Source organism: Priestia sp. BR_2 (assembly GCF_041954005.1).
Taxonomy (GTDB): Bacteria; Bacillota; Bacilli; order Paenibacillales; family Paenibacillaceae; genus Paenibacillus_AQ; species Paenibacillus_AQ lautus_A.
The window spans coordinates 1-186972 of sequence record NZ_JAVFHM010000328.1; the positions used below are offsets into that span (position 1 = coordinate 1).

185 protein-coding genes and 1 riboswitch are annotated in these 186972 nt (G+C 50.8%); of the genes, 50 read left to right on the top strand and 135 right to left on the bottom strand.

Annotation, left to right across the window (positions count from 1 at the left end):
- Positions 1-93: 93 nt before the first annotated feature.
- The 8 genes from RB298_RS28100 to trhA all read right to left on the bottom strand — a co-directional run bounded on the left by RB298_RS28100 (position 94) and on the right by trhA (position 5832).
- On the bottom strand, positions 94-996 hold the full coding sequence (locus tag RB298_RS28100; RefSeq protein ID WP_486049656.1) for a collagen-like repeat preface domain-containing protein: 903 nt from the start codon (positions 994-996) through the stop codon (positions 94-96).
- A gap of 260 nt (positions 997-1256) precedes the next feature.
- Positions 1257-2075 carry a tRNA (guanosine(37)-N1)-methyltransferase TrmD gene (trmD, locus tag RB298_RS28105; RefSeq protein ID WP_486049658.1) on the bottom strand — a complete coding sequence of 273 codons (819 nt, stop codon included), beginning with the start codon at positions 2073-2075 and terminating at the stop codon, positions 1257-1259.
- A gap of 3 nt (positions 2076-2078) precedes the next feature.
- Positions 2079-2600 carry a ribosome maturation factor RimM gene (gene rimM, locus RB298_RS28110; protein ID WP_096776716.1) on the bottom strand — a complete coding sequence of 174 codons (522 nt, stop codon included), beginning with the start codon at positions 2598-2600 and terminating at the stop codon, positions 2079-2081.
- Positions 2601-2712: 112 nt separating this feature from the next.
- The gene (locus RB298_RS28115; protein ID WP_006211360.1) at positions 2713-2943 is read right to left on the bottom strand and encodes a KH domain-containing protein; all 231 of its coding nucleotides are present in this window, start codon (positions 2941-2943) and stop codon (positions 2713-2715) included.
- A gap of 21 nt (positions 2944-2964) precedes the next feature.
- On the bottom strand, positions 2965-3237 hold the full coding sequence (gene rpsP / locus RB298_RS28120) for a 30S ribosomal protein S16 (protein ID WP_006211361.1): 273 nt from the start codon (positions 3235-3237) through the stop codon (positions 2965-2967).
- A 48-nt stretch (positions 3238-3285) separates the two neighbouring features.
- Complete coding sequence (ffh, locus tag RB298_RS28125) at positions 3286-4668, bottom strand: signal recognition particle protein (RefSeq protein WP_009594989.1); 1383 nt, start codon at positions 4666-4668, stop codon at positions 3286-3288.
- A gap of 21 nt (positions 4669-4689) precedes the next feature.
- Positions 4690-5046 carry a putative DNA-binding protein gene (locus RB298_RS28130; RefSeq protein WP_096776717.1) on the bottom strand — a complete coding sequence of 119 codons (357 nt, stop codon included), beginning with the start codon at positions 5044-5046 and terminating at the stop codon, positions 4690-4692.
- Between the two features lie 138 nt (positions 5047-5184).
- Positions 5185-5832, bottom strand: coding sequence for a PAQR family membrane homeostasis protein TrhA (trhA, locus tag RB298_RS28135; RefSeq protein ID WP_015736361.1), 648 nt, complete (start codon positions 5830-5832; stop codon positions 5185-5187).
- A 411-nt stretch (positions 5833-6243) separates the two neighbouring features.
- Between trhA and RB298_RS28140 the strand changes: the two genes are divergently transcribed.
- The 5 genes from RB298_RS28140 (at position 6244) to RB298_RS28160 (ending at position 10083) form a co-directional block, all read left to right on the top strand.
- Complete coding sequence (locus RB298_RS28140; RefSeq protein WP_486049661.1) at positions 6244-7272, top strand: glycosyltransferase; 1029 nt, start codon at positions 6244-6246, stop codon at positions 7270-7272.
- Positions 7269-8441 (top strand): glycosyltransferase family 2 protein, encoded by a 1173-nt coding sequence (locus RB298_RS28145; RefSeq protein ID WP_486049663.1) that lies wholly within the window; start codon positions 7269-7271, stop codon positions 8439-8441. Before RB298_RS28140 ends, RB298_RS28145 begins: the two co-directional genes overlap by 4 nt.
- A gap of 24 nt (positions 8442-8465) precedes the next feature.
- On the top strand, positions 8466-9476 hold the full coding sequence (locus tag RB298_RS28150) for a polysaccharide pyruvyl transferase family protein (RefSeq protein ID WP_486049665.1): 1011 nt from the start codon (positions 8466-8468) through the stop codon (positions 9474-9476).
- Between the two features lie 13 nt (positions 9477-9489).
- Positions 9490-9816: a hypothetical protein gene (locus tag RB298_RS28155; protein ID WP_249732758.1), complete on the top strand. Its 327-nt coding sequence runs from the start codon at positions 9490-9492 to the stop codon at positions 9814-9816.
- A gap of 63 nt (positions 9817-9879) precedes the next feature.
- Complete coding sequence (locus RB298_RS28160; protein WP_015736366.1) at positions 9880-10083, top strand: hypothetical protein; 204 nt, start codon at positions 9880-9882, stop codon at positions 10081-10083.
- Positions 10084-10186: 103 nt separating this feature from the next.
- Here the strand turns inward: RB298_RS28160 and ftsY are convergent, their stop codons facing one another.
- The 12 genes from ftsY to RB298_RS28220 form a co-directional block, all read right to left on the bottom strand.
- Positions 10187-11188 carry a signal recognition particle-docking protein FtsY gene (ftsY, locus tag RB298_RS28165; protein WP_213579211.1) on the bottom strand — a complete coding sequence of 334 codons (1002 nt, stop codon included), beginning with the start codon at positions 11186-11188 and terminating at the stop codon, positions 10187-10189.
- A 27-nt stretch (positions 11189-11215) separates the two neighbouring features.
- Positions 11216-14785 carry a chromosome segregation protein SMC gene (gene smc / locus RB298_RS28170; protein WP_096776722.1) on the bottom strand — a complete coding sequence of 1190 codons (3570 nt, stop codon included), beginning with the start codon at positions 14783-14785 and terminating at the stop codon, positions 11216-11218.
- Positions 14786-14992: 207 nt separating this feature from the next.
- Positions 14993-15691, bottom strand: a complete 699-nt coding sequence (rnc, locus tag RB298_RS28175; RefSeq protein ID WP_036663972.1) for a ribonuclease III — start codon at positions 15689-15691, stop codon at positions 14993-14995.
- A gap of 12 nt (positions 15692-15703) precedes the next feature.
- A complete protein-coding gene (gene fabF / locus RB298_RS28180; RefSeq protein WP_015736369.1) occupies positions 15704-16942 on the bottom strand; it encodes a beta-ketoacyl-ACP synthase II in 1239 nt (412 codons plus the stop codon).
- A gap of 158 nt (positions 16943-17100) precedes the next feature.
- A complete protein-coding gene (acpP, locus tag RB298_RS28185; RefSeq protein ID WP_006211375.1) occupies positions 17101-17334 on the bottom strand; it encodes an acyl carrier protein in 234 nt (77 codons plus the stop codon).
- 110 nt (positions 17335-17444) lie between these two features.
- Positions 17445-18194, bottom strand: coding sequence for a 3-oxoacyl-[acyl-carrier-protein] reductase (fabG, locus tag RB298_RS28190; protein WP_009594984.1), 750 nt, complete (start codon positions 18192-18194; stop codon positions 17445-17447).
- A 46-nt stretch (positions 18195-18240) separates the two neighbouring features.
- Entirely contained in the window at positions 18241-19173 is a 933-nt protein-coding gene (gene fabD / locus RB298_RS28195) for an ACP S-malonyltransferase (RefSeq protein ID WP_486049668.1), read from the bottom strand.
- A gap of 51 nt (positions 19174-19224) precedes the next feature.
- Positions 19225-20214: a beta-ketoacyl-ACP synthase III gene (locus tag RB298_RS28200; protein WP_009594985.1), complete on the bottom strand. Its 990-nt coding sequence runs from the start codon at positions 20212-20214 to the stop codon at positions 19225-19227.
- Between the two features lie 8 nt (positions 20215-20222).
- The gene (gene plsX / locus RB298_RS28205; protein WP_015736372.1) at positions 20223-21209 is read right to left on the bottom strand and encodes a phosphate acyltransferase PlsX; all 987 of its coding nucleotides are present in this window, start codon (positions 21207-21209) and stop codon (positions 20223-20225) included.
- Positions 21210-21233: 24 nt separating this feature from the next.
- Positions 21234-21845: a transcription factor FapR gene (gene fapR / locus RB298_RS28210; RefSeq protein WP_015736373.1), complete on the bottom strand. Its 612-nt coding sequence runs from the start codon at positions 21843-21845 to the stop codon at positions 21234-21236.
- 142 nt (positions 21846-21987) lie between these two features.
- Positions 21988-22161 carry a 50S ribosomal protein L32 gene (gene rpmF, locus RB298_RS28215; RefSeq protein WP_006211382.1) on the bottom strand — a complete coding sequence of 58 codons (174 nt, stop codon included), beginning with the start codon at positions 22159-22161 and terminating at the stop codon, positions 21988-21990.
- A 53-nt stretch (positions 22162-22214) separates the two neighbouring features.
- Positions 22215-22727 carry a YceD family protein gene (locus RB298_RS28220; protein ID WP_486049671.1) on the bottom strand — a complete coding sequence of 171 codons (513 nt, stop codon included), beginning with the start codon at positions 22725-22727 and terminating at the stop codon, positions 22215-22217.
- Positions 22728-22925: 198 nt separating this feature from the next.
- On the opposite strand from RB298_RS28220, the gene RB298_RS28225 reads away from it, so the two are divergent.
- The gene (locus tag RB298_RS28225) at positions 22926-24167 is read left to right on the top strand and encodes a nucleotidyltransferase (RefSeq protein WP_375120324.1); all 1242 of its coding nucleotides are present in this window, start codon (positions 22926-22928) and stop codon (positions 24165-24167) included.
- Here RB298_RS28225 and RB298_RS28230 read toward each other — a convergent pair.
- Positions 24157-25197, bottom strand: a complete 1041-nt coding sequence (locus RB298_RS28230) for a SepM family pheromone-processing serine protease (RefSeq protein WP_036673913.1) — start codon at positions 25195-25197, stop codon at positions 24157-24159. The genes RB298_RS28225 and RB298_RS28230 overlap by 11 nt on opposite strands.
- A 112-nt stretch (positions 25198-25309) precedes the next feature.
- On the opposite strand from RB298_RS28230, the gene RB298_RS28235 reads away from it, so the two are divergent.
- The gene (locus RB298_RS28235) at positions 25310-26539 is read left to right on the top strand and encodes a nucleoside recognition domain-containing protein (RefSeq protein ID WP_486049674.1); all 1230 of its coding nucleotides are present in this window, start codon (positions 25310-25312) and stop codon (positions 26537-26539) included.
- Here the strand turns inward: RB298_RS28235 and coaD are convergent.
- Together coaD and rsmD are read right to left on the bottom strand one after the other, a co-directional pair.
- Positions 26517-27032 carry a pantetheine-phosphate adenylyltransferase gene (gene coaD, locus RB298_RS28240; protein WP_009595333.1) on the bottom strand — a complete coding sequence of 172 codons (516 nt, stop codon included), beginning with the start codon at positions 27030-27032 and terminating at the stop codon, positions 26517-26519. The genes RB298_RS28235 and coaD overlap by 23 nt on opposite strands.
- Entirely contained in the window at positions 27022-27627 is a 606-nt protein-coding gene (gene rsmD / locus RB298_RS28245) for a 16S rRNA (guanine(966)-N(2))-methyltransferase RsmD (RefSeq protein ID WP_096776727.1), read from the bottom strand. The genes coaD and rsmD overlap by 11 nt, the downstream gene beginning before the upstream one ends.
- Before the next feature lie 472 nt (positions 27628-28099).
- Between rsmD and RB298_RS28250 the strand changes: the two genes are divergently transcribed.
- Positions 28100-28312: a DUF5316 family protein gene (locus RB298_RS28250; protein WP_452516092.1), complete on the top strand. Its 213-nt coding sequence runs from the start codon at positions 28100-28102 to the stop codon at positions 28310-28312.
- A 204-nt stretch (positions 28313-28516) separates the two neighbouring features.
- A complete protein-coding gene (locus RB298_RS28255; RefSeq protein ID WP_486049677.1) occupies positions 28517-30490 on the top strand; it encodes a stalk domain-containing protein in 1974 nt (657 codons plus the stop codon).
- Positions 30491-30645: 155 nt separating this feature from the next.
- Here the strand turns inward: RB298_RS28255 and RB298_RS28260 are convergent, their stop codons facing one another.
- A complete protein-coding gene (locus tag RB298_RS28260) occupies positions 30646-30756 on the bottom strand; it encodes a hypothetical protein (protein ID WP_015736381.1) in 111 nt (36 codons plus the stop codon).
- Positions 30757-30951: 195 nt separating this feature from the next.
- Positions 30952-31218, bottom strand: a complete 267-nt coding sequence (locus tag RB298_RS28265; RefSeq protein WP_015736382.1) for a helix-turn-helix domain-containing protein — start codon at positions 31216-31218, stop codon at positions 30952-30954.
- Positions 31219-31395: 177 nt separating this feature from the next.
- Between RB298_RS28265 and RB298_RS28270 the strand changes: the two genes are divergently transcribed.
- Positions 31396-32067 carry a tetratricopeptide repeat protein gene (locus RB298_RS28270; protein WP_036663981.1) on the top strand — a complete coding sequence of 224 codons (672 nt, stop codon included), beginning with the start codon at positions 31396-31398 and terminating at the stop codon, positions 32065-32067.
- Positions 32068-32154: 87 nt separating this feature from the next.
- On the opposite strand, the gene RB298_RS28275 is transcribed toward RB298_RS28270, so the two are convergent.
- From RB298_RS28275 to rpiA, 4 genes are all read right to left on the bottom strand, one after another.
- Positions 32155-32790, bottom strand: a complete 636-nt coding sequence (locus RB298_RS28275) for a GDSL-type esterase/lipase family protein (protein WP_009595336.1) — start codon at positions 32788-32790, stop codon at positions 32155-32157.
- A 124-nt stretch (positions 32791-32914) separates the two neighbouring features.
- Complete coding sequence (locus RB298_RS28280; protein ID WP_090908142.1) at positions 32915-33346, bottom strand: GNAT family N-acetyltransferase; 432 nt, start codon at positions 33344-33346, stop codon at positions 32915-32917.
- 29 nt (positions 33347-33375) lie between these two features.
- Positions 33376-33825, bottom strand: coding sequence for a MarR family winged helix-turn-helix transcriptional regulator (locus RB298_RS28285; RefSeq protein WP_486049680.1), 450 nt, complete (start codon positions 33823-33825; stop codon positions 33376-33378).
- Positions 33826-33874: 49 nt separating this feature from the next.
- Positions 33875-34591 carry a ribose-5-phosphate isomerase RpiA gene (gene rpiA, locus RB298_RS28290; protein WP_145037551.1) on the bottom strand — a complete coding sequence of 239 codons (717 nt, stop codon included), beginning with the start codon at positions 34589-34591 and terminating at the stop codon, positions 33875-33877.
- A gap of 87 nt (positions 34592-34678) precedes the next feature.
- Between rpiA and RB298_RS28295 the strand changes: the two genes are divergently transcribed.
- Positions 34679-34876 carry a hypothetical protein gene (locus RB298_RS28295; RefSeq protein WP_015736388.1) on the top strand — a complete coding sequence of 66 codons (198 nt, stop codon included), beginning with the start codon at positions 34679-34681 and terminating at the stop codon, positions 34874-34876.
- Positions 34877-35213: 337 nt separating this feature from the next.
- Here the strand turns inward: RB298_RS28295 and RB298_RS28300 are convergent, their stop codons facing one another.
- From RB298_RS28300 to RB298_RS28310, 3 genes are all read right to left on the bottom strand, one after another.
- The gene (locus tag RB298_RS28300; protein ID WP_015736389.1) at positions 35214-35789 is read right to left on the bottom strand and encodes a macro domain-containing protein; all 576 of its coding nucleotides are present in this window, start codon (positions 35787-35789) and stop codon (positions 35214-35216) included.
- Between the two features lie 70 nt (positions 35790-35859).
- Positions 35860-36291 carry a hypothetical protein gene (locus RB298_RS28305; RefSeq protein WP_096776735.1) on the bottom strand — a complete coding sequence of 144 codons (432 nt, stop codon included), beginning with the start codon at positions 36289-36291 and terminating at the stop codon, positions 35860-35862.
- A 56-nt stretch (positions 36292-36347) separates the two neighbouring features.
- Entirely contained in the window at positions 36348-36971 is a 624-nt protein-coding gene (locus RB298_RS28310) for a TraX family protein (RefSeq protein WP_009592213.1), read from the bottom strand.
- Between the two features lie 229 nt (positions 36972-37200).
- Between RB298_RS28310 and RB298_RS28315 the strand changes: the two genes are divergently transcribed.
- On the top strand, positions 37201-37374 hold the full coding sequence (locus RB298_RS28315) for a glycine zipper domain-containing protein (RefSeq protein ID WP_015736392.1): 174 nt from the start codon (positions 37201-37203) through the stop codon (positions 37372-37374).
- 71 nt (positions 37375-37445) lie between these two features.
- Here the strand turns inward: RB298_RS28315 and RB298_RS28320 are convergent, their stop codons facing one another.
- The 4 genes from RB298_RS28320 to RB298_RS28335 all read right to left on the bottom strand — a co-directional run bounded on the left by RB298_RS28320 (position 37446) and on the right by RB298_RS28335 (position 43884).
- Positions 37446-40667: a cellobiose phosphorylase gene (locus RB298_RS28320; RefSeq protein WP_486049683.1), complete on the bottom strand. Its 3222-nt coding sequence runs from the start codon at positions 40665-40667 to the stop codon at positions 37446-37448.
- A 109-nt stretch (positions 40668-40776) separates the two neighbouring features.
- The gene (locus tag RB298_RS28325) at positions 40777-41787 is read right to left on the bottom strand and encodes a LacI family DNA-binding transcriptional regulator (RefSeq protein ID WP_015736394.1); all 1011 of its coding nucleotides are present in this window, start codon (positions 41785-41787) and stop codon (positions 40777-40779) included.
- A 146-nt stretch (positions 41788-41933) separates the two neighbouring features.
- Positions 41934-43142, bottom strand: a complete 1209-nt coding sequence (locus RB298_RS28330; protein ID WP_096776737.1) for an SLC45 family MFS transporter — start codon at positions 43140-43142, stop codon at positions 41934-41936.
- Positions 43143-43146: 4 nt separating this feature from the next.
- Positions 43147-43884 (bottom strand): glycerophosphodiester phosphodiesterase, encoded by a 738-nt coding sequence (locus tag RB298_RS28335; RefSeq protein WP_096776738.1) that lies wholly within the window; start codon positions 43882-43884, stop codon positions 43147-43149.
- Between the two features lie 222 nt (positions 43885-44106).
- Here RB298_RS28335 and RB298_RS28340 point away from each other — a divergent pair, with 222 nt between their 5' ends.
- On the top strand, positions 44107-44571 hold the full coding sequence (locus RB298_RS28340; RefSeq protein WP_036663997.1) for a MarR family winged helix-turn-helix transcriptional regulator: 465 nt from the start codon (positions 44107-44109) through the stop codon (positions 44569-44571).
- Positions 44564-45802: an MFS transporter gene (locus RB298_RS28345; RefSeq protein ID WP_486049686.1), complete on the top strand. Its 1239-nt coding sequence runs from the start codon at positions 44564-44566 to the stop codon at positions 45800-45802. Before RB298_RS28340 ends, RB298_RS28345 begins: the two co-directional genes overlap by 8 nt.
- Positions 45803-45910: 108 nt before the next feature.
- Here RB298_RS28345 and bcbE read toward each other — a convergent pair whose 3' ends face one another.
- The 5 genes from bcbE to RB298_RS28370 all read right to left on the bottom strand — a co-directional run bounded on the left by bcbE (position 45911) and on the right by RB298_RS28370 (position 53793).
- Positions 45911-47215, bottom strand: coding sequence for a bacillibactin exporter BcbE (bcbE, locus tag RB298_RS28350; protein WP_486049788.1), 1305 nt, complete (start codon positions 47213-47215; stop codon positions 45911-45913).
- Between the two features lie 85 nt (positions 47216-47300).
- The gene (locus tag RB298_RS28355; RefSeq protein WP_096776742.1) at positions 47301-49004 is read right to left on the bottom strand and encodes a methyl-accepting chemotaxis protein; all 1704 of its coding nucleotides are present in this window, start codon (positions 49002-49004) and stop codon (positions 47301-47303) included.
- Between the two features lie 312 nt (positions 49005-49316).
- Positions 49317-51647, bottom strand: a complete 2331-nt coding sequence (gene helD / locus RB298_RS28360; protein WP_213579223.1) for an RNA polymerase recycling motor HelD — start codon at positions 51645-51647, stop codon at positions 49317-49319.
- A 293-nt stretch (positions 51648-51940) separates the two neighbouring features.
- A complete protein-coding gene (locus RB298_RS28365) occupies positions 51941-52999 on the bottom strand; it encodes an FUSC family protein (protein ID WP_015736402.1) in 1059 nt (352 codons plus the stop codon).
- A 107-nt stretch (positions 53000-53106) separates the two neighbouring features.
- Complete coding sequence (locus tag RB298_RS28370; protein ID WP_192571239.1) at positions 53107-53793, bottom strand: phosphatase PAP2 family protein; 687 nt, start codon at positions 53791-53793, stop codon at positions 53107-53109.
- Positions 53794-53978: 185 nt separating this feature from the next.
- Here RB298_RS28370 and RB298_RS28375 point away from each other — a divergent pair, with 185 nt between their 5' ends.
- The gene (locus RB298_RS28375) at positions 53979-54623 is read left to right on the top strand and encodes an SDR family oxidoreductase (RefSeq protein WP_486049790.1); all 645 of its coding nucleotides are present in this window, start codon (positions 53979-53981) and stop codon (positions 54621-54623) included.
- Between the two features lie 171 nt (positions 54624-54794).
- Here RB298_RS28375 and mnmH read toward each other — a convergent pair whose 3' ends face one another.
- Both mnmH and selD read right to left on the bottom strand, forming a co-directional pair.
- Positions 54795-55847, bottom strand: a complete 1053-nt coding sequence (gene mnmH / locus RB298_RS28380; RefSeq protein ID WP_096776746.1) for a tRNA 2-selenouridine(34) synthase MnmH — start codon at positions 55845-55847, stop codon at positions 54795-54797.
- Between the two features lie 45 nt (positions 55848-55892).
- The gene (gene selD / locus RB298_RS28385; RefSeq protein ID WP_277746420.1) at positions 55893-56945 is read right to left on the bottom strand and encodes a selenide, water dikinase SelD; all 1053 of its coding nucleotides are present in this window, start codon (positions 56943-56945) and stop codon (positions 55893-55895) included.
- A gap of 296 nt (positions 56946-57241) precedes the next feature.
- Here selD and RB298_RS28390 point away from each other — a divergent pair, with 296 nt between their 5' ends.
- From RB298_RS28390 to RB298_RS28405, 4 genes are all read left to right on the top strand, one after another.
- Positions 57242-58312 carry a permease gene (locus RB298_RS28390; RefSeq protein WP_375120336.1) on the top strand — a complete coding sequence of 357 codons (1071 nt, stop codon included), beginning with the start codon at positions 57242-57244 and terminating at the stop codon, positions 58310-58312.
- A 131-nt stretch (positions 58313-58443) separates the two neighbouring features.
- Entirely contained in the window at positions 58444-59616 is a 1173-nt protein-coding gene (locus tag RB298_RS28395) for a peptidyl-prolyl cis-trans isomerase (RefSeq protein WP_015736408.1), read from the top strand.
- Between the two features lie 152 nt (positions 59617-59768).
- Positions 59769-60113, top strand: a complete 345-nt coding sequence (locus RB298_RS28400) for a LytTR family transcriptional regulator DNA-binding domain-containing protein (RefSeq protein WP_009590070.1) — start codon at positions 59769-59771, stop codon at positions 60111-60113.
- A 200-nt stretch (positions 60114-60313) separates the two neighbouring features.
- Positions 60314-61135: a YwaF family protein gene (locus tag RB298_RS28405; RefSeq protein ID WP_096776749.1), complete on the top strand. Its 822-nt coding sequence runs from the start codon at positions 60314-60316 to the stop codon at positions 61133-61135.
- Between the two features lie 98 nt (positions 61136-61233).
- Here the strand turns inward: RB298_RS28405 and RB298_RS28410 are convergent, their stop codons facing one another.
- The 4 genes from RB298_RS28410 to RB298_RS28425 all read right to left on the bottom strand — a co-directional run bounded on the left by RB298_RS28410 (position 61234) and on the right by RB298_RS28425 (position 67021).
- The gene (locus tag RB298_RS28410) at positions 61234-62226 is read right to left on the bottom strand and encodes an aldose 1-epimerase (protein WP_375120337.1); all 993 of its coding nucleotides are present in this window, start codon (positions 62224-62226) and stop codon (positions 61234-61236) included.
- A 113-nt stretch (positions 62227-62339) separates the two neighbouring features.
- Positions 62340-64070 carry a glycerol-3-phosphate dehydrogenase/oxidase gene (locus RB298_RS28415; RefSeq protein WP_375120338.1) on the bottom strand — a complete coding sequence of 577 codons (1731 nt, stop codon included), beginning with the start codon at positions 64068-64070 and terminating at the stop codon, positions 62340-62342.
- A gap of 187 nt (positions 64071-64257) precedes the next feature.
- On the bottom strand, positions 64258-65748 hold the full coding sequence (glpK, locus tag RB298_RS28420; RefSeq protein WP_096776752.1) for a glycerol kinase GlpK: 1491 nt from the start codon (positions 65746-65748) through the stop codon (positions 64258-64260).
- A 70-nt stretch (positions 65749-65818) separates the two neighbouring features.
- On the bottom strand, positions 65819-67021 hold the full coding sequence (locus tag RB298_RS28425; protein ID WP_486049792.1) for an ROK family transcriptional regulator: 1203 nt from the start codon (positions 67019-67021) through the stop codon (positions 65819-65821).
- Positions 67022-67452: 431 nt separating this feature from the next.
- On the opposite strand from RB298_RS28425, the gene RB298_RS28430 reads away from it, so the two are divergent.
- From RB298_RS28430 to RB298_RS28455, 6 genes are all read left to right on the top strand, one after another.
- A complete protein-coding gene (locus tag RB298_RS28430; protein ID WP_015736414.1) occupies positions 67453-68715 on the top strand; it encodes an ABC transporter substrate-binding protein in 1263 nt (420 codons plus the stop codon).
- A 47-nt stretch (positions 68716-68762) separates the two neighbouring features.
- The gene (locus RB298_RS28435) at positions 68763-69704 is read left to right on the top strand and encodes a carbohydrate ABC transporter permease (protein ID WP_096776754.1); all 942 of its coding nucleotides are present in this window, start codon (positions 68763-68765) and stop codon (positions 69702-69704) included.
- Between the two features lie 16 nt (positions 69705-69720).
- A complete protein-coding gene (locus tag RB298_RS28440; RefSeq protein WP_009589889.1) occupies positions 69721-70557 on the top strand; it encodes a carbohydrate ABC transporter permease in 837 nt (278 codons plus the stop codon).
- Positions 70558-70599: 42 nt separating this feature from the next.
- Positions 70600-71622 carry a Gfo/Idh/MocA family protein gene (locus RB298_RS28445; RefSeq protein ID WP_277746425.1) on the top strand — a complete coding sequence of 341 codons (1023 nt, stop codon included), beginning with the start codon at positions 70600-70602 and terminating at the stop codon, positions 71620-71622.
- 118 nt (positions 71623-71740) lie between these two features.
- Positions 71741-72724 carry a Gfo/Idh/MocA family protein gene (locus RB298_RS28450; RefSeq protein ID WP_486049693.1) on the top strand — a complete coding sequence of 328 codons (984 nt, stop codon included), beginning with the start codon at positions 71741-71743 and terminating at the stop codon, positions 72722-72724.
- A 195-nt stretch (positions 72725-72919) separates the two neighbouring features.
- Positions 72920-73882 carry a Gfo/Idh/MocA family protein gene (locus RB298_RS28455; RefSeq protein WP_486049695.1) on the top strand — a complete coding sequence of 321 codons (963 nt, stop codon included), beginning with the start codon at positions 72920-72922 and terminating at the stop codon, positions 73880-73882.
- A 169-nt stretch (positions 73883-74051) separates the two neighbouring features.
- On the opposite strand, the gene RB298_RS28460 is transcribed toward RB298_RS28455, so the two are convergent.
- The 5 genes from RB298_RS28460 to RB298_RS28480 form a co-directional block, all read right to left on the bottom strand.
- Positions 74052-75476 carry an NAD-dependent succinate-semialdehyde dehydrogenase gene (locus RB298_RS28460; protein WP_486049697.1) on the bottom strand — a complete coding sequence of 475 codons (1425 nt, stop codon included), beginning with the start codon at positions 75474-75476 and terminating at the stop codon, positions 74052-74054.
- A gap of 186 nt (positions 75477-75662) precedes the next feature.
- The gene (locus tag RB298_RS28465; RefSeq protein WP_452516126.1) at positions 75663-76634 is read right to left on the bottom strand and encodes a siderophore ABC transporter substrate-binding protein; all 972 of its coding nucleotides are present in this window, start codon (positions 76632-76634) and stop codon (positions 75663-75665) included.
- Positions 76635-76839: 205 nt separating this feature from the next.
- A complete protein-coding gene (locus RB298_RS28470) occupies positions 76840-77598 on the bottom strand; it encodes an iron ABC transporter ATP-binding protein (RefSeq protein WP_009589818.1) in 759 nt (252 codons plus the stop codon).
- Entirely contained in the window at positions 77595-78542 is a 948-nt protein-coding gene (locus RB298_RS28475) for an iron chelate uptake ABC transporter family permease subunit (RefSeq protein WP_009589942.1), read from the bottom strand. Before RB298_RS28475 ends, RB298_RS28470 begins: the two co-directional genes overlap by 4 nt.
- Entirely contained in the window at positions 78532-79485 is a 954-nt protein-coding gene (locus RB298_RS28480) for an ABC transporter permease (protein WP_015736422.1), read from the bottom strand. The genes RB298_RS28475 and RB298_RS28480 overlap by 11 nt, the downstream gene beginning before the upstream one ends.
- A gap of 522 nt (positions 79486-80007) precedes the next feature.
- On the opposite strand from RB298_RS28480, the gene RB298_RS28485 reads away from it, so the two are divergent.
- Together RB298_RS28485 and RB298_RS28490 are read left to right on the top strand one after the other, a co-directional pair.
- Positions 80008-80610, top strand: coding sequence for a nitroreductase family protein (locus RB298_RS28485; protein WP_009589776.1), 603 nt, complete (start codon positions 80008-80010; stop codon positions 80608-80610).
- A 182-nt stretch (positions 80611-80792) separates the two neighbouring features.
- Positions 80793-80895, top strand: a riboswitch (TPP riboswitch).
- 85 nt (positions 80896-80980) lie between these two features.
- Positions 80981-81583, top strand: coding sequence for a YkoF family thiamine/hydroxymethylpyrimidine-binding protein (locus tag RB298_RS28490; RefSeq protein WP_096776760.1), 603 nt, complete (start codon positions 80981-80983; stop codon positions 81581-81583).
- A gap of 73 nt (positions 81584-81656) precedes the next feature.
- On the opposite strand, the gene RB298_RS28495 is transcribed toward RB298_RS28490, so the two are convergent.
- Positions 81657-81752: a sporulation protein YjcZ gene (locus RB298_RS28495; protein ID WP_486049701.1), complete on the bottom strand. Its 96-nt coding sequence runs from the start codon at positions 81750-81752 to the stop codon at positions 81657-81659.
- 117 nt (positions 81753-81869) lie between these two features.
- Entirely contained in the window at positions 81870-82568 is a 699-nt protein-coding gene (locus RB298_RS28500; RefSeq protein WP_192571225.1) for a nucleotidyltransferase domain-containing protein, read from the bottom strand.
- A gap of 143 nt (positions 82569-82711) precedes the next feature.
- Between RB298_RS28500 and RB298_RS28505 the strand changes: the two genes are divergently transcribed.
- Positions 82712-83434 (top strand): class I SAM-dependent methyltransferase, encoded by a 723-nt coding sequence (locus RB298_RS28505; RefSeq protein WP_096776762.1) that lies wholly within the window; start codon positions 82712-82714, stop codon positions 83432-83434.
- Between the two features lie 183 nt (positions 83435-83617).
- Positions 83618-84868, top strand: coding sequence for a methyl-accepting chemotaxis protein (locus tag RB298_RS28510; RefSeq protein ID WP_015736427.1), 1251 nt, complete (start codon positions 83618-83620; stop codon positions 84866-84868).
- 83 nt (positions 84869-84951) lie between these two features.
- On the opposite strand, the gene RB298_RS28515 is transcribed toward RB298_RS28510, so the two are convergent.
- The 18 genes from RB298_RS28515 to RB298_RS28600 form a co-directional block, all read right to left on the bottom strand.
- Positions 84952-85524 (bottom strand): histidine phosphatase family protein, encoded by a 573-nt coding sequence (locus RB298_RS28515; RefSeq protein WP_452520487.1) that lies wholly within the window; start codon positions 85522-85524, stop codon positions 84952-84954.
- Positions 85521-85979, bottom strand: coding sequence for an NUDIX hydrolase (locus RB298_RS28520; RefSeq protein ID WP_096776764.1), 459 nt, complete (start codon positions 85977-85979; stop codon positions 85521-85523). Before RB298_RS28520 ends, RB298_RS28515 begins: the two co-directional genes overlap by 4 nt.
- Entirely contained in the window at positions 85973-86689 is a 717-nt protein-coding gene (locus tag RB298_RS28525; protein ID WP_192571224.1) for a class I SAM-dependent methyltransferase, read from the bottom strand. The genes RB298_RS28520 and RB298_RS28525 overlap by 7 nt, the downstream gene beginning before the upstream one ends.
- Positions 86690-86794: 105 nt before the next feature.
- Positions 86795-87343 carry a nucleotidyltransferase family protein gene (locus tag RB298_RS28530; RefSeq protein WP_096776843.1) on the bottom strand — a complete coding sequence of 183 codons (549 nt, stop codon included), beginning with the start codon at positions 87341-87343 and terminating at the stop codon, positions 86795-86797.
- A gap of 239 nt (positions 87344-87582) precedes the next feature.
- Complete coding sequence (locus RB298_RS28535; protein WP_081746334.1) at positions 87583-87768, bottom strand: hypothetical protein; 186 nt, start codon at positions 87766-87768, stop codon at positions 87583-87585.
- Between the two features lie 150 nt (positions 87769-87918).
- Complete coding sequence (rbsK, locus tag RB298_RS28540) at positions 87919-88830, bottom strand: ribokinase (protein WP_096776766.1); 912 nt, start codon at positions 88828-88830, stop codon at positions 87919-87921.
- A 20-nt stretch (positions 88831-88850) separates the two neighbouring features.
- A complete protein-coding gene (locus RB298_RS28545) occupies positions 88851-90971 on the bottom strand; it encodes an ADP-ribosylglycohydrolase family protein (protein ID WP_486049705.1) in 2121 nt (706 codons plus the stop codon).
- 63 nt (positions 90972-91034) lie between these two features.
- On the bottom strand, positions 91035-92189 hold the full coding sequence (locus RB298_RS28550; protein WP_486049706.1) for an ADP-ribosylglycohydrolase family protein: 1155 nt from the start codon (positions 92187-92189) through the stop codon (positions 91035-91037).
- A 13-nt stretch (positions 92190-92202) separates the two neighbouring features.
- On the bottom strand, positions 92203-93696 hold the full coding sequence (locus RB298_RS28555; protein WP_486049708.1) for an extracellular solute-binding protein: 1494 nt from the start codon (positions 93694-93696) through the stop codon (positions 92203-92205).
- A 65-nt stretch (positions 93697-93761) separates the two neighbouring features.
- Positions 93762-94634 (bottom strand): carbohydrate ABC transporter permease, encoded by an 873-nt coding sequence (locus tag RB298_RS28560; protein WP_009589953.1) that lies wholly within the window; start codon positions 94632-94634, stop codon positions 93762-93764.
- A gap of 14 nt (positions 94635-94648) precedes the next feature.
- The gene (locus tag RB298_RS28565; protein WP_486049710.1) at positions 94649-95542 is read right to left on the bottom strand and encodes an ABC transporter permease; all 894 of its coding nucleotides are present in this window, start codon (positions 95540-95542) and stop codon (positions 94649-94651) included.
- A gap of 3 nt (positions 95543-95545) precedes the next feature.
- Positions 95546-95872: a DUF4387 domain-containing protein gene (locus tag RB298_RS28570; protein WP_009589826.1), complete on the bottom strand. Its 327-nt coding sequence runs from the start codon at positions 95870-95872 to the stop codon at positions 95546-95548.
- Positions 95873-95885: 13 nt separating this feature from the next.
- Positions 95886-97235: an acyclic terpene utilization AtuA family protein gene (locus RB298_RS28575; protein WP_486049712.1), complete on the bottom strand. Its 1350-nt coding sequence runs from the start codon at positions 97233-97235 to the stop codon at positions 95886-95888.
- 89 nt (positions 97236-97324) lie between these two features.
- Positions 97325-98023, bottom strand: a complete 699-nt coding sequence (locus RB298_RS28580; protein ID WP_015736438.1) for a FadR/GntR family transcriptional regulator — start codon at positions 98021-98023, stop codon at positions 97325-97327.
- 291 nt (positions 98024-98314) lie between these two features.
- A complete protein-coding gene (locus RB298_RS28585; protein WP_486049714.1) occupies positions 98315-98611 on the bottom strand; it encodes a hypothetical protein in 297 nt (98 codons plus the stop codon).
- A gap of 47 nt (positions 98612-98658) precedes the next feature.
- Complete coding sequence (locus RB298_RS28590) at positions 98659-99450, bottom strand: lipid II flippase Amj family protein (protein WP_015736440.1); 792 nt, start codon at positions 99448-99450, stop codon at positions 98659-98661.
- 96 nt (positions 99451-99546) lie between these two features.
- A complete protein-coding gene (locus RB298_RS28595; protein ID WP_452520482.1) occupies positions 99547-100458 on the bottom strand; it encodes a sugar phosphate isomerase/epimerase family protein in 912 nt (303 codons plus the stop codon).
- A complete protein-coding gene (locus RB298_RS28600; protein WP_332295477.1) occupies positions 100455-100982 on the bottom strand; it encodes a DinB family protein in 528 nt (175 codons plus the stop codon). The genes RB298_RS28595 and RB298_RS28600 overlap by 4 nt, the downstream gene beginning before the upstream one ends.
- Positions 100983-101435: 453 nt before the next feature.
- Here RB298_RS28600 and RB298_RS28605 point away from each other — a divergent pair, with 453 nt between their 5' ends.
- Genes RB298_RS28605 through RB298_RS28615 form a run of 3 tightly spaced genes read left to right on the top strand, consistent with a single transcriptional unit; the run spans position 101436 to position 105294 of the window.
- Positions 101436-102971, top strand: a complete 1536-nt coding sequence (locus RB298_RS28605) for a spore germination protein (protein WP_486049717.1) — start codon at positions 101436-101438, stop codon at positions 102969-102971.
- Positions 102972-103003: 32 nt separating this feature from the next.
- Positions 103004-104095: a spore germination protein gene (locus tag RB298_RS28610; protein WP_486049719.1), complete on the top strand. Its 1092-nt coding sequence runs from the start codon at positions 103004-103006 to the stop codon at positions 104093-104095.
- Positions 104092-105294 (top strand): Ger(x)C family spore germination protein, encoded by a 1203-nt coding sequence (locus RB298_RS28615; RefSeq protein WP_486049721.1) that lies wholly within the window; start codon positions 104092-104094, stop codon positions 105292-105294. Before RB298_RS28610 ends, RB298_RS28615 begins: the two co-directional genes overlap by 4 nt.
- On the opposite strand, the gene RB298_RS28620 is transcribed toward RB298_RS28615, so the two are convergent.
- The 3 genes from RB298_RS28620 to RB298_RS28630 form a co-directional block, all read right to left on the bottom strand.
- On the bottom strand, positions 105273-105701 hold the full coding sequence (locus RB298_RS28620; protein ID WP_375120358.1) for a GNAT family N-acetyltransferase: 429 nt from the start codon (positions 105699-105701) through the stop codon (positions 105273-105275). The genes RB298_RS28615 and RB298_RS28620 overlap by 22 nt on opposite strands.
- Before the next feature lie 14 nt (positions 105702-105715).
- Positions 105716-106090, bottom strand: coding sequence for a sensory rhodopsin transducer (locus tag RB298_RS28625; protein WP_375120359.1), 375 nt, complete (start codon positions 106088-106090; stop codon positions 105716-105718).
- 94 nt (positions 106091-106184) lie between these two features.
- Positions 106185-107291, bottom strand: a complete 1107-nt coding sequence (locus RB298_RS28630) for a rhamnogalacturonan acetylesterase (RefSeq protein ID WP_375120360.1) — start codon at positions 107289-107291, stop codon at positions 106185-106187.
- Between the two features lie 227 nt (positions 107292-107518).
- On the opposite strand from RB298_RS28630, the gene RB298_RS28635 reads away from it, so the two are divergent.
- The 6 genes from RB298_RS28635 to RB298_RS28660 all read left to right on the top strand — a co-directional run bounded on the left by RB298_RS28635 (position 107519) and on the right by RB298_RS28660 (position 115224).
- Complete coding sequence (locus RB298_RS28635; protein ID WP_332295472.1) at positions 107519-109252, top strand: cache domain-containing sensor histidine kinase; 1734 nt, start codon at positions 107519-107521, stop codon at positions 109250-109252.
- A gap of 13 nt (positions 109253-109265) precedes the next feature.
- Positions 109266-110813, top strand: a complete 1548-nt coding sequence (locus RB298_RS28640; RefSeq protein WP_486049724.1) for a response regulator transcription factor — start codon at positions 109266-109268, stop codon at positions 110811-110813.
- 143 nt (positions 110814-110956) lie between these two features.
- Positions 110957-112297 carry an ABC transporter substrate-binding protein gene (locus RB298_RS28645; RefSeq protein WP_096776783.1) on the top strand — a complete coding sequence of 447 codons (1341 nt, stop codon included), beginning with the start codon at positions 110957-110959 and terminating at the stop codon, positions 112295-112297.
- A 118-nt stretch (positions 112298-112415) separates the two neighbouring features.
- Entirely contained in the window at positions 112416-113315 is a 900-nt protein-coding gene (locus RB298_RS28650) for a carbohydrate ABC transporter permease (protein ID WP_096776784.1), read from the top strand.
- Between the two features lie 5 nt (positions 113316-113320).
- Positions 113321-114154 carry a carbohydrate ABC transporter permease gene (locus tag RB298_RS28655; RefSeq protein WP_096776785.1) on the top strand — a complete coding sequence of 278 codons (834 nt, stop codon included), beginning with the start codon at positions 113321-113323 and terminating at the stop codon, positions 114152-114154.
- Between the two features lie 38 nt (positions 114155-114192).
- Positions 114193-115224, top strand: coding sequence for a glycoside hydrolase family 88/105 protein (locus RB298_RS28660; RefSeq protein WP_096776786.1), 1032 nt, complete (start codon positions 114193-114195; stop codon positions 115222-115224).
- Between the two features lie 208 nt (positions 115225-115432).
- Here RB298_RS28660 and RB298_RS28665 read toward each other — a convergent pair whose 3' ends face one another.
- Together RB298_RS28665 and RB298_RS28670 are read right to left on the bottom strand one after the other, a co-directional pair.
- On the bottom strand, positions 115433-117514 hold the full coding sequence (locus RB298_RS28665) for a peptidoglycan D,D-transpeptidase FtsI family protein (RefSeq protein WP_096776787.1): 2082 nt from the start codon (positions 117512-117514) through the stop codon (positions 115433-115435).
- Between the two features lie 27 nt (positions 117515-117541).
- Positions 117542-118159: an NUDIX hydrolase gene (locus RB298_RS28670; RefSeq protein ID WP_096776788.1), complete on the bottom strand. Its 618-nt coding sequence runs from the start codon at positions 118157-118159 to the stop codon at positions 117542-117544.
- A gap of 144 nt (positions 118160-118303) precedes the next feature.
- Between RB298_RS28670 and RB298_RS28675 the strand changes: the two genes are divergently transcribed.
- Complete coding sequence (locus RB298_RS28675) at positions 118304-118786, top strand: hypothetical protein (protein WP_096776789.1); 483 nt, start codon at positions 118304-118306, stop codon at positions 118784-118786.
- Between the two features lie 81 nt (positions 118787-118867).
- On the opposite strand, the gene RB298_RS28680 is transcribed toward RB298_RS28675, so the two are convergent.
- The 9 genes from RB298_RS28680 to RB298_RS28720 all read right to left on the bottom strand — a co-directional run bounded on the left by RB298_RS28680 (position 118868) and on the right by RB298_RS28720 (position 128300).
- Complete coding sequence (locus RB298_RS28680) at positions 118868-119218, bottom strand: potassium channel family protein (RefSeq protein WP_015736455.1); 351 nt, start codon at positions 119216-119218, stop codon at positions 118868-118870.
- A gap of 91 nt (positions 119219-119309) precedes the next feature.
- Positions 119310-119882: a hypothetical protein gene (locus RB298_RS28685; protein WP_096776790.1), complete on the bottom strand. Its 573-nt coding sequence runs from the start codon at positions 119880-119882 to the stop codon at positions 119310-119312.
- A 50-nt stretch (positions 119883-119932) separates the two neighbouring features.
- Positions 119933-123268 carry a DEAD/DEAH box helicase gene (locus tag RB298_RS28690; protein ID WP_096776791.1) on the bottom strand — a complete coding sequence of 1112 codons (3336 nt, stop codon included), beginning with the start codon at positions 123266-123268 and terminating at the stop codon, positions 119933-119935.
- Between the two features lie 201 nt (positions 123269-123469).
- The gene (locus RB298_RS28695) at positions 123470-123979 is read right to left on the bottom strand and encodes a GNAT family N-acetyltransferase (RefSeq protein WP_096776792.1); all 510 of its coding nucleotides are present in this window, start codon (positions 123977-123979) and stop codon (positions 123470-123472) included.
- A 103-nt stretch (positions 123980-124082) separates the two neighbouring features.
- Positions 124083-124973 (bottom strand): TIGR01777 family oxidoreductase, encoded by an 891-nt coding sequence (locus tag RB298_RS28700; protein ID WP_096776793.1) that lies wholly within the window; start codon positions 124971-124973, stop codon positions 124083-124085.
- Between the two features lie 142 nt (positions 124974-125115).
- Entirely contained in the window at positions 125116-125685 is a 570-nt protein-coding gene (locus tag RB298_RS28705; RefSeq protein WP_009589841.1) for a methyltransferase domain-containing protein, read from the bottom strand.
- Between the two features lie 200 nt (positions 125686-125885).
- The gene (locus RB298_RS28710; protein ID WP_486049730.1) at positions 125886-126815 is read right to left on the bottom strand and encodes a phosphotransferase family protein; all 930 of its coding nucleotides are present in this window, start codon (positions 126813-126815) and stop codon (positions 125886-125888) included.
- Entirely contained in the window at positions 126812-127354 is a 543-nt protein-coding gene (locus tag RB298_RS28715) for an STM3941 family protein (RefSeq protein ID WP_486049732.1), read from the bottom strand. The genes RB298_RS28710 and RB298_RS28715 overlap by 4 nt, the downstream gene beginning before the upstream one ends.
- 52 nt (positions 127355-127406) lie before the next feature.
- Positions 127407-128300 carry a PhzF family phenazine biosynthesis isomerase gene (locus RB298_RS28720; protein ID WP_486049734.1) on the bottom strand — a complete coding sequence of 298 codons (894 nt, stop codon included), beginning with the start codon at positions 128298-128300 and terminating at the stop codon, positions 127407-127409.
- Positions 128301-128644: 344 nt separating this feature from the next.
- Here RB298_RS28720 and RB298_RS28725 point away from each other — a divergent pair, with 344 nt between their 5' ends.
- From RB298_RS28725 to RB298_RS28740, 4 genes are read left to right on the top strand one after another with little or no spacing between them, the layout of a single operon-like run.
- The gene (locus tag RB298_RS28725; RefSeq protein WP_486049736.1) at positions 128645-129754 is read left to right on the top strand and encodes a glycosyltransferase; all 1110 of its coding nucleotides are present in this window, start codon (positions 128645-128647) and stop codon (positions 129752-129754) included.
- Complete coding sequence (locus RB298_RS28730; protein ID WP_192571197.1) at positions 129751-131358, top strand: glycosyltransferase; 1608 nt, start codon at positions 129751-129753, stop codon at positions 131356-131358. Before RB298_RS28725 ends, RB298_RS28730 begins: the two co-directional genes overlap by 4 nt.
- Before the next feature lie 22 nt (positions 131359-131380).
- The gene (locus RB298_RS28735) at positions 131381-132247 is read left to right on the top strand and encodes a glycosyltransferase family 2 protein (protein WP_486049738.1); all 867 of its coding nucleotides are present in this window, start codon (positions 131381-131383) and stop codon (positions 132245-132247) included.
- A 1-nt stretch (position 132248) separates the two neighbouring features.
- Positions 132249-133709: a methyltransferase domain-containing protein gene (locus RB298_RS28740; RefSeq protein WP_486049740.1), complete on the top strand. Its 1461-nt coding sequence runs from the start codon at positions 132249-132251 to the stop codon at positions 133707-133709.
- Positions 133710-133799: 90 nt separating this feature from the next.
- Here RB298_RS28740 and RB298_RS28745 read toward each other — a convergent pair whose 3' ends face one another.
- The 6 genes from RB298_RS28745 to RB298_RS28770 form a co-directional block, all read right to left on the bottom strand.
- Positions 133800-135935, bottom strand: a complete 2136-nt coding sequence (locus RB298_RS28745; RefSeq protein WP_486049742.1) for an Ig-like domain-containing protein — start codon at positions 135933-135935, stop codon at positions 133800-133802.
- A 153-nt stretch (positions 135936-136088) separates the two neighbouring features.
- Entirely contained in the window at positions 136089-136673 is a 585-nt protein-coding gene (gene pgsA, locus RB298_RS28750; RefSeq protein ID WP_486049744.1) for a CDP-diacylglycerol--glycerol-3-phosphate 3-phosphatidyltransferase, read from the bottom strand.
- A gap of 47 nt (positions 136674-136720) precedes the next feature.
- Complete coding sequence (gene fosB, locus RB298_RS28755) at positions 136721-137146, bottom strand: metallothiol transferase FosB (protein ID WP_486049745.1); 426 nt, start codon at positions 137144-137146, stop codon at positions 136721-136723.
- 18 nt (positions 137147-137164) lie between these two features.
- Entirely contained in the window at positions 137165-137839 is a 675-nt protein-coding gene (locus RB298_RS28760; protein WP_486049746.1) for an HAD family hydrolase, read from the bottom strand.
- A gap of 18 nt (positions 137840-137857) precedes the next feature.
- On the bottom strand, positions 137858-138370 hold the full coding sequence (locus RB298_RS28765) for an 8-oxo-dGTP diphosphatase (protein ID WP_192571191.1): 513 nt from the start codon (positions 138368-138370) through the stop codon (positions 137858-137860).
- 190 nt (positions 138371-138560) lie between these two features.
- Complete coding sequence (locus tag RB298_RS28770; RefSeq protein WP_486049747.1) at positions 138561-139295, bottom strand: RNA polymerase sigma factor; 735 nt, start codon at positions 139293-139295, stop codon at positions 138561-138563.
- Positions 139296-139457: 162 nt separating this feature from the next.
- Between RB298_RS28770 and clpP the strand changes: the two genes are divergently transcribed.
- The gene (gene clpP / locus RB298_RS28775) at positions 139458-140054 is read left to right on the top strand and encodes an ATP-dependent Clp endopeptidase proteolytic subunit ClpP (protein WP_486049794.1); all 597 of its coding nucleotides are present in this window, start codon (positions 139458-139460) and stop codon (positions 140052-140054) included.
- 71 nt (positions 140055-140125) lie between these two features.
- The gene (locus RB298_RS28780; RefSeq protein ID WP_486049749.1) at positions 140126-140338 is read left to right on the top strand and encodes a hypothetical protein; all 213 of its coding nucleotides are present in this window, start codon (positions 140126-140128) and stop codon (positions 140336-140338) included.
- Between the two features lie 32 nt (positions 140339-140370).
- Here the strand turns inward: RB298_RS28780 and RB298_RS28785 are convergent, their stop codons facing one another.
- From RB298_RS28785 to RB298_RS28840, 12 genes are all read right to left on the bottom strand, one after another.
- Positions 140371-141285, bottom strand: a complete 915-nt coding sequence (locus RB298_RS28785; RefSeq protein ID WP_228468877.1) for a phosphotransferase family protein — start codon at positions 141283-141285, stop codon at positions 140371-140373.
- 18 nt (positions 141286-141303) lie between these two features.
- Positions 141304-141531, bottom strand: coding sequence for a DinB family protein (locus tag RB298_RS28790; RefSeq protein WP_255250672.1), 228 nt, complete (start codon positions 141529-141531; stop codon positions 141304-141306).
- Positions 141532-141566: 35 nt separating this feature from the next.
- Entirely contained in the window at positions 141567-141854 is a 288-nt protein-coding gene (locus RB298_RS28795; protein WP_096776807.1) for an antibiotic biosynthesis monooxygenase family protein, read from the bottom strand.
- 43 nt (positions 141855-141897) lie between these two features.
- The gene (locus tag RB298_RS28800) at positions 141898-142251 is read right to left on the bottom strand and encodes a DUF952 domain-containing protein (protein ID WP_192571190.1); all 354 of its coding nucleotides are present in this window, start codon (positions 142249-142251) and stop codon (positions 141898-141900) included.
- A gap of 138 nt (positions 142252-142389) precedes the next feature.
- Complete coding sequence (locus tag RB298_RS28805) at positions 142390-143085, bottom strand: cyanophycinase (RefSeq protein ID WP_096776809.1); 696 nt, start codon at positions 143083-143085, stop codon at positions 142390-142392.
- Positions 143086-143096: 11 nt separating this feature from the next.
- Positions 143097-143318 (bottom strand): hypothetical protein, encoded by a 222-nt coding sequence (locus RB298_RS28810; RefSeq protein WP_015736480.1) that lies wholly within the window; start codon positions 143316-143318, stop codon positions 143097-143099.
- Between the two features lie 30 nt (positions 143319-143348).
- On the bottom strand, positions 143349-144359 hold the full coding sequence (locus RB298_RS28815; protein ID WP_486049750.1) for a phosphotransferase enzyme family protein: 1011 nt from the start codon (positions 144357-144359) through the stop codon (positions 143349-143351).
- A 301-nt stretch (positions 144360-144660) separates the two neighbouring features.
- Positions 144661-145206 carry an NUDIX hydrolase gene (locus RB298_RS28820; protein ID WP_096776811.1) on the bottom strand — a complete coding sequence of 182 codons (546 nt, stop codon included), beginning with the start codon at positions 145204-145206 and terminating at the stop codon, positions 144661-144663.
- A 38-nt stretch (positions 145207-145244) separates the two neighbouring features.
- Entirely contained in the window at positions 145245-146126 is an 882-nt protein-coding gene (locus RB298_RS28825) for a GNAT family N-acetyltransferase (protein WP_096776812.1), read from the bottom strand.
- Positions 146127-146265: 139 nt separating this feature from the next.
- Positions 146266-147960, bottom strand: a complete 1695-nt coding sequence (locus RB298_RS28830; protein ID WP_096776847.1) for a M3 family oligoendopeptidase — start codon at positions 147958-147960, stop codon at positions 146266-146268.
- 141 nt (positions 147961-148101) lie between these two features.
- Complete coding sequence (locus tag RB298_RS28835) at positions 148102-148416, bottom strand: DMT family transporter (RefSeq protein WP_009589782.1); 315 nt, start codon at positions 148414-148416, stop codon at positions 148102-148104.
- Positions 148416-148763 (bottom strand): DMT family transporter, encoded by a 348-nt coding sequence (locus RB298_RS28840; protein ID WP_096776813.1) that lies wholly within the window; start codon positions 148761-148763, stop codon positions 148416-148418. The genes RB298_RS28835 and RB298_RS28840 overlap by 1 nt, the downstream gene beginning before the upstream one ends.
- Before the next feature lie 144 nt (positions 148764-148907).
- Between RB298_RS28840 and RB298_RS28845 the strand changes: the two genes are divergently transcribed.
- Positions 148908-149774 (top strand): LysR family transcriptional regulator, encoded by an 867-nt coding sequence (locus RB298_RS28845; RefSeq protein WP_486049753.1) that lies wholly within the window; start codon positions 148908-148910, stop codon positions 149772-149774.
- 124 nt (positions 149775-149898) lie between these two features.
- On the opposite strand, the gene pyrE is transcribed toward RB298_RS28845, so the two are convergent.
- The 13 genes from pyrE to RB298_RS28910 all read right to left on the bottom strand — a co-directional run bounded on the left by pyrE (position 149899) and on the right by RB298_RS28910 (position 158892).
- Positions 149899-150432, bottom strand: a complete 534-nt coding sequence (gene pyrE / locus RB298_RS28850) for an orotate phosphoribosyltransferase (RefSeq protein WP_441007219.1) — start codon at positions 150430-150432, stop codon at positions 149899-149901.
- Complete coding sequence (locus RB298_RS28855; RefSeq protein ID WP_096776816.1) at positions 150429-151307, bottom strand: HAD family hydrolase; 879 nt, start codon at positions 151305-151307, stop codon at positions 150429-150431. Before RB298_RS28855 ends, pyrE begins: the two co-directional genes overlap by 4 nt.
- Before the next feature lie 343 nt (positions 151308-151650).
- The gene (locus tag RB298_RS28860) at positions 151651-151932 is read right to left on the bottom strand and encodes a hypothetical protein (protein ID WP_096776817.1); all 282 of its coding nucleotides are present in this window, start codon (positions 151930-151932) and stop codon (positions 151651-151653) included.
- Positions 151933-152041: 109 nt separating this feature from the next.
- Complete coding sequence (locus tag RB298_RS28865; RefSeq protein ID WP_369682854.1) at positions 152042-152707, bottom strand: HAD family hydrolase; 666 nt, start codon at positions 152705-152707, stop codon at positions 152042-152044.
- Positions 152708-152709: 2 nt separating this feature from the next.
- Positions 152710-153267, bottom strand: a complete 558-nt coding sequence (locus RB298_RS28870) for a hypothetical protein (protein WP_255250671.1) — start codon at positions 153265-153267, stop codon at positions 152710-152712.
- Between the two features lie 23 nt (positions 153268-153290).
- Entirely contained in the window at positions 153291-153695 is a 405-nt protein-coding gene (locus RB298_RS28875; protein WP_009589894.1) for an RDD family protein, read from the bottom strand.
- 54 nt (positions 153696-153749) lie between these two features.
- Complete coding sequence (locus tag RB298_RS28880; RefSeq protein WP_015736495.1) at positions 153750-154037, bottom strand: hypothetical protein; 288 nt, start codon at positions 154035-154037, stop codon at positions 153750-153752.
- A 279-nt stretch (positions 154038-154316) separates the two neighbouring features.
- Complete coding sequence (locus tag RB298_RS28885) at positions 154317-154793, bottom strand: NUDIX domain-containing protein (protein WP_486049797.1); 477 nt, start codon at positions 154791-154793, stop codon at positions 154317-154319.
- Between the two features lie 142 nt (positions 154794-154935).
- Entirely contained in the window at positions 154936-155853 is a 918-nt protein-coding gene (locus RB298_RS28890) for a Gfo/Idh/MocA family protein (protein ID WP_486049757.1), read from the bottom strand.
- 273 nt (positions 155854-156126) lie between these two features.
- Positions 156127-156465: a YrdB family protein gene (locus RB298_RS28895; RefSeq protein WP_486049759.1), complete on the bottom strand. Its 339-nt coding sequence runs from the start codon at positions 156463-156465 to the stop codon at positions 156127-156129.
- A gap of 48 nt (positions 156466-156513) precedes the next feature.
- Positions 156514-156957, bottom strand: coding sequence for a DinB family protein (locus RB298_RS28900; protein WP_015736499.1), 444 nt, complete (start codon positions 156955-156957; stop codon positions 156514-156516).
- Positions 156942-158057, bottom strand: a complete 1116-nt coding sequence (locus tag RB298_RS28905; RefSeq protein ID WP_486049761.1) for a winged helix DNA-binding domain-containing protein — start codon at positions 158055-158057, stop codon at positions 156942-156944. Before RB298_RS28905 ends, RB298_RS28900 begins: the two co-directional genes overlap by 16 nt.
- Before the next feature lie 46 nt (positions 158058-158103).
- Positions 158104-158892 carry an ABC transporter ATP-binding protein gene (locus RB298_RS28910; protein ID WP_192572590.1) on the bottom strand — a complete coding sequence of 263 codons (789 nt, stop codon included), beginning with the start codon at positions 158890-158892 and terminating at the stop codon, positions 158104-158106.
- Positions 158893-159228: 336 nt separating this feature from the next.
- Here RB298_RS28910 and RB298_RS28915 point away from each other — a divergent pair, with 336 nt between their 5' ends.
- Entirely contained in the window at positions 159229-159981 is a 753-nt protein-coding gene (locus RB298_RS28915; RefSeq protein WP_486049764.1) for an MBL fold metallo-hydrolase, read from the top strand.
- Between the two features lie 33 nt (positions 159982-160014).
- On the opposite strand, the gene RB298_RS28920 is transcribed toward RB298_RS28915, so the two are convergent.
- Positions 160015-160968, bottom strand: coding sequence for an aldose epimerase family protein (locus RB298_RS28920; protein WP_096776851.1), 954 nt, complete (start codon positions 160966-160968; stop codon positions 160015-160017).
- Positions 160969-161064: 96 nt separating this feature from the next.
- Positions 161065-164403, bottom strand: a complete 3339-nt coding sequence (locus tag RB298_RS28925) for a tetratricopeptide repeat protein (RefSeq protein WP_486049765.1) — start codon at positions 164401-164403, stop codon at positions 161065-161067.
- Positions 164404-164571: 168 nt separating this feature from the next.
- Here RB298_RS28925 and RB298_RS28930 point away from each other — a divergent pair, with 168 nt between their 5' ends.
- Positions 164572-165465, top strand: coding sequence for an AraC family transcriptional regulator (locus tag RB298_RS28930; RefSeq protein WP_486049767.1), 894 nt, complete (start codon positions 164572-164574; stop codon positions 165463-165465).
- 103 nt (positions 165466-165568) lie between these two features.
- Here the strand turns inward: RB298_RS28930 and RB298_RS28935 are convergent, their stop codons facing one another.
- From RB298_RS28935 to RB298_RS29000, 14 genes are all read right to left on the bottom strand, one after another.
- Positions 165569-166342 (bottom strand): class I SAM-dependent methyltransferase, encoded by a 774-nt coding sequence (locus tag RB298_RS28935; protein ID WP_486049769.1) that lies wholly within the window; start codon positions 166340-166342, stop codon positions 165569-165571.
- A gap of 34 nt (positions 166343-166376) precedes the next feature.
- The gene (gene hisF, locus RB298_RS28940; protein ID WP_096776828.1) at positions 166377-167150 is read right to left on the bottom strand and encodes an imidazole glycerol phosphate synthase subunit HisF; all 774 of its coding nucleotides are present in this window, start codon (positions 167148-167150) and stop codon (positions 166377-166379) included.
- Complete coding sequence (locus tag RB298_RS28945) at positions 167140-168438, bottom strand: DegT/DnrJ/EryC1/StrS family aminotransferase (RefSeq protein WP_096776829.1); 1299 nt, start codon at positions 168436-168438, stop codon at positions 167140-167142. The genes hisF and RB298_RS28945 overlap by 11 nt, the downstream gene beginning before the upstream one ends.
- Before the next feature lie 15 nt (positions 168439-168453).
- Positions 168454-169176: a HisA/HisF-related TIM barrel protein gene (locus tag RB298_RS28950; protein WP_096776830.1), complete on the bottom strand. Its 723-nt coding sequence runs from the start codon at positions 169174-169176 to the stop codon at positions 168454-168456.
- A 6-nt stretch (positions 169177-169182) separates the two neighbouring features.
- A complete protein-coding gene (locus RB298_RS28955; protein WP_486049772.1) occupies positions 169183-170460 on the bottom strand; it encodes a hypothetical protein in 1278 nt (425 codons plus the stop codon).
- Positions 170461-170506: 46 nt separating this feature from the next.
- Complete coding sequence (locus RB298_RS28960; RefSeq protein WP_096776832.1) at positions 170507-171703, bottom strand: phosphoenolpyruvate carboxykinase (ATP); 1197 nt, start codon at positions 171701-171703, stop codon at positions 170507-170509.
- A 47-nt stretch (positions 171704-171750) separates the two neighbouring features.
- The gene (locus RB298_RS28965) at positions 171751-172545 is read right to left on the bottom strand and encodes an ABC transporter permease (protein WP_096776833.1); all 795 of its coding nucleotides are present in this window, start codon (positions 172543-172545) and stop codon (positions 171751-171753) included.
- A 22-nt stretch (positions 172546-172567) separates the two neighbouring features.
- Complete coding sequence (locus RB298_RS28970; protein ID WP_486049775.1) at positions 172568-173359, bottom strand: ABC transporter permease; 792 nt, start codon at positions 173357-173359, stop codon at positions 172568-172570.
- 2 nt (positions 173360-173361) lie between these two features.
- Positions 173362-174387 (bottom strand): ABC transporter ATP-binding protein, encoded by a 1026-nt coding sequence (locus tag RB298_RS28975; RefSeq protein WP_096776835.1) that lies wholly within the window; start codon positions 174385-174387, stop codon positions 173362-173364.
- Positions 174353-175966 (bottom strand): nucleotidyltransferase family protein, encoded by a 1614-nt coding sequence (locus tag RB298_RS28980; RefSeq protein WP_486049777.1) that lies wholly within the window; start codon positions 175964-175966, stop codon positions 174353-174355. Before RB298_RS28980 ends, RB298_RS28975 begins: the two co-directional genes overlap by 35 nt.
- A gap of 314 nt (positions 175967-176280) precedes the next feature.
- The gene (locus RB298_RS28985) at positions 176281-178392 is read right to left on the bottom strand and encodes an alpha-galactosidase (protein WP_486049779.1); all 2112 of its coding nucleotides are present in this window, start codon (positions 178390-178392) and stop codon (positions 176281-176283) included.
- Between the two features lie 106 nt (positions 178393-178498).
- On the bottom strand, positions 178499-180112 hold the full coding sequence (locus RB298_RS28990; RefSeq protein WP_486049780.1) for an ABC transporter substrate-binding protein: 1614 nt from the start codon (positions 180110-180112) through the stop codon (positions 178499-178501).
- 122 nt (positions 180113-180234) lie between these two features.
- Positions 180235-182070: a cache domain-containing sensor histidine kinase gene (locus tag RB298_RS28995; protein ID WP_486049782.1), complete on the bottom strand. Its 1836-nt coding sequence runs from the start codon at positions 182068-182070 to the stop codon at positions 180235-180237.
- On the bottom strand, positions 182048-183589 hold the full coding sequence (locus tag RB298_RS29000) for a response regulator (protein WP_375120387.1): 1542 nt from the start codon (positions 183587-183589) through the stop codon (positions 182048-182050). The genes RB298_RS28995 and RB298_RS29000 overlap by 23 nt, the downstream gene beginning before the upstream one ends.
- 174 nt (positions 183590-183763) lie before the next feature.
- Between RB298_RS29000 and RB298_RS29005 the strand changes: the two genes are divergently transcribed.
- Together RB298_RS29005 and RB298_RS29010 are read left to right on the top strand one after the other, a co-directional pair.
- The gene (locus RB298_RS29005) at positions 183764-184741 is read left to right on the top strand and encodes an ABC transporter permease (protein ID WP_076325175.1); all 978 of its coding nucleotides are present in this window, start codon (positions 183764-183766) and stop codon (positions 184739-184741) included.
- Positions 184742-184760: 19 nt separating this feature from the next.
- On the top strand, positions 184761-185654 hold the full coding sequence (locus RB298_RS29010) for a carbohydrate ABC transporter permease (RefSeq protein WP_213579266.1): 894 nt from the start codon (positions 184761-184763) through the stop codon (positions 185652-185654).
- Positions 185655-185804: 150 nt separating this feature from the next.
- Here RB298_RS29010 and RB298_RS29015 read toward each other — a convergent pair whose 3' ends face one another.
- A complete protein-coding gene (locus RB298_RS29015; RefSeq protein ID WP_486049785.1) occupies positions 185805-186314 on the bottom strand; it encodes a hypothetical protein in 510 nt (169 codons plus the stop codon).
- A gap of 193 nt (positions 186315-186507) precedes the next feature.
- A partial coding sequence (locus RB298_RS29020; RefSeq protein WP_486049787.1) for a hypothetical protein occupies positions 186508-186972 on the bottom strand: 465 nt, incomplete at its 5' end.

Genomic DNA, 186972 nt, shown 5'->3' on the forward strand with positions numbered 1-186972 from the left:
TCTTTCCCTCGTCCCTCTTGTTTCCCCTGTCTCCCCATTGCCCCTCTCTCCCCGCGTTCCCCGCGTGTCCCCTCTGGACCCCGCCCCTCCGCTTCACCCTCCCGCTCCCGCCGCTCCTCTTGCTCCTCCCGCACCCGTCGCTCCTCTTGCGCCTGCTGCGCCCGTTGACCCCGCTGCCCCAGGAACACCCGGTACTCCTTGGGCACCTGTAGCTCCAGATTCGCCCGTCGGTCCCGTTAGATCTTGTACATTTTCAACGAAATCCTGCATCATCATACTTTGAACGCTCTCGGCACTTATTCTTGAAACAGATAACAAAGAAAACAACAACCCATTCCGATCAGTTGTCGGTATATCCAAAGTTGTTACCGTTTCTCCAAGCATATTGGTATAATTCATCAATCGATCATTCACTTGCATCGGAGACGCGCCTTCCACCAGTGATGCTATTACGTTCTGGGACGCTGTCTGCAGAGCTTCCCGCTGCGCTGCAGAAGCGCCCAAACGGGATACTTGTTGATTGATATCTTCAAAAACAACTCCTAATCTATTCGCGGATTCCATCCCTGGATTCGTCACTGCGTCCGCAATATATAACGGGAGATTATCGACCAAGTTGTGTAATGGAATCAAATCCATTCTTTCTTGTGCATAACCCCATCTGTTGAGCGAACTGCTAATTTCGAGAACGGATGATCTAATCAATCTTCCTATTCCAATGCGCTCGGCATAAGAAAGGATAAGTACTGCAAAAAAGTTTATTCGATCTATAATTTCTCTGCTATTGTTCATATTAGAAATAACTAATACTTGTTCAGCAGCCATTCGGATAAATCGCTTTTCGCTTTTAGATAGTGACATATTGGAAGACAACAACATTTTTTGGATCCGTCGAACTTGTCTTTTTAGACGAATGAAGTTTTCATGTACCGGTTGCTCAATGAATATGCGGACAAGTGCTCTCAATTGGCGAAACGACCAAACCAGGCGACTCAACCAAAGCTCTCTTAACCTCGTTCGCCTGGGCGCTATTTTTCGTGAAGGCGTGCACTTCAATTTGCCGCGATTTCCTCTCCGTGGGGAATCCAATATGCTTCACTCCTCGTTCTGCTTCTCTACGACTCAGCAAACACCCATATCTGCAGATTATTCACTGGGCGAACAATAGGTTCGAAATCTTACAGTTGAGCCGCAACAAAAAAAGAGAAGGCCCATTTACGAGAAGCCCTCTCTTTTCGTCATCCAAGTTATTCGTTTCATTTTGCCTTGCCGCTTTGGGCACGTAATTTCTCAAGATACGCCGTATCCTGTTTCGAAAGCTCCAGTCCCTCCAATAATTCAGGGCGTCTTTCCCATGTTCGTTTAAGCGCTTGTTCACGGCGCCATACATCGATATTCGCATGATGACCGCTTAGCAAAATATCCGGCACTTTCCAGCCGCGGAACTCCGCCGGACGTGTATAGTGCGGGTATTCCAGCAGGCCCGTACTGAATGAATCCGTCACCGCCGAGGTTTCATTCCCAAGTACACCCGGCAGCAATCGGACGACGGAATCGATGACCACCATGGCCGGCAGCTCTCCGCCGGTAAGCACGTAATCTCCGATGGATAACTCATCCGTCACGAGAAACTCGCGGATTCGTTCATCGTAACCTTCGTAATGCCCGCATATAAACACCAGATGCTCTTCTTGAGACAGCTCTTCCGCCTTCTTCTGCGTAAAAGTCTCTCCTTGCGGGCACATCAGAATGACTCGCGGAGGCTTGGCTGGGCCGGTGATATCCGCCGAAATCTCTCCGGCAGGATGAGCTCCCTCCCCATGATTCGAAATCTCATTCGGATCCGAAGCGAGGATGTCCTCTACCGCAGCAAAAATCGGGTCCGGTTTTAACACCATTCCGCCACCCCCGCCATATGGCGTATCGTCGACCTGCCCATGCTTGTTCCCGGCATACTGGCGGAAGTTGATGGCATTCAGGTTCACGATTTCTTTCTTGGCCGCTTTACCCAGAATACTCGAATGGAACACGCCATCAAACATTTCGGGAAACAGCGTCAACACATCAATCCGCATGGACTATAACAACCCTTCCATAAGATGCACGCGGACAAGCTTCGATTCCTTGTCGACATCCAGTACGACATCCGGTATGGCCGGGAGTAGAATTTCTTTTCCCTTAGGCGTTTTGACAACCCATACGTCATTGGCGCCTGGCGTCAAAATCTCGGAAATCGTGCCAAGCTCCTCAGCCGGTTCCTCATCCGTCATCACCTTGCAACCAATGATCTCGTGGAAATAGTACTCGTTCTCCGGAAGCTCCTCCTGAAGATCCTCGGTGATTTTCAGCAGCGAGCCCTTATATTTTTCAGCCTCGTTAATCCCATGAAGCTCCTTGAATTTCAGGACATACATGTTTTTATGAAAGCGGGATGTTTCGACCGTTACTTCAATCATATTCCCTTTGTCGGGAACGATATACAGCTTGCTCTTCGCGGCAAAACGCTGGTCGGCAAAATCCGTATGCGGCATGACCTTAACTTCGCCGCGAATGCCGTGCGTGTTCACGATTTTGCCTACGGTATACAACTTTTCAGACATGGTCTTCCTCCTGCATCACTTAATGAGCGTTCTAAGCTGGTATGACCGGCTGATTTCTTCAGCATGTACGAAAAAGGGCTAGGACATGCATCCTAACCCCCTTTCGTATATTTTAAGAAATGATATCAACGGTCACCCGTTTATCCATTTTAACTGCCGCCGATGTAACGACTGTACGCAATGATTTGGCGATACGCCCTTGTTTGCCTATGACCTTCCCGACATCGTCAGGATGCACGTACAGTTCATATACAATCAAGTGCTCCTTCTCAACGGTTTTCACAGTCACATCTTCTGGATGATCCACTAAAGCCTTAGCAATAACGCGAACTAATTCTTCCATAGATAACCCTCGCGATCAGTCTTATTTCTGATGCTTCAGCTCATGAAACTTCTTCATTACGCCCGCTTTGCTAAGCAAGTTGCGAACCGTGTCAGATGCTTGCGCACCATTTTGAAGCCAGTTCAGTGCTTTCTCTTCATCGATCTTAACTTCAGCCGGTTGAGCAACCGGATTGTAATAACCGATTTCCTCGATAAAACGGCCGTCACGTGGGGAACGGGAATCAGAAACCACCACGCGGTAGAAAGGAGCCTTGTGAGCACCCATGCGTTTCAGACGAATACGTACTGCCATTTGAAAATTCACCTCCTTCAAAAAATGTCCATTCGATATAACCGGGGCTTAACGGAACGGAAACTTCATGCCTTTTCCGCCGGTCAGGCCCTTCAGCTGCTTCAAGGCCTTGTTCTTGCCGCCTTTAGGACCCATCATATCCGAGAACTGTTTCATCACGCGGCGCATTTCGTCAAACTGCTTGATGAGCCGGTTCACTTCAGCCAGCGAGGTTCCGCTGCCGGCCGCAATCCGTTTACGACGGTTGTGATTGATAATGTCAGGCTGCTGCTTCTCCGCCGTTGTCATGGAGTGGACGATAGCCTCGATGCGTCCCATCTGCTTCTCGTCAACCTTGAGATCCTTGGCTTGCTTCATCTTGCCCATGCCTGGAATCATATCCATCAGCTGATCCAGAGGACCGAGCTTCTTCACTTGATCCATCTGCTCCAGGAAATCCTCAAACGTAAATTCGGCATTGCGCATTTTACGTTCCATTTCCTTGGCCTTGTCCGCATCAATGTTCGATTGTGCTTTCTCGATAAGAGACAGCATATCGCCCATGCCGAGGATCCGCGATGCCATCCGTTCCGGATGGAACGGCTCGAGCGCATCAATCTTCTCCCCGAGCGCCGCAAATTTAATCGGACATCCGGTAACGGCCTTAACCGAGAGGGCAGCACCGCCTCGGGTGTCACCGTCCAGCTTTGTCAGCACGACGCCCGTGAGCGTCAGCTGCTGGTTGAAGCTTTCCGCGACATTCACCGCATCCTGACCCGTCATCGCATCAACGACAAGCAGGACTTCATCAGGATTCACCACGCTGTGGATCTGCTTCAATTCTTCCATCAGCTCTTCATCGACATGCAGCCGGCCGGCGGTATCGATAATGACATAATCGTGGCCGTTATCTTTGGCATGCTGCAGGCCCTGCTTCGCGATTTCAACCGGGCTTGTCTTGTCTCCTAAGGAGAATACCGGCACATTGATCTGATTGCCGAGCACTTCGAGCTGCTTGATCGCAGCGGGGCGATAGATGTCGCCTGCCACGAGCAGCGGTCGGCTGTTCTGCTTCTGAAGCAGCTTAGCCAGCTTGCCCGAGGTCGTTGTCTTACCGGCACCTTGCAAACCGGCCATCATAATGACCGTCGGCGGCTTATTGCTCTTCGCCAGCTTGGCTTGGCTTCCCCCCATCAACTCCGTCAGCTCTTTGTTAACGATGTCGATGATCACCATGCCGGGCGTAAAGCTGTCCATCACTTCCTTGCCGATGGCCTTCTCTTTTACTTTGGATACGAAATCCTTAACCACTTTGAAGTTAACGTCGGCTTCCAGAAGCGCGAGTCTAACTTCACGCATGGCGGCTGTTACATCTTCTTCGGACACCTTGCCTTTACCACGAAGCTTGCTGAACACATTCTGTAGTCTGCTGGTCAATCCTTCAAACGCCATATCCGCCACCTCCGTTCATACTTAATCCCATACTTTCAATCGTTCGACCATATCGGTCATTACATGCTTATCTTGTTCGTCCAGGTCGCTAGTCTCCACCATTTCCCGGAACTTATCCAGCTCTCGGACACGCGCCTCATGCTTGCTCAGGAGTCCCAGCTTCTCTTCATAAGACTCGAGCACCTGCTCTGCGCGCTTAATATGCTCATAGACGGCCTGACGACTAATCTCAAATTCGCCGGCGATTTCACCTAGGGAAAAATCGTCATGGAAATAATATTTCAAAAAGGTCTGCTGTTTCTCTGTCAGCAGCTGCTCATAGAAATCGAACAGCAAATTGATCCGGTTCGTCTTCTCGAGCCGATTCTCCTGACTCATTTAAGGGCACCCCCCTCGTCAAGGAAAAACACTTTACAGTTCGCTTAACGAACCTTATCATACAAAAAACGAAGAAGGATGTCAAGCCATTTCCCTTGTCATCCTTCATCATGCGCAGAAAGCCGTCTTCCCAGCGGTTCAACCGATAGGCAGAAGGTATATCAGTATCGCAAAAAAGTGGAGAATCGAGCCCGCCAGCACAAACAAATGCCAGATGGCATGATGGTACGGGAAGCCTCTCCATACATAGAAAATGGTACCCAGCGTGTACAGCACGCCGCCAAGAACTAGCAAATTCATGCCTTGAGGCGCGACTACCGCCGTTAACGGATTCCAGGCAATGACGATCAGCCAGCCCATCGCAATGTAGAAAATCGTGGAGAGGAACAGAAACTTTTTGACAAAAAACGCTTTAAATACGACGCCGAACAGCGCAATGCCCCATACGATTCCGAAGAGACTCCAGCCCAGCGGCCCCCGGATGGCGACCAACAGGAATGGCGTATAGGTCCCCGCGATAAACAAATAAATGGAAGAGTGGTCCATAAACTCAAAGAAATCCTTGGCTTTCCCGTCCCTCAAGCCGTGAACGAGCGTTGAGCTCAAGTATAGAAGAAGCATCGTGGATCCGTAGATCGTAAAGCTCACAACATGCCAGGCTGTGCCCTTCAAGCTTGAAAAAACGATCAGGAGCACCAGCGCGGCAACGCTTAGCGCGGCTCCTATGCCATGCGTTATTGCGTTCGCTATCTCTTCTCTGCGCGGATAAGTGTAAGTATTGGCCATAACAGGTATCCTTTCGCTCTGAAATCTTATAGAGGTTGTTCAAAAAGTCATCTTTTGATCACGCAGCAGCACATGAAGCGACTTTTTGAACCCAACTTATACTTCATTATAAGCTCTGCCTGCATGCAAAATCCAGCGGACGCCCATATCAGCTTCTTTGCGGTAGGAACGAGCTCCGAACGCAACAAGAACCTTCTTGGAATTCGCGAACCTTCACTCTCCCTCGTTTTATATGAAAAGACAGAACCGAAACGTCATGTTGAAGGCAATATATGGAATTTGATAGATTCGTTCCGGCCAGGGGAAAGCCTGTAGAAATCAACCATTTTTCAGCGATTCGGCGCATTCGTCCAATTCTATGAAGCTAGCATTGCATATATTATCCGGAGTACAAAGAAAGGAGGAAACCTCTTGGCTGTCATCATTTATCCGAGAACGATGAACTGGTCGTACATGAAACAGAGACCGCAGCAGCTTATGGCGCAATTGGGCTCGCTTGGTCATCAGGTTTTCTTCGAAAACCTGGCCCCGCTCGATAAGGAGTTCAAAGAAATTGAACCGAATGTGTATCTGTTCACCGATACCAAAACGTTTCTGCACAAAAAGCTGCCTGCCCTCCGCAAAGAACATCCCATTGTCGTCTGGACCACCTGGTCTAAGCTCCGGACGCGCATTTCCACGCTTTTCAAGCCCGATATTACGATCTACGACTGCTGTGACGAATTTCCGCATTGGGCTAAATATGAACCGAAAATGATTGATGAGGCGGACCATGTCGTGTGTACCGCAGAGGTGATCCACACCCGGTTGTCCTTGGCTTATCCGGATAAACCGCTCACCCTGATCCCGAATGGAGCTGACTCTTCATTTTTTCATATTCCATTCAGCGAAAGACCCGCCGATCTCCCTCCGGGTCCTGTTGTTGCTTATATCGGAGCCTGGGCATATTGGGTGGACCATGAGCTGTTCGCTAAGGCCGCCTTTCGGTTTCCGAACGTCCAATTCGTTTCCATTGGTGCTCCTTACGGCAGCTCCGGCGATTATTCGAAGCTACCGAACGTGCATATTCTCGGGGAAAAGCCGCACCAGGAGCTGAAGCGTTACCTTACTCATATCGACGTTGCGTTGATTCCCTTCCAATACCATCCGATTACGCTCGCTACCAATCCGGTCAAAGCATACGAGTATATGGCTTCCGGCGTCCGGGTGCTGTCGACGGCGCTGCCGGAATGCATTGCCATGGAGCCGCACGTCACCACAGCGACGACCCATGATGATTTCTTGGGCAAGCTGGCAGCCATGCTGGATCGCCCCGATTCAGCAGAGCACAAGCTCGCCCGCATAGCCTACGTCAGAGAGAACCGCTGGGTTGAACGCGGATTGAAAGCCGATCAAGTCATCCGGCAAGCCATCATGGACAAAAGCATGAATGCCCAGTGATCCCTTACGCCACGATCCGTACGCAGCCGTTCGGCTATAGGTCCACCGATGCCGCATCTTATCGTGAGCGGGTCATTCAGGAAGTATCAGGGACAGACCGCGAGTGGATTTTATGGAGCTGCAGCTTGTCGTTTACCCATCGGGGATCGTCGGCTCTGGTCCCAATGCCGCTTCATATACCGGACCATGTCGTCTGTATATGTATGAGCGGTGCCCCGATCTATTGGAGAAGAGCCTGGCTGCTTGCCGCCCTCGCCCGCTGGAATGACAAGCTTCCCGCTGCCAGATTTCTGCCTTATGATCTCCTGCCAGTCGATTCCAGCCTAACGTTACATTTGAAAGCTGCGCATTACCCACCGTATCAAAAGGAGCTGGAGTATATTCTCCCCGTACTGTCTGCAACACGGAGGCAAGATAGCGGCGCTGGCCCCGAAGGGGCTTTATCTTCCAAACCGCCTCAGCAGCCAGAAGTCTCCATTCTCATGAGCATTTATAACATGAAGGACACTTTAGGCTGGAGCATTCGTTCCGTATTGGCGCAAACGAACGAAAACTGGGAGCTCTTAATCGGCGATGACGGCTCGGAGGACGAAAGTCTGAAGGAAGCCTGCGCTTTTCATGACGGTCGAATACGGGTGATAACACAATCGCGTAACCGAGGAAAGGCGATCATGATGAATCGCCTGCTTACGGAAGCAAAAGGTCACTATATTCTGGAATTGGATGGGGATGATTGGCTGGCACCCGAAACGGTTGCTCTCCTATCCGAGGCGCTTGACAAAAATCCGAACGGGCTGATCGCCACGGGCAGATACGGATGCTGGGAACGAACCCGGCAGCTCGGTCCGTTATGGAGAAGGAATGTTGACTCCGGCAAGCTATATTCGATATACTCTCCGTCCTTCGATCGATCGCATGAACACGACCACCCGCTCGTTCCCCGAATGTACCGCAAATCTTCCCTGGTCGCCGTTGACGGCTGGTGGAATCGCGAGGATCGTTTCGGACGCATCTTCGAAGATATCGATGTGACCGCACGCGTTCTTAAACAAAGTTCGCCGATCTGCGTGGATGCGCTGTTGTATCATCGCGTCGTTTATGGCGGCAGCACCAGCCAACGAAGCCGCAGCCTCTACGAAGCCTGGTATCAGCAAACCATGCAGGGTTAGCGATTGAAAAGGAGGTGATACGTCATGCATATTGCCGCTTCCGGCTACTATGGAATGGGAAACTTCGGCGATGATTTGTTTCTTCACACCCTTCGACAAGTATTCAACGAACACCACGTCTATCCTTGGAATTCCCGACTGGATCCCCGTCAGACGGATGCCTTTATCATCGGCGGTGGCGATTTGATTACCCCTTACTCGTTCAATTCGTATTACTTCCCTCCGCAGCTCAAAGGACAGCCTACCTGGGTTTACGGCGTCGGCATCGTCGATGCCTACCCGGAACACACCTGGCCTGAAGAGCAGGTATCCGCCTACCGGGAGATGATCTCCCAGGCAAAACGCGCGGTGTTCCGGGATGAACGATCGTCGGCCATCGCCAAGCGGGCTGGCTTTCACCGAAACGTCGAAACGGCCCCAGATATGGTATTCGGCTACCGTCAGCCCGACATCCCGGTAAAACGATTCTCGAAGCGTCCAACGATTGGCGTTGTTGTGTTTTCCTATGAATCGTTCCCGATGGATAATATGACCAAATTGCTGGGTCATCTTGTCGCAGCAGGCTATCATGCCGTCCTTATTCCGGTCATTCATCATCCGGGGAACGCGTATTCCGATTACAACACATGCCTGCAGTTACAGCAGAAGGTAAGGGAGCTAACGCCCGGCGCTTCCATTGAAACGCTGCCTTTTCTCATGGATATTGAGCTCACCTACAGTTTCATACAATCCGTGGACTATCTGATCTCGTTCAAGCTTCATCCTTCGCTGGCCGCTTTACGCGGAGGCAAGCCCGTACTGGCGCTCAGCACCATGGGCAAAGTGCACAGCCTGCTGAGCTCTTTTCATCTCGGGCAATACTTTACGGATTACCGTCAGCCGCTTGATGCGCTGGTGGATAGAACCGAGAGCTTCCTTAAATACGGCCCTGGTCACGTGCAGCAGATGATGCCGCTGATCCGGGCAGCCGAGAAAAAAAGCACAGCCTCGCTCCTCGATTTAAAGAATCACATCGAAGAGCACAACCGTTGGTAATACAGAAAGGAGAATGAGTATGTGTTGCTTCCTGTTCTGCAGAAAGCTTGCCGGACGAGTAAAAAAACTAACGCGGCAGGTCGAGCTTCTAAGCCAGGAAACCAGTCAATTAACCGTTAGGGTGGAATCGCTGGAGAGCCAGGTGCTCACGGGGCTAACCATTAATCCGGAACTGACTCAGTATTTCGAAGTCCGCACCGGTCAACAGGTTAGAGTAAGCACAACGTTTGTCACCTTGGAGGGGATCGTATTGGCCACCGCCGAAGACGGCGTTCAGCTTCGTGAAGCATCCGGTGACCTTGTGCTGATTCCATTCGCCAATATTACTTCCGTTCAGTAATCCCGCTTAGGGATGCTGAAGATCAGCTCCAAACTTTCATTTACGGCAAGGAGGTTAACCGATATGCGCTACGTGGATTGGCTTCAAGGATTTATCGGCTCGGAAACCGAAGTAACCGTGTCGGGAGATGTCATCATCGGCACGCTGAACAAAGTGGGCGAGGGAACCATCACCTTAAAAGTACCGCCGATCATCTATGGCCCGCCAACCGATACCGCCATCATCCCGCTTCGCTCGATTGAATTCGTTCGAATCGTCTCTTCATAAGAATATGTATGCATGGCTCTTGGACCGAACAGAACATGAAAAAGGACCGAAAGTATATCTTTCGGTCCTTTTGTATACCAGCTCGTTTTCGCTAGACAAGGGTCTAGTCTTGTTGTTCTTCAGCATTCTCTTCTTCTTTAATCAAACCCGCAAAGAGAGCATGCACAAACTGCTCCGAATCGAAGGTCTGCAGATCACCCATCTTCTCCCCCAAGCCCACCAGCTTCACCGGCAAATTCAGCTCTTGACGGATCGCGATGACGATTCCGCCCTTAGCCGTACCATCGAGCTTGGTTAACACGAGGCCGGTCACGCCGCTCTTCTCGCCGAACAGCTTCGCCTGGCTCAGCGCATTCTGTCCCGTCGTCGCGTCAAGGACCATCAGCACCTCGTGCGGGGCACTTGGAATTTCGCGTTGAATGACGCGGAAGATTTTGTTCAGCTCTTCCATCAGATTCGTTTTGTTCTGAAGGCGTCCCGCCGTATCGCAGAGCAGGACATCCGCCTGCCGCTGCTTGGCGGCTTGAACCGCATCAAACATGACGGCTGCCGGGTCTGAGCCGGGCTGCTGTTTAATGACTTCAACGCCAACCCGCTCCCCCCATACCTCCAGCTGCTCGATCGCACCGGCCCGGAAGGTGTCTCCCGCTGCGAGCAAAACCTTCTTGCCCTCCTGCTTGTAACGATGCGCCAGCTTGCCAATCGTTGTTGTTTTGCCGACTCCGTTAACGCCCACGAACAAGATGACCGTAATCCCGTCCGGATTCTCCCGCAGCTCGTTGCTGCTGTCATCCCGGAGAAGTCCCATCAGCTTCTCGGACAATACCGGCTGCAAATCGGCAGCGTCCTCGATCCGCCGTTTTTTCACCTCGGCACGAAGATCGTCCATCAGATCCATCACCGTATTGACGCCGACGTCAGCGCCAATCAGAATCTCTTCCAATTCCTCGTAGAACTCCTCATCGATCTTTTTCCGGCGAATCACCAGGTCCGATACTTTCTCGATAAACCCCTTCCGGGTTTTCTCCAATCCGTCGCGGAACTGTTTTGTTACGTTTTCCGTTTTGCTGGAAATGCTCTCTTTTAACCTCTTAAAAAAGCTCATACGTACCCTCCATGTCGTTATGTTAAATTAGGCAATCTCCGCTTCCTCATTCTCAAGCTTGACCGATACCAGCTTCGACACGCCGCCTTCCTCCATCGTGACGCCGTACAGCACGTCCGCCTCTTCCATCGTTCCTTTGCGGTGGGTGACCACAATAAACTGCGTTTGTTCAGAGAATTCGCGCAGATACTGGGCAAATCGTACCACGTTCGCTTCATCTAGCGCCGCTTCGACTTCATCAAGCACGCAGAACGGAACCGGCTTCACCTGCAAAATGGCAAACAACAGCGCCATAGCCGTTAATGCACGTTCTCCGCCGGAGAGCAGCTGCAGATTCTGCAGCTTCTTGCCTGGAGGCTGGGCGACGATATCGATCCCCGTTTCAAGCAATCGTTCCGGATCGATCAGGATCAGGTCGGCTCGTCCTCCTCCGAACAGCTTCGTAAACACCGTGCCGAACTCGCGCCGGATGGCATCGAAGGTCTGCTTGAAGCGCTTGGACATTTCATCGTCCATTTCCTTAATGACTTGGTAGAGCGTCGTTTTCGCTTCTACCAGATCCGCCTTCTGCTCGCTCAGGAAGAGGTATCTCTCATTGACGCGCTGGTATTCTTCAATGGCCCCGAGGTTGACGTCCCCCAGGGAAGTGATGGACCGTTTCAAATCACGAACTTCGTTCTGAGCGGCCGTGATGTCTTCCGGAATCGGATACCGCTGCTTGGCAAGCTCGTAGCTCAGCTCATAGTCCTCGCTTAACTTCTTTAATATATTTTCAAGCTCGACATCGAGCCGGTTTACCCCAATCTCGGTCTGGCGCAGCTGATCATCCACGGACCGCAGCTGGGTGCGCTGTTCCTTGGTTTCGCTCTCTTCCAGCTCCAGCTTCCGGCTTAGCGCGCTGCGTGCCGCCCGTTTGAATTCGAGCTGCTGCGTGGCTTCTTCCTTCTTCAGCTTGTACTGGTTCAGATCCTCGATCTGCTTGACGCTCTCGCTTTCGTTCTGACTTAGGTCCGCTTGAACGGAGGCCAGCATCGTGCGGTTCTGCTTCTGTTCCTTTTCATGGTTGTCAACATCCGATTGCAGGCGTTTCAGCTGCTCCTCAAGCGAGAAGGTTTCCTGATCCAGCTTTCCTTCGCGAACCTTGAGGGTTGTCAGCTGGCTCTGAAGCTCTTCCTTGGCCGATTCATTTGCTTTTCGGGCAAACTCTGCCGCTTGGATGGCCAGATGGGTGGACTTCTCTTCTTCCTCCAGCTCAGACAGCAGCTTCTGCGCGCGTTCACGGCTTTGCTGAATTTCCTTGGCTTCCTTCTCTTGACTGCTCTTCTCTTCGCCTGCCAGCTCGGCTTGCTCGAGGACGTGCCGCAGCTCATGTTCAAGCTGCTTGCGGTCGCCCGCAGCCTGCTGTTCCTCGATCCGTTTGTCGTCTCCGGCTTTGCGAAGCTCGTCCAGCTTATCTTGAGATTCAACCATTTGATTCCGAACGCCTTCAATGCCCTGCTGGAGCTTCTCCAGCTGCTTCTCGGTTTCCGAAATTTCCTGATCGAGCTGCTCCAGCTGCCGTTTGCGTCCCAGCAGGCTGCTTGTCTTTTTATGCTGACTGCCGCCTGTCATGGAGCCGCCTGCATTGACGACGTCCCCCTCTAGGGTGACAACGCGGAATCGATAGGAGAATCGCGCCGCGATTTTATTCGCTTGCTCCAGGGTCTCGGCGATAACGACATTGCCAAGCAGACTGCCGACGATGTTGCTGTATCTGGAATCATACTTCACCAGCTCGGAGCCAAACCCTACGAACCCGGCCTCCCCTTCCGCCAAGTGCCGGTCGGATGCCGATACGTTCCTTGGACGAATAACGTCCAAAGGCAGAAATGTCGCACGGCCTAACTGGCGCTGTTTCAGGAAGGAAATCGCCTGCCTCGACACGGATTCGTTCTCCATGACGATATGCTGAACCGACGCGCCAAGGGCGGTCTCCATCGCAAGCTCTAGCTTTTCCGGCACGCGAATAAGCTCGGCCACCGCACCATGGACGCCATGGAGCACGGATTTGCGCGAAGCCTTCAGCACTTCCTTAACGCCCAGCATAAATCCGTCAAAATCGTCCTGAAGCTCTTTCATGGTATCGCGACGGGATATTTGCGCTTCCCGCTTCTGCTCCCATTTCCGAAGGGCTCCCTGCGTCTCCTCCTGCAGTTTCTGCAGGGACTGATACCGCTCGCTTTCGCTGATGTAACCGCTGCGAAGGTCCGCAATTTCTTTGCCGAAACGTTCAATGCTTCGATCGATGCTATCTTTGCGACGAAGCAGATCTTCTTTCAGGGCTTCCCATTTGCCGGATTCCTCCTGCGCCCGGTTCATCCGCCGGTCGAGCGCTTCCTGCTGCTGGTCCGCATACCGGATTTCATTCCGCGCCTGCGCCATTTGGTTCATAAGCTCCAGCAAATTCCCCTTCAAGCTCTCTTCCTGCTGCTGGCTGATACCGCCGGTTACGCCAACCAGCTTCGCTTCTTCCGCCGACAGCTGATCCCGAACCAGGGTAAGCTCCTGCTGCAGATCCTGCAGCTTGCTCTTCATTCTCGCGAGCTCGCCTACACGCTCTTCCAGACGATGATCGCCCGAGTGCAAGCTTTCTTCCAGCTGCTCGCGCGTACGTTCCAGATTGCGGCGGCGTTCCTTGAGCACCTCGCCATAACCCTCGCTCTTCTCGAACAGCTCACTGAATTGAAGCAGCTGACTTTGCAGATCCTCAACTTCCTGCTCCAGCTGGCGAAGGGCCGATCGGTCACTCTCCAGCTTGGCATCATGCGCGGATACTACGGTGGATAAGGCAAGCTGCTCTTCCTTCAGCTGTTCAAGCTTGGCATTAGCCTCGCTCCATGAGGTATGTATCTGTTCGATCTGATACACATACAGCGAAATTTCCTTGTGCTTCAGCTCCTCCCGGAGCTCCTTGTAGCGAATCGCCTTCTCGGACTGCTCTTTGAGCGGTCCGATCTGATCCTCCAGCTCGGTGACCAAATCATGGATGCGAAGCAGATTTTGCTCCGTTTCATCCAGCTTGCGCACAGACTCTTTTTTACGAGACTTATATTTAACGATCCCGGAAGCTTCCTCAAAAATCCCCCGGCGATCTTCTGATCGTGTACTCAGAATTTCTTCAATGCGGCCTTGTCCAATGATGGAATAGGCTTCTTTGCCGATCCCGGTGTCCATGAACAGCTCCGTAATATCCTTCAACCGGCAGGACTGCCTGTTAATGAAATACTCGCTGTCCCCGCTGCGGTGCACCCGTCTGGTTACGGTCACCTCGTTAAAATCCAGCGGCAGCACATGGTCCTCATTGTCCAGCGTAAGGGAAACCTCCCCATAGTTGACCGCTTTACGCGCATCGCTTCCGGCAAAGATAATGTCCTCCATCTTGCCTCCGCGGAGGGATTTAGCGCTTTGCTCGCCAAGCACCCAGCGGATCCCGTCGGAAATATTGCTCTTGCCGCTGCCATTCGGACCTACAACGGCCGTGATTCCCCGGACAAACTCCATCTCCGTCTTGTCGGCAAACGATTTAAATCCTGCTAACTCGATCCGTTTCAAAAACATATTCGAACTATCACCTCTCCTGCTATTGTACCACAAGTAGAATCGGCTTCACCGCCGTCTTTGGACGAGGCCCATCAACGTTATAAGCAGCTGTCCCCTTTAACAAAAGACAGACAACGAAAAGAGCAAAAAACAGTCATCCTATCCGGGTTCGGTTATCCGCTTGACTGCTCTTTGCTCTTTGTTTGTCATCACATCAGCGAAGCTTTAGGCATCCGCACGTTTCAGCTGCTTTAAGGCTACCGCCGCTGCCTGCTGCTCGGCTTCTTTCTTGGATCTGCCGCTTCCGCGTCCAAGACATTCGCTTCCCATGTATACCTCCGAGACAAACTCCCGCTCATGCGCCGGTCCTCGCTCTTCTACGATACGATATTCCAGTGCGCCCATGCCGTGATGCTGGGTCAGTTCCTGAAGCTCGGTCTTATAATCGCTCATCTGCGGTCGACCGTTGACGGTCACCGTAGGGAAGACGTGGTCGCTCAAAAACCGGCGAACCGCTTCCAATCCCTGATCCAGATAAAGCGCCCCCACAAATGATTCGAATACGTCCGCAAGAAGAGCCGGGCGGGTTCGACCGCCCGTCATTTCCTCTCCTTTGCCTAGCAGAACGTATCGTCCAAAGTCCAGACTTACAGCAAATTGCACCAGGGAGGGCTCGCATACGATAGCGGCCCGCAGCTTGGTTAATTCGCCTTCCGGACGGTCCGGAAAAAGGTTGTACAAGAATTCGCTGACCGTCAGTTCCAGAACGGCGTCTCCGAGAAATTCAAGTCGCTCGTTGTCCTGGCTCTGACTGAAGCGATGCTCGTTTACATAAGATGCGTGGGTAAAGGCCTGCTTCAGCAGCATTGCATTGCGAAACTGGATTTGAAGTTTATGCTGTAACTGCTTCAGATCTCCACTCAACACACTGTCCCCTTACTCGGCGTATTTTTTCAGGATAATCGTGGCATTATGCCCGCCAAACCCGAACGAATTGGACATCACGACATCCAAATCGGCTTTACGCGGGTGATTCGGCACGTAATCCAGATCGCACTCCGGATCCTGATCCTCCAGGTTAATCGTCGGTGCAATGGTCTGGTTCTTCAAGCTCAATCCGCAGATAACCGCCTCGACACCGCCGGCGGCCCCAAGCAAATGACCTGTCATCGACTTGGTCGAGCTCACGGCCACTTTGTATGCATGGTCGCCGAGAGCCATCTTGACGGCCTTCGTTTCCGAGCGGTCACCCACCGGCGTAGAAGTCCCGTGAGCATTAATGTAATCCACGTCTTCCGGCGCAATGCCTGCGTCGCGGATCGCCATCTTCATGCAGCGGGCTGCCCCGTCCGGATCCGGCTCGGTAATGTGATGGGCATCGGCGCTAAGGCCGTAACCAACCACCTCGGCGTAGATCTTGGCTCCGCGTTTCAACGCGTGCTCAAGGGATTCGATGACGAGCACGCCGGCACCTTCACCCATGACAAAACCGTCGCGGCCGGTATCGAATGGCCGGCTGGCCTTCTCCGGCTCGTCATTGCGGGTCGACATTGCGCGCATAGCGCAGAAACCAGCCATCCCCGTCGGACGAATGGTCGCCTCCGCCCCGCCGCAGATCATGACGTCGGCATCGCCGCGCTGAATCAGGCGATAGGAATCGCCGATCGAATGCGTTCCGGTAGCACAAGCCGTCACTTGGGTGGTGTTCGGCCCTTTGGCTCCCAGATTGATGGACATTTGGCCTGAGGCCATGTTGGCGATCATCATCGGAATAAAGAAGGGGCTTACACGTTTCGGGCCTTTTTCCAGCAGGATGTTATGCTGATCCTCCCAGGTTCCCAAACCGCCGATACCCGATCCGATGGAAACGCCGACCCGCTCTGCATCGGCATTTACGCCGATATCAAGACCGCTGTCCTCCAGCGCCTTCGAACCAGCCGCCACAGCTAGCTGCACAAATCGGTCCATCTTGCGGGCTTCCTTGCGGTCCATGTAATCCTCCGGGTTGAAATCCTTCATGGACGCAGCGATCTGCGTGGTGTAATCACTCACGTCAAACGCTTCGATGCGGGATACGCCGGACTTGCCTTCCATCAAACTGTTCCAGAATGTATCAAGATCTTGACCAAGCGAGGTCATGACTCCCATTCCTGTTACAACGACTCTTTGTTTCAAACAGACTCACCTCTATGTGGACTGCCCGTCCATCTATGAAACCGCAAGGACTCAAGATGAACCAAGGCAGTAATAATCTATCACTTGTTAGAACTAAAGCTTTGATTGAATGTGGAGAAGTCCCGCCTTGCTAAAGAACGGGACTTAACTGTAATGACTTAGGTATGAGATTGTATGTAGTTTACAACTTCACCTACGGTCGTAATTTTCTCCGCATCTTCATCAGAGATCTCCATATCAAACTCATCTTCCAACTCCATCACCAATTCAACTACATCGAGAGAATCAGCTCCAAGGTCGTCTTTGAAAGATGCTTCTAATGTTACGTCGGCTTCGTCAACACCCAGGCGGTCGATAACGATGCGTTTTACGCGTTCCAATACATCGGACATCCGGCTCACCTCCTCTTGGTCATTATACGAGATATGACTTCAAATTGCCATAGAAGGCATTTGAAAACGATTTAGCGCCCGGCGCGTCAAGCGCCGGAACAGCAGCGGCTCTACATGTACATGCCGCCATCCACATGCAGCACCTGTCCAGTCATATAAGACGCGCTGGAAGATGCTAGAAAAGTCACCACGCCGGCAATCTCTTCCGGCTGGCCAAGACGGGCCAGCGGAATTCCGCCAAGCAGGCCTTCGCGCATGTCCTCGGGAAGTTCACGGGTCATGTCGGTATCGATAAATCCTGGCGCTACCGCATTTACCGTAATGCCACGGGAAGCCAGCTCCCTCGCGGCTGATTTGGTCAGACCGATGACGCCGGCTTTGGCCGCGACATAATTGGCCTGTCCCGGATTGCCAAGCGCTCCGACAACGGAGGATATGTTGATAATGCGTCCATAGCGCTGCTTCATCATGGGACGCGTCACCGCTTTGAGGCAATTGAATACCCCTTTCAGATTCGTTTCGATCACCTGATCGAACTCCTCTTCCTTCATGCGCATGATTAGATTATCTCTAGTAATCCCCGCATTATTCACCAAGATATCAATTCGACCAAAAGTCTCTAACACCTGCTTAACCATCGCATCGGCTTCCTCGGTCCGTCCGACGTTGGATTTAACCGCGATCGCCGAAACGCCCTTTGCGCGAATCGCCTCCACAACCTCGGTTGCGGCCGCTTCGCTTCCTGCATAATTGACAGCAACGTTCGCGCCCAGATCGGCAAGTGCGAGGGCAATGCTCCGGCCGATTCCTCGGGAAGCACCCGTAACAAGCGCAGTCTGTCCTTTTAGAGCTTCACTCATACCTGTTCCTCCTTTCCAGAGTGATCCGGTTGGCATCAAAAGCTGTTTAAACAACCGTCTCCAAACTATTGACGCTCTCCAGACTATTCACATTCATGACTTTGACGGATTTGTCAATTTTCTTGATCAAACCGCTGAGAACGCTGCCGGGACCAATCTCAACGAAGGTGTCCACGCCTTGAGCGATCATCCACTCCACGCTGTCATGCCACAGCACAGGGGAATAGACCTGCTCCACCAGCAAACCGCGGATGGCAGCCGCATCTTCCACCGGACGCGCCGTCACGTTGGCAACCACCGGTACGGAAGGTGCGTTGAATGAAGCCTGCTCCAGTTTGCCGGCCAGACGCTCAGCCGCCTCCTTCATTAAGGAAGAATGGAAGGGGCCGCTGACTTCCAGCGGGATGGCCCGCTTGCCGCCGGCTTCCTTGACTCTTTCTGCAGCAGCTGCAACGCCTTGAGCCGAACCGGAGATGACGATTTGCCCCGGGCAGTTCATGTTCGCAAGCTCTACGACATGCCCCTCTGCCGATATGCCCTTGCACAGCTCGGCCAGGGCCTCCCGGTCTGCGCCGAGAACGGCTGCCATGGCGCCTTGTCCTCCGGGAACGGCAGCTTCCATGTATTCGCCGCGTGCTCTAACGATCGACACGGCTTCTTCGAACGAGAGCACGCCTGCGCACACAAGCGCACTGTACTCGCCCAGGGAATGGCCAGCAACGTAATCCGGCACGATTCCTTTGCCGCGAACGGCTTCCAGATAAGCCATGCTGGTTGCGAGCAGAGCCGGCTGCGTGTTGACGGTTTGCTTCAAATCTTCATCAGGGCCATTAAAAATAATGGAGCTGAGCGGAAATCCAAGCTGAGCATCCGCGGTTAGAAATAAATCGCGTGCGGAAGGAACCGCATCATAGGCGTCTTTTCCCATTCCGACGGACTGAGCGCCCTGACCCGGAAATATAAATGCTGTTTTACCCAAAATCGTTGGCTCCCTTCTCTTCTTTCACTAGTCCTGTTAAATCCATTCGGTTTACCAGATGAGTACGGAGGAACCCCATGTCAATCCGCCGCCAAAACCAACCATCAGCACCTTGTCCCCTTCTTTCAGGCGGCCGGACTCCTGGGCTTCCACGAGCGCCAGCGGCACGGAAGCGGCCGAGGTGTTGGCATACTTGTCAACATTGATGACGACCTTCTCCTCCGGAAGCTCCAATCGCTCCATGGCCGACTTGATAATCCGGATGTTCGCTTGATGAGGAACGAATAAATCAATATCTTTCTTGTCGATGCCTGCTTTGGATAAGACGGCTTCCGTGGCAGTGCCCATGACCCGCACCGCAAACTTGAACACTTCGCGGCCGTTCATGTAAATGTAGTGTTTGTTGGTGTTAATCGTTTCAGCGGACGCCGGCAATCTCGAGCCGCCTGCCTCGATATACAGATGGGCCCCGCCCGCGCCTTCCGCGCCCAGATCAAACGCCTGGAAGCCGCGGCCTTCCGGCACTTCGCCGACGATCGCCGCTCCGGCGCCGTCACCGAACAGGACGCAGGTGTTGCGGTCGGTATAGTCGGTAATCCGGGACAAGCAGTCCACCCCGATGACCAGGGCGTTGTTGTACATGCCCGTTTTCACGAAGTTGGTGGCAGTGGCCAGGCCGTATACAAATCCCGAGCAGGCCGCGGACAGGTCAAATGCCGCTGCTTTCTTGGCTCCAAGCCGATCCTGGAGCAAACAAGCGGTCGATGGAAAGAACATATCCGGCGTAATGGTCGCCACAATAATCAATTCCAGATCCTCAGCCTGCATGCCGGCGGATTTCAACGCATTCACAGCAGCGTGATAAGCCAAATCCGAAGTCGCTTCGTTCGGCGCGGCAATATGCCGCTCGCGGATTCCCGTCATCGAGACGATCCATTCGTCGCTAGTATCTACCATTTTCTCTAAATCGCTATTGGATAAAATCTTTTCAGGCACGTATTTGCCTGTGCCAATAATACCGACCGGACGCAAATTGTTCATTTCCTCACTCACTTCCCGCTGATTTCATTCGAAATACTCTCTACCAACCGGTTCTGCAGCGCCGTACGCGCTTGACGAACCCCATTCTTGATGGCGTTCGCATCCGACGAACCGTGGCTCTTGACAACCAGGCCGCCCAGACCAAGCAGCGGCGCACCGCCGTGCTCCTTATAATCGAGCGTCGATTTCAAGCTGCGAAGCTCCGGCATCATCAACGCGGCCGCCATCTTGGTCTTAAGGGACTTGCCGAACTGCTCCTTCAACAGCGAAAAGAGTGCACCGGCTGTTCCTTCAATCGATTTTAACAGAATATTGCCCGAGAACCCGTCGCAAACGAGCACGTCGCAAACGCCGTTCATGACATCGCGCGACTCCACATTGCCAACAAAATGAATAGGCAATTCCTCAAGCAACGGATATGCGTGCTTCGTCAATTCATTGCCCTTGCCCGGCTCGGTACCGACATTTAACAGCCCGACGCGAGGTTTGGCGATACCGTGCACTTTCTCGCGATACAGGCTGCCCATCAGCGCATACTGCTGTAAATGCTCCGGCTTCGAGTCCATATTCGCTCCGAGGTCCAAGGCGAGCATCCCCTTGCCGTCGAGCGTCGGAATCATAGGGGCCAGCGCAGGGCGCTCAATCCCTTTCATCCTGCCCACGACGAGCAATCCGGTCGTCATGAGCGCTCCCGTGTTGCCCGCCGAGATCATGGCATCCGCTTCGCCTTCCCGAATCATCCGCCCCGCCACAACCATCGACGCATCCTTCTTCCGGCGCACGGCCTTAACGGGCTCATCCTCCGCTTCGATGACTTCGCTCGCATGAACCACCTTCAGATTGGACGGCTTGTCCTTCAGAAGGGCTCCAATCCGGGCCTCATCCCCGACGAGGATGATCTCGGTGTCGCTCCATTCCCGTGCGGCAATCAGCGCGCCGTCGACGTTGCTCTGGGGGGCATTGTCCCCGCCCATCGCATCAACCACAATTCTCATGCCAAATTTCCCCCTTCACTTATGTCATTCTCCTGCAGATCGGTAGATTACGAAATTTCCCTGAAACACCATTTCATCAGCGACATAAGTAAACACTTCCACCTTGGCCTTCCCCTTCTGGCCGGCAATGGACCTGACGTAGGCTTTGGCAATGCATTTCTCGCCGAGGCGCACCTGTCTCAAAAACCGTATATCCGCTGAAGACGTCAAAGCGATTTCTTCATTGATCACGGCAATGGCAAGCGAATTGGCCTGAGCGAACACATAATGTCCACGGGCAATCCGCGTTTTGCTGAAAACATGTTCCTCACGGATTTCAAATATCGATATTCCGCTCTTGTCCAACTGCAGGTCAACGACATCCCCGATCACCTCTTCAAGCGACAAGGAACGAACCTGGTCATAGGAATGCTCCGCCATCTGCTTCATTCGCTCACGGAGCTCCGGGATGCCCAGTTCCATACGGTCAAGGCGTATCGTTTGAATGCTTACTTTAAGCTGGCGAGTCAACTCGCGGTCCGTAACAAAGGGATTCTCGTCGATCAGCTGAATCAGCCGCTGGTGACGGTCTTTCTTGGATAAACGATCGATGACGAAACAACTCCTTCTGCCGCTATGGTAGCCGCCAATCTTCAAACATACTTATATGTAAATTAGTCGCAAATATTAGAACCTGGTACTAATGTTAAGTATAAATCATGTCACGTTAAAAAGAAAGAGGGACTTGAGACAAAAAAAATAGCACCTCACCAAAGATGAAGTACTACTTATTTAGAAACTATTGTTTGATGATCTCTCTTGCTTTATACGTTCCGCACACTTTACATACGCGATGAGCAAGCTTCAATTCACCACATTGCTCGCATTTCACCATGCCTGGCACAGCCAGCTTAAAATGAGTACGACGCTTGTCACGACGTGTTTTGGACGTTCTACGTTGAGGTACTGCCATGTTCCCACCTCCTTATCAATTCAACCCGCTGAACACGGGTGCCATATCCATCATCATTTAAAGAAGTCCTTCAGTCCGGCTAGCCTAGGATCGATCACTTCCGTATCGCAGTCGCAGGAGCCTTCATTCAGGTCCTTGCCGCAATTCGGGCAGAGTCCCTTGCAGTCGGCTTTGCAAACCGGAGCTAGCGGCAGGTGGAGCAGAAATGCTTCTTCTACATAGGGAGTGAGATCCACACTCTCACCCTGCACGTATGTAGTATCGTCATCCTCATCCTGAACCACAGATTCAGGATCTTCCACCGGCTGGAACACTTCATGAAAAGGGATGTGCACGTGCTCGCTGATCGGCTTCAGGCAGCGGGAGCAATTCATCTCCAGCTCGCCTTCTAATCGTCCGCGAACATCCACCGAACCGGTAACCGACGGAGTTGCTTTCAAATCCACGTCTAGTGGCTTAACCGCAACAATATCCTTCCGGTCCTTAATGGCATTGCTTACATCCACGGTTTGATGGAACTGTAACGGTTGATCGCTGGTTGTCAATTTACGAAATTGAATTAGCATATCCATCACTCCAAACAAACAAAGATTATTATACCGATTCCCAGAGAGTTTTGTCAACAGGATAACCCTAACAACCTCTATATTGTTACCCGATATTTCTCTTCATACTACCAGAATTATAACACTCCCGGGAGGGGCGCTTATGGTTGTAGGAACGTCATGCAATTATGTTATATTCTAATCAAGGAGTTGAAACGAATGAAAACGGTTGGCATAGTCGTTGAATATAATCCCTTACATAACGGTCATGTACTGCATTATCGCAGTTCCAAAGAAGTATCGGGGGCAGATGCCGTCGTCGCGGTGATGAGCGGTCCGTTTCTCCAGCGAGGCGAACCTGCCATCGCTAGCAAGCGCGCTCGGGCGGAAATGGCCCTTGCCATGGGCGTTGACCTGTGCCTCGAGCTGCCGGTAACCTATGCCGTGCAGCCTGCGGAATGGTTCGCGTTCGGTGCGGTAGCCATTCTGGAAGCTACGGGGGTCGTGGACTGCCTTTCCTTCGGATCCGAAAGCGGGACGCTGGAGCAAATCCTGCCGTTGTCCCGTTCGCTCGCAAACGAATCCGGCGAGCTTCGATCCGAAATCGAAAAGCGCCTCCGGGAAGGCATGAACTTCCCATCTGCCTACGGCGCTGCCGCCGCTGTCCTTTTCGGTGAATCCGGTCCTGCAACGGCAACGACAGAGCTGCAAGAGCTGCTCACGCAGCCGAACAACTCCCTGGGGCTGCACTATCTGATCGCACTCCAGCGCCTCGGCAGCCGCATTACGCCCTATACCATTCCAAGAGTAAGCGCACATTACCACGATCCGCTGCCGGGAACGTCATCCATTGCCAGCGCAACCGCCATCCGGAACATTATTCTGTCACAAGGCTTGGAAGCGGCCAGACCCTATATGCCGGAATTCACGTACGACATCATGGAACGGGAAATCAAGAGCGGACTAGCTCCGGTCCATTGGGAGCAGTTTCGCCAGCCGCTGTTCCAAGCCCTGCTCACGCATACACCCGCTCAGCTTGAAAGCTTCCTCGAAGTAACCGAGGGCTTGGAGCATCGTGTTCAGCGCTCGCTATCGCAGCTGGAACAGCCGACGGTTGACGCCCTTCTGGAAGCCTTGAAGACCAAGCGCTATACGCGTACCAAGCTTCAACGCATGCTGATGCACATCATGCTGAATCATGACAAGGCATCGATGAATCGTGAAGAGCTCGCCAAAGGTCCGGGATATATCCGGGTCCTCGGCTTCAGCGAGACGGGGCGTTCGCTGCTGAAACGAATGAAGCGAAGCGCTTCACTCCCCGTCATTCATCAGCCGGCTAAGCTGGAGCATCCTCAGCTGGAGCGTGACCTGGCGGCAGCCGCCGTCTATGCTAACGGGCAACCTAGGCCCCAAATCGGAAACTACTACAGCGATTACCTGCTGCCGCCGCTCACCCCTTAGGCGGCAGCTCCTCCAAATAATCCACGGCATCCTGCAGGTCATCGACCGGGATCAGCTTCATATCCGTTTTAATCCGGTCCGCGCGCTTTTTGGCCTCATCGTAATTTTTTTGAGGCACAAAAAAGATATCGGCTTCCTTCCGGTCGGCAGCCACGATCTTGTGCTTCACGCCGCCAATGGGGCCTACGGCGCCTGATTTATCGATGGTACCCGTTCCGGCTACCCGGTAACCCTTGCTTAAATCCCCTTCGGTAAGCTGATTATAAATCTCAAGGGTGAAGATCAGTCCGGCTGACGGTCCTCCGATGTTGGTATTCGCAAAGTGAATGGTGTGATCGGGATCAGCCGGCTCCACATTCTGCATCGTGGCAATCATGACGCCTAATCCCGGACGCTCCGCGCCGGTCTTCTCATCCTTTATACTTACAAGCTTCACCTGTTCCTTCACGGTTTTCCCCTTGCGTTCAAGCTCCACGGAAACCTCTTCTCCGATGCTTTTCCCGCTTAACAGGCTGGCAATCTTCTCATTATCCTCTGCAGGCTGACCATCGATCTTGATCAATTTATCGCCAGGCCGAAAATGCTCGGCATTGGCCGAATTCTCGGAGATCGACATCACGAATACGTAAGCGGGCTCGATGCTGTAATCGATTCCGGCCTCCTGATAAGCGGCTTCCATCGCGGAAGACTGTGAAGAATTCATATAATACACTTGCGTGGCCGCATACTCGTCCTTGCTCTGATCGCCCATTTTTTCAGCCTTCTTCACGACCTCTGCATTAGGATTAAACGCGGACAGCATTAACAAAGCCATATTGGCATAGCTTGCCGACACGGTAGTCATCATGAACGTACCCTCTTCCGCCGGATCGCCCTTCTCGACATTGATCATGGGACGAACCTCTTCGGCACTCCCGGGCTGGTATACAAGATAAGGGGTCGGCATATAAACGACAACGTACAGCATGACCCCGACCAGCAACAAATACAGCGCAATTTTTAAGCCATTCGGTTTTACGGACTTCTTCATGGTTTTCCTTCCCTCCGCCTCATATATCCAGCCTTCCACCAAGTTTGGTCTGACGGTTGTCTCCTCTGCATAAAGTTGTACTAGCCATGTTTACGCCGAAAGGAGATTCCTTATGAATAAAGACAACGCCGTCAAGTCATCCAACGGACTGTGGAACACCATTCTTCTCGGTGCCGCCGCGTTCCTGCTTGTACTGGCCGTCGTCAGCGCGCCCGAACCCGCCTTCCAAGCCACCCTGCAAGCACTCAAGCTGTGGTGGAATATCGTATTTCCATCTTTGCTGCCTTTTCTCGTGCTGGTGGAAATACTCATCGCTTACGGCTGGGCCCACGGGGTTGGCGTACTGCTGGACCCTATGATGAAAAAAATATTCAAACTCCCCGGTACTGGCGGCTGGGTTCTTATAACAGGAATGACAGCCGGGTTCCCGGCAGGCGCTCAGGCCGCGGCCGGCATGCACAAACAAGGCGAGCTCCGTGCCGTTGACGCCGGCAGGCTTGCCGCTTTGGCCCATTTTTGCAATCCGATGACCATCCTCGTTGTCATCGGAACCGGCCTGCTGCATAAACCGGAAGCCGGTTATCTGCTGCTGATCGTCCACTGGATATCCGGCCTGCTGGCCGCATGGACATTCAGTCTATTCAGCAAATCGCCCTCTGCAGATGCCGGAAAGCAGGGCGCACCCGTCGATAATGACCGGATGAACGAATGGGCGAAGCGTCCGATTCTTCGACGGGCAGCCTCCGCCGCGCTGGACGCCCATCGACGGGATGGGCGAAGCTTCGGCAAACTCCTTGGCGAATCCGTTACCCGTTCGGTGCAGACCTTAATGATGACGGGCGGCTTTATCTTGTTCTTCGCCGTTCTTACTAGAGTATTGACCGGCCAGCTGCTGCCCCAGCTTCCATCCTATCTTGTGCCAGGGATATTGGAAGCCCATCTGGCTGCCCAATCGATCAGCTCCTCGGTGTTTCAAGCAGGGGCTCTGCAGCTGGCAGTCCTGTCCGCCGCACTGGCATGGAGCGGAATCAGCGCCCATCTGCAAAGCCTGTCGCTGATGCGGGAAGCCGGTCTCTCCTGGCGTTACTTTATGGCAAAGCGATTCCTGCATTCGATACTCGCCTTTGTCATTACATTGGCCATATGGAAACCGGTCAGCACCCTTTCCGCGGGCATCGTGCCGGCATTCCGAACGGAACCGATCAATCATGCCGATACGGAACAATTTTTCAATTTTTGGAGCGGACTGCCTTCTTTCCTGCAGGTTCAAGGCATGATCTGCTTGTTATTAATAGCGGCTTTCTGGCTGTGCTCCCGTTTTATCGGGCGTGATCCCCGCTGAATTTGCGGCGCAACGCCGCATCGACCTCGGGGCTGACCAAATCTGTAGTGTCGCCGTTAAAATGCGCGATTTCCTTCACAAGACTGGAACTCAAGAACGAATATTTCGGATGCGTCATCATAAAGATGGTCTCCGCATCCGGATTCAGCTTATGGTTGGTGGATGCCAGCTGAAGCTCATATTCAAAGTCGGTCACGGTCCGGATCCCGCGTACGATGACCTGGGCGTTCTTCTGACGGATATAGTTCGCCAAAAGGTCGCGGAAGCTGTCGATTTCCACATTCGGCAGATGCGCGGTCGCCTGTCTCAGAAGGTCCTTACGCTCGTCCACCGTGAAGAGCGGGTTCTTGCTTAAATTATTGAGTACGGCCACGATCAGCAGATCAAACTGCTTCGAAGCACGTGTGATGATGTCCATGTGTCCCATGGTGACCGGATCAAAACTTCCCGGGTATACGGCAACGCGGTATGTACTAGTATTCTCATTTGTCATCGTGTAATTCCTCCTCATCAAGCTCCGTCGCTTGATCTTGCGCTGTGTCATAACGATATATCGATATGGCGGTTTCTCCGTATTTCGCGGTTCGGATACAATGAAAATCGCCAAATTCCTCAGCATAATTGTAACTTGATTCGTATTCCAATACCACCAGGGCTGAATCCTGCAGCAGCCCTCGCTCGGCCATATCCAGCATCAGTTCATCGCCGTTCTTGAACCTGTACGGCGGGTCCAAGAAGACCAGATCGAAGCCATAGCCTCGCTTTTCAAGCGCTTTAAGCGCCCGTGCCGCATCGTTGCGATATACCTCTGCGCTTTCCTCAAGCCGGGCCGCTTTCAAATTATCCTTGATCGTGCTAATGCTTTTCGGTTCCACATCAACAAAAACAGCACGATCCATCCCCCGGCTTAACGCCTCAATGCCAAGGCCTCCCGTGCCTGCGAACAGGTCAAGCGCGATTCCTCCCTCAAAGTAAGGGCCGATCATACTGAATATGGATTCTTTCACTTTATCCGTCGTCGGACGGGTGCTTGTACCCGGCACGCTTTTGAGCGGCCGGCCTTTTGCACTTCCGGATACTACTCTCACTGCTTCATTCACCCGTTTCATTATCTATAAATTAGATGCCCAGACAACGCCATGGACAGTGATTATCGTAACACAATCATCCCATATATGAAAAATGAAACGTAACAGCTCCCAACTTTTTTTCAGAGCAAGGTATATTTCTGCACCAGCCGGGCATCCTTGAAATATCGACATCAATGAATGTCGTAGACAACCGCGGAGAAGACTTACGTTTCCCCATAAGCTCTTCGTCCGGTTTCTCCTCTCCCATGAGGGAGTCACTTCGGTGGCTCCCGAACAAAAGCCCTGTAATATCAACATTCTGTTACGGGGCTTTTGTTCTTTTTTTATGTTCAGCCGCTCTACATTGAGCGGCTTTTTATATTTTTCAGTCCCGCGGTCTGTTGGTCCAGCAATCCATATGCGTAATGAAGCATAACCAATCCCGCTATGCGAACGTTCATATTATATAAGAGCATAATGGGAGGAATTCATGATGGACCTGCTATTGTACGCAGGAATAGCTTGCCTCTTGGTGACAGGAATCCTATCTGGAGCGTTTACAACGGGGTATCAGCAGAGAGGCAACTTCTATGCCGATTCCAAGGACGACCGCGCATCCAGAAAAAAGGCGGCCAACTGGTTCTTTCTCGCGGGAATTGTATTTCTTGCAGCAGCCGGTATTGTATACCTTCTGTTCCGTTAACGACTTATCTTATATGTCGGGCCGGGACAAATTCATCGAATAATTGCAAGCTTAATCTGCAAAACGCCCCCATCCGGGAGCGTTTTTTTGTTCCTTTTTAATCAACGCTCCCCTAAATCTTGCAGGAATAACGCCTATTTTGTCGAAAACAATGAGGTTGTTTGAAAAATATTCCTATTTGTACAGTAAAGAGAGGTCATGTAAGTGAAAAGAACGTTGTATGTTCTCCTGTTGTTCAGCATGCTGGCAGGGCTTGGTTTTGCGGGGACGACGCAAGACATCGCTTCTGCCGACGGGGCCGAGCTCCGGATCCAAGACATTGCCGGAAGAAACACCTATCTGATGAGCGACGGCTCCATGTGGTCCCTGATTGACGGGCGCCACGCCATTCGAACACCAGGTAACGTCGCAGCCATCAGCGGTTATGAATACGGCGGCATCGGCATGACGCAGGAGGGCCGCTTAGTAGAGTGGGACATCGGCAAGGGGCCCCAGGTCGTTCCGGGAACAAGCGGCGTGAAGCAGATAGCCGGTTCCTACTGGCTGAAGTCGGACGGTACCGTATGGGCCGGCGATGAAAAAGCGAAGAACCTCAGCGGCATATCGCTGATCGCCAATGCGGATCAGGAATTCGCTGCATTATCCTCCAATGGAGAGCTGCTGCTCCAGGATAACTACAAAAAGGGGCAGTTCAAAAAGCTCGGGATCGTGGAAAACCCGGCAGCCGTCAAATCCATGACGGTACACAGCGGACGCGTTGCCCTGCTGCATGACAACGGCGACGTTGTCGTGTACGAAACGTCCAACTTCGACGATAACGGGCGGATCATACCGGTTACCGTGGCCCAGAATGCAGCTCATATCGTCTATGCATCGAGTGAGCCGACGGATCTTCTCATTGTAACGCTCCAGGACGGAAGCGTATGGACTACCGGCGAGTATAAAGACCGCTGGAAACTCAAAGAGCAGATTACCGGACTTAGCGGGATCGTAAAAACATCCATCTATGGGGATGCAAAGGATTTGTCGGAAGGCTTTTATGCGCAGCGGAGTGATGGGAGCTGGGTACATCATAAGGAGGGACAGAATAAGAACATCGATGTACCGGTAGTCAAGAATTTGTCCGTTGCCATATCCGTTGCGACGCCTTATGTAGGAGAATCGCTGGAAGTGAGCATCCAGGAAACCTATACGAACGGGGCGAAAATCAAGGTACCGGTTAAAGACGCCGTCATCGATATCGAGAAGCCGTATTTGTTGAGTATGCAGAAGAATGGGATGCTGAAATCTGCCGGCGTTGGCAAAACGCAGATTACGGTAACCTCCGGCGGCCAGTCCAAATCAGTGACGGTATCGTCCAGCCTGCGCAACAATTTGAAATATGCAAAACAGGTCAACGGCAACGTCATGATACCGGCTAAATCCGTCATCCAGGCACTGGGCGGCACCTACTCGGCTAAAAACGGAAGCGTGGAGGCGAAGTTCGGCCAGACCCTGCTTTCGTTCAAAGCAGGCAGCAACCAGGCCAAGCTGAATGAAAGCACCATCCGACTCAAAGCCGCACCCGTGAACGACAAGGGCGAGCTGCTCATTCCGGCCTCCGTGTTATCCGATGCTCTGGGAGCTAAAACCACCTGGGATGCCAAGTGGAAGCAAGCGCAAATCTCCCTCGGCGCGGATGCGGCCATGACCGTCGTATCCAGCGAAACGGCTGGATTGATCAAAAAAGCGATGCAGGGCAATTTGGTTAAGTATATCGGCCGAACGTATTGGGTGAACGAATTCGAAGATTTGGAACGCTTCTCGAAATTGACCGTTACCGACATTTTGCCTGACGACAAGGGCGAATTCAACGTAATCTTCAAATCGGCAACGGGGAAAACTATAAAAAGTTATCCCATGCGGTCTTCGGAAGTGACGCAGCTGTTTGCGGACCGTTCCTCGTTACTAACTTACGATCCCTATAAAAAACACAAATGGTCCGCCTCCGTCTGGAAGCAGATCAAAGCCGGGCAGGTTTCCCTCGGCATGACGAAAGAGCAGGTACAGCTTTCATGGGGGAACCCGGCTGCCAAAGACATTACCTCCGGCGGCGGAAAAACCATTGAAACTTGGGGGTACTCCAATTTCAATATCGTATCTTTCGTAAACGGGAAAGCCATATTGATCATGATGTAGCATGAAGGGGACACAAATTAATAAAGCTCGTTATTCATAAAAAAGACCGTCCTAAGAAGCAGCAATGCCTCTTAGGGACGGTCTTTCCTTGTGACTGCTCATGGTGCCTGGTATTCTCTTATTGATTCATTGGTTTTGTTCGCTCAAAAGATGGATTAGATAAATGCGCGAGTAATGATCACCAACAAGATGAACAATACCAAAATAGCACCTACAGAAGAGCCATATCCATAGCCGCCGCCGTAGCCTTCTCCTACTCCGCTCACAACAATCCCTCCTTTTTTGAACATATCACATGTTATGTCGTTTCCGCTAAAATGAACTGGGCTGCCGCCTGTTCGCGATAAGAATAGTGAACCCGCCCAAATGCGCGCATCTGCGGGTATCTATACGCCGATTTTCCATGATTCCCATATGAAAGAGGCGTGGTGGAACCGTCGTTCAACCACGCCTCACTATAATTACTGTATTTTCTGCAGCTGCGGAACCTGTACTTTCTCATTCCGTTCGTTGTCATGGTCTGGATGCACGATTCGTCTGCGGCGATCGACCAAGCCTTCTTCTCCCAGCTCCCGATATTTGCGCATCCACACTTTCAGCCGTCCGATGTCTGATATTTGTAAGGCGGATGCCACTTCTTTCTTCGTCATGCCTTCCAGCCGCATGGCGACTGCCTTTTTCTTTGTTTCGAAACTGTAATGATGGAATGTCTGTCCCTTTTTCGCCATGATTATCACCTCTTTACTACCTATATCGGTTATCACCTGGCTACTTTCAATACCTGCGACCTATTCCGACATGCGCATCCTTTTAAGGTCTATAGAACCGACTGCATTTCCCCCTAAATAAATCCATGATATGGTATAATTTGGGCTAATACATTACAAGGAAATAGAGGGATTTATTTGTTTAAACTCATTATTTTCGGATTTTTGTTTTACATTTTCGGCAATCCGATAACGGCGATTCTGGTGCTGCTTCTTATCGTGTACGTGCTGGATCGCCGTTTTGTCGGGGTATTTCCCAGTGTGACGAAGCCGTTCAAGCGTGCAAGGGCTATATCCAAGCTGCGCAGACAGATTGCGGTCAGCCCCAGCGACGTATCATCCCGGCACGAGCTTGCCCGATTGCTGCTCGAGCGTCGCAAGTATGGAGAGGCCCTAAAGCTCCTGGAAACCATGGAATCCAGTTTAGAGGATTCCGCCGAATTCTGGGACGATATCGGAAGCGCGCGTCTGCATACCGGCAGCATCGCTCAGGGAGAGGCGGATATCGTCCGGGCCCTTCAAATCAATCCGAGGGTCAAATATGGCCGGCCTTACCTTAGGCTTGCCGAGGCGTTTCGGGATTCGGATCGTGAGAAGGCACTCCACTATTTGGAGCAGTTCCATGCCATCCACTCTTCCTCCAGCGAAGCCTTTTATTTGCTGGGGTATATGTATCAATCGCTGGGAAGGGCCGAAGATGCCAAGAAATCCTATCAGGAATCGATGGACGTGTATCGCTCGCTGCCCAAATACAAAAAACGGCAGGAACGCAAATGGGCGGTTCGAAGTTGGTTCAGGAACTTATTCTAAGCGTTAATAATGGCTTAAACCAAAAGGACGTCCGTTAGAGGTCATGGGACCCGGGGACGTCCTTTTTTTGATGAGAATTTCCGTTTCTTATGCAAGTGGCTTGTACCCAAGCCGGTTTAACTGTTCCGCGATCACCCGGTACCCTCGGCCATTCGGGTGTAAACCGTCCACCGACATCAGTTCCTTCTCTCGGCCAGAAAATTGTGCGTAAATATCCGCAACGCGAAAATAGCCGTCGCTCAACCCCATCAAATGCCGATTGAACCGAATCACGTATTCCGTTGCCTCCGTCCAGGCCGGATATGGATTATACAGACCGATAGCGCGAATAAAATAAGGCTTGCTGGCCGGTGACTTTATTTTGCGGATATGTTTGACGATATTAGCCACATGGTTCTGGCATCGATACAAGGCGGTGTCCAGCACCTCCCGATTCGGTCGACCTCCCGTGGACTTCACCGCACGAATCAGGTCATTGCCGCCGATCGACATCGTGATAATCTGGGCCTGCTGCAGATGATAGCGATACGTTGGAAGCTGAACGACCCGATCGTATAATTCATCCGAGGTTAATCCATTGACCCCGAGATTCTCATGGGCCACGAATTGGCGAAGCTTCTCCTCCGCCATCCGACGGTATAACGGAACAAAACCGCTGCCAGGCATCGCCCCAAACCCAAAGGTCAAGGAATCGCCGACAGCGGTATAATGGTACACCAACATGTTCACCCCCTGCCCCGCTCGTTACGACATTATATGAGGAATGCCTCCTGTGCGAAACGGGTATATGAACTTGAATGGCAATTTTAATTCCAATCGGAGACGCAACATGCATCCATAGGAATGACTATTCTTCGGATTCCTCCACCTCATAAATGCAGCGGAATCTTTCAACGCCCGGGTACTTCTCTCCCAGGCTGTAAACCTCGAAACCGATACTGCGGTAGAAGTTCACGGCCTCTTCGTCCGTTTCCGCAATGACTCGTTCCGGTTTAGGCTGCACCTCGAGGAGCAGCTCCAAAATCAACCCGCGTCCGTATCCCTTCCCCCGATTCTCCGGCAGGACCGCTAAATGCCGGATGATAAGCTCGTCCTCCATCACATCAAAACCGATGACTCCCAGAAGAAGTCCGTCCTCCTCGTAGCCGAACAACCGGCTGTCGCCGCCCTGATAAAATGCGGCTGCCTCGTCCACCGCCTCCGGATCAGGGAAAACCGAGTAACTGAGCAGCTCCTTGATTTCGGGCTGCGACGCTTGCATCGTTATATCTTTAAGCATACCTATCTCCAATCTAAACTCATGTAGGACTACAGCATCTTCTCTGCGCTGATCCCCAGCTTGCGCAGCAGCATGGCCGCCTGCGCTCTTTCCTCGTCAGACAATTCGCTAAGCACCTTCACCATCAATTCCTGATGCTGAGGAAAGATGGCCTCGAAAAATTCCTTCCCCTCTGCGGTCAGCTCGGCATAGATCACGCGGCGGTCCTCAGCGGAAGCCCGGCGAACAAGCAGGTTTTTCTTCTGAAGCTTATCGACCACGTATGTAATGTTACCGCTGGAGATAAGCACCTTCTCCCCTATTTTTTGCAGCGGCTGCGGACCTTTGTGGTACAGCACATCCAATACCCCAAATTCGGTGGAATTCAAACCGTGGCTGTTGATGCTTCGATGCGAATGCGTCATCACTGCGTTATAAGCTCTGGCCAGGACTACCAGCAAATGCAGCGGGTAATCCTCGTGTTCTTGAAAATCCGACATACTTCACCCTCCGAAAGATATCATGTATTTAAGGTTAATGAACGCCGGATCAACTGTCAAATGTATTCTTGGCCTGCATGCTCGCGGAATGCAATATCCGTACCGAACCGTCCCGGCAGCCGATAATCGCTTGGTCGGCCATGCCGATGAACAGACCATGTTCAACCACGCCGGGTACAGTGCCTAAACGGGAGCTCAATTCCTCCGGCCCTGAGATTTCCTGAAATCGGCAATCAGCAATATAATTCCCGTTATCCGTTACATACAACCCTTCATCCGGCTGACGGCGCAATTGGACCGAACAACCAAGCTGTGCCAGGGATCGAATCGTCCACTCATAGGCAAAGGGGACAATTTCAACCGGCAGCGGAAAAGCGCCCAGTTGAGCTACCGCTTTTGCCTCATCCGCCACAATCACGAGCCGTTCGCTGTGATAAGCCGTGATCTTCTCGCGAAGAAGGGCTCCGCCTCCTCCCTTGATTAACCGCAGCTGATCATCCAGCTCGTCAGCCCCGTCGATCGTCAAATCCAGGCGATCGATCTGGTGCACGGGCGTCAGGGGTATTCCTTGTTCCATCGCCAGCTTCTCCGAAGCGTCAGAGGTAGCCACGGCCTGGATCGAGAGACCGGACCTGACCATCTCCCCGATTTTGAGAATGGCGTAATAGGCGGTGGAGCCTGTGCCCAGACCGATCTTCATCCCGTCCTGAACATACTTGGCGGCATGCTCAGCCGCTATTTTCTTCATATTCATTTCACTCGTCATAGGACCCGCTCCTTCGTCTTAAGCTGAATCAAATGTTATAATATGGGGTACAGTGATCATTTTCATGCCAAAGGAAAGGATTATGCCATGCGAACAGAGAACCAGATCAAATCCAAAATCAATGAACTTTCGATGCAAAAGAAAAAACTGCAAACCCGACTGGCAGCTCTCGAAGAGAACAGCCCTGAGCGCGCTTCCCTTCTCAATCAGGATGCCCGTCTTGACGACATGATTACCATGCTGGAATGGGTGCTGTTTGAACCAAGCGGTTCCTATCATATGTAATAAACGGCGAATAAACGGCAGGGGCGCACATTTGCGCCCCTGCTTTTTATTAAGGTTATAGAATACACCATGTTACAGCAGAGCTGAACACTTCTATAATCACATGGTTTTTTCTTAAGATCTCAGAAAGTATGAACTTCGAAGCATGGGCCTTCCTGATATCGCAAGAAAAACGTCCTATACATGCGGTCTGTCTTCTAAGAATGTACGTCGATAGAGGTTTTTCTTAAGATCTCAGAAAGTATGAACTTCGAAGCATGGCCTTCCTGATATCGCAAGAAAAACGTCCTATACATGCGGTCTGTCTTCTGAGAATGTACGTCGATAGAGGTTTTTCTTATACTTGCGCCTCCTTCTCCTGCGTGAACCGCTCCAGCCAACGGACATAGAGCTCTTCATTCTCGGGAGAAAAGCAAACGAAATCAACCCGCTCCAGCCGGTTATCCGGCAGATCTTCCTCAAGCAGCTTCGTCACCGCCTTTAACGCCACGTCACATGCCGGAGCTTTAGGATACTCGTAGATACCCGTGCTTATATTAGGAAAGGCGATGCTTTTGGCACCGACCTCGATTGCAAGCAGGAGACTGTTGCGGTAGCATTCCGCCAGCGTATGCTCCTCGCGCCTTCCGCCGCCCTCCCAGATCGGGCCGACGGTATGAATGATATGCTGGGCAGGCAGCCGGCCTGCTCCTGTAATCACGGCGTTGCCTGGCGGGCAGCCGCCTTGCTGCTTGCGTATTTCCATGCACTGCTCCATGATCTCCGGCCCTCCGGCGCTATGAATCGCGCCATCCACGCCTTTTCCGCCCAGCAGTCCCGAATTTGCAGCATTGACGATAATGTCGCCCGTCCATGTCGTTATATCGCCTATAAAGACGGAGACCGATGTCCTTCCGATTTTAAATGTTTTCATTTCGGAAAATCTCCTTTCGGTCTTTTATTTCTCTATTACCCCGCAAGAGGGTGGATTGACCCGGTTCGACCTATTCTGTCCTCGCCTTTTTTTTCGCGGCTGCAGACAGACGGTCGGTTAAGCTCTTCTCCTCCGGCCCCTGCAGCGCTTCCTCCACGGTCCGATAAAACATCAGCGTGCCGGTGTCCCTGGCCTTGGTCAGATGATGAAGAAACACGTTGCCGGCTTGCTCCAGCTTCAAGTCTTCGGATTCATTTCTGACCCGGCAAAGATATACCTTCATCAAGCCTTGCGGATCGCGAAATTCCATGACGCCGATCGGACTCAGCGTCCTTTTGTCCTCCTCGGTGAATTGAGGCGTCATATAAACGGTATATTCCGAAGCAGGCGGAGGAATGTATGCTTCCCGCTTTTTATCCGCAATTAATTTGGAATTCATAAACGCGATGTAACCCGCTGCCGCGAACAATAGGATGCAGGCAGCGATTGCGATATTCTGCATGAATGTCTCTCCTTGTACATAATCAGTCCATGAGGCATCAACCTAAAAATCTTCTGTTATATAAACACCCGCAATACGGCAATAGCCAGTAAATGCAGCGGATAAAACGAACGCCATACCCAGCGGCTCACACGGACGGACTCCAGTTTTCTCCATACATGAGGGCCATAAGCTATCACGGCCGTCGGGATCACGCTCCACATCTGCAGCTCCCAATCATTAAGGAACCAGAACAGCAGGTTCAATAACATATGAAGCGGAACGAGCCAGCCGGCCTGAGCATATCGGAAAATCAAGATCAACAGCAAGCCGTAGGCTCCGTAATCAAACGGAAACTCACTCATCAAAGCACAGGCTGCAACAACCACCATCCATGATAGCAGCCGGGAATCCGATCGTTCCAGCACATAAAGAACCAAGGCTCCGGCCAACAAGGTTACGACCACGTTCAGCCCTTCGGGATCCAGCGCAAGCTGGTACGGAATTTGGGAGACCGCTGCAATAACCGCCAGCCGTGCGATATACTTGGGTCTCGATGAAGTGTAGCGGTGTCCCTGCACGAGAGCGTAAACATAGATTGGAAATGCGATGCGGCCGATGATTCTCCACATCTCCTGATGCGGAAAAAACACAAGCCCGATATGATCAATCAGCATCGTCAGCATGGCGATCCACTGCATGATAACCCCTCCTCGCACGGTAAGATGAACATTCGTTATGTATGTGGAATCGATATATCTATTATGGGTTGCAAACAGGGGACTTGCAAGCGGAGAAAAGATGAAGAATTGGGTATCCGGCATCCATGTCCGTTATCCTATATAATAAGAACAAAGGCAGCTTGAGGACGAAGGAAACGCTGGTTTGAATCCTAGTATCAACATCTTCTCAGATGGAGGTGACTGCCCGATGGAAAAGAAAAAAAACAACATGGCCTTAGGCATATGCATGGGGATCGGCGTGGGCGTGGCGATTGGAGTGGCAATGAATAATATTGCTATTGGCATAGCAATCGGTGTTGCCATCGGCATATCGTTCGGCTCCGCCATGACAAACAAGAACAAAAGGCCGCCCCAAGAATAAACGAAAACGCCAAAGAACAAGGAATAGACCACCCGGCTAGAATCGGGTGGTCTATTCGGGTTCCGTCAAACTTACCTCATGACTGCAAGAATGGACCGGATGTTTCCGTTACGGACTTCATGGGCCCACTTGCCCGTAAGGAGGGGGCCATCAACCTCGAAGGTGTCTCCTCCCGCCGTCGTCAAGGTGAACCGCTGAATCGCAACGCCGTCCTGTCCGAACGTATTTGCCGCGCGCTCGCTGCGATACGTTACCTTGACGGAACCGAGGAAGGTGAACGACACCTCCTGCCGCTCGTCAAACAGCCAAGCCGGAAGCACCGGGTTCAGATGAAGCTGGAGCTCGTTGTCCTCATAACGGAATACTCTTTTTCCGGCCATCATCATAATCCACATGCTTAAGAATTCGGCCGTCGATCCGCTCAGCCTTGCCACAAAACCGCGTCCGTGCACATGGGGATCCGGATTGACGCTGCTGGCGATGAACGATGAATTTTCCAGGGTGCTGCGTCCATAAACGGCCGGGTCCAGAAATGGGATAAGCGATGTTTTGATTTCCGAGAAAAACTCGTCGTACAGTCCCGCTTTTAATAAGGAAAGCAGGTATTTATAGGTCATATGCAAAAATACGGATTCCCGCTCCAGCCAGCCGGCCGTGAATGCGCGGATGCGTCCGATTTCATCGCCTTCCCCTTCCAGGCTGACGGACGTCTTATACATCCCCAGCGCGGCATCATATAAATCGGAAGCCTTGATCCGATCATACATCGCTCTCGCCTGGCCTTCATTGGCGAGCTTCATTCCACGGGCCGGGGCTTCGAGAAAATGCGGAAGCGCATATGCTTTAAATTCCAACACTTTGGCGGCAGGCAAGCCATAGCGGGTGATGACCGGGCTGCCCTCCGCATCCCGGATTTCTTCGAACCGCTCCGCTTCAAAGCGGAAGTACGTTGGAACGATTCCGCCTCCCAGCTGCTCGGCACGCTGAATCCCTTCTTCAATCTTGTCCAGGAAAGCCGCGTATATCCTCTTTACGTGTTTCACCGGAATCTCGACCTCCAGGCCGCTGATGCCGTATCGGACGGATGCCCGATAAGACTCGCGCTGCCCAGCTACCCGATCCCAATATCGGAAGGAGTCCAAAACGCCGGTTTGATATTGCTGCACGGCATCATATACGCCCTCTAAATAAGAGGCGATTTCCTCCGGCACCATCACCGTATGATGACCGAACCGCTCGGCAGCCTCCACAATGAATGCCACCATACGCTTCAATTCCATCGTTTCGCTCATCCCGGAGCCGAACAGACCCGGCAATCCGTTCATCGCGTCATTCCAGCCCGGCTTGTTTGCCTCCATTTCAACGCCCATCCCGTAAGGATCGAGCGTTGCCATTTTATTGAGGGATAACGAGATCATTTTGACAAACAGATTCGTACGGTAAATGTCGCCTTGTCCGCCATTCACCCGCAGCCATTCCGCCGCGTTCCGCTTTCTGCCGAGCTTATTCAGCTTCTCCTCGTCCTCCAGCAGCGCGCCGTACTGGCGAACCTTGCCCCGGCTGATCACGACCTTCTCGCTCCGTGGGAGCACATATACCGGGCTATCAAAGAATGTATAGGCATTCTCGCCAAACAGCAGCTCTTCATATCGGTCGGGATAAATATCCAGGAAACCATCAACCAAATCCATGTTATAGGTCCAGTGGTCCGACCAGAAGCCTTCGCCGAACGAAGCCGCAAAATGCTGTTCGGATATCGTCAGCAATCCCGATAAGAACCGTTCCTCGTCGATCGCCAGCCGAATGCCTTGATCCGATATCGCGTTAATGATTTTGCCCGGGGTGAAATCCCCGGCGCATGCCTTCATGAGCTTATCGTAATCCTCCCGAGCCGCGGAGGCTTGCAGCAGCTTTTCCAATTCCCCCTCCATGCCTGGGGCTACTCGAAACCTCGTGCCTTCTACGCTAAGGGGATTATAACCGTCGGCTTGAATGAGGCTGAAGAACATCCGGATGTTGAACGTGCCCACCTTCGGATTGAAAAACACATCATTTCGGCGGTTCTGATTCATGTCCCGGAAATTGCCGTTCCCTTGTGAATAATATTCCGGGGCCAGCGAGAAAAAGTTATAGTCCCGCTCCGGATCCCCGTGCTTGCGGGAATAGAGGTGGACGACCGCGCCTTCCTTCCCGTTATCGAATATGAACGGATAACCGCCCCGCAGGAAATTGTCCAGATAGGACTGCCGGCTGTATTCATCAAATACAGGCAACCCTGTTTGGGTAGCTACGTCATCGGTTAATTGCCGGGTCAATGCCGATGCCTCCTTCCGTTTATCGAGGATATAGGCAGGCGAGCACAAATCTTTCGAGCGTTTGTTGATTTTGCCGATATCGTTCACATGACCAACCAGCGTATACACCGTTGCCGTCTCCCCAGGCTCAAGCCGCGCCGATAATCCGCTGAAGCCGCATGGCACTTTGTTCACAGGATACGGCGTGGCTTGCGCCAAGGATTCGATCGAACCCGCGGCAAATCGATCGGGGTGGATCAATGAAGTGTTTCCGCCGAATATCAGCTCAAAATCTACGATCGGTTTGATCAAATTCCCGTGCTGATCAAACGACAGATAGAAATGGCCGTTCGTAACTTCGGTAACCTCTGCCTCATCATGCGTACTGGAGCGAACCTTATAGAATGGTATGCCCCGGTCCAGATTCTTCACTTCCATCCAGCTTCGCAGCAGATTGCCGACCTCCTTGTACCCGCTGTTCTCGACGCCGTAAGGCAGAATCTCCGGCATACCGTCCAGCAGTTCAAGCGATTCCGTCCGGGCCCCGATATTCGTCACGCTGACCTGGCGGACGAGCGCGGCAAAATCTTCACCGGGCAGCTGGAAATACGACACCGATGTTCGAAGCCCTTTATCTGCATGCTCCTCCTCGATGACCAGCTCATTCTGACGAATCAGCATCGTTCTCCGTGCCTTCGTGTCCGGCTGAAAGGATTGGAACGGCTCATATACGGCCGGCGTCCCGGCCATCTTGATAAACGTGCGGAAGCCGGTGGCGGATACGTTCTTATACGAGATATTGGCCGGCGAGAATTCCATGATCGGCGAATTCTTGTCGCGTATGCCGAAACTGCTTATCCCTTGGCCCCGATTGACGTAAAAGGTCCACATCGGTATCCCCTTCAATCCGGCAATCCCCGGCAGGAAGCTGGAAAACGGCTTGGCGAGATCATACTGCTCGATAACAAAGGCATCCTTCTCAAAACGATAATTGGACATGTTCAAATCCTCCTTAAATGAGTGCATCATTCGCTGAAATCAAGAAGCCGCCCGTTTCGAAACCGGTTTCGAAACGGGTTAAAAATGAACCCTGCTCTTTAGGTTCACCTTAGGTGACCGGGCGGCAGGACTCCCGGATCATTAATTCGACTGGCAGCATAACCGACTTCACGGCGGTATCCCGCTCTTCGATTGAAGAAAGAAGGATCTCCGCGGCAACCTTGCCAAGCTGCTCCGTATCCTGGCGGACCGTCGTTAATGCAGGGGTAATGTAGCGGGACATTTCAATATCGTCAAAGCCGATGACCGACACGTCTCCCGGCACGCTCAGGCCATGGTCCAGCACGGCTCGAATCGCTCCAAGCGCGAGCAAATCCCCAGCGGCGTAAACGGCTGTCGGCCGATCCGCGAGCGCAAGCAGCCTCTTCATGGCTTCGTATCCGCTCTCGGTGGAGTAAAAATCGCTGCCGGTTATGTACTCTTCCCTTAGGTTCAGATCCAGCTCACGCAGCGCTGTTTCATAGCCATGTTGGCGCTGCTCGCCTGCAAACGTATTCAATCCGCCCGAAATATGGGCAATGCTGCGATGTCCAAGCGAGTGCAAATACCGGATTGCCAGCATGCTGCCTCCGATATTGTCGGAGTAAACCGAATGCACGTGCTCCGGTGACGAATCCAGAATGACGCACGGAATGCCGCTATCCAGCAGCTCCTGGAAATCGGGATCATCGTTGCTCGACAGGATGACCACAACGCCGTCGACGCCCCTGATTTTGCAATGCTCCACGTAACTGCTTCTTCGGCCGCCGACATCCTTGGAAATGAACATCAGGTCATACCCTTTGGATACGGAGATTTTCTTAAAGCTTTCGATGACGGCTCCAAAATAGGGATGCCGAATTCCGGCTCCCGTGGCTTCAACAAAAAGAATGCCGATAGTCCAGGATCGCTTGGTCGTAAGTGACCTGGCATTGGCGTTTGGAAGATACCCCATTTCCTTCGCGGTTTCCAGGATCTTGACCCTCGTCTTTTCCCGGACGTCCGGATAATTGTTGAAGACTTTGGATACCGTCGTAGGCGAATAACCTGTTTTCTTCGCAATATCGTAAATCGTTGTCAACCTTGGAATCAGCTCCTGCCCTTCGCCGACATAATCTAAAACCATCTCTCTGGTATTAAATTCTACCTGTGCCGGCAGGCACTCGTCAATGTTATTCCGCACATCCGGGCAGGAGCTAAAACTCCCGGTTTTCCAAATGACAACGGCTAGGACAAGCTGGCGGAGGCGTTCTGCGCTTTAGCGGAATGATCCGTTTCCTGATGCCGAATCATCAGCATGCAGATCAGCGCAAGCAGCATGCTGCCGGCGGCGCAATAAAACAGGATCGAATACCCCATTCCGTCAATAAGCTTGCCCAGCAGAGGCGGCGACGATATCGCCGCCAGCGAAGATACCAAATAGTACATTCCTGTCCGCGTTCCGATGCTGTCCTCCGATCCGGTCGATACGATGAAAGGGTAAGAATTGATATTGATGCAGGCCCAAAACAATCCGCCAACGGTCAGCAGTACGCGAAGCAGCAGCAGCGATTCTACCCATGGGACGAGCGCAAAGACAATCAGCAGCCCGCTGACGCCGATCAGGATCAGCCGTTTCTTCCCGAATTTACCGCCAAGCCATCCGCTGGGAATCGCAAACAGAACGAAGGCGAGCGAAAAAAACGTCAAGGAAAAGGACGCCTGCGATTCCGTCAGCCCCATCTCATTCTTCCCGTACAGCGTAAACAGCGTCTCAACCCCTTGGTACGCCACGAACCAGAAGAATATGGCCGCCAGCAGCAGCACCGTCGTTCGATTGATTTGGCTTTTAAAGGAAATTTTGGCTCTGGCGGCCGTCTGGGCTTGATAGCCCGGAGCGTCGCGTTTCTCTTGGATGAACGTCTTCAGAATGAACAAAGAGACAAGCGTTACGCCGGCAGCTGCAATAAAAGGCAGCGACGCATGGGCGCTGTAAAGCACCGAGCCCACGCCAAATGCCAATATGGACCCCAAGCCGCCCATAAAGTTAATGATGCCGTTGGCTCTGGTGCGCCGCTTCTCTTCCGTTATATCCGGCATCAATGAAACGGTTGGCGAACGATACAGGCTCATGGCCAGGTTCATGAGGACCATGAACAACAACAACGTCGCCATTCCGTTATGAAACGGAATCATGGCCGTAAACAAAGCGCCTAGCGGCATTCCGATAAGCAGGTAAGGCATTCTTCTGCCGTACCGGGTGTGGGTACGGTCGCTTCGGCTTCCAATCCATGGCTGCAAGAACAAGGCAAAGTAATTGTCGATCGTCATAAAAAAACCGATCCATGCGACACTGGATATGTAATCCTCCAGAAAGTAGGGCACAAACGCATTGTACAGCGCCCAGGTAATGCTAATGCTGAAAAAGCCGAATCCCAGCAGCCATGTTTTCCTCACAAAGTCACGCTCCCTTGGTTTGCAGCAGTCCGTTCAGCACATCCGGATAATCCGTAATGATGCCCGCAACGCCCGCATCCATCAACTCTTTCATCCGTCCCTCGTCATTCACGGTCCACGGATGATAGGCGACGCCATGCTGCTTCGCTTCCGTTACCCACTCCGGTAGAACCGCCCGATGGTATGCGTGCAGGGCATCCGCTTTAGCCAATTTGGCGTATTCCCACGGCTGGTACAGCCCTTCGCCGTACAGCAGCCCGGTACGAATTTCTGGATCAATAAGTTTGCATTCCACCAGGGAATAATGATTGAAGCTCGAAATGACGATTTGCTCCGCCATGTTGTAATGCCTTACAGCCTCAATCACGCGCTTTTCCAGCTCGGGATATTGGATCGTTCCGTTCTTCAGCTCGATATTAACAATCGTGCCGCGGTTTTGGGTTAATTCCAGCAGCTCTTCCAGCAGCGGAATCCGTTCGCCTTGGAAATCGGCACCAAACCATGAGCCTGCGTCCAGCTTGGCCAGCTCGTCGTATGTATAATCCTTGACAAGCCCCTCGGCCCCCGTCGTGCGGGCGACGCTCTCGTCATGGATCAATACCAGCTTTCCGTCCTTCGTCATTTGGACGTCGGTTTCGATCCCGGTAGCTCCCTGCTCCAAGCCTTTGGCAAAGGCAGCCATCGTATTCTCGGGGCATATGGCCGATGACCCGCGGTGCGCGAAATTGATCAATTGTGACATTTGTACTTCCTCCTGAGTGATTAAGTTTTGGTTTTGTACTATAAATATAGCTCGCAAATGTTAGAGCTATGTTATCATTCCATTTTTCATATTCCACATCGGTTAATGAAACCCTGTCATGTCCTAATTAATTTTTCAAATGATTGACCAATTTGCATGTCAGGCATATAATTGTTTAGACAAGTATTTTTGAAAACCTGAAATGAAAGGTGTGACTTTTTCTTGAAAATACCTAAACGCAACCCTTCCATCGGTTTTCATCTGGGTTACACCTATCGGCGCGCATCCCAATTGTTTGCCAATGCCCTGAAGCCCTATGACATCACCCCCGAGCAATGGCTGGTTCTGTACCACATCGGCGAGCACGAGGGCCTGAATCAGAAGGAAGTTGCCGCCAAAGCGGACAAAGACCAACCCACGACAACCCGTATTCTGGACCTGCTCGAGAAAAAAGGATACACTCGCAAAGCCGTATCGGTTAACGACCGAAGAGCTTTTCAGCTCTTTTTGACAGATACAGGCAAGGAACTGATTGAAGCGACCACAGCCATCGAAAGTCAATGCGGAAGCCAATTAATCGAGGGCATTGACGAGAAGCAATTGGAGATGTTCTGGGACACACTCTCGCGCATCAATGCCAACATACACAACTTACACAACAACAGGAGAGATGTTCCACATGAATGATATCAACACGAAACAACCGCTATGGACCAAAGAATTCATCACGTTGATGGTCAGCAACCTTTTTCTGTTCCTGACCCTGCAGATGATGCTGACCACGCTGCCCGCATACGCCAAGGAGGCGTTCACGGCAAGCCCCTTGCAGGTGAGCCTCATAACCAGCCTGTTCGCCTTCAGTGCGATCGCGTCCCGCTTCGTATCAAGCAAAGCGCTGGAAAAAGGAAAGCTGAGGCTGCTGCTGTACGTCGGGCTGCTGATTTCCCTGGCAGCCACGCTCGGTTATTACTGGGCGAGCGGCATAGCCTTCCTGCTGCTGATGCGCATATTGTTCGGCATCGGCTTTGGGATGACAAGCACCTCGTTTCCAACCATGGCATCGGATGTCATTCCAATCAAACGCTTGGGCGAGGGCATGGGGTATTTTGGGCTATCCACTACGCTTGCCATGTCGATCGGTCCCATGATCGGTTTGACGCTGCTGCAAAGCGGCGGTTTCACTCCGCTCGTGTTCATCACGGTCTTCATCAACCTTCTGATCTTCCCTCTCGCCTACCTCCTGACATCAAGAGCGGCTAAACGGAACGCGGAGCGCCCTGCAGCGGTTCAACCCCTAGTTGAGGATAAACCGAAGGCCTCCTTCAACAAAAAGCTGATCCTTCCCAGCGTCCTCAACTTTTTGATGTCGATTACGTACGGCGGATTGCTGAGCTTCATGGCATTGTTCGGAGCGGAGGCTCACCTCCGGAATCCCCAGTATTTTTTCTTGTTCAACGCCATTGCCATCATTCTCGTACGGCCGTTCTCCGGCAGAATTTATGACCGGTACGGACATAAGGCGCTTGTTATACCCGCTGCGATTCTGATGGTATCCGGCTTGCTCCTGCTTACCTTCGCCACATCGACGGGATCCATGCTGTTATCGGCGCTGTGCTACGGCATAGGCTTTGGGGCGATGCAGCCGTCCATCCAGACCTGGATGATTCAGGAGGTTCATCCGCTGCAGCGCGGCATGGCCAACGGCATGTTCTTCAACTCCCTGGATTTCGGCGTGGCCATCGGCTCGATCGCGCTCGGCGCCATCGCCAAATCCACATCCTATGCCATCATGTACCGATACTCGGCGATTGCGCTCGTGCTGTTGATCCTGATTTATATCATCATGCAGGCAGCCGGCAAGTCGCGTTCCCAATCCACCACGGCAGTCGAGGACACCGAGGCTACCGTGGCAGGTTAACGAACAAAGTGATAACGAAAAAGCTTCGTCAGCCGGGATGATGCTTAGCCACAAGGAAAGGGATCGGCCATCCAAACGGACCCGGCATATGAGAAAAGGTCTTGTCCATTATTTATGGACAAGACCTTTCTTTTTCAATCCTTGCGGTTTCTTGAAATCGACCCGGTATGAATTCCCTCCGGAATCGTCTTCTTTTGCCTCCGGCTTCACCGCGAATAACGTAAGCAGGCCGCCTACAGCCGCCACGGCTGCCAGCGTGCCAAACATCACCCAGTGGTTCGCGCCCAGCAGGAGAGAAACGACCGGCGGCCCCAGCGATACCCCGATAAAACGCATGCTGCTGTAAAGCGAGGTGATGGTGCCGCGCTGCTCCTTCTCCACGCCTTCCGTCAGCAGCGTATCCATGCACGGCAGCACCATGCCGATCCCGATACCGCCAAGCGTCATCATTCCGACGACAAAATAGATCTGTTCGCTAAAGCCGGTGACGATCAGGGAAGCCGTCAAAATAACCATGCCGGCGAAACCGGTCCACTTCTTTGCCGCTTTGTTTTTGCCCGTAAATTTACCGGCTAAATAAGAAGATAGGCATAATAAAGCCAGTGGAATTGCAAGCACCAATCCTTTTACTACGCCATGTAATTTGTAAGTGCTTTCCAGCGTCTCCGACAAATAAAAAAGAACGCCGAACACGCCAAACATTGCGATGCCGCCGATGGCGAATATCGCATACAGCCATCTTCCCTTCTCATGCAAAACCCCCTTGGTTTTTTTCAAAAACTCACGAAGGGATTGTTTATCATTGTTATTCGACTTTGGCGTCTTCACGAGAAAAATGACCAGCACGAGTGAAATCAGGCATAGAACCGGAATCGATATGAAGGGCAAGAACCAGATGAAGCTTCCCAGCAGCGCACCCAATATCGGACTGACAACCTTACCGAACGTGTTGGAGGTTTCGATGATTCCCAGGCTTTTGCTAACCTCTTCTTCCTCTTTGAACATGTCGCCGACAAGCGGGATGACGATCGGGAAAGCCCCCGCTGCGCCGATTCCCTGTAGAAACCGGCCGGCTAATATGACATAATACGCCCCTGTCCCGCTTAGCAGCCAGGCAGCTACCGCGGACACAGCTCCGCCTAACGCCGCAATAATCAAGCTCGGGATGATGATCTTCTTTCTTCCATACCGATCCGACAAATACCCGGCGATCGGAATCAGCAAGATGGCTAAAACAGCATACACAGTTATCAGCATACTCACTTTGAAGGAGCTGATCCCTAAAACTTTGGAAATTTGCGGCAAAATGGGAATCAGCATGGAATTGCCTAACGTCATTATGAGTGGTATGGATGCTAGGGCAACCAGATCCCATTTCTTGTTTTCCATGAGAGAAGACCACCTTTGCGTTATCTGTCATCCATATTGTAGGTTCTTTCGCCCAGAATATGCATGACGGCAAGGTGGCCGTTTTTTCCCATATGCAATTTTTCCTTAATCATACTTTAAAGCCGGACATCAACTGACGAAGCTTGCCAGACATCACGTTAAGATCTTCAACGGAATTTGTGATTTCTTCCATGGACGCCAGCTGCTCTTCCGTTGCGGCACTGACGCTTTGCGTACCGCCTGCCGTCGTCTCCGTGACCTCCTGGATTCGACGGATCGCGTGAACGAGCTCCCCGGCTCCCGAATTCATCTGTTCGGTTGCAGCGGTGACGCTTTGAATCTGCCCGTTCAATTCGCCGACCGACTGCTCGATTTCCTTAAAGGCTCGCTCGGCTCCTTGCGCCACGTTCATGCCTTCGGTTACTTCGCGGGTTCCCTGTTCCATCACGCCGGCCAGATTCACGATGTCTTGCTGCAGCTCGTGAACGAACTGTCTGATTTCGACGGAGGAGTTCGATGCCTGATCAGCCAAATTCCGGACCTCTGCGGCGACGACCGCAAAACCTCTGCCATGCTCGCCAGCCCGAGCGGCCTCAATGGAGGCATTCAAGGCAAGCAGTGAGGTCTGCTCCGCAATTTCGATGATGATCTGTCCCATCGCCCCGATGTTGGAGGCCTTCTCTCCGAGCGCACGCACGGATTGCGCAGATTGGTCCACGCTGGTACGGATGCCTTCCATCTGGGTTAGCGTTTGTACAAGTGCCTGTTCCCCTTCAGCCGCAAGCTTGTTCGCCGCTGCCGCCAGCCCGGAAACGTCTTGGGCTGCAAGCGCGATATGCTTCATGCCTTCCGCCATATCCGTAACGGTCGCCGTCGTTTCCTCCGTATCCTGCAGCTGGTTCTCTACCCCGGCAGCCAGCTCTTCCATAATCCCGGACGTTTGGTGGGAGGCTTGACGGATTTCCTCTGTCGTCGAATGCAGCGTCGAAGCAGCGATACCCACTTTACCTGCAGTATCCTGCACTTGGACGACCAGCTCCCTGAAGCCATCGACCAATTTATTATAAGCATCGGCTACATCCCTGATTTCATCTTTCGTTGTAATGTGTAATCGGGTAACCAGATCACCCCCGCCTTCGGCAATCTTCAGAAGCTGACTGCTCATCTGGTTCAACGGACGGATCGAACGGGTCAGGAGATAGCCCTGTATGGCAAAATAAACGACGGCGGCCGCTCCGATCAGCATGATGATCAAATTCTGAAACCGGCTGCTGGCCGCAATCTGATCAGCCTGCTTCGCCAGGGTTTCATTTTTATGTACCGTAAACTTTGCGATCAGCTCGCTAAATGACTTGCGCACTTCCCGCTCCTTGTTAAAGGCAGCTTCGTACACCCGGAAAGGGACCGCCTTGTAAAAACCGGTGTCATACCCCAATTTGTTCAATACCTCGGCAATGGCCTCGGAGTATACGACATAACCGGCTTCAATCTCGTTAAATACCTTCTGGTCTTCTTCTGCCGTCATTAAGCCTTTGGTTTCGGCCATGAGTTTGACGACGGACTCCTGTTTCGATTTCAATGAATCTGCAAAGGTCGAATCACCGGTCAATAAGTAGCCCCGCTCATCATTGGAAACGCCAGTCAACAGGGTCTCCAATTGCGTCAGGTTATAAATGACCTTCTGGTCCTCTTCAATAATCTTGCTGAACCTCTTCTCCGTCATATTCGATGTGATAAACGCAATGATTACGATAACCGCCGTAACCGTCGCAAGTATCGTAGACGAAAGAATTAATTTTGTTTTTATCTTCATCCGCAAGCACCCGACCTTTGATATAAGTAATATACCCCCATTCCTTTTTTCGTCAAATTTGTGTCAAGAGTGAATAGGCAGGACTACCGTGAAATCGCTTAACTCGAAAATAATTGAAAAAAATTTATTAATCACCGGTCAAATGTTGATAAATTTTGGATAACTCCCTCCTTATGGTATAACAAATGCCATAAATTACTTACAATACTACATTCCATTTTTTACCTCCGCTATGAAAACGGGTTTGTCTTTCATATAGTCATCATGCAAAAAGAGGCCCGCCTGAGACGGGCTCAGGCAGACCTTTTTCCTTTAAGCTTGATCGGAGATAAAGTGACTCTTCTCCCCGATATGATAGACATGCAGTTTATGCATGGCACGCGTACATGCCGTATAGAACAGCTTACGATCGCTTTCCCGGTGGTACACGTCCTCGGCGCCGTTATAGATAATCACCGCGTCAAACTCCACGCCTTTGGCCAAGTAGGCGGGAACCACCAGCGTTCCCTTTTCAAAGGCCGGCGTGGTTTTGGTGATCAAGCGGGCGGAGATATCCGCCGACAGCTGCTGATGTACGCGCCTGCTCTCCTCTTCTGTCCGGCAGATCACCGCAACGTATTGGAATCCCTGCTCATGAAGCTCGCGGATATCGGATACGATCGCGCCATGAAGTTCTTCTTCATCGTTCACCCGAACGACTCGAGGAGCTTCGCCTTGCCGGTTGAAAGGAACGATCCGCTCCCCGCCCGGTATCATTTGTCGCGTGAAGTTAACGATTTCATACGTCGACCGGTAGCTTTGGGTCAGATTAATGACCTCCGTATCCTCTTCGCCATACAGACTCACCAGATTCTCCAAGCTTCCGAGTGCCTCTCCATGAGCATAAATGGCTTGGTTGAGGTCCCCCAGCACCGTCATTTTGGCCCGCGGGAACAAACGCTTCAGGAACTCCAGCTGAAATGCGGAATAATCCTGAACTTCATCGACGATGACATGGCGTATCGACGTATTGGTACGGAACCCTTGCAGCAGTTCCTTCAAATAGAGAAACGGCGTGGCGTCTTCGTAAAGCAATGCTTTGTCGTCCAGGGACGCAACGGTAAGATTGCATATTTCATCCCAATGTTCCGGGAGCGTCTCCAAATTTCCCGCCGCCCGGCGGAATAAGGATTCGTCCGTGTACAATTTACGGTACATACCCTTGACGTCCACATACCGGAACCGCTTGATCCAACGTCGAAGCGGCTTGAGCCGGCTGCTGACCACCATTTTCGCAAGGACGTCTTTTTCCTTATCGAAATCGTCAAACGTGTCTGCCTTCCGGTTTTGCTTGCGTCTCATCGTTTGAAAGGCCCGTTGGTAATCCTCCGTATCCAGCAGCTGGATTTGCTCCTCTACCCACGGGGCATCTTTCTCGGTCTGGGCAAACTCCGACAGGCGCTTAAGCATCCATTCCTTCATCAGATCAATGCGGCCAGCAAGCTTAACCGCCGAATCATAGCCATAGAACTGCGATGCCATCTCCTCCGAGCTGACAATCACCTTCCCCTGGAATACGACCGGCTTAAAGAGCATGCCTCCCTTTTCCAGCAGCTCCTTGTATCGTCTGATGGTGTCCAGATAAGCCCCCGAGGATTTATACGATATGCTCTCCAAGCGTGCCCGGTAACGCGGCGAATCATCCGCGTTCAACAGGGTTTCCGTCTGAGTGAACACGTCTTCGAGATCAAACTCCTTACCGAGCCGGTGCTCCAGATAGGACTGGAAGGTCGTCTGCTGCATATTGTCCTCGCCGAGCTCGGGAAGCACCGTGGACACATAGCTGTTGAACAGGGGATTCGGGGAGAACAGGATCATCTGGTCGGCCCGGAGCGTCTCCCGGTACTTGTACAGCAGATAAGCCACCCTTTGCAGTGCAGCCGAGGTCTTTCCGCTTCCGGCAGCCCCCTGCACGATCAGCATGCGGGTTTTGTCATTTCGGATGACCGCGTTTTGTTCCTTCTGAATCGTAGCCACGATACTCTTCATGCGGTCATCCGCGCTATGGCTGAGCACCTGCTGCAGCAGTTCATCTCCGATGGTCACGCCGGTATCGAACAGCACCTTGATCTCGCCGTTATGGATGACGAATTGGCGCTTAAGCAGCATTTCGCCCTTGACCGTACCCGAAGGCGTCTCATATTGGGCAGGGCCCGGCGCACCGTCGTAATACAGGCTAGAGATGGGTGCGCGCCAGTCGTAAACCAGAAACGTCTCCATCTTTTCGTCCAAAAAAGAACCTGTTCCCAAATAAATGGTTTCGGTCTCCGCAGTTCCATCCTCCTGAAAGTCAATGCGTCCGAAGTATGGGGATTCCACCAGCTTCCTGTACTTTTTAAGCAGCTTGCTGGACTGCAGATGAGCATGCTCGCGTTCGGCGAGCACCTGCGACTGCTGTCTCAGGTTGGTGGACGTTTCGCCCAAATCGTCCGGGTTGCTGAAGTTTACCGTAACTTCGTCCCAGAAGTCCTTCCGCATGTCAATGACGACTTCACGGATATCGCCGACGCTCGCTTCCAGCTGGGATATTTTATTTCCGATTTTTGCTGTTACTTCCGTTACCCGCGCCTGTTCCTCTTTCCAATCTTGATCGCTGATAGCCATTTGTTCATCCCCCTAATATACCGGTTGACAGCGTTAGTTAATCGTGATAAAATACAATTGTGATATTCTAACCACATCTCAATAATTTAATGACAAAGCATTGTTAATTATAGCAAGCTGCCGTACATAATTCAACATGGAATTTCAGTAACCGACCCGCCGGGGCGGTTTTTTTTATGTTCATATACCATACCATTCCCGAGCCTCAAATGCCAAACTTGCTGCTTGCTGAGATGTATAAAAACAGCCGATCAAATGTGAAATCTTGATCGGCATCCTCATGGCGAGCTCCCTTATTTTCGCAGCCACGAGAACATGGCATCCTCTTGCTCCTTATCATCCACGACTCGGCTGATTTGATCCGCCACCCGATTCAACCGGTCAAGCTGATAGCCGTAGTCGTACATGGAGGCGGCCACCACCGCCAGCCGGAGTCCGCCGGGATTTGAGCCGGGCCCGCACATCACCTGCTCCATGAAAGCTTCATTGTTCTCCGCCATGGTCTCGGCCTCATCCTCGTTCGGCTTAAGTTTATCTTCGAATTTCCACAAAATATGCTCATGGTACTTCATTAACCGCTCCAGATTGTGATCAAACTGTTCGTCGATTTCATCGGATCGATCCGCCTGGAAATAGTGGTTCTCCACGGCATCCAGCACTTCATACCCCTTGCGAAGGGATTGGAGCAGCTGCTTATACACCACGAGCTGTCTTGCTTGACTGTATTTCGCCCGCTTCAGCTTCTTCTGCTCTTCCTCAAACAAATTGTATTTGTCGGACAACGATTTGATGGCCGATTCCAGTTCTTTCTTCTCCGCACGGTAGACCGAATCCTTCATTTCATGGGAGATCGCCGTGCGCAGCAGCAGCGACATTTTGCCAAATACAATATGAATCCGCGTGATGTACTGTTCCTTCGGTTTCGGTGGAAACACAAGAATATTGATGAGGAATGCAGATATGATGCCGATAATCGTCAGAATAAAGCGATTGAGGGCAAAGTCCCATTGTCCGGAAGCTTCCATCACGGATATGACCGTAACAAGCGTAAGTCCGATGGTCTCGCCCATTTTCAGCTTCATGCAAATCATGATCACTAGAATACAGACCAAACCGACGGAAATCGGTTGATTCGATAAAAAATACCCTCCGAGCATGGCCAGAATCGCACCGAGCGTACTGGTCTGCAGCTGGTCCAGAAAATATCTCCACGACCTGTATATCGATGGCTGCATCGCGAAAATCGCGGCGATGGCGGCTACGACAGGTGATTTAAAGTCAAACAGCATGGCTAAATAAAGAGCCAGCGTCACGGCTAGGCCGGTTTTGAACATTCTTGCTCCAAACGCCACGGACAGCCCTCCTTACGCAACCCAATTTCACGTCTATGCCTACACACCATGATACATACTCCTCCGTTTGAACCGCTATTACATGAATTACCCTTACGCTTCCAATGTTATGCAGTCTCTTCATTGACATCATCCGGGTTGGCCCGCTTCCCCATCCTTTTCTCGTAAGATCGGATCATGAACCCAAGCCAAGCGCAAGAAGCCAGGTATCCGCCAACGATGTCGCTCGGGTAATGGACGCCGAGATAGATCCGACTAAGTCCGATGCTTAGAATCATCGCGATGGAAACGGCAATCAACGTCCCTCTCCCCGCTCTGCTGTCAATATGTCTCCACAACAAGTAAGCGAGCACGCTGTAGAACGAGAAGGCTCCCATCGAATGGCCGCTGGGATAGCTGTATCCCGTTATTTCGATCAGGCGGTTGATGTCCGGCCTTGCACGTTGAAACACCCATTTTAATAATAAATTCAGAATAGATGAACCGAAGACGACCACAATAAGGAGAAGAATCTCCTTGCGGTGGCCCAGAATCCAATATAGCACGGCGATCACGATCAGGCTTAACACGATCACCGGTCCGATGGAGCCTATGAATGACAGCCCGATGGCAATATCCGTAAGCAGCGGATGTTCAAGGGCTTGTACCGTCGTAATGATCGCCAAATCAAGCGCTGCCAGGCTTTCCCGCTTTACCAGCGCCGCCAGAATGACAAAGCCGATGAAGCTGATCATCGATATGAGGAATATCCAGCGTTGTCTTCCTGAAGCAGGGTATATCTTCTCTCCGCTCAACTCTCTGTTCTCCTTTGACCTTGGTTCGAAACCGTGCGATTTGGTGAAAACAAGATAATATCATTTTCCTGTCATAAAGGAAAGTCCCAAAGGGATTACATGACAAATATCCCGTAGTCTATGTCAAAATCGCAGGGATTACTCTTTACGAGAATATATACCCAAAAGAAAAGGAGCATGTCATGATGAAGGTCCTAGTGGCCGGCGCGAACGGCCAGATTGGCAAACAGCTTACGTTTCTCCTGCATGAGCATGATGCCTATAGCGTAAAAGCCATGGTTCGGAGGGAGGAGCAGGCAGCCTATTATCGAGAAGCGGGAATAGAGTGCGTTATCGCGAATTTGGAAGGATCGGTCAAGGAACTGGCGGAAGCAGCACGAGATTGCCAGACAGTGGTATTCACGGCTGGTTCTGGCGGAGCAACCGGATACGACAAAACGCTGCTGATCGATCTGGACGGAGCCGTCAAGATGGTGGAAGCTGCCGAAGAGGCGAAGGTCCCGCGCTTCGTGATGGTTAGCGCGATTGGGGCCCATCATCGAGAATCTTGGAACGGGGACATCAAACCGTATTATGCCGCCAAGCATTACGCGGATCGAATGCTTCGTCACAGCAGCCTCTCCTATACGATCATTCGTCCGGGAGGACTTTTGAATGAGCCTGGTACCGGCCGCATTACGGCTGCGGAGAATATCAAGGGCGGCTCGATTCCGCGCGAGGATGTGGCGAAAACGATCTTGTTGGCGCTGGACGAAGAACATACCTTCCGGCGTTCCTTCGACCTGATTTCAGGCGAAACGCCTATCTCGGAAGCTCTATCGTCACTCTAAGAGCATTTCATATTCAAAAGCAAAATCGCCCCTCAAGCAAAAGCGATACCTTCGTATCTGCTAATGCTTAAGGGGCGATCTATCGTTCTATTCGAATCAGGACCGGATCGCAAAATAAAGAGAAGACATAGTGGAACTCCTTCTCGTTACGCACTCAACCGATCCTGGCATTTACGCGCCTGTCTTGTGCAGCATTCGGCTTCGCAGTATGTCTTTTACGGCATCCACCGCTTCTTCTACCCGATCTACCGCCACAACGATAGGAGCGTTGTCCTCATATTGACTGAAGGAGTAATTATATTTGGGATCATAATAATGCTCAAGCAGCAGCTGTATTCCCTGAGCATACCTTCCCTCCTCCAAAGACTTGCCAATTTCCGCGGCGATCGGAGTGTGGATTCGGTTCTTGATTAATTGAAAGGCCGCCAAATATTGCTCTTTATAAGCCGCAGGGTTGTAATCCTCCAGTATCTGGCGAACACGCTCCGCCATCGGCAATTCCAACACGATGGCTGCCCCCGACTCCTTCTTCTTCATCAGGAAATCGGGAACGACGATTTTGCCGATCCGTTTGCTCTCGGCCTCAAATAACAAATAAGGCGAATTTTCCAATTGCTTCAGCCGTTCAACCAACTCCGCATCGAAAGTCTTCTGATTGTTGGACGGCAGTCCGATATGCCCGAAGATCGAGCCGCGGTGGCCTGCGAGCCCTTCCAGGTCCACGACGGGGTAGCCTTCCTGCTGAAGCTGCCTTAGCACTGCCGTCTTGCCCGTACCCGTCAATCCGTGAAGGACAAACGCTTCCGCATCCAGACTCTTCTGCTCAAGCGTATCCAGCACATACTTCCGGTAAGCCTTAATCCCGCCCGTAATCCGATTGACATGGATATCCATCAGGGACAGCACCGTTGCAGCCGTTCGGCTGCGCATGCCGCCGCGCCAGCAATAGACCGCCTTATCTCCTTCGATCTCTTTGAACTGCTTCACGAAGCTGGGTAGCTTGGCCGACATGATGGCGAGCCCCCGCTCTTTGGCCGCATCCACGCTCACCTGCTTGTAAATCGTCCCGATCTCCGCCCGTTCTTCATCATTGAAGACCGGAATGTTCAGACTCCCCGGAATGGTGGAGTCCTTGTATTCCGAAGGGGAACGGACATCAATCAAAGTAATCTTCTTGCTGTTTTGCAGTTCCAATAATTCTTTTACGGTGATGTCTTGAAACATGTCTGTTCGCTCCTTTATGGTTACACAAACAAAACCCGGCTCATGTTACGCCTCAACGACAATGCGATTCGGATGGTCATGTACGACTTCTCCGATTCTGCCGGCTTCCAGCCCGGCTTGGCGAAGCTCTGCCAGTAATGGTTCGGCCTGCGAGCCGTCAACGGCAATGAGGAGTCCCCCTGACGTCACGGCATCGCACAATATCCATTTATCGATCTGGTCCATGCCATCCGGGAAATCCACGTCGTCTTTCACGTGTTCATAATTGTTTTTGGTGCCGCCCGGAATGACGCCCCCGTCGGCCATTTCCCGAACCCGTTCCAGAACGGGAACGGAAGGCTTTGAAATCCGGATGCCCGTGCCGCTGCCTTTGGCCATTTCGAGCGCATGGCCAAGGAGACCGAACCCCGTCACGTCGGTGCAGGCATGCACATCGTAAGGCTCCATCGTCTCGGCAGCCGTTTTGTTCAGTGCCGCCATGACGGCAGTAACGCGGCGAATCTCATCTTCAGTTAACAGATCCTTCTTAATGGAGCTCGTCAGGATGCCCACGCCAATCGGCTTCGTCAGAATCAAGGCATCGCCCGGCTTGGCTCCGGCATTGGTTCTTACCCGGTCCGGGTGAACGGTCCCCGTTACGGCAAGGCCGAACTTCGGCTCTTTGTCATCGATGGAGTGTCCGCCAACCAGGGTAACCCCCGCTTCCTTCAATTTATCTCCTGCACCTCTCAAAATATCCGTCAAGACCTGCTTGTCCAGCGTCGATATCGGGAATGCTACGATATTCAAGGCGGTCAGCGGTTTGCCGCCCATGGCATAGATATCGCTGATGGCATTCGCCGCGGCCACCTGACCGAAATCATAAGGGTCATCCACGATCGGCGTAAAGAAATCGACGGTCTGCACCATGGCCAGATCATCCGTGAGACGGTATACGCCCGCATCATCGCTGGTATCCAGACCAACCAATAAATTAGGATTCGGCTCGGCTTGCGGAAGCTTGCGGATGACCTGCGCCAGATCGGCAGGTCCGATCTTGCAGCCGCAGCCACCTTTGGAGGAATACGAGGTTAGTTTTATTTTGTCCGATTGACTCATCACGGATCTTCCCTTCGTCTTAAGAGTGATTTTAGGCAAAGCACATGCAACAACCCCGGCGTGGATGCTTGAATAACGTCTCATCTACACCGGGGATCATCTGATATTCATCCGTTTAGCTAACACTTGTTCAAGCACACAATATCTATATTATATGGAATCGGCTGCTTCAAGTCTAACGGTCTTCCTATTTCTTGCAATTACCGGGAATATCTTTCTGCAATGTGCCGGCAATGTGATATACTATTTGATTGGATATGTAAATAATTTCACGATACATCGGGGGAGTACAGATTATGAATCACTCAAGCGACGGTGGAAGGGCCTTGAATCATACGGATCGCAGAAGAACCGTCTGGCTCATCACCATCTTCATCATCATAGCAGCAACAGGCCTTACCTATGTGAAGTGGTGGCCTTACTACGATAAAGCGCTCAAAGCTATTATGGAACACAGCATCGGCTCTTCCATATTAGGCATGGATCCGGCCGATGCCGCCCCTTCTTGGCAGGCAGCCTGGAATTATGCGCTCACCTATTTTAAAGCGGTTTGGAAAGCGGCGGTGCTCGGCATTCTGCTCGGGACTCTGGTCCAGTCGCTGCTGCCATCCCAATGGCTGCTTCGGGTCCTTGGCAAAACGACCTTCGGCAGCACGGCGATAGGAGGAATCGCCTCCATTCCGGGCATGATGTGCTCCTGCTGCGCCGCACCGATCGCGATCGGTCTGCGCAAGAAAAAGGTGTCGGTCGGCTCTGCTCTCGCGTTCTGGATCGGCAATCCAACCATCAATCCGGCAACGCTCGTCTTCATGACGTTTGTTTTATCATGGAAATTCACCATGCTGCGATTGATCTTCGGCATCCTGCTAACCTTCGGCGTCAGCTACCTGGCAAACCGCTTCGCCAAGGAAGCGGATCCCGTGGAGATCGATGCGCCTCAGAGCACGGATCAAACCGATGAGCGTCCGCTGTGGAAACGCTGGTTAACCAGTATCGGGCAGATGCTGGTTCGGGTGGTCCCGGCTTACTTTATAGCCGTTCTGCTCCTTGGGGCCATGCAGGCATGGATGTTCCCGCATTTGGGAGCGGCAGCGGGGAACACGCTCTTGGCCGTCATCTTCTTCTCCGTGATGGGAATGCTGTTCGTCATTCCGACCGCGGCGGAAATCCCGATCATCCAGGCCTTTATGGCAGCGGGCCTGGGGGCGGGTCCGGCCGCGGCGCTGCTTCTGACGCTGCCGGCTGTCAGTCTTCCGTCTCTGCTTATGGTGAGGCGTTCATTCCCTAAAAGAGTTTTGTGGTTTGTTACTGCCTCCGTCGTCCTGCTTGGGATTCTTTGCGGCGTGGCGGGAATGCTGATTCTGTAGGCAGGAACCACTTTTCCGTTTATATTTTCAATTTTTATTTTTTCTTAAGGTAAACCATAGGCTTATCTGGTAAAGTGATAAAAGAATGAACAACTCATTATTATATGCAGTCGAAGGGAGTCAATCATTACATGAAAGATAACGATTTGCAGCCAAACCATCCGGGACAGCCCGAGGATGATCAGGGACAAGCCCAAGAGAAAGAGAATAACCAACAAGATCAAGGCGGCTTGCCCCATGAAGAAGAAAGAATAGATTCCACCTATCCGGAGTCCGACGAGCTGTACAAGGATGAGAACGAACACCCAGCCGTTATGCATTCGGGAGATCAACCGCATTACGATGAACAGCCACCTGCAGATGGCGGCGGCAACGGAAGCAAAGGCTGGATGATCGCGTCGCTGGTTTTGGCGGCTGCCTTAATCGTCGTCCTGATCGTACCTCCGTTTGCCAAGGGATCCGGCAATGAAGCTATAGCTAAAGTCAACGACGTTAACATTACCAAGGATAATCTGTACGATGAGCTTGTCAGCGTAGGTGGCAAACAAACGCTGAATTCCATGATCACAGAGGAATTGATCCAGCAGGAACTGAAGAACAAGTCCATTACGGTGACCGATGCCGATGTGAATAAAGAAGTGGATGCGCTGAAGGCCTCCTTCCCTTCCGAGGAACAATTCAATATGGCTCTGCAGCAAAACGGCATGACGCTCGACAACCTGAAGGAGCAGACCAAAACCCAGGTTGAGCTTAAAAAGCTGATGGCCGACAAAATCAAGGTAACCGACGAAGAAGTCAAAGAAGTGTATGACCAAAACAAAGAAAGCTTCGCAACGCCTGAGCAGGTTCGCGCTTCCCACATCCTCGTTGAGACCAAGGAAGAAGCCGAAGCCATCGTGAAGCAGCTGAAGGAAGGCGCTGACTTCGCAACGATTGCTAAAGAGAAAAACCAGGATGCAACCAAGGATACCGGCGGCGACCTGAATTTCTTCGGACGCGGCGAAATGGACCCCGCATTTGAAGAAGCGGCGTTCAAACTGAAGAAAGATGAAATCAGCGAACCGGTGAAGAGCTCCTTCGGATACCACATCATCAAGGTTACCGATCGTAAGGAAGCAACGAATCCTACCTTGGAAGACAAGAAGGAAGAAATCCGCAGCCAGCTTGAGAACCAGAAGGTCTATGCCGAATCCACAGCCTATATTCAAGAGCTGAAGGATAAAGCTACCATCACGAATACCCTGGAAGAAGCTCCTGCTGAAGCTCCAGCAGAAGCACCGGCTGATGCTACAGAGACACCTTAACACCTGCTGCGCCTTGAACACCAGGCAAAGCCCCTACCCTCGCGGTACGGGGCTTTTTTTTCATGCAAAATAAAAAGTTCTTTAAACCCCAAGCAAAACATGTTAGAATGTAAGCGTTATCAAATGTTGATCTTGGAAAAGGGGGAAGCAGAATGATGAAGCACGTATCGGAATCCCGCAACATGTATGAGGACTTCGTGGTGGAGACAGACATTCTGTTCTTTAAAACCGGATCGCACGGTTTGGTCAGCTTTCACGGCAGGAACTATAATATTAAAAAGAGAATGACTGCCGAAAAAATCGCATCCCTGCTGTCCGGTAAACAGTTCTATCATGTCGGCGGCAACTGCTACGTCAACGTAGACAAAATAACTACGGTAGAGCAAGGCATCGTTTATTTCGGGGAAAAGGCGCCTTCCGCTAAACATCTTCGCATTCCCAGATGGAAGCAGGAATCGCTGAAGCGCCTGGTTGCTGAAGTCAAACAGCCGGTTTGAGCGAGCAGCGGCGTATACCTTGAATCTGGCGCAGGACAAGAGAAGATCCCGTATCCGTTACATTCGGAGGCGGGATCTTCTTGCGTTGGCATGATTTTAGCAGCCTTTTTGTTCTTGGCGTCTGTTCTACATAGATACGTTAGCGACGCGGACGATTTCCTTCCCCAACGCGCTTCGGGTATATATGAACAACCCACATTATGGTAATATCGAATAAAATCTTATGTACATTCAAAAAGGAGTGGTCATGCATCGAATCCTATTTTGATCCGCAATACCCGGAAGCGTTTGCTGCCTTTTCCGTTGAACATTGGATAGCCATTGGCATATGCATCATCCTTGGCCTGCTGCTGTACCTGTTCAGGACTGCCATCGCCTCCAAGCCTTCTCTGCAAAAGACCGTAAGATGGGGCCTGCTCGCTGCCCTTGCGTTGCCAGAAGCTTCCCTTCATGTCTGGTATGTGTCAACGGGAATATGGGATCCAGCCACTTCGCTTCCCTTGGAGTTGTGCAGTCTGACCCTGTTCCTCTCCATCGCCATCCTGCTTACGGATAAACGCCGCTTATACCCGCTGGTTTACTTTGCGGGAATCGGGGGAGCCCTGCAAGCTGTATTAACCCCTAATTTGGGATACCCTTTTCCGCACTTCCGGTTCTTTCATTTCTTTGTTGTCCATATCGCGATCATCATGACGGCATTGTATATGACATGGGTTCGGGGGTACCGTCCCACCTGGAAATCCATCGCCTGGACGATGGTCTTTCTTAACGTGTCCGCACTTTTAGTCGGTCTGGTCAACCTCGCTGTCGGTTCGAACTATATGTTCCTGATGCGCAAGCCGGATACGGCTTCGCTGCTCGATCTGCTGGGGCCGCATCCCGTTTATATTGTTGTAGAAGAACTTATCGCGCTATCGCTGTTTATCCTCATGCATCTCGCCTTCTTCGTCATCCCGGATCGGATGAGGCGCAGCCGCCGACGCAAACACGAGCGGGCTTCCTTGTCTTCGACAGGCGGTTGAACAAGGCATCATACAAACATAAAGCGTATGGATCGTTAACACCCCTGTCGTTTCGGGTGCTTCCATCCATACGCTTTTTTAAGGAAGGGGTCCTTCCCCTAATTCTTAAGATACAAACGGGAGCTTGCCTCCCAAATCTCGCCCGGCGCCAAACCGAACAAACCGATCTCGTCCGCAGGCAAGTCCGTGTTCGGTGCATTAACCAGGTTGATCTGCGGTTCAGGACAGAAAAATTTGCGGGACGCTTTGCTGTTCCATACCATCCACTGCTTATACGAGTTGCCGACATCGTAAACGAATGTTTTGCCTAGCTTGGTATCCGTCAGCTCCATGCGGTTTCTGCCGTTTTGCGGAACGGCCGTATAATGGTTGTCCATCGAATCGAAATAGGGATTCACGCCGCTCGTGCGAAGCAGCTTTTCCTCTGCCGTCAGCGCTTGGAACTTGCCGGTCGGCAGCATCCGGTCGCTCATCTCCCACCGCTCGCCAATGGTGATTCTCACGACGCAATCATCCGCCGTGCTTTCCGGGGCAAAGGGAGCATTGATCGCCGTATGGAAGGCTAGCAGGCACGGCATGCTGCTGGTACCCTGATTCCGTATAAACACATGCTGGGCCAAGCCGTCCTGATTCAGCGTGTAGCGAAGCCGGAAGGTGAAGCGATGCGGAAGCATGGCGTACATCGGATGATGCTCGTCAACCGTGACGGAGACCACCACATAACTCTCGGTCTCGCTGCTGCCATAATCCTCGACACTCCAAGGGGTCGTATGTAAAAAACCATGGAGGTGATTGCCCGTCTCTACTTCATTTACCGGGAATTGATAGGTTTGTCCGTTCCAAGGAAACCGTCCGTCCTCATATCGGTTAGGCGGAAACAGAACAGGAATGCCGTGAACGCCCGGACTGGCTTTGAACGCTTCCATTTCGTTCTCTTCCGGCTCGCGCAGGAACCGGTAACCGCTTACGTTATCCCTGAAAGCGATGAGATTGCCTCCGATTTCAGGCAATATCGCCGCTTCATAAGGGCCATGCTGGAGCCAAACCGCACGCTCTCCCTGATACGATCCTTCATACGCTTTGTGGTTCATCGGGTGATCTCTCCTCTCAAGTGTGAACGTATATAGATTATCATACCAGTGCCCTTACTTCTATATGTTCGGGGTAGATGGGCTGACCCATCCCCCCTCTCACGGCCGGCCGGTTAAGACGAAAGTTTGGCCTTTGAAGCGTTTGGCGGAATCGGTGCCTGGGCCGGCGGTTCGTTAGCGGCCGGCTGCGCGGCCGAAGCCAGCTCCTCATCCAGTTCCCTGGTGTACTCGGTTCTCTGCTGTTCGCTCCAGCCCAGTACGGTAGCCATATAATTGATCACGGGCACCTTCCATTTTCTCGTCCAGTCGATTTGAAACAAGAGAGACCCCGTGCGGCGGATAAAAAAGTCGGCCGGCTTCGATGCCATCTCATGCTCAATGGCATACATCAGCGGAACCAATACCGACACCGGAAGCGCCGATGCCTCCGCCTGATCGGAGCCTTCCTTGGCCAAGCGGAACAATTCCGCTGCGTTTGAGCCGTACATTCGCGCCCAGTGCTCGGCAAGCTTACGGTCAATTCCTTGCGCCGCGCCGATCTCCGTCTGCTTGCGGACAAAATCCGGGAATTGGCTGGAACCGCCAACCTGACCGCCGGAAATCGGCAGATTTTTCGTTACGCTGGCGCCATAAGCCTTCCCGCCGCTTTCTTGAATCCGTTTCGCTACCAGGTCAACGACGGTGTCCGCCATTTTCCGATACCCGGTCAGCTTCCCTCCCGCAATGGTGATCAGGCCGGAGGGGGATTCCCAAATTTCATCCTTTCGGGAAATTTCGGACGGGCTCTTGCCTTCCTCCAGAATCAGGGGCCGGACCCCGGCCCATCCCGATTCAACGTCTGCCGGACTTAGCTTTACGCCCGGAAACATGTAATGGATGGCCTTCAAAATATAATCCCGGTCTTCCACCGTGATCAAGGGACGTACGGGATCCGCCTTATAAACCGTGTCGGTTGTGCCGACATAGGTTTTCCCGTCCCGGGGAATGGCAAACACCATCCTGCCGTCGGGCGTATCGAAGTAGACCGCCTGGCGAAGCGGGAACCTGGATTGGTCGATGACCAGATGAACCCCTTTGGTCAGCTGAAGCATTTTTCCCTTCCTGGACTTATCCATTTCGCGCACTTGGTCCACCCAAGGCCCGGCCGCATTTACGATTTTGGTGCCGGAGACGGACTTCACAGCACCGCCGAGCATATCCCGTACCGTAACCCCGGTAATCCGCCCATTCGCATCATAATTCAGCGACTCCGCCTTGGCGTAGTTAAACAGAACCGCCCCTCTGGCGGCCGCCTCCTTCATGACCTCCAGCGTCAGCCTGGCGTCGTCCGTCCGGTATTCCACGTAATAGCCGCCGCCCTTCAGGCCCTCCTGCTTCAGAAGCGGCTCCCGCTTTAACGTCTCGGAGGCGGACAGCATGGATCGCCGTTCTCCCCGCTTCACGCCGGCCAGGAAATCATACACCATCAAACCGATGGAGGTGCTAAACTTCCCGAAGGTGCCGCCCTGGTGTATCGGCAGCAGCATCCATTCCGGGGTCGTTACGTGCGGCCCGTTCTCGTACACCACGGCCCGTTCTTTGCCTACCTCCGCCACCATGCCGACTTCAAACTGCTTCAAATACCGCAGCCCGCCATGCACCAGCTTGGTGGAACGGCTGCTCGTTCCCGCGGCAAAATCCTGCATTTCCACCAGCAGCACCGACATGCCGCGCGTGACCGCATCCAGTGCAATCCCCGCTCCGGTGATTCCGCCGCCGATCACGATCAGATCGTAGGTGTCCTCTGCTATTCTTTGAAATCGATGCCCGCGGTCCAAACTTGAAAACGACTGTGACTGCTCCACATTGAATCCCTCCCAGTATGCTTTACCCTGTTTTTATCTATCGTTACCTTTCCCATGAAAAAAGACAGCAAAAAAGAGACCACGAAACACGCGGTAACAACCCCATAACATGAGGTATCCGCGCCTAGTGGTCTCTCCAAGTCTCCAGACATCTATTCACTTATTGATCATTATACCATATAAAATGCTAATGAAAAGCCATTGCCGCATAAACGGCTTTTTTCCAGCCGCTGTATAATTGCTCCCTTGCGCTTTCCTCCATGGTTGGTTTGAAGCTTTGCCCCATGCTCCACTTGCTGCATATCTCCTCCTGATCCTTCCAGAAGCCGACTGCGAGCCCTGCCAGGTAAGCTGCACCGAGCGCCGTTGTCTCCGTAATGTCCGGCACTTCCACCGGGACGTTCAGGATGTCGCTTTGGAATTCCATAAGAAAGGTGTTGGACACCGCTCCTCCATCCACCCGCAGGGATTCGATATGAAAGCCCGAATCCTCTTCCATCACGGAGAGCACATCGCGCGTTTGATATGCAAGCGACTCGAGGGTTGCACGGATGAAATGCTCCTTCGACGTGCCTCGCGTCAGGCCGAAGACCGCCCCCCGCACATCGCTGTTCCAATACGGACTGCCAAGACCGACAAAAGCCGGCACCACATAGACGCCTTCGGTGGATTGGACCCGTCTTGCATAGGGCTCGCTGTCCTTGGCTTCGCGGAACATTCGAAGCCCGTCGCGCAGCCACTGTATCGCGGAGCCCGCCACGAAGACGCTGCCCTCAAGCGCGTATTGTACGCGGCCATCCAGGCCCCAGGCGATCGTGGTGATCAGCCCATGCTCGGATTGAACCGGCTTATCGCCGGTATTCATCAGCATAAAGCTGCCTGTTCCGTAGGTCGTCTTCACCATGCCTTCGGAGAAGCAGGTCTGGCCGAACAGCGCCGCTTGCTGATCGCCGGCCGCTCCGGCAATCGGAACCTCTCGCCCGAAGAAGTGATAGGATGCCGTATTGGAATATATTTCGGATGACGGCCTGACCTCAGGCAGCATGGCCTTGGGGATGTCCAGCAGCTGCAGCAGCTCCTCATCCCATTTCAATTCGTGGATGTTATAGAGCATCGTACGCGATGCGTTGGAATAATCGGTTACATGCACCTGGCCGCCCGACAGCTTCCAGATCAGCCAGGTGTCGATGGTCCCGAATATAATCTCTCCTCGCTTGGCCCGTTCGCGCGCACCGTCCACATGATCGAGGATCCATTTGATCTTCGTTCCCGAGAAATAGGGATCGATCAGAAGTCCCGTCTTCTCCCTAACCGTCGCGTCATGGCCTGCTGCAATGAGCTCCTCGCATATGCCGGCCGTCTGGCGAGATTGCCATACGATGGCGGGATAGATCGGTTCACCGCTCTTGCGGTCCCATACCACCGCGGTCTCCCGCTGATTCGTAATTCCGATGCCGGCAATCTGCTCCGTCTTCACGCCCGCTTCGGATAAGCAAGTTGCAATGACCGCCAGAATCGAGCCCCATATTTCGTTGGCATTCTGCTCCACCCAACCGGGCTTCGGAAAATACTGCGGAAATTCCCTTTGAGCGGAGTGAACGATTTGCCCTTCGCGGTTAAACAGGATCGCGCGCGAGCTTGTCGTTCCTTGGTCAAGCGCCAGAATATACTTCTCCAAGCATCTTCTCCCCTTTCTGCTTATGCATTTAACCAAAGATAACGTGCAGATGGAAACGTTGTCAAATCCATTATTCCATCAAAGAGAAGCCCAGCAGGTCCTGCAGCAGGACCGAAGCCGCACCCATCAGCTTGTCCTCCTCGCCCAGGGAAGCCAAGCCGAAAACCATGTCATCCTTCAGAATCGGCATCGCATGCCGGTCGATATATGCGCTGACCATGTCCAGCAATTCCGGATTACCATGCGCCAAATCCCCGCCTAATATCAACGCCTCGGGATTAAACATGTTCACCAGGTTGACGATGGCCGCCCCCAAGTGTTCGGCCACTTCTTCATTCAGATCCCTTGCCAGCTTGTCCCCCTTGCGAAGGGCTTCCTTGAATACGGACGGAACAATTTTACTGTAATCCCCTCCGCTCAGCTCCTGGATCAGCGTCGGCCTTCCCGTTGCGATTGCCGTAATAATGCGGGAATACACGGCAATCCAGCTGATATAGCTGTCGAGGCAGCCTGCATTGCCGCATTCGCAGCGGATTCCGCTGCGATTCACGCTCGTATGCCCGAACTCCCCGGCACCGCCATGCTTGCCTCTTAGGAGATGATCGTTAATCAATATACCGGAACCAAGCCCGTCCCCGATGGATATATAGATCAGATTCGCGAACGCGTAATCGCCGAACCGGCGTTCGGCAAGCACAACGGAATTCATGTCATTCTCAACCCAGGTCCGCATTCCGTAGCGGTTTTCAAATATCCGTTTCAATGGAACATTCGTCATCCGCAGTTTCGTGTTATAGTGCACGACGCCCTGGCTGTCGCTCACAATGCCGGGGACGTTAATGGAAATACCGACGCACCGTTCCAGATCCTCTTGACCTGCCATGAAATCATCCATCAGCTGCAGCAGCCGTTCGATAACCGCTTCTCCCTGGAGTCCGGCTATAGGGTGCGTTTCCTTCGCGAGCACCTTCGCCTCCAGATTCATCCGGGCCAGGATCATGACCGAATTCGTTATGCTTACGGCTAACAGGAAGTGATTATCCGGATTGAATTTAAGCAGTATGGGTTTTCTACCGCCGCTGGAGGAGCCTGTTCCAATTTCCGAAACGTAGCCTTCCCTGATCAGTTCTTGAACGGCCGATGCCACCGTGGAGGGACTCAGCTTGTTTTTTTTGGCCAGTTCGATTCTGGATATAGGGCCTTCCGTACGGATCTTGTTCAGCACCTTGGACCGGTTTAGCGCCTGGATCAGCTTGTGATTGCCTTTTTTCATATTGTTCAAGCAAGTTCAACCTTTCTATGGGTTCTTCATTGTAGTGCGACTTTCTGTATCGGAAAAATGAGGTTAGAACCACTATAACATTTTCAACAAGCGGATATAAACTTATTCCATCTATCGAAATAACATACGGCGTAAGATTTGATAATGACTCTCTCATATTGTGAAAAAAAGAATTTAAAAGGATTTGAAATCGCTATCTTGAAAAATAAACAAGGTAATTATATAATCTTTCGCAATAGAAGCTGGTTATTCTGTCAAGATAGATAGCATATGGATGTTAACTTTTTTCGACAATTGGAATAACTATCGCTTTTTATACTCAAACACAAAGGGGGCGCTTTGGGGGATCGATTCACTTCGAACAAGCCACACGACCATCAACGCTTGATCAAAAACCATGTGAATTCAAGGAGGGTTATTTGATGAAAAAAAGAATGTCTGTCCTGATTTCGGTACTGTTCGTGTTCTCCGCCCTGCTGTCCGCCTGCGGGGGCGGCAATGCCTCCGGAGGAGATAATGGCAAGAAGGTCATCAACGTTGCCCTGTGGGACGAAAATGTGCGGGACACGCTGGACAAATCCATCAAAATTTTCAATGAGAAGCACCCCAATGTACAGGTGAAGGTGACCTACACCCCATGGGCGGATTATTGGACCAAGCTGAAAACCAGCCTCGCCGGCAACAGCGGTCCCGACGTCTACTGGATGAACGGACCCAACTTTCACTCGTATGCCTCCTCCGGTCTGATCAAAGACCTGTCCCCCCTGATCGAGCAAAGCGGGCTCGACACCTCGGTTTATACCGAAGCGCTCGTCGATATGTATACCTATCAAGGCAAGCTTCACGGACTTCCTTACTTCCAGGATTCCGTAGGACTATTCTACAACAAAGAATTGTTTGACAAGGCCGGGCTGCCCTATCCGGACGATACCTGGACCTGGGAAACGGTAGAAGAGAACGCAGCCAAGCTGACGGATAAATCGAACGGAATCTACGGCTACATTACGCCGATCGACAGTCAAATCGGTTATTACAACTATATTGCCCAGGCCGGCGGATTCGTGATATCCGACGATAAAAAAACGTCCGGTTACGATACGCCGGAAGCTCTTTCGGCATTCAAATGGCAGCAGAGCCTGATTGAAAAAGGCTACTCTCCGAATGCGCAGCAGCAGCTTGAAACCAAGTCGCGCCAGCTGTTCGGATCGGGCAAAGCCGCCATGTTCCCGGGAATCTCCGTCAACTCTCCGGAACTGCACAAGCTGCTTGGCGACAAGCTGGGCGTCGCGGTTCTGCCCGCCGGAAAGGAAAAGGCGTCCATCGTCCATGGGCTCAGCTGGGCCATCAACGGCAAAACCAAGGTCGAGCAGGAGTCCTGGGAATTGATACAGATTCTATCCGGCAAGGAAGGACAGGAATTGCTGGCCGACTCGGGCTTCTCGATGCCTGCTTACAAAGGCACGGAGGGAGGATGGCTGAAATCCATTCCTTCGCTTGATCTGCAAGTGTTCGTCGACAGCCTGGAGTTTGCCGTCCCGTATCCCGTATCCCAAAAAACCGCAGAGTGGCAGGACGCGGAAGTGAAGGAAATCCAGGCCGCTTTCCTCGGCAAGAAAACGTTTGAAGAGGCGTTGAAAAATGCCGGTGAGCAGATGAATGCCATCCTTGCGACGGAAACCAATTAACGAACAGCCCCTTCCAATACGGAACCTAAGAAAGGACGGTGCAGCCTGTGAGCTCTCCCATCACTGTGACCACGAAACCTCCTGAAACGACGGCCAAGCGAAAGGTCGGGAAACTTGCCTTTCACGAAGCCATGTGGGGATACATCTTCATTCTGCCTGTCGTGCTGGGCCTCGGTCTGTTCTACATGGCACCTTCCGCCGCCTCCCTGTTTCTGTCGTTCACTTCCTGGGACGGATTGACTGCCCCCCAATTCATCGGGCTCGATAACTTCGCGAATTTGATGAAGGACGACAAATTCACCGGCTCCATGCTGAACACGACGCTGTATACCATCGGTACGGTACCGTTATCCGTTGCACTGGCAACGGTGCTGGCGGTGCTGCTGAACCAGAAAATCAAGGGTATGGTCTTCTATCGCACGTTCTATTTCATTCCCGTCATCACCATGCCGATCGCGGTCGGCATGGTGTGGAAATGGTTGTACAATTCCGAATTCGGATTAATCAACCATGTTCTGGGCGTCATGAACCTGCCGCAGCCCAACTGGCTGTTTGACGAGAAATTCGCCTTGTTCTCCATCGTGCTTGTCAGCGTGTGGAGCAGCATCGGTTATAACGCCGTCATTCTGCTCTCGGGTCTGCAGGGCATCTCCGGCAGCTACTATGAAGCGGCTTCGCTTGACGGAGCGGGGACGCTGTATAAGTTCTTCCGGATTACGCTGCCTCTGCTCACGCCCAGTTTGTTCTTTGTTTTGGTCATGTCCTTCATCAATTCGTTCCAGGTGTTCGACCTGATCTTCATCATGATGGATCAGCAGACCACGATGCTCGAGTCCACCCGGACGGTGGTATACAGCATCTGGGAAGACGGATTCAAATACTTCAACATGGGGTACGCTTCGGCGCAAGCCTTCATTCTCTTCGTGGTCATTCTGATCATCACCATGATTCAGATGTACATTCAGAAGCGCTGGGTCCATTACCAATAACAGGAGGTGCGTAGACGTGACTACTTCAACCCAAGCTGAAAAAGCAAGCCGCCTGGCGGTACACATCCTGTTAGCCGTCGGGGCGCTGCTCATGATCATGCCGTTTCTGTGGATGATCTCGACATCCTTCAAGTCCTTTGCCGACTCCATGTCCGTTCCGCCGAAATGGCTGCCTGTGGAATGGCATCCGGACAACTACCTTCGTGTCATCCAAACCATTGATTTCGGCACTTATTATTTGAACACCGTCATCGTGACGGTGGGTCGCACCGCGGGCCAGCTCATTCTGTGCTCGCTGGCAGCCTATGCATTCGCCAGCTTAAGGTTCCCGTTCAAGAATGCCATTTTTCTCGCCCTCCTGGCCGTATTGATGGTCCCTTCCCAAGTCGTTATGATTCCGAGCTTTGTCATCATGCGCGAGTTCAACTGGCTCGACACGTTTTACGTGCTCATCGTACCCGGCATATTCAGCGCCTTCGGCACGTTCTTGCTAAGACAGTTCTTCATGACGCTGCCGAAGGATCTGGAGGAGGCTGCCAAAATCGACGGCTGCAGTTATTTCCGAATTTACTGGAATATCTACTTGCCGTTATCCAAGGCCGCACTCGTCTCGTTGGCGATTTTCACCATCTTAGCTTCATGGAACGATCTGCTGTGGCCGCTCATTATGACGAGCTCCGAGGAGATGCGCGTCCTTTCGATCGGGATATCCAGCTTCCAGGGGCAGCATTCCACCGATTATCCGCTGCTTATGGCCGGGGCCTTGATGGCCACCCTTCCCATCATCATCCTGTTCATCTTCCTTCAGCGGTATTTCATTGAAGGCATAGCCATGAATGGGATCAAAGGATAACGGCTGAATCAGCCCACCAAGTAAAAAAGGAGTGTACGATAAATGTTACACGTGTTAGTCGTTGGGGCAGGCGCCATGGGAAAAACCCATGCCGCCGCCTATGCTTCGATGCCGGGAGTGAAGCTTGCCGGCATCGCCGATATCCGGCTGGAGAAAGCGAGGCAGCTTGCGGACGAATATGAAGCAGGCGCCTATCGTTCGTTCGAAGCCGCGGTAGAGGATTTGGGTGCAGGGCAGATTGATGTCATCGACGTCTGCCTGCCAACCCCGCTTCACAAGGACTACGTTGTCAAAGCGGCGGACATCGGCAAGCATGTCATATGCGAGAAACCGCTGGCAAGAACCGAAGAAGACGCGCGATTCATGATCAACTACTGCCGTGATAAGGGCGTACGCTTGTTTGTCGGTCATGTGCTGCGCTTCTTCCCGGAATACGTGAAGGCCAAGTCGCTGCTCGATCAAGGCAGCATCGGGAAGCCTGCCGTCATCCGGGCTGGCCGCGGCGGCGGTTATCCGATCGGCTGGAACCATTGGTACAGCGATTTTGGAGCGAGCGGCGGCATTACGCTGGATGCGATGATCCATGATTTTGATTACCTGCGCTGGTGCTTCGGAGAAGTTGAGCGCGTCTATGCCAAGGGGCTGAACGGCCGCCTCCAGGCTCAGCTGGATTATTCGCTGGTGACCCTTCGCTTCCGCAGCGGCGTCATCGCTCATGTGGAGGGCACCTGGGCCCATGACGGCTTCTCCATGAATTTGGAGATGGCGGGCACCAGCGGCATCATTGACTACGATAGTGCCAAGGACAGCCCGCTTCTCTTCAAATCGCGGAGCAGTGCCGCGACGATTCCCGGCGTCGCCGTTCCGGAAAGTCCGCTTGAACGAAGTCCCTATTACCGGGAACTGGAACACTTTATGTCGTGCATCCGCGACGGCAGCGAACCGCTGGTTTCCGCCGAAGACGCATATGAAGCGCTTCGCATCGCACTTGCCGCTCTAGCCTCCATGGCTGCAGGCGAGCCGGTGGTTGTCGGGGACGCTGCGCTTACCCTCGCCTCGACATGAAATAAACGCGATCGATGTATTATCTGGAGAGCCCGCATCCTGCAGATTTTGTTGCTGGATAAGGAGGGCAAGCCTCTGCGGGATATACTTTCATATCACTAAACAAGGAGAGAAAGCCATGAAATTGGGAGTGATCAGCTTTGCGCATATGCATGCGTTCAGTTATGCCAAAGCCCTTCTCGGGATTGAAGGCGTGGAGCTTGCCGGCATCGCCGACCCTGTAGAGGAGCGCGGCCGGAAATACGCCGAGCATTTCGAAACCGCCTATTATCGGGATTATCGCGAGCTGCTGGACCAAGGCTTGGACGGCATCATCGTGACGTCCGAGAACGCGCATCATAAGGAGCACGTGCTGGCCGCCGCTGCAGCCGGGGTTCATGTGCTCTGCGAAAAACCGCTCTCGACCAACATACAGGATGCACAGGACATGATTGATGCCTGCAAAGCAAACGGCGTGCTGCTGCAAACGGCGTTCCCGGTGCGTTACAATACGACGGTCGTGCGGGCCAAGCAGATGATCGATGAGGGAAAACTAGGCCGCATTCTGGCCATGAAGGGAACCAACCGCGGACGCAATCCCGGCGGTTGGTTCATCGATCCGGAGCTCTCCGGCGGAGGAGCCGTCATTGACCATACCGTGCACGTCGCCGATATTATGCGCTGGATCACCGGTGCCGAGGTCAAGGAAGTGTACGCCGAGGTCGACCATCTCATCTCGGAAGCTCCGATTGATGACAGCGGCATCCTGACCATGGAATTCGACAATGGCGTATTTGCTACGCTGGATTGCAGCTGGTCCCGCAACAAGGAGTTCCCGACCTGGGGTGACGTCACCTTGGAAATCGTCGGTTCCGCCGGGACCCTTAGCGTCAATGCCACCAGTCAGAAGCTGCACGTATACACCGATGAATCCGGATACCGCCATCAGGCTTGGGGTGACAGCATGGATGCCAGCCTGATCAGGGATTTCGTGGATGCCATCTCCTCCGGCGCCGCGGAGGCATCCGTTACCGGCGAGGACGGGCTTCATGCGCTGGCCGTGGCCGTAGCCGCCTACCGATCGTCCGCGGACAAGCGGACGATCGCGATGTCGGAGCTGTGATTCGATAACCGGCACAGAAGTCGTTTTCTCGTCGTATACGAGAAGGCCTTCTGTGCTTTTTCTCATAGCGGATCCGTGAATCCGGGCCCAAATGAATGCTTGAATAATATGGATGGCGGGGCTATAATCACGTGTGAGTAATCGAGTTACCGGAACTTGGAGCCAACATTTATACGATCGGGAGTGAAGCAATCTATGATTAAAGCAGGCGTGATGGGAGCGGGCGGCATGGGCGCCGTCCACATTAAAAATCTTCACGGGAACGAACATGTCCAGCTGGCCGCGATATGCGATACGAATGAAGCGTTAGCCAAACAGCAGGCCGAGCTTTACGGTGCGGCCTATTATACGGACGGCAGCACGATGCTGGAGCAGGAGCCGCTCGATGTGCTGTATGTCTGCATCCCGCCCTTCTGCCATGGCGACATTGAAGAGCAGGCAGCTGCCAAGGGCATTCACCTGATGGTGGAGAAGCCGCTGGGACTGGACGTCGAGTCCGTTCGCCATAAAGCCAAAGTCATTGCTGAAAGCGGAATCATCGCCGCCTCCGGTTACTGCCTGCGGTACCTGGATACGGTGGCGATCGCCAAGGATTTTCTCAAGGACAAAAAAATCGGCATGGTCCGCGCCCACTACATCACAACGCCTGTGCCGACTCCATGGTGGCGCAAAAAGGCATTGTCCGGCGGGCAGCTGGTTGAGCAATCCACGCATACCATGGACTTGGTCCGTTACCTGTGCGGCGACATCACCCGCCTGTATGCCGATATGAAACTGCTGCTGGTCAATGACATCCCGGATCTGGACATTCCGGATGTGGGCGCCATCCAATTCGTCCTGGATTCCGGAGCCGTCGGCCATATGCAAACCGGGTTTATCCAGTTCGATCACCGCAGCGGCATCGAGATTATGGGCCGGGATTTCCGGGTCGTCCTGGACGGAACCACGCTCTCCATCGTAGACAAGGAGAAGGAAGTGGTGTACCGCAGCAAGACGGACTTTTACAAAAATCTTACCAATGCCTTTATTGACGCCATTCGGAGCAATGACCCGAGCCTGGTGCTGGCATCCTACGAAGACGGCTTCAAGACGCTGGAAGTGACGCTGGCGGCCAATGAATCCGTCGAGACCGGTCAACCTGTAACGATTCAGCCATAATGCAATAAGGGCGTTCTCGCGGTCTGCAGACTTTGAGGACGCCCTTTTACTTTTCGTTTAACAACAAGTTTCGTTCTGTTCATGCAGCGCAGTAAGCTGCCGCTTCCCTGTCAGAGGCTTCTTTCCGCTTGCGCTATCACTGGGAGCGTGAAGATGCCGGGTTCCACTCTTATAATCCAAGCGAAATGTATTTTACCTCCAGGAACTCCTCCATTCCGTAATGTCCGCCTTCCCGGCCGAGCCCGCTCTCCTTAAAGCCGCCGAACGGCGCTTGCGCTGTCGAAGGCACCGGATCATTCACGCCTACAATCCCGTAATCCAACGATTCGGCAATGCGTACCGCTTCACCCAGATTTTGCGTAAATACATAGGCGGCCAAGCCATACGGACTGTTATTGGCACGCTGCACGGCTTCGTCTATCGTTTCGAAAGTGGTAATCGGCGCAAGGGGGCCGAAGGTCTCCTCGTTCATGCACTCCATGTCGTCCGTAGCGTTCATGATGACCGTGGGCTCCACATAATTGCGGCCGAGCTCGGGCAGGGCTTGACCGCCTGCCAAGACGATGCCGCCTTTCTCTTTCGCATCCTTGATCTGTCGTACGACTTTATCCACGGCTTCCCGATTAATCAAGGGACCGATATCGACCCCCTCCTCCATTCCGCTGCCCACCTTCAATTGCTTGACAAGCTCAGTAAACTTCGCAGCGAATTTCTCCGCGATCCCTGCCTGAACATAAACCCGGTTGGCACATACGCAGGTCTGTCCCCCGTTGCGGAACTTGGAAGAAATCAATCCCGCAGCCGCTTGATCCAGGTTCGCCTGATCGGTCACGATAAACGGGGCATGGCCGCCAAGCTCCAGCGATATTTTCTTGACGTTGGCCGACGCGCCGGCCATCAGCTGTTTCCCTACTTCGGTGGATCCCGTAAAAGACAGCTTTCTAACCCGGCAGTCCTCTTGCCACACGCCGGAAATGTCGCTTGAAGACCCGGTTACGATGTTAATGACCCCGGCTGGAATGCCGGCTTGATCCGCTAGCTCCACCAGCTTGATCGCCGTGAACGGCGTCTCGCCGGAGGGTTTGATCACCACGGTGCACCCCGCCGCCAAGGCCGGCGCTACCTTACGTGTAATCATGGAGGCCGGGAAATTCCATGGCGTGATGGCGGCAACGACGCCAACAGGCTGCTTCGTTACAATGATGCGCTGGCGGCTGGATGATCCGGGGATGGTCTCGCCGTAGATTCGCTTGCCTTCTTCCGCGTACCATGCCACGAAACTGTTGGCATATTGAATTTCGCCCGCCGCTTCCTTCAGCGGTTTCCCCTGCTCCGTGGTCATAATCCTTGCCAATTCGTCCGTATGTTCCGCGATCAGCTCATGCCAGCGGCGCAGCAGCTCTCCCCGCTCGTTCGCCGTTCTGCGGGACCATGCCGGAAAAGCATCGGCGGCCGCATCGACGGCAAGCCGGGCTTCCTTCTTTCCGCCTTTGGATACGGTACCGATAACCGTGCCGTCCGCCGGGTTATATACATCCATCTGCTCCTCGGTCTGAATCCATTTTCCCGCGATATAGATTTGATTTTGAAACATAAGAATGACCTCCTAATCGATTCTTCTAAGCTGCGATTATTCGATATCATGATTAACTAACATCTATTTAACGTTAGGGTCTGTCAGCCTATTATCCGATATCCACTTACCCTAATGCAAAAAAATAAAACACCGGAGCTTCGTCAAGAAACTCCAGTGCTTCCATATTCATAGCTTAGCGTCCGTCTATTTAACGGCTGCGTCTACTTCCGTGATCATTTCGGATACGGATGTCAATCCGCCGCCGGACAGATACCAGAAGTCAGGGTTCAAATACACGATGTTGCCCTCTTTCGCGGCATTGGTTGTGTTGACAAGTTCGTTCTCGACAACCGCTTTGGCGCCTGATTCTCCTTCACCCGTGGCTACCGCTGCACCGCGGTCCACAACAAAGAGATAATCCGGGTTCATCTCAACGATGTATTCATTGGAAATATCTTTACCATGCGTACTCACTTCAATGTTAGGATCGACGGCACCGAAACCGAACACGTCATGCAGAATGCCGAAACGGGAGCCTGGGCCGTATGCGCTGATTTTGCCTTCGTTCGCCAGAATGATCAGGGCTTTCTTGCCGGTTGCAGTAGCTTTCTCATTCAAAGCCTTGATGTTTTCGTCGATCGTGGCAAGCTCTTTTTCAACTTCGGCTTCTTTACCGAAGATTTGACCCAGCGTATTCATGTTCTCTTTGAAGGATTCCATGTATTTGCTTGTGTCCACGCCCAGGAAGATCGTCGGGGCAATTTTGCTGAGTTCCTCGTATGCATCCTGCTGTCTGCCGGAAATAATGATCAGATCCGGATCGATGCTGTTGATTTTCTCAAAGTCAGGCTCTTTCAGGCTGCCCACATTCTCATATTTCTTGTCTTCGAATTTGGACAGGTATGCCGGGATATTCGCTTGCGGAACGCCCAATACCTCAACGCCCAATTTATCCACGGAATCCAGAATGCCAAAATCGAATACGACGACGCGGGAAGGATTTTTCTTGACAGGCGTTTCGCCCAGCTTATGGGTAATCGTGATTTCTTCGGACGAAGGCGGCGTTTCTCCCGCAGCGTCGCCTCCACCCGCACCGCTAGTTTTAGCGTCCTGCCCACAAGCCGCGAGCACAAGCGTGAACATTGCTACCATAAATAAAGCCAACCATTTTTTCATTCCTAACACCCCATTTTTAATATTTAAAATCTTTATGATTCAACATATATTTGAATTTATGGTTGAATATGTAATTCAATTTGAACAGAGGAAACTATGCCGTCCTTTGACCAAGGCGGCCTAGTCCTTGTGCAGGGAGTGAAGCTCGCACGCTTCATCAGCATCTCCCGGAGTCCATATCATATTTTCGAATCCCGCTTATCGATTAACCGTAGTATACGCACACCCGATTGTCGTTAATCTCTTCGATCTCGATGTCCATGTCGTAGATGCCCCGAAGAACATTGCTCTGAATGATGTTCTCGGTTTTCCCTTCGCTTTCAATCGCTCCGTCCTTCAATGCCACGATGTAATCCGAATAGAAGGAAGCGAAGTTGATGTCATGAATCACGATCACGATCGTTTTGTTCAGGTCGGCGACAAGCTTTCGGAGAATCTTCATAATCTGTACGGAGTGTTTCATGTCCAGATTGTTCAGAGGTTCATCCAGCAGGATATACTCCGTGTTCTGGGCGATGACCATCGCGATATAAGCACGCTGGGTCTGACCGCCGCTGAGCTGATGAAGATATTTATGCTGCATATCCTCAAGCTCCATATAGGAGATGGCTTCATCCACGAATTTCTCGTCTTCCGCGTTCAATCGGCCTTGGGAGTATGGAAAACGCCCGAAGGATACAAGCTCGCGCACCGTCAGGCGGAGGCTGATATGGTTCGATTGCTTCAGAATCGAAACCTTCTTCGCCAGGTCCCCGCTTTTCCATTGGCTGACCTCTTTGCCGTCCACCGTAATTTGACCGCTGTCCTTGCCCGTTAGTCTGCTTATCATGGACAGCAAAGTACTCTTACCGGCGCCGTTCGGGCCGATAAAGGACGTAATTTGACCTTTCGGGATCGTAACCGACACGTTATCAACGACCTTTTTGCCGCCATAGACTTTCGATACGTTCGTAACCTGGATCATGCTTTACTCTCCTTTAGTAGCAGGTATATGAAGTAAACGCCGCCGATGAAGTTGATGATGACGCTTAGCGTAGTAGAGAACGTAAACACCCGCTCTACCACCAGTTGACCGCCCACCAAGGCGATAATGCTAATCAGAATGGACGCCGTGATTAAGTGTGAATGCCGGTATGTTTTCATGAATTCATAAGCGACGTTGACCACAAGCAGTCCAAGGAACGTGATCGGTCCTACCAATGCGGTGGCCACCGAAATGAGAACCGCGACAACGATCAGAAGCCTCTTCACAACGTAATCATAGTTTACGCCAAGGTTGATCGCCTGATCACGACCCAGCGACAGCACGTTCAAGTACTTGGCAAACCGGGCAAAATACAGCAGGGTCAGCGCAACGACAATGACGGACAGGATGAGAAGCTCGGTCTTCACATTGTTGAAGCTGGCAAACATCTTGTCGGACACGTACTGGAACTCGTTCGGATCGATCAGCACTTCCATAAAGGAAGACATGCTGGAGAACAGGGTTCCAAATATCATGCCGATCAGCAGCAGGAAGTAAATATTGTTTCCTTCCCTCTGAAACAAAATCTTATATAGGATCCCGGCGAACAGGATCATCGCGCCGACATTGATCAAAAAGTTAACATTGCTGCCCAGTTTATACAGCGTGAAGGAGCCGAAGACAAAGATCACGGTCGTCTGGATCAGGATATACAAGGAATCCAATCCCATCACGCTTGGCGTCAGTATCCGGTTATTCGTGACCGTTTGAAACACCGTGGTAGACAGAGCGATCGCCCCGCCGGTCAGAATAATGGCAAGAACCTTCTTGATTCGTCTTGGAAGGGCGTAATCCCAATTGCCGCCAAGATCAATGAACAGAAAGACTGCCACCAGGATGATTGCCGCCGCGGCCAACAGGCCGAGTTTGGCTTTATAAGTCATAAGCCTTTCTCCTCATCAGTAAGAAAATGAATATACCGCTTCCGAGTACGCCCACGGTCAGACTAATCGGAATTTCATAGGGATAAATGATGATCCGGCCAAGGATGTCACAGAACAGTACGAACCCGGCCCCCAGCAGCGCGGTATGCGAAAGGCTTTTTTTCAAGTGGTCCCCTAAGTACAGACTAACAATATTAGGTATGATCAGACCAAGGAACGGAATCACGCCGACGGTCAGCACAACGGAAGCCGTAACCAGCGCAACGATGACCAATCCCAGGTTCACGACTCGCCGATAATGAAGTCCCAGGTTGGTTGCGAATTCCTCTCCCATTCCGGCTACCGTAAACTTGTTGGCAAACAGGTAAGCCAGAATCACAAGCGGGATACTGAGATACAGCATTTCATATTGGCCCTTCATGATCATGGAGAAATCGCCCTGCAGCCAAGCCGACATATTCTGTATAAGATCATATTTGTAGGCAAAGAAGGTCGCGACCGAGCTGACGATATTACCGAACATAAGCCCTACCAGCGGGATGAAGATCGCGTCCTTGAACTTGATCCGATCCAGTATCTTCATGAAGATAAAGGTTCCTGCCAGTGCGAATACGAATGCCACGAGCATTTTGATAAGCGGGCCGCTTGTCGTAAAGACGAGCATGGCAACCAAGATCCCCAATCTGGCGGAGTCCATAGTGCCCGCGGTCGTCGGCGATACGAACTTGTTGCGGCTGAGCTGCTGCATGATCAATCCGCAGATACTCATGCTGACTCCAGCCAAGATGAGGCTGACAAGCCGTGGAATCCGGCTTACAAGCATAATATGCTGTTGTTGTTCTGTCATCGAGAACAGTTCCAGTGGCGAGATATCTTTAACTCCAATAAATAACGAGATTATGGAGAGTACCACAACGGCTGCGAATAAGTATCTAATCTTCATGGTTCTTCCTTCTATGCGTATGTCTGTCGAAACTCCGGCAGTCAGCAATTCCCCAACCATTCTCATTGAGATTGATTATCAATTGCGTTCTGATATGGATTATATCATTCTCATTCTCAGTCGACAAGTATAATTGAGAATCAAAATCATTTAATTTGTTCATCCAAGTATCATTTGTTCATGATTTGTTCATAATATGGAGTTTCGCAGAGATAAACTTTATATCACCGAGGCTGAGCCGCTTGGATTCGCGGTTCCCAAAATACATACGTATGTAGAAGCTGATTTAATTCTCAGTAACCGGGTATAAAAAATATAAATTAACTTTCCTTCGAAGCGTTGACAATCCCTCTAAGTTATATTAATATGCTAACATAATTATTATTTCTAACTAAACGTAAGTTAATGTGGAATGATAATTCAACGACAGCAATTCAACTCAACATGCATATTTGCTTGAATTAAAGGACATCTTTGTTATCAGGCTTATGCAAACATGATTACATCAGGAGGTTTTTTTCAATGTCTAAAGATTTTTCAGCAGCACTTAAGCATCGCCGTTCCCATTATGCCATCAGCAAAGACCCGGTCATTTCCGACGAACGCATCCAGGAGATTGTTAATGAAGCCGTTAAATATACTCCGTCTTCTTTCAACTCCCAAAGCGCACGCGTCGTTGTACTGCTTGGCGAACAGCATGACAAACTGTGGAACCTGACCGAAGGCATTCTGAAAGAGGTTGTCGGAGACGAAGAGGCTTTCAAATCCACAGCTGAAAAAATGGGTGCATTCCGTGCTGGATACGGCACTGTTCTCTTCTTCGAGGACAATAACGTAGTTGCCGACCTGCAGCAAAAGTTCGCGCTGTATGCCGACAATTTCCCTGTTTGGTCGAACCAATCCAACGGCATGCTGCAATTCGTGGTATGGACGTCCCTCGAGGCAGAAGGCCTGGGCGCATCCCTCCAGCATTACAACCCGTTGATCGACGAGAAAGTGAAGTCCGAATGGAACATTCCGGAAAACTGGAAGCTGATCGCTCAAATGCCTTTCGGCAAACCGGTTGCAGATCCGGGCGAAAAAGAATTTGCGCCGCTTGAAGATCGCGTGAAGGTATACAAGTAAGCCATAGCCGGCCTAAGCCGCCTACCCAAGCCCTGAGGATTGGAATAGGCGGCTTTTTTATGGTGCCCTGCCATTGAAAACCTGCCGGCAAAACGATACAATAACACAGGAAGCAGGCCTTTCGCCTTCTGATCTTCGGAAGTTCTTGGAGCCGGCTTGATACCAACTGCATATTTGATGTTTGGCTGTACTAGGGGTGCCATGTGCTGAGAGACGGCGGACCGCCGTTAACCCTTATCACCCGATCTAGATCATACTAGCGTGGGGAAGTGTAGCATTTATGTTTATTTCTTTGCGTAGGCATAACTGCACTTCTTCATGGGGTGCGGTTTTTTTGCGTGGACTTATACAATGGGGAGGAAAAAAATTTATGAATGAGCTTGTTTGCGGAACCAGCCGGATCGTGGGTTGCCGGTTCTCGGTATTTCCCATGACGGATCGGTTCGTTGAAGTGATCACGGAAGCGCTTCGTTCCGTGGATTCGGAAAAGGTCTGGATCCAAACGGATGATGTAAGCACTTGTATTCGCGGACGTGCGGAGCATGTGTTTGATGTGACGAGAGCAATATTCGCTTATGCCGCGGCTAGCGGCGTGCACACGGTGTTTAACGGTACTTATTCTATCGGCTGCCCAGGCGATACGGATGCCGATGCGTATATGAATGAGGATTCGACCCGCTTAAACCACGATATCGGGGAACGCGCCGATATCGAAACGGCCTGCCAATTCGCGCTTTACCCGATGGGTAGCGCCAATTACATGGATGTCATTTACGCAGAAGTGGATCGTGCGAAGGCAGCGGGCACATTCGGTGGAAGCGTACATTACGCCAGCCGATTGGACGGAGCGTTGTCCCGGGTGTTCGGATCACTCGAAGACGCGTTCCAACATGCGATTCAATCCGACAGCAGCCATCTGGTCATGACTGCGGTGGTTTCGGCCCACAGCCCATCCCCCAAAGCCAAAGCTTAAGGTCCTTTCCAACAGATAAAGGCCCGGCACGCGCCGGGCCTTTATCAATTGCAGGCAAGAATATTGACGGTGTTTAAATCCAAGCACTCAAGATGATTACGAGCAGGATAAAGAGAACCAATATAGTTCCTACTGAATTGCCCCATGCGCCGCCGTATGCTCCGCTCATGAAGATCCCTCCTGGATTTAAAAGAATGACGTGAGTTAATCACGTTATTATCTTATTGCTTATGGCGGGCGAGCGTCACGGCTAATGTACCCCCCTCTTTTTTTATGCAGGGCTTATTTATTCCTCATAACCGACCAGCAGCCTGCCTCCGTACGGGCTGAGCGCTTCCTCCGTCACTGCAATAAGGTCCGCAGGATCGTCCTCCCGATAAATCGCCAGAAGCGCTGCCTCCAGTCGATCCCCCATAGCTGGGCTATAGCGGTTGAATAAACGAAACAGCATCTTCCCTTCACCCGTCCACTCCCGGTTTGCCCTCAGCACGAATTCGCATAGAGTCGACGCTATTTTGTGTACAGTAAACCATTTTTCGCCTTCCCTGCGGGGACTTGTCAAGTCCAGCAAAAACTCGGTCAGGATGTAGCGGTATTCGGCAATATCGCTCGACGACAAGGGCATGGGGCCGTAATTCAAATCATTCCGGGCATCCGCCCGCACCTCTTCTCCCTCAGGCAACGAACGCAGCACCGTACCTTCGGCGACCATCCGCTGCAAAGACGGATTCGCCGCCAGCACTCCCTCGTCGAAATATTCGCGATAGGAGGATAAAGACAATATGAATATTTCCGCGATCCAGCCATGCGCCTCGATCGTCTTCCTGCTGAAGTCATATCCGTCCCGTTCAATGACGATGATGTCCAGATCGGATTGTTCATTATATTCACCACTGCTCGCGCTGCCGCCAAGTACGGCAAGCAAGCAGTCGGGATAATTTCGTTGCATGACGCGTATCGCTGCCTCCGTCGGTTCCAGTCTCATGGCCGTTTTCCTCCAGTAATTCTCTCATCCGCCACAAAAAAGGGCTCAAAATATTAAATTCAACGAAAACCCCAAACGTACCTGAATCATATGGTAAATAAACGATTACCCGCATTGACGATAAGGAAGAAGGGATAGATGAGATGAATTACATTCACATGCTCTCCAGATTAGGCATGGGCAGTGCCCACCCGGGAGGATTCGAGGCAACCCTCAGAATGCTGAAGAATTATCCCATTCAACCGGGCAGCCGCATTTTGGAGGTAGGGTGCGGAACCGGCAGAACCGCCTGTCATCTTTCGGAGATGGGTTATCAAGTGACCGCCATTGACCTGAACGAAAATATGATCAAAAAAGCCCGCGCAAGAGCCGAAGCCATGGGTATGGACGTGGAGTTCCTGCAGGCGGATGTATGCGCGCTGCCTTTCGAAGACAACCGGTTTGATCTGATCATGGCCGAGTCCGTCACCGTATTTACGGATACCTCGAAATCGCTGCCCGAATATTACCGCGTTCTGGATCGCGGAGGCGTCCTGCTGGACAGGGAACTGCTGCTGGATAAGCCGATGCCGGAGCCGAAGCTTAAGGAGCTGCTCGAATTCTTCGGCATTCCTAATCTGATGATGAGGGAAGAATGGGCGGGGTCCCTTTTGTCTTGCGGTTTTAAGCAGGCTGAATTTTTGGAGTACAACCACTTCAACGAGCAATTAAAGGAAGAGCAAACCCGTCATCTGGATGCGTTTGAGCAGCGCGATAAAGGACTCCTGTTCGATGCTGCGCTCTGGGAAACGCTGTTCAAGCATGACCGCATGATTCTGGATAATACGGATTATCTCGCTTCCGTCTTATTTCGTGCGGTGAAATAATCCGGCTTCATCTCTATGCATCAAGAGGGGATCTGCATATGGCTATGCTTCCCCTCACTCCCATCACATTCAGTTCTTTCGACCTAATTCAACACTTTTTGTCAATTCGTTATATCTAGTTTAGCCCGTCGATGCTATAATCATGGTAAATATATCCTATGTTGTTGAGGAGGACTCATTCTTATGGCATGGTTCAACAGACTCCCTATGTCTCAAAAAATCACCGCAGCCTGTTATCTCATTGCCGCTTTGTTTGCGGTACCCATGCTGCTTGCGTTTATTCTGATGGGTAAAGCAATCATTGGCGTGGTCATCGTCGTGGTACTAACCGGGCTTACTTTTCCTCTTTCTCGCCTCATTGAGAAAACGCTTACGAACTCCTTCGCGGAAATCTCCAGCGTTTCCGCCAAAATCGCCAAAGGCGACTTCACCTTCCAGGTGGAGGAGGTGGGAGGCATGAACGATCTGAGCAGAACCTTCAACAGCATGGTGGACAAGCTTCGCAAAATATTGCAGGAAACCTCGGATATCACCCGTCAGGTGATGACGTCAAGCTCAAGCATCTCGATTAAAAACCAGGAGCTTATTCAAGTGATGAATCAAGTCTCCCTTTCCTCCAACGAGCTGGCCGTCGGCGCCAACGAAATTTCGGAAGACGTATCCGAAATGACGCATTCCATCCGTGAGATCGAAGAGAAGGTCAGCAATTATACGCATTCGACTCAGGAAATGAATACCCGCTCGATCGAAACGCTGGGACTGGTTGAACAAGGAAGGGATTCGGTAGCCAAACAGTCAGCAGGGATGCAGCGAAACATTGAAGCGACAGCCAAGGTTTCAGAATCCATCGATGCGTTAGCCCAAAGCGCCAGGGGAATCACGAAGATTACGGAGACGATCTCAGAGCTTGCCGATCAGACCAACCTGTTGTCCCTGAACGCATCCATCGAAGCGGCCAGAGCTGGCGAGCATGGCGCAGGCTTTGCCGTTGTCGCCCAGGAGGTGCGTAAACTGGCCGAAGAATCTACGTCTTCAACCCGGGAAGTATTCAATCTCGTTCGGAGCATCGAATCGGACATCAAACACGCGTCCCAAAACATCAAAATCAATGAGGAGGTCGTCAGGCAGCAGACCGAAATGATCCGCGAAGCAGAGCTTGTGTTTATGGAGATCGTAAACAGCGTGCAGTATATTTCGGAACAGATCGCCGCTTTCTCCAAGGAAAGCCAGTCCATGCTGGATAGCGCGCAGAGCATTTCTTCCGCGATTCAGAATATATCCGCGATCACGCAGCAATCCGCTGCCGGAACGGAGCAAGTGTCGGCCTCCATGAACGAAGGCATCTCGTCGATCCAGAAGATGGCTGAAGAAGCGGAAGCGATGAATAACGCCGTTTTCCGGCTGCAGAAAACCATCAATATTTTCAAATTTTAAGCAGCGAAGCAGTCTACATAAGCTCGCATTTATAGTAACTAAACTTAAAGGCCAAGAATCTATCGAGATTCTTGGCCTTTTTATCATCCTTCCTCTTGATGCTCGCTCCATAACCGCGCGAAGTTCACAAGCCGCCCTTCCTCAAATTCGGCGCGGTAAATATCAGGCAATGTGGTTCCCAGCCAAAAATGATAATCGAAGCGCTCATCATAATGCTGGAGCATGAGTGTCATGATATCGCCGTGCGTCCCGATCGCTACCCGCTTGCCTCCATATGCATTCAAAATTATCTCGAAGGCCCGGATCGCACGGCTTTGCGCGGCTTTACCGGATTCTCCTCCCGGGAAGGAGAAGGCCGAATCCTGGAACAGTTTCTTTTTGGCATCAAGGAAGGAATGTCCCTGCAAATCGCCGGCCATCCGTTCTCTTAAGTCCTCCTGCTCCGCAATCGGTAATCCTAAAGCGTCCGCCAATGGTTGGACCGTGTCCTTCGCTCGCTGATAAGGGCTCGACAGGATCGCGTCAATCCCTTCATCCAGCAGCATCTCCTTCACTCGCTCCGCAGCATGAGATCCCTGCGCCGACAATTCACGAGACCGTTCCTTCCCCTCGATAAATGGGGATTCCGCATGTCTCACAAAATATATAATCGTCATTCTTCGATCCCCGCTTCTGGATTCGTCTCTAATTCGGGCTCCATCATCATCTCGACAAACGGCGTTAACGGCAGCAATCCCAGTGTGTCAATCGGAATCCATTTGGCTCCCAAGGAGTCTTGACCGTCACCGTCCGTTTGGATTCTAGCTTGATCATCCAGCAGCTCGACATCATAAATAATGCCGATATGATGCAGCTCTTCCATCTGATTCGCTTCATACTGATACACGATCGTATAAGAGACGGCCGTCCGAATGCTTCCCTTAATTGAACCAAGTCCGGTCTCCTCCATAAATTCGCGCTGAAGGGTATGCTCCGGCTCTTCGCCGAACTCGATCGAGCCGCCCGGTAAATCCCACTTCCCCTTATGCGGCCCTCTCGCTTTCTGGATCAACAGGATATGATCATGCTGAACCAGTATTCCATAAACGCCGAGATGCGTATGTTTCACCATGGTCCATCCCCTCCCTTTCTCGCAGTGAAGGTCATCCATTGACTTCGGAAAAGAACGTCTCTCCCCTCCTTCACTTCTTGAATATCCTGCTGCACCTGCCGCCTCGTTAAGATTTCCCATTCCGAATACAGCTCATCAAGGATGGAAAAGGCCCTTTCGGTCGACAGATTCAACTCGATTAACCCCTTTTCCTCCAAACCAGTCTTCCGATCGATTTCCTTCACTTCCGTACTCATCATGATGCAGTGAATGCCCTGGTCCACGGTTCCAGCCTGCATTTGTTTGACCTTACATACGAAGGCTTCTTCCGAGCTCAAATGCTCCAGGCATGAACAGGTAATAATGTAGTGATAAGTCGCCTCGGCAATTTCGTAATGCTCTACGTCTGCTGCAAGTGCCTCGATGCTTGAGCTTACGCCGTACAACGCGGCATACTGCACCAGCTTGTCGATAGCCGATGGCAGCAAATCCACGCAGATGACCTGCCCGTTCCCCGATTGGATCCGCTGCGCAACCGGGATACTGTTACGCCCGACGCCACATCCCAGATCCAGTACCCGCAGATCCGGAAAGGGCAATAAGTCCAAATAATCCAGAACGGTCTGAACGGGCTTGGCTAACCAGCTCCCAGGTTCAAACAATACGGCTTCTTCATACAATTTCTCGTGATACGACTTTTCCTTTTCACGCGCTCGGTCGAATATGTTCAATGTTATAACCCCTTGTTTCTGCCGTTATCAGCCGCTTTCTAACAAATTCCACATAAGAATGCCTAAATCCTTGCCGATCGTATCTCTTACTCGGCAAACTCTAATCTAATCCTCGATGATCGCTAAACGCGGCCACTGATCCTTCCATTGTTTCTTGCGTACCCGTTCCAAGTAATAGCCCCGTTTATCAAAGTTAGGACTTCTTCGAACCCGAAGCGCGAATAAATCATCCAATCCGTAAGGACAGCAAAGCTCAAGCTCCCCTGCGACGTTCAGTCTGGCCCCGACCGCGGTGGCCGTCTCCGGCCAATGGGTTAGCGCTGCATGGGTTGAATGATAGGGCTCGTCTCCATTCTTGGCATGCATTCTGGCCTGATTCTTGACCGACCATTTCGGGTTCGCCGTCGAGGTCCTTAAGTGCAACTCCAGGGCAGCATCCCGTTCTTCGGACACATCATCCGGATCGAAGTAAACGACATCGATATCGGTATGCCGGTCCGTCCCGTCTAATCCATGCAGGATGTCCCATACATAATTTCGAATGTAACCCGCGGCAATATAACATTGCGGCAGGGCTAAATCCCGAACGATGCCCAAATCCGCCATCAATGGCTTGTGCTGCCTTATGTATTCCTTTAACCGTTCCTCTAACATGCCTTCACCGCCCATGAATGGTTGATATGAATCCCAGCTTGCTTGTAATCGCGTCGTCTCCAGGTCCCTCACGTTTACGAACCCCGCCGAATATGCGCGAGTATGCCCCAGAGAACCTTGATCCGTGTAAAAAAGCATAGACCGCTTCACGAGGAAACCGGCCTATGCACGCTTAGATAAAACTATTATATTCCAAATAATCCCTGACTTCTAGTCCTTCCTTGGTATCGGGAAGCTGCTTACACAGCCGCATCCACCCGCTCCTGCGATGCCCCGTCGCAGCGCTTGCACACTTTCAGGGCAGTCCCGTCCGATTTGGTCCGAGGATACAACAGTTTGGTCCGGGTACTCTTGCACACCGGGCATGTGCCGCGCGCGCGGGTCGGTAAGTGCCATAAGGATTTGCCTCTTTTTTGTTTTGCCATTTGCCAGATCCCCCATTCCATAGATTCATTATCGTCACTCTTACATATATGAAAGGGTTCGGCATAACATGTCGGCAGCTCCCATGGAATCTTGCATTATACAACAAAAAGAGAAGGCATCCGTAAACGCCCTCTCTTTAGCAGCATGATTCATGTATTCATAAACGCCACAATCTCTTCCTTAGCCGGTATGGAGGATTGAGCACCCGGACGGGTCACCGTCAATGCAGCAGCTGCGGTCGCAAACCGCAGCGCTGCTTCCGTATCCAGCCCCTCCGTGCAAGCTGCCGCATAAGCACCGATGAAGGTATCCCCTGCCGCCGTGGTATCCACGGGTTTGACGCGGAAAGCCGGAACGTTAAAACGCTCTCCGCGCGCATTCCCATAGAAGCACCCTAACTCGCCAAGGGTGATGATCACGTTGGAGGTGCCTCTTCCGATGATCGATGCTGAAGCTGCCTCGGCCGAAGCTGCGTCCTCCACCCTCAGCCCGCTAACCACGCTTGCTTCCGTTTCGTTTACAATCAATGTATCCAGCAGCGGAAACACCTCGTGCGGAATCGTTCGCGCGGGGGCCGGATTCAGCCAGACGCGAACGCCTGCCTTGCTGGCCGATCGGATGACATGCTGTGTCGTCTGCCACGGAATTTCATTCTGCAGCAGCACCGCATATACGCCGTCCCAGTTCACTTCGGCGGCAACATCCTCTTCGGTCAGCCGCCCATTGGCTCCTTCCGAGAGCACGATATAGTTCTCGCCTTCTTCGTTGACCGTGATGATCGCGATTCCGGATGTGCCTGCCTTGGTGAGAACGGACGAGACGCCAACGCCGCGCTCCTCCAAGGAAGCAACCAAAGTGCTTCCAAAAGGATCCAGGCCCACGGCGCCGACCATGCTGCAATCGGCACCTGCCAAGGCTGCGGCCACAGCCTGATTCGCCCCTTTGCCTCCGGGAAAAAACTGTGCGTCCCTGCTGTGAATCGTTTCCCCCGGCTGGGGAAACTGCGCTACATTACTCACAACATCCATATTGATGCTTCCAATGACAACCAGCTTACGCAAAGTTAACCCGCTCCCTTCTGTTAAACCGGCTTCGGCTCGAATGTACGGACGCGAACTTCCTTGATCTCGTTCTCGCCATCCTCCAGACAACCAAAACCGAACATGCCGTGAGCATAGGCGGTTTCCTTGCATTCCAGCACATTCTCTCCATTAATATACAAGATGAACCTGTCCCTCTCGGACACCAGCTTCAGGCGGTATTCTTTACCCAATGCCCAATCGTATTTTGCCGTAATCAAACGCTTGATCCCGAAATCCTGTTTGATAAACGATACGGAGTTCGGGCCGTCGAAGCCGGCCAGATAATGACGCATGACGCCTTGCGCTCTTGCAATAACACCATGGCTGGTGCCGGATATCGGTTTGATGGTCGCCTCAATCTCCATATCTCCGGCATAATAATTGCCGGAAAAGGAGGAGGTATCCCCTTCTGAGGAACAATGCAGGGCACCGTCACGCAGCTCCCATTTCCCGCGATGATGCGAGAATGGGGTGACGGAAGCGAACTCTTTGGCCTGCTTGGCAAAATCGATCGTATAGTCTGAAGCCCCCGTGATGCGGAATTGCCCGATGAACAAACTTCCGATGGCACGGTTCAAGAGCGGCGACGGGCTCTCCAAGATCCAGCCGATCTCATCGATCATGGCACCATCCGTATCCGGGATGACGAATTGCACCGCGTTCCACTCTCCGCATACGGGAGTCAACGCAGCCAAACGCACGTCCTCCTGCGTATAGGTATTGCGCACATACGGAGTCAAGGTAACCGGTTCGCCTTCCCACTGATCCACATAAATGCGGGCGGATACGGTTTGTCCGCTATAGGCCAGCGGCGCAAAGGTCGGCTTATACTTCTCATCGTTGAACTCGGCGCGCCGGTAGAACGGTTTGTAATAGATTTTGCTGCTGTCGCCTTCAACCAGTCTGTCAAAAACCACTTCCAGCGATCCTCTGCTGTCATAAACCTGTTTCGTCGAATGGCGAACGACCGGGGTTTTGAAGGAATGGCTCGTCCGGAAGCCATGCGTAGATCCCGGCAGGTCGAAATCGAAATACACCTCGCCCTGCTTCACCCGACGAACCAGCTCTTCAGGTGCTTTCTCTCCGTTAAGACGATAGCCAAGCAGTGCAAGCTCTTTGGCGAATGTCGGAAAATCCACCAGATTCAAATAGCCGGACACGCTGGAAGCCACGATGAAGTCATTGATCGGCTTGCGGTAATGATCCGGGATTCCCGCCAGACCTCCGTAAACGCCGAGGATCGTTCCCACATTGCCTGCGTTGCAATCGGTGTCCCAGCCGCACATCGACGCGATCTCCACCGTGCGCGCAAAATCTCCCTCGCCATACAGAAGGGCAAGCACGCACACGCCCGCATTCGGAATAATGTGGCATACACCCGTATATTTATCGTATCCCCAGTGGTCCTCCAAATACTGGCGGCAAGCGCGGAAATCGGAAGGCTGCTCCCGGTGGAAGTCCATCACCGCATGGACCACTCGCGCATAGGTGGAGTCATCCGGAATCATGCGCAGGCCTTCCGCGATAATCTCATCCATGGATGAAGCATTAAAGGCTTTGGCTATGCAAGCGGCCATGAAGCGGGCGCCATACAGCCCGTTGCCGTCATGGGAGACGCTGGCCGCTTTTTCCGCGTAATCCGCCGCTTTCTCCGCTTGCCCCGGGAACAGCAGGCCCCAGGAATCGATGAAGATCTGGCCGCCGATCTGCTCCGCCATCTCCGTGCCGTTGACCTCGATCGAACCGGAGCGAGGGGCCGGGATGCCTTTGCGCAGATTCACATAGGCGCGGTGCTCGGTACTGATATCCTCGCCGCCCCACCAGAACATGCCGATCCCTTCCCTAGCGTAATTGAGCCATGCCTTGCCCACATCCTCCGGCGAAAGCTCACGGTCCGTCGCATCGTCATACAGCGCGCGAATAAAGAAAACCGGACCGTTTGCGTCATCGTCCGCGGCAAAGGTTTTGTACGGCTTCACGTAATCCCGGATATCGCCGTATACGTCCCGAATGCGTTCATACGTCCAAGCTACCGGTTCGATGGGAGCACCGAGCCTTATGCCAATGTTCATGCCGATGAATCCCGCATATACCGTCTCTACATAATGTTTAGGTATCATTTGCTCTCCCTCCTGTTTCAACCATTCCTCTACATCCGCTGGGTTCCAATAGCTTGCAAAAAACTATGGACTCACAATATTCTTCCGAGATTCATTGATGCGAAGATCCTCTTCGATGATCTTCGCGGCAATGCCGCTAAACCGGTCGGCGATGGCACACAGGTCCAAACGATTCACCTTATTCAGCTGCTTAATATCTTCCTTGCGGATGACCTCGCTGCCATACATGGCGCCCAGGATCACCCCGACCATGACGCCGATCGAGTCCGTATCGCGCCCGGAGTTAACCCCGTCCAGAATCGAACGGTAGTACTCTCCATCATTGAGCACGATGAACGCCAGTGCCATCGGCAGCTCTTCAATCGACCATAGACGGCTTGGCGTATAATGGTTGCTCGGGATGCCGACCTTGTCGATATGGCGGCTCACGTCATCGCCCATCGGCGAATATTTAAGCATGATCGCTTGCAATACCTCGATCACTTTGTCCATGTCATCCCGCTCCTGCCGCAGATCGCGCGCGGCTTGCGTCATCTCCACAATGGCCGCTTTCGTGCCGTCTTTCGCCAGGCTGATGGCGGTGCGGACAATATCGTCCACACTCACCCCTGGCTCAAAGGCCTTCGCCACGCAAGCGGCCAGCACGCCCGCGGCTTCCAGGCCGTAGCTGCTCTGATGACCCATCGCAAACAGGATGGCTTCATCATAGGCCGCCTTGGGATTGCCCGCATTGACGATCCCGATCGGGGCGATGTACATTGCCGCCCCGCAGTTCACCATATTCCCGATGCCGCCTTCTCTCGGATCGCAATTGGCCAGCACATGACGCATGAAGATGTATTTTTCCGGATAGAACAATCGGTCAATAATCAGCGTCTCCTCATTCAGCTCAGGGACAAACGTCTTGCGGAACGCAATCTCCTTCACGAACTCCTTGCCCATATCATAGGCATCCAGATGCCTGCCCTCGGTAAGATACACGTTCATGAGCGCAATGGTCATCAGCGTATCGTCCGTGACAATGCCATCGCCCCTTACCCGGCCAAGCCGGACGTCGGGGGGCAGGTCCATCTTATGCCATCTTGTCATGAGGGATTCCACGCGTCCGTACTTGGACTTGATCTCCCCGTACGTCAATTTCTCGATTGGAGCTCCCATTGCGTCTCCGAGCGCGGTGGATATCACCACGCCCCTCACCCGGTCACGAAACGAAGTCATAGTTATAGGCTCCTTACTTGATGTTTTCGTTGGCGTATTTCGTTATCTCTGCTCCGCCTGCAGCATTCCAGGCTTCAACGAATTGGTCGAATTGGGACAAATCCTTCTTGCCTGTAATAAAGTCCGTCGAATATTCCTTGTACAGATTATTCATCGCATCCCAGTTCGCAATGAATTGCTCAGGGATGATGAAATTATTGTCTTCCGTGTAGAAATCGCCAGCCATTTTCAACGATTCGGTTCCAGGCTCACCCAATAGCGGCGTTTTCAAAGGCGTTTCGGATTTGATCTCGGTCGGCTCCCAGAAACGCGCATACCATTCGCTGTAATATTTCTCGTTCAGCTCGATCTCGCCGTCAACGACTTTATAATGCTCGTCTTCGAAACCGAGACGGTCCAGCATTTGCCCCTTCGGACTTGCAAGGTAATCAAAGACCTTGAACGCCACGTCTTTATTCGGTGACTGGGAAGAGATCGCAAGTCCTCTGGATTCCTTCGTTACATCGGTTGCCCCGAAGCCTTGAGCTTCACCCTTGGCAGGCGGCAGCACGATCAGGTTAGCGTCTTCTCCGCCAAGCTCCTGCATTCTTCCGTCATACAAATCGATGATTTTGCCGGCTGTGCCCGTAATAACGGCAGCTTCCCCTTTATAGAAGGCATCCTCCTTGGTATCCCACTGCTTCGTAATGAATTGCGGGTCCAGCAGCCCTTCCTTGTAGAGCTTGTTGTAGAACGTCAGCTTTTCTTTTTCATTCTGGGAAACCTTGGAGTACTCATAAGTGCCGTCTTCCTTCTTAAGCCAAGTCGTATCCAAACCGAAAGCCGTATTGAAAATGAAATTGATCTCGGCAATATCGCCTGCTGCCGTCAGCGCGTAGCTCGGCTTGCCTTCACCCGGCTTCTTCTCCACCAATTCCTTAAAGAAGGCGTAATAATTGTCGACGGTCGGATTCTCCATCAAGGCCTTGGAGCTATCCATGGCATTAAACCAGTTGGCCCGGATGACCGGTGTCTTCGGTGCGAGCGGTTTGATCCACAGCAGATACGGATAGCTTGCCATCCGCGTTTGGTTATGCGGCTCGATGATATCTTTAATGTAAGTGGATTTTTCAATGTAAGGCGTCAGATCCTCCAGCAGGCCTTGTTCGGCAATTTGCTGGTCGCCGCCTTGGAAGTAGATGATATCCGGAATGGTTCCGCCCAACAGCAGCAGATTCAGGTTCTCGGCATAACTGCCCTGTGCCAGATCCACTAGCTCGAATTTCACGTTTAAGCCTTCGTCTTCGGCCAGGGATTTCTCCAAGGTCTCGAAGAATTTAACGGAAACGGGATTCGCCGTTCCTTCATCCTTGTACACGATCTTCAGCGTAACCGGATCACCGCTTCCTTCAGGCTGCGCGGTCCCGGGCTCGGTCTGGCCCGCTCCCGGCGTCTTCGAATTCGATGTACATGCCGACATGACCATAACCAGCATGGCAACGATGAATAACAGGCTTAATTTTTTCATGTTCATCTTTCTCCCCTTTTTTGAATTTGAACATTCATGCCTTAAGTTAAGCAGCCTTCCTTAGCTTAATCCTTGACTCCGCCCTCCAGTTCGCCTTTGGCGTAATATTTCAAAATGAACGGATATAGGAATAACAGCGGCACAATCGCGATCATGATCGTACCTGCCTGCAGGGAAGCGAAATCAAAATTGATCGAGCTGTCGAACATGTTCTGGTTCCCGATCAGGGACGTATTGTCCTTACGGACAACAAACTGCCTGAGCACGACCTGCAGCGGCCATTTGGTCGGGTCCGAAATATAGAGCGTCGCCCGGAAATATTCATTCCAGTGATACACCCCGTAGAACAAGCCCAAGGTCGCCAGCCCCGGTTTGGAGAGCGGCAGGATGATGCGGCTGTACAAGCGGAAATGCCCTGCGCCGTCGATTCGGGAAGCCTCCAGAATCTCCTCCGGAATGTCCTGAATGAACCGCATGAGAATAAAGAGATAGTATACGTTGATCGCTTTGTACAGGATCAGCGAAGTTAACGTATTCATCAGTCCGAGATCCTTCACGAGCAGGTATTCGGGAATCATGCCCGGCTCGAATACCATAATGACGATCAGGAAAAACAACACGACCTTTTTCCCGATAAACTCGGTTCTGGCCAGCACGTACGCTGCCATGGAGGTCAGCAGCAGATTCAGGAATGTGCCTGCCACGGTAATCCATACCGAATTCAGAATACTGCCCGTGATCAAGGGATTGGACAACAGCAGCTGGTAGTTGATCGTTGAGAATCCCTTCGGTATGATGTCCAGACCGCCCATCAGATGGGCTTTGCCGGGGTCGGTCAGAGACAGCGCCAGCAGATTCAGGAGAGGAACCAAGACCATGAGCGTAAATACAAACAACATCAGATAAATGACGATTTTGGAAATTTCAAGCCGTCTCATCGTAAATCCCTCCTTTACCAGACGCCCTTGCCCGAGAAGCGCTTCGATATGAAATGCGTGCCCAGGATGAGAATGATGCCGATCACGCCCTTGAACAGGCTCGCTGCGGTTGCATAAGCAAACTGCCCGTTTCCGATACCGATCCGGTACACATACGTGTCCAGAATATCGACCACGCTGATGATGGAATCGTTCATAAAGTTAAACACCTGATCGAAACCAGCATTCATGAAGAAGCCCAGATTCAGAATGAAGACGGTTACAACTGTGCTGTATAAATGAGGAAGCGTGATGTACCTCATCTGCTGCAGCCGGGTCGCCCCGTCGATCTTGGCTGCTTCATACAATCCTGGGCTGATCTTCATGATGGCTGCCAGATAAATGATCGAATCCCAACCCGCGCTTCGCCAGATTTCGGAGAATACAAGCACCCAGCGGATATGCTCCTTGCTGGTCATGTAATCCACGGACGGCAGTTGGAAGAAATTCGCAATCAGATTGACTCCGCCTTCGGCTGGGTTCAAGAGACTAAGCCAGATCCCGGCAATCACGACCCAAGACAAGAAATGCGGCAGATAAACCACGGATTGCACATATTTGCGGTATTTCGAGCTCCGAACTTCATTAATCAGAAGCGACAGCATGATCGGAATCGGGAACACGAATACGATTTTCATCAAACTGATGATGATGGTATTCTGCAGCACGCTCGTGAAGGCGGGGGAGCTGAACAACGTCTTGAAGTGCTTCCACCCGACCCACACATGATCCCCGAGAATCCGGTAATCCTGAAAGGCGAGTTTCATGCCGTACAGCGGAATGATGTGAAAAACAAAAAAGTAGAGCAGAGGCAGCGACAGCATCGCGTATAATACCCAATCCTGCCTTAAGCGTCTTAACACCTTCATGGCTTACCCCTCCTCCCCATGTTCGATGGATAACTTCATGAGGGGAGCATGCTGCTGGGCACCATACACGTCGCGGTCGCCGACGCTGCCCGACGATATGTCCCGCGACATCGTGATCTTGAAACCCAGCGCCTGGTCGAAAAACACCAGATGATGAATCTGCTCCTCCCGTATCTGATACAGCTCGCATATGGTCCGTTTCGATATGATGCCGGACTGTTTCACTCTGTCATATTGCTCCTTGGAATCAAACAACACGTCTAATGTAATTTCGAAGGGGCCCGAGTTTTTGCTTCGCAGCACCTTCGCCAAATCGCCGAGTTGAGTCATGGTTTGATCCTCCTTATCGATGCTCTATACGAAAAGCATTATTTTTCATTTCCATCAGGTGGTAGACGGAGAATTCATACACAGGACCGAACTCGATGTCGCTTGGCGCGAATGGAAAAGCGAGATTGCCCGCCGTTGATTTCCGGCCTTCGTAGCCATAGTGCAGGAAGGTGGAACGCACCGTCGCGCAAATGCTGTTTGCCAACTCCTGCGTTTTGGCCACCACTTCGAACATGACGCCGATCTCGTGCCCGTCGAACGACTCGGGCTCCTTGCTTCCGAGAACGCCGTTCTTGCCGTAGTTGTAGAATTGAATCCGATAATCCGATTCCGGAATTTCCCGGTAATATTCCCGCGCCTGGTTGCGCACATATTCTTCAACCTCTTCCAGCTTCCCGATCAGGATCGGGTCCCGGATCCCTGCGACCACAAAGGTCCGATACGCGACGCGTCTTGCGCCTTCCAGCTTGATGAAATATTTCTCCGCCGGAAGGAATCGGCTGCCCGTCACGCGAACGACGCCTTTTTCCACTTCCTCGAATCGGCAGTTCTCCAAATCAAGCGTGAATCCGGGACCATGCAGAATATACGGATGTTCCTTCTCATAGAAGGTATGGGCGGCAACGCTGGTCGGGCTGCACGTCCGGTTCGGGTTAAGCGATTGAACGGTAAACGAATCATCGCTTATCGTGCCAAGAATGCTGTCCTTGGTTGTGCCAGGTTCGGCGCACAGTGCGCCGCATTCCAGTATTTTGCCCAGATGATAGGATAGCCCCGGGTCCTTGCCATGATAGATCCCGATCGCCGCGAATGGGGACGGATCATAAGCCCTGCCGCATACGATAATGTCCCCGCCTTGTTTAAGCGCTTCCACAATAGGCTCGTGTCCCATCTGAGCAACGATGCTGTTCGTTGAATCAATCCGCTCGCGGGTCAGTGGCGGAATGTTCGGGCTCAGTCCCTTGATTCTCCCTTCTTCGCTTGCCAAATGGATTTCCTCCTGCGTAAAATCCGCCCAGATAACGGACACCTTGGCCTGAAGACCCCGCTCATCCAAAATCTCATCAATGATATCCAGCGTCCAGTTCACATGGGTCCTTGCTCCCGAGCCGCCGGCCGATCCGATGATAATCGGAATTTTCCGAGGCACACCCTGGGTGATCATGATGTCCAGGTCTTTCTTAACCGCGCGCTTGCTGACGATCGATACGCCGGCGCCCAGCTTATGCGGTCCGCCATCCGTAGATCCTGCATCCACGACGATGCCGTGCAGTTCAAACTCAAGTCCGTTCATAAAGGATTGTTCAGGAAAGCCATATCCCAGCATGCCGCAGGGTGATAGAATTCGAATGTCTGTATTCATCTGCAGTCCCTCTCTACCCACATATTCACCCATGCCATTGGATAATTGGATTATCCAATTTGTGCTAAAAGGGGTGCATTTTCCCCCTCTTAAACATGAATGTGGTTTTTCTGTATGTTTTCTTTAACCCGGCTAAGATGGTTCAGCAAAGCCAGCTTCGCTTTTACCGGATCCCGTTCCTTAATGGCTTGCATAATAAGTAAATGTTCTTCGTAGACCTCGCTCTTTCGCCCCGGAATCTGCGCTGTTTTGCTCAGCGTCCGCTGAAGCAAATCCATATGCAGTTCAATCATATTGACGAGGACCACGTTATGCGTAGCTTTGGCAATCGACAAGTGGAATGCCTGATCCGGCTTCGATCGATCCTCCGCATTCTGATCGATCTCCCCCCACGTTGCGAAGGCTGCCTCAATCTCGGCGATATCTTCATCGGTTGCCCGCTTCGCCGCCAGCTCCACAATTCCCGTCTCGAACAATTCCCGCGCCTCTAACAACTCGATGATGGTAGCGCGTTCAATGTTGTCCAGAATACGGCTCCGATCCTCGGCAACGTCCAGTGCCTTGCTCAGGAAACGTCCGCCGCCCGGTCTGGCTTCAATCAATCCTTCGCGCTCCAGAATACGAAAGGCTTCCCGCAATGTTCCGCGGCTAATGCCGAAGGACTGGGCCAACTCCCGTTCTGTCGGCAGGACATCACCCGGAGCCAGATTCCCTTCCAGAATCAGATTCTTGATCTGTTCGATAACATCCTCGTACACCCGATGATATTTAATCTTCTTAATGGTCATATGACTACCCTCTCTATCCCTACTTGCGCAAACGATAATTGGGTGATCCAATTAACCGCACGTTTAGCATAAACGCATCTGAATAGGCTGTCAAGCATATAAATAGCGCTTTCATCGATAAAATTACGGTAGTTTTGACCTATAAGGCAGTGGAAACCGGATAATTGGGTCATCCAATCATCCGATATATTGGGCGATTGAGCGCCTCTAGACGGCGATCCATGGAACGAAATAAATAACCCTGCCGTGGACGAAAATCCATGACAGGGTTTGTGCTCTAAGACTTCAAATTTATGACTGCGATCTCCGTTTGGTCCATTGCCATCTTATGTAACCATATAAGCCGCCCAATAGAACGAAGCCTCCGATCGCTGCTGCTGTTTGCCACCCGCTGCTCCGCTCCATCATTCCAAACGTTACCTGGGGCTGCAGGGTTTTCATCCGTTCATATTGCTTGGTCAGATCCAGATCCTGCGCATGTCTCTTTGTTAGCACCATCCCTTGCAGCATCATAAATGCAAAATAGCCTATATAGATCGCTGCGGCAAACAGCACGGATTCCATCGCCAGACGTTTACGCGTTATCATGATCCCCCTCCTCTCTCGTTCTTGTTTTCTAACCAATACCACCGTCTTTATATCCATTTCACAATCTCACTGATGACGTAAGCCGCCGGAATAATCACGAGCTGGGCCAGCATCGTTCCGAAAAACCGCGAAACCATCAGCATCGTATACACCTTGCCCAGCTGTTCCCTCGCTTCCTCATTACGGGTGGCTTTGTCCGTAATCAAACCAAGCTGGGGATCGATAAATATCGTTAAGATAATCGTTGCAATCCCGTTGATCAGTCCGGATGCTTGGGAGGCCATCGTGCTGTACTGGGGAACGAGATGTGCGGCATACAGGGATGCCAGGACACCTACCGTGTAAAAAGCCGTAACCACGATATTCAGCAAAATGAACCGTTTAGGTACGCCTAAGTAGCGAAACTGGCTCCACTTCAGATTCGGCTTCCTGATGTAATGCCGTGTATTCTTGAGCTGACCGATGGTCACGCTTGATACAAGCTTCGGAATGGATCCGGCGACCTCCAGCTTACTGATAATGCGGCTGAACAGATTGACGAAGGTAGGAAACAATGCAATCGCGACAATCGTTCCGATCGATGCAGCCAGCAATATCGCCCTGAAATAAGAGAGCACGTCAAACGAAGGATCCACTTTTGCATAATCCACGAATTTGCCTGTCAGCGGAGCTTGAACCAGGTTGGATGTCCGGGAAACCAGCACAATGATTCCGGTCAAGGATAACGCCACCGCAATTTTGTTCAACTTCACTCCGGCATATCTCGCAGAGTATGACAACGTCTCCGCCGTATGAATAATCATCGTCAGGACAAACACAACAATCAAGCTCTGTATCATAGAGGGTTCCTCCCCACCTGAGGTGCAGGCTAAGTCGTACCATATCATGTCACCGATTGAATCTGCAGTCTGTTTCTCCCTATATGTCTATCGTATTTACGGCCGGATTAGTACGTGCCCTCCCTGCTCTTGAAGCATGAATGCCGTCCGGTCATAGATATTCTGTAATTGCTGCCGAGTGATCAGGCTCGCGTTATGTTCAAACGTCACATGGAACCGTGAATTACGGGCGGCAACGTATTGCAAATAGGCATAGGCTTCGCCATAGTTCGCATCATGATCATGCTCCGGCAGCACCGGCAGATGATGCGTGAACTTGTCCTTTTCATACCATACGTTACTGTAATGGACCAAATAAATCCGGGACGCCATCTGATCGAGAAATGGGTATGGGTCAAAACCTTGAAAGGCCCTGCGAGCAATATCAAGCCTGGCCGTATCCAGCACAAACCCGATGTCGGGATAAGCGTGAAAGCTATCGATCAGCACATCCCCGTAATCTCCAAAGAAATCATGCTCTAGCACAATGCGCTGCCCATAGCGAAGCTGGAGTTCACAGAGAAACTCGAATAATCGCTTCGACATTTCCCGAAATCTTTCTTTGCTCAATTGGCTGTAACTGTAACGCTCCTCAGGGCTAGGAAGTCGCGGGTACGGCGTGAAAGGCTCCTGAAAGACCGGATAAAACGGATAATGAAACAGCATATAATCTGCCCCCATACTGGAGGCTAACTGAACCTCGGCCGAGATTTGTTCAAGCGCTTCCCGAAAGACCTTGGGTTCGGGTGCATTGACTTGTGGCAACCGATATCCCGCTTCACGAAGAATCGGGGCATGAACACCGAACGCGATCCGCCGGTTACGGCAAAAATCGCTGACTTCAACCAACGCCTCCCGATTCGGAAAGCTGCATATTTCCATCCCGCTGATATGCTTGTCCGCAAGCCGTTCCCATCGCTCTTCCGTAAACTGATCCCACATGCCTATCTGTAAACGACTTTGAGTCATGTGCTCAGCTTCTTTCGAACAAGACGAATTTGCCCGCGATGGTTGATCTCGTCCTCAAAGACGTGGAACCACATAAAATAGTAATTTGCGTGCTTGTTATACCAGAATGGCTGCTCGATATAAAGCCATTCATCCGTAACCGACCGGAACAAATCGAAGGTCCGGTTTCGGACTTCGTTTAACCGCTCGATATAATAATCGAGGGCATGACCTCGTATCGCGGCTCTGCCTTCATCGCCCAGGTTGAGGGCGGGCCCCCATATCCGCAGCTCATCCTGGCTTAATTCGCGCTCTTCGAACGTGCTGACCTGATAGGCATATTCCACGGCGGCAGCATGCAGCAGCAATGCTCCGATCGAATTCCCCCCTTTTTCTGCGACGAAATCGAGCTGCTCCATGGTTAAATCCTTGACCTCTTGCAGCGTCGTGAACCTGGCATAATTCATCATCGACAGTAAGCGGCTAATATCCGGTGAATAACCGGGAAGGTCCGCGATGAGCAAATGCGGGTCATTGTGAAACATGTCCATCACCTTCGTTTCTTGGTTATGTACTTTCCTTACCGGGGCCGGCACGGAAATCACGACTCAGCCTTTATTCGCCCAAACTTATTTTAACATTATTTCCCTCCTGCGTATCCCGTTTCCTTGAGCAAAGCACAAGGTTCATCGTTCCATGCATTCGCGTGACGGTATGCAAGAGGGTAAGGAAACGGTTGCCTTTCCCTGGAACGGTGGAACCGTGTTTTAAGTTTAAACTGCTGCTGCATCGATAATAATGGAACTAGAGGGTCTATGTTTGAAACTTTGTTGCCTGAACAGGGGGATTCACATGTGGAAAATGGTGCTTTCCTACATTCCGGAATGGAAGGTTTTTATGCAAGGTTTCATCGCTTTTATGGTTCCATATATCATCTCAAGGTTTTTTAAATGGGTTCATCACTCAAAGGAAGACTGAGGAAATGGCAGGTATCCACAATGAAACAACATGACCATGAAAATATCAAATCATTGGATCCTGCTCAAACCCGATCACTTGAGCATTTCACGGGGAAATTCGCCTTGGATCTTGAACTGGTGAGAAACGAGATCGGTCATAACTCGGATGTGCGCTTTAGGGAGTTTTACATTGGAGGCACAGGCATATATGCGGCCATCGTTTTCGTAGACGGACTGTCGGATAAAGAACTCATCGACAAACACATTATGAAATCGCTTATGGCGAGCTTCTTCGAAAAAAATGATCGGGATCCCTCTCTTGTGCACGGTGTCATTACTAAAGAGTTTATTAAAAATCAAGTTCTTACCATTAGTGAAGTAACAGAAGCCCATCATGTTCATGATTTGGTGTCCAAGATATTGACAGGTTCGACTGCACTGTTAGTGGATGGCGTGCAGAATGTGCTCATTCTCGGTACGACCAAAGGGAAATCGCGCAATAATGAAGAACCGTCATCAGAGCCATTGGTTCGAGGCCCACGGTTAGGATTCACAGAATCATTAAGTGATAATACCGCCCTTTTACGACAGCATGGTGATAACAGCAGCTTATCCATCATCAAGTTTCAAGTAGGAGAACGTTCTAAAAAAGAACTTGTCATCGCCTATATCAAAGATATGGCGGATCCTGCTTTGTTGGAAGAGGTCCAGAAAAGAATCAAAAAAATCAATGTGGATGATGTACCCGAATCAGGCTATGTAGAGCAGCTGATCGAGGATAATTACCTCAGTCCTTTTACACAAGTACAGAATACGGAGCGTCCCGACCGCGTATACAGCGCCTTGATGGAAGGACGGGTTGCCATCTTGTTGGATGGGACGCCGTTCGCTTTGATCGTTCCGGTTTCATTAAGTATGATGCTGCACTCGCCAGAAGACTATTATGATCGTTGGTTGCCGAGTTTTCTCATCCGCTTGTTACGTTATTTCGCGGCCCTTATATCGCTTTTTGGTCCCTCCTTGTATATTTCGTTTGTCTCGTTTCACCAAGGGTTGATCCCTACCAAACTGGCCTTGTCCATCATGGGCACGAGGGAGGGCGTACCGTTTCCCGCCATAATCGAAGCCCTGATCATGGAAGTGGCGATCGAGATTCTGCGGGAGGGTGGTCTGCGATTGCCTAAACCTATTGGTCCGGCCATGGGTATCGTTGGCGGATTAGTCATAGGGGAAGCAGCCGTACAAGCGGGGATTGTCAGTCCGATTATGGTGATCGTGGTGGCGTTGACTGCCATTTCTTCCTTTGCCGTCCCTCAATACAGCGCTGGAATTTCGTTTCGCATGCTTCGTTTTGTAGCGATGTTTTTCGCTGCTGTGTATGGGTTGTACGGGGTCGTTTTGTTTTTCCTTTTCCTTTGCAGCCATTTAGTGAGGTTGAAGAGTTTTGGTGTTCCCTTTATCACGCCGGTCGTTCCTTATCGAGTAAGTGATTGGAAAGACTTTATGATTCGAATGCCGCTTCTGAAGATGAAACGCTTCCGGAAGGCGATACATAAGAAAGATTCCATCCGCTAAGGATAGCTCTTTATGAAAGGAAATAAAACAACATGATGGGTAGTTCAAAGGGCCAAATTACGAATGTGCAAGCAGCGGTTATCCTCGTCAATTATATTCTTGCAGCCGGGATCCTCACCCTCCCCCGAACTTCCGTGGAGAAAGTGAAAACGCCCGATGTGTGGATCACCGTTATTTTGGGCGGGATCATCGCCATGATCGTAGGGCTGATCATCGTGAAATTAAACCAGCGATACCCCGAAAAAACCTTCTATCAATACAGCCAAGAAATTGTAGGAAAATGGATGGGCGGGTTCCTCAGTTTACTTATTATCGGTTACTTTTTTACACTTTCTGCATATGAAGTCAGAACAATGGCAGAAGTAACCGGCCTTTTTTTGCTGGAAGGTACCCCCACCTGGGCCATCATCCTTCCTTTTATGTGGATAGGTCTTTATCTGATCATAGGCGGAATAAACACGATCGCCCGTTTGTTTGAAATCATATTCCCTATTACCATCGTCATTTTTTTACTGGTTGCCTTTTTGAGTTTAGGCATATTTGAGCTGGATAATCTCCGTCCCGTGTTAGGATTGGGAATTGTCCCTATGCTAAAGGGAATAAAGACAACCGCTCTCGCTTTTTTAGGTTCTGAAATTATGCTGCTCCTTGTAGCGTTTATGAAAAAGCCGGACAAAGCCGTTAAAGTTGTTCTAATTGGCGTATTCATCCCCTTGCTTTTTTACGTCATCACCGTTGTTATGGTCATCGGAGCATTATCGATCGATGGAGTGGTCACGAGTACATGGCCCACGCTTGAGCTTATGCGAAGTTTTGAGATCCCCGGCTTGATCTTTGAACGGTTTGAATCTTTCTTGCTCGTCATATGGATTATGCAAATATTCACGACCTTTACCATTACCTACTATGCGGCTGCTCTAGGGCTGGCCCAACTCTTCAAAAAAAAGATTCATTCATTTGTATATGGCTTGGTTCCGATAATTTACGTCATTGCCATGGCGCCCAAAAATATCAATGACCTATTTAAACTTGGAGATATCGTCGGCAATGTCGCGTTATTATTATTTGCCGTACTGCCAGTAATCTTACTTCTAGTCTCAAGAGTGAGAGGTGGAAAAGCTTGAAGCATATTACGATACGAACCCTCTTGAGTGCGCTGTTGGTTCTTATACTCTTACCTCTTACAGGATGCTGGAGCAATAAAGAAATTGAGGATTTGGGCCTGATTGTAGGTACTTCGTTGGATTTGGAAAAACAGGGGGAGCCAAGGGAAGAGTCTGCGGGACAAGCAGGCGGGCCTCCTCACCGGGATCGTATTACGATAACCAATCAATTTGTCACCGCAGAGACAACAGGCAAAGGAACAAAAACCGGTACTTCACAACAAAAAGCTTATAACAACGTTTCCGAAACAGGAGATACGATCCTGCCGACCTTACGCAATATGGTATTAAGAATCGAAAAACGCGCATTTGCTGAGCATTCAAAAGTGATTATTATAGGCGAGGATCTTGCACGCACCATGGATCTGCAAAAGATCTTGGATTTTTTTATCAGGGAACAGGAGATGAGACCAAGCTGCCTCCTTCTCATCGCTCAGAACCGTGCGAGCAAAATACTAGAATCGAAAAAGCCGATGGATATTCCAGCGTTAAAACTCGTTGAAATGACACATGGTCACGGAAGAACCACCAAGATTTTACCACCGACTACACTGACCAAGATCGAGGGGAAGCTGCATTCAGGGGCCAGCTTTCTTTTGCAAAATGTCGTCTCGTCGTCGAGTGGAGACATAAAATTTGCAGGAGCTGCCGTCATTGAAGGGAAAACGAAAAAACTACGCGGTTTTTTGAATGAAAAGGAAATCGAAGGCTTAACGTGGATAACCGGAAAGGGAAAAGGCGGTTTGGTTAAAAGCGTGGATAAACAGACAGGTCAGCCAATCATATACGAAATCTTGTCAATGAAAAGTAAAATTAAACCTCATGTTGACGGGAACAACATCTCGTTTGATATAAACATCGAGTCTGAAGGAAGGATAGCCGAGCATTGGGTGGTTTCGGAGAAAACCATGGAAACTGAATTTTTGAAAAGAACGGAAAAAGAGATTGAAAAAGAGGTGGAGCGTTTGGTAAAGAATGTACTCGATAAAATTCAACATGAATACAAGACAGACGTTTCCGGTTTCGGAAACAAATTGAGAATCAAGTATCCTCATATATGGAAGACAGTCAAAAAAGATTGGGATCAAACCTTTAGTGAGGTTCCGATCAAACATGAGGTCAAAATAACGATCAAGGACTATGGGACGTCCGATGAATGAGTCCGCTGTATATTCTTCTTCATCCCAATGGTGAATCGCTGAAAGCCCAGTTTCTCGTAATACGGTTCCAGTCCTTCCTCACACATCAGCTGCGGGAAGACCCGGGACTTCTCGCAATGCTCCACCAATCGACCGAGGATCCGTCGGCCTATCCCTCTGGACTGATAATCCGGATGTACGCCTAATCCGCAAATAACGCCGGTGATCACCCCGTCGGAAATCACGCGTCCCATGCCCACTAATTTCTGTCCTTCAAACGCATAGACGGCATACCAGCTATTCAAGCACATCATGTTCAATTCGGTAACGGATAGATGGATAGCGTTCCAACCAAGCGAAGCGTACAAAGCCTCCAGTTGTTGAAAATCCTCTGGGGGCTCTGTGGTATAGATCACAGTCTGTGTCATACAATCACCATCCTTTAAGATATGGTTACCGGGTACGCCATCACGCTCATTAAAGCATTCTCGGCCTGAGTGGAATCGAGTCGACTGTATTGAACAAACACAGGTGCACTGCTTGTAACTTCCATCGCATAGGGAATACCCGAAGGAATGCCTATCCCTTCGTCCGTTTGCAGCAAGCTGGTCCGTATGTGCTTGGTTCTTCTTGCTGGCACGATGGTTTCCATTCCTAGCAATGGATCACGATCCTCGAAGTAAGCATGAATCGTAACCACTACGTCCTGCTCGGTTAAGTTCAACACACAGACGGATTCATGACTGGTTAGTTCTCCGCTGCTTTCGGGAGGGATATACCCGTCGGGGATAATCCATTGTTTTTCACCTTTTGACATGCGTTTCGCTCCTCGCTCGTATGATTTAGGGTGTTTTGAATAGATTCGCTGCGGGTGTCAAAGTTCCTCTTTTTCAGGTTCGGGACCCGGCATGTTACCGCAGAAACAGGGACAACGGCTGGAGTCCAAGACTCTTCAAAGCCCCAACCACCATATCGGCCAATTGGGCCGCTCCGCGCTGTTGAAAATGGGTATTGTCCATTACCCCCTGCGGGAACCGAAGAAATTCCCCCGGCCTCCCCCACATAAACACGGATTTGGTCCCTTCCGGACCCAGCCGGTTAAAATACTCCAGACTCAGCGCCGCCAAATCGACCAAGGGCACCTGCTCCTCCGCGGCCAGCTCCCGAACGGCCGTAATATAATCGCCATGCGTGTCCTCCAGCCTTCCCTTACCATCAAAGCAACGGCGGTGAACAGGGGTAACCAGGATCGGAGTTGCCTGTTTCTCCCGGCAAACGTCCACGTACCGTCTTAAAAACTCCCTGTATGTCGAGTTAGGTTCCGTATACCTCCCCTCGTCGCGCTTCTGATCGTTATGGCCAAACTGAATCAGCATATAATCATGGGGTTTCATCTTCTCCCGGATTTGCTCCAGGATTCCCTCCGCAATAAAGCTCTTGGAGCTTCGGCCGGAACGTGCATAATTGCTCACGGCCGCATCCGCTTTTATGAATGCGGGCAGCATTTGCCCCCACCCGGCATAGGGATAGCCGTCCGCAGGCTGGTTTGTAACCGTCGAATCCCCAGCCAGAAACACCTGGCACGCATGCGGTGCAGGCAGCACTTCCAGTGCGTTAATTCGGGGAGCCCGCCCAGAAAAGTACAATACGATTCTCCCTTGAACCGCTGGCACCGTCATACTGTAACGTTCAAAGTGGCCTGCCGGGATAAGTTTCCCTTCCAGCAGCATCTGTCCTTCCGTCCCCCGAATGGAGGTTTCCGTATCAAACCAGGTATCGCCCATCAACAAATGCAAAGTGTACAGGCCATCCGCCACATCGACCTGATACGCAGCATTCAGCGGTATGATAAAATCACCCGTTAATGCCTCTTCCCCCGCCCGATTCACGGCGGAGACGTTGGATAGGGAATGGAATCCGTAGCCAAGCTCAGGACTATATAAGGTCTCAGCGGTTATTTTGATATGTTCAAGGCCTGGCGTTTCCGTACCGAAATCGAATTTATACATGGTTTGCAACGACCTTCACCTCTCCCGGTCGAAATTCATCTAAGTCCATTATGGAACGGTAACCGCCGAACATACATTCAAATAACCGTCCTCCGTGTTCAAATAACCGACTAAATAAAGAAGAGACGCACCGATTATCCCGGGTATTGGAATAACCTCGCATGTATTGACAGCGTTTACAACCCGGTACATAATGTGTACACAACATTTTAGGACCCGTGCAAGGAGACGTTGCCGTGCAAAAATGGATGACGATCTATAAAAATATGAAAATCAAAAACAAGCTTTCCCTTCTTATCAGCCTAATCGTTGCCATGGCATTTGCGTTCGCCGTCATCGTCCAGCAGTATGCCTTCTCCATCTACGACGAGCAGTTGTACCTCAAATCATCCCAGGTCCTTCACCTGTCTTCCTCCGCGATTGAGTCAGAGCTCGAGCGGGTCGAACAGTTATCCTTTAATATCATTACGGATACCCAGATCCAGAATATATTGCGTTCCATCGCCGGGAGCGAATCCGATTATGACAGGCTCATCCTCCGGCAGCATTTGGTAGACCGCCTCCTGAATTATGTCGGTTCCGAGCCCATGCTCTACTCCATTCACCTGATCGATTCATATGACCATCAACAGGACGTCGGCAGCGTCGTCCCGATTGACCCTGCCAAGAAGGAACGGATTCTTCAGCTTGCCGGGGACGCGGATGGAGAAGAACGCTGGATATACCCGGACGAAAGTGATTCGGCCCTTCTACTTTCCCGGGAAATAAGATCCTATTCCGGCACATTATTCGATCTTAACTACTTGGGCACCATCATCATTCGCATCAATATGGACAAAATCGTCCGGAAATCCGCCGGCGGGGAAGGCGACCTGATCGTGACCTCGGGTGCGGATGTGATCTATCCCGCAACGCCGCACTTCGATCCGGCGGTCATTCAATCCTCCCTGTCATCCGGAAACGGGTACCTTACCCGGGAAATCGATGGCCACACCTACTTCATTGCGCATAACCGATCGGGCAACACGGGCTGGACATACATGAATGTCACGCCCTTTAACCAAACCTTCAAGCAAATCATATTCATTAAAGAGCTTGTCATCATCGTTTTTACCGTTATTTTTGCGGTTGCGATTCTGCTCGGCATCAGGTTCAGCCGGGGACTGACACGTCCTATCGAAAGTCTCATTACCCGGATGAAACTCGCGGAAAAAGGAAACTTCGCGGAAGCCAACGTGCTGCCTCAGGACGCAGCCCCCGTCGCCATGAACGAGCTGGGACTGCTGCATCGCACATTCCGTCTCATGATCGAGCGAATCAACGCCCTCATTACCGAGAACTATTCAAATCGGCTGTTGATCAAAGAGACCGAGTTTAAAGCGCTGCAAGCGCAAATCAATCCTCACTTTCTGTATAACACGCTGGAATCCGTGAACTGGCTGGCGAAGATGAACAAGCAGTCCCAAATCTCCGACATGGTGCAGGCATTAGCCTTCCTTCTCCGAAACTCCGTCAGTTTGAAAGAGCCCATTCTGACATTGGGGGAAGAATTGGAGATCGTCCGAAACTACGTCATCATACAAAAATTCCGGTTCGAAGACCGCTTACAATTTACGCTGGATGTACAAGAGCAGGATCTGCACCGCAAAATACCTAAGCTGTCCCTTCAGCCCCTGCTCGAAAATGCAATTCATTACGCACTGGAGCCATCCGTTGACCCTTGTCGAATTACGTTGTCCTGCAAGGAGACGCCTTCCGCATTCTGCGTCATCGTCGAGGATGACGGTCCCGGCATGGCGCCGGATACCCTGACACGTCTGCGAAGCGGCGATTTGGCCACCGGCGGCAACGGAATCGGACTGTTAAACATCGAAGAACGGATCAAGCTGGCTTTTGGCGACCATTACGGTTTATCCATCGACAGCGGACCGGGTCTTGGAACCCGCGTGATTCTGTCTTTACCCAAATAACGGAGGGATTCGAATGTACAAAGTACTTCTTGTGGACGATGAACGGATTATTCTGGACGGCATATCTCAGATGGTGGACTGGTCGGCATACCGAACCGAGCTGGCGGGTACCGCCCAGAACGGAATTCAAGCGTATGAAAAAATCGTCAGGGAGAGCCCGGATATCGTCGTGTGCGACATTCGCATGCCCGGACTCGACGGTCTGGAGCTCGTTGCCAAGACCCACGCCTCCCATCCTCATATCAAATTCGTGCTGCTGTCCGGCTTCGGCGAATTCGAGTATGCTAACCGCGCCATGCAATACGGCGTGAAGCATTACCTGCTGAAGCCGACCGACGAGGACAAGATCGGTGGAGCGCTGAAAGAGGTCATCGACGAGCTGATCCAGGACCGGAACAAGGAAACGTTTGTCCAGGAGATGAAGGACCGGCTCCGGAAGGTGCTGCCCCATGTCAAAGAACAGGTGCTCAAGGAGTTCGTCACCAACAAGACCTATGGGCGCCATGATCTGGACGAGTACCGGAGCCTGTTCGAATACGATTTCGATCAGCCTGTGCGTCTTCTGCTGTTCCAGCTGGAAGGCTCCGTCGAATTCGAGCATCAATTCGCCGTGAAGAACATTGCCGAGGATCTGCTGGACACGACGCTGCTGAGCACGACCATCGGGCAGCAGGTCCTGGTGCTGATCGAGGACCGTAACGATCAGCAGCGGCTTCATCAGCAGCTCCAGGATATCCGCTGCATTTTTAAGCAGTATTACAAAATGGACATCACGATCGCGATCAGCGATCCCGGGCCTGTTACCCAGGCGCGGAGGCTGTACCGGGATACGCTGCAGTGCCTGAACTACCGATTCTACTTGGACGAAAGCGGAATGATCACAACCGAGGATACGCTGCACGGCAGCGGTATGGAAGGAAGCTTCGTCCTTGATGAGGAGCGGCTGTGCATGCCCGTCCGATCCGGCCATCGAAACGAAGCTGAGCATGCCCTGACCGAGTTCGTTCAGGAACTGAAGCGTGCGCAGCTGAGCATCGAGATGACCAAATCCTATATCATTCAGCAATACGTATCCCTCATCCGGCTGACCGATCCGGACCAGATGCAGGAACGTTACGCGCGAATCCCGGAAATCGCCGAGATGAGCACGCTCCAAGCGATTCAAGGCGTACTGGAAGAAACGGTTCGGGAAATCACGCTGCGAAACTTTGAACGGAACAAGGTCAAATACAACGCCATCGTGCGCAAGGTGGTGGAGATCATCGAGAACCAGCTGGGCAACTCGGAGCTTACCCTCAACCTGGTGGCAAACGACATGCTGTATATGAACGCCGACTATCTTGGCAAGCTGTTCAAAAAGGAGACCGGCGAGAAGTTCTCCAATTACGTGATGAAGCTTCGGATGAAACGCGCAACCGAAATGATGCTGAGCGATCCCGATATCAAAATTTTTGAAATGGCGGAGCGGCTCGGTTTTGGCGATAATCCTCAATATTTCAGCCAAGTGTTCAAGAAACAGATCGGCTGCACGCCCTCCGAATATATGAAAAAGAGCGATTAACTTGTACGTACATCTCTGCTTTTTAAACAAACTGCACGGTTTTTTTCCTTACTCTTTCTCCTCGAAAACTAGATAATTGGGAATGTAAGCACTAACATTTGAAACGATGATTCGTGGTCCATCAACAAAGGGGAGGAAATGGAATGAAAAAAGTGTTAAACGCGGTCCTGATGTTTTCCCTGATCGGAAGCTTGATCGGCTGTTCGGGCGGCGGCGCTGTCGAACCACCGGCAAACGGCGGAACCGGAACGGAAACGCCGCCGGCTGCTGCAAGCGATAGCAAGGATCCGGTCAAGCTCCGCATTGCGTGGTGGGGCGGTCAGTCCCGGCATGATTATACCTTGAAGGTCATCGAAATGTATGAGTCCCAGAATCCGCATGTCACCATTGAACCGGAATATGCCCCATTCGATGACTATTGGAAGAAGCTTGCTCCCCAAGCGGTGGCCGGCGGACTTCCGGACATTATCCAAATGGACATCTCCTACCTGAATCAATATGCAGGCCGGAATCAGCTGGCGGATTTGAAGCCGTTCACCGAGAGCGGCGAGCTGGATGTCGCCGACGTCAGCGAGAATGCGCTGAGCGGCGGTGAGGTCAACGGCAAGCTGGTTGCCATGAACCTCGGCGTGAACGCACTCCAAACCACGTTTGACGTCGAGACGATGAAGAAGAACGGCATCGATATTCCGTCCAAGGAATGGACCTGGGACGACATGGACAAAATGGGGGCCCAAGCCAAAGAAAAAGGCCTGCAGATCGGAGGTTTTGCTTACCGGCATGACGTCTTCTTCCCGTACTATTTAAGAACCATCGGCCAGAAAATGTACAGCGCTGACGGCAAAACGATCGGGTACAGCGACGACCAGCCCTTTATCGATTACTTCACCCGCTACCAGAAATGGTACGACAACGGATATATCCTGTCTCTCGACAAGGAAGCCCAGAAGAAAGGCGTAGCGGAGGAGGATGAAATCGTCCTTGGCAATTCCATCTCGGGCACAGGCTGGTCCAACCAGTTCCTTGCCGTGGCCAATCTGGTAACCGACCGTTCGTTGGAGTTGAATCCGATGCCGGGTCCCGGAACGAAGGACGGTCTCTTCCTGAAACCTTCGATGTATTTCTCGGTCACCGAAACCTCGAAGCACAAGGAAGAAGCCGCCAAATTCATCAGCTTCTTCATCAACGACATCGAGGCCAACAAGCTGATCAAGGGCGAACGCGGCGTTCCCGTATCCGCCAAGGTAAAGGAAGCGCTGAAGCCGCTCCTCTCCGAGAACGAAGCCAAAATTTTCGACTATGTCACTTGGGCTGAGGCCAACAGCACGCCGGGAGATCCTCCTAACCCGATCGGTGCGGTAGAGATCGAGAAGCTGCTGCGAGATCTCAGCGAACGCATCCTGTTCAAGAAAATCTCGATCGAAGATGCCGCGGCCGAGTTCCGCAAGGAAGCGAATGCCATCTTGGCCAGATCTCAGCAATAACCAGGATACGGCTAGACAAGGCATCTCCCGCACGTCTTTCCCGTGCAAGAGATGCCTTTTTACATCAGTGACCCCTGCACGGGGCGCAACCAAATCTGAATCGTAGGGGTTGAAGTCTATGAAGAGGCTCCGCGAGAACGAGCACATCACCGGTTACGTGTTTTCAGCGCCGTTCGTTCTTGGTTTTCTCATCTTTACCTTATATCCAATCCTGTCGTCCCTGTATTATTCGTTCACCAATTACAATCTGATGGAAGCGCCGAGATGGCTGGGCCTCGGGAATTATGAGCGGTTGTTTCTCGAGGACGACAAGATCGGCAAGTCCTTTCAGGTCACATTCACCTATGTATTCGCCAGCGTTCCCCTGCGCCTCATATTCGCACTCTTCGTTGCCATGATTCTGAATACCGCAACCAAAGCCGTAGGGTTGTACCGCTCCGCCTTTTACCTGCCTTCCCTCATCGGGGGAAGCGTGGCCGTGGCCATCATGTGGCAGCAGATCTTCGGCGACAAGGGGCTCGTGAACTCTGCCCTGTCCCTCTTCGGAATCCATTCCACGACCTCTTGGATCGGGAATCCCAGCACGGCGCTTTGGACGCTCATCGCATTGTCCATCTGGCAGTTCGGCTCCTCGATGATCATTTTTCTGGCCGGCTTGAAAAATATACCGAAGGATTACTACGAAGCCGCCAGCGTGGACGGTGCCAATGCGGTCCATCGCTTTTTCAAGATTACGCTGCCTATGCTCAGTCCGATCATTCTCTTCAATCTGACGCTCCAGACGATCTCGGCGTTCCTGACCTTCACCCCCGCCTACATTATTTCGCGCGGCGAAGGCGGCCCGCTGGATCAAACGCTGCTTTATTCGCTCTATTTATACCGCAAGGCGTTCTCGCATTTTGAAATGGGTTACGCGTCGGCTCTTGCCTGGATCATGCTCATTATCGTCGGTGTCCTGACCTTGCTCATCTTCAGATCATCCACCCGCTGGGTTCATTACGAGACGAAAGGAGATTGACGGTTATGACCACATCCAGACGCGTTCTCTACCATACCCTGGTCGGATTGTTCGCCCTCGGCATGACCTATCCGATTCTGTGGCTGGTCGCCAGCTCGCTTAAGCCCAATCATGAAATATTCACGACGGCTTACAGCCTGATTCCGAGTCGGCTGGAATTCTCGAATTATGCTACAGGCTGGAAGGGTTTTGCCGGGACCACCTTCGGCACCTTCTTCAAGAACTCGTTCATCATTGTCATCATCTCCACCATCGGGGCCGTCGCCTCCTCGGCGCTTGTCGCCTTCGGATTGGCTCGGACCAAGTTCTTCGGACAGCAGTTCTGGTTCGCCTGCATGATGATTACGATGATGCTGCCTCATGATGTCGTGATCGTTCCGCAGTATGTGATGTTCGCCAAATTCGGCTGGCTGTCTTCCTTCAAGCCGTTAATCGTTCCCCAATTCTTCGGCATTCCGTTCTTCATCTTTCTGATCATGCAGTTCATCCGCACGATTCCGAAGGAACTGGACGAAGCCGCCAAGATTGACGGATGCAGCAAGTACGGGATTTTCTTCCGGGTCGTTGTGCCGCTGATCGTGCCCGCGCTCATTACATGTTCGATTTTCTCCTTCTACTGGAGATGGGACGATTTCATCAATCCGCTCATTTATTTGAACAATCCGGAGAAATATCCCGTGTCACTTGCCTTGAAGTTGTTCCTTGACGGGGAGTCGCTTAATAACTGGGGCGGCATGTTTGCCATGGCTACCTTATCGCTGCTGCCGGTCGTCATCGTCTTCTTTATCTTCCAGAAATACATCGTGGAAGGGATCAGCACGACAGGATTGAAAGGGTAATCCATACACTCAATTGAATATGAAGGGAGTTTCTCATCATGCCAGCACTTGTATTTGATGATCAACAGATTGAGAATGTCATAGACCGCGTGGTCGACCGGACCTTTCGCATGGATTTCAGCTGGGATTGGCCGGGCGGGGTCGCCTTTTACGGGGTATGCGAAGCCTACAAGGCCACCGGCAAAAAGGAATATCTGGAACAGCTGAAAGCCTGGGTCGACGAAAATATGGAAGAGGGGCTGCCGAAGCTGTCCGTCAACGGCGTCTCCATCGGCCACTCCCTCCTGACGTTGTACGAGGTTTATGAGGAAGAGCGGTATATCGAAACGGCGAAGGAAATGGCCGAGTATCTTACTCATGATGCACTGCGTTTCGGCAACGGCATCTTTCAGCATACGGTGAACTCCGAAACGTATAACTTTCCGGAGCAGGCGTGGGTCGATACGATGTTCATGGCAGGCTACTTCCTGCTTCGGATCGGCGTGATGCTGGACCGGGAGGATTACTTCGAGGATGGTTTGAAGCAGTATCACGGCCATGAGGATTGCCTGCAGGATCCCGTCACGAATCTGTATTACCACGGCTGGGACAACATCGCCGGCAACCATATGTCAGGCGTCTTCTGGTGCCGGGGCAATGCCTGGGCCGCCATCACGATGGCTCGTGCCCTGGAGCTTGTGCCGGTCACGCATCCGTCCTTCATGATCATCGAAGGCTCGCTGCGCGACCAGCTCAGCGCCCTGGTCCGGCTGCAGCATGAATCCGGCCTGTGGCATACGATTACGACCGATCCGCAATCCCCGCTGGAAACGTCCGGCTCGGCCGGCATCGCCGCCGCCCTGTTGACCAAAGGACGCATCTATAATAAATACACGCAGAAATCGATTGACGGCATCTTGGCCAAAATCACCGAGGATGGTACCGTAACCGGCGTATCTGCAGGTACGGCCGTCATGAAGGACGCCGCAGGTTACAGAGGCGTGCCCGATAAGCGAATCCAGGGCTGGGGCCAAGGTCTGGCCTTGACCTTTCTCGCGGAAGTGTTGAAGATCAGGAGCAATCCTTATTGATTAAATAAGATACAAAAAAGGCAGGATGGAGAGGATCAAATTCGCCTCTACAGCCTGCCTTTTCGTTATATGCGTTTCCACAAGCGAATGGTATTGATTAATAATGATGAACATGAACCGACTGCACCCGATATACTTTCATCCCATATCATTGGTTTAGTCTCCCCGTCTCCCATCGCTAATCTTCACGATTCCGCGTCTACGCTGTTTATTCATTGTCCCCTGTCTCGTCTTCTCCGTTATCCTTAGCTTGATCTTCGGTTTTCTTCGGATGCGGCGTTCCGTCAAGCCCGTAGATTTCGTCGTAAGCGTCGAATATCTTCCTCGCAATCGGCGCGGCGCTTTGCGAGCCGAAGCCGCCTTCCGGCACAACGACGGCCACCGCCAGCTTCGGGTTGTCGCGCGGAGCAAAGGCGATGAAGACGCCGTTATCAATCTTCTGCCACTTCCCATTCACTTTAGCTTCCTGCTCGGAGGTTCCCGTTTTGCGGGCGAAGTCATATTTAAAATCATCAAAGGCTGCGAGACCCTGCGTATTCATCCCCCGCTTAATGGTCTGCCAGTACGTTTTGGGGAATTCGACCTCATTCAGGATCTCGCGCCCGAATTCCTTGACCACGTTGCCATCCTGGTCCGTGATTTTGCTGACCAGCTGCGGCTTGATGCGCTTGCCTTCATTCGCCAGCATGACGGTGTATTGAGCAAGCTGTAGAGGGGTGTATTTCCCCTGCTGACCGAAGGAAGCGTAGGCTAACGCCGCCAGATTACTTCCCGCTGCTTTGGTATCGGTATAATTTTTCAGTCCTTTATGCTCGTTGGGCAAGCCGCTCCCCGTTACGACGCCAAGACCAAACTTCTCCATATATTCATCCCAGACCGTAACGCCCTTCTCCCCGCCATACTTGCTGACTAGCCTTTTGCCGATCATATCAATCATAAAAGCATTTGAGGATTGCTGAATCGCTTGCTGAGGTTTAATGGGTCCATTCCGATGTCTCCCCGAGTTGGAGATTTCCCTTTCATATCCTTCCCGACCTATGGTGGCGTACCCTTGATCAGGATAAGTGTCATTAATGCCAAATAACCCCTCATTAAGCCCGATCAGCACCGTCAGCGGTTTAATGACGGAACCGAGAAAAATCATGGATTCAAAGCCGTTTCCCGAGCGACCTGATCCATAGATCGTAATCGTGCCGTTTCCCGACGCGTCCACGACATCCTGCGTAATTTTGCCTCCGCTTTCCCATACATTCGGGTCGTAATCCGGCATGCTGGCCATCGCGACCACATGACCGGTGTCCACCTCCATGGCCACGGCGTATCCGGTTACGGCATCCTTATGAAGCTTGCCCGATACCGGATGGGTATGGAGATATTGGAGCTGATCCATGATGGCCTGCTCCGTGGCAAGCTGAATGTCTTTATGGATCGTGGTATGGATATTATGGCCTTTTTCAGGAGCGACCATCGTCGGTACGCCGTCCACCATATTCTGCGGATTGATCGGGATGCTGAGATACCCGCTCTGACCGCGCAGTTCATCCTGATACATCCGCTCCAATCCGTCATACCCCACCGATTCTTCTTCCGTGTAGATCATGCCGGGATTATCCTGATCCTTGTTGCTCTGATCAATTTCCTCATAAACTTTTACGGATTTAGATCCTTTGAACTTCCTTAAGTATCCGACCGTCTGAACGGCCACCGTATCCGGATCATAGTGCCTTATATTCTCCTCCACGATCTGGATGCCGGGAAACTTGGCTCGGTTCTCCATGAAATAAGCGATCTCTTCCTTCGTCAAATCGGATTTGATGCGTCTGGGCTCATAACCATGCTGCTTGTTATATTCCAAATCCAGGTCGTCCATCACTTTTTTGACGGTGATCGGTTCCAAGTTCGGATCCCCATATTTGTTAAACGCCTGGACAAGCCGCTTCGCCATCTCCTCCGCTTCCGGCCGGTTTTCTTTTCCTTTGTCCGTCTTTTTGCTGTAATCCTTCATGAGCGTGATATATAAAGAATTTGAAGCCGTAGAGTATGCAAGCTTGGTGCCGGACGCATCGATGATGGACCCCCGGATCGGCTGCAGCGGGAAATGCTTCTGCTCCCCCCCGGTTTCCTGGCTTGCCAGCTCCGGTCCCTCTACGAACTGTAATATGGCAAGGCGAACGATAATGACGCAAAAGATTAAAAATGCGCTGAAAAAGAAAATATTGATCCGTCCATGGAATTTACGCCTGGTTTCTGATTCATCCGGTACGTCTTTATAAGGTTTAAAGCCGATCACATTGTCTACGCTCCTTTGTTATATGGTTTAATCCAGCCAAGTCGGCAAATGCGGGTCGTTCTCGAATTCGAATATTCTCTTCAGCTGTTCCTTGGTATTCCGTTCTTCGGACAACGGCGGCAGTTCGTCCTGAGGGAAAAAACCGACCGCGGACGTTTCGGTCCCCACGCCTGGGGCTCCGCCCGTAATGTCGCACTGAATGAACATTTTGTACACGTGGAAGGCCGAAGGCGGATGGTTATGAAATTTCTTGTCCAATACGGCCAGCAGCCTCCCTGCACGCACGTCGTAACCGGCCTCTTCCTTCACTTCCTTCACCACGACCTCCGCAGGGGATAAGCCGATGTCCGCCCATCCTCCCGGCAGCGCCCAGGCCCCGTCGGCCTTTTCCTTCACCAGCAGCAGCTTTCCGTCTTGAAAAATAACGCCGCGGACATCCACCTTCGGCGTCTGGTATCCGGTTTCACTCGCAAACAGCGTACGGATCTTCTCTTCGCCTGCTTCGGTATACTCCTGCATGATCTGGATGCTGAGCTCCCTCAGCTGCTCAAACCGTTCTTTGTCGTAAACGTCCCTCGTATACTCCAGTCCGGCCTGGCTGATGGCCTGCATCTCCTTGGCCCACGCTAACCATTTTATTGTCATAGGTTTCATCCTCTTCAAAGAATCTCATAATATCTAACGCCTGTTATCCGTGATTGGTTTATAATGGAAGTGCTTGATTTCAAAATTATAACATATTTTCTAGCAAGTTATGAGACAAAGGATATAAAGGGGGGACAGCTGGACATGAAAAAAATGCGGCCGGTGTTATACATTGTTCTTCTAATCATGGTGTTCGGTACCGGGTACTACATCGGATCCAGGTCCGAGAACGTAACGCCGATCTCGAAGGAAAATGCCCGCAAAGCCGTTCAGACCCTGTGGGTGAAGGCCGCCGAACCTCCGCTGCCCAAGGTCAGCATTGACGGCACCGAGATCAATCTCCAACGTGGCGGTTATTCGTGGTGCAACGGGGATAACTGCGCGACGACGGATGCGGCCCGTCCCAGGCTAGAGGATATGACGCCGGTTGTGGTCCAAGGCGGTGCCGACATTCAATCGAAGCCGCCCGAAGGAATACATGGCTTCACCATCCTCAACCTGACGGATTCAGGTAGCGATGGATATACCGTGCCAGCGAAAGCCGGCTCGTACCTGTACGAAATTCACTGCACATGGCCTCTGGATCAAGGAGAAGCCAGCTTTTATTTTGCGGTGACGGTTGAATAGACCTGCTCTGGATCGGTAACCAAGCATTTCAGCATCCAAAAAAGAAACAGCCCCGGCGCCAGGGCTGTTTCTTCGTTTCCATTATGAATTCGTTGTCTTCTTCTCTTCCCTTTGATTCGTTCGGATTAAAGCATACGCCAACTGTCCGACCATTCCGAGGAACAAGCCCGTCCCGACGACGATGTAAACCATGGTGAAGGTTTTTCCGAGCGGCGTCTGCGGCACGAATTCCGGATGCCCTACCGTGCTCAAGGTCACCACGCAGAAATAAAGGGCATCCAGCACCGACAAGCCTTCTTGCCTGGTATAAAACATCGTGCCCGATAACAGCATGATGACGATCAGCACAAACAGCGCCATGAAATACCGCTGCTTGAACGCTCGAAACAAACCGCTGAGGAGACGTTTTAACGTTAATAAAAAAGAGATCATCCGAGAACCGTCCTATTCTATATCTGGAGTAAATGTTGCATACATCACATACACCCTATTATATCAGCGTTTATGCTTCACGCCCATTCCGCTACGGTTGAACGGAAAGAATATTCCCTTCGGCATCGATGCTCCGAAATATGAAGCCGCCGGTCTGGTCGGCTGGCAGCTGTTCATAATGGATGGCGTAGCCTTGCTCCACGTCGATTTCCATGTAAATCCCGGCTAAAGCCTTCACCTGTTCCAGATCTTCGATCGGTTTATCGTCCCAAGGCTCATTGGTGACGATGATTTTCTTGCTTTCGGATTCCGACGTCTCCACCGCCACCAGGGTGTCATAGATGCCGTCACCACGATGACTGGCAGACCAGGTTCGTACAAAAGGTTCATCTTCGGACTTGGGTTCCAGCGCGACCCCGTTCGTAATTTTATGCAGCAGTCCCCATTTGCTCTCCAGGACGTTGACCGTCTTTACATTCCCATCTTGCCAGACGATCAGCTTATGATGATCCTCTGACTTTTCGTACAGCTTATCCCCGGTATACGCAGGGTGAACGCGCCGTATCGTCTGCTCTTCATTGTATGCATAGCCGTCCAGGAACAGTGGCAGGTAGCTGATGACGACCACAACGGCCGCCAGTATGAGAAACATGGCTTTTTTCAAAACAACAGCTCCTTGTATCCTTTGGAACGCGTATCATCTTATCCGGCCGATTAGCCCTGAAGGGCAAGCAGCTCCCGAATTTCCGCTTCGGACCAGCTTGAAAGCGACTCTTCCCCCGGCTGAACCAGCTCCTCGATCAGATCCTTTTTCTTCTGCTGCAGAGCCACCATTTTATCCTCGATCGTATCTTGAGCAACGAAGCGTATGACCTGCACAACCTTCTTCTGACCGATACGGTGCGCCCGGTCCATCGCCTGCTGCTCGACTGCCGGATTCCACCACAGGTCATACAGGATCACCGTATCGGCCCCGGTCAGATTGAGCCCCGTTCCGCCTGCCTTCAGCGATATCAGGAATACCTCGCGTTCCCCCTCGTTGAAACGTTCGCACAGCTCCACCCGCTCCGATCCCGGCGTCTGTCCGTCCAGGTAAAAAAACGGAATCCCCCGATATCCCAGCTCCCCGGCGATCAGGTTCAGCATGCCTGTAAACTGGGAGAATACCAGCATCCGTCTCCCTGCAAGACGACATTCCTCGATCGTTTCCAGCAGCTGCTCAAGCTTGGCCGAACCGCCCTCGTAGCCTTCCACGAACAGAGCCGGGTGACAGCAGATCTGTCGCAAACGGGTAATGCCCGCCAGGATGCGGATCCGGTTCTTCTGGAAACCGTCCTGTGCCAAATGCTTAAGCGTCTCCTGCCGCAGTTTCGCAAGATAGGCGGTATACAGCTTCTTCTGTTCGATCAGCAGGCCTGAGGCCTGAATCGTCTCGATTTTCTCCGGCAGCTCCTTAAGCACGTCCGATTTCAGCCTGCGGAGCAGGAAAGGACGCACCCGTTTCACCACCGCTTCTTTAGGCAGTTCATGAAATGCTTTACGGTCACCGAAAAGAGCCGGGAAAACGGCATCGTAGATGGACCATAATTCCTCCAGGCGATTCTCGACCGGCGTGCCTGTCAACGCAAACCGATAACGGGCATGGAGCGTTTTTACGACTTGAGCCGTTTGCGTCGCGTAATTTTTGAAGGCTTGGGCTTCATCCAGAATCAAGGTTAAGAAAGGCAGTTTCGCATATCGCTGGATATCCCTGCGGAGCAGCGGGTAAGAAGTGATGACAACATCCGCTTTGCCTATATTCTGGATCACCTTCGCGCGCTCGGACAGCGTGCCATCGGCAATGACGGCCTTGATCTCCGGCGCAAACTTCTTAAGCTCGTTAAACCAGTTATAGAGCAGGGAGGCAGGAGCCACAATGAGCGCGGGTTCTTTGCGCTCCCGGATCTCAGGCAGCAGCGACAGCATGAAAGCGATGCTCTGAATGGTTTTGCCTAGTCCCATATCATCGGCCAAGATGCCGCCGAAGCGGTAATGGGCCATCGTCTTCATCCACTGGAAGCCGAACTTCTGATAATCCCGGAGAACCGTTTCCAGGCTGGCCGGCACGGCAAAGTCCAAATGATCCGGATTCTTCACATTCTGCAGCATCCGGCGCAGGGAACGGCCAAGCTGGACCGATGATCCCGAATCCTCCCAATCCAGCAGTTGAAGTCCTTGGACCGCCGGCAGTTTAAACCGCGTCCCCTCCCCTTCGTACAGCCAAGGTCCCACCCGGTTCATTAAAGCAACCATGGCCTGGAACTCCGCGCTTTCCAGCGGAAGCAGCGCTCCGTTTCGCAGCCGATGATATTTGCGCTTTTCTTCGAGCGATTTGACGATTTCCCGGATTTCGGCTTCGCGAATCCCCTCCATGTCAAACTTCAGTTCAAGCCAATCCGTCCGTTCATCGACCTCCACCCGAACCTTGGCTCCCATCGGTTCAGTGAGCACCCGCTCCTTCACCGCCGTCGTTGCATAAACAACCAGCAGCTTCTCCAGCTGCGGAATCGTATGATACAAAAATTCATATTCGGCATCCTCGTCATTCATGAAGAAACCGCCGTCAGTCCTGGCAAAAGAGGCGTTCTCCATGAGCTCCAGAATCCGCTGCTCCGTCTCTCCATCGCGTACAAGAATCGAGCTGCTGCTGCGTTTGGCGCGGTGTCCCTCCAGCGGATTGATGATGATGTCGCCGTATTGAAATTCGAGTCCGGCCAATAGACGGCCGCGGACACGGTCCAGAAACAGCTTCGCTTTCAAAGACGTTTTGACGATGCGGTCGGACACGGTCTGCGCCACATGCACGCTGCCCAGTTTCATCAGCCCCGGTACCACCCGCTCCATGATGGACTCCATCATCTCCGGCTGTATCCGAATATGCGGTGTGTTGGAAGGTTCAAGCAGCAGCTTCATCTCGGCGAGCCTTTTGCAAGCATCCATCTCAAGCTGTATCAGCCTTCCCTCCACAATGACGACCCCGTACCCCTCCAGCACGGTCATCCGCTCCAATCCGTCGATCTTCATCAGATAGTGATCATCCGCAGCCTCATCGAACTCGAATTGCAGCGGGATCGGTTCCTGAGCGAACTCCAGCTTATCCGTCATGATTCCATCCATAGACAAGAGGGCTCGAACCGAAGAACCGAGCGCCTCCCGTACTTGAGGCCAAAAGGCAGGAGGAATGATCAGCATTCGGTCGCCGTTCCCCTTTTTGCCAAGCGGAGCGTAGATGTTCAGTGACTGTTGATACATGCTCTCATGATCGGAAATACGGATCAGCTCTTGCAGAAGCGCGTCATCCTCCTTTTTGAAGCTGTGCACCTCCGGATCGTAGGTGAAATTCTTCGTGAACACGCAGGCTGCGCCGCGTTTCACGCACGCTAAGAACTCCCGAATCCGCTGTACGATGTACAAGCGTTTGTTCCCTACTCGCAGCTCGACGCCGAACAGGTATTTCCGGTCCCCGTGCGGATATAGCTTGAAAATGCACTCCATCTCCAGAACCTCTCGGGTATCAAAGCGGGATGTCGCCGCAGCCCTCCGACCGCCGGAATACGTGAACAATCCGAGCAGCTGGCTGCTGAGCAGCGCATCCCGTTCTCTTTCGCTCGAGCTTCTGCCATATTCCGGTGAGTGCCGGGGCGTTAACTGTCCTTCTTCCATGTTCACGTTGGCGGAAGGATGTAATAATGATGGAAAGGGGCGCATCGGAGCTTCAACCGTTTGTTCAATATCCCGTATGTTCAGGAGGAGAGCCGCAATATGCCTGCACCGCTTTCGGGAAAATCCGTAATCGATGCAGCTGCATTCCGTGTATACGTCCCCGTTCGAGTCAATCTCCGCATAGGCGATTCCCGACTCCTGATCTTTCACTTCAGCCTCGTATTTTCGAGCGTCCGGATCCTGCTTCAGCATCGATACATAACCATCTCTATATAAAACCCCGCCGCGGTCGTAGGAGGTTTTTCCGCATAACAGTTTGATCACCCGTTCAGTCAGCTGGTAACCCATAACCACATTCCTTTCTCTATTGCCTGTTAAAAAACAGTATACCATTTTCTCATATCTTCAAAAAAAAAGAACTCACCGCTACGGCAAGTTCCTGCGCTCTTTGTCATCGACCTTGGTCATCCTTTCATATCGCTTGTTATTCCCTTTCCATGCCCCGTTGGATACGATAAAGCCCACCGCGATATAAATGGGAAAATAATCTTAGATGCGCTTGTAATACAGCACCGTTCCGGCAAGCTCACCGTTAGAGGATATGGCATAATCGGGTATAACTCCAGCTTGGATGTAACCCAGAGACTGGTACAGCTTGTTAGAGGGGTCCCCCTCCCGGGTATCCAAGACCAATAAGGTTCTGCCCTCTGCCTTGGCTTTCGGCTCCAGATGCAGCATTAGCATTCTGCCGATACCTCCGCGGCGGGAAGCCGGATCTACCATCAATTTCGCCACCTCGGCCCGGTGTCTGCCATTCGCTTTCGTTGCGCACTGCAATTGAACCGTGCCGACCATCTTCCCATCCTGCATGGCTGCCCACAGGGTAACCCCTGGGCCAAGCGCATCCTTCCAGTAAGCGGAAGCTTCATCATACGACAGCGGAGCTAAGAATCCCACCGAGGCCCCATCTTCTACGACCCGAATCAATAATTCCGTTAATTGATGATGCGTGTCGGTTTCTAATCGGTCGATCTCCACAATCGTAAACTCCTGATTCATGTTCGGACACCCCTCTCTCATCTATTAAACCCATTCTATCCGTTCTGTTGCCATATGTAATCATTTTCTGCAAAGTCAAGCCAGGGCGCGCGTTCAGAATCCCTTATCGTTTCAAGATGTCGGCCAGTGCTTTATTCAGCGTATCGTACGCAAAATGAAAACCTGCCTTGCAGAGTCTGTGCGGAATCACCCAGCGGCTCTTCAGCACGAGTTCCGTTTCCGTACGAATAAGCCCGGCCCCTATCTCAAGCAGCCATTTAGGCGACGGCAATCCTATTCTGCGATTCAACGCAAGCCGAAGCTGCTCCATCAGTTCCTTGTTCGTCACCGGATAGGGAGAAGCACCGTTGAAAACCCCGCTCAGCTCTTCCTTCTCCTGCAAAAACAGAATCATGCGGTACAGATCCTCCACATGAATCCAGCTGAACCTTTGCTTCCCCGTACCTTGAACGCCGCCGAGCCCGAATTTTACCAAGTTAACATAAGGCGTCATAACGCCTCCGCCAGGTCCCAGCACAATGGCAATGCGCAGGGCGATTTGCCTCGTCTGAGGCAATCGGAATGAGAAGAAAGCGCGCTCCCATTCCTTGGCAACCTCGACGGAGAAGCCTTCGCCGATCTCGCCCTGCTCCTCCGTCATCGGCTTATCTTCGGCATGGCGATAAATCGTGGCCGTGCTGGAATTAAACCAGGTTCGCGGAGGAATACGGCAGGCCTCGACGGCGCTGCCGAGTATGTTCGTTGTCTCTGTTCTCGATTTCAGAATAAGCTCCTTGTTGGTTTCATTGTAACGGCAATTAACGGATTTGCCCGCTAAATTAATGAGCATATCCGCCCCCTCCAGGGCAGCGACGATGGCTTCGCGATCATTCCATGCGATATGACCCTGCCGTCGGGAGATCATAAGTACCTGTGCTTGCTGCTCATTCGTGAATTTTTTCGCAAGATAGGTTCCGATAAAACCAGTTCCACCAGCTAAAACGATCTTTTTCATAGAATAGAATCAGCTCATTTCTCTATGTTTTATCCACATCATATACTCCATTTGACCTTCGTTTCTTCCAATATACCATTTTTTCAATTGAGAATAAAAAGAAAACACCCTCCTCATAGAAGGTGCTCCATTCATACGAAACCTACTTCCTTGGCATCGAAAACAAATACGTGGAGAAATCACGGTTAATGTAATCCTTAAAATGCCTCTTGTCAGCTACGGGAAAACGATCCAGTTCCTCTGTTGTCCACTCGCTCAAATGGGTCTCGAACTCATTGCCGTATTCAGCGCCCTGCGGCCAGTCTGTTCCAATCGGAATATTAAGCAGGACAAAGCGGGATTTTTCAATGCAGGTCTGCAGCAGGACGAGCGCCCGCTCTTTTGTAAAGTGCTCCAGAACGTCACCCAGAATGATTAAATCGAATTGTCCCGGCTGGACTTGCGTTTGCAGATGATCGTAAGCATCCGCAACGTGGATTTTATTATAGAAGCATTCGTGGTAGGTATCGATATTGACGGGGTAAATCTCGATTCCTTCGATCCGCGTGTTCCAATACGCGCGAAATACGCGCCCTTCCCATACGTCCAAATACTCCCGGCAGATCATGCCCCAGCGGCCAAAACCTACCCCGATATCCAGAACGGACTTGGGAGCTACATAGCGGATCAGATCCACGCAATACGATAAATTCTGCCAGTTTGACGTCCCCATTCCCATACCTCCATTCGGAATCTTAACGCCCCAAATTCATCATCATATTCATCATTCGGTAACGCTGGATTCATGACGCTTCCCGGCTCTTCCATTCCAACCTAATCCAGTGTATTCCTGGCCTTCCATTCCGGACTCGTCAGGTAACCATTTTCGTTGCACATTTCGCTCATAAACAAAAAAAAGATCCCCGAAGGGATCTATCCTTTTAATAATGAGGTGATATGATTCTTCATGAACTGATAGCTGCCCTGATCATCCTTCTTCGCATAGAAACGAAGACCGTCCAGCGCCCGAAATAGCTGATAGCACAGCAGCCTTTCTTCAAAATAAGGAATCCTCTCGCCTTGCTGCTCCATCGCTTCCTGCAGCCGCTTGGGAAATCCGAGCATCGGATACCACATATGAATAACGGAGACGTCCATCATGAAATCGCCGAACATGGCCATCTCCCAATCCACGATACCGGTTACGTTTTCGTTCTCTCCAAGCATGTTGCCCAAATGGAAATCACCATGGACAAGATAGCGCTCCGATGGCGAATAGCGAACAAGTTCGATCATCGTTTGGTAGATCTCTTCGAAAAACGCTTTTTCCAGAAAACTGTGCTCATACAGGCTCTGCCATCCATGGTAGAAACCTTCTTGCTCCGCATCGAATACAGACGTCAGGTGGTCCAGCCATGAACGATGAGCAGCCTTGCCTTCCGGAGTAATCCACCCGAACCCCTCATGGGACTCCCCGAGTGGGATCTGAAGGATCCGCATGAATTGCTGGACGATGTCGGGAACCAGCCCTCGAATTTGTGCCGGCTCAAGAGCGCTTATCGGTGTACCGGGTACTTTATCCGAAATCGAGTAATGGATATTCCCCACGCTTCCGATCTTATGGATTCGAGGAATGGGCAAGGATTGATCACCGTACATACTGTAGATTTTGTTTACTTTATGAAGGCTGTCCCCGTTATCTTTAAAATGAATGACATAATCGGCATCGCCTTTACGATAACTGAATACCTTGCTTAATTCTCCCATCTCGATGGGGGTGACATTCAGCACCGCTTCTCCTTCAATCTGCCGGAGATGGCTTACCGCCTTATCCAAAGTCATCTCCGGCTTGAATGTCTTCATAACCCTTGCCCCTCCTTCATCTCCGTATTCAGGTTTTTGGACGCATTCCATCTTCGATATAACAGAGGAAACAACTCATACAGATTACATGAGATACTTGATGCGGATATATGGATGGCAGAACCCGTCATGCCTTTATTCAAACTCATGAGCTTCCTTTTCCAGGCGGGATGCCTGGACATCAAAAGTTCAGGATCATATACATCGATCCCTATAAACTTCTCATTCTTAATCTGATAGATGTGAATGTTCTTGATTTCGCTCCACGCGACGGCTCCGGCGCTCGCATAGGAGGATTTATCAACGATTCCCTCCCGATGGATCAAGAGCGCCGGCTCCGATTGAACAAGCTTGACGATGGAAAACACCAGTCCCATGCCAAAAAACAACGCGCAAATGATTCCAATTAATACGATAAAGATGTTGTCCGAGGTTAACCCTCCGTACACTAACCCGCTGCCTACCAACACAAATGCCAGGGAACCCACCAGCATTTTGGTCACCTTGGGATAAATCTTGATTTCTTCTTGTTCCTGCATTACTTGCACTCCCTGTTTCTATTCACAATATCTTGATGATATTATCCGATCGTTATGAATCATAGCTAACCTCGAATTCTTTGACGAATACAGCCGTACCGGAAATATAGACGTCCATGGTCTCTTCAAAGCGATTCACTTGAACATCGACTCTACCGTCTTTCCCCATTTCCTTGCCTTGTTCAACGATAAATCGTGCGGAGGGCGCCTCGGGATTCAAATAGGTTAAATAGTAAGCTCCCATTACGCCTGACGCGGTTCCTGTTACCGGATCCTCGACGGTGCCTGAGTACGGTGAAGAGAAATGTCTGGCATGCATAAACGAAGACTCGTCGATCGTTTCCAGGCAAAAAGGGTGCAGAGAAGCTTTCGGATTGTCCGTTAATATATCCGGGAACATGGCATTATGAGGCACCATCCGCCCAAACGGCTCCAGCCCCTTAATCGGTACCAGCAATGTCCATATTCCCGTGCTTCCATATACGATCGGCATTGCGAAATCCAAATCCTCGCGTTGCAGACCCATGGATGCTGCCAGGCGTTCAACATCTCCCTCAAAGGGCAGGAATTGAGGATGATCCTGCTTCATCTTCATGGTTAGCTTTCCCTGAGCATTCTGAAATTCGATCGGCAAATTGCCCACTCTTGTCTCAATCCACACGGTTTCTTTGTCAGGGAGCAGCCCCTTGGTCTTCAAGGCATACATCGAAGCCATGGTGGCATGGCCGCACAAATTCATCTCATGTCCGGGCGTAAAATATCTTAATCGGACATCTGCTCGCTCCGATTTTACTATGAAGGTCGTTTCATTGAACCCTACGCTATGGGCGATGGCCTGCATCTCCTTGTCTGTCAGCTCGTCTGCGTTCAAGACCACGCCGGCAGGATTACCCATATTAGGCTGTAAGGAGAATGCATCATAATGAAGTACGTTTATGGATTTCATGTCCTTAGATTCCTTCTTTCCAATAATGACTTAAACGGAGAACAAAATTTGAGAAGATTTTACCACTGGACATGGGTTAAATCCAGACCAAATTTACAATCAGCAGCCTTCACCCGCCAAACTTCGTTTCGCCAGTCCCTGCTGTTCGACGAGGTGCAAGCCAAAAAACGGTCTATGTGACCGTTTTTTTGTCAGCCGCTTTAAAAAACGAGCTTAAAGAAGCGATATTCGTCATTTTTTGATACGCACGGGTTCAATTTGGCGCTCGACGGTTCATTTCGTACGCCGACCTGAATATATATCTGGCATATTCTTTGGAATGGATTATACGCGGGGGTGATGTATTGATCGCTATCAGCCTATGCATGATCGTAAAAAATGAGGAACATCATTTGAACCGCTGTCTGTCCCGGATTGCAGACATCGTGGATGAGATCGTCGTTGTGGATACAGGCTCCACCGATCGCACGAAAGAAATCGCCCGATCCTTTCAGGCGGCCGTTTATGATTTTGAATGGATCGACGATTTTGCGGCTGCGCGAAACTTTGCTTTTAGCAAGGCCACCCAGGACTATATCCTGTGGCTCGATGCCGACGACGTGCTGCTTGAAGAAGACCGGCTGAAACTAATAGCGCTTAAAGAAAACCTTGCGCCCGACATCGATTCCGTGACCATGCTCTATCATTTGAGCTCGGATGAATTCGGCAATATCACCTTCCGTCTGCGGCGCAATCGTCTTGTCAAACGGAGCAGGGCCTTTCGATGGATCGGGCCCGTCCACGAATATTTGGAGGTGTACGGTCATGTTATGAATAGCGATATTGCCATTACCCATCTCAGCTCGAATCATGATCCGGACACCGGCCGGAATCTCAGAATCTATGTGCAGCGCGAGGCAGCCGGCGAATCGTTCACCCCGCGGGATCTGTTCTATTATGCGAATGAACTAAAGGATCACCGTCTTTTCGAGAAAGCGATCGATTATTACGAACGATTCTTACATACGGAAAAAGGCTGGATCGAGGATGTTCTCTCGGCCTGCAGCAGGCTGTCCGATTGCCATCACGAGCTCGGAAACGGGCAAGCCGCATTTGAATCCTCTCTCCGATCCCTGCAATATGCGCCGCCGCGGTCCGAATTCTGCTGCCGCATCGGTTACCATTTTCTCGAGAAAAACCAATATGATACGGCCATCTACTGGTATAAGCTGGCTACCGAGCTTGAGCTGCCTCCGGATTACATGGGATTTCATAACCCCTCCTTCTCCACATGGCTTCCCCATCTGCAATTGGCTGTTTGTTACGACCGAATCGGAGCTTATGCGATTGCCAATCAGCATAATGAGAAGGCGCTTGCCTACCGACCGGGCGATGAGACCATGCTGGCGAACCAAGAATATTTTCGAAACAAGCTGCAGGAGCTTCAGCGTGACGATGAGAGGCAGAGCTCATGACGACCCAGGGGCGCAGACGCGTTTTGATCGGCAGTCCTGTACGGCAGAAACCGGAGATTCTGGACCATTTCCTAACCTCATTGCTGCGGCTGGAGCAAAATTCCTTGGAGCTTTGCTACTTCTTTATCGATGACAACAACGATGAATTATCCAGCGCCAGATTGAGCCGATTTATGAAAGAAGTTAACCGGGTGGTTATCCACAGCGCCCATACGCCTGATGATCACGAATATATCCGCGACGAGACAACCCATTATTGGAACGATCGATTGATTTGGAAGGTAGCCGATTATAAGAACAAGATCATTCAATATGCGCTTGACTTACGGTTTGACTATCTGTTTCTGGTCGATTCGGATTTGCTGCTGGCACCGCAGACCCTGATTCACCTCATCGCCACCGACAAAGAGATCATTTCGGAAATCTTCTGGACCCGTTGGCAGCCGGACTCACGCCCCCATCCCCAGGTGTGGCTCAAGGATGAATATACCCAATACGAACAACAGGCGGGCGAAACGTTGGACGAAGCCCAAAAGGAACATCGCTATCAACAATTCGTGAGCCGGTTAGCGGAGGCCGGCGTGTATGAAGTCGGCGGACTCGGAGCTTGCACTTTAATCAGCCGCCGGGCTCTTGTGCGCGGGGTTAACTATAAACCCATCTACAATTTGTCCTTCTGGGGAGAGGATCGGCATTTCAGCATTCGGGCGGCTGCGCTGGGGTTCACCTTGTATGTAGATACGCACTACCCGGCTTACCATATCTACCGTGAAAGCGATCTTCACCATGCCGGACTGTTCCTGAAGGCAACGGATAAGACTACATCCATCCCCGAGGTTACTCGAAGCTGCCTCGAGGAACGAGAAGAGGGCTGTCTCAGCCCCATTGATGCGAATCGCCGCACGGCCCGCCCATCGCTCACCCTGACGATGGTTCTGAAGAATGAAGGCCAACGCTATCTGCGGCAAGCGCTTGAACGGCATCGGGACTACATTGACCAAGCCGTTATTATCGATGATGCAAGTACGGATAACACGCTAGATGTATGTATGGAAGTTTTGAAGGGAATTCCGCTGCGTCTGATCAGCAACGAGGCATCCCTGTTTCACAACGAGGTTGAGCTGAGAAAGCAACAATGGCGCGAAACCTTGAACGTTCATCCCGAATGGATTCTGAATTTGGATGCGGACGAATGGTTTGAGTCTTCCTTTACGGCTGAGCTTCCTTCCATGCTGAAGCAAAACGAGTTCGATTTGTACTGCTTCCGGCTCTATGATTTTTGGAACGAAACCCATTACCGGGACGATGAATTCTGGAGCTCGCATAGAACCTATCGCCCTTTTCTTCTGCGTTACCGTCCCGAAATGAAGTATTGCTGGAAAGAGACGCCTCAGCACTGTGGACGGTTCCCGGCGAATGTATTCGATCTTCCCCACCATCTTTCAGCCATTCGCCTTAAGCATTACGGGTGGGCCAAACCGGAATACAGGCTGGAGAAGCTCAGGCGTTATCGTCAGCTTGATCCTGAAGCAGAGTTCGGCTCGAAAGAACAATACGACTCCATTCTGGAGGAATCGCCTACGCTTGTTGAATGGATGGAATAACGAATAACCATAAGAGGAAGCGATGGAATTGAAGATCATTCATACCTTGCCCTTATTCATTCGGGAGAGCTCGCGCGAGAATGATTTACACATGGCCAGCCTGGCGTTAAGCAGTCTGCGGCGCTCCCGGGAGCATAGGACGGTTCTGTTTAATCAAGGATGCCTTACGAATGAAGAGCTGCAAGAATGGCTGCAAACGTTAGACCTGTCCGGTGTTATTCTCGGGAACGGAGCGAATATCGGCATCGCTGCCGCCAGGCAAGCGTGTTTTGAATTCATATGGGAGCACTTCCCAGAAGCGGGGTACATCTCCGAAATTCATGTCGACATGCTCTTTCCTCCGGATTGGCACGAACCTCTTCTTCGTTATCTGGAATGTAACGACGAACCTATGGTATCGCCCGGCATCGTTACCTCAACCGGAGAACTGCAGCCCTTGGGTGAGTTCATTGTTCTTCCGAAAACACCGGGTGAGCTCAGCGAAACGCTCCAGCGGCTGTCAAGAAAAGGGATTGCGGATGGATTCGTGCATCCGGTCGTTCACCGTGCGGAAGCCCTTCGCCATATTGGAGGTTATGATACTCGATTCTTATCCGGCAAGCAGGGCTATGAGGATGACAGTCTGCTTCTGGGCATGAGGTATTATATGGGAACGCGCACCGCATGGAGGCCGAAATGCTGCCTGGCCTCCTGGGTATACCATGCAACCATGGCCCAACGCATGTCGATGCCGGACAAATACACCGAATTTTCCATGAACGAGGCTGGCCTGTTTCATCAATACGGGGCGTACGGATTGAGAGAACTGGCTGAGATTCACAACGGCTCCAGTGAGTTCCACCGGCTGTTTCGCAAGTACACGCCAGAACACAAAGGGGTGACCGAATGATATGCTGCCGGATGAACGCCAGAAGAAGATTTGGGATCAGCTATGGTCCCGGGAGATATCCTATCACTGGGATTCACTAAGCCAAACCATCTACGATAAGATCATGGAGGTTACAGGAGGCATCGAAGGGAAGCGAATACTCGAGGCCGGTTCCGGAACGGGCAAGATTTCGCTGCGCCTGGCTGCTGAGCATGCGGAAGTGACGCTGGTCGATTATTCCGAGAATGCGCTGTACAACAGCCGGAGCGCCTTTTATAGCGCCAAGGTTCCGGGCACCTTTGTTCTCTCCGATATTAGGGAGATGCGGCTTCCTGACCAGCACTTTGATCTAACCTGGAATGCGGGGGTGCTGGAGCATTTTGAGGAAGAAGAGCGGATCGCGATATTAAGGGAAATGAAACGGGTTACCAAGCCGGGAGGAACGATGCTGATCCTCACTCCTTTTGCGGAATGTTTGCCGTATCGTGCGGGAAAAGAAGCCGCCGAACAGCTGGGCACCTGGATGTATGGCACGGAGCATCCCGCCTCCACGCTCAGAAATCAATTTGAGCGATGCGGTATAACGTTGATCGAGGAGAGCAGCATCGGCTTTTTGGACAGTTTGGATTTTCTTGATTTCATCCGGGATTCCCAGACCGTCAAGCATTGGCTGACGATGTGGTACCATAGACTCCCTGAATACGAGAAGCGCAATGTGCCCGGATACCTGCTCGTCAGCGTTGGAACGGTCGGACCGTTACCCGAGGCTGCCGAGCGGCAATGCAGGCAGCCTTTTGATGATGATCTATCGCCTGACGAGAAACTGTCCCGTGCCCAAACGATCATCTCTTCCTATCATGCCAAGCGGAATGGGAGCCACTATCTGTCTGTTTACAAGGATGAAGAAGCCAGCTACTGGTACCCGCTGCTTCCGATCCTGGACTCGTTGCTTGTGAACCGGGGCGCCAAGGTGCTAGATATCGGCGCTGCTTACGGTACGCTGCTAATGTACAGCGTATTGTCCGGAGCTCAAGCACACGGCTTGGATCACATGGCGGATTACTGGTCCGTGGAGCTGGAACAGGACTACGGGATCCGGTGGAGCCAGTGCAATGTGGAAGCCGAGGATATTCCGGGAAACGAACGGTACGATATCGTTCTCTTTACGGAAGTGCTCGAGCATATGAACTACAATCCGATACCGGTTCTCCGCAAAATCCATGATAAACTGATGCCTGGCGGAAGCCTGCTCATCTCAACGCCGTGGAAACGGCATTTTGCACCTGCTCGTCACGATCCTGATCTCCTCGATATGCCTTACTACCGGATAGGAGACGGTTTTGTTGATGCCGAGATGAAATATTATTCGATCGATGAAATGTATGTACTCGCCGAAGCGACGAATTTTCAGGTGAAATCGCTGGAGATCTATAACGGCCATCTGCTTGCCTGGTTTCTGAGAACGCAGCAGCCTGGAATTTGACCTTATCCCGCTTTACCCAGAAAGATTCTTATGAACAGACAACAGCCCGGCTCATCTTTAGAGCCGGGCTGTTGCAGCATGCTGTTCTAACTATTTAACAGAGACGGTAATGGTTACGGTCTTCGAATTGTACTGCCCCTTAATGCGGGCGGTTCCCTTCGCGATCGCTTCAATGCGTCCGTTCGTTACTTTGGCCACGCTGGAGTTGCTGGTTGTCCACACGGCGGTGTCCCCAACACTCGTTTTTGCGCCGGTATCATATTCGGCCGTAACCGTTACGGTTTTGACGTCACCGGGCTTCAAGTTCAGTTTCTTTTCGCTGGCGATCAATTTCGTCATCTTCGGAACCACGTTAACCTTAACGGTGACTTCTTTGCCTTGGTATGAACCCGTAATCGTTGCTTTACCCTCGGCAACCGCTTTAACGGAGGTTCTGGATACCGTTACAATCGCGGTGTCCGAAGAACTCCAATTCATCTTGGATGAGAGCGAAACCGTTTTGCCGTTGCTGTAGTAGCCTGTAACTTTAATCGATTTGGATTTCTTGATGTTGAGGTCAATATTCTCCGGGTCTACGACAAACTTAACGACTTCCTGTTCAACCACGACCGGAATCTTGACTTCTTTATTCAAGTAAGTGCCTTTCAGCGTTGTCGAGCCTTTCGTTAAGCCTTTGATCGTACCGTCTTTAATGACAGCCGCAGATCCTGTCAGCGACCATTCGATGGAAGAGGTCACATCGCTCTCTTCGCCATCCTCGAATACGGCATTTACTTTCGGCAGCGCGTTGCTTCTGCCTATAACCAGCTGATACTCCTCTACATCCGGCAGCAGCACCAGCACTTTTTCGTTAACCGTAACCGGCAGCGTCGCTACTTCTCTGGAACCGATCTTACCGATGATTGTTGCTGTGCCGGCATCGATACCTTTGATTTTGCCGTCTTCGGTCGTTACCACGTTCTCATCGCTCGAAGTCCAGGTTACCGCGCTGCTGAAATCCTCTTCCTCGTCGTCTAGAAGCGTTCCCGTCACTTTAGGGAAGGATTTGGATTCGTCTTTCAGCACATCCAGCTTCGTGTCCTCTGTTTCAAACTTGGTTACCGTCGGATAAACCTTAACGGTAAATTCTTTGCTGATTCCGAGGTAACTCACCTTGATGGTGGAGGTTCCCTTAGCTCTTGCTGTGATCACGCCACCGTTGACGGATACCGCCAGCGGATTGGATGAGGTCCATTCCCCGGCCACGTCGATGGATTGGGAAGCCGCATTACGAACCTTGGCTTTTACCGTAATCGAATCATTCATAAACAGAACCGGATTCTTGACGAAATCCGTCTGATCCAGTATCAAAGCTTCATATGGATTGCGCACATACACATCCAGCTTGGCAGTCGAACCCAAATAGCTCACGCTGATCGTGGATTTGCCCAAAGCCACCGGCTTCAGCTTGCCATCCTCAATCGTTGCTACGGATGTGTTGGACGATTTCAGCTCTACCTTGTCCGTTACGTCCGTACCCGCATCGGTCTCCGACTGCTTGGCGAATACTTTAAGATCCACAGGCGCATCACCGACTAGCAGCTCTTGATCCTCGCCCGGAACGATCGCAAGCTTTTGGTAAGGAGCGACGACTTTGACCGTAAAGGACGCCTTGAGCCCTTTGTAATCCGCAGTCACGGTTGCGCTGCCCAGACCTACGAGGGTCAGTTCCCCTTTGCTTACTTTCACTACGCTGTCATCGGAAGTGGTCCACTTCGCTTCCGTTGTCACGTCGTTCGTTCCGTCAGCCAATGCTTTAACGGTTAAACCTTCCGTTCCAAGCTTATGCTCCACTTTATCCGGCTGATCCAGCTTGAACTCGTCGATGGCAAATTTGACGTCGACATCAATCGTTTTGATTGCGCCTTTGTATTTTGCCGTAATACGGGCCGTACCCTTCTCCAGCGGAACAATGAGACCGCCATCAACCTTTACGATTCTCGTGTTGGACGAAGTCCACGTCGTCTCATTGGTTACGTCCTTCTTCGTGGAAGATCCTTCAATGTTAGCCAATACGCGAAGTTGTTCCGTTGTTTCATTAACGGTTAAGTAAATTTTGCTCTCGTTCGTATCAAATTCAATCGATGTTACGTCCCCGGAGGCGGCGAATACGCTGGTTGGAAAAACCATCGCCAACATCATCACAACGACAAGAAAAATCTTCGTTGTCTTTCTGTTTAAGCTCATTTATTTCTCTCCTTTGTACCTTCTGTCTCGCAGGCTTTTTTTCCAGTCTATCTGTATATCGACAGTCCCGGTTCAAATCGTTACCTTCCGAGCCCAAAATGGGCACAAAGTAGGATATTTTCCCAACTTCGGTTGTTCAAAAAAATCTACTCTTCAGCTAAGTTTAATGAGTTTAACATTGTTCAATAAATAATGGATGCCTGAGTAAATCGTTAAGGCTACTGCCGCAAGCATGAGCATCTCGTCCACTTGGACCATCCTGATGAACGTAAACGGAGCGTTATCCAGCAATACCGCTGCTATGGCAGTAACTTGAAGGACCATTTTCAATTTGCCGAGCCTATCAGCGGACAATGCGATTCCCTGCTCGGAGGCGACCATCCGAAGTCCCGTAATGACGAATTCCCGGGCGATGATGGCAACGGCGATCCAAGTCGCAACCATGCCGGATTGAACCATCATGATTAAGGCAACCGATATGAGCAGTTTATCTGCGAGCGGGTCCAGCAATTTTCCAAGGTTCGTGATTTGGTTCAATTTCCGTGCAATGTAACCGTCCAGCTTGTCCGTAGCCGACGAAAGAATGAACACGCCCAGCGCGATGTAGGTTCCATAAGCATGAATGAATCCGAAGAAGCGGCTGTTCTCGGTCAACCATAGTGGATACTCGGCAAAAAATAAAATAAATACGGGAATCAATAACATCCTGGCTATCGTTATGCGGTTGGCAAGGTTCATCGTCTCTCCTCGATCTGCATCTGCAATTGGAATCGTTCCTCTCCCAACTACTCGGTATCATAAAAGATCATATGCTCTTTGTCCGTTCGGTAATAGTCCAGTCTGTCCTGCAATCCGCCCGTATGAAACTCGAACATGTGGCCGTCCGGATCCAGGAAGTAAATCGACTTCTTATCCTTCTCGTCCCTTGCCCTACCCGGCAAAATCTCCACTTGGAGCGATTGCAGGCGAAGCAGCGTCGGTTCCACATCCTGCTCATCGATGGTAAATGCAATATGCGTATAGGTTCTGTTTGCCGTGCTTCGGTCCACGTCTTCTTCGTTTAGAGCAATCCACAGCCCGTTCAGATCGAAATAAGCCAGCTTTCGCCCTCTGACCAGAAGCTTGGCTCCAAACACGTCCCTGTAAAAATCAATGGACCGTTCCAAGTGCGAAACTGAAAAGCAGAGATGGTTAATGGCCTGCAGTTTCATTGTTCGGCGGCTCCCTTTCTATATAGATTCAATGATGTCCAGCACATGCAGCGGTTGACGGATCTTCTCATACCCGCTCTCCATAAACGTATTGTACCAATAGGCGTGATATGGCCTTAATCCGGCACTCCCCGCGCCTCTCAGCTCATCTGAACCGCCGTCCCCGATAAACAGGGCATCCTCCGGTCTTACGGATAAGCGCTCACAAGCCAAGCGATAGATTTCTGCATTCGGCTTGGCTACCCCAACCTGATAAGAGAAGATAACGTCATCGAAGTAGGGGGCCAATCCGCTCTGGCCAAAAGAAACCACCTCTTCTTCCGAGCAATTGCTAATCAAGCCCAGCCTCAGTCCCCGTTCACGCAGAAGTTCCAGCAGCCTGCAGATCTCCTTCGAGATTGTTTGGAAAGGAATTTTCTTCTCGCCGACTCTCGACTGATATAGGAATTCCACGTGTTCCTGAGGATAGGGCAAACTGCGAGAATCCAGAATGTCACGGATCACCGAATGATAGTCGGGAAAATGCCCATTCATTCTTCGCTCCGAACGGGAACTCCACTCCTGTTTAAACTCCGCGTCCGATAGCCCGAGTCTATCCATATAGTCATAGGATCTCTTGGATACCCGCTTGCCGTCTGCGAACTCCGTGATTAACGTCTCATATAAATCGAAGAACACCGCCTTGACCGCCATGCCGCAACGCTCCCTTCGTTAATCGGCGAGACCTGCCGCCTGTGGTATTCTTGCAGGATACCGCCTGACCATTTCCTCCAGAACGTGTCCTGTCTGCTCATCCCATATCTCGCTTAATTCAAATGTCCCCTCTTCGAAAAACAAAGGAAACCTTCGTTTAAACCAATCCTGCATGGGCAGTTTCAACGCCTCTTCGCGATCCACCCATAACAGCTCCCCTTCGGGAGGATGCTCCAGCAGTTCCCCTTCAAAGGAAGTGGCCAAATAATTAAATACCATGTACCGAAGCCCCGTATTCGGTTCACAGGATTCTTCAAGGCCTTTATAGATGATGTCCTTCACAATCAAGCCGGTTTCCTCCCGAACCTCCCGAATGGCTCCGTTTACAATGCTTTCCGGAAAATCCACCTTGCCGCCGGGGGCAATATATCCGGGGAATCCTTTGTCATCCGGTCTGTTCATCAGCAAAATTCTGCTTCCGTCTTGGATCATGCACATGGTGTACAGCTTCACTTCGGTCTGCAACCTCATCCCTCATTCCTGTCCGATCTGCTTGGTTATAGTATACATCCCCAAGGGCTGGAAGACGATACGATGGACGGAGATTCATGTATATCGGTTGTCCCTATTCACCGGTTGTTAATCCTCGTCAAAAAAGGCCGGAGCAGCTTCTGCTCCGGCCTTAACGGCAATGTATGATCCACCTGGTCGAATCTTCGCTTTACGCGGCCATTCGCATGTCGGCCGAATACCCGCCATACATCATATAACTCGCGGTCGGCGATTGAACCTCCATCGGAGCCATACTTCCAATGGCCGATGCCCCGCTGCTGTTCCATTGAATCAGCCTAACGACAGCTTCGACATCCCCGGATTGGTATGCCTCTGCCAATGCCTGAAGATTCAGGGTCATCTCTGCCTCTTCGGGCATAGCCAATCCAAGCTCCTCTTCCTCCGGGTTCAACGATTGCAGCACCTTTTGAGCTCGATGAAGGGCCGCTTTTACCGCTCCGTCCGTCGTTTGCAGCATATTCGCGGTTTCCGAAATGGAATATTCGTACACCTCACGGAGCAGCAGCACCGTTCGCTGCAGGGGCGACAAATGTTCCATCAGCCATTGAAAGGCGAACTCGATGTTCAGCTTGCTGTCCTCGTTCGAGGCTTCTTCTTTAGGCAATATGTGTTCCAGCTTCTCATCCAGAATTCGTCGGTAGGTCTGATCCCGGCGGACCCGGTCAATCCATGTGTTCTTGGCGATCCGAAGCAGGAGAGCTTCGGGATTGGCATGGCTCCGCTGCCGCAAATGCTCCAGCGCCTTGATCCATGTGTCCTGCACCAGATCATCGGAATCCCATGAGGAGTTTGTAAGGGACAGACAATACCTGTGCAGGGCAGCATTCAGCTCCGCCAGGCCCTGGTCGGCCGCCGTGGTGGCGCTCGGTCGATAGATCGTCATCGGAATCCAACTCCTTTCCACATCTCGGTAGGATATCTTATAGGTAAACGAATGAAGCGTGCTTTTCGTTACTCGGTCATCAAAAATATATTTCATGGTTTCTTTCGTATCTTTTGCAGCGGTCTCTTCGTTTACTTGCTGAATCACGAAAACCTTATGAAGATGGAGGATGAAACCATGAATATTGTTCCTTATGTTGTTGAACAAACCAACCGTGGCGAACGATCATACGATATTTATTCCCGACTGCTGAAGGATCGGATCGTGTTTGTGGGCGCAGCCATCGATGACGCCATTGCAAACAGCATAATTGCGCAGCTGTTGTTTCTTGCGGCCGAGGACCCCGAGAAGGATATCCACATGTACATCAACAGTCCGGGCGGCTCGATATCCGCGGGCTTTGGCATTTACGATACCATGCAGATTATCAAACCTCAAGTCAACACCATCTGCACGGGATTCGCCGCCTCATACGGTGCGATCCTGCTGCTGGCCGGCGCCAAAGGCAAGCGCCTCGCTCTGCCGAACAGCGAAATTATGATCCATCAGCCGCTGGGCGGTGTACAGGGGCAGGCCACCGATATCGCCATTACGGCGAAACGCATCCTGAAAACCCGTGAGAAGCTGGCGCATATTATATCCGAGCGCACAGGTCAGTCCGTCGAACGCGTCGAAAAGGATATGGAGCGGGATTATTTTATGTCGGCGGAAGAAGCGAAGGAATACGGGATCATTGACGACATCGTCACCAAACTGTGACGCTATCCGATGAATGCCCATGATCCGTTTAGCCCCGATACTCTATTTTATTCACAAGGAGTGAACCGTATATGCTGAAAAATTTGCTGAATCAGGAAGTGAGCATCTATTTTACGGATGGAAGTTATGTGCGGAACGGCACGCTGGAGGAAGTAGGCGAACAATTCATCCGATACAAAGATGAATACGAGATGCTGTATGTACCGTTAACCGCGATCCGCTACGTTTCGGTGAATACCAAGGAACGGGACAAACCGAGAATGGGATTTGCGCCAACTTCTTGATAAGACAACAAGAACCGCATGGGCTCTTAAGCTCATGCGGTTCTGTTTGCATCATGCTTTATTTTGTCTACTATGAATGAAACCATGCGCTGTTTGCAGGCCTCGTTCCGCTCCCTCTGATGATGGCCGATAAAAGCCAGCGCATGTACGACGGAATAAAAATCAATCAGTGCCCGCTGTTCCCGGTCCGCTCCCCAATGCCTGCATAACGCCTCCACGTAGGCCATTCCCCGGTCTCCGATATCAGAGACCACCGCCGTTTGGGTGAGGGCGATCATGTACAGCGGATCTCCATAACAGACCCAATCGAAATCCACGATACCTTGCAGCGTGCCATCGGACACAATCACGTTCTTGATCGTGAGATCATCCAGGAAACAGACAGGCTCTATCCGGTCGAAATCAGGCTCGTATCGCCGCTTGATGTGCTGCAATTGAACGATGATGTCCGGGGCAACCTCACCGGTTATGTTGCCGATATGATCGCGGATATCACGATCGATGATCTCCGCCCAGGATGTAAACGGCCCCTGCTCTCCGATCGGAACCCATCCGAACCCGGTGCCCAAGGGAAGCTCGGACACCTTGCGCTGGAAAACGATGATCTGTCCGGCGAGATCGTCCAATTGTTCATCCGTCATGCCCTCAAGCTCATATCGCAGATCACGGCCCGGAACATGCTCCAGCATCATGTATGCATAGGGGACCTTCTGAAGGGACACATCCGTTCGAATCACGCTCGGTACCGGCAAGCCCAGCGATGATAGGATCGCTATGTTGTTTGCAGTATGCTTCAGGACGTCGGGCTTGCGATTGGTTCGGAGAATGATTTGCCGGTCCGGAAATGTTACGCTGTACACCTGATTGGTATGGCCGAATGACATGGGCTCGACCTTAAGCGGCAGAATGCCGTATACCTCTGTCATCAACTCTTCGACGTTCAACATGAACACCTGCCTTAACGGTTATTGATTCGCCTCCCGGATACGTCCCAGCTGTCTGATATGCAGGGTCTCGTGTATCGCTATAAAATGGGCCCATTGTTCAGCATTCAGCTCGAATCCATACGGGTGAGGATCGTGCAGATCATTCGTATTTCGCTCAGCCAGCTTCGTTATGATCTGCTTCGTTGTTTCCCGTACTCGATTCAGCTTATCCATCGTTTCATCATAAGATAATATACCGGTGGGCATGGCTTGTTCAGAGGCTTTAAAAATAATGCTTCGATTCACACCTCTTCATAATGTTCTACAACAGGGAACGGATCATAAAAGTGATGCAGCCGTTGTTTCCAGTCCTGATATTCCGCCGATTCCCGAAAACCTATCGTGTGATCCTCCAGGGTCTCCCATTTCACCAGCAGAATGTACTTATGATCATCTTCCAAGCAACGCTTCAGCTCATGATGGATGTAGCCCTTCATCTTCGAGATGATTCCTGACGCGACTTGGAAATTCCGTTCAAAATCCGACGTTTGTCCTTGCTTTACCTGCAGCATGGCGACTTCGAGTATCATACATGCCTCCTCCTTTGGATTATGTTAAGGTATGACGGCCTTTCTATCCTTTATACTCAAGCTCAGGAGAAGCCTGGAACGCAAAAGCGCCGTCCTTATCCGCCTCCAAACGATAAACCTTCCGGACCGCATTCAGGTTTAACCCGCCATAAATATGCGGATACAGCTGATTCAGCTCATATAAATCCTCAAATATGATCTCCGCGTCCACCTGATCTTCTTGAATCCCCAGAACGATCAGATCGGTTCTGCCAGTGTACATTGTGTTAGCTACGCCGCTGACTTGCGCCTCGGTCGAGCAGTGAATAAATCGGTCCGTCTGCAGGCTTGGCGGCTCGTACATGTCCTTGCCTTGCGCTTCCATCCATGCTTGCTTCGAAATAATATGATAGATCATTCCGTCCAATCTCCTCCGTCTATTTTCCGTTTATCTTGACACACTTGCGATAGAAAAACCAGATCCCCGATACGTTATTTCAAGGTGACCTTCTTTTCGGATGAACTATATCGGATGAACTATAAAAGAAGACATCCTTCAAGATGTCCTCTTCACAATCGTATATCGGTCCTCGTCAAAATCCTCGTAGGTTACGGTGTAGACGGATTCCCCTAACGAGGACGCCAGCTGTCCATTGATAAAAACGGCGCATGCCTGCTCATCAATGCCGATGCCGTAACGCACTTTCCTTGTTTTCATTCCTTGCAGCAGGTTGGACTGGTCGTCCCACTCCGTATAATGGACGCTGATCAAGACATTCGAGAACAGCCCTACGCCTTGCTTAAACATCATGATGCCTTGTTCATTATCAAGCGGGGATATCAGGCATGTCTCCGGAAGAATTAGGGCACCTGCCGAATTGCCAGCAATCGGAACGCCGTTCTCGTAGCGGTCGATTAACAGCTCTTTAAAAGGCCCCGTCGCGTAATAGCGATGGTATTTCTCCGTGTTTCCCCCGCCAATAAATATTCCCGTGGCCCATGACAGCACCTGTTCAGCTTGTTCCATGTCCAGATTCCCGTCTTCATCGGGAACGATCACGCTCACGTTCTGGGTCATTCCCGCTTCAGTCCACATCTGCTGAAACAACGGGACATACTCCTCCCAGCCCGGCCGGTTCATGATGCATAACGCAATCCTGGCATGAGAACCGCCCGCTTGCTCTAGAAACCGTCGATTGGCTTCGGCTTGAAAGGAATGACCGCCAAGCAAAAATAGATATCGATCCTTCAAGATATCCCCCCTTACTTTTTCTTTCCCGAATCCCGTTTGTAAACAGAGTACAGCAGTACGGATATAAAATAGATCGGCAGCAGGATGATGCCAATCACGGCGCTTAACAGAACGATGGACAGTTGGCCGCGCTCAGCGATATCGTCATAATTCATATAACCGTATACAATCCAGACCAGCCAAACCAACGTAACGGCATAACCTATTTTATAAGGTAATCTCACAGCATCCATCACATCCTAGAAGTTGTTTGTTTGGCACATTTATAAACATTTCGAATACAACATCTCAACAAACTCATGTTGATTCCGTTCCATCCATTCTTTTCTGATCATAAGTTGCTTCAACATTAGTTGAAAATAGGAGGCGATGTTCCTTCCGGCCAAATGCTGTCCGATATAGATGCTTAATAACGAAACATAATATAACTGCATGGTATAGGGAATCCAATCGATCTCTGCACGGGTTAACCTCATATTTTTTCGATACTCATCTAAAAATAATTCGACCTTCGTCAAGGTCTTGTCCTCATGCTGAAGAAGATGGTTCAGACAGATGGATAGTTCCCATATCCGTATGTCCCTAGCGGCAAAATCAAAATCCAATACACCACTCATCTCACTGGACTGGGGATCGATCAAGAGATTGAAAACTAAAATATCATGATGGACCATTTGCTTTGGCAGCACATTCAATTCAGGTGCACGGTTAAACCCACATTCATAGTATCCTTGCAATACCGCTATCTGTTCGGCATCAATCTCAAATGGAGGGCGTACCAAAAACTCATTAATTTTCGTCTGATTGGCTAGAGAATGGAGGTTGTAAAAATCATGGAACGCAATCGCAGGATAAGCTACATCAACGGAATCCGATTCGAATTGTTGAAGAGCATATGATATTTCCCCAACTGTCCGCCCATAACTAAGCACATCGGACATGCTGGATAGGTCAGGTACCTCTCCTTCGATAAACCATGTCAGGGAGCCCAGGGAACCATCCGATAGAACCACGTACTTGGCATCATCCTTACTGGAGACGAAACATGGAACATCAAACGATAAGCAACAACTCTCCAGATAGGCTGTTAGTCCAACCTCAAACCGTAATCTCTCTTCATTCTTCGTGTGACGATTGTATATTCTCGCGACGTATTTCTTTTGGTTCATTACGACAATTCGGGAATCATTCGTCATGCCGAAAGGCACGGTCTCGATCGAAGACACAGGGCCATGAAAATAATGCTGTAACAGCTCCTGAAATAAGTGTTCCAATATCTACACCTCTTTTCTGAACAGCGCGCTCCCCCTATGATCGAACTTATAAAACCCATCCTGATTCATGGTCTCACTCAGCAACTGCCCCTCGATTCGGGGAAATTTGGGGGTGGAGTTCCTCATGCAACATATTTCTCAGACGACCATTAAACGCCTTGCTCCTCCCTATAATGACTGACATCCCCATGCAGGAGGATGGAAGGGACGTCATCGGTCAGCTCGATCTTGCTCAGGCATGTCGGATGGATGTAAGGCAGATCCCACAACCGATCCTCCCTACCTAGTGAGTCATCGTCGATTACTCTAAGCGGTCACCTTGTCGTATGGTATATGCCAGCTTGTAAAGATCCGCGATATCCTGCCTGCCCGTCTCCTCCAATCGTCTTACGGCTACCTCCATATCAACCGCCTCCACTGCGATGACCTGCTCCCCATCCTCGGGATTCAGCGGCTCCCCAACGATGCGTACATCACCGTACCCAACCAATCGGACAAATTGAGGATGGGGAATATGCGGCCGATAAGGCGTCTTGCTGCTGGACTCGCAGCGAAACTGGCCAAAGACCCGGTATGACTCGAGTTCTGCGCCAAGCTCCTCCCTTACTTCCCGCCGGAGTCCCTCGATATAAGACTCGCCAGGCTCCAGGGTTCCGCCAGGAAGCTCCCAGCTGCCGTCCGCTATCTGAAAAATAACGCAGCGTTCCCCGGCGAATGGAATAATCGTGACATTGCTGACCATCGATTCTTCGAAATCTTCACCAAGTGCAAACCGGGCTCGCACCACGCCCCAATGGATATCGTTCGATAGGGCCGGATACAGGGTTAGATCCGTGCTTTTTTTCATAAGCGTAATTCCTCCAGCCTTGCAGATATTCATACAACCTATGTAGCGTTGTATTCGCGGACCATAAGCACCTGCTCCATCGAGCTGGCGAACCCAAGCGCCTCCAGCACATCCACCAATTCCTTATGCGAAGCCCGGATATTGAATGCGGATCGCTTGCAAGTGGAACCAGGCTGCATCATCTCGAGCGCGGTTGCCTTCAACACGGCTTGGGCATCCCGGTAACCAGGAGCGGCTTCGCAGCGGAACAGCGTGATCGCCTGCAAACGGCCCGCAGCATCGAACGCACGCTTAAACAAACCGTAGCCCACAAGTTCTTTTCCTTCATAAACAAGCACGCACTCGCCGTCCTTGATACTGGCAGCGTCTGTCTGCCAGACTTCGCCGGATCGATAGAAGTCTGCGGAGGCAGCCTCCGCGGCTAGGCCTCTGACCAACGTAAACGGAGTCGATGCATTCTGATGATCCTGCGTCTCTAACGATTGATCATTTGTCATGATGAGCAGCCGATCGATGATTTCATATCCGACGCTTTCATAAAGGCGAATCGCGGCTGCATTCGTGCTGATCGCCTCTAAATAGGCACGACGCACGCCTTGCTCCTTATAGAGGTCGTCGTTTTTTTCCATCATGGATTTGCCGATCCCTTTGCCCCGGAAATCCGGAGCTATTGCCGTCCCTCCGTTACGTGCGATGGATTCGCCGCGATCCAATCGAAAGCTGTTCATGACGATGCCGGCGGGTACGCCATCCACGTAACAAGCGAGTGAGCGCTCCAGACATAAAGCGTCATTCCCGATCCGGGCAATGAAGCGGTCCAGCGGCATGGAAGCGTTCACCATGTAGCCTTCAAACGAGAGATTCCAAAGCTCGGATACTTCCCGGATCGGAAGCTCGCTTAACGGTTTGTACGTAATCATGGTCTTTATTCCTCCTGGTTTATGGGCATTAAAAAGTGAGTCGCGTTTTGAGATGCTCACTATGAAAAACATGCAGGAAACACCTGAGTATGTACCCACTCGTGTGCTCCTGCATGTCTTTGCATAACTTATTTACGATTTAAAGAGCTGTATCGTCCACGCTGTCCAGCCAAGCTTCGATGCTGCCGATGACGGAAGTGACGCAGCCATCCTCGAATGGAGAGATCAGTCCTGCGACCTTCACCAATTCAGTGAAGGATTTGCTTCCGCCTTGACGGCACAGGTGCAGATAATCCGCCCATGCCGCGGATTGGTCCTCGTGCATCTTCTTCCAGAATTGGAATGCACAGATTTGAGCCAGCGTATAGTCGATATAATAGAACGGCGAATTGAAGATATGTCCTTGTTTATGCCAGAAGCCGCCTTGCTCCAGATACGCATTATCATCATAGTTCCGGTGCGGCAGATATTTCCGCTCGATCTCGCGCCATGCCTGTTTCCGTTCCGCCGGCGTAGCATCCGGATTCTCGTAAACGAAGTGCTGGAATTCATCAACCGTCACCCCGTAAGGAATGAAGATGAGTCCGCTCGCCAGATGGTCGAAGCGGTATTTATCCGCCTCGTCCTCGAAGAAGCGGTCCATCCACGGCCAAGTGAAGAATTCCATGCTCATGGAATGGATTTCGCATGCCTCATAAGTCGGGAATCCATACTCCGGTACCTCGAAACCTCTGCTCTCGTACACTTGGAACGCATGACCGGCTTCGTGCGTCAATACGTCAATATCTCCGGAAGTCCCGTTGAAGTTGGAGAAGATAAACGGTGCGCCGTACTCGCTGATATAGGTACAGTATCCGCCGCTCTGCTTGCCTTTTTTGGCAACCAGGTCCATAAGGCCGTTCTCCTGCATGAAGGTGAAGAACTCGTGAGTTTCCGGAGACAATTCCTCGTACATCTTCGCGCCGTTGTTCACGATCCAGTTCGGGTCGCCCTTCGGCGTGGCATTCCCCGATTTGAAGGAAAAATTCTCGTCGTAGTACAGCAGTTGGTCCACATCGATCCGCTTCTGCTGACGTTCTTTCAGTTTGGATGCAACCGGAACGATATGCTCGAGCACCTGGTTACGGAAATTAGCCACCATCTCTGCATTGTAATCCGTGCGAGCCATGCGGGCATAACCCAGCTCCACGTAATTGTTGAAGCCAAGCTTCTTGGCAATCTTGGTTCTCACTTTAACCAGATCATCATAGATGCGGTCGAAGGTGGCTTCGTTCTCGGCCATGAAACCGCTGGAAGCCTCCATTGCGCGTTTGCGCATATCGCGATCCGTCGATTGCTGGAACGGAATCAGCTGCGACAGGGTGCGTTCTTCGCCTTCGAACTGAATTTTTGCAGAAGCGATCAGCTTCGCATATTCCGTCGTCAGCTTGTTCTCCTGCTGCAAATCCTCGATGATCTCAGGGCTGAAGGTTTTGAGCGATAACTCTGCCAGCTGAAACAGCTGCCGTCCCCATTTGTCCTCCAGCTGGGCTCTGAATTTCGAACCAACGAGGGCTCGGTAATAATCCGTTATGTATTCCTGGATGACCGGTCCGTTCTCGTCGAAGAAATCCTGCTCTGCCTTATAGAACTCGTCGTTCGTATCAATCGAGTGGCGGATGTACACCAGTTGGCTCAGGGTATCCATCTCGCTGCGAAGTTTGTTAATACGGGTCATCGCCTCATCCTGTTCCTCGTACGTGCCGGCGGAGGTGAAGGCGTTCAGTTGTTCCTTGAACTTTTGCTCAAAAGCTTTTACGTCGGGGCGTTCATAGCGATACTCGCTGAATTTCATAAGATACACCTGTCCTTTCCAAAATAAAAAATGCATCCTGGCGTTTGATTGCATAGCTTCAAATCACCAAACTATATGTAAATTCTATATACCAATCCGAATATCCTTCACAGTCTATGAAATTCTGTACGCCCCGACTGGTTACGTCATAATCTTAAGTCCGATGGCTGAAGCGAGAATCAAAGCGATGAAGAACATGCGACGCCATTCCTTCGGTTCTCCGAACGCAAACATCCCCAGCAGCGTGCTGCCTGCCGTCCCCATTCCCGTCCAAATCGCGTAGGCGGTTCCCATGGAAATGAAATTCATCGCATACGTCAGCAGCAGGAAACTGGAGCCAAGCGAACAGGCTAAAAAAACGTAGGAACCCAAGCTGCGATGCAGGGTTACCCGTCTTAAGGCAATGACACCCAGAACTTCGCACAACCCGGCTGCAATCAGAGCGATCCATTCCATTAGACGCCACGCTCCTTCGCTTGACGATCCGTATCCTTCGTGACCAGCTTAAGCCCCAGCACGCCTGCGGCCAGCATGCCAATCAGTAGGAGCTTGACGGGATTCGCTTCCTCGCCAAACACGAGAATCTCCACCAGCACCGTGCCGGCTGTGCCGAGTCCCGTGAAGATCACATAGACCGTGCCGATGGGGAGCTTCGCCGCGGAGTCCAAAAAAACTTTAAAACTGAATACGATCGATGCGATGGTGATGACCCACTGCCACCATACATCGGAATGTTTTAAACCGGATACCCAGACAACCTCCAGCGCTCCCGCCAATAATAAGAGCCACCATGCCTTCTTCATCCTCCAACATCCCTTCCACTCTGTATTTGTTTAAATCGGTTTATGATGTCGTTGTGATTGTAATCCAAATTTGGCATGCTGTATAATGATCATTAATAATGATGCCATCATTTTTAGTGATGTCTGAAGGAGAGGGGTGTTGGCATGGAGCTTACTGATCTAAGGGTTTTTCTCAGGATTGCGCAGGAAGGTAACATCACCCGCGCCGCGGAGCAGCTTGGGTATGTGCAGTCGAATGTAACGGCACGGGTCAAAAAGCTGGAGAATGAATTGGGGGTTCCCTTGTTTAACAGGCACTCCAATGGAGTCACCTTGACGGAGAAAGGGCGTATGTTCCTGGACTATGCGTGTACCATCATCAACCTGTCCGAAGAAGCAGTGAGAACCGTGCAGGAACAGCCGTATCCAAGCGGTTCATTAGCCATTGGCGTCGTGGACACGGTTCATTGCGGGCTCTTCATTCAATCCTTGTCCGACTATCAAACCAAGTACCCTGACGTCACGCTGTCCCTGTTGACCGGCAGCTCCTCGGAGCTGATTACTCAAGTTCTGAACTATCAGCTGGACGGGGCTTTTGTGACAGGAACCATTCCGCCGAAGCTGGTAGCCGATTATATAGAAGAGGATGAAGTCATGCTGTTGACCAAATCCAAAGAGCAGCCCTTTCCCGATCTTGCGGTAACCAAATGGGCCGTAGCCCCCGCGGGATGCCCGTTTCGAAGCGCCCTTGAAGCATGGCTGCTGAGCGAAGGCATTCCGCTAACCAATATGATCGAGGTCTCCTCGTTGGAAACCCAGCTCAGCATCGTGCGGTCAGGACTTGCGGCTGCGCTGCTCCCCAGCTCCGTCTTAAGCGGAGAATATGCCAATCTGGGCAGCTACTCGATCCCGGAAGCCTTCCGGCACACCTCGACAAGCCTGGTCCGGCGCAACGACCGGTTCAGGAACAAGGCGTTTTCCGCTTTTGCCGAGCTGGTTAAGGTCAATTTTGAGATGAAGGGAAGATCATGAGTTATAAATAACGACGGAGGTCTGAACATCACGCTGAGATTTAACCAGCCGTGAGATGCAGGCGATAGTTCCTCTTGAACAAACCGTCCGGCCGTTGAAATGTTTCGTAATGTTCTTCTCAAGCCTAATCAATATTCCCTGCAGCTAAAAGCTCCTCCATTTTGAACAGGGAATGCAAAGTAAGACCGGCTTCCTCCAGTTTCTGTCTTCCTGCCGGATTACGTTCAATGACGCAAATGACATGCTCGACGACCGCTCCAGCTTCTCTCAAATCGTGAACGCTTAACAAGATTTGTCCTCCTGTCGTCACCACGTCCTCAATCACACATACGCGTTTACCCTTAATGTCCGCACCTTCCGCCAATTTGCAGGTGCCGTATTCCTTTGCTTTTTTTCTTACAAATGCGGACGGAGTGCCTGACTTCAAGGATAGCGCAGTTGCAATCGGAATTCCTCCCATTTCAAGTCCTGCTAACACTTCCGTGTCTTCAGGGATAAGCCCGACCAGCTCCTCAGCTACTTGGGCCAGAATAACGGGATCTGACTCAAACATGTATTTATCAAAATACTCATGAGACGTTTGACCCGAGCGTAAAGTAAAGGTTCCTGTTAAATGGGTTACATCATAGATTTCCTTTGCCAAATTCAACGTCATCATGATCCTCCCAGTGTGGATATAATCGTATGCTCTCCCGCCAGTTCCATCTGCTGCTCGATATAATACGCCACGCCATCCAGCTCATTCGAGTCGATAATATGATCAGCCAGCTGCTGGATTGTCTCGTGCGCATTCCGGACCGCGATCCGCGTGCCTCCGGCTTCGAACAAGCCGACATCATTGATGTGGTCGCCGAACACCACCGTGTTCTCCAGATCAATCCCCATGTGGGCGGACCATAATTGGAGGCCGTCTCTTTTGTTTGCTTTGGCATGGCTGAATTCGAGGAAATAGTGGTTGCGAATGTAATAATCCGGCATCATATGAGCATGAATCACGTCGCCGTATAATGCCGTGACCTCTTGCCGAATCGGCTCCAATTCTTCATGTAATCCGATGTAGGTAAGAGCCAACGTCCGGTAATCCGGTGGACAGTTCAAGTTCTTCACTTCCAGGAACCGCGGATCATGGGGGCGGCCGGCATAGAACGTCATCTCTCCCTCTCTGCGCAGCGTCTCATGCAGAACACGCTCCCGCTGGTCCTTATCGAGCGAGAAATAAAAGGGTGTAATGCCGTGCTTTTTCCCAACGCAGATAATCTCATTCGAAATGTCGCGCTCCAGCCAGTATCCATCCACAACGGTTTGATTCGACCCGTCATATATCAAAGCGCCGTTATATAGAATCACGGGGTATTTCCACGGGATATCCGAAACGACGCTTTGAGCGCTAATATAACCGCGGGCAGTCGCATACGTGACGATCAAGTCCCGCTCCAATGCATCCGTGACAACGTTCATCGTATAGGGTGATAAGGTTTGATCCGATCGCAGAAGCGTCCCGTCGAGATCCGTAATATATGCTCTTTTTTTCATAGTGAAGCAGTCCTCCTTCGCCGTCCGGTATGTGACAAAACCCAGCCTTAGAATAGCTCATGCCAAGACTGGGCCATACGTGTGAGTTAGACGTCTTCCATGATTATACAACTTCCGGGATGAAGATGGTAAAGCTTAATTGCTTATTTCGCTTCAATACGCGTTTATTTCTGAGCCAGGGCTGTTAGCGCCGCATCGGGAAGGCTTCACCGCTCGGAATGAAGGCCCCGCCGGGCAAATGAAGCCGTTGAATCCTAGTACATCGGGTGTTGGATGCATTGTTTGCAGGCATTGGGAACGAATGAACGGAGAGCAGGCATGACTTGCCCTTTCTTTGGTAACCTTACACACCGAGAATCAGGTATCCCAGTGTCATGTATAGAAAAAGAAATAATAGCAGTACGGAATGCCCTACAACGGCTGTGATACCGGTTCGTGATAGTTCACCACGAGTCATGCTAATGAGTGCCAACAGAATCCCCACGGGCGACAACAGGAGTATCGACGCATACGACAGTCCCTGTAAGGGACTGCCTGCCTCCGGCGGAAACATGAAGCTGTACAGCGTGAACAAGGTGATGCAGATAAATAATGTCAGAGACACATGGGACAAATACCATCTCATCACATAACCTCGGCCAGCATGCCCGACAGAATACCGGCTCTGCGAACGACCTCATTCTTTTGAGGAATTTCCCTTATAAAACTCAGCATAGGGTTGGCACCTCCAAGATTTATTTAGTGATACGCGGCTGAAGATACCCCACGACTTCTTGTATGTCCTGAATCTCGGCAAACGGAAAAACTCCCATGCGGTTCATTTTGGCGATGTCCCCACGATATGCGATAAACGGAATTCCGGCGCTCTCGGAGGCCTTGCCGTCCACCCAGGCATCTCCGACAGACAGCCATTCCTCCGGCGATGTATGGTGAAAATGCCTCAGCACCGCCATATATCCATCCGGTGCAGGCTTTAATAAGCCCATGGCTTCCCTGCCGATAATGAGATCGAAGTAATGAGCAATCCGGTTCTCTTCGAGTGCAGTCATGGCTGCTTCTACCGCGTTATTCGTCACGATAGCAAGATGCAGCTGTCCACGTAATTGCTGGACGAGCTCCATAGCTCCATCTTCAAGTTTTGCTCCCGTCATCCCTTGGATCTCATGTTCCTTGGCGATATCCCACATCATGCAGCTCAACTCTTCCGACAGCTGCCCCGTATTCATGGCTTCAGCGATGACGGTTGAGGTGGTATGGGTGTCCATGGATAGGCCGGGGGGCAGAATGCTATGACTGCACAAAAAGGCATAGATGTCTCTTTTCATCGCTCCAAAATCAATGCTGGAATGCAGCAGCGTATTATCCATATCAAAGACAATCCCTTTTATCTTAAACTCGATATCTAATCAACTCCCGTCATGGTAACGCCATGAATGGCTGCTCCGCTAGGTAATCCTGATTTGCGTATGGCGACCAAGGATGTGACGCTTACCTGGCCGGGGTAATCCTCTGTCCCATCATCCTCATAAGAAGATAAAGTGATGTATAGATGATTCTTTTGATCCCCTATCTTTTGGTCGGTCATCTTCAAGGATGCAATCCGAAAACCTTTTGCCGAAGGAAGCTGCCCCCCGCTGACCAACAGATAAATTTCCTGATCCGTTTCTTTAAGCACCCATCCTCCCGGAGCCCTATTTATGCCGTCATCATAAAGCTGTTGAATATCCGGATCAAGGTGCTCAACCGAACGGTGCTCCCAGGTGAATTCCGGAGCCGTTTTGGTATAAAGGAGCTGCGTGTACGGAACTTGCATGTAGGTGATCTCAGCGGCTTTGCGGGCTTCCTCCGTCAAAGTTTGTGCTTCATTGAAATCATTACTTCTCTGTCCATGGCACCCAGCCATCAATAACATGGTAGCAATCATGGTGAGCATTAGCCTTCCGCTGATACTTACTCGCATATCCTTGTTAACCCCTTCATTCCCTAATCATATACAACTTCCGTACCGGCGATAAAATCGTGCAAGGAACGCTTATCCTCGCGCAGCGCAACCATAAAGATGCTCACAATAATCCCGATTCCTAACGTTAACGCGTATACGATACCCGCCACGAGATTCCGAAGCAGCATCGTCCCAAGGCCCGGCGGCTCAAGAAAATCGAATTTGCGGATACGAATGCCGCACATACGCTTACCGATCGTATACCCATTCCAATACACCGGCACCAGGATACCGTATAAACCGAATATCAAGTTACTGATCGGCTCATTCTCATAATTCCCCGTGATAAGTCCAGCTATGATCGTTAGCGGAAGCGACACAATAAGTCCATCCAGAATGTTGGCCCCTAGCCTGATCCAAAAGCCGGCCACTTGGTTATCGGTCATCACGACTCCCCCTTGAATTCACTCCATACTCAAAAAAGACTTCCTGCCGACACTTCATTTGTTATTAGGCGGATCGAATTCCTTCCAGTTCTTCTTGATCTTATTCAAATCTTCCGAATTCCATTTGCCGATGCTCGGACCTAAGAAACACAAGATGCCGACAATCAGGCTGATCCAGCTTAATACCAGCGGGCCTTTGCCTACATAGGTCAACATCGAATCAAACATCTCTTTGCTCCATGACGTCAAGTTGGATCCGAATATGGCAGCTGCCAGATACCGGACAGCATACAAGAACACCGAAATGCAGATAAATATCATACCCATCGTTTTATGGTTCATCGAACGCCTCTCTTTCCACACAACATTTTCCAAATACCTGATATCATTGTAAGCTTCGGTCCCCGATCGAACAATAGTTTTTCCCGCTTTTCCCCATTCCGTTGTCGTCATACCAAGGAGTAAATAACCTTTACACGCAACAACATTCGCCACATAAAAGAAAGGAATGACTTCCTACGTTGTAGTGAAGCCATTCCATTCTGTTTGTTATACACTATTGTGCCGTTGGCCGGATTATGCAGCTATCCGCTCCTCCATTTCCTGACGACTCCCAGCAATTCACGAATATTTGTCCAAGACAAAATCCTCGATCATTTCAATATTTCTGCGACCCATAGCGTACTGTCTGATGTGTTTCTTAATATTCGGATACAAAATAATGTCGTCCAGCTGCTCGAGCGGTATCCATTTCACATCGGTTTGATTCGGATCTGGCACGGCCGGAAGCTTCGGAAATGACCCTTCAAGCGGATAACATTCGAACACGATGTATAACGTATGGATGCCCGATATGTTATCTCTGGACTGTTTATGCGGAGCATACTCGTACACGAATGCAACAGGCCCCACCTGCGCCTCCAGCGTGGTTTCCTCACGCAATTCCCTCAAGGCTCCCTCCACGATCGACTCCCCCGGCTCGGCCCCGCCCCCCGGCAAATTATAATGCAATCCGTTTTCATCTACATACTCGACTAATAACACAGACTCATCCCTCAGAACCAAGGCTGTCGGTCTCACCCGAATGTGATACGTCATCATAACCACCTCTCCCGGCTTACAAAAAACGGCCGAACGTACTTGATCTGTCTATCATACAATCAACGCGGCCGATATGGAAATATGATGCATCCTTTCCTCAGTATATCGCTAGTCAGTATATCCCGTGTTTGTTCTGCTATCATTCACTTCGATCGCTATCATCCAGTCTCACGTTTTCTCCCGTTACGCGGGAAACATTCGCCGCCTCCAGAAAACGAACGATCTCCAGCGTTTCGGATAAGGGAACATCGGAAACCCCCGTCGTGAACATCTTCATGATCTGATCCAGCAGACTGGCATAATAGGGCTTGGGGTGCTCCATGATGTCCACGAAGCTGCTGGCCTCCGCGCGATGAACGGTCAACCCGAAGCGGTCGTTGCCTGCCCGATTGCCCCGTATCGTTCCGATCCTCCCGTCATTCCAAACCGCCGTTAACACCTCGTGCAGCTCCGTTGCGGCTACATGGACGCTTACGCATCCGGGTCCGAGAACACGGTACAGCATTTCAGCCGCATGAATGCCGTACCAGAAAAATCCCGGCTGCGTAGGTTGAAGGGGAAGCGGTCCTGCGCAATCCACGCCAATGATATTATCCGCCCCGCCCCGAGCCAATTCATCCTGTAATCCTTGAGCATACCGGAGAGACGAGCAACTCATAACGGTCACCTGATACTGCTCCGCCAATTCGGCAATTTCCCTTGCGTCCTTACTGCTCACCGCAAACGGCTTATCAATAAATACCTGTTTGCAATAAGGAGCAATCGCGCGAAATAAAGACAGATGCGACCTTCCGTCCACCGCTTCCAGCATGACGGCATCGACCTGTTTGGCCACGTCTTCCGGACTCTCCAATATCTCCGTTCCCCATGCCGCGAGTTCCTTTGTATATCCCTCCACTCGGTTTATGCTCAGCTCAAAGTCCGGCGACCCTCCGGGAAAAGCAGCCGTCACCCGTGCACCCGGAACGTGATATGGATGCGACTTGTCATGGAGCATTTTCGAGAAAATGGAAACATGGGATGTATCCAAACCAATCATACCGATCTTCATATTCATAAGTTCATTCTCCTTTACCTTCAGCATTTTAGATGATCACGCTGATTTTCCACTCACTACATTACTGAGGATATCCAGCTGCCGGACATAGGCTTTTCTTTCAACCATCATATCATCCTGTTCGACTAAAGGACGTGACTTTAAATCGTCTTTTATCCTGCACCTGGATCCAATACAAAAAGACCGCCTCCATCTGTCAACCAGATGAGGGGCCGTCTTTCGCATGAGCTTATAAATGTGTTATGCAATTGCATAATGCGCACTTTCAATATACTATGGCTGCATCCTCCACTTGATCACGAAGAAGCGGTTGGCCATAGCCACGATAGCGAACACGATGGCAAAGGTTATTAAACCAGAGTCGATCAGGCAAGCAACCGCGGTCGCAAAAATGAAGAATTCAATAAGCAGCACGACGGCAAGCGGCAGCTTGACCCTTGCCTTCGGCGATATGGTCATGCCCCAGATGACGGCTGCCAGCAGCGGCAATCCGATCCCGAGAACTGCCTGTGCCGCGAGCCCGGAACCATAATGGAAGCCCCAGTAACCTATCGAAAATAACAGAATCAATTCCAACATAAATCGGAGGGCGAGATTCAGTACTTTGAACATGGAGGGACACCTTCCGTTTCAGTCATGCGCTTATTTTTACCGCAGGCATCAAAGCTCGATTTGCTCCAAATGATGGATCAGGTGATCAACATAATCGTTAAACAACCACTCCAGCGTGACCTCCGTTTTATCGGGCAGCACGCATTTCTTCTGGAAGTCGGATGAATCGGCTCTTTGCATGACCCGCAGAATCATCCGGTTAACCTGCTGCCACAGTGCCAGGACATCCGATTGATCATATCGATTCTGGTAATCGTTCACCCGGACCCAATCGTTCTGCGCGTAACCTTGAATCGCGATAGGGTAATCCGACACCAATATTTTTACAAACCGGATATGGTTATTGACCGCCGAATCGCATAGATGGCCCAGGATCTCCTTCTTGGACCATTTATCAGGCGTAAGCTTCAGATTGAATTCCACCTCGTCGATTGCCGTTACAATCTCCGTTACTTCAGAGATCAAAGATTCCAGCTTCATAATGGATTCCATGCGTTATTCCTCCTTCTCGTTAATGATTCTATTCGTGTAATCGGCAGGCCCATGAAATCACTGTAATGTTTAGCCGCCTCCCGAAACGCCTCTTTTCGATCGCCAAGCGGCGAGAACGGGCTTAACGTGATTTCGATGCCGCTGCGCTTGATCTCCCGCTTCCAGATACCGACCACTTCTCCCCCTGCGACCATGATGGGTTGGAAAACCCCGTTGCGAAAGGGAGCGATTTTGGCATCATGCTCTGACTCAATAATTGCGCTGCGATCCTTGTACCCCAAGTAATATTCATCAAAACCCGGAAGCAGAACCGCCGAATCCGTATCAGCGGACGCGGATGGCCCAGTAACAGAGCTCCAGTATTCCGTGCCGTTGACAAAATCTAAACGAAGATTGGATCGGACGGCCTCAAAGCCTCGTTTAGCTTCTGTCAGCGTTAATCCGACCCACCATGCAAAATCCTGGATCGTTGCAGGCCCATGACCTGTAAAATAGCGGAGCGCAAGCTCCGCCAGCGATTCTTCGAGCGATAGCTCCCTTGAATTCGGGACCCACTCGTCGAGCAGCACGAAGCTTTGCTGTTTGCCTTCATGCGGGCCGAAACAGATCATGCCGGTCCGCCCCAAATATCCGAGAATGTAATAGCCGCGGCCATTCTTGGTGCTGATCCCCGCTTCCTCCAGCAGCTCCATCAGTTTGGGACGGGATACGGGTGAACAGCCCCTCAGCGCGTTGCCTATGATCGTACGGCATTGATGGAGCGTACCTTCGTCAAGCTCAAGTTCGGCCTGCTTCTTCTTATCATTCGTGTGCAACCGCGATGCCGTCAGCCTCAGCATCCACTTGGCATCCTCCGCAGGCACGAAGAAAATCGTTCCACGCATCGGCCAAGTCAGCACGATTTTGCGATCGATCACGGCCTGCTCCACATCGGATATCTTGGCGGACTGCGTACGGAGACCGATTCCCCATACCGCTTGGTGGTAATCCTGTGCCTGAACAGCGCCTAATTCTCTTACTGCTTCTACCGGGCTCACATGCTTCATCCCTGTTATGCGCTGATTGTAGAGCCGTTGATTCGCTATGGTGTGACTTAGCACATCTATCCACTCTCCCAGGCCATGAATATTGTCGGACGCAAAGCTTCTATTTCAAGTCCGGAATGGACATCCATGCCCGATCATTCTGCCAGCTCACCTCGACCGGCGTCTCAAAGAACGAGGTCAAATTGTCGCTGGTCAGCATGTCCCGGGAACGTCCCTTTCCGAAGACGGTGCCCCGGCGGATGAGCAAGGAGTGCGAGAAAATCGGCAGGATTTCTTCGATATGATGCGTAACGAACAGCAAGGTCGGCGCATCGGGCTTTGAAGCCAGTGCCGTTATGCTGGACAGCAGCGCTTCCCTCGACAGAAAATCCAGTCCGTTGCAGGCCTCGTCCAGTATCAACAGCCTTGGCGAAGCCATGAGGGCCCGGGCGATCAGCAGCTTCTGCTTCTCCCCTTGCGAACAAGTTTCATATGTACGCCCCAGCAGATGAATACAATTAAAATCCTTCATCAGCTGCTCGGCCCGTTCCCGGTCTGCTTCATCCACCTTCTGATACAGTCCGATCGAGGCGTGTTTGCCGCTAATCACGACGTCCAGCGTGGACTCGCTCGGGCGGATTCTTTCCTGCAGCGAGGAGCTGACCCAGCCTATCGATTTACGCAGTTCTCTTAAATCCACCCTGCCAAAGCGATGCCCGAGCACCGAAACCGTGCCGCTGGTCGGCCAGATGTAACCGTTAATCATATTCAAAATGGTTGTCTTCCCGGAGCCGTTCAGTCCGAGCACCGCCCAATGCTCCCCTTGCTGCACGGTCCAATCCACGCCGGTAAGAACGGTCTTTTGCTCCCGTCTCCAGGTTACGTCATTCAGTTCAATCATCGTGCTCATTGCCGCTCCCTCTCCTTCTTCAATCTGCTGCGCTATTTCGTTTCTCTTTTCAAGGATTATACCAGCAATTACATATTCCTCAATAGGGAGATGAAACCCCGCCTTGTGATCCGCCTACGACTTGGAATCATGCGAAGTATGCCAGGCAGGACATTTCATGCCTAAACGAGGATTTTAGTTTCATAAAATAAATATTGACAAATAATTATTTTTATGTTATAATAAAATATTTTTCTGTTTACAAAGGTTTGTTGATTTGATAATCTACTTCTGCTCGTTCTTCTCTGGACATTGAATTTGGGAGAAGACATTCCAATGTAGTGGAGGTATGTAAACATGCTACTAATCGATCAAGGCATTGCCATGCTGGAAATTTCCGCAGCCATGATGGGACGTACCGAAACGATCCACCCGACATTCCTCTGGGATCATCAGAATCGGGTGCTTATCGATACTGGCTATCCCGGTCAGCTCCCGCTGATTCAGGAGCAGATATCGGACTGCGGCTTTTCCGTTCAGGATGTTAGCAAAATTATTATAACACACCAGGATTTGGATCATATCGGCAGTTTGCCAGCTATTATCCAGCACTGCAAACAAGCCCCGGAAGTGTTCGCCAGCGAAATCGAAAAGCCTTATATCGAAGGAGATACAAGCCTTGTCAAATTATCGCCCGAGGCTATCGCGCAAGCGCTGGCTTCGTTGCCGGATAACGTGCCGCCGGAGTGGAGGAACGCGTTTAAACACACGCTGGAGAACCCGCCCTCAGCACCCGTGAACCGCATGTTGCGCGACGGCGAAGAGCTGCCGTTTGGCGGCGGTATCATCGCGATCCATACGCCGGGCCATACACCCGGCCACACCAGTTTATATCATATACCAAGCAAAACCCTGATTGCAGCGGATGCGCTGAACGTCAGAGAGGGGCAACTGATCGGGCCGGATCCGGCAACTACTTTTGATTTGGCGTTCGCCCGGCTCTCCTTGCAGAAGCTCACTCACTATGATATCCGCAACGTGATCTGTTACCACGGCGGATTATTTACGGACAATCCCAACCAGCGCATTCGTGAATTGGCTTATCCTTAAGCGATTGCCGGTCCACTGTCGATCAAGAAGACTTCACTTCGTTCTTCTGCCGTTAATCCAGCTAATCTCAAGGTACCACGTATACGTGCCGCCGGCCGGCACTTCGGCCGCTGCCTGACGATGCATCGCATGCGAGAGATCATCGAGCAGCCCCGTCGCAGGCTCAAGCGCAAGATGATACTGTCCCTGATAGCCGCCATAGTTCGCCCATATCGCTAGATAAGGCACCTGCTCTTTAGGAAACATCATGCGTAGTCCTTCACCTGCAACCGGATCGTAAATGGAGGCTGTCCCCTCCGGCAGCTCACCAGCAAAATAAAACTTCTCCGCCGATGCTTCAAGCCTGCTGGCGGTACGATTCAAGCGGACATGGGGGTGTTCCTCCCATGGCTGCGGCCATTTCCGAATATCGCCGGATTCTCCCAATCGACCGTTCGCCGAGTACGATACGATGATCTCCCTCAGCTCGTGTGGAACGATAATCTCTGCGCCTTCATCGATTTGAAACAACGGATGCGCAGCCCATAGGAAAGAGAATGGGAACGGACTCGCATTATGAACGGCATAATCGATCCGTAAGGTATCTTCACGGGGGAAGGAGTAGGTTTTGCGCAGCCGATAAGGAATTCGGATTCCCTGCACGCTGCAGTGAAGCTGTTCTTCCTCGCTGTGCGCCTTCCATGGAATGGACCATACCTCGCCATGATCCGGAAGCTCCGTTCCTTCCCATGGATGCGCGGGATACCGGCAGACATTGATCGTTGGAAACATTTCGTCCCAGCCGCTGCCGTCCCGCTTTCCGAAGGAGCTTGCATACCCGTTCTTTTCCAGAACTCCAGCAGGCTGCACCAGCCATTCCCGGCCTGTCATTCGATTGCGAAGCGAGATGACCCTGCTTCCGAGTTCAGGTACCACGACCATCTCCATCACCTCCGTGCGCCCTGTCCAAACCTCATATCCATCCAGCATCCCTTTGCTCCAGATCATCATCGTCATCCCCTCCGTTTAGTCAACGCATCACCCGGAATGCACAAATGCTCAAGGACCGTTCGTAACGGCCCTTGAGAATGAAGTGTAAATCTCTTACACCAACGTCTTGCAAAGCGCCAAATGCAGCGCAGCTCCTTGATGGTGAGACTCCAGCTGCAGCACCTCGCGGAACAGGGTTTCCGCGGACTGCCGGTCACCAAGTCCAAGATGACCGAGCCCCATCATATAGCGGCAATGAATTTCGTTCCTTCGGTCCAGATCTTCATCAAACACCAGGAAGTCCGGAAGCGATACGGCAAAGTAATCAATGCTCTGAGGCTCGAATATATGCTTCTCCCCGTAATCGATCAGCTTGTTAAACCGGCTGCGGGCTTCATTCTCCCGGCCCAGCCTATGCAGCGCGGCCCCTTGATAAAAAATCATGTGCGGCGGCTGATCGTTGTAATACATCGCGCTGGTCGGCTCATCCAGCCCCTCCGAAGCTTTCAGGAAGCACGCCTCCGCCTCTTCGGACAAGCTCAGCCCCTCGTATGCGCAGCCCAAGTAATAATCGATGTTATTCTCCTGCGCTCCCGTCAGCTTCCCTTCATTGATGTTGAGCGGATATTGCTTGGCAGCAAGCAGCTGCTCTACGGCTTCCTCATAGCGACGATCCTGAAGCAGCTGCTTCGCTAGCTCCACGCGGGCCAATACATACTGGGCCGGCACCTTGCCCTCGCCGCCTTCCCAAGGGTGAAAGTTGCGTTTCAGAATCAATCCGAGCGCCTCCTCATAACGATTCAGCGTATTGTGCAGCGTCAAATATTCCAGATATACATCATCCCGCTGCTCGACCAGCTCCAAGTGCTCCTCCATCGCTTTCAAGCGATCAGCCGGAGCATGACCGAGCTTTTTATACAATTGGTCAAGCTCGTAGAAGATCCTGGCATCCGCCGGATTCAGCGAGAAAGCGGTTTGCAGGGATGACAATGCTTTATCGTGGTCCTGCCTCTTGTTATAGTAAGCAAGCGCCAGATTCCGATGCGGCGTAGCGAAGCTGCCATCCAAAGCAACCGAAGCTTCCCAGCTGCTTATGGCCTCCTCGCAGCGCTTCTTGTCGTACAGCAGATTCCCTAAGTAGTACAACGCCTTCGCATCCTGCGGCTGTACGCTGAGCGCCTGCTTTAACGTCACGTAGTCATGCAGGGAATTCGGGAAGCAGTACGAGGGATCGGCCTCCGAAGCCAATCGGTAGCAAGCGGATGCCTCTTCCGCCCGGTTCATCTTCATGAGCGCACTGCCTTGGTAGTAATAAACCATCGGATAGACGGCTGATGCCGTAAGGCGTTCGATGCGCTGCAGCACATCCAAAGCGTCGCCATATTGGCCTGCATCCGCATAGTCCTGAGCTATGGCAATATAATGGTGCGGATTATCGCGCAGGCGCTGGACAAGCGATTCGTAGACATGCCGGCTCTTGTCCTCTTGCTTCAGTTCTTGATATACGGCTGCCAGCTCGTTCATTGCGCCCGCATCCATGGGATCCAGCTTGAGCGTTTCCTCAAGCCATGATGCCGCATCGGCCAAGCGTCCCAGCTTTCTTAAGACGATACTCTTGAGATGCCGCGCCTTATAATTACGGTACTGGGCAGCCAGGGATCGTTCGATCAGCTCGAACGCTTCCTCATATTCCCCCTTCCCGCAGGCAATCTGGGCCAAAGCCAGATATCCCGCCCCTTGCCATGCCCCCGACCAGACCGATTTGTACAGATAAGCGTACGCTTCATCCAAACGGCCCTGCCACTTCAAGGCTTTCCCCAAATGATAGAACGGTTCGCTGTCATAGGGCCGGGCGTTATGTCGGGTCAAGGTTTCGATCGCTTTTCTAAAATAAACCTCACTCTGCGTAAAGCACCCTCTGCGCAGCAGGAGCAAACCATAGGCATTGTTCAGCCTTGCATCTCCCGCATCGCGCCTTAGACCTTCCACATAATAGGCTTCCGGTTCATAGGTTGCGTGCCGGTACTGCTCCAGATGCTGCCCAGCCAAGAACAACGCTTCGGTATTCTTCAGTTCCTCCGGCTTGCCAATCGCCGTAGCCGGGTCCGGCGTTCGCTCTAAGGTACGCGGCTTGGGCTGGTAAGCGACCAGCTCTCTGCCGTCCGCAGCGAGTACCGCGACCCGTACATCTTCCTCCCTCATACCTGAGGCGAGTTCGATCTCGGCCTGGAAGGTGTCGGCCGGCGACAGCTTGACCTTTCGATCCAAGCAGATGCTTCCCGCTCCCGTCACCAGAATGCGAGCCTCTTCGATAACCGAGGTTGCATAAGCATGTACGACGGCCTTAAGACCGTGGACTTCGAGATTTACGGCGGCGTCAATGGACGCATTCTTCACGAGCCCAATGTCTTTATAGGGCATGAAGTACTGCTTGAAGCTTTTCTCCTCATACGGCGCCAGCCAGGTGAAATCGGGCTGGTTATCGGTATACACGCCGGTCATGAGCTCGATGTACGGACCGTCTTCGTCGGTCAGGTTGCGATCCCAGGCCTGGCCGAATTCGCCGTGCCCCCACGTCCACTGTTTTTTGCCGGGAGATATATGTTTATTGGCGACATGCAGAATCCCGGCTTTCAAGCCATGGTCATATCCGCCGACGAAATCGTAATCCGAATGATAAGCCATATAGGAGGTCGGAACGGGAATGTTGCGGTACATGGAAATATCGACGCCCGCCGAATAGTCCTGCTTATAGTACGTGCCGGTTGCGATCGGGAATTTGGACACGTCCCGCTTCCCATGATCGAACACCGCATGAACGTCCGGCGGAAATACGGATTGGGTATGATCGTTGACCGCTACGGCCGGATTCGCCCACCACAGAAAGGTCTGCGGCTCCGAAGTCCGATTGTACATTTGCGCGTGAATTTCAAGATACGCCTTGCCCGGATACAGCGTGAAGCCGGTAGACACCTTCGTGCCGTACATCCGGTCGATCTCGCCGACCCATACCGTCTTGCTGCCGTCCGGGTGATCCGTTAGACTCCACTCCACCTCGCCATAGGTGTTCGGACGGTGATGCTGCGGCCAGTTGAACTCGATTCCCCCGGATATCCATGGACCCGCAAGGCCAACCAAAGCCGGCTTGATCACTTGATTGTGGTATACAAAATCATAGTTGTTGGTTTTATCGATGGCCCGGTAGATCCGACCGCCAATCTGCGGCATGATCTGAATCTGCACGTACTCATTTTCAAGGAAAATGATCCGGTAGGGCTTTAATACTTTCTCATCGTAAATTTTATCGATGACCGGCAGCGGATAGACACGCCCCGAGCTCCCCTGATACACCCGTTTCTCCAAAAACATCGGGTTCAGGTCCGGCTTCCCCACTTCATACGTGGGAATCTCCACGGTCTCTTCCCGTACGCTCACTTGCCGTTGTTTTGTCATGAGTCGTCATCCCTCCATTAGCATCCGCGTTGGCTGCGTTATGTCTCTATCTTATAAGCCGGCCTGCCGAAGAGCCATTGACGATATCATGTTGATGATGGATTATATTCTGATTATTGGGCGCTCCATCCGGTTGACAACAATTCCGTTCCGATTCATAGTAAAGCTATGGATACCATACGAAAACCAGACGGATTCGAGTCCCAGAAAATCATTGTCCTCCCGGATCATATTATGAAAGAGGCTGCCCGTCATCCGCTTGTGGAACCGCTGCACGTAACCGACGTCGGGTACTTTCCGCGTGCGCTGCATCACTACCGGGAACGCCCGGAAGGCAGCGGCGCGTACATCTTAATCTACTGCGTGGAGGGGGAAGGCTGGTACCGGTTGAACGGCGGCAAAACCTATTCTCTGCTCAAAGGGCAGGCGGTTGTCATTCCGCCGGATACGCCGCATGAATATGCTTCATCGGAGTTTCAGCCCTGGAGCATTTACTGGTGGCACATGAAGGGGACGCATGCAGGTTTATTGTTCGAGGGCTTTACCGGCGCAGCCGAACCCGCCATCGTTCCGGTCGACCAGTCAAGGAGCATCGCGGAGCTGTTTCAGGAAAGTTACGAGCTGCTGCAAAAAGGATATACGCTGAACCATATCATCCATGTCTCGCAGCTCGCCGGCCACTTGGCGGCCATCATCCGCCTCGCCCGGCTCCAACCGCAGCGGGGGCAACACCAGCACAACAAGCATGACATGGAACAGACGCTTCGGTTCATGACCGAGCATCTGGAGGGCCATGTGAGCCTGAAGGAGCTGGCGGCCTACGCCAATCTGTCCATACCGCACTTCACCTTCCGGTTCAAGGAAGCGACGGGCTACTCCCCCATCGATTACTATCTGCGGCTCAAAATCCAGCGGGCCTGCCAGCATCTGGACCTGACCGGCGAGAGCGTCAAGGAGATCAGCCACCGTCTCGGCTTCCAGGATCCCTACTACTTCTCGCGGCTGTTCAAAAAAATCATGGGGAAATCCCCTTCCGAATACCGAGATACCCGGAAGGGGTAGTATGCCTTTTCTATGATTTATGTGTAACTAATACAGATTGAGGCTATCGCAGTAGATAAACTACTCATTCGATAGCCTCGGAATGGAACGGCAAAGTATTTCATTAGTTTTTATTTTTAAATGTCTTTTGGCTACCTTTTTTTGCAATAATACATAATCTTTTTGATTCATTTGGGATAAATTCACTTCCCAAATAATCACCAAATACTTCTTCTATTTTTAAATTCCTCTTGTTCATTGCTAACTCAATTTCATCTATTGAATAAGTTCTAATTGAACTAACTCTCTGACTCTTGGTAAAAGAGCGGGTTTTGTCGTAAATTGTTGTTTTGCGAACGAGTCTCATTGTGGTTTCTTCATAGTCTTGTTCACGTAAGATTATATTTTGATCGTTATCCTCCCACTCTTGAGGTCGCAGATTGTTTACGCAACGTTCACGATGAAAAACATCCATAAAAAATCGACCATCCTCCGCAAGAATCCCATTGACGATATCGAATAACTTATAATTTTCTTCGTCATTGTTCATATATCCAAAGGAATTGAACAGATTTACCACAAGATTAGCATGAATATTTCTAACATTCCTATAATCAGATCTTATCCATTCAACTTTTGCATTCCGAGCACTCGCGCTACTCTTGGCATACTCAAGCAGCGGCTCTGATAAATCAATACCTATTGTGCGAAATCCTTTTAATGCGAATTCGATTGCATGCCTTCCATAACCACAGCATAAATCCACAATTATATCTTCCCGCCTTAACGATATATTTCTTAATATAAAGTTTATTTCGTTATACGTTTTTGTATCGTGATTTTTTTTGTATGTTTTTATATAGTCCAGTGAATCGTAGTTGGATTCCCACCATTCCATAATTAATTTCACTCTCCTTACACGACATACCGATCTATACTCTGATTTCAATTGCATTTTGGATCAAATAATTTTTTATATCTTTTACGGTATATTCATTGTAATGGAGAAGGGAAGCAATTAGGGCAGCATCAGCCCGATTGTCTTCTAGAACATCCTTTATGTGTTCCAACCTTCCTGCACCTCCTGATGCAATCACAGGTATATTTACTGATTTCGATAATTGCTCCATTAGTTCCAAGTCATAGCCTTCTTTAGTTCCATCTCGATCAATACAGGTACATATTATCTCTCCAGCTCCCAACATTTCAGCCTGTTGAGCCCATTCAAGGGCATCTAAACCCGTTTTGGTATGTGCTGAATGTGTATAGACTTCCCAACGTTCTGTTTTACCGGTCTTATCTTTTATAGGCATGGCATCTAGCCCGAGAACTATGCACTGATTACCAAAAATTTCCGCAGCTTCTCTTAGCAGTTCAGGCCTTTGAACAGCCGCTGAATTAATGCCCACCTTGTCTGCACCATATCTGAGCACTTTTTTCACATCTGCGACAGAACGAACTCCACCGATCACTGAAAAAGGGATGAAAATTTCTTCGGCTACATTTTGAATCCATTGATATTTGATTTCTTCATTATGAAGAGTAGCAGAAGTATCTAAATATATTATTTCATCAGCACCATCGTCTGCATACTTCTTTCCGAGCTTAGCCGGATCACCAATAATAGTTGGATTGCGAAATTGAACATACTTCACGGCTTTGTCGTTCAACACGTCAATAGCTGGAATAATCCTTTTAGTTAGCATACATGTCCTCCTTAAGTTCCTTTGGTTGAGTTGACAATGCGTCCGAAACTTTCTGAATTCCATTGATGTACATGTTAACGGTCTTGAAGTCAGTAGATTGCATAAAAGAGGGCAGACTCAATAAATGCGTATAGAAACTTTCACATCCTACGTAGGGGCCAAGTACTCTTGGTTTCCAAGTATCCTTCGCAAAAGAAAGGCCTATGTCATCTTGAAGAAATATTCCCATCCGATCCAATGGCGGTACACTTGGTTTATGTATTTCTATGCCTTCGCACGACAATATTTGGATATATTCTTCAACAGTTATGGGTATACCTTCACGAAATAATTTGTTTTCTTCAAATCTGGGCCGATATCCAAAAAATCCTCCCATGGTTACTCCTTTTCTAACGGTGGGCGGATGCATCCCATTGCACCCTTTAATTGCATCAGAGAGCATATCGGTCAATTGTTTTCGAATCATGATTTTATGATCCAACACTAAAAACTCATGCTTGGCAATGACTGCAGCAAGTGGATGAATCCGATATTTAAGCCCATATCCCGTTTCGGCAAAATTCTTAAGTTGTTCACTATGTACTTCCTTTATGGACCTACCTCTATAATGCCCTACTAAGCAAGCTCGTTCATATAAGTGTCTACTATTTGTTAATAAAAATCCTCCTTCACCTGCCGGTACCGTTTTAGTCGCCTGCATACTAAAAATAGATATGTCGCCGAATCCACCCACCTTTTGTCCTTGATAAGTGGAACCATAGGCATGGGAGCAATCTTCTATTAATTTTATTCGATGCTGAATGCAGATATCCCTTATTTCATTCATCTCTGCAGGATGCCCAAACATATGAGTAATGACTATGCAACTAGTTTTGTCCGTGATTGCCTCTTTGATCGCATCGGGATCGATATTCCCGGTATCGTTGTGAACATCAACCAGTACTGGAGATAATCCACAATGAACGGCTGGAGTAATACTTGCATGAAATGTCGAAACCGGCGCTATGACTTCAGAACCTTTTGGAAGATCGAGTGCTACGTAGGCGGAATGAAGCGCATTACTACCAGAATTCGTTGTCAGCACATAATCGCAACTGAAATACTCTTTAATCATTTGTTCAAGCTCTGCAATAATTCCCGATCCATCGGCGATTGATAGGGGCTTGCCTTGTACTAAATAATCATAAACTTCAGTAATGCATTCTTTGCTTAAATTCGGCCATCGGTGATGCGGCTGCGGAACATTTACTGCTGGAATGCCGCCATCAATAGCTAATAGACTCACCATGATCCCTCCTTTGATCTATTCTGGCAATCCTAATATTCCTGTAAGATAGGCTTTGCCCATCACAGGAGAAAAACCTAACTCCTGCACTTTTCTGAATTGAGTCCAATTTGTAATGTTTCCTCCATACCAATAGTTAAAATTGTTACATTGGTGCATTACCGTTTCCAACAGCCGAAAATTAACGGAGCGGTTATTTAATGAAGCCTGTGCATCCACGATTTGAATTTGAGCGCGAGGGGTCAAGGTTTCATTTAAGCGGTGAATGGTCTTCTGCCAGGCTACATGAATAGATTGTGTAAAACCTTTTACAAGCAATGCATCACCGAACAGGTCGATTGAATAAATAATCTGATCGGCATCGAAGTGACGGTTAATATCTTGGATAAATCCCATATCTATTTCGCTATCCTTAAATAAAGCTGAGCTAATAATGACATACTTGGCTCCTATTTCTAAGTGTTTATCAATTTGATCTATAGAGGAAATACCGCCACCTACCCCGAAATAATTCGGAGTATTCCGGACGACGCTACTAATAACGGGGCTGAAACTCGACAGGGTAGACTTCGAAGCGTCAAGATCGATCAAACATGCCGGTATTTGCAATCGGATTAATTTATCCGTAAAGTATTCTAAATCCTCAGTGCTTCTAGATATCACCCTTGAATTCGCTACGTCTACGTTAAGCCTCCAACTGCTTGCCCCATCTTCACTTGGTAAGAGCTTAATTGTTATCACCTTCTTTTAATATTTCTTCTCAGGCATGCTCTTCTCTAGCCAAAAGGATAGAGCGAAATCCAACTCTTTGCACATCATTGAAACCGTATAATCCTTCCAAATACCAAAATCAATTGCATTATGTAAATTAGCGCACATTTGCAAGGCCAAATGAGGCAATCTGTTCATATAATCAATACTTTTTTCATATTGCTCCCAGTGATCATTGCTTATCAAGCCAAGCATTTCAGCTTGTTTAGAGTGATGAAAGTATGTCCTCAAACTAGGAAAATCAACAATATCGGCTATGGTAGAACTGCATTTAACATGTTTAAAATATGACCAGGAAGATTCCACACTCCTGCAAAAAGGAAGGCCTCCATATGAATCTATAAGTTTTCGGCATGTAGACAAAGTATCTGCCCTAGCAAAATTATCATCTACGACTAAAATATTCTGCTCCCTTATGGAGAGTTTAAATTTTTCTCTGAAGATCACAGGCATAATTCTTTCAATCAATATTCCCCCGCAATGGTCAGTGTAGTGAATTCCCCCTTGGTCATGATACCCCACCTTTGCATAGAAAACTTTTTTTGCGTCGTTTGGAAAAAAAACCAAGTCATACGCCGACCAATAAACTCCTAAACTTAAAGCACCATAGAGAGGAAATAATAAACTTTGGATCTTGAATTCATCAATGACGTGATTTCTTAAGAACAAAATTTCATCAATAATCTTAACTTTATTATCAATCTCCCTAAAAGTCCTGAAATGATTGGATTTTACCGAAAAGCTGTTTAGAATCCAGGCGATCCATTGCCAGTCTATTAGATTCGCGGACGGTTCCAAACCATACAGAAGTTCTATGTGGACCCTAGCGATATTCGTAGTGGTCTCTATCAATGAAGTTAGTATCGTCACTAAATTTCCACTATAGTGGTCCGTTGTACAATAATCCCATAGAAAGTTAATTAACCCCATAGTTAAATTCGTTAGATTTTCATACAAGGCACATGCAACCATCTTGTCTTCTGCTAATATAAGCGGACTCCTACATGCTTCGATTAATGAATCTGATGATAGAATGGCCTTATCTAAAGCGAAATACCGATACCCCTTACTATAAGAGAGATTATCTCTAGTAGGTATGAACTTTCTAACTCCTTCAAAGACTGGATAGCATTGCTCTTTATAGAACACAGAGTTGTGAAAACGAAAGACTCCCAGTTGATCTGTTGCATTTGCTAAACTGAATAGTGGAAGAGTTTCTAAACGAGGTGGTTCGGATACAATCTTTTCTATCAACAAATCACCTTCTTTTCAGCAGGTCAATAATATGGAAATCGTTTGCCTAGTCATGCATAGTGGTGTGACCATGAAGATAATCAAATAAAACATCAACAATCTCTTCGGTATTGGAACCTCCTGTTATTTTTATCATTCGAACCGAATTTAATTGATCCAAAAATAGCCCCAATCGTGTTTCAAAGTCTTCTCTTGACGTTTTCGGCAACCCCATCCAATTTGGGTAAAAGGGCAACTCATTCAGTATGTTCCTCTTAATGATGTCTTGAGCCTCCATACTTGAAACTGTCGTAAGTGTAACTTCTTTTAAATGTGACGAAAGTTGTGGAAAAACGAGATACTTAAGATTTACACTAGATTCTATATTACTGTTGCAAATCGTAGCTACTTCCATAGGCGTTAACCATAGTTTATGTGGCCAAGACCATACTTCCTCCGTTTTTTTGTCTTTCAAGTCAGCAAAAGCCCCGCCCTTATTTTCAATGATGTTCTGATCAAGTAACCAATAGGCAGTACCTCCAGCCCTGTTGTGCAAGTCAGGCCTTGCCTGATTTTCAAAATCCTTGAGATGGTTCAAAGCACCTGGACCTATTCCAAGCACTGTTGGCCAAGCATGCAGAACAATCCGGTTATTCAATGGATTGGCCAAAGCTCGATCATTTCCCAAAAAACCACCATGGCGCCCTGTTCTTAACAAGGATGCGCACAATAGAGTTGTTTTGCCTGCTCCACTATCTCCAATAAATGCGATGCCAAGACCGCCGTAAGAAAAAGATGAACAATGCAATGGCACCATACCAGCCATTAATGATTCGCTTGTCATCACTTGTCTGATACTCTTGTATGTGTCAACGAAAAGTCGGGATTCTTCATGATTCAGCAGATAAACCCGTTTTTGATCTATGTTTATGAACAGCGTAGTGTTTGTTCTTTTGTTCCAAATCCCTGTCCAAGGTCCTTCTTGGATTTCTTCGCCTTCATCGTCGTATTCCAATGATGTTCTTCTTGCGGAAGTGAAAAGGGTGTCAGGTTCTTCGTGAAAAACGGTCAATGCGTAGATTTTCCAACCGGAATCATTCGATAGTTTTGATATTTCATAATGCAAGTAGGCCTTAGTATGTAAATTCACATTGAAGGAATCCGTTAGCAACGATAAATATATATTTGATTGCTCAAACTCCAACATGTAAATCGAATGATTAATTTTTCGCTCAAGTTCATTAATATAATTGTTTATTTTCATATTCAAACCCTCACCATCACCTAATGATTAAAAGCTACGTAAGATCCTTAGCCTCCAGCACCTTGATATCGATCCACCCCTTTCATCCATAGCTTGTAAGACAAGTAAAAGACTAGTGGACCAATTATCAGAGGTAATATTGCAAAAATAAAATTATTATATTTGTCATTTATATTGAGCAAATGAATACTCGGATAATAATTAATCATGGCCAACGGAATAATCCATGTCAGGACAATCTGAAGGAAAATTCCATATATTGAAATCGGATACGAGATAAACTCCTTAATCTTGAAATAAATAGAGAATACATACCCGACACGCAATAAAACAAAGGACAGAGCTCCGATAAAAACAAATACTGCTGCTTGAAGAAACGAGCCGCTGATCAATACGAGAAATAAGTACATGACTTTATGAAGGGTCCACTCTACCCCAATCTTCGTAATAGACCATATGAGAACACTTAAAGATATAAAAATATGTGCGATATATCCTATGTTAAACAAGTTAGCAAGATAGCACATAAACGGAGACAAAGGTTTCGTGATATACTTGTCGAAATCTCCTCTAATAATAATTTGTTCCAGGCTCACCATGGGGGAGTATGTAAATGAAGCGCCTATGGCATACGTTAATAAATTCAAGCTGTATAAAAATGCAATTTCACTCCACCCCCAACCGTTAATAACTTGAAATTTTTGCAATAAAAGCCATATGACGAGATAATTGGCCGCATATCCGATAATTTGTCCCACAGCTCCAATTAAAAAGGCTCCTCGGTATTCCATCTGGGACCTAACAATCATTTTGATGTAAGAAATAAATAAGCTTATACTCATTGAACTCCACCTTTAGTTAGGCTTACCCGCCTTGTATAACTAATCTCCTAACAGCTCTCCACCAGAGAAATCTGGAAAGTAACATCAATATTAAAACCCACACTCCCCCTTTCAATAATAGAAAAATGATTTCATTAGAACTCATTTTATTCATGTAAATGGCAGCAGGTACAAACCCTAAAAACTGGAAAGGCAAGACTTCAGCGAGGCTTCTCCATCCATCTGTAAAGAACCACAATGGCAGATACGATCCCGAAAAAACCGTGATTAATGCTGAGATCATCCAATCCAATGCGAACGTCGTTAAAAACCAAAAAGAAATTAAAGCAATCAAATAGCCGATCAAAAACGAAATGATCAAGGCCAGAATTAAACTGACAATAAAAGCTGTGAATGTATAGAGATCCGCTGGTAAACTAAATCCAAAAATCACCGAAGCGATAATGACAGTTGGAATGACCGTGCAGATAATCCGGAAAATAATATTTCCCAATTGATCAAAAAATAACAATATCGGATAACTAAGTGGCTTTACTAAATCCATCGTGATATCACCGGTCTTTAATCTTTCATCTACTACACCGACAACCCGATTCATTAATAACATAGCTATCGATACATTAATCAGGGAATACGTAATCATCGTTTGAAAATCGATTCCGTTTAACGATCCTTCGCGAAGCAATGCTCTCCAAATCGATATTTGAATAAGTAACACAATGAAATTCCCAAAAATTCTTAAATATACTTCTGAACGGTAGGCCGTATTTCTCAAAAATGCTTTATAAGCGATCGCAGAGTAAATTTTAAACATGGTCAGTTCACGCTTACACTTTCAAGTGTTTGGTTGTGTTTATACTCAAGCGCATTCAGCCCCTCATAATACAATCTAATAACATCTTCAATGTCAGATTCTTGCAGGCTAAAGTCACGAATTGGATAAATTTTGGATATTCCCTGAACGAATTCGATGGCTGAATCCATACCTTTATTGATTTTGAATTTTTTTCTCATCCCTTGATCTTCAATCAAAAAAGCATTCTCGGCTAAGACGTGAGTTCCAGGGTCCGATTCAAAATCGATCGTTAAAATCTTCTCCATGCTTAACGCAGTTTTCAAATATTCCACGGTACCATCGAAAATAAGCGCACCTTTATTCACGATCAACATCCGATTGCAGATCTGTTCTATATCTTTTAAATCATGGGATGTTAACAAAATCGTTACATTCCTCTCACGATTTATTTGATTTATAAATGCTCTAATTTTCTCCTTAGCCAAAACATCTAATCCAATTGTCGGTTCATCTAGAAAAAGGATATCGGGGTTGTGAAGGAGTGCAAGAGCAATTTCGGCTCTCATTCGTTGGCCAAGGCTTAGTTGCCGAACCGGCTGCGTGATATAATCTTCCAAACCAAGTTGCTCTAAAAAAGAATTCATATTCTTTTTGTAATCTTGTTCAGAAATCTTATAGATCCGTTTGTGGAGTTCAAATGAATCGATAACAGGCAAATCCCACCAAAGTTGGCTTCTTTGACCGAATACGATTCCAATTCTTTTGGCTAATTCCTTGCGGTTTTTGTGAGGAGTCAAACCATTCACTGTAACGAAGCCAGACGTAGGAACCAAGATACCCGTCAACATCTTTATCATGGTTGATTTTCCTGCCCCATTTGGTCCTAAATACCCGACGGCTTCTCCTTGGCCTATCGAAAAAGTTATCTTTTCTACCGCCTTTATCAAGGTATAGTCATTTATGAATAATTTTCTGATTGAGCCTATTATTCCCTTAGCATGGTTCGTTTTTTTATATCGCTTTGATATTTCGCATACCTGTATCATCAGCGCACTCCCTATCATTTGGTAACTGTAAAATAAGTGGGGACAACCAAAAGTTTTTATCCGCATATCCGTCGGAGCTGATGGAATAATATATTTCGCCATAAATTCTTTTTCTGACAATTAATTTATATGCTAATAAACCATCTTTAGAGAATTTTACGACCGGACGAGGAATTAGAATCCTGACTTCAGAATTTTGCGACAGGCTGAACTCGACAATTCCTTCAGCATGATTCGTTGCCGTTATACTCCCCTCTTTTTTCATAAACGAGATGGTTTGCAGGTCCAATATATCGCTATCAATTTGTGTATCTATCAAGTTCAAGATCACTTCCCAATCAAAAGAGGAGTCTTTGATTTCATCCGGTAAAAAAAGATTGAAAATCAAATACTCGTCGTCAAGAACTGGTAAGTACTCAAGATTATAATCATCTTTTCCGTCCGAAACCCTCAACTTCAGATTAGCCCTTTGAAGAACATCACCTGCATAACCCAACCGATGAATTTCAGAAGACGTACTATTCAAATAACATTGAGTTTTAATTTTTCTGAAAATTTCGGATTGGCGTTCTTCAGTACTTTGAAAGAATCGTTCTGTTAGCGGCTTATCCCAATGAACAGTAAAAGTGTTCTCTCCTCCATTCTCATTATTTTTATCAGGCTTTATTTTAGGTAAAGCCATCTCAAAAAGTTCTTGTAAACTATCAAACACACTATTCATAATATCTATGATTCCATATGTACAAGCCTCTTGAGTTACTTCTTGCCAATCAATACGATCTTCAAATTTCTTGATGAATAATCCAATCTCTAAGTATTTATTCAATCTGGGTCCGCGATAATACCATCCCGCGTCGGTATGAACGCTCTCCACGAGATATAACAAAGTGTGCACTAAATCCAGCGTGTGGACTTCAATACCTTCGATCCAAACATCTTCTTCATTTCTCAAAAATTGCTCCATTCTTTCTGGAGAAATCGTTTCATGTATGCAACGCTGTACCTCAATGATTAACATCTTCGATTCGACCATTTTAATGTAACTAAAATATTCGTGGGAATCCGCTGTTTTTAAAATAGGGTACGGAAGAACCTCAAAGTCATTATAGTCCACAGAGTAAACATCACTTTTCCCACAAGCTGGAACGAACCCCTGCTCTTTCAGCGTCTGGTCAACTTGATAGAGATTCTTTTCATCAATGAGAATATCGATATCGTGCGAGGTTCGTATAAATGGATCATCGTAGAGGATTTGAGACAGCACTACTCCTTTCAGTACGAACATGCTTCTGCCTTTGTCTGCAGCAGTTAAGCCCTTTAATTCCTGAAACATTAATTTATTTTTGTAACGGATGTACTGGGATCTTTCCATAAATCGGTCTGAATAAGGGGCCGGTATTACTTCGTGCATTACCCGGTAAACTATTGGGAGAATTTTTTGATGAGAGGCCAGTGAATAAAAAGCATTCCAATCTATGCCTGTTAAATGAGGATCTTCACCTAAGAAGATACTTGTATCGCCTTCCAAAATCTTCTTAGTTACTTTCAATATTAATCTTTTTTCATAATTTAAATTCATCCAATTATCACCTCACCGACATTTTCCTTTATACGGAAAAATATTGTAAAAATAGAGTAATTTATTCAATCATATACTTTGATGTGAAATAATTATATATTATAAATCAACGAAAAATTATACTTTCCCCTCTAGTTCGAGCAGGCTGATAGGCTAATCCCAGGACGATAATCCACATTTCGTCCCTCCTTTATGTCCGTGATGTCATCTAATATCATTCATAACATTGACGTTAACGTGGAAGTCAACGGCAAAAAACGCCGCATTGTCTATCAGACAACACGGCGTGCTTCGTTCCGGGGTACATATATAATCTATTGTTGGATCTGAATCCGATACACCAAGCTGTCAAAATCCCCGCGCAGCGGCAGCTCGATCCCGATGTTCATGAGCGCCCTGCCGCTCCATGTACCGGCCACCCCCTCAATGGCATACGATTGATCGGCTTGCAGCCCGGTCAGCCGCAGTCTCGGCAGCGGCTCGCCCAGCTTCTGGCTGTGCAGGAACGCAAACAGCACGTTGTCGCTGCCGTCTTCGCTGCCGTACTGCACGGCCGTTACGCCTTTATGCCGAAGCGAGTCTAGGCGATACTGACTGCCGAACTGAACCAGATGGCGAATGGATTTATACTGCTCCACATATTCGGCCGATTCCGCAATCCGCTCATCGCTCCACTCATTCAGGTTGGAGCCGATGCCGAGCGTTCCCATCATGGCGCTGTGGAAGCGGTATTTCAGGGATACCTGTCTGCGATTCATCCCTGTCGGCGACTCCGTCACCCAGCAGGTCATCATCCGCGGAGCATACGTGTACGAGAAGCCCTCCTGAATGCTGAGGCGGTCAAAGGCATCGGTGTTATCGCTCGGCCAGGATTGGTCGGCATACCGGAAGATGCCAAGGTCGATGCGCGCTCCGCCGCCGGCGCAGGTTTCAAACGCCACATGCGGGAATTTGCGCCGCAGCTCCACCCAAATCTCGTACAGGCTCTGAACATGGCGAATCCAGATCTCCTTCTGGCGGTGAAGCGGATGGTCCTTCATGCCGGGTTCAGTTACGGTTCGATTCATGTCCCATTTAATGAACTTGATGTCATGCTTCTCCAGCAGGTCCGTCATAAACTGCAAAATGTAAGCCTTAACCTCCGGCTTCGAAATGTTCAGCAGCAGCTGATTGCGAAGCTCCGAGCGCTCCCGCGTCTCGAAATGGTACACCCAATCCGGGTGCTCCCGGTACAGGTCGCTGTCCGGATTGACGGCCTCCGGCTCCACCCAGATGCCGAAATCCATGCCGAGCTCATGCACCTTGTCAATCAGCTCGCCGAGACCGTTCCGGAACTTCTTCCGGTTCACGAACCAATCGCCAAGCCCGGCGCGATCATGGTTGCGCCCGCCGAACCACCCGTCGTCCACGACGAACAATTCCACGCCCAAACGCGCGGCTCTTTCGGCCAAAGACATTTGATCCTTGGCATTGACATCGAAGTACGTTGCTTCCCAGGAGTTATACAAGACCGGTCTCGTTTCGCGGCCCGGCAGGACATCCGAATACTGATAGCGGTGCAGCCGCCGGCTCATCCCGCCAAAGCCGCCGCTGCTGTATCCCCCGACGAAGCCGGGCGTATCGAAGGCTTCTCCCGCTCCCAGCACCCACTCGCTGTCGAAATCATTGATGCCTCCGGTCACCCGAACATGATCGAAGACCGTCCGCTCGGCCGTAATCTTCCAGTTCCCGCTCCAGGCCAGCGCCCCGAACCAGACCTGCCCCGCCGACTCCGTGGCATGTCCGTCATCCATCGCAAACCACGGGTTGGCATGGCTGTCCGTAAAACCCCTGCGGGATTCCAGCACCTTCTTTCCTTCGGTGAGGAAGGTGCTGCGCAGCTGAAATTCGCCGGACCATTTTCCCGTCACGTGCGTGAGGCGGTAATCCGCCAGATAGGGGATGACCCATGCCGCGGATTGCGCGTTCTCCAGCACGATATCCGCCTCGCCGCGGTTGACGATCCGGGCCGAACGTTCGATCAGGTCGCACTCGGGAATCGCCCGGTAGGACAGCTCCACTTCAAGCGGGTACGCTTCGTCCTTCATAACGATGATCAGCGTCTCCCTGCCTTCCGTCTGCAGCGTGCGGTGCCCTGCATAACGAACCGCCAAATCGCGGACGCCATCCGGCATGCGGACCTTCAGGCTGGGCTCGCTGTATTTGACTCCGCCCCAGAAGCTGTATTCCTCCACCTCCGAATGGACTTCCGCGTCAAACGAGCTGTGCGATCTCGGCCGCAGCAGCGGCGCCGCGTCTTCGATCGCGATGGACTCTCCCCAGTATAGATGCTGCAGGTTGCCGCTGTCGTTGATGCCGAACAGATAGGAGCTGTTATCGGTTTGTATCGCAAACACGCGAAACTGTTCTTGGTATTGAATGGTCACAGAAAATCATCCTTCCGATTCGTGTTGATTTTGATTTTGATTTTGCCTGAGCAAAGAAAAACAGAGAGCCAAAAGACGAAGCATCTTTTGACTCCCCTTGGCCAGATTATTTGCCCCACAGCTCTTGACGTTTGTTGAAGTTGTCCGTATAAATCTTCTCCAGCTTGGCCAGGCCAGCCGCCTCGATCTCGGCCATCATCTGGTTATAGGATTCCACCACTTGGTCCTCGGACGGCGACAGGGCCATCTTCAGGAAATATTTATTGATGGTGTCGTTCACCTTCGTTTCCATAATGGCTTCCGGCGTTCCGCCAGCAGGACCCAGGTTATCGTACGGCGCCGTATCAAACGACGTATCGGCCAGGTTCTTGATCGCCAGATCCGTGACCGGGTCGGTCTGGTAACGGCCCATCAGGTCATACGGGGTTCCGTCCTCGCCGGGACCGTTCTTGATCATCCAGGTCCACTTGCGAATGCCCGTCGTACGGGAAGCTTCGTCCCAATTCTTCTTGAAAGCGTCCAGCACTTCTTGTCTTGGCACATGCTTGCCGTCCTTCATGTCCCAATGCTCGCCCTCTACTCCCCACATCAGCAGATACTGGCCTTCCTCGCTGGCCAGGAAATCCAGCAGCTTCATCGTCCGGACCGGATCCTTGTTGGAGCGGCTGATGGCGACGCCGTCCCAGCCCAGGGAGCTCTTCGGACCGTAAGTGGCCTCTTCCGGCTTCACGCCCGGAGCCAGCACTTTATATTGGTAGAACTGACGCTCTTCCTCCGTGGCCTTATCGGCTGCCTCGGTTTTGAGCAGCGCATTCGCATTGCCTACATTCCAGAGCGCTTCCGCCGTGGCAAATACGTTGCCGTTGCCGAGCTTCTGTTCGAACTGCTTGGTCTTCATCGTTGCCCATTCTTTATCGAGCAGGCCTTTGCGGTAAAGGGAATTCAGATATTTGACCATTTCGAGATAGCGCGGATCGCGGACGTCCTTCTTCAGCTCTCCGTTCGTTTCATAATACGGCATCATGCCGTACATGCCCTTGAAGCTGCCGGTCACCGCTCCGACATTCTCGCCGTTGAGCGTCATCGGAATGCTTTCTTTTCCATCGATGGTTGGATATTTCTCCTTGAACTTAACCAACAGCTCCTCGAATTCCTCCGCGGTAAACGGCTCGCCGTTGTTCACCTTATCGCCGACGCCCAGCTCCTTCATGATGTCCATGCGCATCATGAATCCGAATACCGGGTACTGCTCCAAGCCGTACCAGTTGGAGAAATAATAATTGTTGCCGTCCTCGCTTCGCGTTTTGGCGAGCGTATCGCCGTACATTTTTTGGATATTCGGTCCGTGCTCTTCAATCAGGTCATTCAGCGGGATCACCGCGCCCGAGGTAATATACTTGTTCATGATATCGCTTCCACGGCTCATCAAAATAACGTCCGGAAGATCGCCGCTGGCCAGCATCAGATTCAGCTTCTCAACCGGATTGCCCGTAGGCTGCTGGATCTCGACGGTCACGCCTGTTTTTTCCGTAATCACTTTAGCGACCGGATTGGTAAAGGCATCCCCCGTGTTTTGGTCAAACCAGGTTAACGTGATCGGCGCGCTGCTGTCCGCATTCGTACCGCTGTCTCCGCCCGGTGCCGCCTTCTGGTTGCCTCCGCAAGCCGAAAGCGTTGTCATAACGAGCGCTGCTGCCAGCATCAATTTTAATTTCTTCATTCCCTGAACCCCTTTCTAAGGTCGTCATATTCATGTGCTCGAATATATCTATCATTGTAAAAATCGGGAGTTCATTGATCTATAACGCAATCTTACAATCCATGATGCAAAATGTCTTTCATTCAGGGTAACGCCTGCTGCGGGTCCCGTTCGTTTGCAGGATGCCTATCGGAGATTACAGGTATCCGAATGGTCACCGCGGTTCCGATGCCTAGCCGGCTGAAGATGCTGACGCCATATTCTTCCCCGTAAGTCAGTTTGATCCGGTCATTCACGTTTTTCACGCCATATCCAGACAGATTATCCGATTTGCTCAGCGCGCGATCGAGCTGTTCGGGGGTCATTCCGATGCCGTCGTCGATGACCTGGAGCAAGATGTCGTCTCCCTCCTGCCTGAGCTTCACGTTAATGTTGATTCCCGATTCGTCCCCAATGGCATGATTGATGCAGTTCTCGATGAACGGCTGCAGAATCAGCTTGATCGTTGTGTTCCCGAACAGCTGCTCATCCAGGTCGTAATGCATATGAAGCTTGTCCCGGAACCGAATCTTCTGGATCGCGACATAATTCTTCACCAGATTGATTTCCTGCTCCAGCAGAATGATGCGCTTTCCTTTATTCAGCGAAACTCGGTAATACTTGGCCAAATAATTGACCATCTGGTACACCTGCATAGCCCCTTCTTTGATCGCCAGGGAAGAGATCGAGGACAAGGTGTTGTATAGAAAATGGGGGTTGATCTGGGCCTGGAGCGTATTCAGCTCCGACTCCTTCCTTGCGATTTCCTTCACGTATACGTCATGGATCAGGGACTGTATCGTCGAGGCCATCTTATTGAACGCAAAAGACACCTGACCGATCTCGTCATGCCCCATCGGCTTAATCGACAGCCGGAAATCTCCGCGCTCCACCTTCCGGATCTGCTGCAGCAGCACCTCGATCCGCTTGGTCATGACCTTGGTCGTAAAATAGAGCAGCAGGATGGCAATGCCAATCGCCAGTACGGAGAACCAGATAACGTTCCTGGTCGCCTGATTCGCATTGGCCAGCAGCTCGTCGTAGGGCACGGTGATGACCGTGGACCAGCCGTTGCTGAGCTTTTTATGCGTGAAAAAGCGCTCCTGGCCGTTAATCTTCATATCGAATGAGCCCGCATCCCGGGTCATCCGCTCCTGAATCGGAAACACGTCGAACAGCTGGTTCGATGGGAGGTTCTGATCCCCCGTGCTGATCACGCCGCCAAACTCGTCGATAATATAGACGCTTTTGTTGTCGTTCTCCATTTTGATTAGGGAGTAGAATTCGTTCGCGTTAATGTCCATGGTCAATATCCCGTACGGATGCTGCAGGCTGAAATAACTTAACGAACGGGCAATGGTGATATGTGCATCATCGGCCTTGAAATTCCCGGAATGGAAGTACACCGTATTGCCGGCGGCATCCAGCACCTGCTCCTCCATCGCCCGGGGCAGCTCTTCCGTATATTTGACGTATTGGCCGTCGGAATAGAGGGTATGGTTCCCCGTATAAATCGTGATGCCCAAAATGTTGGCATTCAGGGTCATCAGGGACGGCAGCGTCCGGTTGATATATTGGAAGGCATCCAGATAATAGTACGCCTGCTCATAATCGGTAGAGAGATAATTGCGGAGCTGGGCATCCATGTAGAGGATGTTCGACAGCTGATTGTAATACTCCAGCCGCTTCTCCACGTTGGTGTTAATCTGTGCCAGCGATCCGCCCAAGGCCGTATAGGTATGCTCCGTAATCGTGCTGCGGGTCGAAGAATACGAATAATAGATCAGCAGCGAGAACGGAAGGATGATCACGATCAGAAAGATGAAAAAGAACTTGTGCCGGAGCCGCCAATTGGTGTATGCGCGTAAGTGCGCGAACGGGAAAGCCCCTGCCAGCCGGCTCCACGGGCCGGACGGGCTAGATGTTTTTGCGGTATTCATTCGGCGTAACTCCTTGGCTTTTTAAGAATAAGGAAATGAAGTAGGATGTGCTCTCATAACCGACCCTTTGGGCGATGTCCTGCACTTTGAGCGAATCGTCGGCCAGCAGCTCCTTGGCTTTGTTCAGCCGGATTCTCGTTAGGTAATCATGGATCGTCATGCCGGTTTTCTCCTTAAAGATGGAACGAAGGTAGTTGGGAGACAGATACACCTGATCGGACAAGCTGTTGATCGTGATGGCCTGGTGATAGGTCTGGTCGATCGTCGTGCGCACCTGATGCACCAGCCTTGCATTTTTGTCCATGAACCGGTGTTCCAGCGTCCGAATCGCATGCCCGGCAAAATCCATGATGATTGCTTCGATTTCAATAATGGTTCGGCACTGATAGATGGCATGGTAAAGCTCCGCACGTTTGTGGCTCTCCGTGATCGGTTCGTGAATCCCCTCCAGCAGAGACTCCACCAGTCCGATGGCAAAGTCGCACACTTCGGTTTTTCGGATTCGCAGCATGACCAGCCGGTTGAAGTAATCCCGCAGCTTCTGCGCGGCCTGCTCGGACGCCAACTGATGAATATCCTCGAAATAGGCCGTTTCTTGGAAAGGAGGAATTTGCCGGCTCTCCAGCTGCCGCAACACGTCCTTGGCATAGATGACTCTCCCGTTGCCGACGTAAAACATCTCCTCCAGCATCTGCCGCGTCTCCCGGTATATATCCTGGATGCGGGACAGCTCCTCCGGCTCCTCGTTCACGGCTGCAGTCATCGTAAAGCCCAGCGTATTCTGCATCTGCTTCAGCAGATCCTCCCACGTAAAGCGGCTCAGATGGCTGGCGGCATCCATGAAGATGCCCAGCTCGCCTTCCCGGCAGACGACCAGATCCGCCTCGAGTTTCTTGTCCGCAAGCCACTCCTCCATAAACGTCTGCAGGCGCGCCATGCCATCCTCGAGGGACGGTCCCGGCTGTGCAGCGTGCGGAGCATCGATGCCGAGCAGCGTAAGGGTATACGTTCTCGGCTCCGTATGGCGGGACAGCTTATGGTAGCTGGCAGCGAGGTTTCGGAGTCGCTCCTCGTTCTGCTCGAATATCATCTCTCGTACAATATTGGATTTGGTCACGCGAATGGAGCGGTTCTTCATCCGCACTTCCTCGCAGCGCCGCTTGACTTTATCGATAACGCTTACAATTTCGCTCAGATCCAGCGGCTTCAATAAATAGCCGACGGCTCCCACGTTTAAGGCCGACTTCACATAATTGAATTCATCGTGTCCGGTCAGGAAGACGAACTGAATCCAGTCGAATAACTCACTCACCCGTTTCGCCATATCAAGCCCGTTCATGACGGGCATCTGGACGTCCGTCAGTACGATATCGGGCTGAATCACCTCGATCTTCTCCAGGGCATCCCTGCCGTTCAGGGCTGTTCCGGCTACATATATCCCCATCTCTTCCCAACGAATATAATCTCGGATCATCTCAAGCTCCAGCTCTTCGTCATCTACGAGAAAAATGCTATACATGCTCATACCCCCTGTGTCGGCTTTATCCCTTAATATTATAGCGATTTCGTTTTTTTAACTATGGGAATTCGCGATGTAAGTCATTTTCAAGCATCTTTCGTTACATTGTCATATCGACACTCATTTTTTCCGAGTCTTATAATTTGAGTTAACTTGAGATGCGAGGTGCCCCATATGAAACCTGCTACAACCTTACAGACGCGGAGTGACTTGAACTTGAGTCCTCATCGAAAAAGCCGCTGGGCCATGCTGAAGCAGCAGAAGTATCTATTCCTGATGATGCTGCCCGGATTGATCTGGGCCATTGTGTTTGCGTATACGCCCATGGTTGGCCTATACATGTCCTTCGTCAATTACCAGCCGACGCTCGGCGGCTTCTGGTCAACCCTGTTCACGAGCGAGTTCGTCGGCCTGGAATGGTTCCGTTACTTTTTCAACAACGGCGATTTCTGGATCGTCATGCGGAATACGCTGGCTTCCACGCTGATCACGCTGCTCTTCTCCTTCCCGATGCCGATCCTGATCGCCATCGCGATTAATGAGATCAAGAACGTGAAATTCAAAAAGACGGTGCAAACCGCCTCCTATCTTCCCTATTTCATATCCTGGGTTATTGCGGCCAACATCATCGTGACCCTCCTCTCCTCGGACGGCGCGATTAACGGCATATTGAAATTCCTACACATCACCGATGAAAGCGTTTTATTCCTGCAGAACGGCAAGTATTTCTGGTGGATCGTCGCGCTCGGCAATACGTGGAAGGATATGGGCTACAGCTCGATCATGTATTTGGCGGCCATCTCGTCGATTAACCAGGAGCTCTATGAAGCGGCCAAGGTCGACGGCGCCAACCGCTTTAAGCAGATCCGGTACATCACCCTGCCCCATCTGAAGCCAACGATTGTCATTTTGCTGATTCTGGCGCTTGGCGGCATCCTGAACGCGGGCTTCGACCAGCACTTCCTGCTCGGCAATGACCTGACGCGGGATTACTCCGACGTCCTGTCCACCTATTCGTTCCGCTATGGTATCCAGAACGGCATGTTCTCCTATGCGGCAGCCGTCGGCATGTTCAGCTCCGTGGTGGCGTTCATCATCGTGGTCATCGTCAACTATACGGCGAAGAAGCTGAACGGGCAGTCCCTATTCTAAACCATAAGGAGGTACATCCATGTTAAGCAAAAAAACCGTGCCCGAGCGTATCTTCGATGCCTCTTTATACCTGTTCCTGACCGGCATCTTTCTCGTGACCTTCTATCCGTTCTGGAACATCCTGGTCATCTCCTTGAACGATGCGACCGATACGATGCGGGGCAACCTGTACTTCTGGCCGCGCGTGCCAACCATCGAGAGCTACCTGACCATCTTCCGGAATCCGGAGATCTGGAGCGCCATCAAAATCACCGTGCTGCGGACCGTCGTCGGGACGGCAGTATCCATCTTCTTCATCACGCTGCTCGCCTACCCGCTCAGCAAGCGCAATCTGCTCGGATGGAAATACTTCTCCTTCTTCTTTGTGTTCACAATGTATTTCGGAGGCGGGCTGATCCCGACGTATATGATCATCAAATCCTTGGGATTGATCGACTCCTTCTGGGTCTACATCTTCCCTGGCTTAATCGGCGTGTTCCTGATGATTCTGGTGCGCACCTTCATGGAGCAGATCCCCGGCGAGATCGAGGAATCCTCCAAAATCGACGGCGCAAACGACCTGCAGACGTTCTTCCGCATCATCATGCCGCTGTGCGTGCCGGTGCTCGCCACGATCGGCCTGTTCCTGGCCATCGGGCACTGGAACTCCTGGTATGACTCCTATGTGTATACCTACAAGCCGGAGCTCAAGACCCTGCAGGCGGTTCTGGTCAAAATCCTCAACCAGTTCCAGACCGCCGGCATGATGTCCGATGCCCAGCAGCTGGCGCAGGGCTCCAAACGGATCCCGGTCTCCAGCGAAAGCATCCGGATGGCGGTGACCATGGTTGCTACGCTGCCGATCATTATGGTGTATCCTTTTGTGCAAAGGTATTTTGTGAAGGGGATTATGATGGGGGCTATTAAGAGTTAGATTATTTGGAAATGAAGAGAGCCCTTATCCGGGAGGGGTAAGGGCTTTTTTGTGTGTAGGCGGATTACTTCACGTTAAATTGAACTGTTTAGTGTTCGCACGCATGAAACGATGCTCCTCCGGCATTCCACTAAAGCCTGGAACAATCCTTTAACTTTCTTTTGTAGGCGTATGATTAACCACTTTCCATTGACCATCCTGGTAGGCTAAGGTTATTTTTGAAGAGAGCCCACCTTCATTTGTACGATACTTACTTACCTCTATAATCACATTATTTTTATCTGACTGCTCTTGCTTTTCAATTTTCAACAGAATCCCTTTAAGCGTGCTTTTTTCAGTGTCATATAAACCTTCATCAATCAATTGTTCGTAGGTAAAATTATAAATCTTCACATTATATTTGCTTTGGAGGTATTCTTCAATGCTTTGCTTATCGGAATCCTTTAAGGGAAGTTGATCATCGAGATCCAGTGAAATGTACTCCATGTTTTCATTAAGAGCTGTATCTGTCGATATTAGTTCATCCAACGCTAAGCTGTAAGGTTCAGCCGACCCGATTTTATCACCTGAATCAGCAACACCATTAGCACAAGCTGATGTTAGAAAAACAGCTGTAACACTGAGTACAAAAAACAGCGACTTGACGTTTATGACAATCACCTCCTTGACATTCTTATCTAAACTAACGCGATCAAAATCAAAAATGTTGCAGTATAAAAGCAGCCCTGGAGGGCTGCTTTTTTATATACTATTAGCTAAATATTACTTTCCTCGCCTTCTGGTAGGAATATTCTTGGAATGTTATGAACCTTGTTATATGTTTCAATCCGATCGATTTCATTTTGAATATTGTTTAAATCAAAGCTGTGCGTATCTGTGTTATTTTCAATAAAGCTTTGAGGGTAGGCTCCAATATTAAACTTTCCTTGGGCCTGTCCCACCAAAAATATCCGAAGTCGTTTTTATCGGGTCTCAATCCTTTGTTACCAGTCAAGAATACCAAGACTTCTTCTCCAACATGAAATGCAGGGGCTGCTTCTTCATCGAGAATATAAATCATTTCGGCTGTTTCTCCGCCATTCACCCGTATTTCCACAGTCTGGCCAGGATCGCCTTTATATACGTTATTAACTTTAACTATTGTATCCGTAACAGGGAAGCCTTCAAAATCGCTTTGCACTTCTTGAGAAATGACAGTTCCAGAGATAACAACATCCGCTTCATTAACAAGTTGAGGACCTGTTTTTTTTCTGAACATAGTTCCTTTTATACTTTCTAGAGAAATTGTTTTTTTTAATTCAGTATTTAAGAATACATA

Bases quoted from the DNA above. Each gene is read 5' to 3' on its own strand.
- trmD (WP_486049658.1), bottom strand. From the start codon at position 2,075: ATGCGGATTGATGTGTTGACGCTGTTTCCCGAAATGTTTGATGGCGTG.
- rimM (WP_096776716.1), bottom strand. From the start codon at position 2,600: ATGTCTGAAAAGTTGTATACCGTAGGCAAAATCGTGAACACGCACGGC.
- RB298_RS28115 (WP_006211360.1), bottom strand. From the start codon at position 2,943: ATGGAAGAATTAGTTCGCGTTATTGCTAAGGCTTTAGTGGATCATCCA.
- rpsP (WP_006211361.1), bottom strand. From the start codon at position 3,237: ATGGCAGTACGTATTCGTCTGAAACGCATGGGTGCTCACAAGGCTCCT.
- ffh (WP_009594989.1), bottom strand. From the start codon at position 4,668: ATGGCGTTTGAAGGATTGACCAGCAGACTACAGAATGTGTTCAGCAAG.
- RB298_RS28130 (WP_096776717.1), bottom strand. From the start codon at position 5,046: ATGAGTCAGGAGAATCGGCTCGAGAAGACGAACCGGATCAATTTGCTG.
- trhA (WP_015736361.1), bottom strand. From the start codon at position 5,832: ATGGCCAATACTTACACTTATCCGCGCAGAGAAGAGATAGCGAACGCA.
- RB298_RS28150 (WP_486049665.1), top strand. From the start codon at position 8,466: ATGCATATTGCCGCTTCCGGCTACTATGGAATGGGAAACTTCGGCGAT.
- RB298_RS28155 (WP_249732758.1), top strand. From the start codon at position 9,490: ATGAGTATGTGTTGCTTCCTGTTCTGCAGAAAGCTTGCCGGACGAGTA.
- RB298_RS28160 (WP_015736366.1), top strand. From the start codon at position 9,880: ATGCGCTACGTGGATTGGCTTCAAGGATTTATCGGCTCGGAAACCGAA.
- ftsY (WP_213579211.1), bottom strand. From the start codon at position 11,188: ATGAGCTTTTTTAAGAGGTTAAAAGAGAGCATTTCCAGCAAAACGGAA.
- smc (WP_096776722.1), bottom strand. From the start codon at position 14,785: ATGTTTTTGAAACGGATCGAGTTAGCAGGATTTAAATCGTTTGCCGAC.
- acpP (WP_006211375.1), bottom strand. From the start codon at position 17,334: ATGTCCGATGTATTGGAACGCGTAAAACGCATCGTTATCGACCGCCTG.
- fabG (WP_009594984.1), bottom strand. From the start codon at position 18,194: ATGAGTGAAGCTCTAAAAGGACAGACTGCGCTTGTTACGGGTGCTTCC.
- RB298_RS28200 (WP_009594985.1), bottom strand. From the start codon at position 20,214: ATGAACAATTTGCGTCCGGTCGGTATTATTGGCACAGGCAAATACGTG.
- plsX (WP_015736372.1), bottom strand. From the start codon at position 21,209: ATGAGAATTGTGGTTGATGCGATGGGCGGGGACAATGCCCCCCAGAGC.
- rpmF (WP_006211382.1), bottom strand. From the start codon at position 22,161: ATGGCAGTACCTCAACGTAGAACGTCCAAAACACGTCGTGACAAGCGT.
- RB298_RS28220 (WP_486049671.1), bottom strand. From the start codon at position 22,727: ATGCTAATTCAATTTCGTAAATTGACAACCAGCGATCAACCGTTACAG.
- RB298_RS28225 (WP_375120324.1), top strand. From the start codon at position 22,926: ATGAAAACGGTTGGCATAGTCGTTGAATATAATCCCTTACATAACGGT.
- RB298_RS28230 (WP_036673913.1), bottom strand. From the start codon at position 25,197: ATGAAGAAGTCCGTAAAACCGAATGGCTTAAAAATTGCGCTGTATTTG.
- RB298_RS28235 (WP_486049674.1), top strand. From the start codon at position 25,310: ATGAATAAAGACAACGCCGTCAAGTCATCCAACGGACTGTGGAACACC.
- coaD (WP_009595333.1), bottom strand. From the start codon at position 27,032: ATGACAAATGAGAATACTAGTACATACCGCGTTGCCGTATACCCGGGA.
- RB298_RS28250 (WP_452516092.1), top strand. From the start codon at position 28,100: ATGATGGACCTGCTATTGTACGCAGGAATAGCTTGCCTCTTGGTGACA.
- RB298_RS28265 (WP_015736382.1), bottom strand. From the start codon at position 31,218: ATGGCGAAAAAGGGACAGACATTCCATCATTACAGTTTCGAAACAAAG.
- RB298_RS28275 (WP_009595336.1), bottom strand. From the start codon at position 32,790: ATGTTGGTGTACCATTATACCGCTGTCGGCGATTCCTTGACCTTTGGG.
- RB298_RS28280 (WP_090908142.1), bottom strand. From the start codon at position 33,346: ATGCTTAAAGATATAACGATGCAAGCGTCGCAGCCCGAAATCAAGGAG.
- RB298_RS28285 (WP_486049680.1), bottom strand. From the start codon at position 33,825: ATGTCGGATTTTCAAGAACACGAGGATTACCCGCTGCATTTGCTGGTA.
- rpiA (WP_145037551.1), bottom strand. From the start codon at position 34,591: ATGACGAGTGAAATGAATATGAAGAAAATAGCGGCTGAGCATGCCGCC.
- RB298_RS28295 (WP_015736388.1), top strand. From the start codon at position 34,679: ATGCGAACAGAGAACCAGATCAAATCCAAAATCAATGAACTTTCGATG.
- RB298_RS28300 (WP_015736389.1), bottom strand. From the start codon at position 35,789: ATGAAAACATTTAAAATCGGAAGGACATCGGTCTCCGTCTTTATAGGC.
- RB298_RS28305 (WP_096776735.1), bottom strand. From the start codon at position 36,291: ATGCAGAATATCGCAATCGCTGCCTGCATCCTATTGTTCGCGGCAGCG.
- RB298_RS28310 (WP_009592213.1), bottom strand. From the start codon at position 36,971: ATGCAGTGGATCGCCATGCTGACGATGCTGATTGATCATATCGGGCTT.
- RB298_RS28315 (WP_015736392.1), top strand. From the start codon at position 37,201: ATGGAAAAGAAAAAAAACAACATGGCCTTAGGCATATGCATGGGGATC.
- RB298_RS28320 (WP_486049683.1), bottom strand. From the start codon at position 40,667: ATGTCCAATTATCGTTTTGAGAAGGATGCCTTTGTTATCGAGCAGTAT.
- RB298_RS28335 (WP_096776738.1), bottom strand. From the start codon at position 43,884: ATGTCACAATTGATCAATTTCGCGCACCGCGGGTCATCGGCCATATGC.
- RB298_RS28345 (WP_486049686.1), top strand. From the start codon at position 44,564: ATGAATGATATCAACACGAAACAACCGCTATGGACCAAAGAATTCATC.
- RB298_RS28355 (WP_096776742.1), bottom strand. From the start codon at position 49,004: ATGAAGATAAAAACAAAATTAATTCTTTCGTCTACGATACTTGCGACG.
- helD (WP_213579223.1), bottom strand. From the start codon at position 51,647: ATGGCTATCAGCGATCAAGATTGGAAAGAGGAACAGGCGCGGGTAACG.
- RB298_RS28375 (WP_486049790.1), top strand. From the start codon at position 53,979: ATGAAGGTCCTAGTGGCCGGCGCGAACGGCCAGATTGGCAAACAGCTT.
- mnmH (WP_096776746.1), bottom strand. From the start codon at position 55,847: ATGTTTCAAGACATCACCGTAAAAGAATTATTGGAACTGCAAAACAGC.
- selD (WP_277746420.1), bottom strand. From the start codon at position 56,945: ATGAGTCAATCGGACAAAATAAAACTAACCTCGTATTCCTCCAAAGGT.
- RB298_RS28390 (WP_375120336.1), top strand. From the start codon at position 57,242: ATGAATCACTCAAGCGACGGTGGAAGGGCCTTGAATCATACGGATCGC.
- RB298_RS28395 (WP_015736408.1), top strand. From the start codon at position 58,444: ATGAAAGATAACGATTTGCAGCCAAACCATCCGGGACAGCCCGAGGAT.
- RB298_RS28400 (WP_009590070.1), top strand. From the start codon at position 59,769: ATGATGAAGCACGTATCGGAATCCCGCAACATGTATGAGGACTTCGTG.
- RB298_RS28405 (WP_096776749.1), top strand. From the start codon at position 60,314: ATGGTAATATCGAATAAAATCTTATGTACATTCAAAAAGGAGTGGTCA.
- RB298_RS28410 (WP_375120337.1), bottom strand. From the start codon at position 62,226: ATGAACCACAAAGCGTATGAAGGATCGTATCAGGGAGAGCGTGCGGTT.
- RB298_RS28425 (WP_486049792.1), bottom strand. From the start codon at position 67,021: ATGAAAAAAGGCAATCACAAGCTGATCCAGGCGCTAAACCGGTCCAAG.
- RB298_RS28430 (WP_015736414.1), top strand. From the start codon at position 67,453: ATGAAAAAAAGAATGTCTGTCCTGATTTCGGTACTGTTCGTGTTCTCC.
- RB298_RS28445 (WP_277746425.1), top strand. From the start codon at position 70,600: ATGTTACACGTGTTAGTCGTTGGGGCAGGCGCCATGGGAAAAACCCAT.
- RB298_RS28450 (WP_486049693.1), top strand. From the start codon at position 71,741: ATGAAATTGGGAGTGATCAGCTTTGCGCATATGCATGCGTTCAGTTAT.
- RB298_RS28455 (WP_486049695.1), top strand. From the start codon at position 72,920: ATGATTAAAGCAGGCGTGATGGGAGCGGGCGGCATGGGCGCCGTCCAC.
- RB298_RS28460 (WP_486049697.1), bottom strand. From the start codon at position 75,476: ATGTTTCAAAATCAAATCTATATCGCGGGAAAATGGATTCAGACCGAG.
- RB298_RS28465 (WP_452516126.1), bottom strand. From the start codon at position 76,634: ATGAAAAAATGGTTGGCTTTATTTATGGTAGCAATGTTCACGCTTGTG.
- RB298_RS28470 (WP_009589818.1), bottom strand. From the start codon at position 77,598: ATGATCCAGGTTACGAACGTATCGAAAGTCTATGGCGGCAAAAAGGTC.
- RB298_RS28475 (WP_009589942.1), bottom strand. From the start codon at position 78,542: ATGACTTATAAAGCCAAACTCGGCCTGTTGGCCGCGGCGGCAATCATC.
- RB298_RS28480 (WP_015736422.1), bottom strand. From the start codon at position 79,485: ATGAAGATTAGATACTTATTCGCAGCCGTTGTGGTACTCTCCATAATC.
- RB298_RS28485 (WP_009589776.1), top strand. From the start codon at position 80,008: ATGTCTAAAGATTTTTCAGCAGCACTTAAGCATCGCCGTTCCCATTAT.
- RB298_RS28490 (WP_096776760.1), top strand. From the start codon at position 80,981: ATGAATGAGCTTGTTTGCGGAACCAGCCGGATCGTGGGTTGCCGGTTC.
- RB298_RS28495 (WP_486049701.1), bottom strand. From the start codon at position 81,752: ATGAGCGGAGCATACGGCGGCGCATGGGGCAATTCAGTAGGAACTATA.
- RB298_RS28500 (WP_192571225.1), bottom strand. From the start codon at position 82,568: ATGAGACTGGAACCGACGGAGGCAGCGATACGCGTCATGCAACGAAAT.
- RB298_RS28505 (WP_096776762.1), top strand. From the start codon at position 82,712: ATGAATTACATTCACATGCTCTCCAGATTAGGCATGGGCAGTGCCCAC.
- RB298_RS28510 (WP_015736427.1), top strand. From the start codon at position 83,618: ATGGCATGGTTCAACAGACTCCCTATGTCTCAAAAAATCACCGCAGCC.
- RB298_RS28515 (WP_452520487.1), bottom strand. From the start codon at position 85,524: ATGACGATTATATATTTTGTGAGACATGCGGAATCCCCATTTATCGAG.
- RB298_RS28520 (WP_096776764.1), bottom strand. From the start codon at position 85,979: ATGGTGAAACATACGCATCTCGGCGTTTATGGAATACTGGTTCAGCAT.
- RB298_RS28530 (WP_096776843.1), bottom strand. From the start codon at position 87,343: ATGTTAGAGGAACGGTTAAAGGAATACATAAGGCAGCACAAGCCATTG.
- RB298_RS28535 (WP_081746334.1), bottom strand. From the start codon at position 87,768: ATGGCAAAACAAAAAAGAGGCAAATCCTTATGGCACTTACCGACCCGC.
- RB298_RS28545 (WP_486049705.1), bottom strand. From the start codon at position 90,971: ATGATACCTAAACATTATGTAGAGACGGTATATGCGGGATTCATCGGC.
- RB298_RS28550 (WP_486049706.1), bottom strand. From the start codon at position 92,189: ATGACTTCGTTTCGTGACCGGGTGAGGGGCGTGGTGATATCCACCGCG.
- RB298_RS28555 (WP_486049708.1), bottom strand. From the start codon at position 93,696: ATGAAAAAATTAAGCCTGTTATTCATCGTTGCCATGCTGGTTATGGTC.
- RB298_RS28560 (WP_009589953.1), bottom strand. From the start codon at position 94,634: ATGAGACGGCTTGAAATTTCCAAAATCGTCATTTATCTGATGTTGTTT.
- RB298_RS28565 (WP_486049710.1), bottom strand. From the start codon at position 95,542: ATGAAGGTGTTAAGACGCTTAAGGCAGGATTGGGTATTATACGCGATG.
- RB298_RS28570 (WP_009589826.1), bottom strand. From the start codon at position 95,872: ATGACTCAACTCGGCGATTTGGCGAAGGTGCTGCGAAGCAAAAACTCG.
- RB298_RS28575 (WP_486049712.1), bottom strand. From the start codon at position 97,235: ATGAATACAGACATTCGAATTCTATCACCCTGCGGCATGCTGGGATAT.
- RB298_RS28580 (WP_015736438.1), bottom strand. From the start codon at position 98,023: ATGACCATTAAGAAGATTAAATATCATCGGGTGTACGAGGATGTTATC.
- RB298_RS28585 (WP_486049714.1), bottom strand. From the start codon at position 98,611: ATGATAACGCGTAAACGTCTGGCGATGGAATCCGTGCTGTTTGCCGCA.
- RB298_RS28590 (WP_015736440.1), bottom strand. From the start codon at position 99,450: ATGATACAGAGCTTGATTGTTGTGTTTGTCCTGACGATGATTATTCAT.
- RB298_RS28595 (WP_452520482.1), bottom strand. From the start codon at position 100,458: ATGACTCAAAGTCGTTTACAGATAGGCATGTGGGATCAGTTTACGGAA.
- RB298_RS28600 (WP_332295477.1), bottom strand. From the start codon at position 100,982: ATGTTTCACAATGACCCGCATTTGCTCATCGCGGACCTTCCCGGTTAT.
- RB298_RS28605 (WP_486049717.1), top strand. From the start codon at position 101,436: ATGAAACAACATGACCATGAAAATATCAAATCATTGGATCCTGCTCAA.
- RB298_RS28610 (WP_486049719.1), top strand. From the start codon at position 103,004: ATGATGGGTAGTTCAAAGGGCCAAATTACGAATGTGCAAGCAGCGGTT.
- RB298_RS28620 (WP_375120358.1), bottom strand. From the start codon at position 105,701: ATGACACAGACTGTGATCTATACCACAGAGCCCCCAGAGGATTTTCAA.
- RB298_RS28625 (WP_375120359.1), bottom strand. From the start codon at position 106,090: ATGTCAAAAGGTGAAAAACAATGGATTATCCCCGACGGGTATATCCCT.
- RB298_RS28640 (WP_486049724.1), top strand. From the start codon at position 109,266: ATGTACAAAGTACTTCTTGTGGACGATGAACGGATTATTCTGGACGGC.
- RB298_RS28645 (WP_096776783.1), top strand. From the start codon at position 110,957: ATGAAAAAAGTGTTAAACGCGGTCCTGATGTTTTCCCTGATCGGAAGC.
- RB298_RS28650 (WP_096776784.1), top strand. From the start codon at position 112,416: ATGAAGAGGCTCCGCGAGAACGAGCACATCACCGGTTACGTGTTTTCA.
- RB298_RS28655 (WP_096776785.1), top strand. From the start codon at position 113,321: ATGACCACATCCAGACGCGTTCTCTACCATACCCTGGTCGGATTGTTC.
- RB298_RS28660 (WP_096776786.1), top strand. From the start codon at position 114,193: ATGCCAGCACTTGTATTTGATGATCAACAGATTGAGAATGTCATAGAC.
- RB298_RS28670 (WP_096776788.1), bottom strand. From the start codon at position 118,159: ATGACAATAAAATGGTTAGCGTGGGCCAAGGAGATGCAGGCCATCAGC.
- RB298_RS28675 (WP_096776789.1), top strand. From the start codon at position 118,304: ATGAAAAAAATGCGGCCGGTGTTATACATTGTTCTTCTAATCATGGTG.
- RB298_RS28680 (WP_015736455.1), bottom strand. From the start codon at position 119,218: ATGATCTCTTTTTTATTAACGTTAAAACGTCTCCTCAGCGGTTTGTTT.
- RB298_RS28690 (WP_096776791.1), bottom strand. From the start codon at position 123,268: ATGGGTTACCAGCTGACTGAACGGGTGATCAAACTGTTATGCGGAAAA.
- RB298_RS28695 (WP_096776792.1), bottom strand. From the start codon at position 123,979: ATGAATCAGGAGTTTACGATTGTGGAGATCGACCGATTAGAAACCGAC.
- RB298_RS28700 (WP_096776793.1), bottom strand. From the start codon at position 124,973: ATGAAAAAGATCGTTTTAGCTGGTGGAACTGGTTTTATCGGAACCTAT.
- RB298_RS28705 (WP_009589841.1), bottom strand. From the start codon at position 125,685: ATGGGGACGTCAAACTGGCAGAATTTATCGTATTGCGTGGATCTGATC.
- RB298_RS28710 (WP_486049730.1), bottom strand. From the start codon at position 126,815: ATGAAGACATTCAAGCCGGAGATGACTTTGGATAAGGCGGTAAGCCAT.
- RB298_RS28715 (WP_486049732.1), bottom strand. From the start codon at position 127,354: ATGCAGGAACAAGAAGAAATCAAGATTTATCCCAAGGTGACCAAAATG.
- RB298_RS28720 (WP_486049734.1), bottom strand. From the start codon at position 128,300: ATGAAATCCATAAACGTACTTCATTATGATGCATTCTCCTTACAGCCT.
- RB298_RS28730 (WP_192571197.1), top strand. From the start codon at position 129,751: ATGACGACCCAGGGGCGCAGACGCGTTTTGATCGGCAGTCCTGTACGG.
- RB298_RS28735 (WP_486049738.1), top strand. From the start codon at position 131,381: ATGGAATTGAAGATCATTCATACCTTGCCCTTATTCATTCGGGAGAGC.
- RB298_RS28740 (WP_486049740.1), top strand. From the start codon at position 132,249: ATGCTGCCGGATGAACGCCAGAAGAAGATTTGGGATCAGCTATGGTCC.
- RB298_RS28745 (WP_486049742.1), bottom strand. From the start codon at position 135,935: ATGAGCTTAAACAGAAAGACAACGAAGATTTTTCTTGTCGTTGTGATG.
- pgsA (WP_486049744.1), bottom strand. From the start codon at position 136,673: ATGAACCTTGCCAACCGCATAACGATAGCCAGGATGTTATTGATTCCC.
- fosB (WP_486049745.1), bottom strand. From the start codon at position 137,146: ATGAAACTGCAGGCCATTAACCATCTCTGCTTTTCAGTTTCGCACTTG.
- RB298_RS28760 (WP_486049746.1), bottom strand. From the start codon at position 137,839: ATGGCGGTCAAGGCGGTGTTCTTCGATTTATATGAGACGTTAATCACG.
- RB298_RS28765 (WP_192571191.1), bottom strand. From the start codon at position 138,370: ATGAGGTTGCAGACCGAAGTGAAGCTGTACACCATGTGCATGATCCAA.
- RB298_RS28770 (WP_486049747.1), bottom strand. From the start codon at position 139,295: ATGACGATCTATCGACCGAGCGCCACCACGGCGGCCGACCAGGGCCTG.
- clpP (WP_486049794.1), top strand. From the start codon at position 139,458: ATGGAGGATGAAACCATGAATATTGTTCCTTATGTTGTTGAACAAACC.
- RB298_RS28780 (WP_486049749.1), top strand. From the start codon at position 140,126: ATGCTGAAAAATTTGCTGAATCAGGAAGTGAGCATCTATTTTACGGAT.
- RB298_RS28785 (WP_228468877.1), bottom strand. From the start codon at position 141,285: ATGTTGAACGTCGAAGAGTTGATGACAGAGGTATACGGCATTCTGCCG.
- RB298_RS28790 (WP_255250672.1), bottom strand. From the start codon at position 141,531: ATGCCCACCGGTATATTATCTTATGATGAAACGATGGATAAGCTGAAT.
- RB298_RS28795 (WP_096776807.1), bottom strand. From the start codon at position 141,854: ATGATACTCGAAGTCGCCATGCTGCAGGTAAAGCAAGGACAAACGTCG.
- RB298_RS28800 (WP_192571190.1), bottom strand. From the start codon at position 142,251: ATGATCTATCATATTATTTCGAAGCAAGCATGGATGGAAGCGCAAGGC.
- RB298_RS28810 (WP_015736480.1), bottom strand. From the start codon at position 143,318: ATGGATGCTGTGAGATTACCTTATAAAATAGGTTATGCCGTTACGTTG.
- RB298_RS28820 (WP_096776811.1), bottom strand. From the start codon at position 145,206: ATGAAAAAAAGCACGGATCTAACCCTGTATCCGGCCCTATCGAACGAT.
- RB298_RS28825 (WP_096776812.1), bottom strand. From the start codon at position 146,126: ATGATTACGTACAAACCGTTAAGCGAGCTTCCGATCCGGGAAGTATCC.
- RB298_RS28830 (WP_096776847.1), bottom strand. From the start codon at position 147,960: ATGAAATTCAGCGAGTATCGCTATGAACGCCCCGACGTAAAAGCTTTT.
- RB298_RS28835 (WP_009589782.1), bottom strand. From the start codon at position 148,416: ATGGAATGGATCGCTCTGATTGCAGCCGGGTTGTGCGAAGTTCTGGGT.
- RB298_RS28840 (WP_096776813.1), bottom strand. From the start codon at position 148,763: ATGAAGAAGGCATGGTGGCTCTTATTATTGGCGGGAGCGCTGGAGGTT.
- RB298_RS28845 (WP_486049753.1), top strand. From the start codon at position 148,908: ATGGAGCTTACTGATCTAAGGGTTTTTCTCAGGATTGCGCAGGAAGGT.
- pyrE (WP_441007219.1), bottom strand. From the start codon at position 150,432: ATGATGACGTTGAATTTGGCAAAGGAAATCTATGATGTAACCCATTTA.
- RB298_RS28855 (WP_096776816.1), bottom strand. From the start codon at position 151,307: ATGAAAAAAAGAGCATATATTACGGATCTCGACGGGACGCTTCTGCGA.
- RB298_RS28860 (WP_096776817.1), bottom strand. From the start codon at position 151,932: ATGAGATGGTATTTGTCCCATGTGTCTCTGACATTATTTATCTGCATC.
- RB298_RS28870 (WP_255250671.1), bottom strand. From the start codon at position 153,267: ATGCGAGTAAGTATCAGCGGAAGGCTAATGCTCACCATGATTGCTACC.
- RB298_RS28875 (WP_009589894.1), bottom strand. From the start codon at position 153,695: ATGACCGATAACCAAGTGGCCGGCTTTTGGATCAGGCTAGGGGCCAAC.
- RB298_RS28880 (WP_015736495.1), bottom strand. From the start codon at position 154,037: ATGAACCATAAAACGATGGGTATGATATTTATCTGCATTTCGGTGTTC.
- RB298_RS28885 (WP_486049797.1), bottom strand. From the start codon at position 154,793: ATGACGTATCACATTCGGGTGAGACCGACAGCCTTGGTTCTGAGGGAT.
- RB298_RS28890 (WP_486049757.1), bottom strand. From the start codon at position 155,853: ATGAATATGAAGATCGGTATGATTGGTTTGGATACATCCCATGTTTCC.
- RB298_RS28895 (WP_486049759.1), bottom strand. From the start codon at position 156,465: ATGTTCAAAGTACTGAATCTCGCCCTCCGATTTATGTTGGAATTGATT.
- RB298_RS28900 (WP_015736499.1), bottom strand. From the start codon at position 156,957: ATGGAATCCATTATGAAGCTGGAATCTTTGATCTCTGAAGTAACGGAG.
- RB298_RS28910 (WP_192572590.1), bottom strand. From the start codon at position 158,892: ATGAGCACGATGATTGAACTGAATGACGTAACCTGGAGACGGGAGCAA.
- RB298_RS28915 (WP_486049764.1), top strand. From the start codon at position 159,229: ATGCTACTAATCGATCAAGGCATTGCCATGCTGGAAATTTCCGCAGCC.
- RB298_RS28920 (WP_096776851.1), bottom strand. From the start codon at position 160,968: ATGATCTGGAGCAAAGGGATGCTGGATGGATATGAGGTTTGGACAGGG.
- RB298_RS28925 (WP_486049765.1), bottom strand. From the start codon at position 164,403: ATGACAAAACAACGGCAAGTGAGCGTACGGGAAGAGACCGTGGAGATT.
- RB298_RS28930 (WP_486049767.1), top strand. From the start codon at position 164,572: ATGGATACCATACGAAAACCAGACGGATTCGAGTCCCAGAAAATCATT.
- RB298_RS28935 (WP_486049769.1), bottom strand. From the start codon at position 166,342: ATGGAATGGTGGGAATCCAACTACGATTCACTGGACTATATAAAAACA.
- hisF (WP_096776828.1), bottom strand. From the start codon at position 167,150: ATGCTAACTAAAAGGATTATTCCAGCTATTGACGTGTTGAACGACAAA.
- RB298_RS28945 (WP_096776829.1), bottom strand. From the start codon at position 168,438: ATGGTGAGTCTATTAGCTATTGATGGCGGCATTCCAGCAGTAAATGTT.
- RB298_RS28960 (WP_096776832.1), bottom strand. From the start codon at position 171,703: ATGAAAATAAACAATTATATTAATGAACTTGAGCGAAAAATTAATCAT.
- RB298_RS28965 (WP_096776833.1), bottom strand. From the start codon at position 172,545: ATGAGTATAAGCTTATTTATTTCTTACATCAAAATGATTGTTAGGTCC.
- RB298_RS28970 (WP_486049775.1), bottom strand. From the start codon at position 173,359: ATGTTTAAAATTTACTCTGCGATCGCTTATAAAGCATTTTTGAGAAAT.
- RB298_RS28975 (WP_096776835.1), bottom strand. From the start codon at position 174,387: ATGATACAGGTATGCGAAATATCAAAGCGATATAAAAAAACGAACCAT.
- RB298_RS28980 (WP_486049777.1), bottom strand. From the start codon at position 175,966: ATGAATTTAAATTATGAAAAAAGATTAATATTGAAAGTAACTAAGAAG.
- RB298_RS28990 (WP_486049780.1), bottom strand. From the start codon at position 180,112: ATGAAGAAATTAAAATTGATGCTGGCAGCAGCGCTCGTTATGACAACG.
- RB298_RS28995 (WP_486049782.1), bottom strand. From the start codon at position 182,070: ATGAATACCGCAAAAACATCTAGCCCGTCCGGCCCGTGGAGCCGGCTG.
- RB298_RS29000 (WP_375120387.1), bottom strand. From the start codon at position 183,589: ATGTATAGCATTTTTCTCGTAGATGACGAAGAGCTGGAGCTTGAGATG.
- RB298_RS29005 (WP_076325175.1), top strand. From the start codon at position 183,764: ATGAAACCTGCTACAACCTTACAGACGCGGAGTGACTTGAACTTGAGT.
- RB298_RS29010 (WP_213579266.1), top strand. From the start codon at position 184,761: ATGTTAAGCAAAAAAACCGTGCCCGAGCGTATCTTCGATGCCTCTTTA.